The 227,633-nt window shown below is 65.2% G+C and carries 202 protein-coding genes, 3 tRNA genes and 1 riboswitch (1 of these 206 running past the window's edge); of the genes, 91 read left to right on the forward strand and 114 right to left on the reverse strand.

The window, feature by feature from the left end:
• Positions 1–170 precede the first annotated feature (170 nt).
• A complete protein-coding gene (locus AC1RQC_RS04015; protein WP_492882497.1) occupies positions 171–1,721 on the reverse strand; it encodes a cryptochrome/photolyase family protein in 1,551 nt (516 codons plus the stop codon).
• Between the two features lie 182 nt (positions 1,722–1,903).
• On the opposite strand from AC1RQC_RS04015, the gene AC1RQC_RS04020 reads away from it, so the two are divergent.
• The 7 genes from AC1RQC_RS04020 (at position 1,904) to AC1RQC_RS04050 (ending at position 7,609) form a co-directional block, all read left to right on the forward strand.
• Positions 1,904–2,611, forward strand: coding sequence for a pseudouridine synthase (locus AC1RQC_RS04020; RefSeq protein WP_174422693.1), 708 nt, complete (start codon positions 1,904–1,906; stop codon positions 2,609–2,611).
• A gap of 137 nt (positions 2,612–2,748) precedes the next feature.
• Entirely contained in the window at positions 2,749–3,321 is a 573-nt protein-coding gene (locus AC1RQC_RS04025; RefSeq protein ID WP_043348720.1) for a YqgE/AlgH family protein, read from the forward strand.
• Positions 3,314–3,751: a Holliday junction resolvase RuvX gene (gene ruvX, locus AC1RQC_RS04030; RefSeq protein WP_416049437.1), complete on the forward strand. Its 438-nt coding sequence runs from the start codon at positions 3,314–3,316 to the stop codon at positions 3,749–3,751. The genes AC1RQC_RS04025 and ruvX overlap by 8 nt, the downstream gene beginning before the upstream one ends.
• Complete coding sequence (gene pyrR, locus AC1RQC_RS04035; protein ID WP_492373262.1) at positions 3,748–4,275, forward strand: bifunctional pyr operon transcriptional regulator/uracil phosphoribosyltransferase PyrR; 528 nt, start codon at positions 3,748–3,750, stop codon at positions 4,273–4,275. Before ruvX ends, pyrR begins: the two co-directional genes overlap by 4 nt.
• Positions 4,276–4,380: 105 nt before the next feature.
• Positions 4,381–5,352: an aspartate carbamoyltransferase catalytic subunit gene (locus tag AC1RQC_RS04040; protein ID WP_006160521.1), complete on the forward strand. Its 972-nt coding sequence runs from the start codon at positions 4,381–4,383 to the stop codon at positions 5,350–5,352.
• A 75-nt stretch (positions 5,353–5,427) separates the two neighbouring features.
• Positions 5,428–6,702 (forward strand): dihydroorotase, encoded by a 1,275-nt coding sequence (locus tag AC1RQC_RS04045; RefSeq protein ID WP_492882498.1) that lies wholly within the window; start codon positions 5,428–5,430, stop codon positions 6,700–6,702.
• A gap of 64 nt (positions 6,703–6,766) precedes the next feature.
• Positions 6,767–7,609, forward strand: a complete 843-nt coding sequence (locus tag AC1RQC_RS04050) for a lysophospholipid acyltransferase family protein (RefSeq protein WP_492810826.1) — start codon at positions 6,767–6,769, stop codon at positions 7,607–7,609.
• A gap of 5 nt (positions 7,610–7,614) precedes the next feature.
• Here AC1RQC_RS04050 and AC1RQC_RS04055 read toward each other — a convergent pair whose 3' ends face one another.
• Positions 7,615–8,451, reverse strand: a complete 837-nt coding sequence (locus AC1RQC_RS04055) for a symmetrical bis(5'-nucleosyl)-tetraphosphatase (RefSeq protein ID WP_492882499.1) — start codon at positions 8,449–8,451, stop codon at positions 7,615–7,617.
• A 251-nt stretch (positions 8,452–8,702) separates the two neighbouring features.
• Here AC1RQC_RS04055 and rfbB point away from each other — a divergent pair, with 251 nt between their 5' ends.
• The 6 genes from rfbB (at position 8,703) to AC1RQC_RS04085 (ending at position 14,229) form a co-directional block, all read left to right on the forward strand.
• Positions 8,703–9,767 carry a dTDP-glucose 4,6-dehydratase gene (gene rfbB / locus AC1RQC_RS04060; protein WP_492882500.1) on the forward strand — a complete coding sequence of 355 codons (1,065 nt, stop codon included), beginning with the start codon at positions 8,703–8,705 and terminating at the stop codon, positions 9,765–9,767.
• A complete protein-coding gene (rfbD, locus tag AC1RQC_RS04065; RefSeq protein WP_492882501.1) occupies positions 9,757–10,674 on the forward strand; it encodes a dTDP-4-dehydrorhamnose reductase in 918 nt (305 codons plus the stop codon). The genes rfbB and rfbD overlap by 11 nt, the downstream gene beginning before the upstream one ends.
• Positions 10,675–10,685: 11 nt before the next feature.
• Positions 10,686–11,564, forward strand: a complete 879-nt coding sequence (gene rfbA / locus AC1RQC_RS04070) for a glucose-1-phosphate thymidylyltransferase RfbA (protein ID WP_492882502.1) — start codon at positions 10,686–10,688, stop codon at positions 11,562–11,564.
• Positions 11,561–12,112 carry a dTDP-4-dehydrorhamnose 3,5-epimerase gene (gene rfbC, locus AC1RQC_RS04075; RefSeq protein ID WP_492882503.1) on the forward strand — a complete coding sequence of 184 codons (552 nt, stop codon included), beginning with the start codon at positions 11,561–11,563 and terminating at the stop codon, positions 12,110–12,112. Before rfbA ends, rfbC begins: the two co-directional genes overlap by 4 nt.
• Before the next feature lie 125 nt (positions 12,113–12,237).
• On the forward strand, positions 12,238–13,335 hold the full coding sequence (locus AC1RQC_RS04080) for an MraY family glycosyltransferase (RefSeq protein WP_492882504.1): 1,098 nt from the start codon (positions 12,238–12,240) through the stop codon (positions 13,333–13,335).
• A 3-nt stretch (positions 13,336–13,338) separates the two neighbouring features.
• Positions 13,339–14,229: a Wzz/FepE/Etk N-terminal domain-containing protein gene (locus tag AC1RQC_RS04085; RefSeq protein ID WP_492882505.1), complete on the forward strand. Its 891-nt coding sequence runs from the start codon at positions 13,339–13,341 to the stop codon at positions 14,227–14,229.
• Between the two features lie 101 nt (positions 14,230–14,330).
• Here AC1RQC_RS04085 and AC1RQC_RS04090 read toward each other — a convergent pair whose 3' ends face one another.
• From AC1RQC_RS04090 to AC1RQC_RS04180, 19 genes are all read right to left on the reverse strand, one after another.
• A complete protein-coding gene (locus AC1RQC_RS04090; protein ID WP_492882506.1) occupies positions 14,331–15,659 on the reverse strand; it encodes a hypothetical protein in 1,329 nt (442 codons plus the stop codon).
• 45 nt (positions 15,660–15,704) lie between these two features.
• Complete coding sequence (locus tag AC1RQC_RS04095) at positions 15,705–16,046, reverse strand: EamA family transporter (RefSeq protein ID WP_492882507.1); 342 nt, start codon at positions 16,044–16,046, stop codon at positions 15,705–15,707.
• The gene (locus AC1RQC_RS04100; RefSeq protein WP_492882508.1) at positions 16,043–16,753 is read right to left on the reverse strand and encodes a class I SAM-dependent methyltransferase; all 711 of its coding nucleotides are present in this window, start codon (positions 16,751–16,753) and stop codon (positions 16,043–16,045) included. The genes AC1RQC_RS04095 and AC1RQC_RS04100 overlap by 4 nt, the downstream gene beginning before the upstream one ends.
• Positions 16,737–17,756, reverse strand: a complete 1,020-nt coding sequence (locus AC1RQC_RS04105) for a glycosyltransferase family 2 protein (protein ID WP_492882509.1) — start codon at positions 17,754–17,756, stop codon at positions 16,737–16,739. The genes AC1RQC_RS04100 and AC1RQC_RS04105 overlap by 17 nt, the downstream gene beginning before the upstream one ends.
• 28 nt (positions 17,757–17,784) lie before the next feature.
• A complete protein-coding gene (locus AC1RQC_RS04110) occupies positions 17,785–18,903 on the reverse strand; it encodes a DUF1972 domain-containing protein (RefSeq protein WP_492882510.1) in 1,119 nt (372 codons plus the stop codon).
• The gene (locus AC1RQC_RS04115) at positions 18,900–19,718 is read right to left on the reverse strand and encodes a glycosyltransferase family 2 protein (protein WP_492882511.1); all 819 of its coding nucleotides are present in this window, start codon (positions 19,716–19,718) and stop codon (positions 18,900–18,902) included. Before AC1RQC_RS04115 ends, AC1RQC_RS04110 begins: the two co-directional genes overlap by 4 nt.
• 2 nt (positions 19,719–19,720) lie before the next feature.
• Positions 19,721–20,785 carry an EpsG family protein gene (locus AC1RQC_RS04120; RefSeq protein WP_492882512.1) on the reverse strand — a complete coding sequence of 355 codons (1,065 nt, stop codon included), beginning with the start codon at positions 20,783–20,785 and terminating at the stop codon, positions 19,721–19,723.
• A gap of 64 nt (positions 20,786–20,849) precedes the next feature.
• Entirely contained in the window at positions 20,850–22,028 is a 1,179-nt protein-coding gene (locus tag AC1RQC_RS04125; protein WP_492882513.1) for a glycosyltransferase family 2 protein, read from the reverse strand.
• Positions 22,028–23,038 (reverse strand): polysaccharide biosynthesis protein, encoded by a 1,011-nt coding sequence (locus tag AC1RQC_RS04130; RefSeq protein ID WP_492882514.1) that lies wholly within the window; start codon positions 23,036–23,038, stop codon positions 22,028–22,030. The genes AC1RQC_RS04125 and AC1RQC_RS04130 overlap by 1 nt, the downstream gene beginning before the upstream one ends.
• A 12-nt stretch (positions 23,039–23,050) precedes the next feature.
• Positions 23,051–24,415 carry a lipopolysaccharide biosynthesis protein gene (locus AC1RQC_RS04135; protein ID WP_492882515.1) on the reverse strand — a complete coding sequence of 455 codons (1,365 nt, stop codon included), beginning with the start codon at positions 24,413–24,415 and terminating at the stop codon, positions 23,051–23,053.
• 9 nt (positions 24,416–24,424) lie between these two features.
• Positions 24,425–25,564 (reverse strand): DegT/DnrJ/EryC1/StrS family aminotransferase, encoded by a 1,140-nt coding sequence (locus tag AC1RQC_RS04140; RefSeq protein WP_492882516.1) that lies wholly within the window; start codon positions 25,562–25,564, stop codon positions 24,425–24,427.
• Between the two features lie 11 nt (positions 25,565–25,575).
• A complete protein-coding gene (locus AC1RQC_RS04145; RefSeq protein WP_492882517.1) occupies positions 25,576–26,661 on the reverse strand; it encodes a DegT/DnrJ/EryC1/StrS family aminotransferase in 1,086 nt (361 codons plus the stop codon).
• A 14-nt stretch (positions 26,662–26,675) separates the two neighbouring features.
• On the reverse strand, positions 26,676–27,503 hold the full coding sequence (locus AC1RQC_RS04150) for a GNAT family N-acetyltransferase (RefSeq protein ID WP_492882518.1): 828 nt from the start codon (positions 27,501–27,503) through the stop codon (positions 26,676–26,678).
• Positions 27,500–27,952 carry a MarR family EPS-associated transcriptional regulator gene (locus tag AC1RQC_RS04155; RefSeq protein ID WP_492882519.1) on the reverse strand — a complete coding sequence of 151 codons (453 nt, stop codon included), beginning with the start codon at positions 27,950–27,952 and terminating at the stop codon, positions 27,500–27,502. Before AC1RQC_RS04155 ends, AC1RQC_RS04150 begins: the two co-directional genes overlap by 4 nt.
• A 219-nt stretch (positions 27,953–28,171) precedes the next feature.
• The gene (locus AC1RQC_RS04160) at positions 28,172–29,284 is read right to left on the reverse strand and encodes a glycosyltransferase family 4 protein (protein WP_492882520.1); all 1,113 of its coding nucleotides are present in this window, start codon (positions 29,282–29,284) and stop codon (positions 28,172–28,174) included.
• On the reverse strand, positions 29,281–30,531 hold the full coding sequence (locus AC1RQC_RS04165; RefSeq protein WP_492882521.1) for a lipopolysaccharide biosynthesis protein: 1,251 nt from the start codon (positions 30,529–30,531) through the stop codon (positions 29,281–29,283). The genes AC1RQC_RS04160 and AC1RQC_RS04165 overlap by 4 nt, the downstream gene beginning before the upstream one ends.
• The gene (locus AC1RQC_RS04170; protein WP_492882522.1) at positions 30,531–31,682 is read right to left on the reverse strand and encodes a glycosyltransferase; all 1,152 of its coding nucleotides are present in this window, start codon (positions 31,680–31,682) and stop codon (positions 30,531–30,533) included. The genes AC1RQC_RS04165 and AC1RQC_RS04170 overlap by 1 nt, the downstream gene beginning before the upstream one ends.
• Entirely contained in the window at positions 31,682–32,998 is a 1,317-nt protein-coding gene (locus AC1RQC_RS04175) for a sugar transferase (RefSeq protein WP_492882523.1), read from the reverse strand. Before AC1RQC_RS04175 ends, AC1RQC_RS04170 begins: the two co-directional genes overlap by 1 nt.
• A complete protein-coding gene (locus tag AC1RQC_RS04180; protein WP_492827754.1) occupies positions 32,995–34,152 on the reverse strand; it encodes a glycosyltransferase family 4 protein in 1,158 nt (385 codons plus the stop codon). The genes AC1RQC_RS04175 and AC1RQC_RS04180 overlap by 4 nt, the downstream gene beginning before the upstream one ends.
• 337 nt (positions 34,153–34,489) lie before the next feature.
• On the opposite strand from AC1RQC_RS04180, the gene AC1RQC_RS04185 reads away from it, so the two are divergent.
• The 4 genes from AC1RQC_RS04185 (at position 34,490) to AC1RQC_RS04200 (ending at position 39,295) form a co-directional block, all read left to right on the forward strand.
• Positions 34,490–35,875 (forward strand): phosphomannomutase/phosphoglucomutase, encoded by a 1,386-nt coding sequence (locus tag AC1RQC_RS04185; RefSeq protein WP_492373284.1) that lies wholly within the window; start codon positions 34,490–34,492, stop codon positions 35,873–35,875.
• A gap of 4 nt (positions 35,876–35,879) precedes the next feature.
• Positions 35,880–36,947: a lipopolysaccharide heptosyltransferase I gene (waaC, locus tag AC1RQC_RS04190; protein ID WP_492882524.1), complete on the forward strand. Its 1,068-nt coding sequence runs from the start codon at positions 35,880–35,882 to the stop codon at positions 36,945–36,947.
• Positions 36,947–38,260, forward strand: coding sequence for a lipid IV(A) 3-deoxy-D-manno-octulosonic acid transferase (waaA, locus tag AC1RQC_RS04195; protein WP_492882525.1), 1,314 nt, complete (start codon positions 36,947–36,949; stop codon positions 38,258–38,260). Before waaC ends, waaA begins: the two co-directional genes overlap by 1 nt.
• A gap of 198 nt (positions 38,261–38,458) precedes the next feature.
• Positions 38,459–39,295, forward strand: a complete 837-nt coding sequence (locus AC1RQC_RS04200; RefSeq protein ID WP_492882526.1) for a DUF4377 domain-containing protein — start codon at positions 38,459–38,461, stop codon at positions 39,293–39,295.
• 97 nt (positions 39,296–39,392) lie between these two features.
• Here the strand turns inward: AC1RQC_RS04200 and AC1RQC_RS04205 are convergent, their stop codons facing one another.
• The 6 genes from AC1RQC_RS04205 to AC1RQC_RS04230 form a co-directional block, all read right to left on the reverse strand.
• A complete protein-coding gene (locus AC1RQC_RS04205; protein ID WP_492373288.1) occupies positions 39,393–40,880 on the reverse strand; it encodes a TolC family outer membrane protein in 1,488 nt (495 codons plus the stop codon).
• Positions 40,881–41,003: 123 nt separating this feature from the next.
• On the reverse strand, positions 41,004–41,327 hold the full coding sequence (locus AC1RQC_RS04210) for a rhodanese-like domain-containing protein (RefSeq protein ID WP_043348625.1): 324 nt from the start codon (positions 41,325–41,327) through the stop codon (positions 41,004–41,006).
• 14 nt (positions 41,328–41,341) lie between these two features.
• Complete coding sequence (locus AC1RQC_RS04215) at positions 41,342–41,995, reverse strand: protein-L-isoaspartate O-methyltransferase family protein (protein WP_492373289.1); 654 nt, start codon at positions 41,993–41,995, stop codon at positions 41,342–41,344.
• Between the two features lie 189 nt (positions 41,996–42,184).
• On the reverse strand, positions 42,185–45,391 hold the full coding sequence (locus tag AC1RQC_RS04220; RefSeq protein ID WP_492373290.1) for an efflux RND transporter permease subunit: 3,207 nt from the start codon (positions 45,389–45,391) through the stop codon (positions 42,185–42,187).
• 12 nt (positions 45,392–45,403) lie between these two features.
• Positions 45,404–46,537: an efflux RND transporter periplasmic adaptor subunit gene (locus AC1RQC_RS04225; protein WP_492827744.1), complete on the reverse strand. Its 1,134-nt coding sequence runs from the start codon at positions 46,535–46,537 to the stop codon at positions 45,404–45,406.
• Complete coding sequence (locus tag AC1RQC_RS04230) at positions 46,534–47,325, reverse strand: TetR/AcrR family transcriptional regulator (protein ID WP_492882527.1); 792 nt, start codon at positions 47,323–47,325, stop codon at positions 46,534–46,536. The genes AC1RQC_RS04225 and AC1RQC_RS04230 overlap by 4 nt, the downstream gene beginning before the upstream one ends.
• A gap of 168 nt (positions 47,326–47,493) precedes the next feature.
• Here AC1RQC_RS04230 and AC1RQC_RS04235 point away from each other — a divergent pair, with 168 nt between their 5' ends.
• The 3 genes from AC1RQC_RS04235 to AC1RQC_RS04245 all read left to right on the forward strand — a co-directional run bounded on the left by AC1RQC_RS04235 (position 47,494) and on the right by AC1RQC_RS04245 (position 49,431).
• Complete coding sequence (locus AC1RQC_RS04235; protein WP_492827742.1) at positions 47,494–47,778, forward strand: YkgJ family cysteine cluster protein; 285 nt, start codon at positions 47,494–47,496, stop codon at positions 47,776–47,778.
• A gap of 19 nt (positions 47,779–47,797) precedes the next feature.
• A complete protein-coding gene (locus tag AC1RQC_RS04240) occupies positions 47,798–48,358 on the forward strand; it encodes a DUF1439 domain-containing protein (RefSeq protein ID WP_492373294.1) in 561 nt (186 codons plus the stop codon).
• A 191-nt stretch (positions 48,359–48,549) separates the two neighbouring features.
• Entirely contained in the window at positions 48,550–49,431 is an 882-nt protein-coding gene (locus tag AC1RQC_RS04245; RefSeq protein WP_492810897.1) for an undecaprenyl-diphosphate phosphatase, read from the forward strand.
• A gap of 109 nt (positions 49,432–49,540) precedes the next feature.
• On the opposite strand, the gene trmB is transcribed toward AC1RQC_RS04245, so the two are convergent.
• Together trmB and AC1RQC_RS04255 are read right to left on the reverse strand one after the other, a co-directional pair.
• A complete protein-coding gene (trmB, locus tag AC1RQC_RS04250; protein ID WP_492373296.1) occupies positions 49,541–50,308 on the reverse strand; it encodes a tRNA (guanosine(46)-N7)-methyltransferase TrmB in 768 nt (255 codons plus the stop codon).
• 75 nt (positions 50,309–50,383) lie between these two features.
• Positions 50,384–50,458, reverse strand: a tRNA-Gly gene (locus AC1RQC_RS04255).
• Between the two features lie 126 nt (positions 50,459–50,584).
• On the opposite strand from AC1RQC_RS04255, the gene AC1RQC_RS04260 reads away from it, so the two are divergent.
• Entirely contained in the window at positions 50,585–50,896 is a 312-nt protein-coding gene (locus AC1RQC_RS04260; RefSeq protein ID WP_492882528.1) for a hypothetical protein, read from the forward strand.
• A 1,464-nt stretch (positions 50,897–52,360) separates the two neighbouring features.
• Here the strand turns inward: AC1RQC_RS04260 and AC1RQC_RS04265 are convergent.
• The 3 genes from AC1RQC_RS04265 to AC1RQC_RS04275 form a co-directional block, all read right to left on the reverse strand.
• Complete coding sequence (locus AC1RQC_RS04265; RefSeq protein WP_492882529.1) at positions 52,361–53,230, reverse strand: acyltransferase; 870 nt, start codon at positions 53,228–53,230, stop codon at positions 52,361–52,363.
• 336 nt (positions 53,231–53,566) lie between these two features.
• A complete protein-coding gene (locus AC1RQC_RS04270) occupies positions 53,567–54,832 on the reverse strand; it encodes an O-antigen ligase family protein (RefSeq protein WP_492882530.1) in 1,266 nt (421 codons plus the stop codon).
• Positions 54,833–55,185: 353 nt separating this feature from the next.
• On the reverse strand, positions 55,186–56,121 hold the full coding sequence (locus AC1RQC_RS04275) for an aldose epimerase family protein (RefSeq protein WP_492882531.1): 936 nt from the start codon (positions 56,119–56,121) through the stop codon (positions 55,186–55,188).
• A gap of 256 nt (positions 56,122–56,377) precedes the next feature.
• On the opposite strand from AC1RQC_RS04275, the gene AC1RQC_RS04280 reads away from it, so the two are divergent.
• Positions 56,378–56,863, forward strand: a complete 486-nt coding sequence (locus AC1RQC_RS04280; protein WP_492810903.1) for a cupin domain-containing protein — start codon at positions 56,378–56,380, stop codon at positions 56,861–56,863.
• A 45-nt stretch (positions 56,864–56,908) separates the two neighbouring features.
• Here the strand turns inward: AC1RQC_RS04280 and AC1RQC_RS04285 are convergent, their stop codons facing one another.
• Positions 56,909–58,123 carry a polyhydroxyalkanoate depolymerase gene (locus AC1RQC_RS04285; protein ID WP_492810905.1) on the reverse strand — a complete coding sequence of 405 codons (1,215 nt, stop codon included), beginning with the start codon at positions 58,121–58,123 and terminating at the stop codon, positions 56,909–56,911.
• Positions 58,124–58,625: 502 nt separating this feature from the next.
• Between AC1RQC_RS04285 and AC1RQC_RS04290 the strand changes: the two genes are divergently transcribed.
• Entirely contained in the window at positions 58,626–59,282 is a 657-nt protein-coding gene (locus AC1RQC_RS04290) for a glutathione S-transferase family protein (RefSeq protein ID WP_416049381.1), read from the forward strand.
• Between the two features lie 65 nt (positions 59,283–59,347).
• Here AC1RQC_RS04290 and AC1RQC_RS04295 read toward each other — a convergent pair whose 3' ends face one another.
• Together AC1RQC_RS04295 and ubiD are read right to left on the reverse strand one after the other, a co-directional pair.
• Positions 59,348–61,384, reverse strand: coding sequence for an acetoacetate--CoA ligase (locus AC1RQC_RS04295; RefSeq protein WP_492827734.1), 2,037 nt, complete (start codon positions 61,382–61,384; stop codon positions 59,348–59,350).
• An 82-nt stretch (positions 61,385–61,466) separates the two neighbouring features.
• Entirely contained in the window at positions 61,467–62,996 is a 1,530-nt protein-coding gene (gene ubiD / locus AC1RQC_RS04300) for a 4-hydroxy-3-polyprenylbenzoate decarboxylase (protein WP_492882532.1), read from the reverse strand.
• A gap of 632 nt (positions 62,997–63,628) precedes the next feature.
• On the opposite strand from ubiD, the gene AC1RQC_RS04305 reads away from it, so the two are divergent.
• Positions 63,629–64,696: a lytic transglycosylase domain-containing protein gene (locus AC1RQC_RS04305; RefSeq protein ID WP_492373301.1), complete on the forward strand. Its 1,068-nt coding sequence runs from the start codon at positions 63,629–63,631 to the stop codon at positions 64,694–64,696.
• A gap of 87 nt (positions 64,697–64,783) precedes the next feature.
• On the opposite strand, the gene AC1RQC_RS04310 is transcribed toward AC1RQC_RS04305, so the two are convergent.
• The 20 genes from AC1RQC_RS04310 to glyA form a co-directional block, all read right to left on the reverse strand.
• Positions 64,784–65,965: a pyridoxal phosphate-dependent aminotransferase gene (locus AC1RQC_RS04310; RefSeq protein ID WP_492882533.1), complete on the reverse strand. Its 1,182-nt coding sequence runs from the start codon at positions 65,963–65,965 to the stop codon at positions 64,784–64,786.
• Positions 65,966–66,127: 162 nt separating this feature from the next.
• Positions 66,128–66,649 carry a transcription antitermination factor NusB gene (nusB, locus tag AC1RQC_RS04315; protein ID WP_492373302.1) on the reverse strand — a complete coding sequence of 174 codons (522 nt, stop codon included), beginning with the start codon at positions 66,647–66,649 and terminating at the stop codon, positions 66,128–66,130.
• A complete protein-coding gene (gene ribH, locus AC1RQC_RS04320) occupies positions 66,642–67,145 on the reverse strand; it encodes a 6,7-dimethyl-8-ribityllumazine synthase (RefSeq protein WP_150984096.1) in 504 nt (167 codons plus the stop codon). Before ribH ends, nusB begins: the two co-directional genes overlap by 8 nt.
• Before the next feature lie 66 nt (positions 67,146–67,211).
• Entirely contained in the window at positions 67,212–68,324 is a 1,113-nt protein-coding gene (gene ribBA / locus AC1RQC_RS04325) for a bifunctional 3,4-dihydroxy-2-butanone-4-phosphate synthase/GTP cyclohydrolase II (RefSeq protein ID WP_492373303.1), read from the reverse strand.
• A 258-nt stretch (positions 68,325–68,582) separates the two neighbouring features.
• Positions 68,583–69,212: a riboflavin synthase gene (locus AC1RQC_RS04330; protein WP_492882534.1), complete on the reverse strand. Its 630-nt coding sequence runs from the start codon at positions 69,210–69,212 to the stop codon at positions 68,583–68,585.
• A gap of 84 nt (positions 69,213–69,296) precedes the next feature.
• Complete coding sequence (gene ribD / locus AC1RQC_RS04335) at positions 69,297–70,415, reverse strand: bifunctional diaminohydroxyphosphoribosylaminopyrimidine deaminase/5-amino-6-(5-phosphoribosylamino)uracil reductase RibD (protein WP_492373305.1); 1,119 nt, start codon at positions 70,413–70,415, stop codon at positions 69,297–69,299.
• Positions 70,416–70,475: 60 nt separating this feature from the next.
• Positions 70,476–71,048 (reverse strand): GspH/FimT family pseudopilin, encoded by a 573-nt coding sequence (locus AC1RQC_RS04340; protein ID WP_492882535.1) that lies wholly within the window; start codon positions 71,046–71,048, stop codon positions 70,476–70,478.
• Positions 71,049–71,055: 7 nt separating this feature from the next.
• Positions 71,056–71,505 (reverse strand): type IV pilin protein, encoded by a 450-nt coding sequence (locus tag AC1RQC_RS04345; RefSeq protein WP_492882536.1) that lies wholly within the window; start codon positions 71,503–71,505, stop codon positions 71,056–71,058.
• A gap of 65 nt (positions 71,506–71,570) precedes the next feature.
• Complete coding sequence (locus AC1RQC_RS04350) at positions 71,571–73,103, reverse strand: pilus assembly protein (RefSeq protein ID WP_492373308.1); 1,533 nt, start codon at positions 73,101–73,103, stop codon at positions 71,571–71,573.
• On the reverse strand, positions 73,100–73,648 hold the full coding sequence (locus AC1RQC_RS04355) for a pilus assembly protein (RefSeq protein ID WP_492373309.1): 549 nt from the start codon (positions 73,646–73,648) through the stop codon (positions 73,100–73,102). The genes AC1RQC_RS04350 and AC1RQC_RS04355 overlap by 4 nt, the downstream gene beginning before the upstream one ends.
• 74 nt (positions 73,649–73,722) lie before the next feature.
• Positions 73,723–74,655: a PilW family protein gene (locus AC1RQC_RS04360; RefSeq protein WP_492373310.1), complete on the reverse strand. Its 933-nt coding sequence runs from the start codon at positions 74,653–74,655 to the stop codon at positions 73,723–73,725.
• On the reverse strand, positions 74,652–75,089 hold the full coding sequence (locus tag AC1RQC_RS04365) for a type IV pilus modification PilV family protein (protein WP_492373311.1): 438 nt from the start codon (positions 75,087–75,089) through the stop codon (positions 74,652–74,654). The genes AC1RQC_RS04360 and AC1RQC_RS04365 overlap by 4 nt, the downstream gene beginning before the upstream one ends.
• 165 nt (positions 75,090–75,254) lie before the next feature.
• A complete protein-coding gene (locus tag AC1RQC_RS04370) occupies positions 75,255–75,818 on the reverse strand; it encodes a GspH/FimT family pseudopilin (RefSeq protein ID WP_492882537.1) in 564 nt (187 codons plus the stop codon).
• Positions 75,819–75,824: 6 nt separating this feature from the next.
• Complete coding sequence (locus tag AC1RQC_RS04375; RefSeq protein WP_492373313.1) at positions 75,825–76,271, reverse strand: type IV pilin protein; 447 nt, start codon at positions 76,269–76,271, stop codon at positions 75,825–75,827.
• Positions 76,272–76,289: 18 nt separating this feature from the next.
• Entirely contained in the window at positions 76,290–80,261 is a 3,972-nt protein-coding gene (locus AC1RQC_RS04380; protein WP_492882538.1) for a pilus assembly protein, read from the reverse strand.
• Positions 80,262–80,291: 30 nt separating this feature from the next.
• On the reverse strand, positions 80,292–80,915 hold the full coding sequence (locus AC1RQC_RS04385; protein ID WP_492373315.1) for a pilus assembly PilX family protein: 624 nt from the start codon (positions 80,913–80,915) through the stop codon (positions 80,292–80,294).
• A complete protein-coding gene (locus tag AC1RQC_RS04390; RefSeq protein ID WP_492882539.1) occupies positions 80,906–81,838 on the reverse strand; it encodes a PilW family protein in 933 nt (310 codons plus the stop codon). The genes AC1RQC_RS04385 and AC1RQC_RS04390 overlap by 10 nt, the downstream gene beginning before the upstream one ends.
• Before the next feature lie 8 nt (positions 81,839–81,846).
• A complete protein-coding gene (gene pilV, locus AC1RQC_RS04395; protein ID WP_492373317.1) occupies positions 81,847–82,485 on the reverse strand; it encodes a type IV pilus modification protein PilV in 639 nt (212 codons plus the stop codon).
• A 141-nt stretch (positions 82,486–82,626) separates the two neighbouring features.
• Positions 82,627–83,094 carry a transcriptional regulator NrdR gene (gene nrdR / locus AC1RQC_RS04400; protein WP_006162931.1) on the reverse strand — a complete coding sequence of 156 codons (468 nt, stop codon included), beginning with the start codon at positions 83,092–83,094 and terminating at the stop codon, positions 82,627–82,629.
• A 158-nt stretch (positions 83,095–83,252) separates the two neighbouring features.
• A complete protein-coding gene (glyA, locus tag AC1RQC_RS04405; RefSeq protein WP_150984111.1) occupies positions 83,253–84,500 on the reverse strand; it encodes a serine hydroxymethyltransferase in 1,248 nt (415 codons plus the stop codon).
• A gap of 122 nt (positions 84,501–84,622) precedes the next feature.
• Positions 84,623–84,725, reverse strand: a riboswitch (ZMP/ZTP riboswitch).
• 161 nt (positions 84,726–84,886) lie between these two features.
• Between glyA and ybgC the strand changes: the two genes are divergently transcribed.
• The 10 genes from ybgC (at position 84,887) to AC1RQC_RS04455 (ending at position 92,649) form a co-directional block, all read left to right on the forward strand.
• Positions 84,887–85,291, forward strand: a complete 405-nt coding sequence (gene ybgC, locus AC1RQC_RS04410) for a tol-pal system-associated acyl-CoA thioesterase (RefSeq protein WP_043352192.1) — start codon at positions 84,887–84,889, stop codon at positions 85,289–85,291.
• Positions 85,288–85,971, forward strand: a complete 684-nt coding sequence (gene tolQ, locus AC1RQC_RS04415) for a protein TolQ (protein WP_043348531.1) — start codon at positions 85,288–85,290, stop codon at positions 85,969–85,971. The genes ybgC and tolQ overlap by 4 nt, the downstream gene beginning before the upstream one ends.
• 42 nt (positions 85,972–86,013) lie before the next feature.
• On the forward strand, positions 86,014–86,451 hold the full coding sequence (tolR, locus tag AC1RQC_RS04420) for a protein TolR (RefSeq protein ID WP_492882540.1): 438 nt from the start codon (positions 86,014–86,016) through the stop codon (positions 86,449–86,451).
• Between the two features lie 15 nt (positions 86,452–86,466).
• Positions 86,467–87,618 (forward strand): cell envelope integrity protein TolA, encoded by a 1,152-nt coding sequence (gene tolA / locus AC1RQC_RS04425; RefSeq protein ID WP_492882541.1) that lies wholly within the window; start codon positions 86,467–86,469, stop codon positions 87,616–87,618.
• A gap of 229 nt (positions 87,619–87,847) precedes the next feature.
• Positions 87,848–89,176, forward strand: coding sequence for a Tol-Pal system beta propeller repeat protein TolB (gene tolB, locus AC1RQC_RS04430; RefSeq protein WP_492376359.1), 1,329 nt, complete (start codon positions 87,848–87,850; stop codon positions 89,174–89,176).
• Between the two features lie 17 nt (positions 89,177–89,193).
• Positions 89,194–89,709 carry a peptidoglycan-associated lipoprotein Pal gene (gene pal / locus AC1RQC_RS04435; RefSeq protein ID WP_173430687.1) on the forward strand — a complete coding sequence of 172 codons (516 nt, stop codon included), beginning with the start codon at positions 89,194–89,196 and terminating at the stop codon, positions 89,707–89,709.
• Between the two features lie 18 nt (positions 89,710–89,727).
• The gene (ybgF, locus tag AC1RQC_RS04440) at positions 89,728–90,486 is read left to right on the forward strand and encodes a tol-pal system protein YbgF (protein ID WP_253928682.1); all 759 of its coding nucleotides are present in this window, start codon (positions 89,728–89,730) and stop codon (positions 90,484–90,486) included.
• Positions 90,487–90,637: 151 nt separating this feature from the next.
• Positions 90,638–91,321 (forward strand): 7-cyano-7-deazaguanine synthase QueC, encoded by a 684-nt coding sequence (gene queC / locus AC1RQC_RS04445; protein ID WP_043348516.1) that lies wholly within the window; start codon positions 90,638–90,640, stop codon positions 91,319–91,321.
• 65 nt (positions 91,322–91,386) lie between these two features.
• Positions 91,387–92,502, forward strand: a complete 1,116-nt coding sequence (locus AC1RQC_RS04450; protein ID WP_492882542.1) for a YeeE/YedE family protein — start codon at positions 91,387–91,389, stop codon at positions 92,500–92,502.
• Positions 92,503–92,573: 71 nt separating this feature from the next.
• Positions 92,574–92,649 (forward strand) — tRNA-Lys (locus AC1RQC_RS04455).
• 88 nt (positions 92,650–92,737) lie between these two features.
• Here AC1RQC_RS04455 and AC1RQC_RS04460 read toward each other — a convergent pair.
• The 5 genes from AC1RQC_RS04460 to AC1RQC_RS04480 all read right to left on the reverse strand — a co-directional run bounded on the left by AC1RQC_RS04460 (position 92,738) and on the right by AC1RQC_RS04480 (position 97,338).
• The gene (locus AC1RQC_RS04460; protein WP_492882543.1) at positions 92,738–94,633 is read right to left on the reverse strand and encodes a S9 family peptidase; all 1,896 of its coding nucleotides are present in this window, start codon (positions 94,631–94,633) and stop codon (positions 92,738–92,740) included.
• A 45-nt stretch (positions 94,634–94,678) separates the two neighbouring features.
• The gene (locus AC1RQC_RS04465) at positions 94,679–95,845 is read right to left on the reverse strand and encodes an AI-2E family transporter (RefSeq protein ID WP_492376356.1); all 1,167 of its coding nucleotides are present in this window, start codon (positions 95,843–95,845) and stop codon (positions 94,679–94,681) included.
• 163 nt (positions 95,846–96,008) lie between these two features.
• Positions 96,009–96,515: a DUF3318 domain-containing protein gene (locus AC1RQC_RS04470; protein ID WP_492387204.1), complete on the reverse strand. Its 507-nt coding sequence runs from the start codon at positions 96,513–96,515 to the stop codon at positions 96,009–96,011.
• Positions 96,512–96,892 carry a phage holin family protein gene (locus AC1RQC_RS04475; RefSeq protein WP_492376354.1) on the reverse strand — a complete coding sequence of 127 codons (381 nt, stop codon included), beginning with the start codon at positions 96,890–96,892 and terminating at the stop codon, positions 96,512–96,514. The genes AC1RQC_RS04470 and AC1RQC_RS04475 overlap by 4 nt, the downstream gene beginning before the upstream one ends.
• 170 nt (positions 96,893–97,062) lie before the next feature.
• Positions 97,063–97,338 (reverse strand): ElaB/YgaM/YqjD family protein, encoded by a 276-nt coding sequence (locus AC1RQC_RS04480; RefSeq protein ID WP_006162945.1) that lies wholly within the window; start codon positions 97,336–97,338, stop codon positions 97,063–97,065.
• 281 nt (positions 97,339–97,619) lie between these two features.
• Here AC1RQC_RS04480 and AC1RQC_RS04485 point away from each other — a divergent pair, with 281 nt between their 5' ends.
• Positions 97,620–98,258, forward strand: coding sequence for a peroxiredoxin (locus AC1RQC_RS04485; RefSeq protein WP_492376353.1), 639 nt, complete (start codon positions 97,620–97,622; stop codon positions 98,256–98,258).
• 159 nt (positions 98,259–98,417) lie between these two features.
• Here AC1RQC_RS04485 and AC1RQC_RS04490 read toward each other — a convergent pair whose 3' ends face one another.
• Entirely contained in the window at positions 98,418–99,611 is a 1,194-nt protein-coding gene (locus AC1RQC_RS04490; RefSeq protein ID WP_006162948.1) for an acyl-CoA dehydrogenase, read from the reverse strand.
• 215 nt (positions 99,612–99,826) lie between these two features.
• Between AC1RQC_RS04490 and AC1RQC_RS04495 the strand changes: the two genes are divergently transcribed.
• Positions 99,827–100,642: an IclR family transcriptional regulator gene (locus AC1RQC_RS04495; protein WP_043348497.1), complete on the forward strand. Its 816-nt coding sequence runs from the start codon at positions 99,827–99,829 to the stop codon at positions 100,640–100,642.
• 54 nt (positions 100,643–100,696) lie between these two features.
• Here AC1RQC_RS04495 and kynA read toward each other — a convergent pair whose 3' ends face one another.
• From kynA to kynB, 3 genes are read right to left on the reverse strand one after another with little or no spacing between them, the layout of a single operon-like run.
• On the reverse strand, positions 100,697–101,572 hold the full coding sequence (gene kynA, locus AC1RQC_RS04500) for a tryptophan 2,3-dioxygenase (protein ID WP_150984125.1): 876 nt from the start codon (positions 101,570–101,572) through the stop codon (positions 100,697–100,699).
• Positions 101,573–101,585: 13 nt separating this feature from the next.
• On the reverse strand, positions 101,586–102,842 hold the full coding sequence (gene kynU / locus AC1RQC_RS04505) for a kynureninase (protein ID WP_492376352.1): 1,257 nt from the start codon (positions 102,840–102,842) through the stop codon (positions 101,586–101,588).
• A 53-nt stretch (positions 102,843–102,895) separates the two neighbouring features.
• Positions 102,896–103,561, reverse strand: a complete 666-nt coding sequence (kynB, locus tag AC1RQC_RS04510) for an arylformamidase (protein WP_492882544.1) — start codon at positions 103,559–103,561, stop codon at positions 102,896–102,898.
• Between the two features lie 162 nt (positions 103,562–103,723).
• Here kynB and AC1RQC_RS04515 point away from each other — a divergent pair, with 162 nt between their 5' ends.
• Positions 103,724–104,206, forward strand: coding sequence for an Lrp/AsnC family transcriptional regulator (locus tag AC1RQC_RS04515; RefSeq protein ID WP_043348484.1), 483 nt, complete (start codon positions 103,724–103,726; stop codon positions 104,204–104,206).
• Positions 104,207–104,219: 13 nt separating this feature from the next.
• On the opposite strand, the gene AC1RQC_RS04520 is transcribed toward AC1RQC_RS04515, so the two are convergent.
• Both AC1RQC_RS04520 and AC1RQC_RS04525 read right to left on the reverse strand, forming a co-directional pair.
• Positions 104,220–104,684, reverse strand: a complete 465-nt coding sequence (locus AC1RQC_RS04520) for a MarR family winged helix-turn-helix transcriptional regulator (protein WP_492882545.1) — start codon at positions 104,682–104,684, stop codon at positions 104,220–104,222.
• A gap of 18 nt (positions 104,685–104,702) precedes the next feature.
• Complete coding sequence (locus AC1RQC_RS04525; protein ID WP_006162962.1) at positions 104,703–105,257, reverse strand: flavin reductase family protein; 555 nt, start codon at positions 105,255–105,257, stop codon at positions 104,703–104,705.
• Between the two features lie 171 nt (positions 105,258–105,428).
• Here AC1RQC_RS04525 and AC1RQC_RS04530 point away from each other — a divergent pair, with 171 nt between their 5' ends.
• The 4 genes from AC1RQC_RS04530 to AC1RQC_RS04545 are packed head-to-tail and all read left to right on the forward strand — an operon-like array spanning position 105,429 to position 110,230.
• The gene (locus tag AC1RQC_RS04530; RefSeq protein WP_492882546.1) at positions 105,429–106,535 is read left to right on the forward strand and encodes a 2,5-dihydroxypyridine 5,6-dioxygenase NicX family protein; all 1,107 of its coding nucleotides are present in this window, start codon (positions 105,429–105,431) and stop codon (positions 106,533–106,535) included.
• Complete coding sequence (locus AC1RQC_RS04535) at positions 106,532–107,377, forward strand: alpha/beta fold hydrolase (RefSeq protein WP_492882547.1); 846 nt, start codon at positions 106,532–106,534, stop codon at positions 107,375–107,377. The genes AC1RQC_RS04530 and AC1RQC_RS04535 overlap by 4 nt, the downstream gene beginning before the upstream one ends.
• 58 nt (positions 107,378–107,435) lie before the next feature.
• Positions 107,436–108,680 (forward strand): acyl-CoA dehydrogenase family protein, encoded by a 1,245-nt coding sequence (locus AC1RQC_RS04540; RefSeq protein ID WP_492882548.1) that lies wholly within the window; start codon positions 107,436–107,438, stop codon positions 108,678–108,680.
• On the forward strand, positions 108,677–110,230 hold the full coding sequence (locus AC1RQC_RS04545; protein ID WP_492882549.1) for a class I adenylate-forming enzyme family protein: 1,554 nt from the start codon (positions 108,677–108,679) through the stop codon (positions 110,228–110,230). The genes AC1RQC_RS04540 and AC1RQC_RS04545 overlap by 4 nt, the downstream gene beginning before the upstream one ends.
• Here AC1RQC_RS04545 and AC1RQC_RS04550 read toward each other — a convergent pair.
• Positions 110,187–111,125 carry a LysR family transcriptional regulator gene (locus tag AC1RQC_RS04550; protein WP_492375088.1) on the reverse strand — a complete coding sequence of 313 codons (939 nt, stop codon included), beginning with the start codon at positions 111,123–111,125 and terminating at the stop codon, positions 110,187–110,189. The genes AC1RQC_RS04545 and AC1RQC_RS04550 overlap by 44 nt on opposite strands.
• A gap of 125 nt (positions 111,126–111,250) precedes the next feature.
• On the opposite strand from AC1RQC_RS04550, the gene AC1RQC_RS04555 reads away from it, so the two are divergent.
• Both AC1RQC_RS04555 and msrA read left to right on the forward strand, forming a co-directional pair.
• Entirely contained in the window at positions 111,251–112,261 is a 1,011-nt protein-coding gene (locus tag AC1RQC_RS04555; protein WP_492375089.1) for a cyclase family protein, read from the forward strand.
• Positions 112,262–112,344: 83 nt separating this feature from the next.
• Positions 112,345–112,887, forward strand: a complete 543-nt coding sequence (gene msrA, locus AC1RQC_RS04560) for a peptide-methionine (S)-S-oxide reductase MsrA (protein WP_492375090.1) — start codon at positions 112,345–112,347, stop codon at positions 112,885–112,887.
• 16 nt (positions 112,888–112,903) lie between these two features.
• Here the strand turns inward: msrA and AC1RQC_RS04565 are convergent, their stop codons facing one another.
• From AC1RQC_RS04565 to AC1RQC_RS04585, 5 genes are all read right to left on the reverse strand, one after another.
• Positions 112,904–113,980, reverse strand: a complete 1,077-nt coding sequence (locus tag AC1RQC_RS04565; RefSeq protein WP_492827705.1) for a DUF72 domain-containing protein — start codon at positions 113,978–113,980, stop codon at positions 112,904–112,906.
• Positions 113,981–113,988: 8 nt separating this feature from the next.
• Positions 113,989–115,221, reverse strand: coding sequence for a class I SAM-dependent methyltransferase (locus AC1RQC_RS04570; RefSeq protein ID WP_416049344.1), 1,233 nt, complete (start codon positions 115,219–115,221; stop codon positions 113,989–113,991).
• A gap of 189 nt (positions 115,222–115,410) precedes the next feature.
• Entirely contained in the window at positions 115,411–116,049 is a 639-nt protein-coding gene (gene pdxH, locus AC1RQC_RS04575) for a pyridoxamine 5'-phosphate oxidase (RefSeq protein ID WP_174422553.1), read from the reverse strand.
• 139 nt (positions 116,050–116,188) lie between these two features.
• Positions 116,189–117,382 (reverse strand): MFS transporter, encoded by a 1,194-nt coding sequence (locus tag AC1RQC_RS04580; protein WP_492387202.1) that lies wholly within the window; start codon positions 117,380–117,382, stop codon positions 116,189–116,191.
• Between the two features lie 293 nt (positions 117,383–117,675).
• Complete coding sequence (locus AC1RQC_RS04585; protein ID WP_492882550.1) at positions 117,676–119,925, reverse strand: AsmA family protein; 2,250 nt, start codon at positions 119,923–119,925, stop codon at positions 117,676–117,678.
• 188 nt (positions 119,926–120,113) lie between these two features.
• On the opposite strand from AC1RQC_RS04585, the gene tcdA reads away from it, so the two are divergent.
• Positions 120,114–121,025: a tRNA cyclic N6-threonylcarbamoyladenosine(37) synthase TcdA gene (tcdA, locus tag AC1RQC_RS04590; RefSeq protein WP_492882551.1), complete on the forward strand. Its 912-nt coding sequence runs from the start codon at positions 120,114–120,116 to the stop codon at positions 121,023–121,025.
• 16 nt (positions 121,026–121,041) lie between these two features.
• On the opposite strand, the gene AC1RQC_RS04595 is transcribed toward tcdA, so the two are convergent.
• Positions 121,042–121,620, reverse strand: a complete 579-nt coding sequence (locus AC1RQC_RS04595) for a P-loop nucleotide/nucleoside kinase family protein (protein WP_416049340.1) — start codon at positions 121,618–121,620, stop codon at positions 121,042–121,044.
• A gap of 157 nt (positions 121,621–121,777) precedes the next feature.
• Here AC1RQC_RS04595 and AC1RQC_RS04600 point away from each other — a divergent pair, with 157 nt between their 5' ends.
• Positions 121,778–122,218: a bacteriohemerythrin gene (locus tag AC1RQC_RS04600; protein ID WP_174422549.1), complete on the forward strand. Its 441-nt coding sequence runs from the start codon at positions 121,778–121,780 to the stop codon at positions 122,216–122,218.
• A 23-nt stretch (positions 122,219–122,241) separates the two neighbouring features.
• Here AC1RQC_RS04600 and AC1RQC_RS04605 read toward each other — a convergent pair whose 3' ends face one another.
• Together AC1RQC_RS04605 and trxA are read right to left on the reverse strand one after the other, a co-directional pair.
• Positions 122,242–122,631 (reverse strand): cupin domain-containing protein, encoded by a 390-nt coding sequence (locus AC1RQC_RS04605; RefSeq protein ID WP_492375094.1) that lies wholly within the window; start codon positions 122,629–122,631, stop codon positions 122,242–122,244.
• Between the two features lie 65 nt (positions 122,632–122,696).
• Positions 122,697–123,542 (reverse strand): thioredoxin, encoded by an 846-nt coding sequence (gene trxA, locus AC1RQC_RS04610; RefSeq protein ID WP_492375095.1) that lies wholly within the window; start codon positions 123,540–123,542, stop codon positions 122,697–122,699.
• 260 nt (positions 123,543–123,802) lie between these two features.
• Here trxA and AC1RQC_RS04615 point away from each other — a divergent pair, with 260 nt between their 5' ends.
• Positions 123,803–125,518 (forward strand): long-chain fatty acid--CoA ligase, encoded by a 1,716-nt coding sequence (locus tag AC1RQC_RS04615; RefSeq protein WP_492375096.1) that lies wholly within the window; start codon positions 123,803–123,805, stop codon positions 125,516–125,518.
• Between the two features lie 57 nt (positions 125,519–125,575).
• On the opposite strand, the gene AC1RQC_RS04620 is transcribed toward AC1RQC_RS04615, so the two are convergent.
• Together AC1RQC_RS04620 and AC1RQC_RS04625 are read right to left on the reverse strand one after the other, a co-directional pair.
• Positions 125,576–126,379, reverse strand: coding sequence for an ankyrin repeat domain-containing protein (locus AC1RQC_RS04620; RefSeq protein ID WP_492882552.1), 804 nt, complete (start codon positions 126,377–126,379; stop codon positions 125,576–125,578).
• 16 nt (positions 126,380–126,395) lie between these two features.
• Positions 126,396–127,100 carry a gamma-glutamylcyclotransferase gene (locus AC1RQC_RS04625; RefSeq protein ID WP_253928705.1) on the reverse strand — a complete coding sequence of 235 codons (705 nt, stop codon included), beginning with the start codon at positions 127,098–127,100 and terminating at the stop codon, positions 126,396–126,398.
• A 125-nt stretch (positions 127,101–127,225) separates the two neighbouring features.
• On the opposite strand from AC1RQC_RS04625, the gene AC1RQC_RS04630 reads away from it, so the two are divergent.
• Together AC1RQC_RS04630 and AC1RQC_RS04635 are read left to right on the forward strand one after the other, a co-directional pair.
• Positions 127,226–128,116 carry a DUF1223 domain-containing protein gene (locus tag AC1RQC_RS04630; RefSeq protein ID WP_492882553.1) on the forward strand — a complete coding sequence of 297 codons (891 nt, stop codon included), beginning with the start codon at positions 127,226–127,228 and terminating at the stop codon, positions 128,114–128,116.
• Positions 128,117–128,215: 99 nt separating this feature from the next.
• Complete coding sequence (locus tag AC1RQC_RS04635; RefSeq protein ID WP_043348426.1) at positions 128,216–128,536, forward strand: hypothetical protein; 321 nt, start codon at positions 128,216–128,218, stop codon at positions 128,534–128,536.
• A 119-nt stretch (positions 128,537–128,655) separates the two neighbouring features.
• Here the strand turns inward: AC1RQC_RS04635 and AC1RQC_RS04640 are convergent, their stop codons facing one another.
• From AC1RQC_RS04640 to AC1RQC_RS04675, 8 genes are all read right to left on the reverse strand, one after another.
• Positions 128,656–129,003, reverse strand: a complete 348-nt coding sequence (locus AC1RQC_RS04640; RefSeq protein ID WP_006162999.1) for an FKBP-type peptidyl-prolyl cis-trans isomerase — start codon at positions 129,001–129,003, stop codon at positions 128,656–128,658.
• A 96-nt stretch (positions 129,004–129,099) separates the two neighbouring features.
• Complete coding sequence (locus AC1RQC_RS04645) at positions 129,100–129,648, reverse strand: YaeQ family protein (protein ID WP_043348422.1); 549 nt, start codon at positions 129,646–129,648, stop codon at positions 129,100–129,102.
• Positions 129,649–129,744: 96 nt separating this feature from the next.
• Positions 129,745–130,449 (reverse strand): alpha/beta hydrolase, encoded by a 705-nt coding sequence (locus AC1RQC_RS04650; protein WP_492882554.1) that lies wholly within the window; start codon positions 130,447–130,449, stop codon positions 129,745–129,747.
• 18 nt (positions 130,450–130,467) lie between these two features.
• Positions 130,468–130,779 carry a hypothetical protein gene (locus AC1RQC_RS04655; RefSeq protein WP_492882555.1) on the reverse strand — a complete coding sequence of 104 codons (312 nt, stop codon included), beginning with the start codon at positions 130,777–130,779 and terminating at the stop codon, positions 130,468–130,470.
• 145 nt (positions 130,780–130,924) lie between these two features.
• Positions 130,925–131,527: a YceI family protein gene (locus AC1RQC_RS04660; protein WP_492827694.1), complete on the reverse strand. Its 603-nt coding sequence runs from the start codon at positions 131,525–131,527 to the stop codon at positions 130,925–130,927.
• 11 nt (positions 131,528–131,538) lie between these two features.
• Complete coding sequence (locus AC1RQC_RS04665) at positions 131,539–131,922, reverse strand: MAPEG family protein (protein WP_492882556.1); 384 nt, start codon at positions 131,920–131,922, stop codon at positions 131,539–131,541.
• A 79-nt stretch (positions 131,923–132,001) separates the two neighbouring features.
• Positions 132,002–132,220 (reverse strand): RNA-binding S4 domain-containing protein, encoded by a 219-nt coding sequence (locus AC1RQC_RS04670; protein ID WP_043348411.1) that lies wholly within the window; start codon positions 132,218–132,220, stop codon positions 132,002–132,004.
• Positions 132,221–132,224: 4 nt separating this feature from the next.
• A complete protein-coding gene (locus AC1RQC_RS04675; RefSeq protein ID WP_492375102.1) occupies positions 132,225–134,003 on the reverse strand; it encodes a glutamine--tRNA ligase/YqeY domain fusion protein in 1,779 nt (592 codons plus the stop codon).
• 214 nt (positions 134,004–134,217) lie between these two features.
• On the opposite strand from AC1RQC_RS04675, the gene AC1RQC_RS04680 reads away from it, so the two are divergent.
• Positions 134,218–135,657, forward strand: a complete 1,440-nt coding sequence (locus AC1RQC_RS04680) for a CoA transferase (protein WP_492882557.1) — start codon at positions 134,218–134,220, stop codon at positions 135,655–135,657.
• 53 nt (positions 135,658–135,710) lie between these two features.
• On the opposite strand, the gene AC1RQC_RS04685 is transcribed toward AC1RQC_RS04680, so the two are convergent.
• From AC1RQC_RS04685 to AC1RQC_RS04710, 6 genes are all read right to left on the reverse strand, one after another.
• A complete protein-coding gene (locus tag AC1RQC_RS04685; RefSeq protein ID WP_492375104.1) occupies positions 135,711–136,328 on the reverse strand; it encodes an FMN-binding negative transcriptional regulator in 618 nt (205 codons plus the stop codon).
• Positions 136,329–136,332: 4 nt separating this feature from the next.
• The gene (locus AC1RQC_RS04690; RefSeq protein WP_492882558.1) at positions 136,333–136,980 is read right to left on the reverse strand and encodes a pyridoxamine 5'-phosphate oxidase family protein; all 648 of its coding nucleotides are present in this window, start codon (positions 136,978–136,980) and stop codon (positions 136,333–136,335) included.
• A gap of 96 nt (positions 136,981–137,076) precedes the next feature.
• Positions 137,077–137,937 carry a PhzF family phenazine biosynthesis protein gene (locus AC1RQC_RS04695; RefSeq protein WP_492882665.1) on the reverse strand — a complete coding sequence of 287 codons (861 nt, stop codon included), beginning with the start codon at positions 137,935–137,937 and terminating at the stop codon, positions 137,077–137,079.
• 120 nt (positions 137,938–138,057) lie between these two features.
• Complete coding sequence (locus tag AC1RQC_RS04700; protein ID WP_492375106.1) at positions 138,058–138,456, reverse strand: thiol-disulfide oxidoreductase DCC family protein; 399 nt, start codon at positions 138,454–138,456, stop codon at positions 138,058–138,060.
• A gap of 174 nt (positions 138,457–138,630) precedes the next feature.
• Positions 138,631–140,256, reverse strand: a complete 1,626-nt coding sequence (gene ggt / locus AC1RQC_RS04705; protein ID WP_492810975.1) for a gamma-glutamyltransferase — start codon at positions 140,254–140,256, stop codon at positions 138,631–138,633.
• Positions 140,257–140,326: 70 nt separating this feature from the next.
• The gene (locus tag AC1RQC_RS04710) at positions 140,327–141,304 is read right to left on the reverse strand and encodes a Bug family tripartite tricarboxylate transporter substrate binding protein (protein WP_150984157.1); all 978 of its coding nucleotides are present in this window, start codon (positions 141,302–141,304) and stop codon (positions 140,327–140,329) included.
• Between the two features lie 244 nt (positions 141,305–141,548).
• Here AC1RQC_RS04710 and AC1RQC_RS04715 point away from each other — a divergent pair, with 244 nt between their 5' ends.
• From AC1RQC_RS04715 to AC1RQC_RS04725, 3 genes are all read left to right on the forward strand, one after another.
• The gene (locus AC1RQC_RS04715) at positions 141,549–142,466 is read left to right on the forward strand and encodes a LysR substrate-binding domain-containing protein (RefSeq protein WP_492375108.1); all 918 of its coding nucleotides are present in this window, start codon (positions 141,549–141,551) and stop codon (positions 142,464–142,466) included.
• 150 nt (positions 142,467–142,616) lie between these two features.
• Positions 142,617–143,027 carry a MerR family transcriptional regulator gene (locus AC1RQC_RS04720; RefSeq protein ID WP_492375109.1) on the forward strand — a complete coding sequence of 137 codons (411 nt, stop codon included), beginning with the start codon at positions 142,617–142,619 and terminating at the stop codon, positions 143,025–143,027.
• 60 nt (positions 143,028–143,087) lie between these two features.
• The gene (locus tag AC1RQC_RS04725; RefSeq protein ID WP_492375110.1) at positions 143,088–143,714 is read left to right on the forward strand and encodes an NAD(P)H-dependent oxidoreductase; all 627 of its coding nucleotides are present in this window, start codon (positions 143,088–143,090) and stop codon (positions 143,712–143,714) included.
• Positions 143,715–143,775: 61 nt separating this feature from the next.
• On the opposite strand, the gene AC1RQC_RS04730 is transcribed toward AC1RQC_RS04725, so the two are convergent.
• Positions 143,776–145,278 (reverse strand): tripartite tricarboxylate transporter permease, encoded by a 1,503-nt coding sequence (locus AC1RQC_RS04730; RefSeq protein WP_174422528.1) that lies wholly within the window; start codon positions 145,276–145,278, stop codon positions 143,776–143,778.
• Between the two features lie 12 nt (positions 145,279–145,290).
• A complete protein-coding gene (locus tag AC1RQC_RS04735) occupies positions 145,291–145,752 on the reverse strand; it encodes a tripartite tricarboxylate transporter TctB family protein (protein WP_043348382.1) in 462 nt (153 codons plus the stop codon).
• Between the two features lie 339 nt (positions 145,753–146,091).
• Here AC1RQC_RS04735 and AC1RQC_RS04740 point away from each other — a divergent pair, with 339 nt between their 5' ends.
• Positions 146,092–147,822, forward strand: a complete 1,731-nt coding sequence (locus tag AC1RQC_RS04740; protein ID WP_492882559.1) for a potassium/proton antiporter — start codon at positions 146,092–146,094, stop codon at positions 147,820–147,822.
• Between the two features lie 245 nt (positions 147,823–148,067).
• Here the strand turns inward: AC1RQC_RS04740 and AC1RQC_RS04745 are convergent, their stop codons facing one another.
• The 3 genes from AC1RQC_RS04745 to AC1RQC_RS04755 form a co-directional block, all read right to left on the reverse strand.
• Entirely contained in the window at positions 148,068–149,108 is a 1,041-nt protein-coding gene (locus tag AC1RQC_RS04745; RefSeq protein WP_492882560.1) for a tripartite tricarboxylate transporter substrate binding protein, read from the reverse strand.
• Between the two features lie 49 nt (positions 149,109–149,157).
• Positions 149,158–149,613, reverse strand: a complete 456-nt coding sequence (locus AC1RQC_RS04750) for a DUF2214 family protein (protein WP_492882561.1) — start codon at positions 149,611–149,613, stop codon at positions 149,158–149,160.
• A 157-nt stretch (positions 149,614–149,770) separates the two neighbouring features.
• On the reverse strand, positions 149,771–150,991 hold the full coding sequence (locus AC1RQC_RS04755; RefSeq protein ID WP_253928722.1) for a CaiB/BaiF CoA transferase family protein: 1,221 nt from the start codon (positions 150,989–150,991) through the stop codon (positions 149,771–149,773).
• Positions 150,992–151,323: 332 nt separating this feature from the next.
• Between AC1RQC_RS04755 and alaS the strand changes: the two genes are divergently transcribed.
• A complete protein-coding gene (gene alaS / locus AC1RQC_RS04760; protein ID WP_492810982.1) occupies positions 151,324–153,948 on the forward strand; it encodes an alanine--tRNA ligase in 2,625 nt (874 codons plus the stop codon).
• Positions 153,949–154,235: 287 nt separating this feature from the next.
• Here the strand turns inward: alaS and AC1RQC_RS04765 are convergent, their stop codons facing one another.
• The 3 genes from AC1RQC_RS04765 to AC1RQC_RS04775 form a co-directional block, all read right to left on the reverse strand.
• Entirely contained in the window at positions 154,236–154,997 is a 762-nt protein-coding gene (locus tag AC1RQC_RS04765) for a slipin family protein (protein ID WP_183036254.1), read from the reverse strand.
• Between the two features lie 2 nt (positions 154,998–154,999).
• A complete protein-coding gene (locus AC1RQC_RS04770) occupies positions 155,000–156,445 on the reverse strand; it encodes an NfeD family protein (protein WP_492882562.1) in 1,446 nt (481 codons plus the stop codon).
• Positions 156,446–156,539: 94 nt separating this feature from the next.
• Positions 156,540–157,418 carry a LysR family transcriptional regulator gene (locus AC1RQC_RS04775; protein ID WP_492376620.1) on the reverse strand — a complete coding sequence of 293 codons (879 nt, stop codon included), beginning with the start codon at positions 157,416–157,418 and terminating at the stop codon, positions 156,540–156,542.
• A 122-nt stretch (positions 157,419–157,540) separates the two neighbouring features.
• Here AC1RQC_RS04775 and AC1RQC_RS04780 point away from each other — a divergent pair, with 122 nt between their 5' ends.
• From AC1RQC_RS04780 to AC1RQC_RS04805, 6 genes are all read left to right on the forward strand, one after another.
• On the forward strand, positions 157,541–158,752 hold the full coding sequence (locus AC1RQC_RS04780) for a YbfB/YjiJ family MFS transporter (RefSeq protein WP_492814309.1): 1,212 nt from the start codon (positions 157,541–157,543) through the stop codon (positions 158,750–158,752).
• Between the two features lie 131 nt (positions 158,753–158,883).
• Positions 158,884–159,657 carry a class II aldolase/adducin family protein gene (locus AC1RQC_RS04785; RefSeq protein WP_492376619.1) on the forward strand — a complete coding sequence of 258 codons (774 nt, stop codon included), beginning with the start codon at positions 158,884–158,886 and terminating at the stop codon, positions 159,655–159,657.
• 96 nt (positions 159,658–159,753) lie between these two features.
• Positions 159,754–159,942 carry a 4-oxalocrotonate tautomerase gene (locus tag AC1RQC_RS04790; RefSeq protein WP_043348354.1) on the forward strand — a complete coding sequence of 63 codons (189 nt, stop codon included), beginning with the start codon at positions 159,754–159,756 and terminating at the stop codon, positions 159,940–159,942.
• A gap of 110 nt (positions 159,943–160,052) precedes the next feature.
• The gene (locus AC1RQC_RS04795) at positions 160,053–161,084 is read left to right on the forward strand and encodes a threonine aldolase family protein (RefSeq protein ID WP_492376618.1); all 1,032 of its coding nucleotides are present in this window, start codon (positions 160,053–160,055) and stop codon (positions 161,082–161,084) included.
• A gap of 55 nt (positions 161,085–161,139) precedes the next feature.
• The gene (locus AC1RQC_RS04800) at positions 161,140–161,727 is read left to right on the forward strand and encodes an NUDIX hydrolase (protein WP_043348348.1); all 588 of its coding nucleotides are present in this window, start codon (positions 161,140–161,142) and stop codon (positions 161,725–161,727) included.
• 110 nt (positions 161,728–161,837) lie between these two features.
• Positions 161,838–162,065, forward strand: coding sequence for a sulfurtransferase TusA family protein (locus AC1RQC_RS04805; protein ID WP_043348346.1), 228 nt, complete (start codon positions 161,838–161,840; stop codon positions 162,063–162,065).
• An 89-nt stretch (positions 162,066–162,154) separates the two neighbouring features.
• Here AC1RQC_RS04805 and galU read toward each other — a convergent pair whose 3' ends face one another.
• Together galU and AC1RQC_RS04815 are read right to left on the reverse strand one after the other, a co-directional pair.
• Positions 162,155–163,033: a UTP--glucose-1-phosphate uridylyltransferase GalU gene (galU, locus tag AC1RQC_RS04810; protein WP_459371554.1), complete on the reverse strand. Its 879-nt coding sequence runs from the start codon at positions 163,031–163,033 to the stop codon at positions 162,155–162,157.
• A 52-nt stretch (positions 163,034–163,085) separates the two neighbouring features.
• Complete coding sequence (locus AC1RQC_RS04815) at positions 163,086–165,953, reverse strand: valine--tRNA ligase (protein ID WP_492814305.1); 2,868 nt, start codon at positions 165,951–165,953, stop codon at positions 163,086–163,088.
• A gap of 322 nt (positions 165,954–166,275) precedes the next feature.
• Between AC1RQC_RS04815 and AC1RQC_RS04820 the strand changes: the two genes are divergently transcribed.
• A complete protein-coding gene (locus AC1RQC_RS04820; protein WP_492373991.1) occupies positions 166,276–168,642 on the forward strand; it encodes a UvrD-helicase domain-containing protein in 2,367 nt (788 codons plus the stop codon).
• 25 nt (positions 168,643–168,667) lie between these two features.
• Here AC1RQC_RS04820 and AC1RQC_RS04825 read toward each other — a convergent pair whose 3' ends face one another.
• Together AC1RQC_RS04825 and AC1RQC_RS04830 are read right to left on the reverse strand one after the other, a co-directional pair.
• On the reverse strand, positions 168,668–169,645 hold the full coding sequence (locus AC1RQC_RS04825; RefSeq protein WP_492882563.1) for a tripartite tricarboxylate transporter substrate binding protein: 978 nt from the start codon (positions 169,643–169,645) through the stop codon (positions 168,668–168,670).
• A 71-nt stretch (positions 169,646–169,716) separates the two neighbouring features.
• Positions 169,717–170,484 carry a GntR family transcriptional regulator gene (locus AC1RQC_RS04830; protein WP_492882564.1) on the reverse strand — a complete coding sequence of 256 codons (768 nt, stop codon included), beginning with the start codon at positions 170,482–170,484 and terminating at the stop codon, positions 169,717–169,719.
• Between the two features lie 127 nt (positions 170,485–170,611).
• Between AC1RQC_RS04830 and AC1RQC_RS04835 the strand changes: the two genes are divergently transcribed.
• A complete protein-coding gene (locus tag AC1RQC_RS04835; protein ID WP_492882565.1) occupies positions 170,612–171,412 on the forward strand; it encodes an amidohydrolase family protein in 801 nt (266 codons plus the stop codon).
• Between the two features lie 45 nt (positions 171,413–171,457).
• Here AC1RQC_RS04835 and AC1RQC_RS04840 read toward each other — a convergent pair whose 3' ends face one another.
• The 4 genes from AC1RQC_RS04840 to AC1RQC_RS04855 form a co-directional block, all read right to left on the reverse strand.
• A complete protein-coding gene (locus tag AC1RQC_RS04840; RefSeq protein ID WP_492882566.1) occupies positions 171,458–172,258 on the reverse strand; it encodes a BPSS1780 family membrane protein in 801 nt (266 codons plus the stop codon).
• Positions 172,259–172,263: 5 nt separating this feature from the next.
• A complete protein-coding gene (locus AC1RQC_RS04845) occupies positions 172,264–173,247 on the reverse strand; it encodes a homoserine kinase (protein WP_492814296.1) in 984 nt (327 codons plus the stop codon).
• Between the two features lie 197 nt (positions 173,248–173,444).
• Complete coding sequence (locus AC1RQC_RS04850) at positions 173,445–173,879, reverse strand: hypothetical protein (RefSeq protein ID WP_492373995.1); 435 nt, start codon at positions 173,877–173,879, stop codon at positions 173,445–173,447.
• 206 nt (positions 173,880–174,085) lie between these two features.
• On the reverse strand, positions 174,086–175,024 hold the full coding sequence (locus AC1RQC_RS04855; RefSeq protein WP_254615357.1) for an LOG family protein: 939 nt from the start codon (positions 175,022–175,024) through the stop codon (positions 174,086–174,088).
• A gap of 4 nt (positions 175,025–175,028) precedes the next feature.
• Here AC1RQC_RS04855 and polA point away from each other — a divergent pair, with 4 nt between their 5' ends.
• The 4 genes from polA to AC1RQC_RS04875 all read left to right on the forward strand — a co-directional run bounded on the left by polA (position 175,029) and on the right by AC1RQC_RS04875 (position 181,429).
• Positions 175,029–177,842, forward strand: coding sequence for a DNA polymerase I (gene polA / locus AC1RQC_RS04860; protein WP_492373996.1), 2,814 nt, complete (start codon positions 175,029–175,031; stop codon positions 177,840–177,842).
• 199 nt (positions 177,843–178,041) lie between these two features.
• On the forward strand, positions 178,042–179,370 hold the full coding sequence (locus tag AC1RQC_RS04865; RefSeq protein WP_492373997.1) for an NAD(P)/FAD-dependent oxidoreductase: 1,329 nt from the start codon (positions 178,042–178,044) through the stop codon (positions 179,368–179,370).
• Positions 179,371–179,529: 159 nt separating this feature from the next.
• Positions 179,530–180,402, forward strand: coding sequence for a dienelactone hydrolase family protein (locus AC1RQC_RS04870; protein ID WP_492373998.1), 873 nt, complete (start codon positions 179,530–179,532; stop codon positions 180,400–180,402).
• Positions 180,403–180,595: 193 nt separating this feature from the next.
• Positions 180,596–181,429, forward strand: a complete 834-nt coding sequence (locus AC1RQC_RS04875; protein ID WP_492374036.1) for a ZIP family metal transporter — start codon at positions 180,596–180,598, stop codon at positions 181,427–181,429.
• 30 nt (positions 181,430–181,459) lie between these two features.
• On the opposite strand, the gene AC1RQC_RS04880 is transcribed toward AC1RQC_RS04875, so the two are convergent.
• The 3 genes from AC1RQC_RS04880 to AC1RQC_RS04890 all read right to left on the reverse strand — a co-directional run bounded on the left by AC1RQC_RS04880 (position 181,460) and on the right by AC1RQC_RS04890 (position 184,687).
• Complete coding sequence (locus AC1RQC_RS04880; RefSeq protein WP_492373999.1) at positions 181,460–182,317, reverse strand: sulfurtransferase; 858 nt, start codon at positions 182,315–182,317, stop codon at positions 181,460–181,462.
• A gap of 90 nt (positions 182,318–182,407) precedes the next feature.
• Entirely contained in the window at positions 182,408–183,328 is a 921-nt protein-coding gene (locus AC1RQC_RS04885; RefSeq protein ID WP_441634467.1) for a DMT family transporter, read from the reverse strand.
• A gap of 255 nt (positions 183,329–183,583) precedes the next feature.
• Complete coding sequence (locus AC1RQC_RS04890) at positions 183,584–184,687, reverse strand: aromatic ring-hydroxylating oxygenase subunit alpha (RefSeq protein WP_492882567.1); 1,104 nt, start codon at positions 184,685–184,687, stop codon at positions 183,584–183,586.
• Positions 184,688–185,046: 359 nt separating this feature from the next.
• Here AC1RQC_RS04890 and AC1RQC_RS04895 point away from each other — a divergent pair, with 359 nt between their 5' ends.
• The 4 genes from AC1RQC_RS04895 to folE2 all read left to right on the forward strand — a co-directional run bounded on the left by AC1RQC_RS04895 (position 185,047) and on the right by folE2 (position 189,276).
• Complete coding sequence (locus AC1RQC_RS04895) at positions 185,047–185,337, forward strand: exodeoxyribonuclease VII small subunit (protein ID WP_492814292.1); 291 nt, start codon at positions 185,047–185,049, stop codon at positions 185,335–185,337.
• Entirely contained in the window at positions 185,334–186,254 is a 921-nt protein-coding gene (locus tag AC1RQC_RS04900; protein ID WP_492814290.1) for a polyprenyl synthetase family protein, read from the forward strand. Before AC1RQC_RS04895 ends, AC1RQC_RS04900 begins: the two co-directional genes overlap by 4 nt.
• A 59-nt stretch (positions 186,255–186,313) precedes the next feature.
• The gene (gene dxs, locus AC1RQC_RS04905; RefSeq protein ID WP_441634475.1) at positions 186,314–188,224 is read left to right on the forward strand and encodes a 1-deoxy-D-xylulose-5-phosphate synthase; all 1,911 of its coding nucleotides are present in this window, start codon (positions 186,314–186,316) and stop codon (positions 188,222–188,224) included.
• 248 nt (positions 188,225–188,472) lie between these two features.
• Positions 188,473–189,276, forward strand: a complete 804-nt coding sequence (folE2, locus tag AC1RQC_RS04910; protein ID WP_150984189.1) for a GTP cyclohydrolase FolE2 — start codon at positions 188,473–188,475, stop codon at positions 189,274–189,276.
• A gap of 67 nt (positions 189,277–189,343) precedes the next feature.
• On the opposite strand, the gene tsaD is transcribed toward folE2, so the two are convergent.
• Positions 189,344–190,384, reverse strand: coding sequence for a tRNA (adenosine(37)-N6)-threonylcarbamoyltransferase complex transferase subunit TsaD (gene tsaD, locus AC1RQC_RS04915; RefSeq protein WP_492882568.1), 1,041 nt, complete (start codon positions 190,382–190,384; stop codon positions 189,344–189,346).
• A gap of 183 nt (positions 190,385–190,567) precedes the next feature.
• Here tsaD and AC1RQC_RS04920 point away from each other — a divergent pair, with 183 nt between their 5' ends.
• The 6 genes from AC1RQC_RS04920 (at position 190,568) to AC1RQC_RS04945 (ending at position 197,664) form a co-directional block, all read left to right on the forward strand.
• Positions 190,568–191,842: a BaiN/RdsA family NAD(P)/FAD-dependent oxidoreductase gene (locus AC1RQC_RS04920; protein WP_492882569.1), complete on the forward strand. Its 1,275-nt coding sequence runs from the start codon at positions 190,568–190,570 to the stop codon at positions 191,840–191,842.
• Positions 191,843–191,952: 110 nt separating this feature from the next.
• The gene (gene rpsU, locus AC1RQC_RS04925) at positions 191,953–192,165 is read left to right on the forward strand and encodes a 30S ribosomal protein S21 (RefSeq protein WP_043348281.1); all 213 of its coding nucleotides are present in this window, start codon (positions 191,953–191,955) and stop codon (positions 192,163–192,165) included.
• 140 nt (positions 192,166–192,305) lie between these two features.
• The gene (locus AC1RQC_RS04930; RefSeq protein WP_492374005.1) at positions 192,306–192,755 is read left to right on the forward strand and encodes a GatB/YqeY domain-containing protein; all 450 of its coding nucleotides are present in this window, start codon (positions 192,306–192,308) and stop codon (positions 192,753–192,755) included.
• Between the two features lie 225 nt (positions 192,756–192,980).
• The gene (gene dnaG / locus AC1RQC_RS04935) at positions 192,981–194,795 is read left to right on the forward strand and encodes a DNA primase (RefSeq protein WP_150984193.1); all 1,815 of its coding nucleotides are present in this window, start codon (positions 192,981–192,983) and stop codon (positions 194,793–194,795) included.
• A gap of 486 nt (positions 194,796–195,281) precedes the next feature.
• Positions 195,282–197,558, forward strand: coding sequence for an RNA polymerase sigma factor RpoD (gene rpoD, locus AC1RQC_RS04940; RefSeq protein WP_492827670.1), 2,277 nt, complete (start codon positions 195,282–195,284; stop codon positions 197,556–197,558).
• Positions 197,559–197,585: 27 nt separating this feature from the next.
• Positions 197,586–197,664: transfer RNA gene (locus AC1RQC_RS04945), tRNA-Ile, on the forward strand.
• 73 nt (positions 197,665–197,737) lie between these two features.
• On the opposite strand, the gene AC1RQC_RS04950 is transcribed toward AC1RQC_RS04945, so the two are convergent.
• Positions 197,738–198,100: a hypothetical protein gene (locus AC1RQC_RS04950; RefSeq protein WP_492882570.1), complete on the reverse strand. Its 363-nt coding sequence runs from the start codon at positions 198,098–198,100 to the stop codon at positions 197,738–197,740.
• A gap of 287 nt (positions 198,101–198,387) precedes the next feature.
• On the opposite strand from AC1RQC_RS04950, the gene AC1RQC_RS04955 reads away from it, so the two are divergent.
• Positions 198,388–198,915, forward strand: coding sequence for a DUF3455 domain-containing protein (locus AC1RQC_RS04955; RefSeq protein WP_492882571.1), 528 nt, complete (start codon positions 198,388–198,390; stop codon positions 198,913–198,915).
• Between the two features lie 82 nt (positions 198,916–198,997).
• On the opposite strand, the gene AC1RQC_RS04960 is transcribed toward AC1RQC_RS04955, so the two are convergent.
• Entirely contained in the window at positions 198,998–199,465 is a 468-nt protein-coding gene (locus AC1RQC_RS04960) for a hypothetical protein (protein ID WP_492882572.1), read from the reverse strand.
• A 53-nt stretch (positions 199,466–199,518) separates the two neighbouring features.
• Positions 199,519–199,851 (reverse strand): hypothetical protein, encoded by a 333-nt coding sequence (locus AC1RQC_RS04965; RefSeq protein ID WP_492827668.1) that lies wholly within the window; start codon positions 199,849–199,851, stop codon positions 199,519–199,521.
• 326 nt (positions 199,852–200,177) lie between these two features.
• On the opposite strand from AC1RQC_RS04965, the gene AC1RQC_RS04970 reads away from it, so the two are divergent.
• The 14 genes from AC1RQC_RS04970 to AC1RQC_RS05035 all read left to right on the forward strand — a co-directional run.
• A complete protein-coding gene (locus AC1RQC_RS04970) occupies positions 200,178–201,815 on the forward strand; it encodes a ShlB/FhaC/HecB family hemolysin secretion/activation protein (protein ID WP_492882573.1) in 1,638 nt (545 codons plus the stop codon).
• 67 nt (positions 201,816–201,882) lie between these two features.
• Positions 201,883–203,673 (forward strand): DUF2341 domain-containing protein, encoded by a 1,791-nt coding sequence (locus AC1RQC_RS04975; protein ID WP_492827666.1) that lies wholly within the window; start codon positions 201,883–201,885, stop codon positions 203,671–203,673.
• A 15-nt stretch (positions 203,674–203,688) separates the two neighbouring features.
• Positions 203,689–204,099, forward strand: coding sequence for an ExbD/TolR family protein (locus AC1RQC_RS04980; RefSeq protein WP_006158977.1), 411 nt, complete (start codon positions 203,689–203,691; stop codon positions 204,097–204,099).
• A 10-nt stretch (positions 204,100–204,109) separates the two neighbouring features.
• Entirely contained in the window at positions 204,110–204,820 is a 711-nt protein-coding gene (locus AC1RQC_RS04985; RefSeq protein WP_492882574.1) for an energy transducer TonB family protein, read from the forward strand.
• A 74-nt stretch (positions 204,821–204,894) separates the two neighbouring features.
• Entirely contained in the window at positions 204,895–206,661 is a 1,767-nt protein-coding gene (locus AC1RQC_RS04990) for a putative porin (RefSeq protein ID WP_492374014.1), read from the forward strand.
• Between the two features lie 10 nt (positions 206,662–206,671).
• On the forward strand, positions 206,672–207,466 hold the full coding sequence (locus AC1RQC_RS04995) for a hypothetical protein (RefSeq protein WP_492882575.1): 795 nt from the start codon (positions 206,672–206,674) through the stop codon (positions 207,464–207,466).
• Positions 207,463–208,599, forward strand: coding sequence for a peptidylprolyl isomerase (locus AC1RQC_RS05000; RefSeq protein WP_492882576.1), 1,137 nt, complete (start codon positions 207,463–207,465; stop codon positions 208,597–208,599). Before AC1RQC_RS04995 ends, AC1RQC_RS05000 begins: the two co-directional genes overlap by 4 nt.
• A 98-nt stretch (positions 208,600–208,697) precedes the next feature.
• The gene (locus AC1RQC_RS05005; protein ID WP_492882577.1) at positions 208,698–209,219 is read left to right on the forward strand and encodes a YbjN domain-containing protein; all 522 of its coding nucleotides are present in this window, start codon (positions 208,698–208,700) and stop codon (positions 209,217–209,219) included.
• Positions 209,220–209,254: 35 nt separating this feature from the next.
• A complete protein-coding gene (locus AC1RQC_RS05010) occupies positions 209,255–209,731 on the forward strand; it encodes a YbaB/EbfC family DNA-binding protein (protein WP_492814267.1) in 477 nt (158 codons plus the stop codon).
• Positions 209,712–211,133, forward strand: coding sequence for a trypsin-like peptidase domain-containing protein (locus tag AC1RQC_RS05015; protein WP_492882578.1), 1,422 nt, complete (start codon positions 209,712–209,714; stop codon positions 211,131–211,133). Before AC1RQC_RS05010 ends, AC1RQC_RS05015 begins: the two co-directional genes overlap by 20 nt.
• A gap of 133 nt (positions 211,134–211,266) precedes the next feature.
• On the forward strand, positions 211,267–211,983 hold the full coding sequence (locus AC1RQC_RS05020) for an STN domain-containing protein (protein ID WP_492374020.1): 717 nt from the start codon (positions 211,267–211,269) through the stop codon (positions 211,981–211,983).
• Complete coding sequence (locus AC1RQC_RS05025) at positions 211,984–212,499, forward strand: RNA polymerase sigma factor (RefSeq protein WP_150984208.1); 516 nt, start codon at positions 211,984–211,986, stop codon at positions 212,497–212,499.
• A 90-nt stretch (positions 212,500–212,589) separates the two neighbouring features.
• Positions 212,590–213,582: a FecR family protein gene (locus AC1RQC_RS05030; protein WP_492882579.1), complete on the forward strand. Its 993-nt coding sequence runs from the start codon at positions 212,590–212,592 to the stop codon at positions 213,580–213,582.
• A 1,022-nt stretch (positions 213,583–214,604) separates the two neighbouring features.
• A protein-coding gene (locus AC1RQC_RS05035; protein WP_492882667.1) for a filamentous hemagglutinin family protein crosses the window boundary here: on the forward strand, positions 214,605–227,633 show its 5' portion. It continues 570 nt past the right edge of the window; 13,029 of the gene's 13,599 nt are visible here — the first part of the coding sequence; the start codon lies at positions 214,605–214,607; the stop codon falls past the right edge of the window.

Consider the following 227,633-nt stretch of genomic DNA (forward strand, 5'->3'; position numbering starts at 1 on the left):
GATACTCAGACATGGGTCCCTCTTTTCCGCTCTTTTCGCCGAATCCCGAGGCGCCCCATACGGCCTTGGCACACCTTCACGGCTCGCTTCGCATCGCGCGTGGGTTTTTCCCGCCCTCCGGGCGGGAAAAACACGGCTGCAATGAATCGTTGCTTACGGCTCTTTGGTTCTCAGTCACCGTCGGGCTGTGCAGAGTCGATTCCTGCCTTCTCCTTCACTACTGAATACCGCGCCAGCGTCTCCTTGCGGGCCACGTCGTGTTGCACGATCGGCCGCGGGTAGTTTTCGCCTAGCTTGACCCCGGCTGCTAGCAACACGTCCTCGGAGGCTGTCCAGGGAGCATGTATGTACTTGTCCGGCAGGCGCGCGAGTTGCGGCAAGTACTTCCTGATAAATCGTCCCTGCGGGTCGAATTTCTCGGACTGCGTGGTCGGGTTGAAGATGCGGAAGTAGGGCTGGGCATCGCAGCCGGTGGAGGCGGCCCACTGCCAGCCGCCGTTGTTGGCGGAGAAGTCGAAGTCGTTGAGCTGGTCGGCGAAGTACTGTTCGCCGCGCCGCCAGTCCACGCCGAGGTCCTTCACCAGGAAGCTCGCTACCACCATGCGCAGCCGGTTGTGCATGTAGCCGCTTTGCCGGATCTGCAGCATGGCGGCGTCCACCAGCGGGTAGCCGGTCCTGGCGTCGCACCAGGCCTGGAAGTAGCGCTCGCCGGTGTCGCCATTGAGCCAGCGGATGGCATCGTAGGCGGGGTGGAAGGCATGCCCCGCGGCGACCCGGGGGTGGTGGTGCAGGATCATGAAGTAGAAATCGCGCCAGATCAGCTCCGACAGCCAGGTGGCGGCGCCGGCGCTTTCGGCGCCGCCGCGCAGCGTGGCGGCGTGGGCAGTGCGGGCGAGCGTGCGGATCGACAGGGTGCCAAAGCGCAGGTGCACCGACAGGTAGCTCGGGCCGCGCAGGGCGGGGAAGTCGCGCCGGCGCGCATAGTCGCCCATGCGCTCGCAAAACTCGTCGAACAGCGCGTGGGCGCCGGCGCTGGCGGTGGGCATGGCGATCTCGGCCAGGTTGGAGGGGGCGAAGCCCAGTGCATCCAGCGTGGGCAGCGGCCGCACGTAAGCCTTCGGCGGAGCGGCCAGTGACTTCAGATAAGGCTCGACCGGGTAGGGCTTGAGGTCGAACGGCAGCAAGGCCTTGAGCCAGGCGTTCTTGTAGGGCGTGAAGACCGAGAAGGGCTTGCCCTGGCCGGTCAGGATCTCATCCCGCTCAAAGATCACCTGGTCCTTGAAGCTGAAGCAGGCGCAGGACTGGCCCGCCAGCGCCTGCCTGACTTCGGCATCGCGGGCCAGCGAGGCGGGCTCATAGTCGTGGTTGGCGAACACGGCGGTGACGCCGAGCTCGGCGGCCAGCTCGGGAATGGCTGCGCGCGCGTGGCGGTGCAGCACGATCAGGCCGCCGCCGGCCGCGCGCAGTGCTTCGTCCAGCGGGGCCAGCGAGGCCAGGATGAATGCCACCCGGCGGTCGGCCGCCAGGCCGCGCGCCAGCAGCGGATCCAGGATCTCGCGGTCGAAGACGAAGACGCACCATACCTGGCGGCAGTGCTTGAGGGCATAATGCAGCGCCGCGTGATCGTCGGCGCGCAGGTCGCGCCGGAACCAGACCAGGCCGCGCTCGAACAGCCGGTCGATCCGATAGGGTTGGCGGGCGTCGGCGGGGGATGGGGGCAAGATCGGGCGCTCCGGAAGTTGGGCTGGCGAAGCCTGTTACCCTACCATAGCGTCAGGCATGCGCCGCGCGCTTGGGCTGGCCCGGCATGCCGGCCAGCGTTGTCCGCAGCGCCGAACAGCCGGCCCGTATTTCAGTAATCCAGTAATCCAGTAATCCAGATATCAAGAAGCAAGCCATGGCCATGACACTCGACCGCATCCTCCAATCCCAAGGCTTCGGCACTCGCCGCTATTGTGGCGACCTGATCGGGGCCGGCCTGGTGGAGGTCGACGGTACCCTGTGCGAGGATCCGGGCGCCAAGTTCGAGGTCGATGGCCTGCGCCTGACCGTGGACGGCGAGGAATGGATTGGCCACACCAAGGCCTACATCCTGCTGAACAAGCCGGTGGGCTACGAATGCTCGCAGCGCCCGCGCCACCATCCCAGCGTGTACAACCTGCTGCCGGTGCCGCTGCGCCAGCGCGAGGTACAGGCGGTCGGGCGGCTGGACCAGGACACCACCGGCCTGCTGCTGCTCTCGGACGATGGCCAGTTCATCCACGCCCAGACCTCGCCCAAGAAGAAGGTGCCCAAGGTCTATGAAGTGACGACCGCCGAGCCGGTCACCCAAGAGCAGGTCGATGCGCTGGTGGCGGGAGTGCAGCTGGAGGACGAGCCGGCCCCGATCGCGGCGGCCGCCTGCGAAGCTACCGGCGAGCGCAGCCTGCGCCTTAGCCTGACCGAGGGCAAGTACCACCAGGTCAAGCGCATGGTGGCCGCGGCTGGCAACCATGTGGAAGCCCTGCACCGCAGCGCCATCGGGGGGCTGGTGCTGGAGCCGACCCTGGCACTGGGAGACTGGCGCTGGCTGACGCCGGAAGATCTGGCCGCCCTGACGCGCAAGGAATAAGCAGGCGGCGGCAAGCGAGCATCGACGCTGGCATAGAGGCCAGCAAGCAAGCGCACCGGGCAAGCGTCGGAATGTTGCGTTGCGGCATTCCGCGAATCTTTTCCGGACGGATGGCAACGATTTGATAAAATGCAGGAATGGCGACGCTGGAAGCCCCAATCAATCTCACCAATCAGTTCCTGATTGCCATGCCCGGCATGGCAGACCCGACTTTTTCGGGTTCCGTCGTCTACTTGTGCGAGCACAACGACCGCGGCGCGCTGGGCCTGGTGATCAATCGGCCTATCGATATCGATATGGCCACCCTGTTCGACAAGATCGACCTCAAGCTGGAGATCCAGCCGGTGGCGCAGCAACCGGTCTATTTCGGTGGGCCGGTGCAGACCGAGCGCGGCTTCGTGCTGCATGATCCGGTTGGCATCTATGTCTCGTCGCTGGCCGTACCCGGCGGACTTGAGATGACCACCTCCAAGGACGTGCTGGAGGCCGTGGCCAACGGCAGCGGCCCGCAACGCTTCCTGCTCACGCTGGGCTATGCCGGTTGGGGCGCGGGGCAGCTGGAGGAAGAACTCAGCCGCAATGGCTGGCTGACTGTCCAGGCCGATCCCGAAATCATCTTCAGCGTGCCCCCCGAGGAACGCTTCGCCGCCGCCATACGCCTGTTGGGCATCGATTTCACCATGCTCTCGGGCGAGGCTGGGCATGCCTGAGGACGGAGCGACGCCAGCGCCGCGCCAGTTGCCCTCCGACGGCACCGTCCTGGCCTTCGATTATGGCGAAAAGAAGATCGGCGTTGCGCTTGGCAACTTTGTCACGCGCGAGGCCCGTGCGCTCGTCATCATCCCCAATATCACAGTGGAAGGCCGCTTCGAGGCGGTAACCGCGCTGATCGACGAGTGGGCGCCGGTGCAACTGGTGGTGGGCATGCCCACCAATCCGGATGGCAGCCAGCAGCCTTCGATGCGGCTCGCACGCCGCTTCGGCAACCAGTTGAACGGCCGCTTCGGCTTGCCGGTGGCCTGGGTGGACGAAAGCTACACGTCGATTGCCGCCGAGATGGCCGGCGCCCGCAAGGGCGCGCTCGATGCCGAGGCCGCCAGCATCATCCTGCAACAGTACTTCGACCAGCATCCGCTATGACCCAGACTTCCTCTCTCGACGCCGAGGCGCTCTACCGTAAGCTGCGTGACCAGGTGCAGGCCGCGCTGCCCGAGGCCGAACGCGCGCAATGGTCGGTCGCCGGCATCTATTCCGGCGGTGCCTGGATTGCCGAGCGGCTCGCCGCCGACCTGCAGCTGGCGGCCCACGGGGTCATCAACGTTGCCTTCCACCGCGACGACTATGCCAAGAAGGGCCTGCATAGCCAGGCCCAGCCGACCACGCTGCCCTTTGACGTGCAAGACCGCAAGATCCTGCTGATCGACGACGTGCTGGCTACCGGGCGCACCATCCGCGCCGCCGTCAACGAGCTGTTCGACTATGGCCGCCCGGCCCGCGTGGCGCTGGCCGTGCTGGTCGATCGCGGCGGCCGCGAACTGCCGGCGGCTGCCGACTTTGCCGCCACGCACGTGGCGTTGCCGCCCGGGACCACGCTGGTGCTGTCGCATGAGGGCACCGGCTCCGACATGCGCTTTGCCTTCGCCAACGAGGCCACCGGCAACTAAGCCTGCCCAGCCCACCGGCCGGCGCGCCCGCAACGGCACGCCGGCAAGCCAGACCCAGACCTGCCCAGACCAGTCAACGCCACCGCCCGGCCCTTTCTACCTGCCATGATCAAGACGTTCCGCAACCCGCAACTGACCAAGAACGGCGAGCTCAAGCACCTGCTTTCGATCGAGGGCTTGTCGCGCGAGATGGTCGCGCACATCCTCGACACCGCCAGCCAGTTCGTCTCGCTGTCCGACTCGGACCGCGAAGTGAAGAAGGTGCCGCTGCTGCGCGGCAAAAGCGTGTTCAACCTGTTCTTCGAGAACTCCACGCGCACCCGCACCACCTTCGAGATTGCCGCCAAGCGGCTCTCCGCGGACGTGCTCAACCTGAACATCAACGCCTCGTCCACCAGCAAGGGCGAGTCGCTGCTCGACACCATCAACAACCTGTCGGCGATGTCGGCCGACATGTTCGTGGTGCGCCACGCCAGTTCCGGCGCGCCCTACCTGATCGCCGAGCATGTTGCGCCCCATGTGCATGTCATCAACGCCGGTGACGGCCGCCATGCGCACCCCACGCAGGGGCTGCTCGACATGTACACGATCCGCCACTACAAGAAGGATTTCACCAATCTCACGGTCGCCATCGTGGGTGACATCCTGCACTCCCGCGTGGCGCGCTCCGACATCCACGCGCTGACCACACTGGGCGTGCCCGAAGTGCGCGCCATCGGCCCGCGCACGTTGCTGCCTTCGGGGCTGGAGCAGATGGGCGTGCGTGTCTTCCACAATATGGAAGAGGGGATGAAGGGCGTGGACGTGGTGATCATGCTGCGCCTGCAGAACGAACGCATGAGCGGCGCGCTGCTGCCCTCGGCGCAGGAGTACTTCAAGGCCTATGGCCTCACGCCCGATCGCCTGGCGCTGGCCAAGCCCGATGCCATCGTGATGCACCCGGGCCCCATGAACCGTGGCGTGGAGATCGATTCCGCCGTGGCCGACGGGCCGCAGTCCGTGATCCTCAACCAGGTGACTTTCGGCATTGCGGTACGCATGGCCGTGATGGGCATCGTGGCCGGAAACCACGACTGATCTCATGATGGATAGCGCCCGACCGACAAGGTCCAGGCAAGCCAGAACAACCGAATACAAGCCAAGCGACACGATATGAAGATCCACATCAAGGGCGGCCGCCTGATCGACCCGGCCGCGAACGTCGATGCGCAGCAAGACCTCTACATTGCCGCCGGCAAGATCGTCGGCGTGGGCAGCGCGCCGGCGGACTTCCACGCCAACAAGACGATCGACGCCAGCGGGCTGATCGTCTGCCCCGGCCTGGTCGACCTGTCCGCGCGGCTGCGCGAGCCGGGCTATGAATACAAGGCCACGCTCGAATCCGAAGTGGCGGCAGCCACCGCCGGCGGCGTGACCAGCCTGGTTTGCCCGCCCGACACCGACCCCGTGCTAGACGAGCCCGGCCTGGTCGAGATGCTCAAGTACCGCGCCCGCACGCTCAACCAGACCCATGTGTATCCGCTAGGTGCGCTCACGCTGGGCCTCAAGGGCGAGACGCTGACCGAGATGTCGCAGCTCACCGAGGCCGGCTGCATCGGCTTCTCGCAGGCCGAAGCGCCGATCCGCAACACCCAGGTGCTGCTGCGCGCCCTGCAGTACGCGCAGACCTTTGGCTTCACGGTCTGGCTGCGCCCGGAAGACCCGTACCTCGGTGGCGGCGTGGCCGCCAGCGGCGCCGTGGCGTCGCGCCTGGGCCTGTCCGGTATGTCGGTGATTGCCGAGACCGTGCGCCTGCACACTATCTTCGAGCTGATGCGCGCCAGCGGCGCACGCGTGCACCTGTGCCGTCTTTCGTCTGCCGCGGGCATCGAGCTGGTGCGCCAGGCCAAGCGCGAAGGCCTCAAGGTGACCTGCGACGTCAATATCCACCACGTGTCGCTGACCGACATGGACATCGGCTACTTCAACTCGCAGATGCGCTTCTCGCCGCCGCTGCGCAGCGCGCGCGACCGCGACGCCATCGTGGCCGGGCTGGCCGACGGCACCATCGACGCACTGTGCTCGGACCACACCCCCGTGGACGACGACGAAAAGCTGCTGCCCTTCGCCGAGGCCTCGCCCGGCGCCACCGGGCTGGAGTTGCTGCTGCCGCTGACGCTGCGCTGGGCCGAGGAGCACAAGGTGCCGCTGGGCAAGGCGCTAGCCCGCATCACGGCCGAGCCGGCCCGCGTGCTCGGTCTGGCTGCCGGCACGCTGAGCACGGGCAGCGCCGCCGATATCTGCATCTTCCATCCCGAGCAGGAATGGAAGGTCGAGCGGCGCGCGCTCAAGAGCCAGGGCAAGAATTCGCCGTGGCTCGGCTACGAGATGCGTGGGCGCGTGCGCACCACGCTGGTCGGCGGCCACGTCGTCTACGAACTGCACTGAGCACCATGCCGGCCCGAGGGAAATCGGACAAGATGGTACAAGCGAGTTCGCCAGTGGGGCCAGCATGATCTGGCTGCGCAAGTTCGCCCTGATCCTTCACCTGCTGCGCGGCCTCCTGACCTGCGCGGTGCTGTTCCCCTGGCTCGGCGTAGAGTCGCGGCAGTCGCATATCCGGCGTTGGTCGCGCCGGCTGCTGCGGATCTGTGGGGTGACGCTCGAGGTCCAGGGACTGCAGCCGGGGCAGGCCATGCCGCATGGCGCGATGGTGGTGTCCAACCATATTTCATGGCTGGATATTTACGTCATCAATAGCTGGCAGCCCGTGCGCTTCGTCGCCAAATCCGAAATCCGCGACTGGCCGGTAATCGGCTGGCTGTGCGGGCAGACCGGCACCATCTTCATCGAACGCGCGCGCAAGCGCGACGCGCATCGCGTGCTGCATGCCATTACCGACGTGATGCTGCAGGGCGATCTGGTCTGCGTGTTCCCGGAAGGCACAACCACGGATGGCAGCAGCGTGCTGCCGTTCCACGCCAACCTGATGCAAGCGCCGATATCGGGCGGGCTGCCGGTGCAGCCGGTCGGGCTGGCTTACCTGGATGCCGCGACGGGCCAGCCGACGCTGGCGCCAGCCTATATTGGCGACCTGAGCCTGCTGGAAACGCTCGATGCGATCCTGCGGGCGCCGCCGATCACCGCCAGGCTATGCTTTGCGCCAGCCCTCACCGCCACCAGCGCCAGCCGGCGCGACCTGGCCGAGGCGGCTCGCGCGGTAGTGAGCCATCTGAGCCAGGGCGCGCAACAGCACGCAGTGGAACTCGCGGTGCGCGTGAACGAAGGGCGCGAGAGCGAGCAATCCTTCAACGAAGGCGATGTGAGCGCGGATTCTCCCGCGCCGGCTGCCTGATCGGCTCAGGCCAGCGGATCGCAGTACTGCGGGCACTCCACCTGAATCAGTGTGCGATCAGCCAGATCCGCCGCCAAGCGCGCGGCGGTGAGCTTGCCACCCCAGACACATCCAGTATCCAGCGCCATCAGGTTGGGGCGCATCACCAATCCGAGCGTGGACCAATGCCCGCACACCACCGTGGTGTCTTCGGTGCGCCGTCCGGGAACATCGAACCAGGGCATGAAGCCGGCCGGCGTGCTGCCGGGGCCTTCCTTGCTCTTGAGGTCCATCACGCCGTCGGCGTTGCAAAAGCGCAGGCGGGTCAGGGCGTTGATCACGACACGGTGACGCTCGATGCCCCGCAAGGCCGGGTCCCACCGGTCCGCCGCATTGCCGAAGATGTCGGCCAGGAACGCCTTCCAGCCCGGGCCGCGCAGTTCGCGCTCGACTTCTGCTGCCAGCGCCATTGTCTGCTCTGTGGTCCATTGCGGAAGCACGCCCGCGTGCACGAGCAGGAAGCCGTTTTCGTGGATGGCCAGGGGGCGATGCCTTAGCCAAGTGAGTAATTCATCGCAATCTGGCGCTTCGAGGATATCAGCCAAAGTGTCGCTACGGCCGCTTTTACGCACGCCGGCGGCCACAGCCAGCAGGTGGATGTCGTGGTTGCCGAGCACGGCTTCGGCGCGTTCGCCGAGCTGGCGGACGGTTCGCAGCGTGCGTGCGGAGGCAGGGCCGCGGTTTACCAGGTCGCCTACGAAGCGCAATTGGCTGTCAGCGGGTAAACGCTGGAAAATGAGTTCGTCAAGCGAACAGGCGCAACCCTGAAGGTCGCCAACAGCAAAATAGTGCGTATTAGTCACAAAAATAAATTGCCTGATTGATCACACACGTAAAACGGTTTGAATTGGCAACATTGTGCTGAAATTTCCGATGGGACGTTACAACAGGCTACAAAAAGATGTCTATTCCGGGTAAGCCCCCGCCCCCGGTCGGATAGAATACCGCCACTTCTGCAGGTACTTAAGATCCCGCCGTCCCCACAATGGACCAAGGCGGGCGTTCGGCATTGGTCGGGTCCTCGAAATATATCGATAGGCAGGGAGCACAACTTTTGTCTCACATTCTCGTTACGGGCGGTGCGGGGTTCATCGGCGCGAACTTCGTTCTGAACTGGTTCCGCACCGGGGCTACCGACGGCATTGTCAATGTCGACAAGCTCACCTACGCAGGCAACCGCAAGACGCTTGCTTCGCTGGATGGCGACGCTCGCCATGTCTTCTCGCAAACGGATATCTGCGACCGCGCCGCGCTCGACCAATTGCTGACGACATACAAGCCCCGTGCCGTGGTCCATTTCGCCGCGGAGAGCCATGTCGACCGCTCCATCCATGGTCCTGGCGAGTTCATCCAGACCAATATTGTCGGCACCTTCACCCTGCTCGAAGCCGTGCGCGCTTACTGGAGCGCGCTCAATGACGAATGCAGGGCAGCCTTCCGCTTTCTGCACGTTTCCACCGACGAGGTCTTCGGTTCCCTCGAAGCCAGCGATCCGCAATTCTCCGAGACCACGGCCTACGCGCCTAACAGCCCCTATTCGGCATCGAAGGCAGCGTCCGACCATCTGGTACGGGCCTACCACCACACCTACGGCTTGCCGGTTCTCACCACGAACTGCTCCAACAACTACGGGCCCTATCATTTCCCCGAGAAGCTGATTCCGTTGATCATCGCCAACGCGCTTGGCGGCAAGTCCTTGCCGGTCTATGGCGATGGCCTGAACGTGCGCGACTGGCTGTATGTAGGTGACCACTGCGCCGCCATCCGCGAAGTGCTGGCGCGCGGCCGCCTGGGCGAGACGTACAACGTGGGCGGCTGGAACGAGAAGACCAATCTGGACGTGGTCCACACCCTTTGCGACCTGCTCGACGAACTGCGTCCGAAGGCGGCCGGTTCCTACCGGGATCAGATCACCTTCGTCAAGGACCGTCCGGGCCACGATCGGCGCTATGCCATCGATGCGCGCAAACTGGAACGCGAACTCGGCTGGAAGCCGGCCGAGACGTTCGAGACCGGCATGCGCAAGACCGTCCAGTGGTATCTGGAGAACCAGGGCTGGGTGCAAGATGTGATGTCCGGTGAGTATCGGAACTGGGTGGCAAAACAATATGCCGCATAAGGTGCGCAGCATTCCTACCCTTCTTGTAACAGGAAGCAACGGCCAGGTCGGATTCGAACTTCGCCGGAGCTTGGCGCCGCTTGGCAATGTGATTGCAGTTGACCGTGCCACTTGCGACCTCTCGCGTCCGGATGCGCTGCGCCAGTTGATTCGGCAGTACCGGCCCGACGTGATCATCAATCCTGCCGCCTATACCGCGGTGGACAGGGCCGAGATGGACGTCAACACCGCGTATGCTGTCAATGGCGCCGCGGCCGGAGTGCTGGCCGAGGAGGCGAAGGCGCTCGGCAGTTTGCTGGTGCACTATTCGACCGACTATGTTTTCGATGGCACCAAGGCTGGCGCGTACGTCGAAACCGACACGACGAATCCCCAGTCGGTTTATGGCAAGAGCAAGCTGGCAGGAGAAGAGGCCATTGCCGAAACAGGTGCCAAGGCGTTGGTACTGCGAACTTGCTGGGTGGCCGGGGCGCACGGTGGCAATTTCGCCAAGACCATGCTGGGGCTCGCAAGAGAGCGAGAGAACCTGCGGGTGATTGCCGACCAGTTCGGCGCCCCTACCACGGCATCGCTGATTGCCGATGTCACGGCGCAGATCGTGGCGCGCCATTGGTTGGCAGGTGCGCGCGAAGCCTTTCCTTCAGGTGTCTATCACCTTGCCGCGGGCGGAGAGACGAGTTGGCATGGATATGCGACGGAAGTGCTTCGGTACGCCAAGTTACACGGCGTCCAATTGAGAGCGGCCCCTGAGAGGGTAGAGGCTATCCCAGCGACGGCGTATCCATTGCCTGCCCCGCGGCCCGCAAATTCGCGGCTCGATACGACGCGGCTTCGGGAACGCTTTGGCATTCACCTCCCATGCTGGGAGCAGGGCGTTCATTTCCTGCTGGACCAGATCCTGCGATAACAGGCATCAATATGCGCAAAGGCATTATCCTGGCCGGAGGCTCCGGTACACGGCTATACCCGATTACCCGGTCAGTTTCCAAGCAGTTGCTGCCGGTGTACGACAAGCCGATGATCTACTATCCGCTGTCCACGCTGATGCTGGCAGGGATTCGTGACATCCTGATTATCTCCACGCCGGAAGACACCCCTCGCTTTGCCGATATGCTTGGCGATGGCAGCAACTGGGGTATTAACCTTCAGTACGCAGTGCAGCCGTCCCCCGATGGCCTGGCACAAGCCTTCATCATCGGCCGTGACTTCATCGGCAACGATCCGTCGACCCTGATTCTCGGCGACAATATTTTCCACGGACACGACCTCGTGCGTCAGCTCCACAGCGCGGCAAAACAGCATGATGGCGCCACTGTTTTTGCCTATCACGTGCACGACCCGGAGCGATATGGCGTGATCGAGTTTGACGAAAACTTCCGCGCCCTTTCGCTGGAAGAAAAGCCGACGAAACCGCGTTCGAACTACGCGGTGACCGGCCTCTACTTCTACGACAATCAGGTTTGCGATATCGCTGCCGATATCAAGCCGTCGGAGCGTGGCGAGTTGGAAATCACCGATGTGAACAAGCACTATCTGGCCAACGGTGAGTTGGACGTCGAGATCATGGGGCGGGGGTATGCGTGGTTGGATACCGGCACCCATGACTCGCTGCTCGAAGCGGCCAGTTTCATCGCCACGCTTCAGAATCGGCAAGGCTTGATGGTGGCGTGTCCCGAAGAGATTGCATATCGAAGCAAGTGGATCAATGCCGAACAGGTGGAGGTATTGGCCAAGCCGTTGTCCAAGAACGGCTACGGAAAGTATTTGCGGCAGATTGTCTCGGAGGCCATTAAGTGATGCTGAACGTCATTCCTACGAGCTTGCCAGAGGTGCTCATTCTTGAGCCCAAAGTATTTGGAGACAGCCGTGGCTTCTTCTTCGAGTCCTTCAACCAGAAGGAATTCGAGCAGGCGACCGGGCGGAAGTGCACTTTCGTTCAGGATAATCATTCGCGCTCCGCGCGTAATGTGCTGCGCGGCCTGCATTACCAGCTTCAGCATCCCCAAGGAAAACTGGTTCGCGTTGTGGCCGGCGAAGTATTCGATGTCGCCGTAGACATGCGCAGAAGCTCGCCAAATTTCGGAAAATGGATTGGCGTTACGCTTTCGTCAGAAAATAAACGGCAGCTTTGGGTTCCGGAGGGATTTGCGCACGGCTTTATCGTGACTTCGGATGAAGCTGAGTTCCTGTATAAGGTAACGGAATATTGGCTCCCACAGCATGAACGAAGCCTGATCTGGAACGATCCGGATGTTGGTATTGAATGGCCGATCGAAGGAGACCCAATACTTGCCGCAAAGGATGCTGTAGGCAAAAAGCTAGCTGAGGCCGATCTGTTCGAGTAACCGCTACGCCGTGATTGTTGTCCAAGGCAAGCGCAATTCCGTGAGTTGCGTCAGGAAAAGGCGATCATCAGCCGACTGCAAACAATCGCAACTCGGCTCCTAGTAGCGGTATAACGCTTTCCCATATGCTGACATTTTCGATTGCTTTTGTACTCTCGTTTCTCTTTACGCTGATGGTGATACGCTATTCAAGCGTACACGCGCACATTACTGCGGACTGGGACCTGAACGGGGTTCAGAAATTCCACGCCCGCCCGGTTCCTCGCGTGGGTGGACTCGGTATTGCGCTCGCTCTGATGGGTGTGAGTGTCGCAGCATTCTTTGTTCGAGATTTCAAAGCAATAGGCATCCCCTATTTTTTACTCCTGTGCAGCGCAGCGCCTGCATTTGTCGCCGGCTTTATCGAGGACCTGACAAAGCGGGTGAGTCCGAGAGAGCGATTGATCGCGACGATGATTTCTGCAGCCCTTGCGGCATATCTGCTCGATGCACGCATCGTTCGTATCGATGTCCATTTTCTCGATATGGCGCTCGCAATGCCGTTGGTTTCTGGTCTTATCACGGTATTGGCGGTTGCCGGTGTTGCCAATGCAATCAATATTGTCGATGGCTTTAATGGGCTAGCATCGATGGTGGCGATGATGATGTTTGTTTCGCTGGCATATGTGTCTTTCCAGGTGGCCGATCCCTTGATTATCACCGTGGCCTTTGCCATGGTCGGTGCAATTTTGGGGTTCTTTATCTGGAATTTCCCGGCGGGGCACATTTTCCTTGGTGATGGCGGAGCTTATCTGATTGGGTTTGTGCTTGCAGAGTGCGGGATACTGCTGGTTCTGCGTAATCCGCAAGTGTCTGCCTGGTATCCCGTCTTGATGTTGATTTATCCGATCTTTGAGACTCTGTTTTCAATTTATCGTCGGCGCGTCTTGAAGGGAGTGCCGGCCGGCTATCCGGACGGCGTCCATCTACACACATTGATTTATCAGCGCCTTATGCGATGGGCTGTTGGCAGTAAAGATGAGCGACATATGCTGCGAAGAAATTCGATGACGTCTCCCTATCTCTGGCTCCTGAGCCTTATGGCGGTCCTGCCGGCGACGTTGTTCTGGAGTAACCGGATGATTCTGCTGATTTTTATCGGCCTGTTCATTGTTTTGTATGTGTGGTTGTACTGGCGGATCGTTCGGTTTCAGTCGCCACGATGGATGATTATAAAGAGATAGGTTATGGAAATGAATTCGGTCGCTACCCTCGCCACTGAGGAGGAGGGTATAGTCATAAGGTTTGACGACGTCGTTCGCTTTCTCAGGCGACATGCCTGGAAGATACTGATCCTGAGCCTGGCGGGGCTGACCGTCGGTATTTGTGTGACGTTTGTGATTCCCAAGCAATGGGAGGCAACCGGGGTATTGCAGATTGGTCAAGTAGCGAACGAGGTGACGACCGGGCCAGCACCGCCTACCCCGATTGAACCGATCGCACGCACTCTTGAGCGGGTGAGAATGCCTCAATTCACGGATAGCGTCCTGAAGGCTCTTGGGGATACAGTGGGGCCTGACGACGACGCCACCGCGGCTTTGATCCGACGCTCGCTAAAGTCGACGGTTCTGAATGGGACGGATCTCATACAGTTCACTGTGCGGGGTTATTCACCCGATGAAGCGAAACGCGCCGCACAGGCAATTGGTGACGAGTTGGCTCGCATTCACGGCGGCTTGATGCGCCCGTCCCTCGAGAGGCTCAATGCCGACTTGGCAGAGGTAGGAGCGAGCGTAGTTACCGAAGAGAAGCGGCGCGACATGCTGAGCGAGATTGTAAAGAATCGTGGTCAGGCAAGCGTCACCGGGAAATTCTCCGAAAACGTACTACTCAGTGAAATGGTCACTGAAAACGATAAAGCTCTTCGATTTTTGCGGTTTCGCAAGAACATCCTTCAGGAACTTTTGAGCAAGGAGCGTACATATAATACGCACCTGCTCGGGCCGGTTGAAACCAGTCGGCACTATGTGTATCCACGCAAGGCTCTGTTTGGTGCCGGTGGCCTGGCGATCGGCCTACTGCTGAGTGTGCTGTTTGGTGCAACGATTGAAGCCAGACGTCGTGTGAAGCAGGAATAACGACTAAGGCCCCGAGTTCAACGTGCGACGGCATGTCTTGTTAACGTTGAACTCGAAGCAGGCGGTTGACACCTTGCAAAAAACGAGCGAAGACCAGTATCTCAGGAACGAGAAGCCACTGGCATCTGGTCCAATGATCTGCTGCCACGCAAGCCAGCAGCCAGAAAAACAATCACTGACAGATTGGTTGCAATAATGCACCAGTAGGCGTACCGGAAATCAACGGAAGGAACAGCTGCCAACAAACTGACATAGCAGCCCAGCGCTGAAAGATTCAAAGCAAATACTTGCATTCTTTCCGCAGACGGTCGCATCTTGGTCCCCAATGCCAGCATGATGATTGAAAGAATCAGCCACGTGTAGGGTTTGAACAATTCGCTCAGGATTCCGTTCTGGCTCGTTGTGACATAGTTTTCCAGCAGTTGCGCTTTGTCCGGGCGTGACAACGCAATATTCATGTCGTTCTGCATGATTCCCGGTTGCCATACGTATGCGGGCGGGAGATGCGGTGAGCGAAGAAAATAGAGAAAAGCATCCCAACGCATCTTCGCGGAGAGTAGGGGATTTGCCAGTACCGTATCCTTCCAGAGCTTGTGAGTCGCTTCATAGGACCGCCCAGTCATAAGGCTGCCGCTCGGATCGTAGCCGCGACTAATAAAGCACAATGCGCGTTCGTACAGGATAGGGTGCTTGGTACAAGCATTCATATCATCCTGCTTTACCCAAGGCAGCAAATTCTCCCCCGTCTGCGCCGAAATCTTTGCAATCTCATCGCCCATGAGAAGCGTTTCGTAGTGTTTTCTTTCCGCTTTCAGGAAGTCATAACTGATCATGGAAACTGCGAACCAGAACGCAGCAGAGATCACCACAGTAAGTAGCACACCATAGAATATTTTTCTCGCACGGAGATGATGTTGCGACGCGAGAAAAACGAGGGGGGCTGTAGCAAGAATCGCGTTATGCCGCACGGCGAACGCGTAGAACAGGAAAGGCAAGCTTAATAAGGCAATCTTTGCGCTTTTCCTACTGTTGAACAGCAGACCAGCAGCCACCAGCAGCGAGAAAGCCATGCCAACATCTTTCCAGAGGACGCCAGCGAAGTTCAGAATCCAGGGTAAAAAGAAGATCGCGGGAATGAGTGCTTTCCAGCGGTAATTGACAATATTCATCTGCCAGATGAATATGCCGAGGGCAAGTAGCGTCAGGTGCAGTACGAGCAGGCTTTGAGGGCCAGGAACCAGTGCCAGGCACAGATGCCACACATACGACATTATTGCGGGGTGGCTGTCCGAATAGTTCTGCTCTAGAGCACTTCTGTACTGGGTAACAGAGTCGTAGGACATGAAGCCAGGGGCGAAACACGTCCAGATTGCCAGAATCAACAGAGCGGTTATTCCACCTGTAAGAAACCTGTACTTATCATTATTCATGTGAATGCAGTCAATGCTAGTCGATCTTTGGCAAGATTCGAAAGATCATGCGTTGGATGCCAAAATGACACCGATCATGATAAATATGACGCCAAATATATATTGCGGGTGAAAGCGTTCGCCAAAAATCAGGTGGCTGCCAATGGGCACGAGCAGGAAAGCAAGAGCCATCAGGGGATAAACTTTTCCCAGTTGAGTGCGTTGAAGCACCCAGACCCAGGCTAGCGAGGTCAGCCCATAAAGACACATTGCCGCACAAAGTGTGGCAAGAGGCTTGAACGAAAGGAAGGTCCCGGCAACCTGGGAAGCGTTCGCGCTAAACTTGAATAGTACCTGGCCCAGGGCCAGCCCAACTACACACAAGATGGCCACTGCATAGGTAATCATCGTTCGCCACCTCTTTTCTTGATTTTTGCGTGGAACGCGAAAAAAAGATTCGCATCGACGGAAGGCACGGCAAGTGGCCACCATGACCCCTTTCCTTCCGGAAAATAATGGCGAAGAATCGCAAGGAGATTCGTGCAGGAATTAACATGCTCGCGTGCCATGATATAGTCATAGGCCAGTCCTCGCGCAAGCGCATTTCGCCGTGGTCCGAGTGTTCTGCCCAGTCGCCATGCCATCCCGGGGTCCGTGGGAATCAAGATGGAGAGAGTTCCGCCATCCTTGATGACCCTGACCCATTCCTTGATAGCCAAGTGCGGCGGATAAATATGCTCCAGCACATGCGCTGCGATCACTCTGTCAAATGAGTTGTCGGGGTGGGCGATATCCTCCCCCATTTGCACTTCGAACACTACCTTGCCGTTATGCAAGGCCGCTAATTTATCCCTCGCAACACCCAGAGTCTTTGCGTTCTGATCCGTAAGCACATATTTGTCGAATTTGTGGCGGACGAATTTGAGGTGTTCTCCCGTCCCGGCGCCAATCTCGAGAACATGCTTAAAAACAGCATCGGTACCGAAAGGACGCTCCAGCAGCTTGTGGCTGGCGCCCATCATCCATGATTGAAGCGCGCTCGAATAATTCGAGCTGTCATACAGGCTGTGAAAGTTATCGACCCAATCAGTCCAGGCCTTATCTTCGTCCTTCATCTGCTTCCCCACTTAGATTTCGAAATGCCTTCTGTCTGACCTTGCTTCGATGGAGTGGCCGCCTGGGAACTGATCCAATATCGTAGGCCAGGAATGCCAATATGAACTGCAGGCCGATGAAAACCGGTAGGCCGGCAAGCATTACTGTACCGGCCGATGCCGGCGTGTGATCATTAAGCGATTGTACCCATTCGATCGCACCGAAGATGAAGCCGAATATCAGCATGGCCAAGCCGATGGGAAGCTCGATTGACGCAATTGACAGATCCCGGAGGTAATAATTGTAGAACACTCGCTTCACGAAGTTGCGGATATGCTTTACAAAAAATTCGCCGACCACCTTGCCAATTTTTAGGTTGCTGACTTCATCACCATATTTCGATTCCATCGGGATATCAATGACAACGGCGCGAAGCGTATTCAGCCTGAACAGCATGTCCGACTCAAAAAAATACCGGCGACTGATCTTCTGCATCGGCAGATGACGTGCCACCTCGCAGTGGATTGCCGTATATCCGTTTGTCGGATCGAACAAATCCCAGTAACCCGATGACAGCTTGCTCATGAATGAGAGTGCGGCATTGCCAAGCAACCGAATCCTGGGCATCTGCTCCAGGCTGTCCAAGTTGAAGAAGCGGTTACCCTTCGTGTAGTCGGCTTCCCCGGCCAGAATCGGTTCAATAAAGTCGGCGATATATCGCGGGTCCATCTGGCCGTCGCCATCGATTTTGACAACGACGTCCATCTCATCCGCGATGGCAGCATGATAGCCGGCCATTACGGCACCGCCGACCCCGAGGTTTTCTGGCAGCCTGATCACCTTCACCCTGTTATCCAGGCATTCGCGTTCTACAAATGCTCCGGACCCCTCCGGACAGCAGTCGTCAACGACATAAATTCTGCTTACCAGATCGCCGATTTCCGCTATGACGCGCATGACCTGGCTGCGTACTTTATATGCCGGTATTACAACTGCGATCCTCGGAGGATGGCTCTTTGTCATGTTAAATTTCGCATGAGAGTCAGCAAACTCAGCGTATCGCTTGCTGCAGGCGAGCTACGACGCCATCGTACTCATCCAGAATCCTGCGCCAAAGGAATTGGTCGACACAGCGCTGTCGTGCTGCGCTGATCATCGCTGTACGCTCTGCCGGAGCAGGTGGATTGTCCAGATGGGCAACCAGATCCGTCGCGCCCTTGAAGAATAGTCCGGACGTGTCGCCCCCGAGCACCCATCGGTTGAAAGGGTTGTCGTGTGCCACAAGCAATGCGCCGGCAGCCATGGCCTCGATCAAGGAGGGATTAGTTCCGCCGACCGAATGGCCATGAATATAAAGCTTGCTACGGCGCCTCAGTTCGTTAAGGACCTGCGTGTCATAAACGCCGCCGGCGAAATGCACATCCGGGTGCCTGGCGTGAAGCTGACGACCATATTCATTCACTTCAAAGTTACCCAGAACGACCATCGGGCTATCCTTCCTGCTTCTCTCGAATGCTTCGAGTGTCACATGGATCTGGTTTTCCGGTTCCGGGCGGGCGACGACCAGCGAGAAGCTCTGATCCGGATATTGAGTGAGCAGGGGATGGGAAAGACTGCTAGTGTCGCCCGGCTGCAGAGCGTCGTCGTCCACGCCATAAGCAATCATGGTCGAGTCTTTGCCGAGCTCGTCTTGCAGATAGCGTTGTATTTCGGGATGATCGGCAATCAGAATATCCGCCTGACGGGCCGCAGACCGTTCATTCATCCGCAGCCAGATACGCGCGATCCGGCCCCATTTCTCCCGACGCCATTCGATACCATCCATGTTGACAGCATGAGGGATACCGCGTTGCTTCAGATAGCGCTGGAATATGCCGGTTCCATAGCCAAAGATCAGTGCAATGGCGCCTGCTGGCACAGCCTTGAACGAGCGCCAGTCGTACTCAATGGTTCCGGCCGGGCCGCTGCTGAGCACTGGAATGAATCGACGTCTGACACCCATCCAGAGATCTTCTTCAACGTTATCCTTGTTAACGGTCGGGTCCTGGTTGCAGAATACGGTCACATCGTGGCCCTGGGCCACCAGATGAGGTGCGAGGACCTCAACCAGTCTTTCAAAACCCCCATAGCGGTTCGGAATACCGCGCACACCAATCAGATAAATAGTCACCTAAGTTCTCTTAGATACCGTCCCCTCAGGACGTCATTCATTATTCGAAGAAGACCCGCCAAGCCGCCAAGGCAAAAACGCGGAATGCCGGAAGGCCATGGAGATTTCAGAAGCACCCGGCGTGCTGCGAACTCCCCTTTGCGCATCTTCCATATTGCCCCCGATAATCCGCCACTGGTGCCCACGGCGCGGTAGACAATAGATAATTCCTGCTGAAGGAAGCAAATTCGTGTGTCGGGTTGGACGTAGCGCAGAAGGAAGCACCAGTCTTCGCAATGCCGGAGTCGTGCCAATCCGAGGCGCCGCTCCCGCCTGACAACCAGCGCTGGCGTCACCACAGGATTAAGGAGCGCTATCCACCAGCTAAATGGCATCCAGCTGCTTAGCGAGCCGACCCAAAAACGGGCCAGCTTACCATATTTAGGCATGCCCTGGACACCATGGAACAGCAGGTCGATGGGGGCGTTATCCAGCTGACCAAGCACCAGGTCGATCTTGTCCGGTGTGAAAGAGTCATCGGAATCCAGGAAAGCGATGTGGCTGAATCTGGCTCTTCTGATGCCCAGATTCCGGGCTGCCTGTGGTCCTCGATTACGTTCAAATCGATAGCAACGGATTGGAATGTTGTTGTCGTTGCTCGCAGGGATGAGCGTACGTAGATCCTCGGTGGAACCGTCATCGATCACGATGATCTCGACCCGGTCGGTCTGGCTCGAAATAACCGACTGACACGCCCGCAGCACCATCTCCAGGCGATTAAGTGTGGGAATTACCACAGACAATCCGATCGGTCGTGCAGAAGAATTGAATTGCATATTCAGCCGAAAAAAGGAAGCTCACGCATGTAATTCGAGCCGGCCGCCCAGGTAAGCAGAATGGCAATATTCATGGCACAGAGTGCAAGAAATTGCTTGCCGGGCTCGGCATAGGAGTCGAGCGATGGGCTGAGGCTGAGGAACAGGATTACCGGATACATGCCATAAATAAAGCGATACCCAAAATAGGGCAGGGCGAGGAACGGCATGCAAACGATTGCCAGCTTCAGCGCAATGACATAATGTCGGTACGACAAAATGCCGGAGATTGTCGTTTCATGTCGGCGGCACACCAATGGCGCCAGCAGCGCCGCGATGACGCACGCAAAGGAAAGAATGCGGATCCACAGTTCGCTGTTTTCGTGCGCGGCATACTTGTTGATTTCATACAGAAATCGCGAGACAAAAGGCAGGTCAACTGAGCTGTGCAGGGAGTAGATGGTGAGCAGGATCAGGCTCCCGATGAGAGTCAGGAATACTCTCCAGCTCTGTCGTGCCAGAATATATCCCAGCAACACCAAACCGACGCTTGTATGGAATGCCATGGCAAGCGCAGCGAATAATACGGTAAGCAGCAGGCTGACAGGCGCCAATGAAACGCCTATGACCATCAAGCCAACGGATAACCCCTGCCTCAGCGCATTTGTAGAAAGCTCAATGCCAATGAGGGACAGCAGGAAAGCCGAGATGTAGCACAACCGGACGCGCCATGGGGCGCGAAAAAGGAGGGCAGGTAAAACAATTAGGAAAATCCAGACCGCGGGCAACATGCTCGTATCGCATCTGCCGAACATGGTCAAATTCAGAAGTTCGGTTGCGATTTGGAAACTGGATTCGCGGTCAGCGATCAGCCCGCCTTTGCAGAAATCGGTGAAAATTTCGGCATATGCTACCGTGTCGACACCGAAATTAAGGCTACGAAAGCACATCATAAGAATAATGAACGCAGCCGCCGTGACGCCGCCTACCAGATGCGGAGAGGGCTGGCGGACGTTCAGCATCCGCAGGCCGAAGCCCGAAGACAGCCCTAGAACAGTCGCCACCAGCACGATGTCGGTCAGGAACATGCGATGGTGCGTCCAGGTTGCAGCTTGCTCACGACAAGCGAGATTTGTGGCAGCAGGCAACGACTCATATGCGTGCCTTCGTCAATTCCAGCTTCTTGCCCATTTTTTCGATGTGCTGGGAAGCTACCTGCAAGGCGTGTTCCGTGTCCACCACGTCGTGCAGGACAATCGTATTGTCAGGTTTCCATCGCTTCAACTGACGGCGGAAAATCGAACTGCCGATACGCGTCGCCTCGCGCGCTGTTGCGCCAGCGAATTCAACTGCCGTCGACAGAAAGCCGCTCCTGCGGGCATGCCGCAACAGGCATTTCATTACCATTTCCTTGTATTGCGGATCGCTTATCAGGCACCGCAGATACAGCATTGAAAAATCTGCTTTCCGGAGCCATTGGGGGTTGTCCTCGATGCCTTTTAGCAGTGAATATCCCCATACCGTGGGAACGCTATAGTATTCCGGGACACGTTCGTCCCAGATGAGATTCTTGAACGCACCAATATGCGCGTTGTCGCGCAGTCCGCCTACGTGGCGGCCTCGAGCGCTTTTTCCGGACGTGCTGCCGGCACATGCGCCAGGTACGACGATCGGAAAATCAACGCGATAGCTCTTCCGGCTCTCGATGGATATCAATGCGGCGCTGTAAATATCTGGACTGACTCCGCCAAATAGCGCGCCGTGCGTTTCGCCTATTCGCTCAACCAGCTGACGGGAGATCATCCCTGCATAAGCCCGGGGCATGCCTAGAACGCCTGACCCCAGGTTGCGCAGCGCGGCCGACAGTTCTGCCTTGGCGTCAAATGGCGTGATTTGCCCATCAAAGCTGCTAATTACTAGTGTGCTTCCCTCAGCCTTCCATCTTGTCGTGCTGGAAAAAGTTGGCCAGTAATACAGCATTGGGAAGGTGAAGCTGAAAGCGTCAACGTCGTTCGCGGCACCCCAGCGGGCGACCTCCGCGATCTGCGGAGAGACCAGATCATCATCCCCGATAAACGCTAGATACTCCCCGCTTGCGTGGCGCAGCGCGAAATTGAAGTTGTCAACCACGCTGAGCGGCTCGCCGGGCCGAAGGAGTTTCAGCCGCGGGATGTCCTGGCCGGCGAATTCAGGCGTGATTTTGTCTTCGCCACTGGTATCGCTGACGATAACCTCCAGCTCCTCCGATGCCGCCAGCACAGCGCGGATCGTCGAAACCGCGCACTCAGGGCGACCGTGAGTGGGAATAATGACTGATACCAGGGGCCGCATTACTTCTTCACCTCTTCGCGGACATATGGGAGCGTAAGCAGCAACTGCTTGATGCGCTCCACGTTCAATCGCTCAGTGTTGTGGGAGGTGTAGTCGTCAATGTCGTTGGCGTCGGGTTGCCCTTCCAGAATGAACTTGTCGTAGTTCAGGTCGCGGTTATCCGCAAGGATTCGGTAGTAGCGCCCCATATCTTCCGCCTTGGCCATTTCCTCGCGAGAGACCAGCGTTTCGTACAGCTTCTCGCCGTGCCGGGTGCCGATAATCTCAACGGCAGCATCACTATTGAGCATCTCCTTCAGTGCCTGTGCCAGATCTTCAATTGTGGAGGCGGGGGCCTTCTGCACGAAGATGTCGCCCTGCGTACCGTGCTGAAAGGCGTGCAGCACGAGGTCGACGGAGTCTTCCAGCGACATCAGGAACCGGGTCATCTTGGGATCGGTGACAGTCAGGGACTTACCGGCCTTTATCTTGTCGATAAAAAGCGGAATGACCGACCCGCGCGATGCCATCACGTTGCCATAGCGCGTGGCGCAAAGCACCGTGCCGCCTTCGCGGACAGTGCGCGACTTTGCCACCATGATCTTTTCAGCCATGGCCTTGGAGATACCCATTGCATTGATCGGGTACACCGCCTTGTCGGTGCTCAACACGACGACCCGCTTAACCTTGTTGGCAATGGCTGCATTCAGGACGTTCTCCGTCCCAAGGACGTTGGTAAGCGTAGCCTCCATCGGGTAAAACTCGCAGGAGGGTACCTGTTTCAGGGCCGCCGCATGAAACACGTAGTCGACGCCATCCATGGCGCGGGCAACACTCTCATAGTTGCGGACATCGCCAATGTGAAACTTGACCTTGCGGTTGTTGATGGCAATCCGCATGTCTTCCTGCTTCTTTTCGTCGCGGCTGAAGACAATGATCTCTTTCACCGAGGAATGCAGGAAACGATTCAGGACCGTATTGCCGAAGGAGCCGGTGCCGCCGGTGATCATCAAGACCTTGTTATCAAACATGATAAAACTCTCTTAAAAATGTTGAATCAAAAATTGGGCCAGGATCGCAATGACTGTGAGCGGCACCATAAGTTGCAATGTTAATACTGCCGAGTATTTTGCAATGGCACCGACTTTCTCCAGGTTGAGCGCCCTTATCCAGACAATAATAGTCGATGACGTGTGGTAGGCTGCATACACATAACATACGCTTTCAACACTCTGCTCATAGGCGGCCATCGCGGCCAGCGCCAATGTCACGGCACTCAGAGCCATCGAAGCGATTGCCTGGAACCGGAAGTCCTTTGCGTAGAGCAGCAATGTGTACGGGATATAGCCAAATGCGCCGACGACAAAGCCCGGTAAGAGTATCTTTACATAGTGGGATATTATCTCGCTGTCATGACTATGGCCAACCCACAGGCCGATCAGTGGGCCTCGCGCCAGCCAGAAGACAAGGCAAGGCAACGTTGTGATCAAGATTGTGCAGAGTACGAATCTCTGCATCGTGGCCCTGGGGAAATCCTTGCCTGAGATATTCTGACTCAGAACTCGAGGCTGAAAGTATTGGCTGATGGGACCGGCCAGCAGCGAGAGTGGAACCATGCATACGGTCGTCGCCAGGAAGTAGGGCGACACACTGTTGGCGGAGATCAGGCCGGAAACCAGGGGCTTGTCCAACTGGGTAACGGCAGCGCCAGCCGCGGAGAAGAGCGCCAGTGAGCGCCCCTTCTTGATCAGATCCCAGGCGTCACGGATTTTGGGGTGCTGCAGGATCGATTGTCCTGAAGAGCCGTTGATCCAGTATGCAAAACAGTGATATCGGGTAACCAGTGCCTGGCCAACTGCAAACACAAGCTGCGTGGCGATGAACGCCGTCATCGTGTTGGAAATGGCTGCCAGCACATAGGCGGTGGCGCATGCACGAGCCGCAACGCCCAGCACCTGTATTGTGCTCGCCGCCGAATACGCCCGGCGAGCTAGCATGGCCCCGTAATACATGTTCTGAAGTACCAGCACCCAGAACAGGGCAATAGTACCTAAGATCGTGCTCCACTCCACACTGCTGAAAGCACCCGCAGCCTTCAGGCATAGGGCAACCGGTAACAACAGAAGATAGAAGCCTGTCAGGCTCAACTCAGCGGTACGCACGAGCGAAAGCATGTCGGCTGCGGTCGCACGGGCAATCGCTACATCACGGCTGATCAAAGTCGACATCCCCAGATCTAGCATGATCAGGAGACCCTGGAGCGACAGGATTACGGCAACAATGCCAAATTGTTCCGGACCGAGTTGGTGTCGATAGAACGGAAGGAAAATGAACCCTACAAGTACTGCCGACACCTTGCCGGCATACAGCATCACCATGTCGAGTGCAGCGGCACGGAGTAATTTCATCAGTACCTTTTAGCTCCGGGCAGGATTCTGCAAATCACCTGCCACGCGCGCGCATACGTCGCCGATGGCATCAACGTCGGTCTGGCTCAGCCACCATCCGCAAGGAATACCGATGATATGGCTCTGCAAATATGCAGTATGCGTGAGCGGGCCCAGACGTTCCGCGTGGAAGCCGCTGTAGCTGTCATTTCGATGATGCAGGACGGAGGCGGAAATGCCTTGATTCTTCAACTGCTGAAGCAATGCGTCCCTGTTTTCGGCAAGCAACAGCATTACCCAGTAGGCCGGACGCGCGCCGCTCGCGGCTTTCGCCACGGTGATTCCCGTGGTATCCGCGAGTCGTGCCGTTAGTTTGTCCACATTGGCGCGAGCCTGATCGACCTTTTCCCCGGCGTTCTCGAGTTGAGCGTAACCGAGCGCGGCGTGGAGGTTACTCATTGAATAGGCCCAGCCGATTTCCGGGATATCCGCATCCGGGTTGATTTCACTCTGTGCGGTACGGAAGGTTGAGGCCTCGATGCCGAAACGCCGCAGCTGACGCGCCTTCGTAGCCATTTCCGCCGATTTACATACCAGGGCGCCGCCGTCGGCGCAGTTGATCTGGCGATTGGGGTAGAAGGAGTAGATCGAGAAATCAGCGTATCCGCCGACGTGCGCCCCGTCTTGCATGGCAAACATGGCGTTGTCGCAGTCTTCAATGAATGCAATGCCTCGTGCCTTGCACAACGCTGCCATTTCTCTGGCCGGACCAGGGTAGCCGGCGACGTGATACATGATCGCGGCCTTTGTTTTGGCGGTGATCTTTCGTGCAGCGTCCGCGACGTCCATCTCGACCGATTGAGGGCGTACGTCGACCCATACCGGTGTGGCCCCGCAATGCGCAATAGCGGAGTTGGTGGCCATGCAGGAAAACGCCGTGGTCAGGACTTCGTCCCCCGGGCGGACACCGGCGAGGTGCAAAGCAAGAAACATCGCACTTGTCATGTCATGCGTGGAAACCACATGAGACTGGCCGACAAGCTCGCCAATACCTTTTTCGAACTTCGCCACGTACTCGCCGCTGGCGATGCGACCAGAGCGGAGAATTTCCAGGGCTGCAGCCTCCATTTCGGGGGTGTGTACCACGCCGAACAATGGTATTTGCCTCATTTAATGTCTCCTCAGCCTTTCCGGATCACATCAAGAATTCGCTCGCGATCTTCATCGCTGACCCACCAGCCGCATGGGATATGCAGCAGCTTCTTGTAAAACGTGTCCAAGCCAGGCAATTCACGCCTGGACGTGGCGAAAATGCTATGCAGGCTGTTGGGGCGATGAAGTTTCGATGCAGCAATACCCGCCGCATTGAGCGCCTTTTCCAGGTTCGCGCTGTCGTCGCACAGAAGGGTGTATATCCAGTAGCTTGGCTCGGCATGCGCGTCGCATCGTGCAAAGTCCACGCCGCCGACCGATTCCAGTTGGGTGTCGTAAAACTTGCCGTTTTCGATATGCCGGTCCAGGATGCCAGAAATATTCCGGAGCTGAATCAGGCCGATCGTTGCGTTGACGTTATTCATGTTGTACTTGTAGCCAACGCTGGTGATATCGATCTCGGTACGCGGAACGCCCTTGAGCATGCCGAACCAGCGGAATTTCTTCGCCGCTTCCAGCTGCGATTGGTCAGCAACGGTCAGCAGACCGCCATCGACAGTCGTCATGTGCTTGATAGCCTGGAAGGAAAAGATCCCGTAGTGGCCGATCGTGCCAATAGGCTGGTTCTGGTAGCGTGCCCCCAAAGCATGGGCACAATCCTCGATAAGAGCGATTCCGTGCTCGTCGGCCAGACTTTTCAGTTCGGCAAGGCGAACAGGATACCCCGCGTAGTGCACGCAAAGGATTGCCTTGGTTCTGCTTGTGATGCTATTGCGTACAGATTCGGGGCACATATTGCCCGATGCCGGATCGACATCTGCCCAGACTACCTTTGCGCCGGTGTAGAGAATCGACGTATTGGTCGGCTCGGCGGTCATTGGCGTGGAAATCACCTCATCGCCGGGGCCAACGCCGGCCAGAGTCAGCGCCGCGTGAAGCGCGCCGGTTCCACTGCTCATTGCGAGTGAATCCCTCAATTGGAATTTCTCGTTGAACGCGGATTCAAATCTGTAAACGGATTCCCCCTCAGCAATCATGCCGCTGTATAAAACTTCCTCCAGCGCGGGCATGAGGGCCGATTTGGCGGGCATTGCTACTTTGACGATCGGGATCATATTGAATATTTCACTCAAATGCGATTAAGCAATGGTATATACGGCAGATCTGGAAGATCCTTGTCAGACATATTGCTGATCATTCGTTGGGAACTCGTCTGCAGTTCAGACGTGTAACCTCTGTTGATCAACTCTGCGTAGATCTCCGAGTTATCCGGAGCATTCAGATTCCACCGGGCAGGAAGAACTTTGTCGATGATCTGGAAAATGGCATCCCAATCGCCGGCCCACTCCGCCAGAGTGTGCCCCTGCGCTGTCGGGAGTACCGTGATGGAAGCAGCATCGCTGCTGAAAGCCATCACCCTGCTGGCGAACGCAGGAATGCCGCGAGCGGATCGGTCTTCCACCGTTATGCCAGTCAGGTCGTGGCAAAAAGCGCGGTCCTCTTCAGTCGCCACGTATTTCCAGACAGGCCCATACCTGTCATGGCTGTCCACGACGAAGCCGTGCCTGGCATACACGTTGGGTTTGTTCGTCCAGAGAATCAGCGAACGGTGGGACTTTTCTCTACCGACGTCTGCCGCAACGCGGAGGAGCTGGTGACTGAGTCCATTTCCCCGGAATGCTTCGTTGACGCAGACCAATCCGACAAGGCCGACTTTCACCGAATCGAGGAGCGTGACGTCTTTGATGATCAGTGCAGCGGCTGTTGCCTCCCCGTCGTGCCTGTCGTCCGGCCCGATCAGTATAGACGTCACCCCAGTCCGGTCGCCGATCCAGGGGTAATACGTTGGCAGGTCGACTCCGCGTCCTCTGGAACTGAAGAAGACTTCCCAAATCAGAGCCTGAGCGGCTGGTGGCACACCTTGATGTACCGAGTGCTGCAATGACGGTTTGCTCAATTTGCACCTCGCCCATCCAGTCTCGGCTGGGTAATATCCTGATCGACGGGCCGACAAAGCATCCCGGTGCCCGTGGACGAAATCTCTCCCTTCCTTACCCCATTGGAGTCGCCGTCTCCGATTTCGGCCCGCAAGGCCTCAATTTCCGACTTCAAAAGTTCGTATTCTTCCATCTTGCGTTTCAGGAACTGGCTGGTAAGGCCCGCCTTTTCCGCAATGCCGCGCGGCGTGAGAATGTATACATAGCCGAACTTGTTCTTGGATTGGCTGAAATTCTGCACCTTGATCCAGCCTTTTCCCACCAGGGCCTTCAGGCAGTAGTTCAGTCCCCCTACGCTTACGCCCAATTTTTCTGCAAGCTCGCGCTGGGTGAGGTCCGGATTTTCCTGCAAGATGCGCATGATCCGAAAATACGTGTCTTCTTGTATCTTGGCTTGGCGACTCGTCATGGAATGGACATAATGTTGGGTTGCGTGTGGGGCCAGTCGAAGGCAGGAAACCTGGCAGCACCCATGCAACCACGCTCTGAGGCAACTGACGATACGATCAAAAGTGCCTCAAAGTGTATGTTTGTTTGAAGTTGAACAATTTTACTTGGTGCCGGTTTCCCCGTCTATAGCTGCGCTGTTGCCGTGGTGTTTGCCGCACGTTTCGCGGGCTGCAGCGATCTACCTGTTAGTTTCTGAGCAGTTTCCAGGGGGCTCGGTACCCAGAATGGCAACCCATTGGTCGGTGATGTGTTCGATGGCAAATTGCCTTGCCTTCGTTCTTCCCTGACTGCCAAGCCGGGCGGCTACAGCCGGCTCATGAATCAGCTTCAAGAGTGCAGTTGAAAGTGCGGTATCGTCCTCAGGCGGCACCAGCAACGCATCCTCGCGGTGTTCCAACAATTCCCGCGGACCCTGTTCGCAGTCCGAGGAAACGATAGGCAACCCGAATGCCATGGCCTCGATCAACACCAGTCCGAAGCCCTCGTAGCGTGAGCTGAGACAGAAAATCGCGCCTTGCGCATACGCAACGGTCACGTCTGCGCACACGCCGGGTAGCGAAACACACTGTTCGAGACCAAGCTGCCGACGTAACGCTTCCAGCGGGCCGCGTTCCTCGCCTTCGCCGACGATCATCAGTTTCCAGTCCGGGGCCTGTCTTGCCACCTGGCCCCAGGCCTTCAGCAACACATCCAGGCCCTTGGCCCTGGTCAGGCGTCCCACCGCCAAGACGGTCCTGGTGTCCCGAGGCGCCGGGGATTCCGGGATCGGAAACGGCAAAGGGTTGGGAATGCTCACGACGTCGCCGCGAGGCCGCACGGCCTCTATCCACCGGCTGCGGTCACGCTTGGTTAGCACAACTATCTGCGTGCAGGTGCGTGCAGCCAGCAAGCGCGCGATTTTGCGGACGCGTCTCCCCAAATCCTCATCAAAATGGCAATGCTCCCACGCAATCCGCCTGACCTTCACGCCCAGCGTGGCCGGCAGCGTGAACAGCGTCAGCATCGTGTCGACCTCTACCAGCACGTTGATCCCATGCTCGCGCACAAATCGACGGATACCGAGGGCGGTAGAAAAGTACTCCCGCTTGAACGATGGCCGCTGCTCAAACAGGGCGTGGTGCTTCACACCCGCATGCAGCGGAAACACGGTTGCCCGATCCCACAGGCTCAGCACGAACACCCGATATCCGCGCTCGGCCAACGCATTGGCGACGACAGCAGTCATGCGTTCAGCGCCGGCGAATGCGTTCAGCGTGCCGGTCAGGAAACAGACAGTTGGATGCGCGTTCATGCGGTGACCACCTCCGGCACCGGACGGTGGCGCCACCAGAGCGCCATGCCGACGATGACCGCTACGCCGTTGCCCAGCGCATAGCCCGCGATGGCGCCCCAGACGCCAAAGCGCGGAATGGCAGCCAGGTCGAATGCCAGCGTGGCGGCGAACACGAGCGCCCATTTCATGGCCACCCAGCGAGGGCGGCGCAGGTAGACCGCCAGCAGCGTGAGAGCCACGTCGGCGAACACCAGGGTGGAGGCTACGGCTACCGCGCGCAGCAACGTCACGGTGGCGTCGAACGCGCTGCCATAGAGCAGGCGCACGATCCACGGTGCGCACGCGGCTATTGCCAGTCCGCCAACCAGTCCGAGCATGCCAATGCCAAGCGCGACGCGAGCGATGTTTGCGTGGGCATCGGCATAGGCTGTGCGTGCGTAGACGTAACTTGGTGCGATGCCAGCCACAAGGATGGTGGCCACCATCGTGAAGTTATCGAGGATCTGCATGCAGGCGGCGTAGGCGCCAAAGTCCGCCGCTGCCACCGAAGGCTGGAGCACGAGTTGGTCCACGCGGCGCGCGCCCATCATAAAAATGTGGCTTATCCAGAACAGCGAGGCCGCCGAGATCAGCTCAAGCGCCTGGGGTGCCTGCCAGCTGGCGCCGCGTTCGGCGGTGCGCCGGAAATACAGGCTTGCCAGCAGCACGGCCAGCACAATCGATTCCACCGCGAAAGCGGCGGCGTAGCCACTGACTTGGGTGATGCCCGTGGCAAACATCGCGCCGACCAGCGCTGCCTTGACGGCGAGTGCCGCAAGGCTGATCAGCGTGCCGGGACGGTTATTAGTGTGAGCCTGCATCCACGCCGTGACTACGCCGAACGGTTCACGTAGCAGAATCGCCACGCCAAGCCATAGCGCGGCGTGCCACACATCGCCGATTGGCGAAGTCACGCCCAGGTAGGCACACATCAGCAGATAGCCGATGACGCCGCCGGCCAGACGCAGCACGAAGGCATGGGCCAGGATCTGATGCTGGGCCTTCGCCGCTGGCGATGCCACAAGGCGCGGCACTACCACCTCGGCTCCGCAAAGCAGCGCAAACGACGCGGCGATCAGCACAATCGACTGCGCATACTGGAAATGAGCAAAGCCCTCCGGCCCCAACGCACGCGCGAGCATGGCCACCACGCCAATGCCGGTGCCGATCTGGAGGCCGCGCTCAGCCAGCATCCACAGCAGGTTCCCCGCCACGCGCCGGCGCATCAGGCGGCCCCAGGCTGCACTATGGCCGACGTGCCGGACAGGCTGGCATAGGTCCACAACCAGCGCTGTGCCACTGCGTCGATCGAGAATGTGGACAGCACCCGTTCACGGCGTCTAGCCTGTTGCGTTGGCGAGCAGCGTCCTTCCTCCAGGACGGCAACAATGGCGCGGCCGAGGGCATCGGCATCGCCGCGCGTGACGACGACGCCCTGATCGCGTAATACTTCCACCACGCCCGGTGCGTCGGTGGAGACGACGGGGCAGCCGCAGGCCAGGGCTTCCACCAGCACCATCGGCAGGCCCTCGATGTTCGACGACAACACGAATGCGTCGGCCGCGTTGAGCAGGGCAGGGACGTCGTCGCGCGGGCCCAGCAGCGTGATTCGCGATGCCAGGCCGAGCGATGTCACCTGATCCGCCAGCGGTTGCCTGAGCGCACCGCCGCCTGCGATCAGCAGGCGCGCCGGCACGCTGGCATCGATCCGGGCGAACGCGCGGATCAGCAAATCCTGCGCTTTTTCGGGCACCAGGCGCCCCACGTTGAGCACGAGTCGAGTATCGGCTTCGATACCCAGGCGCTCGCGCGTAGCCACGCGCAATGCCATGTCGGGCCGAAAACGGTCTACATCGATCCCGTTGGGCATCACAACGATTCGCTGCGCCGGCACTGCGCCTGCCGCGATCATGCGCGTGCGGCCATCGTTGCTGACGTGGGTGGTCAGGCTGGACCAGCCATCGGTCGCCCGGTATGCAAGCATGCGCAGCCGGCCGCCTTCGCGGAAGCTGTGCGCGGTACACACCAGCGGCGGACATCGGACAACACGGGTCAGCGCTCGTGCAAACAGATTGGCATGAACCATGTGGGCGTGGATCACGTCCGGTTGCCAGGACCGCACCAGCGCGCGTGCCTGGCAGAGTGAGCGCGCCATGCCCGCCGGGGTCTTGCGCATGTTGAGTTCAACCACGTGGGCGCCCGCCGGCAGGTCGATTTCTCGCCCGGGCGACAGGCTCAGGATGGCCACGTCATGTCCCATCCCCAGGAAGGCGCGTGCCAGCGCCACGACTTGGTGCTCGGCGCCGCCCATTTTCAACCCGGTGGTGACCAGCAGGATTCGCATCGGCGCGCTTTGCGCAACGGTGAGCAGCGGCATCAGCGTGCTCCGTCGCCGGTCAGCAGCGTGCGGATGGTCTTCACCCCGATCAGCAGGTCCAGCGCAAACGAACAATGCTTGACGTAGTACAGGTCATAGCTGAGCTTGGTCACGGTTTCTTCATGCGTGCCCACGTAGCCCTGCTGGACCTGGGCCCATCCGGACAGGCCGGGCCGCACCAGGTGCCGGTACGGGTAGTACGGAATCGTATGGGCGAATTCGTCGACCATCGGCACCTGCTCGGGACGCGGGCCGATCAGGCTCATGTCGCCTACCAGCACGTTCCACAACTGGGGGATTTCATCGAGCCGGTATTTGCGGATGACGCGGCCCACGCGGGTGACGCGTGGATCGCGGCGGGCGGCGAATTGCGCCGGTGCGCCGGCGTCGAACGCCATGCTGCGGAACTTGAACATGGTGAAGGGTTTGCCGAACAGTCCTACCCGCCCCTGGCGGAACAAAGCGGGGCCGGTGGATTCGAGGCGGATTGCGACTGCTACAACGACGCCCAGCGGCAGCGCGAGCGGCGCCATGCAGAGTACGGCGGCGAGGTCTATCAGGCGTTTGGCGAAGCTGTAGAAGTAGTGCGCGGCGTAGTCGTCGAGGAAGTTTTCGTCGATGTGCGCCAGCCCCACGCGCCCGGTCAGCATCTCGCCGATCCGCTCGACAGAATACATGCGTACGTGGCTGAGCTTGAACTGGGCGAGCACCCGGGTGCGCTCGGGGTCGGCGGTGGCATTGCGGTCCAGCATCAGGCCGTCGCAATGCACGGCTTCGTCGAGCGAGCTGATGGCCTGGAAGCGGGTGGGGCTGGCCGGCGCCGCGCCGGGCATGGCGAGGATCTGTTCCAGTTGCGCCAGCGTGGCGGCGTCGGTATAGCCGAACACGGGCACGTAGTTGCGCACGAAGCGCCGGTAGCCGAACCAGATCCAGCCTAGCGTGGTGACGTAACTGAGCAGCAGCGCGCCGCGCGAATACTCAAGGTGGAAGGCGGCAAAGACGAAGAGCAGCGCGGCAAAGGGCAAGGTGGTGGCCAACCCGACCAGGCTGTTGCCTTCCATGGCGGGCAGGTGCAGGGAGCGGTGCAGTAGCACGAAGGCGAACAGGTAGGGCAGCACCGACCACAGCAGGGTGCGGGTGAAAACGTAAGTCACCAGGGCGGCGTGATGGGCGAACTCGGCGAGCGCGATATTGAGGCCGAACAGCAGCAGGCCGAGCAGCGCCCAGGCCAGCATGCGGCTGGCGCGGCGGACGGTTTCCGAGCCCTGCGGGCGGGTCAGCTGGGCAGGGCGGCCGACACTGTGGGTCTTGTTCATTGTCCGCCTGCTCCGGTGCTGGCCGCCGCGCGGGCGGCGCTTGGCTTGCCCGCCAGCGCTTGCTGGTAGATTGTCCAGGTGGCGTCGGCCATCGGTGCCAGGCCAAATTCCCTTGCCCAGCGCGTCCGGGCATTGCGTCCCAGTGTCTCACGCAGCGTGGGGTCGTCGGCCAGCCGTGCCAGCGCGGCCGCCCAGGCGTGTTCGTCATCGCCGGCGACCAGCAGGCCGCTGGTGCCGCTGTCCAGTTGCTCGCGGATGCCCGGGAGGTCGCTGGCGACGACGGGCAGGCCGGCGCGCATGGCCTCCAGTACCGAAAGCGGGAAGCCTTCATGGTCGGATGCCAGCGCGAAGGCCTGGGCCGAAGCCAGCAAGGCGGGGACGTCGGTGACCGGGCCAGCAAACCTTACCCGGCCCGGTGCCACGCTATCGGCCAAGGACTGCAGGGTGGCCATCTGGGGGCCAACGCCTGCCAGTACCAGCTCGCAATCGGGCAGTGCGGCGCGGGCGAAGGCGCGAATCAGCAGGTCGGCGCGCTTCGGCGCGGCCAGGCGCGCCACCATGACAATGCGCCGCAGCGGCGCGCCGGGCGTCGCCCGCGCGCTGCTGTCGGCGATGCCGTTGCGGATCACGCTGACCCGCGCGGCGGGGATCGGCAGCGATGCGGCCAGCGCGCGTTCGCCCTGCGCCACGCAGATCAGGCGGGCAGCCAGCGGTGCCAGCAGCCATTCCATGCAGCGCGAGATGAGGCGCTGGCGAGCCGGGGCGGCGGCCTTGAAGGCAAAGCCATGCACCGTATAGACCACAGGGATGCCGAGCAGCCAGCCGGCCACCCGCCCTAGCGCGCCGGCCTTTGCGCTATGCGCATGGATCAGGTCAGGCGCGGTCTCCCGGAGGGCCTTGAGCAGCTCCCTGAGCGCGGCCAGCGCGCGCAGCGGCGAGAGGGCATTGTCGAGCAGGGCCAGGCGTATGGTGCGGGCGCCGGCGGCCCGGGCGGCGTCCAGCAGGGGCCCGTCGCCCCCGGCCAGCAGTACGGGCTCGATCCTGTCGCGCAGGGCGTGCAGCAGATCGGCGACGTGCGTCTGCGCCCCGCCGATCTCGGAGTTCGTGATCAGGAAGGCGATACGCGGGCGGTGGGAGGGCAGGGGCGAAGGCACTGGGCAAAAAGCGCGACGGCGGGGCAACAGGAACAGGCTACCAGGGCATTTCAGTATGGCCGATGAGCCAGGGGCCCGGACGGCGGCAAGGCTGTCCGGCAGGCCTGTCCCCCGATACTGGGCGGGCAGCTGTAGCACCCCGCTCAGGTGGGGATCGATCCACTTCCAGGCTGGCTTGCGGCGCCATTTTCCAGCAAAGCCGCTCGATTATAACTGGCGCGCCACTCGCAATCCGGCAAAATACGGTCTTTGACGCATTTGCCCGCCGACACGGCCCTGGCCGGAATACGTGGCTGGCAACGTCGACTGGTTCTACCGCCTACACACAGGATGACCCATGCAAGCAGATCCTTCCATTTTCAAGGCCTACGATATCCGTGGCATCGTCGACAAGACCCTGACGCGTGACGTGGCGCGTGCGATTGGCCTGTCCTTCGGTACGGCCGCCGCAGAGCAAGGCGAGCGCGCCGTGGTGGTCGGGCGCGACGGGCGCCTGTCGGGCCCGGACCTGCTGGGCGGACTGGTCGAGGGCCTGCGCGCCGCGGGCATGGACGTGATCGACCTCGGCATGGTGGCCACGCCCATGGTGTACTTCGGCACCAATGTCGAGCTGGCGGGGCGCCGCGCCACTTCCGGCATCATGGTGACCGGCAGCCACAATCCGCCCGACTACAACGGCTTCAAGATGGTGCTGGCCGGCAAGGCGATCTACGGCGAGCAGATCCAGTCGCTGCGCCAGCGCATCGACGCCGGCAAGTTCGCCAGCGGCGCGGGTGGCTACCAGCAGGTCGACATCCGCCAGCAGTACCTGGACCGCATCGTTGGCGACATCAAGCTGGCGCGCCCGATGAAGATCGCGCTGGATGCTGGCAATGGCGTGGCGGGTGCCTTCGTGGGCGACCTGTTCCGCGCGCTGGGCTGCGAGGTGACGGAGCTGTTTTGCGAGGTGGATGGCAATTTCCCCAACCACCATCCCGATCCGGCTCATGTGGAGAACCTGCAGGACCTGATGCAGTGCCTGCGCGACACGGATTGCGAGCTCGGCCTGGCTTTTGACGGCGACGGCGATCGTCTGGGCGTGGTGACCAAGGACGGCCAGGTGATCTTCCCCGATCGCCAGCTGATGCTGTTCGCCGAGGAGATCCTGTCGCGCAATCCCGGCCAGCAGATCATCTATGACGTGAAGTGCACCGGCAAGCTGGCCCCCTGGATCCGCGAGCACGGCGGCGAGCCGCTGATGTGGAAGACGGGCCATTCGCTGGTCAAGGCCAAGCTCAAGGAGACTGGCGCGCCCCTGGCCGGCGAGATGAGCGGCCACGTGTTCTTCAAGGATCGCTGGTACGGCTTCGACGACGGCCTGTACACCGGCGCGCGCCTGCTGGAGATCCTGTCCAAGCATGCCGACCCGAGCGCGGTGCTCAATGCCTTGCCTAACTCCAACTGCACGCCCGAACTGCAGCTCAAATGCGCGGAAGGCGAAGCCTTCACGCTGCTCGACAAGATCCGCGCCAATGCGAAGTTCGACGGCGCGCGTGAAGTCATCACCATCGATGGCGTGCGCGTGGAGTACCCCGACGGCTTTGGCCTGGCGCGTCCGTCCAACACCACGCCCGTGGTGGTGATGCGTTTCGAGGCCGACAACGATGCCGCGCTGGCGCGTATCCAGGCCGAATTCAAACGTGTGATCCTGGCGGAAAAGCCGGACGCGCAACTCCCGTTCTGAGCGGATGCCGTTGACTGAGCCCCTGACGGGAACAACGGGCAAATCCTTGACCCCGCATGCGCTGCCCGCGCGGCCGCGCATCCTGGTGGTCAAGGTCTCGTCGCTAGGCGACGTGGTGCATAACATGCCGCTGGTGCACGACCTGCGCGCGCGCTGGCCGGATTGCGAGATCGACTGGGTGGTCGAGGAGGGCTACGTCGATCTCGTGCGCTTGCTGCCCGAAGTGCGGCGGGTGATTCCGTTCGCGCTGCGGCGCTGGCGCAAGCGTTTCTACCAGGCTGCAACCTGGCAGGAGATCGGTGCGTTCAAGCGCGCCTTGCGAGAGGACGCCTACGACGCCGTGATCGAGACGCAGGGCCTGCTCAAGACTGCCGTCGTGGCACGCGTGGCCAACAGGCGCGAGGGCGCGCCCGTGATAGGGCTGGCCAATGCCACGCAAGGCTCCGGTTACGAGCCGGCCGCACGGCTGTTCTATACCGAACCAGTGACCGTACCCCGCCAGACGCATTCGGTGCGGCGTTCGCGCCTGCTGGGCGCGGCGCTGACTGGTGGCACACCGCCGGAACCGCCTCAATTCTTCGGCCCCGCCGCGCGCACGCTGCATGTCGACGATGCGCTATGGGCCGGCCTGCCAACGCGCTACGCAGTGTGCTTTCACGCTACTGCGGGCGCGAAGAAGAAATGGCCACTGGCGAGCTGGCACGACCTCGGCCGCCGGCTGGTGGACGAGGGCCTGGCCATGTTGCTGCCCTGGGGCAACGACGCGGAACGGCGCGCGGCGCAAGAGATCGCTGCCGGCGTGCCGCAGGCGCAGGTGCTGCCGCGCTTTACGGTCATGCAGGGGTTTGGCCTGATCAATCGCGCCGAGGTGGTGATTGGCGTCGATACGGGGTTGGTCCATATCGCCGCGGCGCTGTGCCGGCCCACGGTCGAGATCTACAGCGCGACGTGGCGCTGGAAGACGGAAGGCTACTGGTCGGACCGCATCGCCAATGTGGGCGACGATGGCATCGTGCCGTCCGTCGATGAAGTCTACGCAGCCGCCCGGCGCGTGCGTGGGCAGGGGAACTGATGCTGCGCGTTCTGTATAACCTGCTATGGCTGCTGGCGCTGCCGGTCGCGCTGCTGCGCCTGGTGTGGCGTGCCCGTAAGGAACCCGGCTACGTGCAGCACGTGGGTGAGCGCCTTGGCGCTTATGGCGGCCTGCCGTCGGCGGGCCCCTGGTTGTGGGTCCATGCGGTGTCGGTGGGCGAAACCCGGGCCGCCCAGCCGCTGATCGACGCGCTGCTGGCGCAATATCCGACCCATCGCCTCCTGCTCACACATATGACGCCCACCGGGCGGCAAACCGGCGCCCAGCTGTACGGCGCCGAGCCGCGCGTGCTGCAGTGCTATCTGCCGTACGACCTGTCGTGGCTGGTGCGACGCTTCCTGCGCCACTTCCGTCCGGATGCCGGCATGCTGATGGAAACCGAGGTATGGCCCAGCCTTGTGCGCGGTGCCCGCGTGGCCGGCGTGCCGTTGCTGCTGGTCAATGCCCGGCTGTCGCCACGCAGCTTCCGCCGCACCGCGCGCTTTGGCAGCGCCGCCACCGCGATGTATCGCGACTTCACCGCGGTGCTGGCGCAGACCCAGGGCGACGCTGAGCGCTTCCGCGCGCTCGGGCTGCCGTCGGTGCAGGTGACCGGCAACCTCAAATTCGATATGCAACTGCCTGAGGCAGGCCTGCGGCGCGGCCGCGTGCTGCGTCAGGGGTTTGGCTCGCGCGCCGTGTTCGCCGCCACCAGCACGCGTGACGGCGAGGAAGCGTTGCTGCTGGAAGCGTTCGCGCGTTGGCAGGCGCTTGGCGCCGATGTGCCGCGCCCGGCTTTGCTGCTGGTGCCGCGCCATCCGCAGCGCTTCGATGAAGTCGCGGCGCTGGTCACGCGTGCCGGCTTCACGCTGCAGCGCCGCGGCACGCTTGGCGACTCCGCTGCGTGGGAGCAGGCGGGGCTGCCAGAGCCGGTCACCGCGGACGTGCTGCTGGGGGACTCCATGGGCGAGATGGCGATGTACTTCGCTGCCTCGGATATCGCCTTTATCGGCGGCAGCCTGCTGCCGCTGGGCGGGCAGAACCTGATCGAGTCCTGCGCCGCTGGCACGCCCGTCCTGATCGGGCCGCATACCTTCAACTTCGCGCAGGCCACGGAAGATGCCATCGCTGCCGGCGCCTGCCAGCGCGTGGCGGATGCCGATGCGCTGATGCGCGCGGCGGCAACGATATTGGGCGATGCGCCGGGGCTCGAAGCCATGCGCGGTAATGCGCGCGAGTTCGCGGTGCTTCACCGGGGTGCCACGGCGCGCACGATGGCTGCGTTGGGGCAGGTGCTCGGCCACGCGAACTAGGCGGTTCTGTATGGCAGTGCCGCCACTTTCCGCATGCCGCATGCGGAAATTGTAGGCCGCCGCCCGATGTCCCTCGTCTCCTGACGGTTGTTAAACTATTCCGCACGAGGGCCAGACTCGCGGCCCCACCCGGGCCTGCGAGCTGCCGCCGAGCGGTGCGGGCCGATCAAGCCGCGCGCCCCCACCAGGAGCTTCCAGATGCAGAGAATATTCCGTCTTTCACCCGCCGCGTTCACCGCGCGTGCCGCCGCTGTTGTGCTGCTGGCTGCTGCCCTGGGTGCCTGTGCCACGTCGCCCGCACCGGATTCGCCGGGTGCCGGCACCAGCCTGAACCAGGCGCAGACCGGCGGCCCTAGCCGCTGGGAGCTGGTACGCTGGCAGCTGGCCGATGGCACGCTGAAGTCCATTCCGCATGGCGACAACGGCGAGCCGATCATCTTTGAATTCAATGGCGGAATCGATTCCGCGCAGGGCACGGTGAGCGGGTATAGCGGCTGCAATCGCTTCACCGGGGGCTATGGCAAGACGGCAACGGGCATGCGCTTCGATCGGCTGGCGGGAACCCGCATGGCTTGCGTGCCGCCGCGCGGCGAGCTGGAGGGCGCGCTGCTCAAGGCAATGCAGTCACCGTTCACCACCGTGGGCACGCAGCCGTCGGCCGGGTCAACGGGGCGCCAGATCATCTGGAAGACCGTTGACGGGGACCTGCTGCAGTTCGTCGAGCGCGAGGGCGTGGGCCGGCGCGGCGCAAAGATGGATGCACAGGCGGCCGCCGGCGGCGTGGAGAAGACGGTGTACGTGGATTCGCAGCGGGTGGAGTGCTCAGGCGTGGGCCGGCAGACCTGCTACCGCGTGCGTGAGAACCCGGGCGCGCCCTGGACGCTTTGGTATGGGCCGATCGAGGGGCTGGATTTCGAGCCGGGCGTGGCGTACACCTTGCGGGTGCGCGAGACGCGGGTTGAGAACCCGCCGATGGATGCGTCCGCGATTCGCTGGCAGTTGTTGAACGTGGAGTCTCGCACCCGGGCGAACTGAGCAACGCTGCGCCAGCAAGCAAAACGCCGCGGTTCACAGCCGCGGCGTTTTTGTTTTGAGCGGATGCCGATTGCTGCCAGGCTTGCGGCATTCACACTCAGCTGCGTGGCGCGGGCGCTCCGGCAATCGCCTCCTTGCGCGTGGCAGGGCGCTTTGCCGGTGGCGTGCCTGCCGGCAATGCCGTGCCAAGCTTGACCTTCTCCGGCAGCTTGTACATCGAGCCCGGGGTTGAGGTCAGCAGGGTGTTGATCTGCACCACGTCGTCCTCGGTCAGCGCTCCGGTGGCGGCCTTCAGGCGCAGCCCGTTCATGATGGTGTCGTAGCGCGCCTTGGCCAGGTCGCGGCGGGTGGAGAACAACTGCGCTTCGGCGTTCAGCACGTCGATGTTGATGCGCACGCCGACTTCGTAGCCGAGCTGGTTGGATTCCACGGCGCTCTGCGCGGAATGCTCGGCGGCTTCCAGGGCCTTGACCTGGGCGAGTCCGTTGGACACGCCCGAGTAGGTTTGGCGCGCGCTCTGGGCGGCGGTGCGGCGGGCAAACTCGAGGTCACTGGCGGCCTTGTCGGCCAGCGCGGCGGTTTCACGCACGCGCGACTGGATCTGGCCACCGGTGTAGATCGGCACACTCAGCTGCACGCCGATCTGGGCGCTGTTGTAGCGGCTGGAGATATTGACCTGTTGCGCGGCGTTGCCGGTGGAGTTGACAAAGCCGTACGACGCGACCAGGTCGACCGAGGGCAAGTGGCCGGAACGTGCCTTGTTGTACTCGCGCTGGGCTGAGTCGAGGTTGTAGCGTGCCAGGCCCACCTGGGGGTTGGTGTTCTCGGCCTGGCTGGCCCAGGTGTTTACATCGGGCGGCTGCGGACCGGGCAGCGTCGCGGCGGTGCGCAATCCGAGCAGTTCGTCGACCGGCTTGCTGGTGATCTGCTGCAGGTTGGCGCGTCGGATTTCGAGGTCGCTCTGCGCTGCGATCTCGGTCGAGGTGGCGAGGTCGTAGCGGGCCTGCGCGTCATTGGCGTCGGTGATGGTGGCGGTGCCGACCTCGAAGTTGCGCTTGGCCTGCGCCAGTTGCTCGCCGATGGCTTTCTTCTGCGCGCCGGCCAGGTAGAGGTTGTCCTGCGCGGCCAGCACGTCGAAGTAGGCCTGCGAGGTGCGGGTGATCAGGTCGAGCTGCGCCTGGCTGAAGGTCACCTCGCCAGCCAGCGCGGCCAGTTCGCCCTGCTTGTAGGTTTCCCAGCGATCCCAGCGAAACAGCGGCTGGATCAGTTGCAGCGACCAGTTATTGTTGTTGATAAAGCGGTCCGACACCAAGGGCACGGTCTGATCCACATTGGTGCGCGTGGCGTTTAGCGTGCCGCTGACCTGCGGCAGCAAGCCGGAGCGTCCCTGGGGCAGCTTTTCCTGGCTGGCCATCAGCTGCGCGCGCGCGCTGGCGAACTGCGCGTCGTTGGCCTGTGCGTCGCGGTAGACCTGGAGCAAGTCGGCGCCATGCGCGGCCGGCAGATGCAGCAGCGCAAGCAGGGAACCCGTCAGTGCCAGGCGCGTCTTGGGCACGCCCCGCGCAGGGAAAAGCGCAAACCTCATGACATCTCCAGTCTGCCGGGCATCGGGCGCGCGGCTAACGTTTCTAACGATCAGCGTTCAAGGGAGTTGGCGCCGCAGGAGGCCGGCGCCCTGGGGGTGATGCTTGCCGTGCTCTTGCTGTGCTCAGTACTTCGGCATGGCCGGGTCGACCTGCTCGGCCCAGGCGTGCACGCCGCCGGTCAGGTTGTAGACCTTGGCAAAGCCTTGCCGCTCGAGGAAGCTTGCCACCTGCATGCTGCGCGCGCCGTGATGGCAGATGCAGACGATATCTGCGTCTTCGTCAAGCTCGCCGGCACGTGCCGGGATCTGGCCCATCGGGATATGCGTGATGCCGGGCATGGCGCAGGTCTGCACCTCCCAGCCTTCGCGTACGTCGAGCAGCACCGGCTGCGGCCGGCTGGCATCCGCCAGCCATTGCACCAGTTCGGGCGCGTTGATTACCTGCATGTCTTGTTTCCCGCTCAGAAATGGAAGCGCGACGGCTGCTCTGCGCCCAACAGCGGCGTGATGGCGGTCTCGAACAGGTTGACAGTCTTGTACTCGTTCTCGCTGACGCGCGTAATGATCTGCGCTTCCATGGCCGGCAGCGCGCCGACGAAGGCGGCAATGCGCCCGCCGACCTTGACTTGCGACAGGATGGACGCGGGCACCGAGGGCAACGCGCCGGAAATGCAGATCACGTCGTAGGGGGCGCTCGCGGCCCAGCCGGTGGCGGCATTGCCTTGGGCCACGTCGACATTGGTCACGCCGGCATCGGCCAGGTTCTTGCGGGCCAGCTCGGCCAGTTCCGGCAAGATGTCCACGGTCAGCACGTGGCGCGCACGGTGGGCGAGCAGGGCAGCCATGTAGCCAGAGCCGGCGCCGATTTCCAGCACTTGTTCATGCTTGCGCACGGCCAGGTCCTGCAGGATGCGGGCTTCCACGCGCGGGGCCAGCATGTTCTGGCCGCCCGGCAGCGGGATTTCCATGTCGACGAAGGCCAGCGCGGCATAAGCCTGCGGCACGAACTGTTCCCGCTTGACTACCGCCAGCAGGTCCAGGATTTCCTGATCCAGCACATCCCAGGGGCGGATTTGCTGTTCGATCATATTGAATCGGGCTTTCTCGAGGTCCATCTTGCCATTCCTTCCAATGCCAACCGCTAATCAGTTCAGAGTTCCGGCCGCGCGGTGCGAGGGGCCGGGGAAATCCGTCAAACCTGACATTTTAACCCCGCGCCAAGACACTTGCCCAAGCGCGTCGCCCAAGTTGTGGCCTCCATGCCGCAGTCCGGCCTTGGCTGAGGCATTCCGGGCTGGCTTGCCTCATTCCGCGCTTGCTGGCTTGTGCGCCGCCGTGTCGTCGGCTGCCGGCGCGGTGGCGGAAGCCGCCTGAGCTTGCTTGCCGCGCCACTTGCGGCCCAGCCACGCGCTGAAGTCGTCGAGGTACGTATAGATCACCGGGACCACCACCAGGGTCAGGATCGACGAGGTGATGATGCCGCCGATCACCGTCTGGCCCATTGGTGCGCGTTGCTCGGCGCCTTCACCCAGGCTGAAGGCCAGCGGCACCATGCCGAAGATCATGGCCAGCGTGGTCATCAGGATTGGCCGTAGCCGCACCCGGGCAGCGGCAACCAGCGCGGCCTCGCGCGACATCGGTGGCTGGCCGTCGGCGCCGCGCCGGGCCTGGTTGGCAAAATCCACCAGCAGGATGGCGTTCTTGGTCACCAGCCCCATCAGCATGATGAAGCCGATGATGGAGAACATGTTGAGCGTGGAGCGGAACAGCAGCAGTGCCGCGAACACGCCCACCAGCGTGAGCGGCAGCGAAGTCATGATGGCGATCGGCTGGAAGAAGCTGGCGAACTGCGAGGCCAGGATCATGTAGATGAAGATCACCGCCAGCGCCAGCGCCGACACCGCGAAGCCGAACGACTCGTTCATCGACTTGGTGGAGCCGCCGAAGCGGTACTTGTAGCCCGCCGGCCAGTTCATGCCATCCAGCGCCGCCTTGACCTCGCGTGCCACCTCGCCTTGCGAGCGCCCGGCGGTATTCGCGGTCAGCTCCACTTCGCGTGAGAGGTCGCGCCGGCTGATCTGGTTGGCGCCGGTGGTCGGCACCAGTTCGGCGATCTGGCGCAGGGGCACCATGCGCGGCGAGCCGTCGGTGTTGGTCTGGTTGCCGGCGATCATCAGCGCGCTGAGATCCGCCATGCCGGTGCGGGCGTCCTTGGGCAGGCGCACGCGCACGTCGTAGTTCTGGTCGTCGGGGGCGCGCCATGAGCTGATGGCGTCGCCGGCCAGCAGCGGGCGCAGCGCGTTGCCGATCTGCACGATGCCCACGCCCAGGTCGGACGCAAGCTCGCGGCGGATGCGCACTTCCACGGTGGGGCGGTCGTCCTTCATGCTGGAGTCGAGGTCGGTCAGGCCGCGCACGGCGGCCATGCGCCGGCTGGCTTCCAGCGACAGGCGCCGCAGCGTTTCCAGGTCATCGCCCTGGATCGACACCTGCAGCGCCTTTTGCCCGCCGGCGCCATCCGGCATGCCGACCATGGTCAGCGTGATGCCGGCGATGCTGGCCATGCGCTCGCGGATCATCGGGTTAAGCTCTTTGGTGGTGAGTTTGCGCGCGCGGCGCTCGGTCAGGCGCACCGACACCAGCGCGTTGTTGCGCCCGGAGGTATTGCCCGAGTTGATGGTGGCGTAGGTGTAGGCCACCTCGGGGAAGGCCTTAAGCGCGGCTTCCACCTGCCTGACCTTGGCTTCGGTAACGGCCAGGGAGGTGCCCACTGGCGTGGTGAAGCCGACCTGGGTTTCGCCCAGGTCGGCGGCCGGTACGAATTCCGTGCCGATCAGCGGCACCAGCGCGAAGCTGCCCAAGAATGTCACCGCCGCGATGATGGCGGTGGCCAGCCGGTGCTTGAGCGCCCAGCCCAGCATCGAGCCATAGCCGTGGCCGAGCGCATCCATGCGCGCCGAGAACCAGTCCAGCATGCGGCCCACGGTGCGGCCGTACAGGCTCTTCTTGTTGCCGGTGCCGTGCAGGTCGGGGTCGTGCCAGACCGAGGAAAGCATCGGGTCCAGCGTGAACGAGACGAACATGGAGATCAGCACCGCCGCCACGACAGTCACGCCGAACTGGTGGAAGAAGCGGCCGATGATGCCGCCCATGAAGCCCACCGGCAGGAACACCGCCACGATGGAGAAGGTGGTGGCCAGCACCGCCAGCCCGATCTCGTTGGTGCCGTCGAGCGCTGCTGTGCGATGGTTCTTGCCCATCAGGTTGTGCCGCACGATGTTCTCGCGCACCACGATGGCATCGTCGATCAACAGGCCCACGCACAGCGACAGCGCCATCAGCGTGATCACGTTGAGCGTGAAGCCAAACATGTACATCACGCCGAACGTGCCGATCAGCGCGATCGGCAGGGTCAGCCCGGTGATGACCGTGCTGCGCCACGAGCCGAGGAAGAGGAAGACGATGGCCACGGTCAGGAAGGCGCCTTCGAGCAGCGTGGAGCGGACTTCCTTGACGCTGCTGCGGATGCCGCGTGCGGCGTCGTTGACCACGGTGAGCTGCACGCCCGCGGGCAGCAGCTTGCGCACTTCATCGGTCATCTTGATCAGGCCATCGACGGTGTCGACCGTGTTCTGGCCCTGTGCCTTCACCACCGCCAGGAACAGTGCGCGCTTGCCGTCCAGCATGGCCAGGCTCTCCTGCTCCTCCTCGCCGTCGCGCACGTCGGCCACCTGCTCCAGCGTGACCGGCTGGCCGGCCCGGCGCGCCACGATGATGTGGCGGAAGGCATCCGGCGTGATGACGCGGCCCTTGATCTGCACCACCGTCTCGGTGGAGGTGGAGCGCAGCTCGCCCGCGGGGAGTTCCTGGTTCTCGTTGCGGATGGCGTCCATCACCTGGTTCACGCCGATGCCGAGCGCCTCCAGCTGGGCGGGGCGGATACGGATCTCCACTTCGCGCTTGGTGCCGCCAACGAGGCTGATGGCGCCCACGCCGCGCACGGTCTCCAGCCGCTTGCGCACGATCTGGTCGGCGATGGTGGTCAGCTCGCGCTGCGTGCGCTCGGCCCCAGGCGCGTTCGACACGGACAGGTAGAACACCGGTGCGTCCGACGGGTCGTAGCGCAGCACGCGCGGGTCTTTCACCTCGTCGCGGAACTGCGGGCGGATCAGCGCGATCTTGTCGCGCACGTCCTGCGCGGCCTGGCCGACATCGACGGACAGGTCGAACTTGATCACCACCACCGAGGTGCCTTGGTAGGAGTGCGAGAAAATCTCGTCGATACCCGAGATGGTGTTGACGATTTCCTCGATCTTGCGGGTGACGTCGGATTCCACCGATTCCGGCGCGGCGCCTGGGTACTCGGTCTGCACCACGACGATGGGGAAGGTGATGTCCGGGAACTGGTCAACCGGCAGGCGCTGGTACGAGAACAGGCCGATCACGATGAAGGCCATCATCATCATGGTGGCCAGCACCGGGTTGTGGATGGACAGGCGGGTGAACCACATGGGCGGGGGCTCCTACGCCTTGACCAGCTTGACGCGGCTGCCCGCGCGCAGGGTGCCGAGGTTGTTGCGCACCACCTTGGCGCCGGTGGCCAGGCCGCCGGTGATTTCCACCAGCCCGCTGGCATCGTCGCGGATGCCAAGCTTGACCTGTCGCTCAGCCAGCACGTCATTCTCCACGCTGTAGACGAACGCGCGCTCGCCATCGTTGCGCACCGCTGTGGCTGGCACCGCCACTACGCCGGCGTGGTGGCCAAGCACCAGCGAGCCCTGGGCGAACATGCCCGCGCGCAGGCGCGCCTCGGGGTTGTCCACTCGCACATAGACCATGATGCTGCGTGTGCCCTGGCTTACCGCTGGGTTAATGCGCACCAGCTTGCCCTCGAAGCGGCCACTGCCTTCCACGTCGAGCTGCACGGCCTGGCCGACGGCAACGCGAGCCACATCCGCCATGGGGATCGGCGCCTCGAGTTCCAGCGCGCGCAGGTCGACCACGTCGATCAGGCGCGTGTCGGGCGAGACCTTCTCGCCCGGCTGCACCGCGCGCGCGGCCACCAGGCCATCCAGCGGCGATTTGACGATGGTGTCGGCGAGCGCTTTCTGCGCGACTTCAAGGCCGCCCTGGGCGGCGTCGAGATTGGCGTGCGCCACGTCCAGGTTGCTCTGGAAGCTGTCGAAGGCAGTCTTTGAGATAAAGCCCTTGGCCACCAGCTCGCGGTTGCGCTCGAAGGTCTGCTTCGAATTCTCATACTGGCCGCGCGCCGCCAGCATCTGCCCGCGCGCCTGCGCCACCTTGGCCTGGTATTCGGTCGCATCGATGCGCACGATGACCTGGCCGGCGCGCACGGCTTCGCCCTCGCGCACCAGCACTTGCTGTACCTCGCCCGCGACCTTGGCCTTGACCGAGGCCTGATTGAGCGCCCGCAGCCCGCCCGACAGCGGCAGCGACACGCGCAAGTCTTGCGTGGTGGCCTCGACCAGGTCGGATGGCAGGAACTCCACCAGGTCTTGCACCGCGGCAGCTGCGGCAGCCGGGGCCGCGCCAGGCTTGCCATTGCTTGCCTTGCGCACGGCGGCGGCGGCGCTGAGCACGGCAACCACCGCGATGGTGGCGATCGCAGCGATCAGGATCTTCTTGCGTCGGGTCATGCGGTCTCCGGCGGCGGCGCAGGGATCTCCCGCGCGGCCTGCTGCCCCTGCGCTTGTGCCAGGGCTTCTTGTTGTATCTGTTCCCAGACGTAGGGGCCGACCTTGGGCGGCAGCGGCGTATCGCGCGCCGCGCCGGTGGTCAGGCCGAACAGCAACATCTGGAGCAGGTTGTCGAGGAACGCCTCGGGGTCGATCTCGATGCGCGACGACGCGCTGAACGCACGCTGCCACAGCATCAGGAACATCAGCGGCGCGCAGATCAGCGTTGTGGTCGGGTTGGCCGGCATGTCGCGCAACTCGCCACGCGCCACGCCGCGCTTGAGCACGCGCGCGAACAACTCATCGCCCGGCAGCACCACTTCCTCGTGGTAGAACTGGGCAATGTCAGGAAAATGGCTGGATTCGGCCATGATCAGCTTGGTCAGGCCGGCCACCGGCGTCGCCCCGACCAGGCCCCACCAGCCGCGCAGCAATTCCCTGAGCAACTCCGGCGTCGAGCCCTGGTAGCTCTCCACCAGGTCGATGCCCCTGGTCAGGGTCGGCACCAGGTTTTCGCGCACCACTGTCTTGAACAGCTCTTCCTTATTAGCAAAGTACAGATAGACGGTGCCCTTGGACACGCCCGCCGCGGCGGCGACATCTTCCAGCCGGGTGGCCGCATAGCCGCGTTCGACGAAGAGATCGAGCGCGGCGGCCACCAGTTCCTGTGGGCGCGCGGCCTTGCGGCGAGCCCAGCGTTTGGTGTTGGCGGATTCCTGATTCTGGCTCTGGCCTGGCGGGTTTTTCACTGGGGCGCTGTGCACCTCTGCGGGCGGGCGCTCCGCGAGATTTGCTAATAAATAACTCTTGGGTCAGTAATGTAGTGGAGCGCAATCCAGTGGTCAAGCGCGGGAAGGGCCGCACCGCATGGGGCACAATACGGGCTGCCGGGCGTCGTCCGCGCCTGAACCTTTGCCATGTCCCACCAGTCTGAACTCTCCTGTCGGCCCGATTGTGGCGCTTGTTGCACCGCGCCCTCCATTACCTCGCCGATTCCCGGCATGCCCGGCGGCAAGCCGGCCGGCATACCCTGCGTGCAGTTGCTGCCCGATCGGCGCTGCGCGATTTTTGGCGAGCCCACGCGGCCGGCATTTTGCGCCGGGCTCAAGCCCTCTGCCGACATGTGCGGCGAAACCCGCGGGCATGCGCTGGCCTGGCTGACGCAGCTCGAGGTTGCCACCGCGCCTGGCCGCACAGCCTGAACCCGCAAGGAACAAACAGATGGTCATGATCAATCGCCGGCGCTGGCTGGCAGCAAGCGCCGGCGCCGCGCTGGCCGCGGCACTCGTCGGCTGCGGCATGATGGGCAACGACTACACCTTCTCGCAGAGCCAGCTGCAATCGGCCCTGGAGCGCAAGTTTCCGTTCAACAAGCGCTATATGGAGCTGTTCGACATCCAGCTCGCCAACCCGCAGCTCACGCTCGACCCCAGCCGCAACCGGGTGAACGTGCAGTTCGACGCGACAGTGAACAACCGCCTGTTCTCCGGCGAGCCGATGACCGGCCGCTTCGCGCTGGACAGCGGGTTGCGCTACGACCCGGCCAGCCGCGCGGTGGTGCTGCAGGACCCGCAGGTCCAGCAGTTCGACGTCAAAGGCCTGCCGCCTCAACTCACGCGCCAGTTCAACGCGCTCGGCGGCATCCTTGCGGAGCAGTTGCTGCAAGGCTATCCGCTCTATACCTTCCGTCCCGACGAGCTGCGCCTCGCCGGCACCAGTGTCGAACCCGGTACAATCACCGTTTTGCCCAACGGGATCAACGTCAAGATCAATCGGCCTTGATGACGCGCCGCGCCCAGGCATGCACGTTGCGCAGCCACTGCGGTGTCATGGTCGTGGCGGATAGTTGTGATTCCTGGCGCCTGGCGCGTGGCTGATGACATAGGGCTGACGGTTGCCCGTTTCCCTTTTGCTCGCCTGTCCTTGGCTTTTCCTTCGCTCTTCCATTCAGCATTCCACACATTCCAATCAGCATGGATATTGCCCTCGCCCTGAAAGCTGTGATCCTCGGCATCGTCGAAGGACTGACCGAGTTTCTGCCCATCTCCAGCACAGGTCACCTGATCCTCGCCGGCCAGCTGCTCGACTTCAATGATGAAAAGGGCAAGATCTTCGAGATCGTGATCCAGTTCGGTGCCATCCTGGCGGTTTGCTGGGAGTTCCGCCACCGCATCGTCACCGTGGTGGGCGGACTGGCCACCGATGAAAAGGCCCGGCGTTTTGCCATCAACGTGATCGTGGCCACCGTGCCGGCGATCGTGCTGGCGCTGGTATTCGGCAAGTGGATCAAGGCTCACCTGTTTAACCCGATCACCGTGGCCACCGCATTCATCATCGGCGGTGTGGTGATCCTGTGGGCCGAATGGCGGGAAAGCCATCGCGGCCAGGTATCGCACCCGCAGGGCAATGCGCTGCTGGAGGCCGCCAAGGCCGGCGCGCCGCGGATCGAGTCGGTAGACGACCTGAACTGGCGCGATGCGGTCAAGGTCGGGCTGGCGCAGTGTTTCGCGCTGATCCCGGGCACCTCGCGCTCAGGTGCCACCATCATCGGCGGCATGCTGTTCGGGCTGTCGCGCCAGGTAGCCACCGAGTTCTCCTTCTTCCTGGCGATCCCGGTGATCTTCGGCGCCACCGTCTACGAGTTGTATAAGTCGCGCGCACTGCTGTCCGCCGACGACCTGGGCATCTTCGGCATCGGCTTCGTCTTCGCCTTCCTGTCCGCCTTCTTGTGCGTGCGCTGGCTGCTGCGCTTTGTCGCCACCCATGACTTCAAGCCGTTTGCCTGGTACCGGATCATCTTCGGCATCGTTGTGCTGGCGACGGCATACTCTGGGCTGATCGCCTGGCACGCCTGAAGGCGGTAGCGGTAGATAGTACCGGCGACAACTGTCGCACCATGAAAAAAGCGTGGCTCAAGGCCACGCTTTTTTCATGGTGCGCCGGCGTGCGGCGCGGCCTTCGCCTTCAGGCCCGCTTGCGGAACACCACGTCCCACACGCCATGGCCCAGCCGCACGCCGCGGCGCTCGAACTTGGTCACCGGGCGGTAGTCCGGCCGCGGCGCAAAGCCGCCGGCGGCGTCCGAGGTGTTGGTCAGGGTGGGTTCGCCCGACAGCACTTCCACCATCTGATGGGCATACTCTTCCCAGTCGGTCGCGCAGTGCAGGTAGCCGCCCGGCTTCAGGCGGTTGGCCAGCAGCTTGACCAGCGGCGGCTGCACCAGGCGCCGCTTGTTGTGGCGCTTCTTGTGCCACGGGTCGGGGAAGAAGATATGCACGCCGTCCAGGCAGGATGCCGTCAGCATGTGCGCGATGACCTCCACAGCGTCATGCGGCATGATCCGCACATTGCCAATCTCACGCTCGCCCAGCAGCTTGAGCAGGGCGCCCACGCCGGGTTCATGCACTTCACAGCCCAGGAAGTTGTCCTGAGGGCGCAGTTGCGCGATATGCGCGGTGGTCTCGCCCATGCCGAACCCGATCTCGAGGATCGCTGGCGCGGCGCGGCCGAACGTGGCCTCCCAGTCGAGCGGTTGCGGTGCGTAGGGCAGGATGAAGCGCGGCCCCAGGTCATCGATGGCACGCTGCTGGCCGGTGGAGGTTCGCCCCGCGCGGCGCACGAAGGAACGGATGCGGCGCGGGTGTGCCACGTCGCTGCCGTCGGCAGCCTTGGCGGGCGCGTTGTCAGCGTCGTCGGCTGGCGTCGGGTCGGAACTGGGGTCTTGGGGGAGCATGGCAACAAAAAAGCCGCCGGGCGATCCTGATCGGGCATGCGACCAGTGGCGAAGGCGGCTCGTCTCAATCTGATGTGGAGCGGGCGATGGGAATCGAACCCACGTCTTTAGCTTGGGAAGCTAAGGTAATGGCCATTATACGACGCCCGCGAAACCGCGATTCTACGCGGAATTCTGGGGGGAGCGCAAGCAATGGTGCTGGCCGCTGACGTGAAAAGTGCATACAAGGCTACACCGAGCGCTGGATACGCTGGCGGCACTTCAACGAGCCGGTGTATGGCCGGATTGCTTCGTTTGCGGGCATCGTCTCAGTGTGCCCAATCGTTCAAGCTTCGGTGGGGAGTGCCGATATTCGATCGAGTATCGGCACTCATGGTAAAAATGGCGCAAGAGCAAGAACCGGAAATTGTTGGGCATTCCGAATCGCATATCGAAGTCGATGGGAAGAAGGCGCTCCTTAAATTCAAGTCAGGAAGCCAACTGGTTGCGATCGTGATGATCGCGGCGCTGCTGATCGGTGCGATCGCGTTCATGTATAAGCCGGCATCCCGGCCCGCGCCCCTGTGCACGACGACGAGAGTCGCCTAGCTCAGCCTTCGGCTGCTATGGCGGCCTCACCACCAGTGCAGGAGACTGAAATCATCACGCAGACCACCGATGGGAAGAGCAGCGACAATTACGCGGAGATGCCCGCTGCTTCCGGCGTCTCGTCCTATCGGAAGCTCGACCAGCGTTCGAGGCGGGGCAGCAGCACGAACAGGATCGTGCGGAAATGAGGGTCTCGACCATGATGGCGAGAAGCGTAGGTGTCGCGTTCACGTCGCTGTTCCTTTCGGGAGCCGCGGCCGTCGGGGCAGAGCTTGGTCAAGCAACGCATGGCCCATGTGGCCGCAATACTATATCGATGCTAGGGAGACGACGGCTGCCGACAAGGACGTCCTCCAGGACATTCGACAGTTTCAGACCGACAGTGCGCCCTGCATTGTCATTCAGCACAGCTTGAAACTGAACGCATGGGAAACCTCGCAGCGCCAGCTGCTGATGGCGAGCATCCTACTCGGCTGTCGGCTGTGAGCATTGTGCTCCGACCAAGGCTCGGGGAAGCCAAGTCTTCATTGTGGATCGAGGTTCGTAATGACTCGCCGTTCGACATTCGCGATGTTCGTGTCAAGTTATCGCAGCAGACCGGTAATCAGATCAAGACAGATCTAACGCAGACCTTTGTTCGGCCCAGTATTCCCGATGCGGTGATTCACGAAGGAGTATTCCACTGGACAGTCATGACAGCGTTTCTGTGTTGGCGGCAAGTCCTGAGGTAATTGTCAGGACGCTGGGTTCCTTCGATCGGAGCTGGTGCCTGTACGACGTTGGGAGTCGCGCGGCCGACATCGACAGTATCGGATATAGCGAGGCGCGTGCCGCTGCGCTTCGCAATCCCGAAATCAATGCTAGCTTTGCTGAGACGAGGAGCGCACCGATTGCCTTTGCCGTGGAATATACGGACCTGTCCGACATTTCGCACAGTATCGATATCATCGCCTTTCTGCGGCTGACTACGATCCGGTCGAGCATCGTCTTCTATCCTTCGCAGAGGGTGTTCGCTCCGTTGTGCTGTCAACCACTGTGAATCCCGATACCGCGGGGTTTGGCGAATCGACGATGTTTTTGGCAGGTAGCGACGTTATCGTCATCCATTGTGGAGGTGGCTGTGTCAGGCACTCCAGCATGTTCTTCGCAAGTTGCCGGTCGAGTCCAATGAGGACGCCGCGCGAGCCGGCGCCGACAACGCAAAGGTGAGGCGAGATGAAGACTCTGCTGTTGCTGCTCAGCCTGACGCTAACCGCGTGCTGCACGACGAATGGAGTAATTAAGGCGGGCCGACCTGCAGATCGTTGTGCAGCACGCGTATCGTTGACACGGCGTGCAATTAGATGCAGCCGATCTATGTGGACAATGCTGATTTGCTGGCGGATGACACGGCGAGGGCAATCCTTGCCCACAACCGTGCCGGCGCCAAGGTATGCCGACGGAAACCGAGAGGGAAGTGAGTTATCAAACGTAGAAGCGCGCCTTATTGCCAGCCAGGTGTTTCAGCACGCTGCGCTCGGCGCGTGTCAGCGCCTTGATGTAGCGCTTGTTCTCTACGCAGCAGAGCGTCGTTTTCCGCGTCGAGTTGGCCGCAGCCTTCTCGAACGCCTCGGCGTTCTTGTAGAATACCACCTTCTCCACGTCATCCCAGTGCACGGTGATCACGTCATCGTCGCGCGTCATGGACGGCGCCTCAATCAGCGGGGAGTGCGCAATCTCGTGCAGCCACTTATCTAGCATGTCGAATTTCTCGTCCAGGCTGACGTCCCTGTAGAAGGACAGCCCCTCTTTCACCTTGGCGGGTGCGCCGGCCAGCACCACATTCGCTCCGCAGTTCTTCGTGACATTGGATCCAGCGAGTGCGATGGTGCGGTGACCCATCCTCACGCCGGACGCCACCATGCACGAGCCCACCAGCCAGACATCCGGCTCGATGTGGATGGGCGCCTCTCCAAACAGCGTGCAGCCCTCGATCTGCTCGCCGGCCGCGACGTGTGACCAGAGCTGCGAGTACATTCCGACGCGCACGCCGTTCTCGATTGTCAGGCCGCCGGTGCCGTCGAGCACAGTGTTCTGCCCGAACCAGCAGTGCTGCCCGATCTCGACGCCGGTCTTCGATAGAACAAGGGTATCCGCGTGCAGGGTGGTCCAGTCGCTGATGCGTACGTCACCGCCATCAATGATCATCTTCACGCCATCCCCCAGGGACACGTAATCCCCGATCTCCACGGTGGCCGGTCGGGAGAAGATGATCTGCACGTTCTCGCCGATCGATCCGCTATTACCTACGCGAACTGTGCCTTCTCCTGTTTGCTTGATCTTTCCTGCGGACACGCGATTCTCCTGTGTTGACGACATTTTTGTGCGGCAGGGAGTGTACTACGCCGGCTCAGATGGCTGCGCCGCGCGGCATAGAAACGGGGGCGAAGTAGGCTGCGGAACAGTTCCGCAAAACGAAAGCACATCAACGCACTATGCGGCTTTACAGATAGGTGGTGCCGAGGAATCGCGGAACGGAAACGCGCCGGAAACCCGCGCCAGTACTGAAATTCTTGCGAGCTTGGGAAGCTAATAAGGTAATGGCCATCATACGACGCCCACTAAGGCTTACTGGGAGTGGATTTTAGCATGGTTTTTGATGCTTTCTGCGTTCGAGAGCTATTTGGCAATTCATTCGTAGGGCTTCCTTAGGCATTCGCCTTGTCTGCGCGAGGGGAGCTTTGCTTGTACCCCAGCTAGCCCGAGCAACAGCCCGATAATGCCGGCGTAAAAAACGATGTTCGCCTGGTGCGCCATCGTCACTTGCGTAAAGCCACTGATCAGGCTTGCCATCACGACGCCAAGGCCAGCCCCACTGAGGCTGACGCCGAGCGCGTTGTCATTGCTGCAGCATTCGCGCAACGTTCGCAGAAACAGGACTGCAGGAATAAGGAATATACCCAGCAGCGCCAGCATGCCGGGTAGGCCGGTGGTTGCGGCAGCCTCCACGACGTCGTTATGTGCATGCTCCAGATCGCAGACGGGGGACTTGGTGCTCTCACAGAAGTCAGATGCATGCAGAATGCGGGCAAACTGCCCCACGCCCACGCCCATCCAAGGGTGCGTGGTGATCGACTTTGTCGCAATTTCCCACACCTTCAGGCGCGCGCCGACGGATGTTTCCGCATCCCCTTTCTCGAACCGATCGATCTCACTGCGCACCTGATTAATTTTCTGCGCCACGGGACCGCTAGGGATCAGATAAAGGCCAACACCCAATGCCGCGAAAAGAGCTATTGAAGCAAAGAATCTTGCTGCGCTCAGTCCGCGGTACCGGACAAAGAGCAGCGGAAGCGCGGTAAGAAGCATGGCGAGCGTCGCCCCTCGTGTCCCGTTCAAGAACAGGATCATCGCTGCAAGCACAAGGTTCCCCCAGGCCAACGCGTGCGCGCAACGACTGGTGCCCGGTCGAGCAAAGCCGATCAGACCAAGAGCGGCAACCATGTTGGCAAATGCAATGGCCTGTGTCCATGCGGACGGTCGTTCCTCGCCCAGCGTGTAGTGCTGAATGGCGACGATTGCGAGACTAGCTGCCAGTGCGATAGTGATCCCGCGCCAGATTGCCGTGGGATCCGGGGTGGTGCGCATGACTACAAGGCAGGCCAGTAGGGCAAGCAGAATTCTTGACGGGTTGTCAATCACGTTCCACGGCACGCCGAAGTACACCTTTGATCCGAGATAAACGACCATCAGGGCTAGAATGGCCAGACCCAAGGGATTTAGCAGATCACGGTATGTTCCCCAAGTCCTGGTCATTCGGTGGCTAGTGCATAACATTAGCACCACCACGGCGGCCAGAAAGATCCCTGAACCACGCGGCACACAGAGAAGAAGAATTGGAAATGCCAGGACCAGGGCACTGGCAAAGGTAGCCAGCTTTGTTGCTCGAAACGTCATAAACTCCGCTTGACTCTAAACAGCGGCGGAATGCCCGTCGCGACCGCGCGATTATAGTTGATGGGGTGGTAGCTCCTGGCGGAAGGGGAGAAATGGGGCCCCGGGGCGAGTTGCCGCAGCAAGCTTCGGGATGCAGGCCGCCAAGTGTCGGCAGACAAAGTACCTACCACCTGAAAACTATCTGCCGCGAAAAAGAGACCGGCGTAGAGGGATTCCGTCAGGAAAGTGCTTGTCCACTATTAGGCGGCGTCGCCACGTGGCCGAGGCGAGCTGCGCCGAAGCGCCTCTGAGTGACCTGGACGCTATTTCGATCAACGGCCGATCGGGGGGAAACTTGAAGGCACAATGACGCCTTATGGCGCCACCCGCAGCCGGCAGACCGCCGCTTCCTCCTGGCCCGGCGCGAGCCAGCGCAGCCCCGTGCCGTGGTGGATGGCGTTGGGCAGGCCGAGCCAGGGTTCCACGCAGTAGAAGTCGGAGTCGGCGCGCTCCGACCAGGTGGTGACCGCGAACCACGGCGTGCTGCCAGGCGCGTCCAGCTCGATCACCAGCTTGCGGCCATGCGCAGCGGTGGCATCGGGCGGCGTGGCCAGCGTGCAGTGGCGCGGCGCCGCAGGCTGCGCCTGCAGGACGTGAAAGGTGTCTTGCAGGCGCGGGTCGTCGAGCTGATAGGTCTCGGCGCCCTTGCCGTTCGCCTCCAGCGAGCCGTCGGGGCGCTGGCGCATCAGCTCCGCGGCCGGCATGGCCAGCGTGGACGCGGCGCGCGCCTGGTGGGCAAGCGGGAAGTAGAAGTGGTGGCCAGCGTAGTAAGGCAGGGGCTGCTCGCCGGTATTGCGCGTGCGCAATGTGGCTTCGAGGTTGTCGTCGAGCAGCCGGTAGGTGACCTCGAACAGGAACTCGAAGGGGTAGGCCGCGCGCGTTGCGTCCGACGCTTGCAGCGTCATGGTCAGGCTGCGTCCCGCCTCAAACCGCGTGACCGCGAAGGGCAGGTCGCGCGCGAAGCCGTGGATCGGCAGCGTCCGCACGGTGCCACTGGCGTCTTTCCATGCGCCGGGCGCGCTGTCGACGAAATGCCTGGCAATGAAGGGGAACAGTATCGGGTTGCCGCCACGCACCCGGGCCAGTTGGGACCAGTCGGCGTTCTCCGGCCAGTAAAGGATGTCCTCGCCGCGATGCACCCAGCGCACCAGGCGGGCGCCGAACTGCGGGGCGAGCAGCATGAAACTGGAATCGTCTCCGACCCGGATCAGTTCCTGGCCTTGGAAATGCATAGAATTGAGAGGCGGCATGCAAGTTGCGGCGGGAGTGGGCATCGCTGCATGATAGCGCGTCAGCGCGCCGTGCCGCGGCACCTCTCCGGTGCTCGGCTCCGCCCCCGGCGGGTGCAGGGGCGTCGGGCGTCCATCAGGCATGCGCCTTTCGCAGCGATCGGTGCGCCACATTCGGACCGGTTCTCGCCGCTTTCGGCGCTGCGTGGGCACGTGGCCGCTGGCGTGAATGTTGCGTCGCAGCGCAGTGCGTTTCCCTCAGCGAAAGGAGCTTGTCATGGCCGAGTCCCTCAGCAAGTCCACCGCGTCCGCTGGCGATGCCGCCACGGATGCCTCTCCCACGAAGTTCTCCCACGTGCGCCCGCAAGACACTGCCTTCGTCGACCAGGGTTTGCGCGATTTCTTCCTGTATCGCGACCTGGGCATTGCCGAGGCTACCGGCGGCAAGCTGCTGGTGCAACTGGTCAAGGCCAACCAGCCGCCCGTGCAAGGCACCGGCTGGCACCGGCACGAGGCGCAGTTCCATGTGGTACTGATGCTCAAGGGCTGGGCGCGCTTCATGTACGAGGACAAGGAGACACTGGTGGCGACTGGCGATTGCGTGCACCAGCGCCCCGGCATCACGCATTTTCTGTTCGACTACTCGCCGGACATGGAGTACCTGGAGATCGTGGGGCCGGCGGATTTTGGCACCGTCGAGGTCGAGGGTCCGTGCGCGGTGCCGGCGGTGACGCCGTGGCCGGCGGACCAGACCGCTGCCTAGACACCTGGCTACCTGGCCGCGCCGCGCGGCCTTATGCGTCCAACCTCACGCGTTCATATAGACGGCGTTGCGCACTAGCGGATAGACCTGCGAATCCCAGCGCTTGCCGTTGAACACGCCGTAATGCCCCACACCGGTTTGCACGTGGTGCATGCGCATATAGGGCCGCAGGCTGCCGCACAGTTCCTGCGCGGCCATGGTCTGCCCGATGGCGCAGATATCGTCGCGCTCGCCCTCCACCGTGAGCAGCGCCGTGCGGTGGATCGCGTGCGGGTTCACGCGGCGACCGCCTACGTCCAGCAGGCCCTGCGCCAGCAGGAATTCCTGGAACACCATGCTCACGGTTTCGAGATAGAACTCCGCGCTCAGGTCCATGGTGGCGAAGTATTCCTCGTAGAACACCTGGATCGCATCCGCGCGATCATGCTGGCCGCTGGCACGCAGATCGTAGAGGTCGCGGAAAGCCTGCTGGTGGCGCTCGCTGTTCATGCTCATGAAGGCGATCAGCTGCATGAAGCCGGGGTAGACGCGGCGCATCGCGCCGGCAAAGCGAAGCGGCACGTAGCTGGTGAGCGAGCGCTCGAACCATTCGATGGGCTGGCTGGTGGCGAGCTCATTGACCTTGGTCGGGTTGATGCGCGCGTCGATGGGGCCGGCCATCAGGATCAGGCTCGGCGGCTGCGCCGGATCGTTATCCTCCGCCATCAACGCCACGGCGGCGAGCGCCGCCACGGTCGGCTGGCACACCGCCATCAGGTGCGTGCCGCCGCCCAGCACGCGCAGGAAATCGATCAGATGGTAGACGTACTCGTCAAAGCCAAAGCGGCCGTGCGCCAGCGAGATGTCGCGCGGGTTGTGCCAGTCGGTGATGTAGACATCATGATCGCGCAGCATGGTCTGCACAGTGCCGCGCAGCAACGTGGCAAAGTGGCCCGACATCGGCGCCACCAGCAGCACGCGCGGGTGGCCGGAGACACCGTGCTTGCGAAAGTGCAACAGCGAGCAGAACGGCGTGCTCGCGGTCACTTCCTCCGTAACCTGTACCGGTGTGCCGTTCACCATGACGCTGTCGATGGCGAACGGCGGGCGATGGTGCGTCAGGCGGCTTAGTGCGAGCACCTCGCAGGCCGCACGCGTGGCAAGCATCGGCTCGCATCCTGCCAGGCGCGGATTTTCTGCAAGCGTGTTCGACACCATGTCGGCCAGGCTGCAGGCGGGCTGCATGAGATCCGCATAAGTCTGGTACACCTGATACAGCATGGCTCGCCCCCTTTTATGCGTTGACCTCATCAGCCGCAATATGCGTGCCACGGCGAATCGCGTTGGCATGAGGCTTGCGGGCCTGCCCGTATGGCGGAACGGGGTGACCTGTTCTGGTTCGTATGCGGCGCAAACGCCGCGCGCGAACTGCGCACGCGGATCTTCGCCAGTACATCTGCCTCATGCTGGTGCTGCGCGGCGCACCGTGCCGGTGCCGCCGTGGCCGCAGGATTTTTAGCCGCGAAACGGCGCGCCTGATGCAGGCTTTTTTCGGCTGCGGCGCAGGCCTCTGCGCCACATCAAGGCAAGAGCAAGGTAAGCGCAATCAGAAACTATGTCCCCGCCATGATGTAGTACAAATTCATAGTAGAAGCAGCGAACACAAAGCACACAACGCATAGCGCGACACTGCAGCGAGAGACACGGGCGCACCGTCTGCTGGCACACAGACGACGGGGTTCGCCCGCCGTGCAACGGCTTTTCCAGGTGGCAAGGAGGCGGGATGGCAAGGACGACACTCACCATCAGCAGTAAAACGTATTCATCGTGGTCTCTGCGCGGCTGGCTGCTGGTGCGCTTCGCGGGACTGGAATTCGAGGAGGTGCTGGTGCCCCCCGATGACGCCGCGGCGCGCGCGGAAATCCTGCTGCTGTCGCCCTCGATTCTCGTTCCCCGCCTGCTGCACCAGGGCGTGACCGTGTGGGACACGCTGGCTATCGCCGAGTATCTCAACGAGGTCCGCCCGAAGGCCGGCCTGTTGCCCGATGACCGTGCCGCGCGCGCGCATTGCCGCGCCATCTGCGGCGAGATGCATTCGGGCTTTGCTGCCATGCGCGCGGCGTTGCCCATGAACTTGAAGGGGCACTTTCCTGGCTTCAAGGTGTGGTCGCGCGCGCAGGCCGACATCGATCGCATCGCGCAGATCTGGACCGAGTGCCTGACGCAATACGGCGGCCCCTATCTGTTTGGCGAAACGCGCACCATGGCCGATGCGATGTACGCGCCGGTGGTGACGCGCTTCGTGACCTACGGCGTGATGCTGGATCCGGCGCCGGTGGAGTACTGCAAGCAGATCCTGGCCATGCCGGAGTTGCAGGAATGGATCGCCGCGGCGAAGAAGGAGCCCGACGAAATCAGCGAACTCGAAGTGGAGTTCTGACCTTCTTGCCAGGAGAAAGAAGAGCGCGCCGCGGCGTTCAAGGCTGCGGTGCGCACTTTCTCCTTTCACACCGCCGCGGACTCGCTGGCGCGCGCCGCGATAAATCGCTCGGCGTAGGCGAAATACCAGTCCAGCGCTTCCGGGTTGGCCATGGCGTCGCGGTTTGCGATCTTGTCGGGCGCGTGGCCCAGCAGCAGCTTCTTGATGGGCACTTCCATCTTCTTGCCCGACAGCGTGCGCGGCACGCCGGGCACCTGCAGGATCTCGTTGGGCACATGGCGTGAAGACAGCGCGCTGCGGATGCGTGCGCGCATGGTGTCGCGCAATGCATCGTCCAGCACCATGCCGTCGCGCAGCACCACGAACAGCGGCATATACGAGTCGCGTCCCAGGTATTCGAGGTCCACCACCATGCTGTCGAGCACTTCCGGCAGGTCCTCCACCACGCGGTACAGCTCGCTGGTGCCCATGCGGATGCCGTGCCGGTTGATGGTGGCGTCCGAGCGGCCGTAGATGATGGCGCCGCCGTGCGCGGTGATCTTGATCCAGTCGCCGTGGCGCCACACGCCGGGATAGGTATCGAAGTAGCTGTCGCGGTAACGCTGCCCGTTCGTGTCGCCCCATAGGAACAGCGGCATCGACGGCATCGGCGCCGTGCAGACCAGCTCGCCCACCTCACCCACCAGCGCATTGCCCGCTTCGTCGAAGGCTTCGACTTTCGCACCCAGGCAGCGGCACTGCATCTCGCCCGAGTAGACCGGCAGGATCGGGCAGCCTGCCACGAACGAGCCGGCGAAGTCGGTGCCGCCGCTCATCGGCGCAAGCCAGATGTCCGCGCCCACGTGGCGGTAGATCCAGTCATAGGCCTCGGCTGGCAGCGGCGAGCCGGTCGAGCCGAGCGCGCGCAGCCGGGAAAGGTCGGCCACGCGCGCAGGCTCGATCCCGGCCTTCATGCCGGCCGTGAAGAACGCCGCGCCAGCGCCAAAGGCGGTGACGCGCGCGGCATCCACGAAGCGCCACAGCACGCCGGCGTCTGGCCAGGCTGGATTGCCGTCGTAGAGCGCGATGGTGCTGCCCAGCAGCAGCCCCGCGATCTGCGCGTTCCACATGATCCAGCCGCTGCTGCTGTACCAGTGGAAGACGTCGTCCGGCCCGAGGTTGTTGTGAAACGCCATCAGCTTGAGCTGCTCGATGACGATGCCGCCGTGGCCGTGCACGATGGGCTTGGGCATGCCGGTGGTGCCGGAGGAGTAGACGATCCACAGCGGGTGGTCGAATGGCACGGATTCAATCGCCAGCGGTACGCGATGCGCCAGCACCGCCTGCCAGGCATGGCGGCGTACGTTGGCGGGAAGCGGGATGGCGTTGGGGGCGGCATGTGCATCAGTGTGCTCGCCCGGCACCAGTAGCAGGTCGGTGAGCGAGGGCAGGGCGGCGGCCAGGTCCGCCAGCACTGGCGCCCGATCGTAGGCCTTGCCGCCATAGCGGTAGCCATCGACGGCGATCAGCACCTTGGGTTCGATCTGGCGGAAACGGTCGCTCACCGCCACCTGGCCCATGTCGGGCGCGCAGCCCGACCAGATTGCGCCAAGGCTGGCGGTGGCCAGGAAGGCGACGACCGTGGCGGGGATGTTCGGCAGGTAGCCTGCCACGCGATCGCCGCGCGCCACGCCCATGCCGCGCAAGGCATGGGCCAGCGAGGCAACCTGCTGCTCCAGCACATCCCAGCTCAGGTCGGTGACCGCGATGGATTCGCCGGCGTAGCGGATGGCCGTGCGCTGGCGCGCGGCGCCGCTGCCGGCATGGCGGAACACTTGCTGCACGTAGTTCAGGCTGGCGCCTTCGAACCAGCGCGCGCCGGGCATCTGCGCGCTGCCGAGCACGCGCTCGGCAGGGCTATCGAAGCGCAGGTCGAAATAGGCGCGGATGGCGTCCCAGAAGGCTTCCAGGTCGGTCACCGACCATTGCCACAGCGCGGCGTAGTCGGCAAAGGCGAGGCCACGCTCGCTCTCCAGCCAGCGCATGAAGTGCGCAATGCGGCTGCCGTCGCGGAACGCCTGTGACGGCGTCCATCTCAGTTGCCCTTCTTCAAGGGTAGTCATGTCTCCTCCTCGGGTCCGTCTCGCGCGGACGTGCGGACGGGTTGCGATGCGGTTTTGGTGTGATCTTACATGCTGGCCGCCATCACGCTTTGGCGCGGGCCTCGAACAAGACGTCCCACATGCCGTCGACCCGGGCTTTGACCGCGGCATCCATCTGGATCGGACGACCCCATTCGCGGGTGGTCTCGCCGGGCCATTTGTCGGTGGCATCGATGCCCATCTTCGAGCCCAGCCCCGACACCGGCGAGGCAAAGTCGAGGTAGTCGATCGGCGTGTTTTCCACCAGCACGGTGTCGCGCGCGGGATCGACGCGGGTGGTGATGGCCCAGATCACTTCCTTCCAGTCGCGCACGTCGACATCGTCGTCCACCACCACGATGAACTTCGTATACATGAACTGGCGCAGGAAGCTCCAGACGCCGAACATCACGCGCTTGGCGTGGCCGGCGTACTGCTTCTTCATGCGCACCACGGCCATGCGGTAGCTGCAGCCCTCCGGCGGCAGATAGAAGTCGGTGATCTCCGGGAACTGCTTTTGCAGCAGCGGCACGAACACTTCATTGAGCGCCACGCCAAGCACCGCAGGTTCATCGGGCGGCTTGCCGGTATAGGTGGAGTGGTAGATCGGATCGCGCCGCATGGTGATGCGGTCGATAGTGAAGACGGGGAACCAGTCCTGCTCGTTGTAATAGCCGGTGTGGTCGCCGTACGGGCCTTCCAGCGCATGCTGGTAGCCGGACGGGTGATCCGGGTCGGGCTGGATGTGGCCTTCCAGCACGATCTCGGCCGAGGCCGGCACGCTCAGCTCGGACAGCGTCGGCGTGATGCAGCCGGCTAGCGCGGTGCGGCTGCCGCGCAGCAGGCCCGCGAACTGGTACTCCGACAAGGTGTCGGGCACCGGGGTGACGGCGCCGAGGATGGTGGCGGGGTCCGCGCCCAGCGCCACCGCGATCGGGAACGGCTTGCCGGGGTTGGCCAGCGCGTGCTCGCGGAAATCCAGCGCGCCGCCGCGATGCGCCAGCCAGCGCATGATGACCTGGTTGCGGCTGATCACCTGCTGGCGGTAGATGCCAAGGTTCTGGCGCTTCTTGTGCGGACCCTTGGTGATCACCAGGCCCCAGGTGATCAGCGGCGCCGCGTCTTCCGGCCAGCACGTCTGGATCGGCAGGCGCGCCAGGTCCACGTCGTTGCCTTCCCACAGCACCTCTTGGCAGGCTGGGCTGTTGACGCGCTTGGGCGCCATGTCCCACACCGATTTAACGAGGGTGAACAGCTTGCCGGCTTCGCGCAAGCCACGGGGCGGCTCAGGCTCTTTGAGCGCCGACAGAACGCGGCCGATGTCGCGCAGGTCGGTCAGGCTTTCCGCACCCATGCCGAGGGCTACTCTGCGTGTCGTGCCGAACAGATTGGCCAGTACGGGCACGCTATAAGTCTGACCAGGCCGATGGGGATCGCTCGGGTTTTCGAACACGACTGCCGGCCCGCCCGCTCTCAACAGCCTGTCGCAAATCTCGGTCATTTCGAGGTTGGGCGACACAGGCGCACCGATCCGTTTCAGTTCGCCAAGGCCTTCCAGTTGGCCCAGGAAATCGCGCAAGTCGTTGTATTTCATGATTTATTCGATTGAGGCGCAGGCACGTTAGCGCACCTGTCCATGCAAGGTGTGTGATGCAATATTCACATTAATATGATGGGGCACAAAAAAATCGTCCCAATTTGTATGTCCAAATTGTAAATTTTTTGACTCCGCCTCGGTCGGCAAGGAAGGCCTCCATGCTTTGCCAGTACTGAGTTTCACCCAATGGAGGGGGCACGGAAGTGCGTCAAAGACCCTTGTTACATATAACCAAAAGCTTTGTTTATTCGAAACGTTATTCTTGACGATGTATAAAAGGGTTCCTACAATCCGGTTCTGCTCGTTGGAGTGTTGCGGTGCAGCACATTTTCTTCTGCCCTGTCAAGGGGATTGGTGGGGAATTATCCATATCTGATCATATGAGCGGATGCGTCTGAGCAGGACGGATTCGATCGATCGCCCCGGCCGTGGCCGGGTGCTTTGAGTAGTTCGCGGCAGGGCAGGCTCCCCCAAGAGCCTACCCTGTTTCTCGTTGGGCGCATGGGGAGCGCCCACCAACAGGTGCTGGACGTCTTTGCTGGGCGGCGCGGCATCCTTACTTGAATACGCGGTCAACGGGCGTGCGGCGCAGCAGCGTGGCACGAAGCGGACAGCGGATGGAGGTAAGTATGAGTGGTTGGAAAACCCTTCATCTTCCCGGAGTCGGGCGGGCATTGCAGGTCCGTTTCAGACACCCGGTACCCGGAGTGAGTCGGGCATTGCAGGTCCGCCTTGCACATCCGGTCGCTGGCCGCGCTTTACGCAGTGGCCGCGCAACGTTGAAATATGCCCTGAACAGTCTCGGGGTTGTGTCTGTAGTCGCCGCGGTATCGCTATCTGTCAGCCAGGAATGGCGTACGGCCCTGGCCGGTGCGCTGGCTGGCGAGGAAGCGCCTGCGGTATTGATGGAAGCGGCGGTGCCAGCCTCCACGGCCGATGTGGCTGCGGCCAAGCTGGGCCTGGCGATGGCGCAGTCCAAGCCGGCAGGATTGCCGACCGTGTCCGGTACGGACGACTGGGGCCAGCAGCCCGCCGGCAAGGTGCCCTCCGTGGCTCACCTGGCCGCGCAGATCCCGGCACAGCGCGTGGCGCTGGATGCACGTAACCCGGCCACGCTGGGCAGCGCGCGTGAGCAGGCCGTGGTGGCTGAGTACATCGCGCGCAAGTATCGCGTGGCGGCGCAGGCCACCGCGCAACTGGTGAAGGCCGCATACCTGACGGGGCGCGAGGTCGGCATCGATCCGCTGCTGATCCTGGGCGTGATCGCGATCGAGTCCAGCTTCAATCCGTACGCGGAGAGCGGCGTGGGCGCGCAGGGCCTGATGCAGGTGATGACCAAGGTCCATCAGGACAAGTACGAGGCCGTGGGCGGCGTGGCAGCCGCGCTGAACCCGTACGCCAACATCAAGATCGGTGCGCTGGTGCTCAAGGACTGCATCGCCCGCGCCGGTTCGCTGGAAGGCGGCCTGAAGTATTACGTGGGTGCGGCGACCACCAACACCGATGGCGGATATGGCGCGAAGGTGCTGGCAGAGCGTGCCCGCCTGCGCCAACTGCCTGGCGTGCGCAGCGTCGCGGCTGAGCCGGTGTCGGCCAAGCCGGAAGTGGCGGCGGATGCCAAGGCACAGGCCGAGCATCGTCACGGCACGGCCGGCGACAAGCTGGAAGCGGCAGGCAACGTCCCGAAAAGCGCCTGATCGCGGGATCCTCGTATCTCGGGCAGCGCAGAAAAAAAGCACCCTCCGGGGTGCTTTTTTTCGTTGCCTGACGGCTCTGGCTGGCGTTCAGGCGAAGAACTTGCCCAGGCGCGCCATGGCTTCCTCGATGTTCTCCATCGAGGTTGCGTAGGAGATCCGGATGTAGTCGCTCGCCGTGTATGGACCGAAGTCCTGGCCCGGCACCAGCACCACGCCGGCATCGTGCAGCATGGCCTGGGTCAAGGCATCGGCATCGCCGGCGGACGGGTGGTTGACGCCACGGCAGTCCGCATACACATAGAAGGCGCCATCCGGCTTGACCGGCACCCGCAGGCCCAGCGACTCCAGCGCCGGCACGATGGCATCGCGGCGACGGTGGAATTCCGCCTTGCGCGCGTCGTAGATCGCCAGCGCCTCGGGGGAGAAGCAGGCCAGCGCGGCGTGCTGGGCGACGGCTGACGCGCAGATGAACAGGTTCTGCGCCACTTTCTCGAAGGCGCCTACCAGTTCGTCCGGGACCACGAGCCAGCCCAGGCGCCAGCCGGTCATATTGAAGTACTTGGAGAAGCTGTTGACGGTGATCACGTCGTCGTCGAGGCTCAGCGCTGATACCGGCGGGGCATCGTACGACAGCCCCTGGTAGATCTCGTCGACGATGGCAAAGCCCTGGCGGGCCCGCACGGCCTTCAGGATGCGCGCCAGTTCGTCCGGCAGGATCGAGGTGCCGGTGGGGTTGGAGGGCGACGCCAGCAGCACGCCGCGGGTCTGCTCGCCCCAATGTGTCTCCACCTGCTCCGCCGTGAGCTGGAAGCGCTGGGCCGGGCCGCTCGGAATCATCTTCGCGTGGCCGTCGAAGGCGGCAACAAAATGCCGGTTGCAGGGGTAGCTGGGGTCAGGCATCAGCACCTCCGCGCCAATCTCCACCAGCACGGCGCAGGCCAGCAGCAACGCGGCCGAGGCGCCGGCGGTCACCACCACGCGGCGCGCAGGGATGTCGATCCCGTACATGGTCTTGTAATAGCCGGCGATGGCCTCGCGCAGCGGCGCGATGCCCAGCGCGCTGGTGTACTGGGTGACGCCGCGGCGCATGGCGGCCTCGGCGGCCCGCACCACGGGTTCGGCGGCGGTGAAATCGGGCTCGCCGATCCCCATGTGGATGATGTGGCGCCCGGCACGCTCGAGTTCGGCGGCCTGCTTGGCCAGCTCCATCACGTGGAAGGCATCGATATTGGCAAGACGGGAGGCAGTGGCGAGGCGCTGCAGATCCATGGCGGGATAGGCTTGGTGGGCCTGATAGGCGGGTTGATGGGGGTTAGGCTGCAGTTAAGCTGCCGTTAGTCGGGTGTTGGCCGCGGTAGAAGTAAAAACACCCGCCGGAGCGGGTGTCGGTACGGCAAGCATGGCACCGTGAACGGCGCCGGTTGCCGTCGTTCAGCGTCGGGCGGCCAGTTCCGGCGCGCGCACCTTGGCGGCCAGCTTGTCCAGCACGCCATTGACGTACTTGTAGCCTTCGACGCCGCCAAAGGTCTTGGTCAGTTCCACGGCTTCGTTGATGACAACCTTGTACGGGATGTCCACGCAGTGGATCAGCTCGTAGCTGCCGATCAGCAGGGCCGCGCGCTCGACCGGCGACAACTCGCTCACCGGGCGGTCCAGGAACGGCTCGAAGGCGCCCGTCAGCCGGGTTTCTTCGCGGATCGCGCCATTGAGCAGTGCATCGAAGTGCTCGCGGTCAGCCTTGTTGAAGCCTTGGGCGTCGTGCAGGTGGGCCTGGATCGCATCGGTATCGTTGCGGTTCAGCAGCCACTGGTACAGGCCCTGCAGCGCGAGTTCGCGCGAGCGGCGGCGCGCGCTCTTGGGCGCTGCCTTGGGCTCGGCCTTGGCGACGGGCTTGGCGCTGGCGTCGTCCGCCGGCTTGCCGGCGGGGTTGCTGCTCTCGGGCGCGTCACTCATCGTCGTCCTCGTCTTCATCCGCTTCCTGGCTGCGCAGCGAATCCAGCGCGGAGACCAGGTTGGCCATTTCCACCGCGGCGCGAGCGCAGTCGCGGCCCTTCTCGCGGGTACGGGCATGGGCCTGGGCGTCGGTGTCGACGGTCAGGATGCCGTTGGCGATGGGCACATTGAAGTCCAGGCCGACGCGGCTGATGCCGGCGCCCGATTCATTCGACACCAGCTCGAAGTGATAGGTCTCGCCGCGCACGACCGCGCCCAGCGCGACCAGCGCATCGAACTGGCCGCTTTCAGCCATCTTTTGCAATGCCAGCGGGATTTCGAGTGCGCCCGGCACGGTCACCACCAGGGTGTCCTCGCCTTCGATGCCCAGCTTTTCCAGTTCGGCGACGCAGGCTTCGAGCAGTTCGGCGCAAACCGGTTCATTGAAGCGCGCTTGCACGATGCCGATGCGCAGGCCTTCACCTTCGAGGTTGCTGGGGTAGAAACCGTGATCCATCTTATCTTCTCCTGGGTTCGGGGTGGCGGCCCGCGATAGGCTCGCGGCCGCCGTGTATCCGGTAGTTCAGTTAGCCTGGCCGCCGCTCATGGGCTGGTAGCCAGTCACTTCAAGGTCATAGCCGGTCATGCTCGGCATTTTCAGCGGAGATGCCAGCACGCGCATCTTGCCCACCCCGAGATCCTTGAGGATCTGGGCGCCGGTGCCGTAGGTGCGCAGGTCCGGCTTCACGCGCGGGCGGTTTTGCGGCGCGTCGAGCGCCGAGAACTGCGTGAACAGTTGTTCGGCCGTGTCGCCGCAGTTCAGCAGCACCATCACGCCATGTTCGGACTGCGCAATAGCCTCGAGCGCGGCGGGCACGCTCCACGAGTGCGTGGTACGCGACACTTCCAGCAGGTCCAGCGTGGAAAGCGGCTCGTGCACGCGCACCAGCGTTTCGTGATCAGCCTGCGGGTTGCCCTTGACCAGCGCCAGGTGGGCGCGGCCGCTCGGCTTGTCACGATAGATGATGCTGTGGAACGTGCCATATGGCGTTTGCATGGTGCGCTCGCCGGCGCGCTCGATGATGCTCTCGGTGCGGCTGCGGTAGTGGATCAGGTCGGCAATGGTGCCGATCTTGATGTGATGCTCTTGTGCGAACTCGATCAGGTCCGGCAGGCGCGCCATGGTGCCGTCGTCCTTCATGATCTCGCAGATCACCGCAGCCGGCGTCAGGCCGGCCAGGGCGCCCAGGTCGCACCCGGCTTCGGTATGGCCGGCGCGGATCAGCACGCCACCGGGCTGGGCCGTCAACGGGAAGATATGGCCGGGCTGGACCAGGTCGGCGGCACGGGCATCCTTGGCCACCGCGGCTTGCACGGTACGGGCCCGGTCGGCCGCCGAGATGCCGGTCGTGACGCCTTCGGCTGCCTCGATCGACACCGTGAAGTTGGTGCCGTGCACCGTGCCGTTGCGGCTCACCATGGGTTGCAGCTCGAGCTGGCGGCAGCGTTCGGCGGTCAACGTCAGGCAGATGAGGCCCCGGCCGTACTTGGCCATGAAGTTGATCGCCTCCGGTGTGACGAAATCGGCAGCCAGGACCAGGTCACCCTCGTTCTCGCGGTCTTCCTCGTCAACCAGGATGACCATGCGGCCGGCACGGATTTCGGCAATGATTTCTTCTGTACGGGCGATTGTCATAGCTTGCAGGCTGGGAAGCTGGCTGAAGTTTGGGCTGGAATTCTGGCTGAATTTCGGGCGGGATGGCTTGCTGGCCGGCTGCCGCTTCAGGGTATACCGGCTGGCCGCGGCAGCGGTCTGGCCCAATATTGTACGTCAACCAGGCGCCGCAGGGCGCGCGGCGCCCGTAGGGCCAATGCAGATGGCCCTGCGGGCGGCGGCGGCCGGCGGAAAGTCAGATGGCCTTGGCAGGCCGCGTGGGTGCCGAAAAGGCGTGGGTCAGGCGGGTTTTGGCGCGCTCAGCATCCGCTCCACATAGCGAGCGATCAGGTCGATCTCCAGGTTCACGCGCGCGCCGGGCTTCAGGTCCTGCAGCGTGGTGACCTCGATCGTGTGGGGGATCAGGTTGATCGAGAACGTGCAGCCGTCTTCGTCGTCGATGACCTTGTTGACCGTCAGCGACACGCCGTTGACCACCACCGACCCCTTGTAGGCCAGGTAGCGTCCCAGCTCGCGCGGGGCGCGCACGCGCAGTTCATGCGACTCGCCGACCGGCGCGAAGTGGGTGACTTCGCCAAGCCCGTCGACATGGCCCGAGACCAGGTGGCCGCCGAGGCGGTCGGCCAGGGTCAGCGCCTTCTCCAGGTTGACCCGGCAGGGCTTGTCCAGGCCAGCGGTCTTGTCGAGCGATTCGCGGGAGACATCGACGTCGAAGGCGTCGCCGTCCAGCGCGATGACCGTCATGCAGGCCCCCTGGATGGCGATGCTGTCGCCAAGGATGACATCGGACAGGTCCAGCCCGTTGGCACGGATGCGCAGGCGCACACCGGCATCGGCTGCGGCTTCGCTGCTGCCCAGCGGGGATACGGTTTCGATGCGGCCGACGGCCGCGACAATGCCAGTGAACATGATCGATGCTTGATGCAATGGGAAAACACGCATGCTAGCAGGTGCGCAGCGGATTCGTTTTGCTCGCGGCTTGCCGGCAGGCGATCAGACGTGATCGGCGCGGCGCGCGATCAAGCGCAGGTCTTCGCCGATCATGCGCACGTCGTGCCAGCGGAAGGCTGCGGCGTCCTGCAGCCGCGCCAGGGGCGGCAACTGGAACATGCCTTGCGCGTCGCCCAGCAGCTTGGGCGCGAGGTAGATCAGCAACTCGTCTGCGCAATGCTCGCGGATCAGCGATCCGTTGAGCTTGAAACCGGCTTCCACGTGCAGCTCGTTGATGCCGCGCCGGCCGAGTTCTTCCAGCATGTGGCGCAATTCCACCTTGCCGTGGGGATTGGGCAGCACCACCACTTCCGCGCCGCGGGCTTCCAGGGCGCGACGGCGCGCGGCATCGTCAAAGGCGCAGAACACCAGCACAGGCTTGGCAAAGTCGCCGGTGTCCGGCGTCAGCAGGCGCGCGTCCAGGGGAATTTCCAGTCGGGAATCCACCACCACGCGCTGAGGCTGGCGCGGCGTGTCCACGGCACGCACATTGAGCTGCGGGTTGTCGTCGCGCACGGTGCCGATCCCAGTCAGGATAGCGCTGGCGCGCGCACGCCAGGCGTGGCCGTCGTCGCGTGCCGCCTGGCCGGTAATCCACTGGCTGCTGCCATCGTGCAGCGCGGTGCCGCCGTCGAGCGAGGCGGCCACCTTGACACGCACCCAGGGCAGGCCACGCGTCATCCGGTTGACAAAGCCGATGTTGAGTTCGCGTGCTTCTTTTTCGAGCAGGCCGCAGCGTACGTCCACGCCGGCTTCGCGCAGCCGCTGCAAGCCACGGCCCGAAACAGTCGGGTTCGGGTCCTCCATGGCCGCCACCACGCGCGCGATGCCGGCGCGCACGAGCGCGTCCGCGCAGGGCGGCGTCCGGCCAAAATGGCTGCAGGGCTCGAGCGTGACAAAGGCCGTGGCGCCCTTGGGATCGTTCCCGCGCGCCGCGGCATCCTTGAGCGCCTGGATCTCGGCGTGATCCTGCCCGGCGGGTTGGGTGAATCCCTGGCCGATGATCTTGCCGTCCTTGGACAATACGCAGCCAACGCGCGGGTTGGGCGTGGTGGTGTACATGCCACGCTCGGCGAGCGCGAGAGCCTGTGCCATGGCTGCGTGGTCGGTATCGGAGAACATGAGGCCTGGTGCTTCCTGCCGCGCGGGCGGTGAGTTGGATATGGTTACAGTCATCAGGTGTCAGGGCGGCTCGGACTGTGCGAGGCCGTCGCAATCGGCATCCTGCCCCGGCGTGCACAAGCGGACGCGGCCGTGGGCACCGAGCCTTAGCTGCCGCTGTTCGCCCCGGCAGGTCACGGTGAAGGTGGCGGCGAGAAACCCGCCTTGCTCTGAGCGAGAGTATCCCACAGCTGTCATGCGCAGCGTATGGCTGCCTTGCGCGGTCGAGCGCAGGGTGATGCGCAGGCAGGCGTCGCGCAGTTCGACGACAGCAAGCAAGGCGGCGTTGCCCTGGCCCGGCTCGTCCCCCGGCTCCAGCGCCAGCCGCCAGCCGTGGTCCAGCGACGAAGCACCCGGCAAGGGCGTCAGTACCACGTCGGATCGCCGGGCTACGGCGGCCGAGCGCGCCACCGCCAGCGAGCCGGCCAGGCGGTCTGCCGCCAGCATCACCTGCTGGCGCGCCTGCAAGCGCTGCCAGGACGGGAAAGCCAGCGCCGCCAGGATGGCCAGCACGGCCACGCAGGTCAGCAGTTCGGCAAGCGTTGCGCCGCGACGCGAATGCCGGTGCCAATTCCGGTGCCAGATCCGACGCACGGCCGCCTCAGCACGCCTGGGGCAGCGGCACCGGCTCCGTGGCAAAGGCCGGCTGGGCAAGCCATTCGCCGGTGCTGCGCAGAATCAGCGTGCCGCATGACGCATCCGGCGTCTGCGGCACGGCGCGCAGCTCCACGCAATGCGCGAGCCCGCTGCCCGGGCAGGCACTGGCATTGATCCAATGACGCGGGCGCGCTACCTGGGCGGGCACCGACTGCGGCCACTTGCCGGCAGCCGTCGCGCCGCCCGGCTGGGCGGCGAAGGTCATGGTGGCGAGCGCGTGGCGCTCCAGGTCCAGCATCAAGCCGATCAGTGCGCTGCGCGCCTCGGCGCGCCTGCCGCGTTCCATATGCTGGTGCCAGGCAGGCATCACCATTGCCATAAGGATTGCGGAGACAGTCAGCGTGATCAGCAACTCGAGCAGGGTGAAGCCGATTGGGCGGTGGCAAGGTGTCATGCAGGGAGCTCCGGGAAGCGGTGGCGCGGTTGGCGGTGGATTGGTCTGGAAGACTTATCTAGGCCTCACGGCGACCCGGAGCGGATCAGCTCGCGCCAGCTGAGGCGGCCGGTGCGGCGGCTGGCGACGCTGCGGTTGAGTGGCACGGCGCGTCCTTCCTCCAGGGACCAGAGCGTCAGGGTCACGTCCTCACGCGAAGTAATGCCCGGTAGCGGTGCAAGTTTGGGCGGTAGTGCCGCGCGTTCGAGAACGACGGTCGCCTCGGCGCTGGCCCCGAACCCGGTTGCTACGTGAGTGGGAAGCCCGCCAGCCTGCGCGCTGGCAGTGGATTCGCCGCTCAGCGCGTGGATCAGGTACGCGCGCTGGCGCGCGTCGGGCGTCCGAGTGACAAAGCCGAGGTAGCCCGGGTCGGCGGGGAGAAGCCGTTCCAGGCGCTCGCCGGGATTGGGAAGAGGCAAGTGCCAGCCAGCGGTGGATACTTGTCGGCCTTGAATATCCGGCGTGTGAGCCTGCCGGCGCAGCACCACGCCGCCTCCTTGAGGCTGGGCCACAATGCGTGCGCCGCTGCGACTTGGGCTACCTGCGTCTGCGAGGGCCGTGCCGTCGAATACCGCGCTGACATGGGTGCCGGTTCCGTAAACCACCAGGTGGCCGCCAGCGGCGCTGATCAGGGCAGGGGGCACGATTGCGCGCGGCGAAGGTGCTGGGTTGTCCATCCGGTAAATGCAGTCGACGCGCCGGCCGCTATCGCGCCATGGCATTGCACCGCGCAAGTCGAAGCGCCAGAGCCCGCCGAGGGCATCCACCGCGTACGCCGCCAGGGCCACGCCGGAAGTATCTGGCAGGATGCTCGCGGCAAGCAGCGCGGGGTTGGGTCCGGCGCTCCCGCAACCGCCGGCCGGCAGGAGCAGCCGGCGTATCGCGTGGCGTCCTTGCCACGGCGCGTGCGTGGGTTTGTCCAGGGGCAGGATGGCGATGCCGGCCTGTTGCCCCGGCGGATCGCGATGCGGCACGCCTCGGTGGGCTTGGCGACCGTGCGAGGCGCCCAGCGTCACCATGGCGTACCAGCGCGGGCCTTCAGGCGTGGACAGTGCCAATGCGCGGACGGGGCCCGACGGGGCCAGCGGCAGCGTGTCGGAAGCCCTGGCCTCCCAGAGCGGTCCCGCTGGTCGCTGCGTCGCCACATTCGTGATGTCGAGGGCGAAAACACCTGCCTGTGGATCGGCTGCGTCCGCCGGAAGGCCACACAGCAGCACGGTGCGCCAGCGGCCGGGTTCGAGCGAGACGTCGGCAGCCTCGGGGTGGGGGCAGGGTGTGGGGCCCTGTTTTGGCATTGGTCGCGGCTGGTAAGCGAGTACTTCGTCGCCGGACGTCGCATTGAACGCGCGCAGCCTGCCATCACGCATGCCTAGCCAGACCAGCTCGGCGCGCGCACCGTGCAGAGCAACGAACTCGGCGTGGCCCGGCCAGCCAGGCATCCACGTGGGAGGCGGCACCAGGACGGGCTGCATGCTGCCCGCGCCCTGTGCAGCGCCAGCGAGCAGCAGTCCGGCGGCGAGTGCGGTCAGCGAGTCGTGGAACCGGGCGGAGCGCGTCATGGCTGGAACTCGCTTTGCAGCAAGCTGCGTACCGCCGCGTCGCGCGCAATGCCTAGCGCAGTAATGCGGAAACGCAGGCGCGGCCCCGTGCCTGAAGCGTAATCGGATCCCAGCCATTCGCCAGGAGGGCGCTCGTGCATCAACTCGACAACGTACCGCGGCATGGCGCTCGCCCCAACCGCTCCGGATGGCAAGGCCGGCAGGGTAACGCCGCTGAATGAGCCCATCGCGATGCCGGTGGTCTCATCCGACCGGCGCGAATCGAGCCAATTCAACCATGGTGGCGGCATGCCCGGGGCGGGCCGGCAGAGTCCCCGCTGCGCGCCGGCGCCGCATTGGCCTGGCGGTGGCCACGCAGCAAGGCGGCTATGCACTCCGGACGCGCCGTTGCTGAGCGCCGCCATCAACTCCGCTTCCGCGTCGAGCAACGCCGTCTCCGCCGCGCGAAAGGCGACCTCCTGTTCGAGCTGGTAAGTGGCCACTTGCCTGCTGGCGAGCAGGAATTGAAGGCCAGCCAGGGTTGTGGCGGCCACAAGCAGAAGCATCGTGGCCGTCAGCAGGAGCGTGGTGCTCCCTCCGGCCCGGTTACCGCGCAGCAGGCAAGGCGCAACCGTCGCGCTCAGCATAGTGTCTGCCTGCAGGGCCAGGTATTGCGCGGGCGCACGGATGCCGAGAACACTCGTCGTATCAAGGCAGGCCGGTCGTGCGGCGAGAAGACGAGGTCGTCGACATGGAGGCCGGTGCCGGCATGCGCGCCCGGTGGGAACAAGGTGAGTACGGCCGGCGCTGCCGGCAGCGCCAGTGGGCGCTCACCACGCAGTACTAGTGCCACCTGCACCACCAGTACCTCGCGCCAGGCCGCATCGCCCCTGGCGCGCAGTTCCTCGGCGCGCAGGAACGCGTCGGCCTTGCCATCGCCATCGGTATCGATGCCGTATCGCAACTGCATGGCCTCCACGCCGCGCACCAGGGCGCCCGAAGTCCAGCTTCCCTCCAGCACCCGCCCGTCGCGCCGGCTGGCATAGCGGCATAACAGTTGCGGCTCGCCATCCGCGCCGGTGGCGATATAGATCAGGCTCTCCCCCGCATAAGCGCGGGCTGCGCCACCAGCCGATCCGCCAACGCTCACCGCCGGCAATGCATACCCGCTGCAATCGATCATGGTCTGGTCCGGTAGCGTCGGATCCTGCACGCGCCCGCTGCCGCTGAATCGCACCAGCAGCGCATCGCTGCCATTGATGCCACGGCGAGTGCAGGTAGGCAGCGCGGCAATGCCCGGCTGGCCGCAATCGTCGCGCCCTGACAGCGCCGGTGGTGCATTGGCCGGCAAGGCCGCGCCGACCGGCTGCCAACCGCTATGCCGGACCAGGTGGGAGAGGATCGCGAGCGCCCGCTGGCCGCGTTCTTCCAGTAGCACGAGATCGACGGCGGTGCGGTAAGTGACCTGGACGGCATGGAACGCAGACACAGCCAGCGCGCTGACCAGCAGGCTGAGAGCCAGGCCGACCATCAGTTCGATCAACGAGAATCCTTGTGCGCGACGAGCCCTCATGGCCGGATCCAGAGAGCGATGACGCGCAGCGCGGACGCGTCCCGCACGCCGCCGGCAGGTCTCGACGAAGCCAAGGACAACGGCCCGACGACCGCCAGCCTTGATCCCGGCGAGCACCCGCCGCCCTCCGCCGAAGCAAGCGACTGGCACAGTTGGAGGTCATTAGGGCCAATGCCGCGCGCCTGAAGGGGAGACAGCGCGAGGCCCGGATCCCCCAATTCTGCCAATTCCGCGGCGGCCCGTGTAGCGTGGCCAAGAGCCTCATAGCCGCGCAGCGTGCCTAGTGCGAACGGCGCCAGCGCAGCAAGCGGCAGCAGGCCGACGCCGAGGACAGCGAGGGCGGTGAGGGATTCGACGAGGATGAAGCCGCCGCCGCGGCGATACAACGGGGGAAAGGCAGCTTGACGGATACGCGGTCTTGCTCGCACTTGCATGAAGGGCTCCCTTGGAAGGCGTTGTGCCCAAGAGTAGCCAGCATGCGCTCCGGAAAATGTTCCAGACTGTAGAGGTTGTGAGGCGGCTTGTTAATTCTGCGTGCCCGCAGCGCCAATGCGCGGAGCGGCGGCAATCCGATCCATCCGGTTGCCGCGCCAGATGGATCAGGGCGGTGCCAGCGCGCTCGCGGTGCAAGTGGTATCCCGCAACGGGTCACAGACTCGTGATCTGCCGAGCGCATTGATCTCCACCACGCGCTGCAGGGTACCCAGCGTGAAAGTTGCGGTCGCCGTGAGTTGGGATCGTGTAGCCGCCGTGATCGAATAGCCGACCGGTGAAAAGGCGACATATCCCGTTGCATTGGGGTTGGTATTGAAGGTGATGGTGATATCGCTGGGGATCGGATCGTATTGCGAAATCAATGTGTCACTCGTCGTGAAAGCACCGTCAGGCGTGCTGTGTTCAGAGAATACCTGCCAGCCATTGTTCCACGCCGCACCGATGGGAGCGACGGTGACATAGCTGTTGGTTGCGGCTGCCCCGGAGCGCGCCTGCGCGATGGCGGAGGCGAAGCCGTCGGCAGCCGAAACGAGGCGCTGCCGTCGCAGGAAGTCGCTCATGTTGGGCGTTGCCATGGCAAGCAGAATAGCGGCAATCGTCATCGTGATCACCACCTCTATGAGCGTGAATCCGCTCGCACGGGGGGGCTGGATCCGGAGCTTTTGCATACTTGCTTACCAGCAGCCTGCGGTCGTAGCATACACGCCGCTGGTAAGCATGTTGTACTTCTCGCCAGTACTGCGATAGACCAGTGTGCCGCACGTTGAGTCCGGTTTGATCGGGCTGGCTTGCAGTTCCACACACTGTCCATTTGATGCACCACATTGGGCCGCCAGGATCTGGTAGCTGCCGGTGGTGGGAGAATCTCCAGACCAGGTCTTGTAGCCAGTCCAGAGGGTGGTTGTACCCGCGCCGTAGTAGCTGTTTACCTGCGAAAAATGCCGCTCAAAGAGTTGCATGTCTTCGAGCAGGGCGGCCTTAGCTTCAGCACGCTTGCCCTTCGTAACATAGCTCGAGTAATTCGGGTAGGCAATCGCGGAAAGAATGGCAATGATACTCACCGTGATCACGGCTTCAATCAGTGTGAAGCCGCGCTGGGATGTCCTATTGGCGCGTTGCATAGCGAATCCCTTTCGATCCTAGTTCAGCGTGAAATTTCGAATCTCGCGCCATCCGGCACGGGCCTTGCGCATATTTGAATTGGTCGAATTTCCGCTCTGGCCATTGGCTCCGACAGATGCTGTGCCGGATGCGCCAAATGAGATGACCTGGGTGGTCTTCGTTTCGACGATGCCGCCGACCGCGCTGCGATTCGCGTTCGCGACGTTAATGACGATCACCGACGGCGCACCGAGCAGGCCGATGCTGGACAGATAGCCCGAAACCCCGTTTCCCGGCATGCCGGTCAGTGCGCCCAGCGCGTAGCTCCTGCTGCCACCGCTGGTGCCGCATGAATCCGTGCCGGTGTAGAGGGAGTTGAAGTACACGATCCCGTCCTGCGCAACCACGGAAGTGACTTGCCTCTCCGTCGAGTCAAGGAAGTCCAGAACCCAGCCAGGCTTGCGAGGCGCGGCATAGCCCGGAGCGTAAGACGAGGAATTGAAGGTGTACGACTTTCCGTCGGCAGCCGCCTGAATCGTTACTGCATTGAGCTTGCTGCGGTCGGGGACGTAGTTGGTGCCGCCGCCGTCGTAAATGCCATAGAACGAGTTGGTCTGGCTAACTGAGGAGGACGTGTCCGACAGTTCGTAATACTTGCCTGTGCCGAATAGCACCATGTACCCGCCGGGCGCGTAGACCACTTGCGGCTGAACCGTGATCGGCTGACGCCGCCCCTGTGAGTCGGTGGCGACAAACATCGGCTTACCGGGTGTTCCGCCGAAAGCCGGCAGGGCACCGGCGGTTGCATTGCCATTCCACGTGCTTGGGGTGCCAGCCACATTGAACTTCCACAAATTGCCCTGCAGATCTCCAGCGTAGAAGCTTGTGACACGGCCATTGGGGGCGCCAACGGAAGCCGGTGTGCTCAAGCCGTTCGCTGTAACGTAAGGCGGTACTGCCACGGGCGCGGGCGTGACTATCTTGAAGTAATTGCTGTTCAGGGTCCACGCGGTACCCGCTGTCTTGTCCAGTGAAAGCAAGAACAAGGCAGCTGGGGCATTGGCGTTCGAATAGCCGTCATTCTGGTTGGGATTCAGGCCATTGCCGACCACGACAAACCATTTGTAGACGGGGTTGCCGCTGGTATCCGTACCGGTTTGCAGCTTGGCGACGATCGGCGGGCCCATGACATTGCCCATGTCGGCGTCATCCTTGTCGGTGAACTCCCAGAGGACGTTGGCACCGCCAAAGGCTGTACCGCTCTTGCCGCCATCCGGATCGGTCACGTCCAGTGCGTAGATGCCTTGCGCGCCGCCACCGAACCCGCCAGCGAGTACGGATTTCCAGGCGCCGTTGACTTGTGCTTCTGTGACCAGGGGCGTGGCATCCACGTATGGGCGGTGCGAATAGCTCGGTGATGTGAGCTGCGGCAGCGCGCTGAATATGGCATTGGGCACGTAAGCAAGGACTTCGTCGCCAGTATTCGCATTGAAGCCGTGCAGCATGCCGTCGTTGGTTCCGACATAAACCATCGGGGTGCGGCCGGTGTAGGTGGTCAGGAAGCTGCCGTAGCCACTATCGGTACGGGTTGCGGCAGGGTCACCCACAAAGACCGGGCCTGATCCGATGATGTCGCCGAATACCGTCGTGCGGGCTCTGAACGGACCGCCACCGCCTTGCCCATTGCTTTCCTGTGTCCGGTCGCCACGAAGATAGTTGAGGCGATTTTGGCCGTTGCCATCATTCAAGCCAGAGTCAGGGTTGAGATTGAGTAGCGCCTGTTGCGCAGACGAGATGGCGTTCCCGGTGAACTGAAAGGGAACTCCCGCGCCGCTGGTCGAGTTGAGGGTGAAAATGGAGCGCGTACTCGGGCTCTTGCTGGCGAGCCGGTTCCCTGCCTCCCACGTTCTGGTCTGCGCGATCGTTACGGCCGTGCCGTCAGCGCTTTTGGAGATAGCATAGGCGCTCAACTGGCCGTTCCATTTCTGGTCGAATCCGGGCGTGTAGACAAAACCATTCTGCACGATGCGGTTGCTAGTGAGCGCGATGCCGGAGAGCGTGCCCGCGGAACTCGTGATCTGGACGAAGATCTTCTTGATGGCATCGATCATGGCCTGCGGCTGGCTTGCGAGGAACCAGTTCGATGGGACGTTCGATCCCGTGGGCGCAGCTTCCCACTCCGTGTTATTGGTAACGGTCGTTCCGCCCTGGCCGGCTGCCTTGAAGGGATTTCCGTCCCCGTTGCCACCGTCGATCTTATCATCCTTGAATCCGCCGTACTTTGCGGCGAGAAAGATCTGGCTCTGACGCTGGGTTGCGCCGACCGTTCCGTTTCCGGCTTCATTGACATCGATGCCAAACGTTGTGACGCGCGCAGAGGGCATGTCGGGGCGAAACGACGAGGTGTGCGCCCAGTAGGCGACCCCCGCAATGTAATAGGTTGACCAGTTAGAGGTCGGATGCAGGATGTCGCCCAGATTCGTGAACGAGGAGGGCAGGGGGGTGGCATTGCCCGCCGCTGGCGTGTTGGTTTCCAGTGCTCCGACCTTGTTGGTCCACGCTCGCACATCGAATCCGCTATAGCTGTCCACTGCCCGGGCAGGGTCGCCGTGCGAGGTGTCGACGTTGCCTGGAATGTAGTGATCCTCGTGGGTATTGATGTCGCCAATCGTCACGACGTAGTTGCGCTGGCAACTGTTGAGCATCGGGTCGGCATCCCAGGTCGTGTAGACGGGGAAGTTGTCTGCATAGGTCGTATTCGGAAGGCCGCTGATAGCTTGTGGGGTGGGGCCGTCCTTGTGGAACTGGAGGTAGCGGATGCTCTCGTAGAACAGTTCGCTGATCGGGTCATACGTCTTGTAGTTGCCGAGCGGGTTATCTGTTGGGCCGCCAAGGTCGCCCATTGTCTTGCCACTGAGTTGCGTGCTCGTGCGGCCAAACTGATTGAGGTAGTTGATAACCCCGCTGATTCCTTCTGTGCGGTTGAGCGGGTTCCGATAGAACACGCCCGTTGCCGGATCCCATTCCTTTGCGGTATTTGCGATCGTTCTCAGGTTGGAGTCAACCGCAGTAGTGCCGACATACTTCATCGGGGCCCGCAGCACCCCACCATAGCGCTCGTTCGGTGTCTTGCTGGTGTCATTGGTGCCGTCGTTCAGATAGCCGAAAGCCGCAAAACGCACGCGATCGGCATTTCTTTGCATCTGGCCGACGGGCTTGTAGTTGCTGCCATAGTTGTAGCAGAGGTCGGTGCGCGTAGTTGCCTCGCCGCTATCGCAAACCTGAATCTGGACACGGAAGCTACGTCGTTCCGTCAGCTTGCTGTTCTTGTAAACGTCGGCATATTTTCCCGGGCTCCCGCAGTTGCCGCTGCTATCGTCCGCATCGGAGAAGAAGATGTGGTTGCCACACGAAGCAATATAAATCGTGCTGTACGAGAACGGCGTTACCGCACTCGGCGCGCTGCTGATGTTGCTGACGGCCGTGACGCTCTTGACCGGGAAGTAACTATTGCTGCGGAAAAAGTCCGATCGGAGCACGGCACGCTGCAAGACCGTCTGGGTCGTGGTGTCCACCACGCGGTCGCCGCCGGTCATCGCCATCCGCAGTTCGTCGATCGAGGACGACGCGGCCCAGTTCATGAAGTTTCCGCTAAATGCGCTGGAACATTCATGGCCTCCATTGCCGGAGGCGTTGCCGCTGCTTGCAAAATAGCCATTGGTGCTGTCGTATGTATAGCACTTGGCTGCATTGAAGTAACCGAGGTAAGTCGTATTGTAGTTATATGACGTGTCGACGTTCTTCGAATTCAAGGGGCCGCGGTAGGCAGTACCCGTAGTCGGGAACTCTACCGAGAGCGTCATCATCAGGTTGGGGTGAATGTTTTGCGATTGCCCGAATAGAGGGGTCTGCGCAATTGTCACGGTTGGCACGCTAGGCGTGCTTGCCGCCCAAAGTGCAGTAGCCCATAGCATCGCGCACAGAGGCAACAGGCGTCGGAGTGTATTCATGAATTCGTTCCCGATTCGATGCTGGCTGTTCTAGTTGTCCGTCTTGCGGTACAGCGACTGAACCATTGCCTGGGTGGCGTTGTTGGGGCCAAAGCCAACCGCTGTCACCCGATACATATAGCGCGTGTTGTCAACGGCGCCGCCAATGGATTGATCAGGAAGCAACTCGATGATGTAGCGAGGCTTCTGGCTTGGAGTCAGGCCCGTCCCGGTCGGGAATGTCCGGCCCGTAAAGGTACCGTAGGCCACCGTCTGCGGGTTGGTGGCAGAAGCGCTCCAGCTAACGGTGTTCCATATCTGTGCATTGATATTTGCCAATGTATTGCACAGGCCCTGGTAGGGAGCGGCTACCGTTGTCCCGATATTGCATCCACCGTCGACCGTGAAGCCCGTCGCCGCTGTCGGCTGGAAAATTACCGAGCGGCTCTTGGGGCCGGTTGTGTTCTGGATGTCCATTTCGGCATCGCGCAAGGCGGCCTCAGCTGCCTGGAACGCAATCTCGAAATCGCGTTGATTGCGGGTTGTGCGTTTTGAGTCCAGCGCCAATCTCGCGCCACCCAGTGCCAGCACGGATATGACGAGCAGCATGATCAGCGCGGTGACCAGGGCAAAGCCGCGGGCCGGATATTTCACTGCTGGATGGTTCAGAGGCACGAAGGATCTCCCTGCATGCAACTCAGGTAGTTGCGCACTTGCACCGTTGCCGTGAACAGGCGGCGCGCGGACTGTGGGTTTTGAGTCGGCGTGAACGTGCCATCGGCGCCGTTGTATATAGGACCGAAGAGCTGGATCGTGGGCTGCCCGGAACTGTCTGCGCTTGCATTGTCGCCTCGCACGACCAAAGCCACCTTCAGCGCATAGACGCGTGCCCATTCGGCTGCGCCGACCTGGCTGGCGGGAACGAACTTGTCCGCCACTTCATCGTCATCTGTGGATATGCCGTAGAGCACCTGCAAGCTCTCTACGCCCGGGATAAGTTGCTGCGCGACAAAGGTAGACGTCTCCTTGCCGGATGCGCGCCGCCGGTATTTGCACATCAGATAGGGCAGGCCATCGGCGCCGTTCTGCACATAGAGAATCGAGAGTCCGCGTTGACTTGCCGCACTATCGATGCTGGACGGCGCGGCGACGGCTTGTCCGGAGCAATCCACCATGGATCCATCGCTCACGGTCGGGTCAGCCGCCGTCCCGACGCCGAAGAATCGAGTCAGCAACACGTCGCTGGCATTGACGGCGGCGCCAGCATCGCAACCCAGCGTCTCGTTGTCCGAGGGAGTTGAGCAGTTGTCCAGTCCCATCAGCATCTGCGAGCTGATCTGCATTGAGCCACCATCGCTGGCCGGAGGCGTGTAGGCAATCTGACGCAACATTCGTGAAACGACGCCGATCGCGAACTGACCGCGCTCCTCGAGGTTGGCGCTGTCATTGATGCTGCTATAGGTGCTGCGGGTCAGTAGGTAAAAGGAAGTTGATGCAACCAGCACCAGCATGCCAAGCGTCAGTGCAACCATCAGTTCGACCATGGAGAAGCCTGAGCTTCGCCGGCGACGACGGGGTGGTTGTCCGGAGCCGGCCATGAGCGTTCTCAATTGCTGACTCCCGGGTTGGCCACAATAACGATTTGTGGCGTTGCCGAGCCGTCGGCGGCTTGCGTGTCTGGCATGGTTGTACCGGTCGCGACATCTACCCCCGGCTTGTCGGCGAATCGAGATACCCAGCCCATCTTGATGACGATCGGGCTATCGCTGGCTTGGCCCGTGCCGCCGGCCGTGGCGTTGCACGCCCAGGTGTAGCCTGCGGAGGTGGAATAGTTGCTGGAGTCCCGGCAGATTACTGCACGCCCACCCGGCAGGGCCGTCTGGACGCGTCGCGTCCATTCGGCCAAATCGAACGTGACCATGTTGGCTGCGCAAACCGGGCTGCCGGACGTGCATGGAGTGGTAAAGAAATTGGCGCCCGTCGGCACCGCCGGGGCGCCGGTGCTCGTGTCGAAGAAGTAGCTGCTGTTACTGGCGAGCATTTGGGCGCTGTTAGCCCGCATGCGGTCTGCCATATCGCTGGCGAGCTGCAGCGCCAGCGTGTCATAGGACGCTTGTTGGGAGAATCGGAATGATTTGATAAGAAGATTTGCCACGCCGAGCACGCCGATGGCGAGCACGACGATTGCCACCAATGCTTCGAGCATGGTGAAGCCGGCCGTCCCCCGACAGCTTGACTGACCCATCTTGACCCTCGTCCGAAAAGACTACGTTCTTTTGGCTTTGTTCTATTTTTTGTAACTGCAACCCAGGTGGAAATATAGATATAGGAATTGCCACCTAGGACCCAGTTTGGGAGGAATTAAACAACGTCCACGTTACTTTTTCTACTGCTTCCGTGGGGTAGACGCCGAAAACTCATCCAGCATGTCGCGGAATTCCGACACATCCTCAAAACTCCGATACACCGAAGCAAACCGGATATAAGCAATTTTGTCCAACCGGCGCAGCTCGCGCATGACCAGTTCCCCGACCTGGCTGCTGGGGATTTCCTTCTCGCCGAGGGCGAGCAGTTTCTCTTCGATGCGGGTGATGGAGGCGTCGATGGCTTCGGCCGAGACCGGGCGCTTGCGCAGGGCGAGGCGCATCGAGTCTTTCAGCTTGTCGCGGGTATAGTCCGCGCGGGAGCCGTTTTTCTTGACGATGGCGGGGAAGAACAGCTCGATCCGCTCATAGGTGGTGAAGCGGCGGTCGCAGGATTCACAGCGGCGGCGGCGGCGCACCGTATCGCCTTCTTCCGACATGCGCGTGTCCAGGACCTGGGTGTTGGAGTGAGCGCAAAAAGGGCATTTCATGCCTGACCACCTCGAAGTATGAGCCGGGGCGCGTGCCGCGCAGGCAGCGTTTTGTCATTCTGTGTCGCGCCGGGCTGGGTTGGCAAGGCCCGCCGCAGGCGCGGCGCGCGCCGCGGCGGGGCTGCCGGCCACCCGCGCGTGGCGGGTGGCGCTGGGCTTTAGCCGTAGACCGGGAAACGCTTGGTCAGGGCTGCCACTTGCTCGCGCACGCGCGCGATGTTGGCCAGGTCGTGCGGGTTTTCCAGCACGTCGGCGACGAGGTTGGCCACCAGGCGGGCTTCTTCTTCCTTGAAGCCGCGGGTGGTCATTGCCGGCGAGCCCAGGCGGATGCCCGAGGTGACGAACGGCTTTTCCGGGTCGTTGGGGATGGCGTTCTTGTTGACGGTGATGTGTGCTTCGCCCAGGACCTTTTCGGCTTCCTTGCCGGTGATCTGCATCGCGCGCAGGTCGACCAGCATGACGTGGCTTTCGGTGCGGCCGGAGACGATGCGCAGGCCGCGCTCGATCAGGGTTTCGGCCAACACGCGGGCGTTCTTGACCACTTGCTGCTGGTAGGTCTTGAACTCGGGCGACAGGGCTTCCTTGAACGCGACTGCCTTGCCGGCGATCACGTGCATCAGGGGGCCGCCCTGGATGCCGGGGAAGATGGCCGAGTTGATGGCCTTCTCATGCTCGGCCTTCATCAGGATCACGCCACCGCGCGGGCCGCGCAGGCTCTTGTGGGTGGTGGTGGTGACGAAGTCGGCGTGCGGCACCGGGTTGGGGTACTCGCCGGCGGCGATCAGGCCGGCGTAGTGGGCCATGTCGACCATGAACAGGGCGCCGATGGACTTGGCTACCTTGGAGATGCGTTCGAAGTCGATGCGCAGGGCGAAGGCCGAGGCGCCGGCGATGATCAGCTTGGGCTTCTTTTCCTGCGCCAGCTTTTCCAGTGCGTCGTAGTCGATGTCTTCGTTGGCGTCCAGGCCGTAGCTGACCACGTTGAACCATTTGCCGCTCATGTTGAGCGCCATGCCGTGGGTCAGGTGGCCGCCTTCGGCCAGGCTCATGCCCATGATGGTGTCACCCGGCTTCAGGGCGGCGAAGAACACGCCCTGGTTGGCCTGCGAGCCGGAATTGGGCTGCACGTTGGCGGCTTCGGCGCCGAACAGTTGCTTGACGCGGTCGATGGCCAGCTGCTCCACGACGTCGACGTACTCGCAGCCACCGTAGTAGCGCTTGCCGGGATAGCCTTCGGCGTACTTGTTGGTCAGTTGCGAGCCTTGCGCGGCCATCACGGCCGGCGAGGTGTAGTTTTCCGAGGCGATCAGCTCGATGTGCTCTTCCTGGCGCTGGTCTTCCTTCTGGATGGCGGCAAAAAGCTCGGGGTCGATCTGGTCGATCGTATAGCGGCTGCGTTCGAACATGGCGAAAACTCGTCTGAAAAAAGGGGAATTCCGAATGGCTTCGGGGTAGGGCGCGCGGGGAAGGCACAGGCGACCGGCGCTGGACGCGTTAGCTATCCGGCGCAGGGCGCACCCTGCTTCCCATTCGCTGCCCAGGCGAGCGGCAGGCGCTTGAAACATCGCGCCAGAGAACTTTGCGCTTCCTCGTGGTAGTGCCCACTGACTTCGCCAGTCGCGCAAGATGGAATGGTTGGCGGCAGTTTAACGCGAGGCGCTGGCCCGCTGCAAGACGGTGCTGCGGGGCCAAAGACCGAAAGTCAATGCCTTGTCCGTCAGGTAATGTAATTGTTGTAATGTCGGACAAGGGTTTACACCGGGTCGGGCTGGCTGCCGTTACAATCGCGGCCATGAGCAACAATGTGTGGGCCTTGCGGGTGTACTGGGAAGACACCGACGCGGGCGGCGTAGTGTTCTACGCCAATTACCTCAAGTTCTTCGAGCGCGCCCGTACCGAGTGGCTGCGCTCGCTTGGCATCGAACAGCAAGCGCTGGCCGATGAGTCGGGCGTCGTCTTCATCGTCAGAAGCACGGCGGTGGACTACAATGCCCCCGCCCGTCTGGACGACTTGCTTGAGATCCGGACACAGATTGAACGGGTTGGCCCGGCGTCGGTCCAATTCGCCCAAGAAGCCTGGCGTGGTGAGCAATTGCTGGCTACTGGCGCCATCCGGGTTGGGTGTGTTGATCGTAGCACATTTCGCCCGACTCCCATTCCCGCTCCCGTCCTTGCAACCATCAAGACCGCTCGATGAATCCCGTGACCGTCACGCAAGACCTGTCGATCATTTCGCTGGTGCTGCACGCCAGTGTGCTGGCACAGGCCGTCATGGCCCTGCTGCTGGTGATGTCCCTGTTCTCGTGGACATATATCTTCCGCAAGCATTTCTCCCTGCGCGCCGCGCGGACCCAGACCGAGGGGTTCGAGCGCGACTTCTGGGCCGGCGGCGACCTGCAGGCCCTGTACCAGAGCGCAGCCAACAATCGTCACAACACAGGCGCGCTGGAACGGATCTTTGAGTCCGGCATGGGCGAGTACCTGAAGGCGCGCGAGCGCAACAATGACGCCGGCGCGCTGCTCGATGCCGCACGGCGTGCGATGCGCGCGGCCTATCAGCGTGAGATGGATGTGATGGAGTCGCATCTTCCGTTTCTGGCGTCGGTAGGTTCGGTCAGCCCGTACATCGGCTTGTTCGGCACCGTATGGGGGATCATGAACGCCTTCCGCGGCTTGTCAAATGTGCAGCAGGCAACGCTTGCGGCCGTGGCGCCCGGCATTGCGGAGGCGCTGGTCGCCACCGCTATCGGCCTGTTCGCGGCGATTCCGGCGGTCATTGCCTACAACCGCTACGCCACCGAAGTGGATCGCCTGGCCATCCGCTTCGAGAGCTTCATGGAAGAGTTCCTGAACATCCTGCAACGGCAGACCCGCTAAAGCGCCGAAGCCACCAACGTCTTCGGTCAAGGAGAACCAGCAATGGCAGCGATACAGCGCCGTGGCGGCTCGCGCCGCCGGGCCAGTGCCGACATCAACGTCGTGCCTTACATTGACGTGATGCTGGTGCTGCTCGTCATTTTCATGGTGGCGGCACCGATCGTGAATCCCGCCGTGGTTGACCTGCCCAGCGTGGCCAACGCCACCCAGCAGCAAAAGGCCCCCCCCATTGTCGTGACCGTGCATGAGGACGGCGCACTGACCGCGCGCGGCAAGGATAACTCCGGCAACAGCTTTGAGCGCAAGCTCGACAAGCAGGGCCTGATCGACTTCGTGCATCAGCGCCAGAACGAGAATCCCGATCAGCCGGTGGTGATCGCCGCCGACCGCTCGGTCAAGTACGAGGCCGTGCTGGACGTCATGTCAGTGCTCAAGGCCGACGGCGTGAAGCGCGTCGGCCTGATGGTCAAGCCCAAGTAAGCACCGCCCCACGCGATGAAAACCGCCGCCTATCCTTATCAGCCGGCCCCGGAGCGGGGAACCCTGCGTTCCTTCCTGCTCGCGGTTTTCATGCACCTGTTGCTGGGCATCGTGCTGTATTTCGGCGTGCACTGGCAGAGCAGCACCCCGGTGGGCGCCGAAGCCGAGCTCTGGGATGAGATCCCGGCCACTACCGCACCGCCGCCCCCGCCGCCTCCCGCACCGCTGCCCGTCGTGCAAGCCCGTCCCGCGCCTCCTGCGCCAGCGGTGAGGTCTCGTGCCGAAGAAGACGCCGAGATCGCCCTCCAGCAGCAAAAGCGCCGCCAGGCCGAGGCCGCCGCCCGCGAAGAGGCGCGCCAGCAGGCCGACCTGCGCGCGCGCCAGGAAGCCGAGCGGCAGGAAGCGGCCCGCAAGGAGGCGGCCCGCAAGGATGCACAGCACAAGGAAGACCTGCGCCGCGAAGAGCAACGCCGCGAAGAACAGAAGAAGGACGAGCTGAAGAAAGAGGCCCAGCGCAAGGAAGACGCACGCAGGCAGGCCGCGCTGCAGGAGCAGCGCAAGGAGCAGGTTGAGCGCGAGCGTAAGGAAGCTGACGCCAAGGCCCGCGCCGAGGCTAAGAGCCGTGCCGAGGCTGACGCCAAGGCAAAGGCAGCCGCTGACGCCAAGGCAAAGGCAGCCGCCGACGCCAAAGCCAAGGCTAACGCCGAGGCCAAGGCCGCCGCCAACGCGAAGGCCAAGGCCGATGCGGATGCCAAGGCCAAGCGCGACGCCGCTGCCAATGCCCAGCGCCACAGTGAACTGGCGCGGCTGCAGGCCATGGCCGGCGGCGGGGCGGCAGTCGGCGGCGCCGGCGGTGTCGGCAGCGGCGCCGGCAGCGGTGCCGGTTCGGGCGGCAAGGCCTCGCCTGGCTACCCGGATCGCGTGCGTCGCCGCGTCAAGCCGAATATCGTATTTACCGAAGACGTGCCTGGCAATCCGGCCGCGGTGGTGTCGGTTCAATTGGCGCCGGACGGCTCCTTGATGTCCGCGCGGCTATCCAAGTCCAGCGGCAATTCGGGCTGGGACAACGCCGTGCTGCGCGCCGTGGAGCGCTCTGATCCGCTGCCCCGCGACGAAAACGGCAAGGCGCCAGCCAGCTTCACGATCACCTTCAAGCCTAAGGATTAAGAGGGACGGCGATGGTGACGACATGGGAACATTCGAATTGCAACATATTGCAACCTACGTCGATGCACCGCAGTCCCAACGCTACGATTACAGGTTGCCTGACGCAGCCGGCAAATGTGCCTGGGGCACGCGATACGGGCATGCGACAAGCCTTCAGCATGCTTGCCCGTTCCACGGCTCCCGTTTGCCGGCCGCGCTCGATGAATATTGATCTCGATTGAGGAGCAGCATGCGAAAGCTTTGGGCCCCCCTTTGGCTGGCCGCGCAGCGGCACGGCACCCGCGCGCACGCCCTGTTTGCCGGGCTGGCCGTGGTGCTGGCTTGTTCGGCCGGCAGCGCACAGGCGCAATTGAACGTTGAAATCACCGGCGTCGGCGCCAGCCAGCTCCCCATCGCCACGGCCAACTTCCAGGGCGAAGCTCAGGCCCCGCAAAATCTCACCGCTATCATCCGCAGCGACCTGCAGCGCAGCGGCCGCTTCCGCAATGTCGACCCGGGCGGCGCCACGGTGGCGGAGTCTGCCAATGCCGATCTTGGCAGCTGGAAGGCGCGCGGCGCCGATGCCTTCGTGGCCGGCAGCGTCACACCCACCGGCAACGGCCAGTACGACGTGCGCTTTCGCCTCTACGACACCGTCAAGGGCACCAGCCTGGGTGGCCTGGCCTTCACTGTCAGCGCAAACCAGCTGCGCGTGACCGGCCACAAGATCGCCGACTACATCTACGAGAAGCTGCTGGGCGAGCGCGGCGTGTTTGCCACGCGGCTGTCCTATGTCTCGCGGGTGGGTGGGCGTTTCCAGCTGCTGATCTCGGACTCCGACGGCCAGAACTCTCAGGTGGCGCTGACCAGCAACGAGCCGATCATCTCGCCTTCGTGGTCGCCGGATGGCAGCAAGGTCGCTTACGTGTCCTTTGAAGCCAAGAAGCCCGTGGTCTACGTGCACGACCTGGCGACCGGCAAGCGCACGCTGGTGTCGAACCAAAAGGGCAACAACAGCGCGCCTTCGTGGTCGCCTGACGGCCAACGCCTGGCGGTGGCGCTGTCGCGCGATGGCAATACCCAGATCTACCAGGTTGGCGCCGATGGCTCCGGGCTCAAGCGCCTCACCCGCAGCAGCGCCATCGATACCGAGCCGCAATACGCGCCGGATGGCCGCAGCATCTACTTCACCAGCGATCGCGGCGGTGCGCCGCAGATCTACCGCATGCCGGCCGGCGGCGAAGAAGGCGGCGCAGCCCAGCGCGTGACCTTCAAGGGCAGCTACAACGTGAGCCCGCGTATTTCCCCGGATGGCAAGCAGCTGGCCTACATCACCCGCAGCGGCGGCTTCAAGCTGCAGCTGATGGATCTCGGCAACGGCGATGTGACCTCGCTGACCGACACCGCCAACGACGAGGCTCCGAGCTTCGCCGCCAACGGCAAGTACATTCTTTATGCCACCCGGGTGGGAGGTCGCTCGGTGCTGGCGGCAGTGTCCACTGACGGGCGTACCCGGCAGGTTTTGTCGCTCCAGTCCGGCGAGGTTCGCGAGCCGTCCTGGGGACCATTCATGCAATAAACGAGGAGTTCCTAGCCATGACCAATATGATGACCAAAACCCTTGCCGTCGCCGCTCTGCTGGCCCTCGGCGCTTGCAGCTCCGGTGTCAAGCTGGACGACACCGCCAACGCCGGTGCCGGCAACAAGGGTACGCCTTCGACCGACGCCCGCGCCGTGGCGCCGGTGGACGTGTCGCGTGATCCGCTGAACGATCCGAACAGCCCGCTGGCCAAGCGCAGCGTGTACTTCGACTTCGACAGCTACAGCGTCAAGTCCGACTACCAGGGCATGCTGTCGGAGCACGCCAAGTACCTGGCCGCCAACAAGGGCCGCCGCATCCTGATTCAGGGCAACACCGACGATCGCGGCACCAGCGAATACAACCTGGCCCTGGGCCAGAAGCGCGCCGAAGCCGTGCGCCGCTCGCTGTCCTCGCTGGGCGTGCCGGAAACCCAGATGGAAGCCGTCAGCCTGGGCAAGGAAAAGCCCAAGGCAACCGGCCACGACGAAGCCGCCTGGGCAGAAAACCGCCGCGCGGACATCACGTACTAATCTGCGGACAGCCATCTCATGAAAGCACGCGTCTCCAAGTTGGTATTGCTTACTGCGATGTCCTGCGCCAGCCTGTTGCCGTTTGCACAGGCGCGGGCCGGCGTGTTCGACGATGACGAGGCGCGCAAAGCCATCGTCAACATGCGGGACCAGTTCAACGGTTTCCAGGCGACGGCATCGCAGCGCATCGACCAGAACAGCCGCGCCCAGCTCGACATGCAGAACCAGCTCGAAGGTCTGCGCCAGGAAGTGGCGCGACTGCGCGGCCAGAACGAGATGCTGCAGAACGAGGTGACGACGCTGCAAAAGCAGCAGAAGGACTACTACGCGGACCTGGATGCGCGCCTGAAGAAATTCGAGCCGCAACAGGTCACCGTGGATGGCCGCGAAGGGCTGTCGCAACCTGGCGAGAAGACCGAATACGATGCCGCGCTCAAGCAGTTCCAGACCGGGGACTTCAAGGGCGCCGGCAACGTGTTCGCGGGCTTCATCAAGAAGTACCCGCAGAGCCCGTACGTGCCGCTGGCGCAGTTCTGGCTCGGCAACTCGCTGTACGCGCAGCGCGACTACCGCGGCTCGACCTCGGTGCTGCAGAACATGGTGCAGGCCTATCCGGATCACCCCAAGGTGCCGGATGCGCTGATCGCCATCGCCAACAACCAGATCGAATCGGGCCAGAAGCCCGCAGCCCGCAAGACCCTGGAGCAGGTGGTAGCCAAATACCCCGGCACCGAGGGCGCGCAGGCGGCGAGCAATCGCCTCAAGACGCTGAAGTAAGCGCCTGAGAGGGCGGGGCGCTGCTAAGCGGCCCAGGTAGCAGTCTGTACACTAAAGGCCCGCATCCGCGGGCCTTTAGTCTTGGGCGCGCTAAAATACCCGATTCGCCTCGAATTTTGCGTGGCGCCTCCAGGCGCCGCGCCGTGCCATCATGAAAAAACGCGCTATCGTCCTGCTTTCCGGCGGCCTGGACTCCGCCACCGTCCTTGCCATGGCCAATGCGCAGGGCTTCGAGACTTATGCATTGTCGATGCGCTACGGTCAGCGCCACTCCTCGGAACTGGAGGCTGCAAAGCGCGTGGCCGCAGCCCTGGGCGCGGTGCGCCATGAGATCATCGACCTGGACCTGCGACGCTTCGGCGGCTCCGCGTTGACCGACGATAGCCTTGAGGTGCCTACGGATGGCGCCGTCGGCGGCATTCCGGTGACCTACGTGCCGGCCCGCAATACCATCATGCTGTCGCTGGCCCTGGGCTGGGCCGAGGCCGTTGGCGGCCGTGACCTGTTCTTCGGTGCCAACGCGGTCGACTACTCTGGCTATCCGGATTGCCGGCCCGAGTACGTGTCTGCCTACGAGGCGCTTGCCAACCTGGCCACCAAGGCCGGCGTCGAAGGCGAGCGCATCCGCGTGCATGCGCCCATCATCGACATGACCAAGGGCGAGATCATCCGCGCCGGCGTCAAGCTCGGGGTGGACTACGGCATGACGGTGTCGTGCTATAAGGCCGACGACGACGGCCGGGCCTGTGGCGTGTGCGACTCTTGCCGCATCCGCCGCGCGGGCTTCGAGGCCGCTGGGGTGCCTGATCCCACCCGCTACCAGGGCGCAGCCTGACGGTTGTCGTTGCCACCAGCGCGCTTGCGCGCACCCACCCGTTCCGCTTCCCCCGCCGGACACCCATGCCCGAAATCGATATTGCCGCGCTCAGCCATACCATACTGGCGAGCACCTTCATCCTGACCTTCCTGTTTGGGGCGGTGCTCCAGCGCACGCACTTCTGCACCATGGGTGCGGTCTCCGACATCGTCAATATGGGTGACTGGACCCGCATGCGCATGTGGGGGCTGGCCATCGGCGTGGCCATGATCGGCACCGCCGCACTGGCTGCGGGCGGCTACATCGATCCCACCAAGACCATCTATGCCGCCAGCAAGCTCAGCTGGCTCTCCGCCCTGATGGGCGGGCTGATGTTCGGCTTCGGCATGGTGCTGGCCTCGGGCTGCGGCAGCAAGACGCTGGTGCGTATCGGCGCGGGGAACCTGAAGTCGGTGGTGGTGTTCGTCTTCCTGGGGCTGTCGGCCTATATGACGCTGCGCGGCTTGTTTGGCGTGATTCGCGTGAACACCGTCGATGCCGTGGCGCTCACTCTGCCCACCACGCAGGACCTGCCCTCCGTGCTGGCGCACGCCAGCGGCATGGCGCGCGCCACCCTGCAAGTCGGCATCGCGCTGGTGGTGGGCGGGGCGCTGGTGATCTGGGCGCTGGCGGGACGCGGCTTCCGCACCTTCGATAACCTGCTTGGTGGCCTGGCCGTGGGCCTGATCATCGTGGCCATGTGGTACGTGTCCGGGCACCTCGGCTATGTCGCTGAGGATCCCAATACGCTCGAGGAACTGTTTGTTGCCAGCAACAGCGGCCGCATGGAGAGCCTGAGCTTTGTCGCTCCCTACGCCTACACGCTCGACTGGCTGATGATGTTCAGCGACAAGAGCAAGGTGCTGACCATCGGCATCGTCAGCGTGTTCGGCGTGGTGGCCGGCGCCGCTGCGTACGCACTGGTGACCCGCACTTTTCGCTGGGAAGGCTTTGGCAACGCCGAGGACGTCGGCAACCATCTGGTGGGTGGCGTCCTGATGGGCGCGGGTGGCGTGACCGCGCTGGGCTGCACCATCGGCCAGGGGCTGTCAGGCGTATCCACGCTGGCGATTGGCTCGTTTATCGCGCTGGCCGGCATCCTGCTTGGCTCGGTGCTCGGCTTCCGCTACCAGATATGGCGCCTTGAGCGCATGATCTAGCACGAGTAGTTCGTGTTCAAAGGTTGACTTTAGGGCCAAGATATTCCTATAATCGCGGCTTCAGTTTTTCCGGGTCGTTAGCTCAGTCGGTAGAGCAGCGGACTTTTAATCCGTTGGTCGCGTGTTCGAGTCACGCACGACCCACCAGCATTGCGAAAAGGCGTAGCGGGCAACCGTTACGCCTTTTTTGTTTCATGTGCCCGCGCCCGATGCGCGGGCGCGGAGCGGTTGCAAATCAGCCTTCGCTGGCCAGGTGCCTGGCGAGAAACGCTTCCATGGCTTCGTAGAAGTCGAAGGTGTTTTCCTCGTTGTGGAAGCCGTGGCCCTCGTTTTCCTTTAGCAGGTATTCCACATCCACGCCGCGCGAGCGCAGTGCCTGGACGATCTGGTCGCTCTCCGCCTGCTTGACGCGCGGATCGTTGGCGCCTTGCGCCACCAGCAGCGGCGTGCGGATCTTGTCCGCGAAGAACACCGGCGAGGCATCGTGCAGGGCTTGGCGCTCGGCTTCCACGTTGGGGTTGCCGACCATCTCGTACAGCATGTCTAGCATCGGTTTCCAGTACGCGGGAATGGTCTCCAGCAGCGTGAACAGGTTCGATACGCCGACATAGTCGATGGCCGCTGCGTAGCGCTCCGGCGTGAAGGCGACGCCCGCCAGCGTTGCATAGCCGCCATAGCTGGCGCCGTAGATCGCGATGCGCTTGGGGTCCACGATGCCTTGTGCGACGAGCCAGTCGACGCCGTCGTCGATATCGTGCTGCATCGTCTTGCCCCACTGCTTGAAGCTTGCCTCCCAGAATGCGCGACCGTAGCCGGTGGAGCCGCGGAAGTTGATCTGCAGCACGGCATAGCCGCGATTGGCCAGCAGCTGCACCTCGGGGTTGAAGCCCCATACGTCGCGCGTCCACGGGCCGCCGTGCGGGTTGACCACCAGCGGCAGGCCCCGCGGCGCAGGCTCGCCCGCGCTGGCCACCGGGAGCGTCAGGTAGCCGTGGATCTGCAGGCCGTCGCGCGAGGTGAAGCGGATTGGCTGCATGCCGGCCATGTCGGTTTCATCCAGCCAGGGCTGCACCTTGCCTAGCGTGACCAGCTTTTGCGTGCCGCTGTCGTACAGGAAGCGCGTGCCGGTGGTCTTGTCGCTCGAGGCGGAGACGATCATGCGGGTCTCAATGCGCGTGATGCTGGTGACGTGGTGCTCGTAGCCCGGCAGTTGCCGCTCCAGGTCGGCATGGATCTGCTCGGCATGGGCGTCGAAGAAATGGCGATGCGTCTTCCAGTCGGTGTACCAGGCGGCGGTCAGCACGCGGCGATGCCGCGAGTAGGACAGGCCGCCGACATCTACCTCATCGTGCTCGAAGACCAGGCGGCCTTCCTTGGCGGTCTGCGGATCGAATTCGAATATCGCCGTCTTGTCGCGGCCGCGATTCGACTGCACATACAGCTGCTTGTCGTCGAAGGTGAAGAACAGCGGCGAGACCGTCTCGCGGAAGTCGGTGGTCAGGATCGGGCGGAAAGGCTCGTCCTCGGCATCGCGGTAGAGCAGGGTGGTGTTCACGCCGTCGCTGGCGGTCGCTACCCGCAGGCGGCCTGCGTGGTCGGTGCCCCAGCTCATCACGTTGCCCGGGTTTTCCGCGATCTGCACGGACTCGCCCGTGACGACATCGACGCGCAGCACGTCGAATACTTCCGGGTCGCGCTTGTTGTGCGACAGCAGGATATGGCGGTCATCGTCCTCGAGATCGTCGATGATCTCCGCGCGCACGCCCGGGTACGGGGTCAGGTCGACCGGTTCGCCGCCGTCGATCGGCACCGACAGCACGTGGAAGTTCTCGTCGCCGCCAAAGTCCTTCGCGTACAGGATGTGCGCGTTGCCTTTCCACGTGTGGAAGGGCAGGTCGCGCTCGCTCTCGTGGGTCAGTGGCCGGGCTTCGCCCAACACGTTGCCTTTGGTGTCGATGGCCTGCACGAAGACGTTCTGGCGGCCCTGGTGCCGGGCGAGGAAGGACAGGTGGCGGCCATCCGGCGAGATCGAGAACTGGGAACGGTCCGGTTTGCGGAACAGTTCACGCACGCCGTAGTGCTTCACCTTTGCCGGCGCCTGTGCACCGGTTGATGGGTTGTCTTGACGCAATGCTCACTCCTTGGTGTGTCTGGGGCCGGCAAGCGGCGCCAGGGCTCAGTCCGTGCGCGCCGCCTCGGGGCCCGGTGCCTGGGCGCTGGCTTGCCCGGTTGCGCCTGTGGACGGTGCGGGCGGCGTCGGGTCCTTGTCGTGCGCGGCGTCCCGGCGCTCGATTTCTTCCCGCGTGGACGTGGACAGGTCCCAACTGGCGATAAACAGCGCGGCGATCAGCGGGCCGATGACGAAGCCGCTCAGCCCGAACAGCGCCATGCCGCCCAGCGTGGAGATCAGCACTACCCAGTCGGGCATGCGAGTGTCCTTGCCAACCAGGATAGGGCGCAGCACGTTGTCCACCGCGCCGATCACCACCGCGCAGAAGCCGATCAGGATGGAGCCCTTGCCCACGTCGCCGGTCAGCAGGAAGTAGATCCCCACCGGTCCCCAGATCAGTGCGGCGCCCACCGCAGGCAGCAGCGACAGGAAGCCCATCAGCACACCCCACAGCAGCGAGCCCTGGATGCCGAGGAACCAGAAGGCCAGGCCGCCCAGCGCGCCTTGCACCGCGGCCACGGCGATGTTGCCCTTGACGGTGGCGCGGGCCACGGTGGTGAACTTGCGCAGCAGGTGCTGCTTGTGCGGCTCGCTCAGCGGGATCGCCCGCATGATGATCTTGGAAAGCTGCGGGCCATCGCGCAGCAGGAAGAACAGCAGGTACAGCATCACGCCAAAGCTGACCACGAACTGGAATGTGTTCTGCCCGATGCTGAGCGCCTGCGCGGCGATGATCTGGCTGGCCTGGGCGGCCCCCGCGGTGAGCTTTTGCTGCAGGTCGCCGATATCGGTCAAGCCGAAGCGGTCCAGCACCCTTGTCACCGACGGCGGCAGGGCGTGCAAGGCTTGCTGGAAGTAGGCGCCGAAATTGAGCTGGCCGGACTTGATCTGCTGGTAGACGGTGCTGCCTTCCTGGATCAGGGCGCCGGTGACAAAGATCAGCGGCAGCACGACGATCAGCAGGCATAGCGTCAGCGTGGTCAGCGATGCCAGGTTGCGTCGGCCGCCCATGCGCCGGGTCAGCCAGTTGTTGGGTGGCGTGAAGATGATGGCCAGAATGGCGCCCCAGAACACGGCGCCGAAGAAAGGTCGCAGGACGAAGCAGAAGGCTATCGACACGACTGCCAGCAGCAGGTAGAACGCCTTTTGCTGCATTTCCGCTCGTTGGGTCATTGTGCTGTCACCTTGCGTCGAAAAAGCGTTGGAGCGCGCGCCGCTATGGTGGCGTACGGCGGCTCGCCGCGGCGCGTGGCGCTGATTGCCTTCATTGCCTTATGACAGGCCCTCGGTAGGCAAGGCCGACGCAGGTGGCGGCCTTGCATGGCGCATCGCGGTGCTAACGCACCAGCGGGTCGCGGAACCCTGTGTCGACGGTGTCGGACGGGGTCTTGCGGGCATCCTGGACGGAGCTTTTCTGAAAAGTCTCGTAGGCCCAGTAGCCGGCCGCGGCCAGCGCGCCGAGCTTGGACAGCTTCCAGCCCCAGCGCAGCACCGGGGTCTTGCGCAGCAGCGGCAGCGCCAGGGACACGGCTGAGCTGAGCAACGGGTAGTCCTTGGCGAGTCCAAGCAGCTTGAGCCAGGAGGCGGGCCGGGTCATGCGCGGCAGCCAGGTGCTGAAACGGCCGAGACGGGTCGCGCTGCCACGGACGTGATGGAGCGCCTGGGCGCAGTCGTAGCGCTCAAGCGCGGCGCGCGTGATCAGCAGCTCCTTGCGAATGGCAAGGGGCAGGCGCACCTCCCGCGCGAAACGTACGGGGCGTTGGTGCGAGCGAGGCGCTTTGGAGGTGGGTGCGGTGCCGGCCGCGTTGTCGGCCGGCTCGCCTGGGGTGTGTGGTGTGCTCATCGGCGCAGGATCTCCCGGTCTTTATCGATCTCGGCCAGCGTCGCTTCGAACAGGGGCGGGGCATTGCGCACCAGATGGCGGGCAACCGCGAGGCAGATTGCGCAGGCGGCCAGGTATAACGCAGCCAGCACGCCCAGGGCCTGCCAGCGGTAGGTGTCCCAGAACACGATGGCGATCAATACGGTCAGCGTCACCATTGCCAGGCCAAAGAACACCAGGCCGAAACAGGCCAGCAAGGCCATCTTCATCAGCCGGGAGCGTTCTTCCGCGAGTTCGACACTGGCAAGTTCAAGGCGAGTCTGCACCATTGCCACCAGTGATCCTGCCAGGCTGCGCAGGGCATCCATAAACTTGGGGGAAGAGGTGGGGTCGCTCATTCAATTCCGGCGAAGGCGTGCAGCGGCGAAGCGCTGCACCTGCTGCAGACGGGGAGCCCCGCCAGCGGTGCGGGACTGCTGGCGGGGCGTTGCCCGGCACTGCGCCGCGACATGCTGCGGCCCAGGTGCAAGGCGTTCGGGTTCATGCGCGAGGCCTGCGGCCTGGCGAATTACTTGCGGTTCAGCAATAGGCCGATCAGCAGGCCGACGCCGGCGGCAACGCCGACTGCGCGCCACGGATGGTCATGGACGTAGTCGTCGGTGGCGCGTGCAGCCGCCTTGCTCTTGGTGACCACGGCGTCCTGGAGGTCTTGGGCCTTTTCTTTGGCTTGTTTCAGCAGGCCCATGCCGCGCTCACGCAGTTCGGCAGCTTTTTCGCCTGTGGTCGAGGCCGCTTGCTTAAGCAGTTCTTCGGCATCGGACAAAACGGTCTTGACATCGCTCATCAGTTTCTCCTGTTGCGGGCGGTGGTTTCGGATTGTGACATTTTGCCTTCCCCGCACGTTGTCGGGCAGCTTCTCGCCCTCTTTACTAGCATATGCGGGGAACCGCCGTGGTTTCAACACCACGAGTCCGACACAGCGTGTAGGACTGTGACGCAGGACAAAGGTCTTAACAAAGGTCTTAATACAAAAAGGTGATTTTGTAGTGACTTTATATTCGTTTGGGTTGGATCGCAATCGCACTAGAGTGGTTCCACCCTATTTTGCCTCTTGAGGAGACCCGCATGGCTCTACGTCTCGGTGACATCGCGCCGGATTTCGAACAGGATTCCAGTGAAGGCCCGATTCGCTTTCATGAATGGCTGGGCGACAGCTGGGGCGTGCTTTTCTCGCACCCGGCCGATTTCACACCGGTCTGCACGACCGAACTCGGCCTGACGGCGAAGCTGAAGGGTGATTTTGCCAAGCGCAATGTCAAAGTCATCGCACTGTCGGTCGATCCTGTCGAGTCCCATCGCGAGTGGATCAAGGATATCAACGAGACCCAGGGTACCACGGTCAATTTCCCCATCATCGCCGATGGCGACCGCAAGGTTTCCGAGCTGTACGACATGATTCACCCCAATGCGAACGCGACCTTGACGGTGCGCTCGCTGTTTGTGATCGACGCGGAAAAGAAGGTGCGGCTGACCATCACCTACCCGGCCAGCACCGGGCGCAACTTCAATGAGATCCTGCGGGTGATCGATTCGCTGCAGCTCACCGACAACCATAGCGTTGCCACGCCGGGCAACTGGCAGGACGGCGAGGATGTGGTGATTGTGCCCTCGCTGAAGGACGAGGACGTGATAAAGCAGAAATTTCCGAAGGGATACAAGGCCGTGCGGCCTTACCTGCGGCTGACGCCGCAACCCAACAAGTAAGCAAGCAGCCGGCCGGGGCGCGTAGCGCCGGGCCGGCGGACCGGTGTTGTACAACGATGGGCTCGCCCGTCGTCTCTCCTTGGTAGTGTGCTTGGCCCGGCTTCGCAGCCGGGCCTTTTTATGTCTTGCGAGAGAGCGGGCGGGCCCGGGCGGCGTGCTTTAGAAGAACGCCTGGATGCCGGTCTGGGCGCGACCCAGGATCAGCGCGTGGATGTCATGGGTGCCTTCGTAAGTGTTGACCACTTCGAGGTTGACTACGTGACGGATCACGCCGAACTCGTCCGAGATGCCGTTGCCGCCGAGCATGTCGCGCGCCACGCGGGCGATGTCCAGCGACTTGCCGCAGGAATTGCGCTTCATGATCGAGGTGATTTCCACCGCGGCGGTGCCTTCGTCCTTCATGCGGCCCAGGCGCAGGCAGCCTTGCAGGCCCAGCGTGATCTCGGTCTGCATGTCGGCCAGTTTCTTCTGCACCAGCTGGTTGGCGGCCAGCGGGCGGCCGAACTGCTTGCGGTCCAGCGTGTACTGGCGCGCGGTGTGCCAGCAGAACTCGGCGGCGCCCAGGGCGCCCCAGGCGATGCCGTAGCGGGCCGAGTTCAGGCAGGTGAAGGGACCCTTCAGGCCGGACACGCCCGGCATCAGGTTCTCTTCCGGCACGAACACCTGGTCCATGACGATTTCGCCGGTGATCGAGGTGCGCAGGCCAACCTTGCCGTGGATGGCAGGTGCCGACAGGCCCTTCCAGCCCTTTTCGAGGATAAAGCCGCGGATCGCTTCCTTGCCGTCGTCGCCGACCAGCTTGCCCCACACCACGAATACGTCGGCGATGGGCGAGTTGGTGATCCACATCTTGGCGCCGGACAGCTCATAGCCGCCTGCCACCTTCTTGGCGCGTGTGATCATGGAGCCCGGGTCGGAGCCGTGGTTCGGCTCGGTCAGGCCGAAGCAGCCGATCCACTCGCCGGTTGCCAGCTTAGGCAGGTATTTCTGCTTCTGCGCTTCGCTGCCGAATTCGTGGATGGGCACCATCACCAGCGACGACTGCACGCTCATCATCGAGCGATAGCCTGAATCCACCCGCTCCACTTCGCGCGCGATCAGGCCGTAGGCCACGTAGTTCAGGCCGGGGCCGCCGTATTCCTCGGGAATGGTGGGGCCGAGCAGGCCCAGCTCGCCCATCTCGCGGAAGATCTCGATGTCGGTCTTCTCATTGCGGAACGATTGCAGTACGCGCGGGGCGAGCTTGTCCTGGCAATAGGCCAGGGCGGCGTCGCGCACCATGCGCTCGTCGGCGCTCAGTTGGTCGTCCAGCAACAGCGGGTCAGCCCAGTGGAATTCGGCGTTGGCAGCCATGTAGGTCTCCTTCGGTAGTGCAGGTCTAGTGCAGATCGGGATGGGCGGCCTCGCGAGCCAACCCTGAATTCAGGAAGTATCGGCGCATTCCGCGGTCCGCCGTGGTGCTTTTGCGGTTCCGCATTGCGGAACTTTGTTCCGATGATGTAGTATATCGCAATGCGCGATCCATGCAATAGGGCGCGCTGCCTCCATCCAACCCGCGGAGATCACTTTTGGCCACTGAATCGCAAGCCACGCCTGCGGCGGATGCCGCCAGCGCCACACCGCGCGAGAGCGATCCCAATTTTGTTGCCGCGCTGGCGCGCGGCCTTGAGCTGCTGCGTTGCTTTCGCACTGGCGAGTCGATGCTGGGCAACCAGGATTTCGTGCGCCGCACGGGCTTTCCCAAAGCCACCGTGAGCCGGCTGGCCGGCACACTGGTGCAACTGGGCTACCTGCGCTACGACGATAGCCTGGGCAAGTACGCACTCGATGCCGGCGTGCTGGCACTAGGCTATTCCTACCTGTCCGCGTCCAATGTGGTGACGCTGGCGCGCCCGCACATGCTGGCGTTCGCGCAGGCTTACGGGGTGTCGGTCTCGCTGGGCAAGCGCGAGCGCATGGAGGTGATCTATCTTGAATCGATTCGCAACGATGCGGGCGTGATGCTGGGGCTGGGCGTGGGGTCGCGGCTCTCGCTGGTATCGAGTTCCATGGGCCGCGCTTACCTGGCGGCCTTGCCGGCAGCCAAGCGCGAACGGGTGCTGGCAGAGTTTGCCCTGGCCTATCCCGAACAGTGGAAAACCCAGGAGGCGGCGATGCGTGCCACGGTGGAGCAGGCGTCGACCCTGGGCTATGCGGCGTCGTTCCGTGACTGGCACCCAGCCATCCACGCATGCGCGGTGGCATTCCGTCCGGTGGGGGAGAAGGAGCTCCACATGCTGAGTTGCAGTGCGTCCTATGGCTCGGTCGAGGAAGCGGTGTTTCACGACAAGCTGGCGCCGGCCTTGCGCGCGCTGGCGGCGCGGCTGTCGGACCCGGCGCTCTGAAGCGCGGCGACGCCGGCCTTGGCCGGTGTCGCGTTCCCAATACGTACGGCCCGCTTACAGATCCGTTCGCAGCTTCCACAACTCCGGGAACAGCACCACGTCAAGCATCTTGCGCAGGTAGCTGACGCCTTCGGTGCCGCCGGTGCCGCGCTTGAAGCCGATCACGCGTTCCACGGTGGTGACATGGCGGAAGCGCCACTGCCGGAAAGCATCTTCCAGGTCGACGAACTTCTCGCCTAGTTCATACAGTTCCCAGTGCGCCTCGGGCTTGCGATAGACCTCTAGCCATGCCGCTTCCACCGAGGCGTTCTCGCCGGCCGGCTTGGTCCAGTCCCGCTCGATGCAGGCCGCATCGATGGCAAAGCCGCGCCGCGCCATCAGGCGGATCGCTTCGTCATACAGCGACGGCGTGCGCAGGGCTTCTTCTACCAGCGCCAGGTGTTGCGGCTGGTGCGCATGCGGGCGCAGCATGGCCGCGTTCTTGTTGCCGAGGATGAACTCGATCTCGCGGTACTGGAACGATTGGAAACCAGACGACATCCCGAGGTAAGGGCGCATCGCCGAGTACTCCGGCGGCGTCATCGTCGCCAGCACGCTCCACGCCTGCACCAGTTGCTCCATGATGCGCGAGACTCGCGTGAGCATCTTGAAGGCTGGCGGCAACTGGTCCTGGCGCACGCATTCGCGCGCGGCGCGCAGCTCGTGCAGTGCCAGCTTCATCCACAGCTCGCTGGTCTGGTGCTGCACGATGAACAGCATCTCGTTGTGCTCGGGCGAGAGCGGATGCTGGGCGTTGAGAATCTGGTCCAGCGCCAGGTAATCGCCGTAGCTCATGTCCTTGGCGAAATCCATCTGGGCATCGTGCCAGCTGGCATCGCTGGTCTCGGTGGCGCCTGCGCCCGACATCGGGCATCCCTTGTGGTTGCTCATGGCGTGCTCCTGCTCAGGTCACCAGGCCGCGCGTCTGGTGACGCTCGGCCTTGTAGGTGCCGCTGTCGAGCACGTCGCGCAGGATTTCCACCGCATCCCAGACTTCGGTGAAGCTGGTGTACAGCGGCGTGAAGCCAAAGCGCGCGATGCGTGGCTCGCGGTAGTCGCCGATCACGCCGCGCTCGATCAGGGCCTGCACCACAGCAAAGCCGTCCGGATGGGCAAAGCTCACATGGCTGCCGCGGCGCGCATGGGCGCGCGGGGTCACCAGTTCGAGCGGGTGCGCGGCGCAGCGTGTTTCCACCAGTGCGATAAAGAGGTCGGTCAGCATCAGCGACTTGGCGCGTAGCGCTGCCATGTCGGTCTGGGCGTAGATATCGAGCCCGCATTCGACCATGGCCAGCGAGGCAATGGGCTGGGTGCCGCACAGGAAACGCGCTACGCCTTCGCGCGGGCGGTAGCCGGGTTCCATCGCGAACGGCGCGGCGTGGCCCCACCAGCCGGACAGCGGTTGCCAGAAGGCATCGCGCAGCGACGGCGCGACCCACAGGAAGGCGGGCGAGCCGGGGCCGCCGTTGAGGTACTTGTACGTGCAGCCGACCGCGTAGTCCGCACCCGATGCCTTGAGCGCCACGGGCACGGCGCCGGCCGAGTGGGCCAGGTCCCACACCGTGAGCGCGCCGCGGGCATGCGCCATCTCGGTCACGCTGGCCATGTCGAGCATTTCGCCGGTCTTGTAGTTGACATGGGTCAGCATCAGCACGGCGGTGTCGGCGTCCACCGCCGCATCGATCTCCTCGGGCGCATGCACCAGGCGCAGCGAATAGCCTTGCTGCAGCAGGTCAGCCAGCCCCTGTGCGATGTAGAGGTCGGTGGGGAAGTTGCTGGCTTCCGATACGATCACCTTGCGCTTCGGGTCGCGGGTCTGCTGCACGCGCAGCGCGGCCGCCAGCACCTTGAACAGGTTGGCGGAGGTGGTGTCGGTCACCACGACTTCGTCCTCGCCGGCGCCGACCAGCGGTGCCAGCATATTACCCAGGCGCTGGGGCAGTTCGAACCACCCGGCCGTGTTCCAGCTGCGGATCAGGCCCGTGCCCCATTCCTCGCTCACCACTTCGGCGGCGCGTGCCGCGGCGCTGCGCGGGCGCGCGCCCAGCGAGTTGCCATCGAGGTAGATCACGCCTTGCGGGAGCGCGAACTGGTCGCGCAGGTGGCGCAGCGGATCTTCTTGGTCGAGGGCGAGGCATTGCTCGCGGGTCAGTGCGGTCATGTGTGAGAGGTTTCCTGGGGGGAGGTTGGGGTCGGGTCGTTCAGTGCGATCATTCAGGCCAGGCTGCGCAGCACGGCACGCACCGGGCTTGCATCGAGTCCGGCAAAGCGCAGGGGCAGGGCAATCAGTTCGTAGTCGGCCTCGGTCACGGCGTCGAGCACCAGGCCTTCGAGGATGGCCAGGCGATGCCGGCGCACCATGTTATGCGCGGCCATGGTCTTGGATTCCTGTGGGTCCAGCGAGGGCGTGTCGATGCCGACCAGCGTCACGCCGTGCTCTGCGAGCAACGCGATGGTTTCCGGCGCGACCGCGCAGAAGTCCGGGTCCCACTTCGCCAGCGGTGCTTGCTGGTAAGTGCGCAGCAGCACACGCGGCGGTACGCCTGCCAGCGCGTGTTCGATGTGGCGGGGCTCGACCAGCGGGGCCGCACCGATGCAATGGATCACCCGGCACGGGCCGAGGTAGGGCGCCAGGTCCACCGCGCCGATGGGCGCGCCGTCGGCGGCGTAGTGCAGCGGCGCATCGGCATGGGCGCCGGTGTGGGGCGACAAGGTAATGCGCCCGACATTGACGGGGCAGTGGGCGTCGATCTGCCAGTTGCGCTCGAGCTGGAACGGCGTGTCGCCCGGCCACACCGGCGTGTCGGGCGAGAGCGCGGGACTGATATCCCAGAGCTGGCGCGGCCTATCGTTGGTATCGGGGGTGGGGCGGTTCGTCATCGGGGGCTGACGCCTGGGAGCGGCGTTCCAAGGCTCTTCATGGAGCGGATGACGGCATGATAGTCAATATTACGGACAAGAGGCTTGCGAAATGGCCCGTGGATTCCAATGGTTTTCGCATAGAATTTCATTTGTGAAGAGATTTATGGAAGAATCTGCGAAATGAACCTGGATCCCATCGATTTGCGCATCCTGACCTGCCTCCAGGAGAACGGGCGCATCAGCAACCAGGACCTGGCCGACCGCGTGGCGCTGTCGCCTTCGGCCTGCCTGCGGCGGGTGCGTTTGCTGGAGGAGGACGGTGTGATCGGCGGCTACCGGGCGTGGTTCGACGCCGAGCGGCTCGGCCTGGAACTGGAGGCGATCGTGCAGGTGTCGATGCGCCCCGAAACCGAGGGCTGGCACGATACCTTCAACGCGGCGGTGCAATCCTGGCCTGAAGTGGTGTCGGCCTACATCATCACCGGCGACAGCAATTACATCCTGACCGTGCAGGCGCGCAACCTCAAGCACTACTCGGATTTCATCGTGAACCGGCTCTACCGCACGCCGGGCGTGATGGATATCCGCTCGAACATCGTGCTGCAAAGGATCAAGACGGATGGCTCGCCGCTGGCGGTCGTCAAGGGCGAGCCGCGGCCCTGAGGGCTGTCGGCACTCAGCGCGGCGCGTGCAGCGCGATCAGGCGGCGCAAGGTGTCCTTGAGCTGGTTGCCCTGCGCGACGCCAAAGTCATCCAGCACTTGTTGCTCGTGCGTGGCGGCCTGGTCGAGCAGGGCGCGGGCGCGGCTGCGGCCGCGCGCGGTGATCGATACCAGTGCATGGCGGCGGTCCAGGGCGCCGTTGCGCCGCGTGACGAGGCCGTCGGCGGCCATGCGGTCGATCAGCTTGGTCAGGGTGGGCTGCTTGGTGAGCGTGATATCGGCCAGCGTGCCGATGGTGCAGTCCGGCCGGTCGGCCAGCGTGGCCAGCACGCGCCATTCGGGCACGGAAAGCCCGGCTGCCTCGACCTGCCGGTGGAACTCGCCCGACACAAGGTGGCTGGCCCGCGCCAGCAGATAGGGCAGGTAGCCATCTACAAAAGCGTCTGGGGCCGCCGGGGCCGGCTTGGGCGAATCCTTCATGGCTGCTGCGCCCGGACTTCAGTCCGTCAGCGGATCGGTGGTGGCAAAGCGGCCGTCGTGGAACACCAGCGGGTTGCCCGCGTTGTCGTGCACGCCGCAGCGCTCCACCTCGCCCACGAAGATGACGTGGTCGCCCTCGTCGTAGCGGCTGCGGTTGTGGCATTCGAACCAGGCCAGCGCGTTGGCCAGGATCGGCAGGCCGTTCTCGGACAGGCGGTAGTCGACACCCGCGAAGCGGTCGCCCTTGAGCGTGGCGAAGCGCTGGCACAGGTCCAGTTGCGAGGCCGACAGCACATTGATGATGTAGTGCGAGCCGTCGCGGAACATCGGCAGGCTGTTGGCGCGCGTGGCCATGCTCCACAGCACCAGCGGCGGATCGAGCGAGACCGAGTTGAACGAGCTGGCGGTAATGCCCACGAACGGCGCGCCCGGCGGCGAACCAGGGCCCGCGCGGGTGGTGATCACCGTCACGCCGGTGGCGAACTGGGACAGCGTGCGCCGGAAGTGCAGCGTATCGAAATCGGGAGAAGCGGCCTTGCCGATGATGCTTGGCGTGGCCTCAGGCATGCCCATAGCGCGGGCTCCACTGGGATCCATGAAATTTCATATATTATTTGCGCCAGCGACAAGAATCACAAGCACAAAGCTAATGCGTCCGGCGGGAGGCATCGGTGGGCTGGCGCACCAAGGCCATTCCCCCGGGACCCTGCCAGGATCGCAGCAGATCGCACCAGGAGGAGACCTATGCTCATCGAGCAAATCGAGCACCGCTGGCTGGCGGCTTTTCGGCGCACCCTTGAACTGTGCGCCCTGTCCGCCCAGGAAGTGGTTGCGATTGTAACGGAGTCCCAATCCCGACGCGTCAATGTGGAGTTGGCGGAACTGGCGGTGCAATCGCTGGGCGCCACGCCCGTGCGCATCCGGGTGCCGTCCCCGGCGCTTGCCGCCCCCGCGCCCGTGCGTTCCACCGGCGCCAGCGATGCCTTGCAGCAACTCGCCCCGGTGGTGGCCGCCTTGCAGCGCTGCCACCTGGTGATCGATTGCACCGTGGAGGGCCTGCTGCATGCGCCCGAACTCCCGCTGATCCTCAAAGGCGCCGACGGCGTCGTGCCGCGCCTGCTGATGGTCAGCAACGAACATCCCGAGATCCTGGAGCGCTGCGTGCCCGATCCCGCGCTGGAGAGCAGCGTGCGCGCGGCCATGAAACGGTTGCGCGGCGCAGGCGAGATGCGCGTGCATTCGGCCGCCGGCACCGAGCTGCGCGTCGGGCTCGCAAGCGCGCGCGTCGGCGGCGTCTGGGGCTACTGCAACAAGCCCGGCCAGGTCGCGCACTGGCCCGGCGGCCTGTGCCTGGCCTTCCCCGCCGGCGGGCAGGTCAACGGCACGCTGGTGCTCGCGCCGGGCGACGTCAACCTGACCTTCAAGACCTACCTGCGCGACACCATCGTCTGCCATATCGAGGATGACTACATGGTCGGCATCGAAGGGCAGGGCATGGACGCCGACATGATGCGCGGCTACTACGCGGCGTGGGCCGACCGCGAAGGCACGCGCGACGCCTACGCGGTTTCGCACGTGGGCTGGGGCTTGAACCCGCAGGCCCGCTGGGATGCGATGACGTTCTACGACAAACGCGACTGCAACGGCACGGAGCTGCGCGCCTTCGCCGGCAACTTTCTCTACTCCACCGGCGCCAACGAGGTCGCCGGCCGCCACACGCTGGGCCACTTCGACCTGCCGCTGCGCAACTGCACGATCACGCTCGACGGCGTGGGCGAGGTGGACGAAGGCCGGCTCGCCGGCCCGGCCACGCCCGAAGCGGCCCAAACAAACAACAAGGCAAGCGCATGAACGAGAACGTGAATCCTGGCCCCCAGCCCCAGCCCCAGCCCCAGCCCCATGCCAATGGCATCTCCATCATCGCGCAGGGCACCGGCCCCGTGGCCGTCGTGATGCTGCATGGCATCGGCGGCGGCAAGGCCGCGTGGCCGGCGCAGATCGCTGCGCTGGTGCAAGCGGGCTATCGCGCGGTGGCCTGGGACATGCCTGGCTACGGCGACAGCGCCATGATCGATCCCTGTGATTTCGCCGGGCTGGCGCATGCCTTGCAGCCGGTGCTGCAGGCTGAGCGCGACGCGGGCCGGCGCGTGGTGCTGCTAGGCCACAGCATGGGCGGCATGGTCGCGCAGGAAGCTTACGCAGCCATGCCAGGACTGATCGACGCAATGGTGCTGTCCGGTACGTCGCCCGCATTCGGCAAGGCCGATGGCCAGTGGCAACGCGACTTCGTGGCCGCGCGCACGGCGCCGCTCGATGCCGGCAAGACCATGGCGGAGATGGCCAACGGGCTGGTGCGCGCCATGGTCGCGCCGCAGGCCGAGCCTCGCGCGGTGGCGTTCGCCGCCAGCGTGATGGCGGCCGTGCCGCCCGACACCTATCGCGCCGCTTTGCAGGCGCTGGTGCGCTTTGACCGGCGCGAAGTGCTGGCGTGCATCACCGTGCCGGTGCTGGTGCTGGCCGGCGAACACGACGCCAATGCCGCGCCCGCCGTGATGGAGCGCATGGCGCAGAAGATCGCTGGCGCCGAGTACCTGTGCTTGCCCGCGGTGGGCCACCTGGCTTGCATGGAGCGCCCGGCGGATTTCAATGCCGCCGTGCTCGGCTTCCTGGGGCGGCATTTCCCGCTGCACTGAATCCACAAGAACATCGAGGCATCGCCACGCGTGTGGCCGATGCCCGGGAGACACGATCATGCCATTGGACTTCATCCCCGCCGTCGGCAGCGCCGATTTCACCGAGGCGCAGGAGCGCCTGCTGACGCTCGCCAACCGGCTTGGCCGCGAGCGCTTTGCCCCGCGCGCGGCGCAGTGGGACCGCGAGGCCAGCTTCCCCTTTGCCAACTATGATGATCTGCGCGAGGCCGGCCTGCTGGCCTTGTGCGTGCCGCGCGAGTTTGGCGGAGAGGGCGCGGACTTCGCCACGTATTGCATGGTGGGCGCGGAGATCGGCCGCTTTTGTGGCGCCACCGCGCTGACCTACAACATGCACATCTGCTCCACCATGTGGACCGGCATGCTGGCCGACGGCATCGCCATGACGCCCGAGCAGCGCGCCGAGCACGAGGCCCGGCGCGAGCTGCACTTTGCGCGCGTGGTGAAGGACGGCGCGATCTACGCTCAGCCCTTCTCGGAGGGCTCGGCCGCCGCAGCCGGGCGCGCGCCCTTCGGCACCAGCGCACGCAAGGTCGAAGGCGGCTGGGTGCTCAATGGCCGCAAGATCTTTGCGTCGCTGTCGGGCGCGGCGGACTACTACGGCATCCTCTGCACGGAGGAGTGCGCGGACCACTCGCCCGATATGCGCGACACGCTCTACATCGCGGTGCCGGGCGAGGCCGAAGGCCTCACCGTGACCGGAGAGTGGGACCCGATGGGCATGCGCGGCACGGTGTCGCGCACGCTGCTGCTCAAGGATGTGTTCGTCGCCGACCAGGAGCAACTGATGCCGCGCGGCGTCTATTACAAAGCGGCGCAGACCTGGCCATCCATGTTCTTCACGCTCTCGCCGACCTATCTCGGCGTGGCGCAGGCCGCATACGACTTCACCGTGCAGTACCTGCGCGGCGAAGTGCCGGGCCAGCCGCCGGTGAAGCGCCGCATGTATCCCACCAAGCAGATCGCCGTGGCGCAGATGCGCATCCAGCTGGAGAACATGCGCTCGATCTTCTGGCGCGTGATTCATGAAGCCTGCGCCAGCCCGGGGAAGGATGCGCGCATGCGGCTGTACGCTGCGCACTACAGTGTGATGGAAGGCGCTAACGACATCGCCCGGCTGGCGATCCGCACCTGCGGCGGCCAGTCCATGCTCAAGGACCTGCCGCTGGAGCGGCTCTATCGCGATTCGCGCTGCGGCGCGCTGATGCTGCCCTGGACCGCCGAGCTGATCCTGGACCGCATGGGGCGCGAGACCCTGTACGAGTCGGGCGAGCGCGACGAATGAGCGAGCGCGCCAACCGGCTGTTCGCTGGCACGCCGGAGCCGGGCGCGCTGCTGCGCACGCTGCATGCGCATGTCAGTGCCGCGCCCCTGCGCCCGGCGCTGCATAGCCTCGGCTACACCATCGACTATGGCAAGCTGTGGCGCCGCGTGGAACGCGTCTGCGCACACCTGGCCGGCACCTGGGGCGTGCAGCCGGGCGATCGCGTGGGCACGCTGTGCCTGAACCACGATCTGCAGCTCCCCATCCTGTTCGCGTGCGCAAGGCTCGGGGCCATCTTCGTGCCGCTGAACTTCCGGCTGGCCGTGCCGGAGCTGAGCGCCATCGCCGCGCATGCGGGCATTCGCCTGCTGTTCCACGATGCGCCGCACGCGCAGGCTGCGGCGGCGGTGGCAGCCGCCCTGCCGGAGCCTGCCGCGCGGGCGCCGATCGATAGCCTGATCGACCGGCCGGCGCCGCTGGACACGCCCCTGCCGAGGCCATCGCAGCCGCCCGGCGAGGCGCCCCTGCTACTGGTCTACACCTCCGGCTCCACAGGCCATCCCAAGGGCGCGCTGCACACGCAGGCCGGCTTGCTGGCCAACGCGCGCGCGAGCTGGTGGGCGCACGGCATGACGCGGGACGACCATGTGCTGTCCGTGCTGCCGCTGTTCCATGTGGGCGGCTTGTGCATCCAGACGCTGCCGGCATTGCTGGCCGGGGCGCAGGTGACGTTGCACCAGCGTTTCGCGCCGGATGCCTGGCTCGATGCGTGCGCGCAGACGCAGCCCACGCTGTCGCTGATGGTGCCAGCCACGCTGCGCGCCGTGCTGGAACATCCCGGCTGGCCAAGCGCGGACCTCTCTTCGCTGCGCGGCGTGATGGCTGGCTCCTCGCCGATTCCCCGCGCGTACATCGATGCCTTCCATGCGCGCGGCGTCCCGCTCGGGCAGGTCTACGGCGCTACAGAGACCGGTCCCGTATCGGTCGTGCTGCGCCTGGACCAGGCCAAGGCCCGGCCCGGCTATGCCGGCTGGCCCCAGCCGGAGGTACAGGTACGGCTAGCCGATGCGCAAGGCATTGCGGTCGCCGATGGCGAAGTGGGCGAGCTCTGGCTCGCGGGCGCCAACCTGATGCAGGGTTACTGGCGGCAGCCGGAGCATCCGGATTTCCGCGATGGCTGGTTCCGCTCGGGAGACCTAGCGCATCGCTATACCGATGGTTGCATCGAGGTGGTCGGCCGCAGCAAGGACATGATCATCTCGGGCGGGGAGAACATCTATCCGGCCGAGATCGAGAACGCGCTGCTGGGCCTGCCCGGCGTGCTGGATTGCGCGGTGGTGGGGCTGCCGGACGCGCGCTGGGGCGAGGTGCCGGTTGCCGTCGTGGTGGCTGCCGCCGGCGCGGATCGCGCCGCGCTGGCGCCAGAGGCGCTGCGTGAAACGCTGGCGCTATCGATTGCGCGGTTCAAGCTGCCGCAGCGGGTGGTGCTGGTGGACAGCCTGCCCAGGAGCGCGCTTGGCAAGGTGCTCAAGCCCCAGTTGCGGGCGATGGTGGCGGCGTCGTTGCGCTAGCGTCCGGCTGGCCTTGCAGAGCCTCGGCCAGGAACGCCACGAACGCGCCCACCTTCCGTTGCAGGTGCCGGTGGCTGGCATAGAGCGCATAGATGCTCCGGCCGGCCAGCGCATGCTCCGGCAGCACCCTGACCAGCTCGCCGCGCGCCAGCAGGGGCAGCGCGATGAATGAGGGCAGCGCGCCGATGCCTAGCCCGGCCAGCAGCATATCGCTGAGCAGCAGGCTGTTGTTGGCCGAGAAGCGCGCGGGCACTTCGATGCTGGTGGTGCCTTGCGGCCCTTCCAGGTGCCAGCTGCCGGGATAGTCGGCCAGCTGGTAGGCCAGGCAGTCGTGGTTGCGCAGATCCTCGACGGTGCGCGGCGTGCCGCGCGCTGCCAGGTAGGCGGGGGCGGCGCAGATGGTTTGCTCTACCTTGCCCAGCCGCCGCGCGATGAGGGACGAGTCCGTCAATGCAGAGCGGATGCGCAGCGAGACGTCGAAGCCCTCCGACACCACGTCCAGCAAGCGGTCGTCCAGGGTCAGCTCGACCTGTACCTGCGGATAGCGCGCCATGAACGTCACCAGCAGAGGCGAGAGCACCTTGAGCCCGAACGATAGCGGCGCGTTCACGCGCAGGCGGCCGCTGATCTCGTCCGTGCCGGCGGCTGTGGCCCGCTCCAGCGCATCGAGCTCGTCGAGCAGGCGGCAGCACTCGGCAAAGTAGGCGCGGCCGGTTTCCGACAGGCGCATGCGGCGCGTGGTGCGCTGGATCAGCAGCGCGCCCAGGCGCGCCTCCAACTGGCGCACCTGCTTGCTGACCGCGGCGGTCGACTGCCCGAGATCGGCGGCAGCCTGGCTGAAGCTATCGCGTTCCACCACGCGCCGGAAGGTGCGCATCGCCGCGAGCAGATCCATATATTTTCCTGTTGGTTGAATATGTTTGTCTGAATTTGCAGATTATCTACCATCACGTGCCTAATAGGATGGCGGCATGCCTTCCACGTTGCTGTGGAAACCGCCAATCCAGTCAGGAGTCCACTATGTCCTTTCGTCTTACCCCTGCCGCCAGCGCCACGCGCCGCCTGGCCGCTTTTTCCCTGCCGCTGCTGTTCGCGCTACTGAGCGGCGCCGCTGGCGCGGCGCCCCAGGTGGGCGTCAGCCCCTGGGGCCCTAAGGATGAGATCGGCCGCCTCAACCTGATTACCCCGGCCTCGCGCGCCGCCATCATGGCGCGGGTTTCCGGCACGCAGGCCTACGACCTGGCGGTGGACTACTTCATCGGCATGCCGAGTTGGCAGGCCGCCGGCGATCCGCCCTACCAGATGTGGATGACCCATACCCCGCACGGCAACCTGGTGGCTGATTCCATGCAGGTGGGCGAGGCGATGAACCGGCATGTCAGCTACAGCGGCTCGGCGGTTTCCATGTATGCCCACATGGGCACGCATATCGATGCGCTGAACCACTTCGGCCTGAACGGCAAGATCTGGAATGGCTATTCCGCTGCCGAGCACCTGGGCGATCGCGGCTGGAAAGTGACAGGCGCGGAGAAGTTGCCGCCGATCGTCGCCCGTGGCGTGCTGATCGACGTGGCCGCGGCCAAGGGGCTGGACATGCTGCCCGACAACTACCGCGTGACGCGCAAGGACCTGCGCGAAGCGCTGGACAAGCAAGGCGTGGCGCTGGAGCAGGGCGATGTGGTGCTGATCCGCACCGGGCGCATGCAGCACTATGAAAACGCCCAGGCCTATATGGCCAACCCGCCGGGACTGGGACTGGATGCAGCCAGGTTCCTGGTCGAGGAAGGGGGCGCGATGGTTGTGGGGGCCGATAACCTGAGCTTCGAGACGTTCCCGGCGGAGGTGCCCGACAACTACATCCCGGTCCATACTTATTTGCTGGCGCAGCAGGGCGCACCGATCATCGAGCTGGTGAACCTGGAGGCCTTGTCGCGCGAGCGCGTCTACCAGTTCGCTTTTATCGGCGCCTCATTGAAGTTCCGCGGGGCCGACGCCGCGCCGATCCGGCCGGTCGCTTTGCCGATCCGTTAGGCGCGGCGTCCATTGCAGTCTCGGGCGGCGTGAAGGGTGGCGAACGAGTATGCTACCTATAGTCATGAGCCGGAGAGATCAAGATGGACAACGAGCATGAGATTGCCACGCTGGGCGGTGGTTGCTTCTGGTGCCTGGAAGCGGTGTACCAGCAAGTCAAGGGCGTACGGGCCGTGGAGTCGGGCTATACCGGCGGCCACGTAAACCATCCGACTTACGAGCAGGTGTGCAGCGGCGACACCGGGCACGCCGAAGTGGTGCGCGTGACCTTCGATCCCACGGTGATCAAGTTCCGCGAGATCCTGGAGATCTTCTTTGCCATCCACGATCCCACCACCCTCAACCGGCAGGGCAACGATGTCGGCACGCAGTACCGCTCGGTGATCTTCACCAACACGGAGCCGCAGCGTGCCATGGCCGAGTATGTGATGCGGGAGGTGGCGGAGCACAAGCTCTACGATGCGCCGCTGGTGACGCAGATCGAGCCCACGCAACCGTACTGGCGCGCGGAGGAAGGCCACCAGAATTACTTCCAGAACCACCCGAACCAGGGCTATTGCTCGTTTGTGATTTCACCCAAGCTGGCCAAGTTCCGGCAGAAGTTCGCGCATCACCTGAATCGCTGATGCGCCGGGCCTGCGCTCAGCTTGCTTCCAGGCGCTCGGCAATGGCCTCGGCCAGCCGCACACAAGTCAACGGCGCCGAGCCTTCCGCCTTGTTGCTGACGATCACATAGGCGGGCTGGCCCGCGCGCAGCGTGCGCACCACCTGCTCGGCGATCACCGCGCGGGTATGCGGGTCTTCGTCGATCAGCCGGTCAAACGGCGCGTAGCGGGATTCGGCTTGCTCGTAGGCAAAGCCCGCATGCAACATCCACCGCAGCACCAGCGGTCCTGGTGCGCCCTCGTCCATGAGTGCTTGTGCTGGCAGTTGCCGTTCGGCCGGCGGCATGCGCTCGCGCGCGGACAGGCAGAAACGCACGCCGCGTGCGCGCAGCAGCTTGATGAAGCGCGGCGTGAGCAAGGCGGCATCGCGCAACTCCACAGCGTAGCAGGCGTGCGGTGTCGTGGCGGCGTCGAGCGCGGGCAGGGCGCCGAGGAAGGCGTCGAGCCGCGACAGGAAGCCGGCGCTGTCGGTGGCCATCGCACCTAGCGGGGAAAGCTGGAACAGCAGCGGCCCGCACTTAGCGCCGAGGCCCGCGGTGGCCGGCGCGATGAAATCGCGCGCGGCGATCTCGGCATCGAGGAAGCTGGCGTTGGCCAGCCGGCCGGCGCCTTCGGACGTGCGCAGCCACGGATCGCAAACGCTGGCAGGTGCCTTGATCAGGAAGCGGAAGTGCGCGGGCACCTGGGCCGCGTAGGCAACGTAGTCGGCAAGCGGGATCGGCGCGTAGAACCCGCGATCGATGCCGGCGGCACGCAGCAAAGGATGCTGCGAGTAGGCGGCCAGTCCTTTGCGCGAGAGCAGGCTGTCGGTGTACTCCCCCTGGTAGACCAGGCCGTTCCAGCCGCCATAGGACCATGATGATGTGCCGAGATGCAGCCCGGCCGGCAGGCGTTCGGCCAGCGCGAGCAGGGCAGGGTCCGGGGCCGGCGCCAGTACACTTTTGCCGCGCGATGGCTTGGCGGCAGCGGTCGGGGAAGCTCCGGCAAGTGGTGCGGCGCCGGCAGCGGCCACCCCTGGCGGCTCCAGCAGGCCGCCGAACAGGTCTTCAGTCAAGCCGATTTTCAGTCAAGCGATTTGTCGTAGATGTAGCGGCGCGACCAGGGCAAGCTCTGCGACGAGAGGCCGGCCTTGTGGCAAACCACCTGGTAGATCGACATCTGGTCGGTATCGAAGGCATGGCCGCAGCCTGCCAGGTAGACGCGCCAGATGCGGTATTTCTTCTCGCCCACCATGGCCCGGATGGTATCACCCTGCGCTTCGAAGTTGTCCGCCCAATGTTGCAGCGTGCGCCGGTAGTGGCCGCGCATCAACTCTACATCGGTGGCTTCCAGGCCGCCGCGCTGCAGGGTGTTGAGCACCATGCCGATGTGCGGCAGCTCGCCCTGCGGGAACACGTAGCGGTCCATGAACTCGGAGCCGTCCATGGGCGTGGCGCCGCTGTCGGGGTCGGGCGACGTGATGCCGTGGTTCATGGCGAAGCCATCATCGGCGAGCAACTCGCGCATGCGGCCGAAATAGGCGGGCAGGTTGTCCTTGCCGACGTGCTCGAACATGCCGACGCTGGTGATGCGGTCGAAGGTGCCGGCCGTGTCGCGGTAATCCTGCAAACGGATCTCGATGCGGTCGGACAGGCCCGCCTGCCTGACGCGTTCGGTCGCCAGGTCGAACTGGTTCTGCGACAGCGTGATGCCCACGCAGCGCGCGCCGAACTTTTCCGCCGCGCGGATGACCAGCGCGCCCCAGCCGCAGCCAATGTCGAGCAAGGTCTGTCCGGGCTGCAGCCGGATCTTGGTCAGGATGTGGTCGATCTTCTTGCGCTGGGCGGTGGCAAGGTCTTCATTGCCATGCTCGAAGTAGGCGCAGGAGTACACCATGCCCGGGTCCAGCCAGAGCCGGTAGAACGCGTTGGATACGTCGTAGTGATACTGGATCGAGGCCTTGTCCGCCGCCTTGGTGTGGGCGAAATGCTGGGCCACCCGTGCCAGTGCGCCACCGGCCTGCGCGCTGGCGGCAGCCGAGAAGCGGTAAGCCACGGCGATGATGTCGCTGAGCGTGCCGTCCAGGTCGATCTTTTCCTGGACATAGGCTTCGCCGAGATTGTCGAGGCTGGGCGTGAGCAGCAGGGGCAGGGCACCCGCCTCGCGTATGGTCAGGGTCACCGCGGGATGATCGAAGCGGCCGAGCGGATACTCGTTGCCGTTCCATAGCCGCAGCCTCACAGGGAGATTGGCCCGGTCGCGCAGATCGGCGATCCAGTGGTCCAGTTGCTTGTCCAGTGCTTGCTTGAAAAACATGCGGCCTCCCTCCTGATGGTTGCGGCACACTCCTCGAACTACAGCACAGGGCAGGCGGGGCCTGCTCCTGGTGGCCGCTTCCTCACAAAACCGGAAAGCGACCCTGACTTACTTTACGACAATTCCTAATTTTGTGCAGTGCGCGGCCTCGGCAACCGGTGGCACCGCGGCTCATGGCGCTCAGGGCGCTCAGGGCGACAGACGCACGATTTGCCAGCTGCCGTCCGGCGCCAGGCGGTAGGCGATCCGGTCGTGCAGGCGCGACGGGCGTCCCTGCCAGTACTCGATGCGGGTCGGCACCAGCCGGTACCCGCCCCAGTGCGCCGGCCGCGGCGGGTTATCGCCGAACTTGGCGCGGAAATCCGCTTCGCGCTGCTCCAGCACCGTGCGGTCCGCCACCTCGCGGCTCTGCTCCGAGGCCCATGCCCCGAGGCGCGAGCCGAGCGGACGCGTCGCGTAGTAAGCATCGCTTTCGCTATCGGTAACTTTTTCAACGCGTCCTTCCACGCGCACTTGGCGCTCCAGCTGCACCCAGTGGAACAGCAGCGCCGCGCGCGGGTTGGCGGCAAGGTCCAGGCCCTTGCGGCTTTCGTAGTTGGTGAAGAACGTAAAGCCCTGGGTGTCCATGGCCTTTAGCAGCACAATGCGTGCCGAGGGCTGGCCGTCGGCGTCGACGGTGGCCAGCGTCATGGCATTGGGTTCCGGGAGCTTGGCGTGGATGGCTTCATCGAACCAGCGCTGGAACTGGCTGATGGGATCGGACGCCACGTCGGATTCGGACAGCGATCCGAGTACGTAGGTGCGGCGGAGGTCGGCGAGTTGGGTCATGTCGGATCAGGTATCGAGTCAGCAGGCCGCGCGCGGGGCAAGCATGCACGGCGCCGGCGGCCTGTCTGATTTGAGTATAGCGAAAGCGCAGCGGACCGCATTTGCGCCTAAGCAACTCATGCGCGATGCCGTGGGCGCCTCAGGCCGGCGGCTGGGGCAGCTTGCGGGCCTGGCCACGCGAGTAATAGCCGGCCACGCCCATTGCCCCTGCCATCGACAGGAAAATCGGCAGCATGCCAAGCGCCGTGCCGACCACGCCAAAGGTCAGCGGCCACACCACCTGGCTGGTATTGAGCACGGCCGAGCGCAATCCCAGGGCCTCGCCGGCGCGCCCGGTGGGCGAGGCCGTGTGCAGGATGTTCATGACGTTGGGCTGCGCGCTGCCGAGCGCCAGGCCTAGCAGGAAGGCCAGGCAGCACATCAGCCAGAACTCGGCCGCGAAGGGGTAGAGCAGGTAGGCCACCGCCCCGACCAGCAGCGCGACCCGAATCACCTTCCACTCCGAGAGCCGGCGCGACACCAGCGGCATTGCCACACGGATGGCGAAGGTGGCAATGGCGAAGGCACCCAGCACCCAGCCGACCGACGACGGCGAAAGGCCAACCCGGGTGCCCTGGATGGGAATGAGGAAGGCGTGCAGGTCCCAGGCCGCCGACAGGACCGCGCTGGCGATAAAGACCGCGCGCAACTCCGGGTGGGCAAGCAAGCCCAATGTGGAGTTGCGGGTGCCGTCCACGATGGCGCCGCGCGCGGCGCGCCCGCCGTGTGCCGGCAGCCGCCCGCGCATGAAGTACAGGCCGACCAGCCCTGCGGCCGCTACCGCCACCAGCACAAAGAAAGCCGGGCGGTAGCCAGCGTGCTCGATCACATAGCCCATCATCACCGGGCCCAGCGTGCCGGAGAACGAGAATCCCAGCGCTTGGAGCGTGTAGTTGCGCAGCCGCGTGCCATCGGTGGAAATCTGCCCGATCAGCAACTGCATGGCGACCTGCACCAGCATGAAGCCGACGCCGATCAGCGCGCAGGAAAGGTAGAGTGCCGCGATGCCCGGCCACACCGCCGGCAGCAGCGTGCCCGCGACCACCATCAATGAGCCCGCGGTCATCGGCTTGCGTGGCCCGATCTCGTCGATGCGCTTGCCGGCATGGATCGCCAGCAGCATCGGCAGCAACGCATAAAGCGACATCAGGATGCCGAGCGTGACGGTCGAGGCTTTGAGCGAGAGGGCAAACAGTGACACCACGACGCGGCTGGCATTGAAGGCTACGTGGTTGCACACCGTTAGGGCGATCAGGCAGCCGATCGGCGGGACGGTGGCATGTAGCGGCGTCATGCAGGGGCGGGGGCTGGAGGGGAAATCGGGAAAAACAAGTGCGGCCGAAACCGCACCCTGAGAAGGACGCCAGCCTCGAAATGCATCGGAGCCAGACATCCGCTTCATGCCACGTATTGGAAACTTCGTTGTAAATGGCCGTTTAATTATGCGGCCGAATGTGGGCGATGCACAACGATGCCTTGCATTGCAATGCACCAAAGTGTTGCGTAATTGCGTCGACGGCGGGATGGGTGTCGCAAGGTGTCGCAAGCAGGCAACGCCCGGCTTGCAACCGAGCGGCGCACCGCCGGTCAGCCGCCCTGATAGAGCGTATTGCCTGGTGCTGGCCGATCGGGTGCGCCGGGGCGCGACGGTGCAGTGGGCTTGACCGGTGCCGAGGCGGCGGGCGTGGCTTGCGCGTCCGGCGAAGGGGCAGGGCCGGCCGCCTGGCTGGTCTTGCCGGTCTTCGGGTCGCGGTAGGCCTGCCCCGGCGGCGGCGCGGTCGGGCGCGTGCGAATCTCCGCCAGCAGCTTGCCGCACTGGCTGTCGGGCGCAGCCGATAGATCGATCAGGGGCAGGACTGCCGTGGCCACCGGCGCGACCAGCGCCAGTGCCACCACGCCGCCGGCGCGCAAGGCCAGCACGCCGATGTCCGGGCTGACCGAGGGCTTCTTCAGCGTGCCGCCCACATAGAGCGGCGAGCGCAGCGAGAAGATGCGCAGCCCCTTGGAATCCGGCCGCACGGTGAGCGCTAGCCGCTCGCTGCCAAGGTCGATGGCGCCGCTGGTGTCGATCACGGCGTCCTGGGTGTCGATGACGAAGACGCGCGAGCGCGCCACGCCGTTGGTGAAGCTGAAATCGCTGACGCCGCAATGGATCTGCACCGGCTTGTCGCCGAACAGCTTGGAGATCACCACGCTGCCCACGTTCAGGCCCATCGCCTCGAGCAGGAATTTGCTGACCGTGCCGTTTTCCACCAGCAGCTTGGCCTCGCCATTGGACGAGCCCAGCAAGGCCGCCACCGAGTTGCCGGTGGCGCTCAGCTTGGCGCTGCCATTGACCTCACCCACGCTGGCGCGCATCGACTCGAACTTCGGGAACAATTGCTTGAGCTGGAGGTGGCGCGCTTTCATGTCGATGGTGGCGGCGAGCGGCTCGCGCTTGCCGTTGAGCTGCAGCGAGGACATCAGGTTGCCGCCGGCCACGCCGAAGTTCAGCGGGTCCAGTGTCAGCACGCCATCGTCGAGCTTGAGGTGGGTGACGAGGTCGGTGATCGGCAGGTCGGCGGTACGGATGATGCGCTTGCCGGTGAACTTCACGTCGGCGTCGATGCTGTCCCAGCGCTCGGTACGGAACGGCGCCACCGGCAGCGCCTTGTCGGCGGGCTGGCGCACTGTGCTGTCGGATGCTGCCTGCCCGGGCTTGGCGTCCGCACCGATCAGCGGAGCCAGGTCCTCAAAGCGCAGTTGCTTCGATTCCAGTTCGCCCGACAACAGGGCGCGTGGCTGGCGCTGCGTGTAGGTGAGCGAGCCGTTCAGGTCGCTGCCGCCGACGCGCCCGGAAAACTTGTCGTACCGGTACACGGAAGCACCTTTGCGCAAGGTGGCAACCAGCCGGCCGCGGGTCTCGTAGGGCGGAGTGCTCGGCAGCACGATGCCGGTCAGCGCGTACAGCTTGGCCATGTTGTCGCCGGACAGCTGCAGGTGCATGTCGAGCGCGCCCAGGTGGGCGGGGTTGGTCAGCGTGCCCTCCACGACCGCGCGGGTGTTGCCCACCCGCACATCGGCCTGCAGCGGGAAGGGGTCCTGTGTATCGCGCAGGCTCAGCACGGTGCCGGCCTTGCCGGTGGCGTTGATGGTGGCCTGGTTGTAGCGTCCCGTGGCCTTCCAGCGCAGGCCATAGCGCTGGCCGGCGCTGCCGGGCTGGCCGACGGCGCCGGCCGTGCCGGATGCCGGGGGCGCGATCAGGGCGCCGTCGCGGGTCTTGTCGTAGAGGGCGGCGTCGCCGATGGTGTCCAGGCGCGCCTGCAGCTCAATCTTCATTGCCTGGTCGTCCAGCGCCAGGTCGCCGCGCGCCAGCGAGATCTCGCCGATGTCGAGCCGCCATGGCGATGGCGACTTGCCGGCGGGCGTGACGAAGGTCCAGTTGTTGCGCTGGTCGGCCAGCCGCTCCAGCCAGACCGCGGGGCTGTCGACGGTAATGCTGGGGATCGAGATCTGGTGGGAGAGCAGGGGCAGCGGGCGTAGCACGAAGATCAGCTCGCGCACGGTGGCAAAGTTGGCCTCCTGTGCCCATTCCGGGTTGCCGACGGTGATATCCCGGGCAGACAGGCGTGGCCAGGGGACCCAGGTGTGCCAGCCGGTCTCGCCCTCGGCGCTGCGCCAGGTCAGGGTGAGGTCGCCATTGACGGCAAAGGGCCGGCCGATGGCCTCGGTAACCTTCTGGTTCAGCCACGGCTTGAGGCGGTTCCAGTCGAAGGTCAGAATGATCACGACAAGCGCCGCGATCAGCACCAGCGGTGTCAGTACACTCCAGAGAACGGCCTTGCGGCGCAGGGGCATGGGATCGGTTTCCTGGTTGGCGCCGGCAGCCGCGCGCACTCTGCGAGACAATGCGGCGGTCGAACCACTGCTGTGGGTATTGTATAGTTGCGCGCCCCGCTCCCCTGTCGGCGCTTGGCTGACAAGGTGCGGCAACGCGCGCTTTTCCCCCGCAGTGTCCTCCAATTCAGCCAGCTTCGAGCGTAGAAATGAGCAACCCCGTCCCCGCAATCTCCACCCAGCCGGAACCGGAGCTGGCGCAACTGCCGCCGGCCCTTACCCACGAGAGCCCGGAGGATGACGACTACCACCGCCGCTTCGGCGGCGTGGCGCGCCTGTACGGCGCGGCGGGCCTGGCGCGGCTGGAGGCGGCCAGCGTTTGCGTGGTCGGCATCGGCGGGGTGGGCAGCTGGGCGGCCGAGGCGCTGGCGCGCAACGCGGTCGGCCGCGTCACGCTGATCGATCTGGACCATATCGCGGTATCCAACACCAACCGCCAGATCCACGCGCTGGGCGACGCCTATGGCCGCGCCAAGGTGCAGGCCATGGCGGAGCGCATGGTGCAGATCAACCCGCGCTGCCGGGTAACCGAGGTGGACGATTTCGTGACCCCGGAGAATCTGGTCGAACTGCTCGACGGGCACGACTACATCATTGATGCGATCGACTCGGTCAAGGTCAAGATCGCCATGCTGGGCTGGGCCCGCCGCGTGGGCCGGCGCATCATCACCTGCGGCGGCGCCGGCGGCCAGCTCGACCCGACCCGCATCCGCGTGGTGGACTTTTCCCGCACCGTGCAGGACCCGCTGCTGGCCAAGGTGCGCTCCACCCTGCGCAAGGACTGGGGCTGGCCGCGCAACCCCAAGCGCAAGTTCGGCATCGACGCGGTCTTCTCCGACGAGCCGCTGCGCTATCCGGAGCCCGAGCAGCAGTCCTGCGAGATCGACGAGGCCCCGCAAGCCGCGCCAGGCACCTCGGCTGAGCCGCCGGCCGGCCCGCAGGGCCTGGCCTGCGCCGGCTTCGGCTCCTCGGTGGCGGTCACCGCGGTGTTCGGGATGGTGGCGGCGTCCAGCGTGCTGGCCGCCCTCACGGCGCCGGACGTTTCGACGGCGCCGGAATGAGCATCGCGGCGGCTGGCTACGCCGCGAGCGTGGCCAGCAGGGCGTTCAGCGCGGCGTCGTCCGGCGCCGTATTGTCGAAGTAGGCCAACTCGGGGTACTGCGCCGGCTCGGGCATGAAGCGCCGGGTGCGGTAGTCGTCCCAGTGCGCCAGCTTGTAGGCATCGTTTGGATTGGCACGCTTGACGATGCGCGCATGCGCCTCGTTCTCCGGCAGGTGCACCCACAGGGTGCGCACGATGGTGCCGGCGGGCACGTGCAGCCATTCGGGATCGTGCAGCAGGTGGTCGCGCACCTCGCGCGATAGCGGGCCCACCACGATCACGCTGATGCCCAGGGCGAGGTTCTCCCGCGCGGTATCCAGCAGGCCATGATATTCCGCATTGCGCAGGTACTTGAGGTAGGTCGGGCTGTCGCGGTCGTTCGGGTCCCCAGTCAGCGCGCCCATTGCGGCGGCGCTATAGCCGCCGTAGAGCGTGTCCTTGTCGAGCAGGCAGAACGGCTCGCCGGTGGCCTGCATCAGTGGGCCGATCAGGCGGTGGGCCAGGGTGGTCTTGCCGGTGCCGGCATGGCCGCAGAAGAAGAGCAGTCGGGGCATGGGAAGCCAGGAATCAGCCTGGTGCGGTGATGGAGCCAGCCCTGAGCATACCCTGCGCGTGCCGCCGGCCTTGGCGGCGCTGCGGTTTGTCCTGGATCAGTCCGGGCCGCCGCGGATTCGGTATCCTTGCGGTTTTCGCGATGTTGTCCCTTCCGATATGACCGATTCCTCTTCGCCTGGCACCGCCACGCTGGCCCCCGACCTGTTGTTGGGCGAGCCGGTCACCGATGCCACCCACGCCGAATTCGTCCAACTGCTGGATGCCGCCACGCGCGCCGACGATGCGGGCTTCCTGGCAGCCCTGGACGAGTGGATCGACCACACCCGCCATCATTTCGGCCAGGAAGAAGCGTGGATGGAGGCGATGGCCTTCGGCCCGCAGCATTGCCACCGCGGCGAGCACGAGCAGGTGCTGGCGGTGGCCGGTGCGGTGCGCGACAAGGTGGCCGAGGGCGACCTGGCGCTGGGCCGGCGGCTCTTGTCGGAGCTGCCCGGCTGGTTCGACCAACACGTGAAGGCGATGGACGCGATGATGGTCAACCACATGCGCGAGAACGGCTTTAGCCTGATCGAGGCGCCCTCGGAGCAGGCGGGCTAAATGGCCTGGATGGCCTAGATTGCCTAGCTGGCGTCGGCGGCAGCCCGGTCCAGCACGACAAAGTGCTTGCGCACCGGTTCGAGCACCTCGAACAGGCCGGTGAAGCCGGCCGGGATCACGCAGGCGTCGCCGGGCCCGAATTCACGGGCGTTGCCCGCGTCGTCGCTGATGCGCAGGCGGCCGCTGATGACATGGAAGAACTCCTCCTTGCCAGCCGGAAACGCAATGCGCCACGCGCCCGGCTCGCAAGCCCAGATGCCGCAATCGAAATCGCCCTGGCTGGCGCTGTAGTGCGTCCAGGTGGTGCGGTCCGGGTTGCCGGCAACCAGCCGGTCCGGGCGTGGGCGATCGTGGCTGGGAAGCGGTTCGGGGTCGGTCTGGAAGTCGATCAGGCGGGGCGGGGAGGCAGTCACGGCGGAACAGGGCGGTTGCAGGGAAATAAAACGGCGGGCCCGGCCCGCCGCGTTCACCCGCCAGTTTAATTGAGCGCCGAGGCCAGCAGCCGGCGATAGCGCGACACCACGTCAGGCTGGTCGCTCATCAGCTTGAATACCGACAGCATGGCCGTGCGGCCGATATCGTCCTCGAAGGTGCGATCCGTGCGCGCGATGGCCAGCAGTTGCTCCAGCGCCGGCTCATATTGCCGATGCGCGATCAGCGCGCGCGCCAGGTCCAGCCGCGCCTGCAGGTCACCGGGGGCGTCGGCGACACGGGCCGCCAGGGTGGCCGCGTCGGGCAGGTCCGAGGCACCGCGCATGGCCTCGATCCGGGTGCAGAGCGCAGCGTAGCCGTCCTCCTGGGCCGCGTTGGGGGACAACATGCCGAACTCCGACTGGGCCTGGTCCAGCGCATCCTCGTCCAGCAGGAAACCGATGTATTCAAGGCGAGCGGCATCAAAGCCAGGATCGAATGCCAGCGCCGCCTGGAACGCCGACCTGGCCGCCTCGCGGTCGCCCGCGCCGGCGGCGTCGCGGGCAGCACGCAGGGCCACCCTGCCCGGGTCGGGCATCACCCGGGCAACAAACTCGCGCAGCCCGGATTCCGGCAGCACGCCGGTGAACTGGTCCACCGCCTGGCCGTCGGCGAACGCCACCACGTGGGGAATGCTGCGCACGCCGAAATGCGATGCCAGCTCCTGGTTCTCATCCACGTTCACCTTGGCCAGCCGCCATTTGCCGGCCGCCTCGCCCTCAAGCTTTTCCAGCATCGGCCCCAAGGTGCGGCAAGGGCCGCACCACGGGGCCCAGAAATCCACCAGCACGGGGATGTGGCGCGACGTCTCGATCACGTCGGCGTCAAAATTCTGCAGGGTTACGTCGCTCATGGCTTGGCCTCGGAGTGTGGAACGCCGGCGCGAATGGCTCCACTCGCGCAAAGACGTCTTGTGTCTCATATTGGGACCGCCCCGCCGAATGCAACCTTTGCACGCCGCGCGGCATGGATGCCGGCGCAGGCAAGGGTAAGCGATGGATTGAAAAAAGAACGGTCGTTCGGTTATATTGCTTGACTGATTGCTGGTTTCGCCAGATTCACCTCTCGCCTCGCATCCAAGACCAGGTCGGATAGACCGCACAGGAGACCTTTATGCAGACCCCCCAGCCCGCGCGCCCGCATTTCCAGTTCTGGCCCAAGCGCGTGCCCACCAAGATCGTGCTGCCGGAGACCTCGCTCTGGTACAACCTGGTGGTCTCCGCCCATCGCTACGCCGACAAGGCGGCCATCCGGTATTTCGGCAACGCCATCACCTTCCGGGCGCTGGAAGCCCAGGCCAGCGCCATGGCGGGCTGGCTGCAGCAAAAGGCCGGCGTGAAGAAGGGTGACCGGGTGCTGCTGTATATGCAGAACTGCCCGCAGTTCATCATTGCCTATTACGCGATCCTGCGCGCGGATGCCGTGGTCGTGCCGGTCAATCCGATGAACCGGTCTGAGGAGTTCAAGCACTACATCACCGACGCGCAGGCCAGCGTGGCGATCTGCAGCGCGGATCTGGCCATGGGCGCCGAGCAGGCCAATAACGAGTTGCCGCCCGAGCAGCGCCTGCAGCACCTGCTGGTCACGCAATACAGCGATGCGCTGCCGGCCAGCTACGAGAACCCCGAAGACGCTCCAGGCGCCTGGCTGACCACGCAGCATCCGCTGCCGGCCGGCGCCACCCCCTGGGCCGAGGCGCTTGCCGCGCAACTGGTGCCTGGCCCGCATACCGCGGGCCCGGACGATATGGCGGTGATGCCCTACACCTCGGGCACCACCGGCTTTCCCAAGGGTTGCATCCACACCCACCGCTCCGTCATGCATAACGTGATCGGCGGCGGCATCTGGAGCGGTAGCGGCGCGGAATCGACGATCCTGGCGGTGCTGCCACTGTTTCACGTGACCGGCATGCAGTACGGCATGAACGGCCCGATCTACAGCGGAGCTACCGTGGTGATGCTGCCGCGCTGGGACCGCGAAGTCGCGGGCCGGCTGATCTCGCGCTTCCAGATCACGCACTGGACCAACATCCCGACCATGGTGATCGACTTCCTGGGCAGCCCGAACCTGGACCAGTTCGACCTGTCGAGCCTGCGCTATATCGGCGGCGGCGGCGCGGCCATGCCGCAGGCGGTAGCAGAGCGCCTGAAGCAGCAGTTCGACCTTAATTACATTGAAGGCTATGGCCTGTCCGAGACCATGGCGCCGACCCACAGCAATCCGGGCGAGCGGCCCAAGCTGCAGTGCCTGGGAGTGCCCACCTTCAATACCGACGCGCGCGTGATCGACCCGGTCACGCTCAAGGAAGTGGCGGTCAACGAGACTGGCGAGATCATCGTGTGCGGCCCGCAGGTGTTCAAGGGCTACTGGGGCAAGCCGGATGCCACGCGCGATGCCTTCATCGAGTTCGAGGGCAAGACCTTCTTCCGTACCGGCGACCTGGGCCGCATGGACGAAGAGGGCTACTACTTCATCACCGACCGGCTCAAGCGCATGATCAACGCGTCGGGCTTCAAAGTGTGGCCGGCAGAGGTGGAGAACTTGCTGTACAAGCACCCCGACGTGCAAGAGGCCTGCATCATCGGCACGCGCGATGCGTATCGTGGCGAAACCGTGAAGGCGGTGGTGGTGCTCAAGACGCATGCCAAGGGCAAGACCACGCCCGAGGAAATCATCGAATGGGCCAAGGAAAACATGGCGGCCTACAAGTACCCGCGTGTGGTGGAGTTTGTCGACGCGCTGCCCAAGTCGGGCACGGGCAAGGTGATGTGGCGCGCGCTGCAGGAAAGCGAGAACGCGCGCAGCGCGGAGTCGAAGCCAGCGGCCTGAGTGGCCCGAGCGGGTAGCGTCGCATCGGCGGGATGCGCGGGCACGTCCGTGCCCGCGTCAGTGCCCGCGCACGCGCACCAGCATCTTCACCATGGTCTTGTAGCTGCGCTCGCGGGCGTGCCGGGTTGGGGTGGTGCCATCCCGGTCGGCAAGGTTGGCGTCCGCGCCCGCATCCAGCAGCAACTGCACGGTGTCTTCATACCGCGCGCTGCCGTCGCCCATGACGATGGTCTCCAGCAAGGCGGTCCAGCCCTGGCGGTTGATATGGTCGACCGCCACACCGGCTTTCAACAATACCTTCACCACTTCGGTATTGCCATGCTCGCACGCGGCGATCAGGGCGGTGTTGTCGTAGCTGTCCGTGCTGTTGAGGTCGGCCCCATGCGCCAGCGCCAGTTGCACCAGCTCGAGCTGCCCGGTGGCCGCGGCCAGCAGGAAGGGGCTGTTGGATTCCATGTCCTTGCGGTTGACATCGGCGCCCGCCGCCACCAGCGCCTTGGCTACCTCGGTATGGCGGCTATAGACCGCCACCAGCAAGGCACTGCGGCCGCGTTCGTCGGCGGCCTGGGCGGAAGCGCCCGAAGCCAGCAAGCGCTTGACCAGTTCGAGATCTCCCAGCGTTGCCGCGGCAAGGAGATTGCGGTCGAGCCCGCCAACGCTATCGTGCGCGGCAGCGGCGGAGCCCGCAGCGCCTTGCCCGTGCGAGCGCGGCGATGACTGGGCCGGGCCATTGCTGGCAGGGCGCGCTGCCAGCGTCGATCCGCCGGGGCCGGCCAGCAGCGCGCCGCCCATCAGCAATCCGGTCAGCCCCAGCACTTCGGCAAGCACCAGTCGGCGGGGGCGGGCAGCAGGGCGTGGCATCCTGGTCGATCCTGGGTCAGGCGGGTTCGCTGACAGCCTGTGCGGCCGTGGCATCCGTATCCTGCAGCCGGCGCCAGAGCCGGCCCAGGTAGGGATCGTCGACCCCGTTGGTGGCAAGGCCAAGCAGCGTCTGTTGCAGGTACTCGCGGGCCGGGCCATACAGGCCACAGGCGTGGCGCAGGCAGGCCACCACGCGGTCGTCCGGCAAGCGTCCGGCATAGGCTTCGTGCTCGCGGTTCATCACGAAGGCCAGGGCGCGCTGCCGCGGGCTGCCGTTCATCTTCACATTGAGCCAGCGGGGATGGTAGGCGCCGGTCAGCATCTCGCGGCGCCACAGCAGACGGAATTCCTGCTCGATCATGTGATGGGGGATGCGGAAGACGACGCCCTGGCACGAGCCGCCGCGGTCCAGCGCGAGCACCAGGCCCGGGTCGTCCCAGGTGCCGCGGTTGATGCGCGAGTACAGGTAGAAGCCGCGGTGGTAGCCATGCACGGTAGCCAGCTGGCGGTCCGTGTGAATCACCATCGGGTTCCAGATCAGCGAGCCATAGCCGAACAGCAGGACATCGCCGGCCAGCCCGGGCGTATCCGGCCGCTGGTCCAGCGTAGCGCGCAGAGAACGCTCGAAAGCTTCTTCGGGAAGTAGCGAGGAAGCCACCGGCGTGCTGCAAAGAGAAGCACGCAGCCGATCTGTTTCGAGATCTTGTCGGGTGATGGCCATGATGCAAGCATAATCCAAAGCTGCGCGGCAGGCGGCATGGAAACCACATGGCACGCAGAAATGTCTGTAAGGTCCGGCAGGCTGTATGCGACTGACAACGGTCAGGCAGCCTTCGGAGGTCCAGCATGCACAAGCATCTCGAACAATGGGCGCAGGCCAATGCCATCGCGCACCGGGCAGCCGGGCCGCGCACCCCATCGCGGAAATCCTGCAAGCCCAGGTCTTGGCCTGTGCGCTGGGCACCGGTGCTGATGCTCGCCGCGCTGGCCGGCCCGGTGCGCGCGACGGCAGGCTCCGTGCCGGCAGCATGCCTGCACGACAGCCCGCCCCAGCGGCTAGCGCTGATCGAGCTCTACACCTCGGAGGGCTGTAGCAGCTGTCCGCCGGCCGATCACTGGCTCGGCACGCAGGCCGCTCGGCTGCCGGCCTCGCAGGCACTGGCGCTGGCGCTGCACGTCGACTACTGGGACAGCCTGGGCTGGCGCGACCGCTTTGCCAGCCCGGTGTTCACCGCTCGCCAGCGCACGCTGGCGGGCGCCGTCGGCAGTCATACGGTATATACGCCCGAGGTGTTTGTCGGCGCGCGCGAGCAGCGCCGCTGGCACGATGCAGGCGAGGTCGCGGCGCGCGTCGCCGAGATCAACGCGCAAGCGCCCGGCGCCTCGCTTCGGCTGGGCTGGCAGGCGCTCTCCGCCGGGCAAGTGCAGGTCGCGCTGAACGTGACGCCCGCGGCCCGCTCCGGGCCACTGCAGGCCTATGCCGCGCTGGTCGAGGACGGGCTGGTGTCGTCGGTGAAGGCCGGCGAGAACCAAGGCGCCACGCTGCATCATGAGCGTGTCGTGCGGCTCTGGCTGGGCCCCTTCCCGGTGCCGGCCGAGGGGCTGGCCTGGTCGGGCAGCGTGCCGCTGCCAACCGGGGCCGACCCGCACAAGCTGGCCTGGGTTGCCTTCGCGCAGCAGCCCGGCGCCGAGGTGGCGCAGGCGGTGCTGGCGCCGCGCTGCGAATTGTCTGGCTGACGCAGGGATTCCTGTCGCGGACTGGCACTATCTGCTGGGCAAGGTGGCGGTATCGCCTGCTATGTCTTTACAATGGGGCATCAACCAGGAGAACAGGCTATGGCGCGCACGCTCACGGTAGTTTTCGGTACCGGCAAGGAATTTGGCTTCACCATTGGCGACGCAGAGTTGGCGGCGGTCACCGAGGATGCTGGCTGGCGCTGGTTCGACCGCGAGTACGCCGAGCTCGATTGCCAGGCCTCCAGTCCGGTCGGCAAAGTGCTGGTGATCGACAAGATCCTCAGCGTGGCCAAGTTCTCCGGCGAGCAGCGCTTCAGCGGCGATGCCGCGTGGGCCCAGGACTACGCCCGCCACGCTGCCCGCCTGCTGGACCGCGACAAGGTCCGGGTCGACGTGGGCAACGCCGCGATCAGTTTCTGATCGCGGTCTGTCCGCAGCGCAATGCAAAGAGGGGCGCCGGTGGGCGCCCCTCTTTCTTGTGCGATCCGCGCAAGGTGCGGATGGATGCGATCGGCCGCTGCCGCAGCGGCGGCCAGCGATCAGACCGCCAGCAGTTCCACTTCGAACAGCAGGGTGGCGTTCGGCGGGATCACGCCGCCCGCGCCGCGCGCGCCGTAGCCCAGCTCGGCCGGGATCACCAGGCGGCGGGTGCCGCCAACCTTCATGCCTTGCACGCCTTCATCCCAGCCGCGGATGACGTGGCCGGCGCCCAGCGGGAACACGAACGGGTCGTTGCGGTCCTTGCTCGAGTCGAACTTGCGGCCGGCTTGCTCGTTTTCGTAGAGCCAGCCGGTGTAGTGCACCGTGACATGCTTGCCTGCCGTGGCTTCGGCGCCTTCGCCGGTGACGGTGTCTTCAAATTGCAGGCCGGAGGGAGTGGTATTCATGGATGGCTTCCTTGTGCTGTATCAGCGAGGGTCACGGGTTCGGTGAGGCTGGCGGCAAACCGGCCGCACCGGGCGGATTGGTTGAACGGGTTTGGCTCAGCCCGCGGGCTGTTGCAGGACTTCGAGCGTGATGCGGACGTTGTGGTCGTCGTCGCTGACCCAGATCTCGCTATCCTGGATTGTCACCGACAGCCGCATGGCGCGCTGGGCCAGGGCAGCAAGTGCTTCTACCGCCTCGGCCGGCACATTGTAAATGGTCACGTTGCGCAGCTTGCCCGCCTTGCCGGCCATGCCCTTCCACCATTCACGCGCGCTCGCACCATTGTAGGTGAACACGGTGACGCGATCGGCACGGGCCGCGGCGCGCTTCAGGCGCGATTCGTCGGGCTGGCCCAGCTCGATCCAGTGTGCGATGTCGCCGGTGAGGGTCTTTTCCCACAGGTCCGGCTCGTCGGGCTCGTCCAGGCCGCGGGTGAAGGTCAAGGTATCGCTGGCTTCGCAGGCAAAGGCCAGCAGCCGCACCATCATGCGCGCGTCGTTTTCCGACGGGTGCTTGGCAATGGTCAGGGCGTGGCTGCCGTAGTAGGGCCGATCCATGTCGGAGACGGACAGTTCGGCCTTGTAGATGGTGGATTTAAGAGCCATGAAGGAAGCGGGGGCGGCAAAGGCTGCGAGAAGCGAAAGGCCGCATCATACGTGAATCGGGCGGGGCGATCTCGCGCCGGACTTTCAAGTGCGCGCTCAGGCGCCCACGGCGCGTAGCGCGATCGTGCTCAGCCGGTTGGCAAAGCCGGGCTGGTTCTGCCAGGCCTCGCCCAGCAAGTGGCCGGTATCCGGCAGGTCGATCACCTCCACGCGCTCGGCCAGGCCGGCGCGTTCGGCGAGCGTATCGGCGATGCCGGGCGGAATGACCGCATCCTCGGCGCCGCGCACCAGCGTCAGGCGGCCGCGGAACCCGGCAATGAGGTCGAAGGCGAGCGAGGCGCGCCAGCTGCCGGGGGTGCGCAGCACTGCCGTAAAGGCCGGGCCGAACGGGAGTTCGAACGCGGCCGGGTCATAGGCGGCGCCCACCAGCGTCAGCAGCCGCCCGATATGGTTGCGCGGGTCGGCGGCCAGCCGCACGGCGATTTCCCCGCTCATGCTGATACCGATCACGGCCCGGGGGGCGGTGCCGTCAAGGTGCGCCAGCGCCGCCTGGGCCTCGCGCAGGCGCTTGGCCAGCGAGTTGGGCGTGCGCGCCGAGCTTTCGCCGTGGCCGGAAAAATCGATGGCAACGCTGCCCACGCCCCGCGCGGCAAGCGCCTGGCGCAAGGCCAGCCAGCGCGCGCGGTGGCTGGTGCCCGCGCCGTGCAGCAGCAGGCAGCTCGCGCCGTTGCCGGCGTCGATGCGGTCGGCGGCCAGCGTTTCGGCGCCGGCCTCGATGTCAAAGCGCAGGGGCGTGCTCATGGTGGGCCTGGCGGCGCTTCAGCGGGATTTCTTGTAATCGCTCAGGTAGTAGCGCAGCAGCGCCGACGCCAGCGTCAGGCAGAGAAAAGCGAGGGCAATCACCATGGCGTGCCCGGCGGGGCTGTCGATCTGTCCCGACAGGGCCAGGCTGGCCAGCCAGCTGCCTACCGGCAGAATTATCAGGGGCACCAGCAGCGCGCGGCGCCCATAGGTGCGCAGCGCCCACGCGGGGAAATTGCGCAGGAAGGCCATCGGGATGCTGCAGATCAGGCAGGCGCCCGCGGCGGCTAGCGAGGCCGCCACCACATCCCCAACTTGAATCGTGATCATTGTTCTCGGGTTCCCCGTTCAGGAGGGGGCCGGGAAAGGGCCGGCCGGAAAAATGCAAACCGCTGATTCTACAGAAGAATTCCGGCTTTCAGGTGCCGCTGGGCCGACATGCCGCAGCGGCAGGAAGGCGAGCGTGACGTGGCTGTCACTCCAGCGCCGGGAGTGCCGGCGTGGCTTCCACCGACAGGGTCAGAACCACGGTATCACCCACGTCCGGCAGGAAGCGCGTCATGCCAAACGCGCTGCGCGACAGCACGGCGCGGAAGTCTCCGCCGCACACGTGGCGCTTGATGCCGAACAGGGAGATCTCGCCGCAGCTGAAGCGCTCGGCTTCCAGCCGCAGCGGCTGCGTGACGCCGTGCAGGGTCAGCTCGCCTTCCACGGCCACCAGCCGGTCCCCGTCCCGCACGAAGCGATTCGCGCGTAGCCGGACCACGGGAAAATTCTGGGCATCGAGAAACTGGGCTGAGCGCAGGATGCCGTCCAGCGTGCGGTTGCCGGAATCGACCGAGTCGGCATCGACCGTGAAATCGATCGCGCCGCTGCCGCTGGCTTCGTCAAAGCTGATGCGGCCATCGATCTTGCCGAAGCGCCCGCGCACCGAGGTCCGCTCAAAGTGGCTGGCGGCGAAGTACACCGTGGTGTGCGTCGGGTCCACCGCGAAGTTGACAGGCTCAGCCTGCACCGCGCCAGGCAGGCACGGCGTCAGCAGGCAGAGCGCGCAAGCGACAGTTGTCGAAAGCCGCATGATGCGTGTCCTTAGTGGACGAACACCGGCAACAGGAAGATACCGATCACCGACAGGAAGCCGATGGTCCAGCACAGCGTGCGCAAGGTGGCGCGATCTGCCAGGTAGCACACGGTGTACAGGATGCGCGCGGCGAGGAAGACCAGCGCCAGTTCATCGATGCGCGCCGCCGGTGCTTGCAGGTGCGTGGCGCACAGCACGGCCGCGGCGAAGAAGGGGAATGCCTCGAAGTGATTGCGGTGCGCCATGTCGGCGCGCCGCGCGCGCCCGCCCTGCTTTTCCAGCCAGCCGCGCGGGTCGTGGTTGTCGTAGGCGCGTCCGCTCGCCTTGGCCACGCCTACCGTCACGACGGGCAGGATCCCCGCCAGCAGCACACACCAGAATGCGATCGGCATTGTCATTTCCTTTGCTTGGAGGAAAACGCCCGGCGACCGGACTGGGCGGCCGCCGGGCGTGCTCGCGAACGCGACGGCCTCAGGCCGCCACCACGCGGATTTTCACACCAGCCACGCTGACCACCTGGCCGGCGCGGATCTTGGCGGTCTTGCGCGATTCCACCGCGCCGTCGACCGAGACTTCACCGGCCGCCACCAGCGCCTTGCCGGCGCCGCCGCTATCGCACACGCCGGCGACCTTGAGCAGGTCGTTCAGGGCGATATGCTCGCCCTCCAGCGGGAAGGTTACGGTTTGCATGGGCCTATTTCCCCCAGCTGTCGCGCAGCCCGACGATGCGGTTGAAGACCGGCTTGCCCGGCTTCGAATCCACGCGGTCGGCGACGAAGTAACCCTGGCGCTCGAACTGGAAGCGATCCTCCGGAGCGGCTTGCGCCAGGCCGGGTTCCAGGTAGGCCGTGACGATCTTCTTCGAGTCCGGGTTCAGCGCGTCGAGGAAGTTCTTGCCGCCGGCGTCCGGGTTCGGGTCGTTGAAGAGGCGGTCATACAGCCGCACTTCGGCTTCATAGGCATGCGCCACACTGACCCAATGGATGTTGCCCTTGACCTTGACGCTGTCCGCGCCCGGCGTGCCGCTGCGGGTCTCGGGCAGGTAGTTGGCGTGCACGGCGATGACCTTGCCGTCGGCGTCGCGGTCCACGCCCGTGCATTCGATCACGTAGCCGTGGCGCAGGCGCACCTTGCTGCCCGGGGTGCCGTCCTCCTTGGGCGCGAACAGGCGGAAGTAGCCCTTGGGAGGCGCTTCGCTGAAGTCGTCGCGCTCGATCCACAGCTCGCGCGTGAGCGGGAAGACGCGCATGCCGAGCTCCGGCTTCTTCGGATGCACCGGCGCCGTGCAGTCGTCGCTCTGGCCTTCGGGGTAGTTGTCCAGGATCAGCTTGAGCGGGTCCAGCACGGCGGCGCCACGCGCGGCGCGCGCGTCGAGGTCGTCGCGCACGGCGCCTTCCAGCGTGCTCATGTCGATCCAGCTATCGGACTTGGCCACGCCGATGCGCTCGCAGAACAACTGGATCGATTCGGGCGTAAAGCCGCGGCGGCGCACGCCCACGATGGTAGGCATGCGCGGATCGTCCCAGCCGTCCACGCGGTTTTCAGTGACCAGTTGCAGCAACTTGCGCTTGCTGGTGATGGCGTAGGTCAGGTTCAGGCGGGCGAACTCATACTGGTGCGGCAGCGGCTCGCTGAACACGCCGCATTCGCGCAGCTGCGCCAGCACCCAGTCGTACAGCGGGCGGTTGTTCTCGAACTCCAGCGTGCACAGCGAATGTGTGATGTTTTCCAGCGCGTCCGAGATGCAGTGGGTGAAGTCGTACATCGGGTAGATGCACCACTTGTCGCCCGTGCGGTGGTGATGCGCGTGGCGGATCCGGTAGATCACCGGATCGCGCATCACGATGTTGGGCGCGTTCATGTCGATCTTGGCGCGCAGCACGTGCTCGCCGTCGGCGTACTTGTCGTCGCGCATGTCGCGGAACAACTGCAGGTTTTCCTCGACGCTGCGGTCACGGTACGGCGAAGGCGTGCCCGGGCGGGAGAAGTCGCCGCGGTTGGTGGCGATCTGCTCGGCGCTTTGGCTATCCACGTAGGCGACGCCGCGCTCGATCAGCTTTTCGGCGAAGGCGTAGAGCTGGTCGAAGTAGTCGCTGGCGTAATACAGGTGCGGCTGCTTGCTGCCGTCCTTGGCCGTGGTGTCCCAGCTGAAGCCGAGCCAGTGCACCGCGTCGATGATGGAATCGACGTATTCGGTGTCTTCCTTGACCGGGTTGGTGTCGTCGAAGCGCAGGTGGCAGCGGCCGCCGAAATCGCGCGCCATGCCGAAGTTCACGCAGATGCTCTTGGCGTGGCCGATATGCAGGTAGCCATTGGGCTCCGGCGGGAAGCGGGTGATGACGGGGGGCAACGGCTCGCCCTGGGCATCCTGGCGGCCGGCGTAGGTGCCGGCGGTGAGGTCCTGGTCGATGATGCTGCGCAGGAAATTGGATGCGGCGGTCGTGCTGTCGTTGGCTTTGGGGTCGTTGCTCATGGTGGCGCCGGTGGGCGGTTAAGTCAGGAGGCGGGGCGGCGGCCGGAGTCTGGCGCGCAGCCTGCCGCGCTGCTCGATTGCATGGCGGAATGCCGGATCGGGTGATTTTACCGTGCCGGGGACCAGAGTCGTGCAAACTCCGCGCGCGGGCGCAAAAACACCCGGCACGGCCTAGGATGGAGAGAGCGCACCCGCCCTGTGGAGCCTTGCCGCCATGCCGACGCCAACGATTTCCCAAGCCACCCGCCCAACCCCGCTGGAGGCCGTCGCCGGGCTCTGGCTGGCCGCCGGGCTGCCAGCCGCAGCCCTGGACCGGCTGCAGCTCAGCGGTGCCGATCCGGTGCTGCCGTCGTCGTTCGCCGTGGGCACGGCCGCCCAGGCCAGCCTGGGCGCGTCGGCGCTGGCCGCCGCCATGCTGTGGCAGCAGCGCAGCGGGCGCTGGCAGGACGTGGCCGTCGACATGCGCCACGCCGTGGCCGAGTTCCGCAGCGAGCGCTACCTGCGCGTGGGCGGCGAGCCCGCGCCGGAGTTCCGCGACAAGGTGTCTGGCCTGTACCGCTGCGGCGACGGCCGCTGGGTACGCGTGCATGCCAATTTTCCCCATCATCGGGACGGCGTGCTGCGCATCCTGGGCTGCCCGCACGATCCCGCCGCGGTGCGCTCATCCTTGCAGAAATGGGACGCCGAGGCCTTCGAGGCCACCGCCTCCGAGGCTGGCCTGGTCGTGGCCGCCCTGCGCAGCTTCGACGAGTGGGACCGCCATCCGCAGGGGCAGGCGTTGCACGGCATGCCGCCACTCACCATCGAGCGCATCGGCGAAGCGCCGCCGCAGCCGCTTGCCGCGCTGCCCGCGGCCGGCGCGCGCCCGCTGTGCGGCGTGCGCGTGCTGGATTTCACCCGCGTCATCGCCGGGCCGGTAGCCGGACGCACGCTGGCCGCGCACGGAGCCGATGTGCTGCAGGTGAGCGCGGCCCACCTGCCCAGCATTGCCCCGCTGGTGATCGACACCGGGCGCGGCAAGCGCGCCTGCCAGCTGGACCTGCGCGACCCCGACGACAAGCGCGCGCTGCACAAGCTGCTGCACGGCGCCGACGTGCTGATCCAGGGCTATCGCCCGCAGGGGCTGGCGGAGTTGGGGGTGGGGCCGGAGGCGGTGGCCCGCGCCCGCCCGGGCATTGTCTATGTGACGCTAAGTGCCTATGGACATGTGGGTCCCTGGGCTGGTAAGCGCGGCTTCGATTCGCTGGTGCAGACTGCCAGCGGTTTCAATCAGGCCGAGGCGTTCGCTGCGCACAGCGAGGAACCGCTGCCGCTGCCGGCGCAAGTGCTGGATCATGCGGCCGGCTACCTGCTGGCGCTTGGCGCCATGGCCGGGCTGCATCGCCGTGTGGCCGAGGGCGGCAGCTGGCATGTGCGGGTGTCGCTGGCGCAGGTAGGCCAGTGGTTGCGCGGCCTGGGCCGGGTCGAGGGCGGGTTGCAGGCGCCGGACCAGTGCTTTGAGGACGTGGAAGACCTGCTGGTGACGTTGCCGTCGGGCTTTGGCGAATTGCGCGCGGTGTCGCACGCGGGACGCTTGTCCGAGACGCCCGCGTACTGGGCGCTGCCGTCGGTGCCCCTGGGCACGCATGCGCCTGAGTGGCTGCCGCGCGCCTGAGCAGCGCATGGGCTGGGTTCGAAGCTGGCCGTGAGGGGGGCTTCGGGCGTTCTTCAGGCGCCAGTCATGCGCGCCATCCAGTCCGCCATGTCGCGCTCGATGGGGTTGCCTTCCCGCTGGGCCGCGAGAATGCGGACGCGGTCGCCCTCCGGGCGGTTCTGGCTGAGCTTGAACTTGGCTTCGATGCGCGTGGGCACGATGCGCAGGCCCACGATGGCGCCCAGCATTTTCTGCTGGAAATCCTCCGGCAGCGCACGCCACTGTGCAGCGTAGCCGGGCTCGTTCTGCGCGATCAACCGCTTGAGCAGCGCATCCTTGGCGCCGGCGTCATGGATGGTGGCGATCTCTGCGTACACATGCACGGCCACGTAGTTCCAGGTCGGCACCGACAGCTTTTGTTCGTACAACGATGGCGACACATAGCCATGCGGCCCCTGGAACACCAGCAGGGCGCTTGGCGTCTGCTCCAGCCAGCGCCAGTGCGGGTTGGCACGCGCCATATGGCCTTCGATCTGCCAGGCGTCGCCGCTGCGCTGGGCCACCACCGGCAGGTGGGTGGCGAACGGCAGCCCGTCGGCGTCGTTGCCGATCAGCGTGGCAAAGGGGTAGCGGCGCATGACCTCGTCGATGGCGTCGCTTTCGATGCTGGCGAAGTGGGATGGCGTGTACATGGGATCAATACAGGGTTTGCTTCATCCGCGCGGGCTGCGACTCGTCGTAGGCGGCGCCGTCGAAGGGCGCCCGGCTCACGGCGGCGAGGATGGTGCCGTTGCTCGGCAGGCTGCTGCGCGCCACCTGTGTTTCCGGGGCCCACAGCTTGGAGCGCACCAGCGCGCGGGCGCACTGGAAGAACACCGACTGGATCGAAATCACCAGCACGGTGGCCGGCGCCTTGCCATCCACTATGCAGCGCGCGATCAGCGCCGGGTCCACCGAGACATGGGCGGTGCCCGCCACGCGGATGGTCTCGTTGACGCCCGGTATCAGGAACAGCAGGCCCACGCGCGGGTCGGTGATGATGTTGCGCAGGCTGTCCAGGCGGTTGTTGCCGCGCCGGTCCGGCAGCAGCAGCGTGCGCTCATCCAGCACCTGCACAAAGCCCGGCGCATCGCCGCGCGGGGAGACTTCCGCGTACTCGCCGCCCACAGTGGACAGCAGGCAGAGCGGGGCGGCCTCGACGAAGGCACGGTAGTGCGGGTGCAGATAGTCGACTTCCTTGGCGAGCGAGGCTTCGCCGGCTTCGGCGTAGTGGGCCTCCAGCTCGGCCAGCGTGGTCAGGGCGTGCGGCGTGGTCATGTCGGTTGGCGCATGTGGGTGGCGCATGTGGGGGCGCTCGTCAGGGCGTTGGGAAGACCTAGCAGACGCTCACTGTAACGCAGTAGCGCGCCCTTTGTCGCGTTGACGCCGCAGTCCTGCGTGTTACAGGTTGATGGTGCCGCGTCCCAGCTCGATCACGCGCCCGCCCACGCGGATGGCCTGCTCGCCGGTGACCTCCAGGCGCAGCGTGCACGGCCGGTCGACCGCCTCGCCCTGCGAGACCTGGTAGGCGGCCGGCAGCGCGTGGTCGTTGGCGATCAGCCAGCCGCCCAGGTTGGCGCAGGCCGAACCGGTGCCCGGGTCCTCGGCCACGCCACCACCTTGCTTGGTGAAGAAATAGCGCGACACCACCTGGCCCGGCCGGGTCGGGTCGAACGCGAAGACGTAAGCCGTCTTGCGGCCCAGGCTGCTCTGCGGCCAGGATGCCAGGCGTGCGCTGTCAGGCTGCGCGCGGCGCACCGCATCCACGCTCTTCACGGCCACCATCAATTGGTCGGCGCCGGTGTCGACCCAGATCGGCGCCGCCAGCAGGTCGTTCTCGGCGAGCCCGAGCAGCGATGCCATCTGCGCGTCCGGCAGGCCCGCCGGCGCGGTCCTGGGCGCACCCGCATGCGGCGCGGTGAAGGTCCACACGTCGCCCTGCGCGGTCACCGGCACCACGCCCGCCTTGAACTCCAGCGTGAGCGCGTCGCCGGTAGTGGCCAGGTCGCGCACCACATGGGCGGTGCCCAGCGTGGGATGGCCGGCAAAGGGCATCTCGTAGCCCGTGGTGAAAATCCGGACGTGCGCGCTGGCCTGCTCGGAGGGGAGGATGAAGGTGGTTTCGGACAGGTTGAACTGCAGTGCCAGGGCCTGCATGGTGGCCGTATCGAGCCCGCGCGCATCCTCGAACACGCACAGGGGATTGCCGCCGAAGGTGGATTCGGCGAAGACGTTGAGCAGGCGGAAAGCGTAGGTGGTCATGGCGGCCGGAGCGAAAGCAAAGGTGAAGGCCTCAGTGTAGTGCCCTACGCGGCGCACACCATGCACAGTCGTCGCCATGGCAAGCAGGCCAGTTGCAGACAGTCGGATGAGGCGCCCGGCTTAGCGCCGGCCCGGCGTGCAGATGCCGTCCGCGCAGCCGTAGCCCAGCAGCCGGCTGGCGCGATAGCGGTTGCGCGCAAACCAGCGGTAGAGGTGCTGCCACGCCGGGCGGGTAGCCTGCAGCCTGAGCGGCCACACCAGCCAGCCCAGGCCGATCAGCGCATAGCTCTCGGCGATGCAGTCGATGCCAACCAGCAATTGGCCGTCGGCGCGCACGCCATGCAGTGCCGTATCCATGGCGGCGAAGGTGGTGCCATAGGCCGCGGGATCGAAGCCCTCGCCGCGCATGTCGAGGTATCCCAGCCGGCCGTGGCGGTCGAGCCTGGCCATGCGCCGCATTTCGGCGGCGCAAAGCGGGCAACTGCCGTCGAAGAACAGCGTCAGTGCGGGCGTGCTCATGTCATGTTCTCCTCCACGTGGTGCGATCTGGCTTGCGTTTTGTCAGTAATTTCTGTCAATGCAGAAATTTAAGGTGAGATCGGTCGCCACGTCAAGGTGATCTGCACTGGCGGTGCACAGCCAAAAAAAAAAGCCCGCCTTGCGGCGGGCGCTCCCAGTGCTACTTTCGGGTACTCAAAACCCTACGGCCTGCCCGTCGCGCCGGCTGTCGCTGGCGGCCACATAGCCATGCTCGGCATCATCCGACAGGCGCCAGATAAACTGCCCCGAGCCGAAATCCATGTACGGGTCGTCGACCGACTTGAGCTGGTGGCCGCGAGCCTTCAGGCCAGCAACGACCGCCGGATCCATGGTGGATTCGACGTCCAGCGTGAAGTCGCGGTTGACCTTCCAGCGCGGTGCGCAGCAGGCGGCCTGCGGCTGCTGGTTGTAGTCCACCATGCGCACCACGGTCTGCAGATGGCCCTGCGGCTGCATGTCGCCGCCCATCACGCCGAAGCTCATCACCGGCTGGCCGTCCTTGGTCAGGAAGGCCGGGATGATGGTGTGGAAGGGGCGCTTGCCGCCGGCCACCACGTTGGGGGATTTCGGGTCCATCGAGAAGCCCACGCCGCGGTTCTGCAGGCTGATGCCGGTGCCCGGCACGACCACGCCGGAGCCGAAGCCCATGTAGTTCGACTGGATGAACGAGATCATCATGCCGTTCTCGTCGGCGGCGGTCAGGTAGATGGTGCCGCCGACCTTGGGCATGCCGAAATCGAAGTGCGTGGCGCGCTCCATGTCGATCAGCTTGGCGCGCGACTTCAGGTATGCGTCGTCCAGCATCTGCTCGGGCGTGACTTCCATGCTGCCAGGGTCGGCCACGTAGCGGTAGAGATCGGCAAAAGCCAGCTTCATTGCCTCGATCTGCAGATGCTGCGACTCGACCGAATCCACCGGCAGCGCGGCCATGTCGAACTGGTCCAGGATGCCCAGCGCCACCAGCGCGGCGATGCCCTGGCCATTCGGCGGGATCTCGTGCAGCTCGTAGCCGCGATAGGCCTTGCTGATCGGCTTGACCCAGTCCGGCTTGTAGTTGCGCAGGTCGTCGGCCGTCATGGCGCCGCCGCATTCCTTGCTGAAGGCGACGATCTTCTCGGCGATCTCGCCTTCGTAGTAGGCGCGGCCATTGCTGGCGCCGATCTTGCGCAGCGTGTCGGCGGCAGCCTTGAGCGTGAACTTCTCGCCCACGTTGGGTGCGCGCCCATTGGGCATGAAGGCCTCGGCGTAGCCAGGCTGGTCCTTGAGTTCCGGCACGGCGGCGGCCCATTTGTGCGCCACCACCGGCGGCACGGCATAGCCGCGCTCGGCGATCTCGATGGCGGGCTCCATCAGTTCGGCAAAGGGCAGCTTGCCAAAGCGCTCGTGCAGCGCGGCCCAGCCGGCGATCACGCCCGGCACGGTGACGGCGTCCCAGCCGCGCACGGGGCGCTTGGCGATGCCGTTGGCGTCCGTGCCGTACTTGCTCTTGAAATACTCAGGGTTCCATGCCGCCGGCGCTACGCCTGAAGCGTTCAGGCCATGCATTTCCTTGCCGTCCCACAGGATTGCGAAAGCGTCGCTGCCCAGGCCGCACGAGACCGGCTCGACAATGGTGATGGCCGCCGCCGCGGCGATGGCTGCATCGACGGCGTTGCCGCCCTTGAGCAGCATGCGCAGGCCGGCCTGCGCCGCCAGCGGGTGCGAGGTGGACACCACGTTGCGCGCGAACAGCGGGATGCGCACGGAAGGGTAGGGATTGGTCCAGTTGAAGTTCTGCATGCTTGTCTCGGTTCGATGCGCTGGCAGCGCTTAGCCGCAATGCCGCGGCGGGCTTGCCAGCGTTCGTACGTTATTCCACGGTGATCTTGCGATCCTTGATCAGCTTACCCCAGCGCGCGCTGTCCTTCTTGACCATAGCGGCGAACTGGGCCGGCGTGCCGCCAACGGGTTCCGCGCCCAGCTTGCCCAGGCGCTCCTTCACGTCGGGCGCCTGGATCGCCTTGTTGAACTCGGCGTTGAGGCGGTTCACCAGCTCGGCCGGCATCTGCTTGGGGCCATAGATGCCGAACCAGGTATCGGACTCGAAGCCGGGCAGGCCGGACTCGCTGGCGGTCGGGATCTCGGGCGCCAGCGGCGAGCGCTTCAGGCTGGTCACGGCCAGCGCCTTGAGTTTGCCGTCCTTCACGTGCGGCAGGCCCGAGACGATGCTGTCGAACAGGATCTGCACCTTGTTGGAGATCAGGTCGGGCACGGCCAGCGCGGTGCCGCGATACGGGATGTGCGTGATGAATACGCCAGCCTGCGCCTTGAAGGCTTCGGCGGTCAGGTGCACCACGGTGCCATTGCCGCTGGACGCGTAGTTCAGCTCGCCCGGATGCTTCTTGGCGTAGTCGATCAGCTCCTTGACGTTCTTCACCGGCAGGCTGTTCGGCACCACCAGCACGTTGGTGGCGATGGCCACCTGGCCGATCGGCGTGAAGTCGGTCTCGGTGTTGTACGGCAGGCGCGTGTTGATGTACGGCCCGATCGAATGCGTGCTGGTAGTGGCGATCAGCAGCGTGTAGCCGTCGGCCGGGGCCTTGGCGGCCATGTCGGAGCCGATGGCGCCGCCAGCGCCGGGCCGGTTGTCGACCACGATCTGCTGGCCCATGTTGGTGCCCACTTTCTGCGCGATGGCGCGAGCCAGCAAATCGGTCGCGCCGCTGGCCGGGAACGGTACGATCAGGCGGATCGGCTTGTTCGGGTAGGTGTCGGCGAGTGCCGGGACGGCGCTCAGCGCAAGTCCCGTGGCGAGGCTCGTGCCAAAGAGGCGCAGCCAGTGTTTCATGGTGATCTCCGGATCGGGGAAGCAAGGCAAACGCAGGCCGGGGCCGGCCCTCGGGCAACACACCCCGCCGCGGATGCTGCCAGGCGGTGCTGCGGATCAATTATTCCGTGCAGGTCATCATAATGAAAGCTAATATTTCTTTCTTATGTCTAAAGGTTTTCTTAAGTATTAGTGCGCCGAATAAGACATACGCCAAGCCACGCACCAAGCGACACACCAAGCCACACATCATGACGTTCTCCCCATGAGCACCATCCGTTTCCTGCGCACCTTCGTTGCCGTGGCCGACCACGGCTCCTTTGCCGCCGCCTCCGAGCGAGTCGCCCTGACCCAGGCCGCGGTCAGCCTGCAGATGCGCGCGCTGGAGATGGAACTGCGCCGCGAACTGTTCGACCGGGGCGGCCGGGTGGTGGCGCTCAATGCCGGTGGGCGCGAGCTGTTGCCGCAGGCGCGCCGCATGCTCGCGCTCTACGACGAGATGCGCTTGCCCCCGGAAGCGCCGGACGCGATGGCCGGCGCGGTAGCGGTGGGCGCGGTGGTGTCGGTCATGGGCGGCCTGTCGCATGTGGTGGCGCGCATGAAGCGCGAATACCCGGCGCTGGACGTGCGCCTGGTCAGCGCCAAGTCGATCGAACTGGCGGCGCAGGTGGAGTCCGGTGAGCTGGACGCGGCGATGCTGGTGGAAGGGGCGGGCCGCCTGCCCGGCACATTGGTGTGGACGCCGCTTTACCAGGAGCCGCTGGTGGCGATTGCCGGGCGCGACAGCCTGGGCGCGAACGCGCGCGAAGCGCTGGCGGCCAACCCCTTCCTGCGTTTCGACCGCGGCCAGCGCACCGGCATGCTGGTTGCGCGGGCGCTGCGCCGCGCGCATCTGCGCGTCAATGAGTTCCTCGAGCTGAACTCGATCGAGGCGCTCGTCGAACTGGTGCGTCAGCAGGTCGGCGTGACCGTGGTGCCGTTGCTGCAGCGTGCGCGCTGGCTGGAGGACGAAGCGCTGCGCATCCTGCCGCTGGAAATCGGCGGCGCGCCGGTGCTGCGCACCATCGGCATGCTGGAGCGGCGCGACCAGGCGCGCCGCCACGTCACGGCAGCCGTGCGGGACGCCTGCGCAGGCCTGTTCGATGCCCCTGGCACTGGCGAAAGGCACCTCGGGGGGGCTTGACTCTGCCCTTAAGGGCAAGCCTTACCCTTTGAGGCGCTTGCGGCAAGGTTCGCGCCCAAGGTTCGCGCCATAAGCCAAGCCAGGGCAAGCCGCCGGATGCCACTGGCGTTTCGTGCTTTCGTACCAATACCAATGCAAGGAGGAACGGGGATGTTCATCGGAGAAATTGCCAGGCGCACGGGCGCGTCGCCGAAGGCGATCCGCCACTACGAATCGCTTGGCTTGCTAGGGCAGGTCACGCGCGCCGGCTCATACCGCGTCTACGCGGACGACGCAGTCAGGCAGGTCGGGTTGATCCGGCAGGCGCAGGCCCTGGGCTTTCGCCTGGCCGAGCTGCTCCCGGTGATGGATGCGGGCGCGGGGGAGCCGGACTGGCACCGGCTCGTGCAGCAGGTCGACAGCAAGCGCGCGAGCCTGCGCGAAGAAATCCACAGGTTGCGCAAGCTGGACGCAGAGCTTGGCGAGATCGGCGCGGAAATCCGTGCGTGCCTTGGCCGTGGCGAAGCGCGCGAAGCGGCTAGCGATCCGCCGCACGACGCAATGGCGTGCCCGCAGCCTTGACTCTGCCTCAAGGGGCAAGCCTTACCCTCGCGGCGTCAACCTTTTTTGGAGAGCGTCGCGATGCGGCAGCGAGTACTGGTGATCATGGGTCACCCTTCTAACCATGGCTTGTGCGGCGCCATCGCCAGGACCTATGCGGCCTGCGCCGAAGCCGCGGGGCACGAGGTCCGGCTGCTCAGGCTGGATGTGCTGAAGTTCGATCCCATCCTGCATGCGGGCTACAACGCCATCCAGGGCCTCGAGCCCGATCTGGTCGAGGCACAGGAAGCCATGGCCTGGGCGGGACACCTTGCCTTCGTCTTCCCGATCTGGTGGGGCGGCCCGCCCGCCTTGCTCAAGGGTTTCCTGGACCGCGTGTTGCTGCCCGGCTTCGCCTTCAAGTACCGCGCCGGCAAAGCGTTTCCCGAGCAGCTCCTGAAGGGCCGCTCGGCGCATCTGCTGGTGACCATGGATACGCCGCCCTGGTATTTCAAATGGATCTACCGCATGCCGGGCATCCGCCAGATGCGCAATACCACGCTGGAGTTCTGCGGGATCAAGCCGGTCAGCACCATGGCGTTCGGCCCGGTACTGGGCTCGCAGCCCGGGCAGAGGGATGCCTGGCTGGCGCGAGCCGGCGCGCTCGCCGCCAGCATCCGGGCGCCGCAGCGGGCAAGGCATGAAAAAAGGTGCCTTGCGGCACCTTGAGGGTCTTCTCTGGCATCGTCGCTCGCGGCCGGCACGGATACCGGCCGCGGGACTTGCTCTCTTATTCTTCCTGGAAAGCTTCTTCGCGCTTGTTCTTGATCGACGGCAGTGCCACGATCAGGACCAGCACGGCGGCTGCGATCAGCAGGCCGAGCGACAGCGGGCGGGTCAGGAACACGCTGAACTCGCCGCGCGACAGCAGCAGGGAGCGGCGGAAATTCTCTTCCATCATCGGCCCCAGCACGAAGCCCAGCAGCAACGGCGCCGGCTCGCACTTGAGCTTGATGAACAGGTAGCCGATCACGCCGAAGGCCGCGGTCTGGAACACGTCGAACGTGGTGTTCTGGACCGAGTACACGCCGATGCAGCAGAACACCAGGATGGCCGGGTACAGGTAGCGGTAAGGCACCTTGAGCAGCTTGACCCAGATCCCGATCAGCGGCAGGTTCAGGATGATCAGCATGAAGTTGCCGATCCACATCGAGGCGATCAGGCCCCAGAACAGCGCGGGGTTGCTGGTCATGACCTGCGGGCCCGGCTGGATGTTGTGGATGGTCATTGCGCCCACCATCAGCGCCATCACGGCGTTGGGCGGAATGCCCAGCGTGAGCAGCGGGATGAAGGAGGTCTGCGCCGCGGCGTTGTTGGCCGATTCCGGACCCGCCACGCCTTCGATGGCGCCCTTGCCGAACTCATGCGAGAACTTCGAGGTCTTCTTTTCCAGCGAGTAGGCTGCAAACGAAGCCAGCGCCGCACCGCCGCCCGGCAGGATGCCCAGCGCGGAGCCCAGGAAGGTGCCGCGAAGCACTGCCGGGATCATGCGCTTGAAGTCTTCCTTGGTCGGGAACAGGTTGGTGATGTGGTCCGTGAAGGTTTCGCGGGCATCTTTTTGTTCCAGGTTCGCGATGATTTCCGCGAAGCCGAACACACCCATGGCGACCGAGACGAAGTTCAGTCCGTCGGTCAGCTCAGGCACGTCGAACGAGAAGCGCGCTGCACCCGAGTTCACGTCGGTGCCGACCAGGCCCAGCAGCAGGCCCAGCACGATCATGGCGATGGCCTTGACCAGCGAGCCCGAAGCCAGCACCACGGCGCCGATCAGGCCCAGCACCATCAGCGAGAAGTACTCGGCAGGGCCGAACTTGAACGCCAGTTCCGACAGCGGCGCTGCGAACGCGGCCAGGATCAGGGTTGCCACGCAGCCGGCGAAGAACGAGCCTAGGCCGGCGGTGGCTAACGCCACCCCCGCTCGCCCTCGCCTGGCCATCTGGTAGCCATCGATGGTAGTCACCACCGACGACGATTCACCCGGCAGGTTGACCAGAATGGCGGTGGTGGAGCCACCGTACTGGGCGCCGTAGTAAATACCGGCCAGCATGATGAGCGCGGCCACCGGCGGCAGCGTGTAGGTCACCGGCAGCAGCATGGCGATGGTGGCCAGAGGCCCCAGGCCCGGCAGCACGCCGATCAGGGTGCCCAGCACGCAGCCCAGGAAGGCGTATGCGAGGTTTTGCAGGGTCAGGGCGGTCGAGAAGCCCAGGCCCAGGTTGGCTAGTAGTTCCATATGGCCGTCTCCTTATCCTGCCAAGAATGCCGGCCACACCGGCATCTGAAGATTGATGCCGTAGACGAAGGCGCCCAGGCTGATGATCACCAGGACGATGGCGTTGACAACGGCACCCTTCCAGCTGAATTCATGGCTGGCCATCGACGACACCAGCACCAGCACCAGCACCGACAGCACCATGCCCAGCGGCTTGAGCATCAGGCCGAACAGCACCACCGAACCCAGGATCCACAGCAAGGTCTTGATGTCCCAGCGTGCGAGCTGGTCTTCTTCCTTCTTGGCGGACAGGGAACTCCACAGCACCAGCGCGCCCAGCAAGGCGAGCACGATGCCGAGCCAGAACGGGAAATACCCGGGGCCCATCTTCGCGGCAGTACCCATGGAATACCCGCGTGCGACCCAGGAAAAGCTGAATCCGACCAGGATGAACATCAGGCCGGAGGCAAAGTCCTTTTGGCTACGAATGCGCAAAATGATTCTCCTCGAAAAAACTGCTTGAAATCCGTGCGGCTAAGGATGTTGCGGTGCGTCAAAAGCGCGCGCGCAACCGTCCCGCCGCTGGCAGGGAGGAAATTAAGGGGAAGACCTTTCAGCTACCTTTCAGATGTCTGCAAAAATGGTCAATCTGCGGGTATCTCCCTAGGAGACATCCAGGGGCTGCTTGCTTCGTTGCCGGGTGCCGCTTTCACGTCTGCGCGGCAGAGTGGTCATAGGGCTGCGCTATCATCGACGGCTGCACTGCCGTTGCCGATACGTGCGCAGCCCGTGGCCGATGCGGCACGGCATGAAAAGGTAAAAGGGAAAGCCGTTTTGGAAAGCATTGACCATGTCATCCTGATCGGCGCCGTCGTGATGTCGCTGGGCATTGTGGTGGGCGCCTTCTCGGCGCGCGCGGGCGTGCCTTTCCTGCTTGTCTTTTTATCGGTCGGCATGCTGGCCGGCGTGGATGGCCCCGGCGGCATCCGCTTCTCCAATACCTGGCTGAGCTTCCTGGTCGGCAATCTCGCGCTGGCGGTGATCCTGCTCGATGGTGGCTTGCGCACCCGGCTGGCCACCTTCCGGGTGGCGCTGAAACCCTCGCTGTCGCTGGCGACCGTCGGCGTGCTGGTCACGACCGGCCTGGTGGGCCTGTTTGCCGCCTGGGTGCTGGAGATCGACTGGAAGCTGGGCCTGCTGCTGGGCGCCATCGTCGGCTCGACCGATGCCGCGGCGGTGTTCTCGCTGCTCAATACCAGCGGCATCCGGCTCAAGGAGCGGGTGGCGAGCGTGCTGGAAATCGAATCCGGCATCAACGACCCGATGGCGATCTTCCTGACCCTCACCCTGATCGACTGGATCGCCGCGCCCGCGGGCCTGAGCCCCGGCGCGCTGTTGTGGCGCCTGGTGGTGCAGTTCGGGGTCGGTGGGTTGCTCGGATTAGGCCTGGGCTACTGCATGGCCAACATAATGGAGCGCATCCGCGTAGCCGAAGGCCTGCAGGCCATCCTGCTGTGCTCGGGCGGCGCCATGGTGTTCGCCATCGTGCAGACGGCGGGCGGCAGCGGCTTCCTGGCCGTCTACCTGACCGGCATCCTGGTGGGCAACCGCGACCGCGCGGTAGGCCCCGACACCATGCGGGCGATGGATGGCATGGCCTGGCTGTCGCAGTCCGCGATGTTCCTGCTGCTTGGCCTGCTGGTGGCGCCGCACCGGATCTGGGAAGTGGCGCTGCCGGCGGTGGCGGTGGCGGCATTCTTGATGCTGGTGGCGCGCCCGGCGGCGGTCTGGCTGGCGCTGCTGCCGTTTCGTTTCAGCGCCCGGGAGAAGGGCTTCGTGGCCTGGATGGGCTTGCGTGGGGCGGTGCCTATCGTGCTGGCACTGTTTCCCATGCTGCAGGGCATGCCTGATTCCGGCTTGCTGTTTCGCATCGCCTTTGCGGTGGTGCTGACCAGCCTGCTGCTGCAGGGCACCACCGTGCCGCTGGCGGCGCGGCTGGCGCGCGTGCTGCGTCCCGCCTATCCGGAGCCCGTGGCCCGCTCGCGGCTGCAGGGCACCCATGCGCCGGCGCTGGAGGTGATGCAGTTCAGGGTCGAGGCTGATTCGCCGATTGAAAACCTGCGCGCCGACCAGCTCGAGTTGCCGCCCCGTTGCCGGCTGCTGACCGTGGTGCGGGACAAAGCGCTGGCTGCGCCCGATCAGACCGTGCTGCGGGCTGGGGACATGGTGTCGATTCTGGCGCCGGGGACCAGCGTGCCGATGCTGGCGCTGTTGTTCCATCGGCCTGGGCCGGCACCTGCCTGGGGCAAGGCTAGCCATGATTTCCTGCTGTCCGGGGAGGCCATGCTGCGGGATGTGGCGGGGCTTTACGGGACGCGGGAGTTGAGCCCTGCCGAGGCGGCACGGACACTGGAGGTCGCTTTGCAGGAGGCCTTTACATCACCACCAGTGGAGGGTGATGCCGTAGAGATCGCCGGGCTGAAGCTGACGGTGACGCGGATGGATGGGCCGCGGATTATTCAGGTGGGGTTGTTGTTGCCGCGCGCGGAGCCGGGAGCGATCTGACAAAGCAGGATTTGCGCCGGTGGTCTCCCCTCTCCCACTTGTGGGAGAGGGGCTGGGGGAGAGGGCGGGCGCTCGGTGCGCCTGCGTGCTGGAAAAAAACACGGGCTTAGCTTGAAGTGGCTCCTAGCTAAGCCACCCCTCTCCCCGGACGGCCCTCTCCCCCTGAGGGGCGAGGGAGAGACAGCCGTCGTCATGGCGCGCGGCTTTGGCCCGGCTGGCGGCTTCGGCAAATGTCTCGAGGCGGATCAATCCACCTTGGCGCCCGACACCTTCACGATCTGCGCGTACTTCTTCAGCTCGCGCTGCACCAGTGCGCCGAACTGCTCCGGCGTGGTTGGTGCCGGCTGGGCGCCGATGCGGGCCAGCTTTGCCTTCATGTCGTCGGTCTTGAGAATGGCGACGATCTCGTGGTTGAGGCGATCGACGATCTCTTTCGGGGTGTTGGCCGGGGCGAACACGCCGAACCACGTGGAAATGTCGAAGCCTTCCAGGCCGAGCCCCTTGCCGGCTTCGGCGATAGTGGGTAGCTCGGGCAGGGTGGCTGCGCGGGTGGCGGTGGTGACGGCGAACGCCTTGAGCTTGCCGGCCTTGATGTTGGCCGCCGCGGAGGCGAGGTTATCGAAGATCATGTCGGTCTGGCCGGACAGCACCGACAGCTGCGCAGGCGAGGCGCCGTTGTAGGGGATGTGGACCATGCTGACCTTGGCCATGCTCTTGAACAGCTCGCCCGACAAATGTCCCGCGCTGCCGTTGCCGCCCGAGGCGTAGTCCAGCTTGCCGGGGTTCTTGCGCGCGTATTCCACCAGCTCACGCACATTGTTGATATGCAGTTCGGCAGCCTTGCCGGGATGCATGACGAGTACGTTGGGCACGTCGGCCACCAGCGTGATCGGGCTGAAGTCCTTCACCGGGTCGTACGGCATCTTGGCGAAGAGGCTGGGGTTGATGGCGTGGGTGGCCACGGCGCCCATCACGATGGTGTAACCGTCGGCCGGCTGCTTGGCCACGTAGTCGGCGCCGATATTGCCGCCGGCGCCCGGACGGTTTTCCACCACCACGGGCTGGCCCAGGCTGTCCTTGAGCTTGTCGCCGATGGCGCGCGCCACGGTGTCCAGCGGGCCGCCTGCCGGGTAGGGCACGACGAACTTGAGCGGCTTGGCCGGATAGGCGGCGGCCGCGGCGGCAGGCGTGGCGCTAAAGGCGCTAAAGGCGCCAAAGGCGATAAAGGTGCCGATAGCGGGCAGGGCGGCGGCGAGCAAAGCCGCGGCGAGTTTTTTCTTGAGCATGGAGATGCGTCGGGTTGGATTGGGAATCTGGTGCACCAGGCGCTGCGGCCTATTTCATGCCGATGCCGCGCGCCATCATTACCGCGCACAGCGGCAGCAGGATCAGCAGGTGGGCCTGGATCATGACCCAGCGCCGCGCGGACTTCAGTTCGGCGGGCATGGGCACGAAGTCCGGCAAGCTGCGCGCCTGGCGGCGCCACCGCTGGATGGCGAAGGTGGGCGGCAGCGAGCACAGGGCGATCGCCACGAACACGGTGATCTTGGCGTGGAACCACGGGTTGTGCAGGTAGAACTGTGCGCCCTTGGCGCCGTAGAACAGCCGCAGCAGGCCGGTTGCCAGCACCGCCATGGCAGTGAGGAAGTAGAGCAGGTCGTAGATCGACAGGCGCTTGAGCACGGGCGGCGTCATGCCGGGGCGCAGCACGACCGCCTCGGCGGTCATCAGGGCGATCAGCAGGAAGATGAAGGTGTAGTGCAGGAAGGCCAGCAGGGCGTCGGTCAGCATCCAAACTCCTTTTGTGGTCAGGCATGCGCCGTACGCCGGCGCGCGGGGTCAGGGTTCTTGCTTTTTCTCGCTACGGCAACGGTTATGGGAACAACGACGACAAACTCCGGCTTGCCGCCCGCGCGCCGCCACTGCAGGCACACAGGCGGCCAGCACCTTACAGCACGCCCTTGGCGCGCAGCGCGGCTATCTGCTCCGGCGTGTAGCCCAGCATGTCGCCAAGCACCGCGTCGGTGTGCTCGCCCAGCAGCGGCGGGTGGCGCACGGCCTCGGGCGGCGTCGCGCTCATCTTGATCGGGCTGCCCACCAGCTTGACCTCGCCGGCGCTCGGGTGCGGCAGGTCCACGCGCAGGCCGCGCGCCTTGACCTGGGCATCCTCGAACACGTCGTCCAGCGTGTTGATCGGGCCGCAGGGCACGCCGGCGGCTTCCAGGTCGAGGATCCACTGGGCGCGGGTGCGCGGCTTGACCATGTCGGCGAGGATCGGCACCAGCACATCGCGATGCGCAACCCGCTGCGGGTTGGTGGCGAAGCGCGGGTCGTCGGCCAGTTCGGGGCGCCCGCCGGCAACGACGAACTTGCGGAACTGGCCGTCGTTGCCCACCGCCACGATGATCCAGCCGTCGGCCGCCTGGAAGGTCTGGTAGGGGACGATATTGGGGTGCGCGTTGCCCCAGCGCCTGGGCGCTTCGCCGCTGGCCAGGTAGTTGGTGTTCATGTTGGCCAGCATGGCCACCTGCACGTCGAGCAGGGCCATGTCGATGTACTGGCCTTCGCCGGTGCGCTCGCGGTGGGCCAGCGCGGCCAGCACGGCGATGGTGGCGTACTGCCCGGTCATCAGGTCGGAGATGGCCACGCCGGCCTTCTGCGGGCCGCCGCCGGGCAGGTCGTCGCGCTCGCCGGTCAGGCTCATGAAGCCGCCCATGCCCTGGATGATGAAGTCGTAGCCCGGGCGCGCCGCGTAGGGGCCGGTCTGGCCGAAGCCGGTCACCGAGCAATAGATCAGGCCCGGCTTGATCGCCTTGAGGGAGTCGTAGTCCAGCCCGTACTTCTTCAGCTGGCCGACCTTGTAGTTCTCCAGCACCACATCGCTCTGGGCGGCCAGCGCGCGCACCAGTTCCTGGCCCTCGGGCGTGCTGATATCGCAGGTCACCGAGCGCTTGTTGCGGTTGGCGGCCAGGTAATAGGCAGCTTCCGCGGTATCGCGGCCTTCGCCGTCCTGCAGCCAGGGCGGGCCCCAGGTGCGGGTATCGTCGCCGGCGCCGGGGCGCTCGATCTTGATCACGTCGGCGCCGAAGTCGGCAAGGTTCTGGGCGCACCATGGCCCGGCGAGAACGCGGGTCAGGTCGAGGACGCGGAGGTGGCTTAAAGCTCCCATGGGGTGTATTGCGGATCCGGCAAGGGGTGGGCGAGGGAAGGCCGGGCGGCCCCGCCGTCTGGTCTGGGTGGCGGCTTGCAGGGCAATCGGAGGCTGGCGCGAAACCAGGCTCGGGGGCGTCCGGCTGGGACAGCCAGCACTTTACCACCGGCAGGCCGCCGGGCGCACATCGCGGCCGGCCCGGATCGCGGCGGCGCGCGGTATTGCGGGCGGCGCAAGGCGAATCCCCGGCGGAATGCCGCGCGCTCAGGCTTCCCCGTATAATCAACGGTTTGCAAAACCATCTTGACCGACAGCGCCCTGCCACGACGTGGGACGCCCTTGCCCAGAACATGAAAGTCTCCGACATCCGCAGCAAGTTCCTGCAGTACTTCGAATCGAAGGGCCATACCGTGGTCCGCTCGTCCAGCCTGGTGCCGGGGAACGATCCGACGTTGCTGTTTACCAACTCCGGCATGGTGCAGTTCAAGGACGTGTTCCTGGGCACCGACAAGCGCCCGTACACCCGCGCGACCTCGTCGCAGCGCTCGGTGCGCGCCGGCGGCAAGCACAACGACCTGGAGAACGTGGGTTACACCGCGCGTCACCACACCTTCTTTGAAATGCTCGGCAACTTCTCGTTTGGCGACTATTTCAAGCGCGAGGCGATCCAGTACGCGTGGGAGCTGCTGACCAAGGTCTACCAGCTACCGGCCGAAAAGCTGTGGGTCACGGTGTACGCGGAAGACGACGAAGCCTATGACATCTGGGCCAAGGAAGTCGGCGTGCCGCCCGAGCGCATCGTGCGCATCGGCGACAACAAGGGCGCGCGCTACGCCTCCGACAACTTCTGGCAGATGGCCGACACCGGCCCCTGCGGCCCGTGCTCGGAAATCTTCTACGACCACGGCCCTGACGTGTGGGGCGGCCCCCCGGGATCTCCCGAGGAAGACGGCGACCGCTACATCGAGATCTGGAACCTGGTGTTCATGCAGTTCAACCGGGACGAGCAAGGCAATATGCCGCGCCTGCCCAAGCCCTGCGTCGACACCGGCATGGGCCTGGAGCGCATCGCCGCGGTGCTGCAGCACGTGCACAGCAACTATGAGATCGACCTGTTCCAGGCACTGATCAAGGGCGCTGCGCGCGAGACCGGCACCACCGATCTCAACAACAATTCGCTGAAGGTCATCGCCGACCACATCCGCGCGTGCTCCTTCCTGATCGTCGACGGTGTGATCCCCGGCAATGAAGGCCGCGGCTACGTGCTGCGCCGTATCATCCGCCGCGCCATCCGCCACGGCTACAAGCTGGGCCGCAAGACCCCGTTCTTCCACAAGCTGGTGGGCGATCTGGTGGGTCAGATGGGCGAAGCCTATCCGGAACTGTCCGACGCCGAATCGCGCGTCGTGGAGGTGCTCAAGGCAGAAGAGGAACGCTTCTTCGAAACCATCGAGAACGGCATGTCCATCCTTGACTCGGCACTGGCCGACGTCAAGGCCAAGGGCGGTACCGTGCTCGACGGCGAACTTGCCTTCAAGCTGCACGACACCTTTGGCTTCCCGCTGGACCTGACGCAGGACGTGTGCCGCGAGCAGGAAATGACGGTGGACGAAGCCGCCTTCGACGCGGCCATGAACCGCCAGCGCGAGCAGGCCCGCGCCGCCGGCAAGTTCAAGATGGCGGCCGGCCTGGAGTACAAGGGCGACAAGACCACCTTCCACGGCTACGAAAAGCTGGGCGTGGACGGTGCGAAGATCACCGCGCTGTATGTGGACGGCGCATCCGTCGACACGATGCAGCCCGGCCAGACCGGCGTGATCGTGCTGGATAACACGCCGTTCTACGCCGAGTCCGGCGGCCAGGCCGGCGACCAGGGCGAACTGAAGAGCGGCAGCGCCGTGTTCAGCGTGGTCGATACCACCAAGGTGCAGGCCGATGTGTTCGGCCACCAGGGCACCCTGGCGGGCGGCGCGCTCAAGGTGGGCGACAGCGTCACCGCGCAGGTGGATGCGCAGCGCCGCGCGCGCACCGTGCGCAACCACTCGGCCACCCACCTGATGCACAAGGCATTGCGTGAAGTGCTGGGCAGCCACGTGCAGCAGAAGGGCTCGCTGGTCGACGCGGACAAGACCCGCTTTGACTTCTCGCACAACGCGCCGATGACCGACGAGCAGATCCGTCGCGTCGAGGAGATCGTCAACGCCGAGATCCTGCAGAACGCAGCTACCGGTGCTGAAGTCATGCCCTTCGACGACGCGGTCAAGAGCGGCGCGATGGCGCTGTTCGGCGAGAAGTACGCCGACGACGTGCGCGTGCTGTCGATCGGCAGCTCCAAGGAACTGTGCGGCGGCACCCACGTGACCCGCACCGGCGATATCGGCGTGTTCAAGATCGTGGTGGAAAGCGGCGTGGCAGCGGGCATCCGCCGCGTCGAAGCCATCACCGGCGACAACGCGCTGCATTACCTGCAAGCACTGGACGCCAAGCTGAACGAAGCCGCCGCCGCGCTCAAGGCGCAGCCGTCCGAACTGGTGCCGCGTATCGGGCAGGTGCAGGAACAAGTGCGCGCGCTGGAGAAGGAACTGGAGCGCCTCAAGAGCAAGCTGGCTGCTTCGCAAGGCGACGAGCTGGCGGCGCAGGCCATCGACGTCAAGGGCATCAAGGTGCTGGCCGCACAGCTCGACGGCGCCGACGTCAAGACGCTGCGCGAAACCATGGACAAGCTCAAGGACAAGCTGGGCACCGCGGCCATCGTGCTAGGCGCGGTGGCCGACGGCAAGGTCAGCCTGATCGCTGGGGTGACCGCCGATGCCACCGCCAAGGTCAAGGCCGGCGAGCTGGTCAACTTTGTCGCGCAGCAGGTCGGCGGCAAGGGCGGCGGCCGTCCGGACATGGCGCAAGCTGGCGGCACGGAGCCGGCCAACCTGCCCAAGGCGCTGGCAGGTGTCGGCGAGTGGGTCGCGGGCAAGGTTTGAGGCAGGTCTGAGGCAGATCTGAGGCATTCGCCGAAGCCGAGGAATGGGCCAAAGCCGCGTGCCATGACGACGGCTGTCTCTCCCTCTCCCCTCAGGGGGAGAGGGCCGGGGTGAGGGGTGGCTTAGCTAGGGGCCACTTGAAGCGAAGCCCATGGTTGTTTCCAGCATGACGGCGTGACGAGCACCCGCCCTCTCCCCCAGCCCCTCTCCCGCCCGCGGGAGAGGGGAGTGACCCCCTGCGCAGATCTACCTTTGTCAGCAGTCTGAGGCGCCCCAGGCGCCTTTTTTCACGTCGACTCGCGGCTCAGCTTTCCCACCAGCGTCAGGATGTCGATGGGCAACGGAAACACGATCGTCGAGCTCTTGTCGCCGGCAATCTGCGTCAGCGTCTGCAGATAACGCAGTTGCATCGCTTGCGGTTCCCTTGCCAGCATCTGCGCGGCTTCCAGCAGCTTCACCGAGGCCTGCAACTCGCCCTCGGCATGAATCACCTTGGCGCGCCGTTCGCGCTCGGCCTCGGCCTGGCGCGCGATGGCGCGGATCATGGTTTCGTTGAGGTCGACGTGCTTGATCTCCACGTTGGAGACCTTGATGCCCCAGCTATCGGTCTGGGCATCGAGCGCTTTCTGGATGTCGATGTTGAGCTGCTCGCGCTCGGCCAGCATCTCGTCGAGCTCATGCTTGCCCAGCACCGAGCGCAAGGTGGTCTGCGCCAGCTGGCTGGTGGCCTCGAGGAAGTTCGCCACCTGGATGATGGCGCGCTCCGGGTCGATCACGCGGAAATACACCACCGCATTCACCTTGACCGACACGTTGTCGCGCGAGATCACGTCTTGCGGCGGCACGTCCATCACCACCGTACGCAAGTCCACGCGCACCATCTGCTGCACCGCCGGGATCAGGATCACCAGCCCTGGGCCTTTCACCTTCCAGAAGCGCCCCAGCATGAACACCACGCCGCGTTCGTACTCGCGCAGCACGCGGATCGAGGAAACGATGAGCAAGGCAATGATGAAGACCAGACCGCCTGCGCTGAATCCAAATGCCATGATCATGCTCCTTGGGTGGATGGGGGAATCGGGCCGGATGTCGTTCCAGACGCGTGGAGGGAGCGCACTTCGAGCAGCAGCCCATTGCGCCCGATGACCAGCACCGGCTCGCCGCGCGCCAGCGGCCGCAGGCTATGTACCCGCCAGCGCTCGCCACGCACCTCGGCCCAGCCGTCTTCCTGGAGATCGTCCAGGATCACGCCGGGCGTGCCGATCATCGCGTCGCCGCCGTTGATCGCGGGCATGCGCCGCGCGCGCCAGAGCAGCGTCCAGACGGCGAACAGGAACACCGCGCTGGCCAGTGCCAGGCTGCCGATCAGCCACAGCGGAATGCCGAAGCCGGGCACATTCGTATCGATCAGCATCACCGCCCCAAAGATAAAGGCGATGATGCCGCCCACGCCCAGCGCCCCAAAGGTGGGCAGGTATAGCTCCGCCACCATGCAGCCGATGCCCAGTGCGATCAGCCCCAGGCCCGCGTAGCTGACGGGCAGCATATGCAGCGCGAACAGCGCCAGCAGCAGGCAGATCGCGCCGCCAATGCCGGGTACCACCATGCCCGGCGTGGAGAACTCGAAGATCAGGCCGTAGATGCCGGCCATCATCAGGATCAGCGCCACGCTGGGATCGGTGATGACCTCCAGGAAGCTGTCGCGCCAGTCCGGCTCCAGCACCTGCACCGGCGCGTGCGCCGTGCGCAGCACGCGGTCCACGCCGGCGGCCTGGATGTGCTTGCCGTCCACGGCGCGCAGCAGTGCAGGCAGGTCGGGCGCGATCAGGTCCGCGACCTTCTGCGCGACCGCCTCGCTGGCCGACAGGCTGACCGCCTCGCGCACCGCGCGTTCGCCCCACTCGGCATTGCGCCCGCGCAATTGCGCCAGGCCGCGGATATAGGCCGAGGCGTCGTGCATCTGCTTGCGCTCCATGGTGTCCTGCGGCGGCGCGCCGACAGGGGCGGAGGCTGGGGCCGCCTCTGGCTTCTGTGGCCCGCCGATGCTGATCTGCACCGGGCTGGCCGCGCCCAGGTTGGTGCCGGGCGCCATCGCGGCGATATGGCTGGCGTAGAGGATGTAGGTGCCGGCGCTGGCCGCGCGCGCGCCGCCCGGATAGACATAGCTCGCCACCGGTACCGGTGAGGCCAGGATGCCCTGGATGATCTCGCGCATCGACAGGTCCAGCCCGCCCGGGGTGTCCATTTCCAGCACGATCAGCTGCGCGCCGTCAGAGCGCGCGCGCGCCATGCCGCGCTCGATAAAGCTCGCGCTGGCCGGGCCGATCGCGCCTTTGAGCGGGATGACGAAAACGGGCGGGACAGCGCCGGTGGCCGCGGGCGCGCTCGCCTGCGCATTGGCCGGCGTGGCGGGGACCAGCGGCGTCGCCGCCAAGGCAACGAGGGCTAGCCAGAAGGCCGTTGCAAGCCATCGCAGGAGCATCGGGACATGCTTCATGGCAATGACGCCGGCACGTGGAGTGCAAACGCGGCGCCACTTCCAGTGTAGGCGACCGGGCACATCTTGCCCGGTGTGGCGGCAGCTGGCGGACTCAGGCGGCCGCGGCCAGTCCTGGCCGTGGGGCGCGGAATGTGTCGGCCAAGGCGCCCAGCGCGGTATTGGCCATGGCCGGATGCCAAGCCAGCAACGTGGTGACTTTGCCGGCCTGGCCGAGGTCGTGGAGGCTGATCTTGGGCAGGTCGCGGTACAGGCCAAGTACCGAGCGCGGCACAATCGCCACGCCAATGCCGGCTGCGGCACAAGCAATGATGGCGTGATACGAGCCCAGCTCCAGCACCCGGCGCGGCGGGCTGCCGCTGGCGCCGAACCAGGCTTCGAGCCGGCCGCGGTAATTGCAGCCGGACTCGAACGACAGCATGGTGCGGGTTTCCAGGTCTGCCGCGCTGTGGATGGGAGCATGGCGCTCGCGGGCGATCAGCACCAGCTCTTCCTCGAACGCCGGCAGCGACGCCAGCGCTGGATCGTCCAGCGGCTGGGCCACAAAGGCGCAGTCCACCTCGAAGCGCGCCAGCGCCTGCAAGGCCTGGCGCGTGGGGCAGGTCACCAGCTCAAGCTCCACGTCCGGCCACGCCTGGTGATAGGCGGCCAGCACGGCGGGCAGGCGGCTGGCCGCCGTGCTCTCCATCGAGGCGATGCGCAGGCGGCCTTGCGGCCTGGCCGGCAGCACGGCCTGGCGGGCTTCTTCGGCCAGGTCCAGCACGCGGCGGGCGTAGTCGAACAAAGTCTGTCCGGCCGGCGTCAGCACCATGCGCTTGCCGTCACGCAGGAACAGATCGACGCCGAGCGAGGCCTCCAGCTGGCGGATGCGGGTGGTGACGTTGGACTGCACGCGGTGCAGGCGGGTGGCGGCGCGGGTGATGCCGCCTTCCTCCACGACGCAGCGAAAGATTTCCAGGGAAGCCAGGTCCATTGCGATCCCCTTGCCGGGTGTGATGATGTAGTGATGACGAACAAACGATCATCTCTGAAAAAGATGATTGAGTTCTCAATTATTCATTTTTCGGTTCGTTGACCGGAGCGTAGCATGCGCCGATGAAATCCACATCCACACTGGCACCCCGCAACGCTGCCGCGCCGGCGCAGGCACAGCCTGGCGTCTGGGCCGTGGCCTTGGCGGGGCTGGTGGCGCTGGGCGTGGCGATGGGCGTTGGCCGCTTCGCCTTTACGCCGCTGCTGCCCATGATGCTGCACGACGGCAGCGTCACGCTGGGCGAGGGCGGCTGGCTGGCCACGCTGAACTACCTGGGCTACTTCGCCGGCGCCGCCGCTTGCCTGTTCATCCGGCCCGACCCGGCGCGCATGGTCCGGCTCGGCATGGTGGCCACCGTCGTGCTGACGCTTGGCATGGCCGCGCCCGGCGGCATGGCGGCCTGGGGCCTGTGGCGCGCCGCGGCCGGCGTGGCCAGCGCGATGGTCATGGTCTACGGCTCGGCCTGGTGCATGCACCGGCTGGCCGAACTGGGCCGGGCGTCGCTGGGTGGCGTGATCTTTTGCGGGCCGGGCATTGGCATCGTTATCACGGGCGTTTCCGTCTTTGCCATGGTGAGCGCCGGCTGGCGGGCCAGTTGGGGCTGGCTGGCCTTCGGCGTGCTGGCGGTGCTGCTGGTCAGCGCGGTCTGGCAAGTCTTCACGCCCGCGCCGCGCACCGCGCACGCAGCCGGCCCGGCCGCGTCGGCGCAAGCGGCGCCCCGGCTGGGCCGCGAGACCTGGCTGCTGACCTTTGCCTACGGCCTGGCGGGCTTCGGCTACATCATCACGGCCACGTTCCTGCCGGTGATCGCGCGCCAGGCCATGCCGGGCTCGCTGTGGGCAGACCTGTTCTGGCCCATCTTCGGCGTGGGGGTGACCATTGGCGCCTTCGTGGCCTCGCGCGTCAGCACGGAGCGCGACAATCGCCGGCTGCTGGCCTTTACCTATGTGATGCAGGCGATCGGCGTGGCCATCGCGGTGGTCTGGCCAACGGTGGCTGGTTTCGCGCTCAGCAGCATGCTGGCCGGGTTGCCGTTCAATGCGCTGGTGTCGTTCGCCATGCGCGAGGCGCGCCGGTTGTGGGGCGCACAGGCGCAGCGCCTGATGGGCCTGATGACCGCCAGCTACGGCCTTGGCCAGATCGTCGGGCCGCCGCTGGCCACGGCGCTGGTGGCACGCACCGGCGGCTTCGCCGCCTCGCTTGGTTGCGCAGTGGCGGCCCTGTTGCTGGGTGGCGCGATCTTCGCCTGGATGAGCCGGCAACAACGCAGATAATCCGGCCCTGCCAAGGTGCCGGGGCACGTCCTGACGCAGCGCCTGCCTTGCGCTACAGTATCGCCTTTGCCGCCCCCGGCGCCGGTTGGCTGAACCGGCGCGCGGCACCCGCGCGGCGCAGGAGCCGAACCATGTCCTTTGCCTTGCAGCCCGCCCGTGCCGCGGGCGCCACTCAACCCGTCACGCAAGCCGAGTCGCGCATGCGCGTCGACCTGGCGGCGGCTTACCGCTTGTGCGCCCGGCAGGGTTGGGACGACCTCATCTACACCCATATCTCTGCAGCTGTGCCGGATGAGCCCGATCACTTCCTGATCAATCCGTTCGGCTTTGCCTTCGACGAAATCCGCGCCAGCGACCTGGTCAAGATCAACGGCCGCGGCGAGGTGGTGGGCGACAGCACCCATGCGGTCAACGTCACCGGCTTCGCGCTGCATGGCGCGGTGCATGCAGCACGCCCCGATGCGGTGTGCGTGATGCACCTGCACAACAGCGCTGGCGTGTCGGTATCGGCCCAGGCCTGCGGCCTGCTGGCCCTTTCGCAGCACGCCTTGCGCTTCTATGGCCGGCTGGCCTATCACGACTACGAAGGCCTGGCGTTCACGCCCGCCGAGAGCGCGCGGCTGACCGCGTCGCTCGGCCGGCATCCCGCCATGCTGCTGCGCAACCATGGCACGCTGACGGTTGGCCGGACCGTGGCCGAGGCGTACGTGCTGATGGCGACGCTCATCAAGGCCTGCGAGATCCAGCTTGGCGCGCAGGCTGGCGGACAGGTCGTGCAGCCGCCGCATGCGCTGGCACAACGGGCGTCCGAGCAGCTTGACGACGGCGGCGCCGTCGAGGGCGAACTGGAATGGCCGTCGCTGTTGCGCAAACTCGATAGAATCGATGCTTCGTACCGCGACTGACTTTGACGGGTGCTGGCAGATCCCTCCGCGCATCGCCAGGGCAATCCGCAACGGACAGCGAAAAACAAAACGACAACAGGAAACAGGAAACAAGCCATGCCGACTTACCACGTAGAACTCTTCGAAGGCCGCACCATCGAGCAAAAGCGCAAGCTGGTCGAGGAAGTCACCCGCGTCACCTGCGAAACCCTCGGCTGCTCGGCCTCGGCCGTGGATATCATCATCACCGACATCAAGCGCGAGAACTGGTCCACCGGCGGCCAGCTGTGGGCTGACAAGAAGTAAGCCACGCGCAGCTACGCCGCAGACCGCCCCAGACAAAAACCGCTCCGGGCCAAAGGCCACAAGCCCCGACGCCCATGGCACGCGCCACGCCACCCGCCACGGATCTCCCCATGCAGCATTTCGCCTCCGACAACTACGCCGGCTTCTGTCCGGAGTCGCTCAAGTATTTCCTCGAAGCCAACGGCAGCGGCCACGAGCAGGCCTATGGCGACGATTCGTGGACGCAAAAAGTCTGTGACCGGATCCGCGAGCTGTTCCAGACCGATTGCGAGGTGTTTTTCGTCTTCAACGGTACCGCGGCGAACTCGCTGGCGCTGTCCGCGCTGTGCCAGTCCTACCACTCGGTGATCTGCCATGAGCTGGCACATATCGAGACCGATGAGTGCGGCGGCCCGGAGTTCTTCTCCAACGGCTCCAAGCTGCTGACCGCGCCTGGCGCCAACGGCAAGCTCACGCCCGAAGCGGTGGAAGCGCTGGTGACGCGCCGCTCCGATATCCACTATCCCAAGCCCAAGGTGGTGTCGCTGACGCAGTCGACCGAGGTCGGCACGGTGTACACGGTGGAGGAAGTGCGAGCCATTGCCGCCATCGCCAAGCGCCGCCAGTTGCGCGTGCACATGGACGGCGCGCGTTTCGCCAATGCCGTGGCATCGCTGGGCGTGCATCCGTCGGAGATCACCTGGCGCGCAGGCGTGGACGTGCTGTGCTTCGGCGGCACCAAGAACGGCCTGCCGGTGGGCGAGGCGGTGGTGTTCTTCGACCGCAAGCTGGCCGAGGACTTTGCTTACCGTGTCAAGCAGGCCGGGCAACTGGCTTCCAAGATGCGTTTTATCTCGGCCCCATGGCTGGGCTTGCTCGAGAACGATGTGTGGCTCGGCAACGCCCGCCATGCCAATGCCATGGCGCAGTTGCTGCATGAGCGCATCGCCACCATCCCCGGCGTGCGCATCATGTTCCCGACCGAGTCCAATGCTGTCTTTGCCGAGCTGCCGCTCGCGGCCATCGAGGCGCTGCGTGCCAAGGGCTGGCGCTTCTATACGTTTATCGGCGCCGGCGGCTGCCGCTTCATGTGCTCGTGGGATCTGCAGCCGGAAACCGTCGAGGCGCTGGCCGCGGATATGCGCGCGGCCTGCGGCGCGTGAATGCCGCCGCCCTTATAAAATGGCAACATAACAATACAAAATCAGGAGCTCCCGCATGGCCGTTTACCGATACTGTCCGCAATGTGGATCGCCGCTGGAATTGCTGCCGCATTCCGGGCGCGAACGTGATGCCTGCATCCAGCCAGAGTGCGGCTTTGTCCACTGGAACAACCCGCTGCCCGTGCTGGCCGCGGTGGTGGAATATGAAGGCAAGCTACTGCTGGCGCGCAATGCCGCGTGGCCTGAAAAAATGTTCGCGCTGGTGACCGGCTTCATGGAGCGCGACGAGACGCCGGAGCAGGGCGTGGCGCGGGAGCTCAAGGAAGAAACCAACCTGGACGCGCACTCGGTATCGCTGATCGGCGTGTACGAGTTCATGCGCAAGAACGAGCTGATCATCGCCTACCATGTGCAGGCGAGCGGCACCATCGCGTTGTCCGAGGAATTGGCCGACTACAAGCTGGTGGCGCCCGAGGACATGCGGATCTGGTCGGCGGGCACGGGCTTCGCGGTGGCCGACTGGCTGGCCTCGCGTGGCCATCCGGTGCGGTTCTTCGATCGCCAGACTGGCGAGGACATTCCCGACCCGCGCCGGCGCGAAGGCCTGGGACAGCCGGGCATTTCGCTACAATACCGGCCATAATCATCAGTCATCGATGCGACACGGCAGGCACGGTCCCATGGCCTAATGGCGACTAACGGCCACAACGGGCCATGCCGGACCCTGAGCGCACAGAACCAAGGAAGAGAGGAATGGAGTTCCAGAAAGAAGTAGATGCGCGCGGCCTGAACTGCCCGCTGCCGATCCTGCGCACCAAGAAGGCGCTGGCCGACATGCCCAGCGGCGACGTTCTCAAGATTCTCGCCACCGATCCCGGCGCCACGCGGGATTTCCAGGCGTTTGCCAAGCAGACCGGCAACGAACTGCTGTCGCACCAGGAAGTGGACAAGGTGTTCGTGTTCTACATGCGCCGGCGTTAAATCAACGACAGCTTGACGCGGGCGCGCCCCGCGCCAAATGAAAAAAGCCGCATTTGCGGCTTTTTTCATGGCTCCAGATCTTCTGGCACTCAGATACTATTGGCGCGCGCGCGCAGGTAGGTGCTGAATTCGTCCATCACCTCCGGGTGCTTGAGCGCAAATTCCACGGTGGCCTTCAGGTAGCCCAGCTTGCTGCCGCAGTCGTAGCGCACGCCCTTGTAGCGGTAGGCCAGCACCTGTTCCTGGCTGAGCAGGGACTGGATGGCATCGGTGAGCTGGAACTCGCCGCCCGCGCCCGGCTTGAGGTTGCGGATATGGTCGAAGATGCGCGGGGTCAGGATGTAGCGGCCAACCACGCCCAGGTTGGACGGCGCATTCTCGGGCGCCGGTTTCTCGACAATGTCCGACACCTTGATCACGCCTTCGTCCCATTCGCGGCCATCCACCACGCCGTAGGAGCGGCTCTGCTCCGGCGCGATCTCTTCCACGCCCAGCACCGAGCAGTTGTAGTGGCCGTACATGTCCACCATCTGCTTCATGACTGGCGGATCGCCATCCAGCAGGTCATCGGCCAGCATCACGGCGAACGGTGCGTCGCCCACCAGCTTTTCCGCGCAGAGCACGGCATGACCAAGGCCGAGCGCCTCGGGCTGGCGCACATAGAAGCATTCCACGTGCGACGGCTTGATCGAGCGCACCAGGCTGAGCAGGGCCTGCTTGTTCTTTGCCTCGAGCTCCGCTTCGAGCTCATAGGCCTTGTCGAAGTGATCTTCGATGGCGCGCTTGGAGCGGCCGGTGACGAAGATCATCTCGGTGATGCCCGCAGCCATGGCTTCTTCCACGGCGTACTGGATCAGGGGTTTGTCGACCACCGGCAGCATTTCCTTCGGGCTTGCCTTGGTAGCCGGCAAAAAACGAGTGCCGAGACCGGCTACCGGGAAGACAGCCTTGGTGACGCGGGTTTCCATATCGGTTTTCCTTATCAATTCGGTGTAGACAACCCTGCGGGTGATGCAAAGCTCATGCCGGCAAACGCTGTAGTTGATCCTGCAGCTTGACCAGCGTCTGTTCGAAATCCGACAGACGCTGGGTTTCTTGCGCGACGACGGCGGGCGGTGCCTTGGCGACGAAGCTCTCGTTGGACAGCTTGCCACGGCACTTGCCGAGTTCGGCGCTGATGCGCTCTATTTCCTTGGACAGGCGCACGCGTTCCGCGGCCACGTCGATTTCGATTTTCAGCAGCAGGTGGTTGCCGCCGACGATGGCCACCGGCGCGCCGGCACCTTCCGCCATCAGGGCATTCTGATCTTCGAATACCTTGACCTCCGAAAGTTTCGCCAGCGCCTGCACATAAGCCTGGGCCGACGTCAGGAACGCGCTGTCGCCCTCAGCGTACAGCGGAATGCGCTGGGCCGGCGAGATGTTCATTTCGCCGCGCAGGTTGCGGCAGGCGTCGACCACGGCCTTGAGCTGCGCGGTCCATTGCTCGGCAGCCTCGTCGATCTTTGCCATGGCGGGCAGGGGATAGGCCTGCAGCGCCAGCGTCTCGCTGCCGTCGCCCTTGGCGCGGCCGGCCAGCGGCGCTACCTTCTGCCACAGCTCTTCGGTGATGAAGGGGATGATCGGGTGGGCCAGGCGCAGCACGGTTTCCAGCACGCGCAGCAGCGTGCGGCGGGTGGCGCGCTGCTGCGCGGGCGTGCCGTTCTGGATCTGGACCTTGGCCAGTTCCAGGTACCAGTCGCAGTACTCGTCCCAGACGAACTTGTAGATGGCGCTGGCGATGTTGTCGAAGCGATACTCGGCAAAGCCCTTTTCCACTTCGGCTTCCACGCGCTGCAGCAGCGACACGATCCAGCGGTCCGGCTGCGAGAAATGCAGGTAGCCGTCGGGGCCGCAGTCGTTGCTGCACGGGCCCATGCCGCAGTCGTGCCCTTCGGTGTTCATCAGCACGAAGCGCGTGGCGTTCCACAGCTTGTTGCAGAAGTTGCGATAGCCTTCGCAACGGCCGGTGTCGAAGTTGATGTTACGGCCCAGCGTGGCCAGCGAGGCGAAGGTGAAACGCAGGGCATCGGCGCCGAACGCCGGAATGCCCTCGGGGAATTCCTTCTTGGTCTTTTTCTCGATCTTGGGCGCGTCCTTGGGACGGCGCAGGCCGGTGGTGCGCTTCTTGAGCAGCGGCTCGAGCTCGATGCCATCGATCAGGTCGACCGGGTCCAGGGTGTTGCCCTCGGACTTGCTCATCTTCTTGCCTTCCGAATCCCGCACCAGACCGTGCACATAGACGGTATGGAACGGCACCTTGCCGGTGAAGTGCTTGGTCATCATGACCATGCGCGCCACCCAGAAGAAGATGATGTCGTAACCGGTAACAAGTGCCGACGACGGTAGAAAATGTTGCAACTCCGGCGTCTCGGCGGGCCAGCCCAGCGACGAGAAGGGCACCAGGGCCGAGGAGAACCAGGTGTCGAGCACATCGTCCTCGCGGCGCAGCGGACCGGTGCTGCCGGCTGCGCGCGCCTGGGCCTGCGCCTCTTCCTCGGTACGGGCGACAAAGCACTTGCCGGCCTCGTCGTACCAGGCCGGGATCTGGTGGCCCCACCACAGCTGGCGCGAGATGCACCAGTCCTGGATGTTCTCCAGCCACTGGTTGTAGGTGCTGTTCCAGTTATCGGGGATCAGCTTGATCTCGCCGCTCTGCACGGCGTCCAGCGCCACTTCGGCAATCGAGCGGCCAGGGTGGAAGGTGCCTTCCGGCGCCGGCTTGCTCATGGCGACGAACCACTGGTCGGTCAGCATCGGCTCGATGGCGCTGCCAGTGCGCTCGCTGCGCGGCGTCATCAGCTTGTGCTTCTTGACCTCGGCCAGCAGGCCCTGGGCATCCAGGTCCGCCACGATGCGCTTGCGCGCCTCGAAGCGGTCCAGGCCGGCATAGGCGGCGGGCGCGTCGGCGACGATCTTGGCGTCGAGCGTCAGGATGGACAGCTGCGGCAGCTTGTGGCGCTGGCCAACCGCATAGTCGTTGAAATCATGGGCAGGCGTCACCTTGACCACGCCGGTGCCGAACTCGCGGTCGACGTAGTCGTCGGCGATCACCGGGATATCGCGGCCGGTGAGCGGCAGGCGCACGAACTTGCCGATCAGGTGCGCATAACGCTCGTCCTCCGGGTGCACCATCACGGCCACGTCGCCCAGCATGGTCTCGGGGCGGGTGGTGGCCACCGTCAGGTGGGTCAGGCCGTGCACGGTATCGGCTTCGGCTAGCGGATAGCGGATGTGCCACATCGAGCCATCTTCCTCGACGTTGTCCACTTCCAGGTCGGACACCGCGGTGCCCAGCACCGGGTCCCAGTTGACCAGGCGCTTGCCGCGGTAGATCAGGCCTTGCTCGAACAGGCGCACGAAGACTTCGGTGACCGCCTTGGACATCTCCGGCGACATCGTGAAGTACTCATGGCTCCAGTCGATCGAGGCGCCCATGCGGCGGATCTGGCGCGTAATCGTCGAGCCGGACTCTTCCTTCCACTCCCACACCTTCTCGACGAACTTCTCGCGGCCTAGCTCATGGCGCGATACGCCTTGCGCTTCCAGCTGGCGCTCCACCACGATCTGGGTGGCGATGCCGGCGTGGTCGGTGCCCGGCACCCACAGGGTGTTGGCGCCGCTCATGCGGGCATGGCGGGCCAGGCCGTCCATGATGGTTTGGTTGAAGGCATGGCCCATGTGCAGCGTGCCGGTCACATTGGGCGGCGGCAGCTGGATGCAGAAGTCCGGACGGTCCGGGTCGAGGGTCGGCTTCGCGATGCCGCGCTTCTCCCACTCTGGGCCCCACTTGGCCTCAATGGCGGCGGGTTCGAAGCTCTTGGCAAGGGACTGGTCTTGGGCGGTCATGCTCGGATGTCGATGATTACGTCGGATTCTGCGGGCCAGGCGGGCAGGGGCAACGCGCCGGGAAAACATCAAATTATAGGGGAGGCGGGTGGGGGGCGCGCGATTTCGGCCCGGGATCGGCCGCGCGGCGTCATTTTGCCGGTGCATTGCCCTGCCTGAAAGTGCTCTGCTTACCTCTCGCGAGGGGATCCGCCGCGCTTTTTTGCGCCATTTTGCGTGGTTCCCGGCCCGCCGCCGGACGATCCCCCTGTCCGGCGGCCGGGGCCGCGCGGGCACGGGGGGCACCCCGGTATAATTCGGGGCACTCCACAAGGCCTCTCCGATGTCCGACCTGCTTGCCAATCTCAATGCTGAACAACTAGCCGCCGTCACTTTGCCCGACGAGCCGGCGCTGATCCTGGCTGGCGCGGGCAGCGGCAAGACGCGTGTGCTTACCACCCGGATCGCATGGCTGATCCAGAACGGCCGGGTGTCGCCCGCCGGCCTGCTGGCGGTGACCTTTACCAACAAGGCCGCCAAGGAAATGATGACGCGGCTGACGTCGATGCTGCCGATCAACACGCGCGGCATGTGGATCGGCACCTTCCACGGGCTGTGCAATCGCATGTTGCGCGCGCATTACCGCGATGCCGGCCTGCCGCAGACCTTTGCTATCCTCGACAGCCAGGACCAGCTCTCCGCCCTCAAGCGCCTGCTCAAGTCGCTGAACGTGGATGACGAGAAGTACCCGGCCAAGAACCTGCAGTACTTCATCAACAACGCCAAGGAGCAAGGCCTGCGCCCGGCCGACGTGGAGGCCAACGACGACTTCAACCGCCGCTTCGTCGATCTCTACGCCGCCTACGATGTGCAGTGCCAGCGCGAAGGCGTGGTCGACTTCGCCGAGCTGCTGCTGCGCTGCTACGAGCTGCTGCGCTACAACGACGCGATCCGCCAGCACTACCAGCACCGCTTCCGCCATGTGCTGGTGGACGAGTTCCAGGACACCAACGTGCTGCAGTACCAGTGGCTCAAGATGCTGGCCGGCTTCGGCACGCAGAACCCGGCCGCGGTGTTCGCGGTCGGCGACGACGACCAGAGCATCTACGCGTTCCGTGGCGCCAATGTCGGCAACATGCGCGACTTCGAGCACGAGTTCCGCGTGCGCCACATGATCAAGCTGGAGCAGAACTACCGCTCCCATGGCCACATCCTGGATTCAGCCAACCACCTGATTGCCCACAATTCGCGCCGCCTGGGCAAGAACCTGCGCACCGATGCGGGCCACGGCGAACCGGTGCGGGTGTACCAGGCCGGCACCGACGGCCAGGAAGCCGGCTGGATCGTGGAGGAAATCCGTGACCTGATCGCGCAGGGCATGAGCCGCTCGGAAATCGCCATCCTCTACCGCAGCAATGCGCAGTCGCGGGTGATCGAGCACGCGCTGTTCTCGGCCAGCATTTCCTATCGCGTGTACGGCGGCTTGCGCTTCTTCGAACGTGCCGAAGTCAAGCACGCGCTGGCTTACCTGCAGTTGCTGGAAAACCCGCGCAACGACGCTGCCTTTGGCCGCGTGGTGAATTTCCCCACGCGCGGCATCGGCGCGCGCTCGCTCGAAGCCCTGCAGGATGCGGCGCGCCAGTACAACTGCTCGCTGGCCGAAGCCGTGGCCTTCGTGCCCGGCAAGGCCGGCAGCACGCTGGGCGCCTTTGTGCGGCTGATCGAGCAGATGCGCGCCGAGACACGCCGCATGACGCTGCCGGAAACAGTCGAGTACGTCACCAATACCAGCGGCCTGATCACGCACTACCGCGCTGAAAAAGAAGGCCAGGACCGCATCGAGAACTTGCAGGAACTGGTGACGGCGGCGCAGGCGTTCGTGACGGAGGAAGGCTTTGGGCTGGATGCGCTGGCCAGCGCGATTCCGGTCGGGCGCGATGGCGCGCAGCCGCTGCCCGCGCTGGCCGAGGGCGACCAGGCCCAGCAGGTGCTGGACCCCGAGGCGCTGCCGGCGGTGATGACCCCGCTGGTTGCCTTCCTCACCCATGCCTCGCTGGAAGCCGGCGACAACCAGGCGCAGGCGGGCCAGGACGCCGTGCAGATGATGACGGTGCACGCCGCCAAGGGGCTGGAGTTCAACGCGGTCTTCATCACCGGGCTGGAAGAGGGGTTGTTCCCGCACGAGAACAGCGCCACGGAGGCCGACGGGCTGGAGGAAGAGCGTCGCCTGATGTACGTGGCCATCACGCGTGCGCGCGAGCGGCTCTATCTCTCGTTCGCGCAAAGCCGCGTGCTGCATGGGCAGATGCGCTATCACGTGCGCTCGCGCTTCTTCGAGGAGCTGCCTGAGGAATCGCTCAAGTGGCTGATGCCGCCTGCGCAGGCCTATGGCGGCGGCGGTGGTTCGCAGCGCCGCCAGCAGAACGAGGGCGGCTGGGGCCGCGACTGGTTCAAGAAGGCGGAGGACGTTCCCTATTCGGGCACCCAGCCTACCGGCGGCATGGACACCGGCAACGGCTACGCCGACGCCAAGCGCCAGGCCGGCTCCGGCTTGCGTATCGGCCAGAGCGTGTTCCACAACAAGTTTGGCGAAGGCGTGATCGCCGGGCTCGAAGGCGAGGGCGAAGCCGCCCGTGCAAATATCAAGTTCAAGCGCCACGGGGCCAAATGGCTGGTGCTGTCGGTCGCCAAGCTGGACCCGATCGACTGAGCGGACGGGCGCCCAGGCAGAGGGATCAGTCCAGCTGGATGTTGCCCTCCTTGATCACCTTGGCCCATTCGGTGGTCTGGGCCTGGATGAACTTCGCCGCCTCGGCCGGCGTGCCGGCCACGATCTCCCCGCCCAGGCTGGTTACGCGCTCGCGATTCTCCGGCAGGTTGATGACCTTGCGGATCGCATCCGACAGGCGCTTGACGATTTCCGGCGGCGTGCCCGCCGGCAAGAACACGCCATTCCACTCGTAGACCTCGTAGTGCGGCACGCCTGCCTCGGCTAGCGTTGGCGTGTCCGGCAGGATGGCCGTGCGCTTGGCGCCGGTCACGCCCAGCACGCGCAGCTTGCCCGCGCGCACATGCTGCAGGCCCGACGCCGTGTTGGCGAAGAACACCGGCACCTGCCCGGCAATCACATCGGCCATGGCCGGGCCGCCGCCCTTGTACGGCACGTGCAACAGGTCCAGCTTCATGCGCTGCGCGAACAGCGCGCCTGCCAGGTGCTGGGCCGAACCGTTGCCCGAGGACGCATAGGCAATGCTGCCCGGCTTGGCGCGTGCCATCGCGATCAGCTCCTGCGTGGTCTTGGCCGGGAACTGCGGGTTCACGACCAGCATGTTGGGATACAGCGCCAGCACCGAGACCGGGATGAAGGACTTGACCGGGTCGTAGGGCAGCCGCTTGTAGAGCGAGGGGTTGGCGGCAAACGAGGCAGCGTCGAGCAGCACCGTATAGCCGTCCGGGGCGGACTTGGCGACCAGGTCCGTGCCGATCTGGCCGCCTGCGCCGGGCCGGTTGTCCACCACGATGGTCTGGCCCAGCTCCTGGCCCAGGCGCGGCGAGATCAAGCGGGCCATGGTATCGGCACCGCCGCCGGGCGCGTAGGTGACGACCAGCCGGATGGGCTTGGCCGCGGGCCAGGCCTGTGCGTGCGCAAGGCTGCTGGTGCCGGCGGCGAGCCAGCACAGGGCGGTGGCGCAAAGTCGGATCGGGAATCGCATGAGTCTCCTCGGAATGTGTAGGTCTAGGGTGCTTGCGCCGGCCCGCGCTTGCGGCGGCGCCGCGCGCGGGTTCAGCGAACCTCGGCGCGATAGTGGAAATCGTCGGCATTGCCCAGCGTCTGGCGGAACTCCACGCGCCGGCCCGCCAGGTCAAACGCCACGCGGCTGACCGCCAGCGCGGGATGGCCTGCTGGCAAGCTCAGCTGAGCGGCCTCGCGCGCGCCAAGCCGGGTAAAGCGCAGGTCGTCGACGGCGCGGCCGACCGTGACGCCGCAACGCTCGGCATACATCGGGTAGAGCAGGGGCGCGAATTCGGCCGGCTTGAGCGCGGCCAGCGCGCCGAACAGCGGCGCCGGCAGCCAGATGGTCTCGAGCAGGCGGACCTGGCCTTCCCAGCCGCGCTGGCGCAATACGCGCAACACCGGCGTTCCCGCAGCCAGGCCAAGCTGCACGGCGACATCCGCCGGCGCCGCCAGCGTGCGCAGCGACACGATGCGCGACTCGGGGATCTCCGAGCCGGCATCGCCAAAGCGGAAGAACCGCGCCATGGTGGCGCCGGTCAGCGCGCCGCGCACAAAGGTGCCGCGGCCATGCACGCGTTCCAGCAAGCCTTCGTCCACCAGTGCCTGGATGGCGGCGCGCATGGTGCCCAGCGCCACGCCGTAGTGCTCCGCCAGTGCGCTCTCGGCCGCAATGGCGGTGCCGGAAGCCCATTCGCCGGCCAGGATGCGGCCCTTGAGCGCGGTCGCGATGCGGGCCCAGCGCGGCGCCGCCAGGCTGGCTGGCGAGGCGTCGAGGCCGGCTCCCGTCGGGTCGGGCAGGGCGGAACGGTCTGGCATTCGTGTCTCCATGCGTGCCCCGGCAGCGGTGCCTGTTCGGGGAGAGAGGTGGACTCTAGTCATCTATAGGACTAGAGCATAGAATGGAGGGGCGTGGGTGTCAACCGGCGCTACCATTCATGGCGGCATGCGCCATTCCTTGGGCCAGAACATGTTCCAGATCGATTCCCATTTCCACGTGTTTTCCGCCGAGGCTCCCGCCGTGGGCGGGGCGCGCTACCGGCCCGCCTACGGCGCCAGCCTGGCGCAGTGGCAAGCCATTTCCGGGGCGCATGGCGTGCGCGCGGGCGTGGTGGTGCAGCCAAGTTTTTTTGGCTGCGACAACAGCGAGCTGGAAGCAGCGCTGGCGGCTTCACCCGCGCTGCGTGGTGTTTGCGTGGTGGGCCCGGAGGCATCCGCCGGCGAGCTGGCGCGGCTGCATGGCCTGGGCGTGCGCGGCCTGCGCTGGAATATGGTGGGGCGGCACGACGACGCATCATGGCGCGATGCGCGCTGGCCCGCGCTGCTGGAGGCGGCCCACGCGCTGGGCTGGCACCTGGAGTTGCACACCGATCCGGGCCGGCTCAACGAACTGCGGGCCTGGTTGCCGGCGGTGCCGATCGCGCTGGTGCTGGATCATTTCGGCAAGCCCGCGCCCGGCGCGCAGGCCGACGCGCCGATGCTGGCTTGCGCCGCGCACTGGCGCGGGCAGAGGGAGGTCTACGTCAAGCTGAGCGCGCCGTATCGCGTGGCGGCGGACCTGGCAGGCGTGGTGGCTGGCTGGCACCACTGCCTGGGCGAGCAAGGCTTGCTATGGGGATCGGACTGGCCTTGGACCAATCACGAGGCCGAGGCCGGCTATGCCGGCCTGCAGCGCAAGGTGTGGGAGTGGCTGGGCCCGCTGTGCGAGGCGCCGGACCGAAACGCGGCCCGGCTGTTCGGCCTGTGAGCCGCGTGACCTGGGTGACCCGGGTGACCGCGGCGTGACCTGCCTTCAGGCGGCCAGGTCCGGCCTGCCGGCGGCTTCTTCCGGCACGACATTGAAGCAGCCGCGGTAAGTGGCGTAGAACGAGCAATACATGATCGCCAGCATCAGCAGCGAGTACGGCGTGACCAGGAAGGACAGCACCGCCTCAGCCCCCAATGCGCCGAACAACGCCTCCAGGAAGAACGGCACCGCCACCAGCAAGACCGCGAACACCACGCCATAGGCCAGGAACGCGCTACGGTTGCGCCAGCACGCGGTCCAGCTGAAGAACAGTGCTTTGACCGGCGGCACGTTGTGCCACGCGGTGAGCAGCGGCGCAAACCAGAACAGCATGGCAATCGGCGTGTACAACGCGGCCCCGATCATCAGCGCGAAGTAAAGCTGCCGCACGGATTCCGCCGACGGCGCTTCTTCCTTGAGCAGGATCGGCACCAGCGTGCTGATGTCCACCAGGCTGCCCGCGATGAGGCTCAGCACGAAGACCAGGCCTGCGTAGATGCCACCCAGCACCAGCAGGTTGCGGCTTGCCTGCTTGCCGTTGCCGCGAAATCCTGCCAGTAATACGGTCGGCAGCACGCGCTTGTTCAGGATCACCTCGCGGCAGGCGGTCATGATGCCGACCGACAGGCCCGGGGTGACCACCAGCAGCGCGATGATGCCGATCAGCGGCACGAACACGGCCAGTTGCGCGGCGATCAGGTAGACAAACAACAGCATCAGGAAGGCGAGCGGATTCTTGCGGAACAGCCAGACACCCTGGCGGAACCAGACATAACCTTCCTTGGCGGAGACTTCCAGTAATTGCATGACGGTCAGGTCCAGGGCAGCGCGGCGGCTTCGATGCGCCGGCGCAGGATGCGTTCAAAGTGGGTCGGGTCATGCGGTTGCAGCATGTCGGCCTCGCGTGGCAGGTAGAAGTCCCACAGGCGGGAAATCCAGAAGCGCAGTGCGCCGGCGCGCAGCATGTCGCGCCAGTGCTGCGCCTCGATGGGGCCCAGCGGCCTCACGGCATGATAAGCCCGCAGCAAGGCCTGGCCGCGGGCGGCGTCGAGCGCGCCGCTGGCCAGGTCGATGCACCAGTCGTTGACGGTGACGGCCAGGTCGAACAGCCACTTGTCGTTGCCGGCGAAGTAGAAATCGAAGAAGCCCCCCAGTTTCTCCTGCCCGGCCGGGCCAGCCTCGAACAGCGCGTTGTCACGGAACAGGTCGCAATGGCAAGGGCCGCCGGGCAGCGCCGCGTACTCCGCGCCGCCGAAGAAAGCGGTCTGGTGGGCCAGTTCCTCGCGCAACAACGCTTGCTGGCCGGCATCCAGGAAGGGCAGGATCTCGCCTTCCGTTTGCTGCCACCACGGCAGGCTGCGCAGGTTGGGCTGCTGGCGCGGATAGCTCTGGCCGGCAAGGTGCATGCGGGCGAGCATGTCACCCACTTGCGCGCAGTGCCCCACGCCTGGCGTCAGCTGCGAGCCGCCCGGCAGGCGCGTGACGATGGTCGCCGGCTTGCCCTTGAGGGCACGCAGGATCTCGCCGTCGCGCCCCGGGATGGGCGCCGGCACGCGGATGTCGTGCGCGGCCAGGTGGGCCATCAGGTGCAGGTAATACGGCAGTTGCTCGAACGTCAGGCGCTCGAAGATGGTCAGCACGTACTCGCGTGTGACACCGTCCTGCTCCATGGTCAGGAAGAAGTTACTGTTCTCGATGCCTGAGGCAATGCCGCGCAAGTCGCGCATTTCGCCCAGGTTGTAATCAAGGAGCCAACTGGCGATCTCGTCCGGCGAGACCGTGGTGAATACGGCCATACTCTTTGTGTGAATCGAAACGGATGGCGGCGGGCGCAAGCAGAGCTTGGCTTTCGCGGCATGGATGCCGGAAGCGCCGGCGCGGCCCCGCCGTGATCATCTGGCGGGGTCGTGTGAAATCGGAAAACAGAAAACAAGTAGCAGAAGCGAAAACCAGGACCCGGGAGCCGGGGTGCTAAAACCCGGCACGCCGACGCTCAGAATTGCAGCACTTTGACCGATGGTACGCGGTTCGTGTCGTGGTCCCGGATCTTCGGCGAGCTGTCTTCCGGCTTGCTCATCTGGTATTTGGTGCCCATGCCGGACTTGACCTCGATATCGGTGGCCTGGCCTTTGTTCTTGTATTCCCGGATCTGGGTGCCATCCCGCTCATTGAGCTGGAAGCTCGGTTCGCGCGGCTGGTTCAGCTGGGTCTTGGCCGGCGAGGTGATCGGCCGGTTGTTGATCTGGTTCAGCTCTTGCTGGGTCAGCGCGCCGCCTGCCTGCTCGGCCGGCTGCGCCATCACCGCGGCCGGGGCGCCAAGCGCCACCAATGCTGCAAAAGCCAGCGCGCGCAGGGCGGCCGGACGGGGGGCTCCAAGCGGCTCCGGCGCTTGCGCGCGGGCGGTGGCCAGGAGTGAGGGGGAGGTCATTGAAGGCTCCTGCGCGGCGCAGCAGGCCGGGGGCATGCTGCGCCACAAATGGCGCTGCAGCCCGGCGGCGCCGGGCTTTGGCAGTGTGTCAGGCTTCCATTCTAGCAATTCCTGCCCGCGCCGGGCCCCTTGCGGTGACCCTGCGGGCACCTTTGCGGGGCGGGCGGCGCGCGCGGAAGCAGCCTGGCGGGCCTGTTCTACCTGGCTTACAGGTAGAACATCTCTTCCTTGGGCGGGATCGGGTTGTCGCCACCGCGCTGCTCGTAGTACTCATATACCGCTTCGAGCACTTCGTGCGGCTCGTCCACGATCTTCATCAGGTCGAGGTCATGCTCGGCGATCAGGCCCATCGGCAGCAGGGTGAAGCGGAACCAGTCAAGCAGGCCCTTCCAGAAGCGGCTGCCGAACAGCACCACCGGCACGGCGCGGGACTTGCCGGTCTGCACCAGCGTCAGCACTTCGGCCAGCTCATCCAGCGTGCCGAAACCGCCCGGCATCACGATAAAGGCGTCCGAATTCTTGACGAAGGTGACCTTGCGCGTGAAGAAGTGGCGAAAGCGCATGGCGATGTCCTGGTAGGGATTGCCTTGCTGCTCGTGCGGAAGCTCGATGTTCAGGCCCACGCTGGCTGACTTGCCCGCGTGGGCGCCCTTGTTGGCCGCCTCCATGATGCCCGGGCCGCCGCCCGAGATCACCGCGAAGCCGGCGTCGGAGAACAGGCGGGCGATCTCGATGGTGCGCTGGTAGTAAGGCGAATCCTCGCGCAGGCGCGCGCTACCGTAGATCGATACCGCCGGGCGGATCTCCGAAAGGTACTCGGTCGCCTCGATGAACTCTGCCATAATCGTGAACATTTGCCACGAAGCGCGCGCCTTCTTTGCTGTCGCGCGGTCTTCGTCGGCCAGCGCACGCAGGCTGGGAATCATCTTGCGTGGGTTGGCGCGGATGCCGGCGGCGGGAGACGTATCTCCCGGGCCATCGGCAGCGGCGCTGACCGTCACGTTCACATCCATATCGGCCGCGGTGGTAATACTGCCTTGCGCGGCCTGCTTGAGGGCTGCCGCCGGGTTATCGGCGCCGGCTGCGTCGGAAGGGGGGGCGGCGTTCGCACCGCCTGCGGCGGCACCAGTCAATTTTGAGTCCATGGGAATGTCGGATAGTCCAAAAACACTCTTGCTCGTCGATGGGTCGAGCTATCTGTATCGTGCGTATCACGCTCTGCCGGACCTGAGGAACGGTGAGGGCCTGCCCACAGGGGCAATCTACGGCATGATCAATATGCTGCGCAAGCTGCGCAGCGATTTCCCGGCAGAGTATAGCGCCTGCGTGTTCGACGCCAAGGGTAAGACCTTCCGCGACGACCTGTATCCGGCCTACAAGGAGCATCGCCCGTCGATGCCCGAGGACCTCGCCAAGCAGATCGAGCCGATCCACGAAGCGGTGCGCGCGCTGGGCTGGCCCATCGTGGTGGTGGAAGGCGTGGAGGCGGACGACGTGATCGGCACGCTGGCGCGCCGGGCCACCGCCGAAGGCATGCGCACGGTGGTCTCCACCGGTGACAAGGACCTGGCGCAACTGGTCGACGACCACGTCACGCTGGTCAATACCATGAGCGGGGAAATCCTCGACCCGCCCGGCGTGGCCGCCAAGTTCGGCGTGCCGCCGGTGCGCATCGTCGACTATCTCTCGCTGATTGGCGACGCCGTGGACAACGTGCCCGGCGTGCCCAAGGTGGGCCCCAAGACCGCGGTCAAATGGCTGACCGAGTACGGCACGCTCGACGATGTCATGGCCAATGCCCCCGGCATCAAGGGCGTGGTGGGCGAGAACCTGCGCAACACACTGGCGTGGCTGCCCAAGGCGCGCGAGCTGGTGACGGTCAAGACCGATTGCGACCTGACGAGCTCGCTGGCCGACTTCCACCAGCTTGAGGGTGGCAGCGAGGACAAGGACAAGCTGATTGACTTCTTTGCGCGCTATGGATTCAAGACCTGGCTGCGCGAGGCCACCGGCGAAAGCCTGCCCAACCCGCGCGCCCAGGCACGCGCAAGCGCGGCGCCGCCCGCGGCCGGCGCCGCCGCGGCGGGAGCCGACCCGGGTCCGGCCCAGGGCGGCCTGTTCGACAGCGCCCCGGCCCCGGCCCAGATCCGCTACGAAACCGTGGCCACCGAGGCGGCGCTGGAGGCCTGGATGCGGCGCATCGAAACCGCGCCGCTGGTGTCCATCGATACCGAGACCACTTCGCTGGACCCGCTGCAGGCCCAGCTGGTCGGCATCTCGCTGTCGATCGAGCCAGGCGAAGCCTGCTATATCCCGGTGGCGCACCGCGGCCCGGACGTGGTGGGCCTGGAAGCCAATGGCCAGCTCACGCGCGAGGCCGTGCTGGCACGCATGCGCGCCTGGCTCGAAGACCCGTCGCGCGGCAAGGTCGGCCAGAACCTGAAGTACGATTCCCATGTCTTTGCCAATCACGGCGTCAGCCTGCGCGGCATCGTGCACGACACCATGCTGCAGAGCTACGTGCTGGCGTCCCACCGCAACCATGGCATGGACAGCCTGGCCGAGCGCCTGCTTGGCCTGAAGACCATCAGCTACGAGGAAGTGTGCGGCAAGGGCGCGAGCCAGATCGGCTTTGACCAGATCGACATCGCGCGCGCCACCGAGTACGCGGCCGAGGATGCCGACGTCACGCTGCGCCTGCATTGCAACATGTACCCGCAGGTCGAGGCGTTGCCGGGGGTGCATTACGTCTACGAAAAGATCGAGATGCCGGTCTCGGTGGTGCTGCAGAAGATCGAGCGCAACGGCGTGCTGATCGACGCCGAGCGCCTGGGCGCGCAAAGCACGCAGCTCGGCCAGCGCATGCTGACGCTGGAGCAGGCCGCGTACGAGGCCGCGGGCCAGCCTTTCAACCTGGGCTCGCCCAAGCAGATCGGCGAGATCCTGTTCGGCCAGATGAAGCTGCCGGTGGTCAAGAAGACCGCCAGCGGCGCGCCATCCACCGACGAAGAGGTGTTGCAGAAGCTGGCCGAGGATTACCCGCTGCCCAAGCTGCTGCTGGACTATCGCGGCCTGTCCAAGCTCAAGTCCACCTACACCGACAAGCTGCCGAAGATGGTCAACCCGGCCACCGGCCGCGTGCATACCAGCTACGGGCAGACCACGGCGGTGACCGGCCGGCTGGCTTCCACCGAGCCCAACCTGCAGAACATCCCGGTGCGCACCGAGGAAGGCCGGCGCATCCGCGAGGCCTTTATCGCCGGGCCGGGCAACGTGATCGTGTCGGCCGACTACTCGCAGATCGAGTTGCGCATCATGGCCCATATCTCTGGCGACGAGAACCTGATGCGCTCGTTCGCCGAGGGCGAGGACGTGCACCGCGCCACCGCCGCGGAGATCTTCGGCGTGGCGCCGGATGCCGTCAGCAGCGAGCAGCGCCGCTATGCCAAGGTCATCAACTTCGGCCTGATCTACGGCATGAGCGCCTTCGGCCTGGCCGGCAACCTCGGCATCGAGCGCGAGGCTGCTAAGCACTACATCGACCGCTATTTCATGCGCTATCCCGGCGTGGCGCGGTACATGGAAGAAACGCGCCAGACCGCGCGCGAGCAGGGCTTCGTCGAGACCGTGTTCGGGCGCCGCCTGTGGCTGCCGGACATCAATGGCGGTAACGGCCCGCGCCGCCAGGGCGCCGAGCGCGCCGCCATCAACGCGCCGATGCAGGGTACTGCCGCCGACCTGATCAAGCTGTCGATGATCGCGGTGCAGGACTGGCTGGAACGCGATGGCCTGGGCACGCGCCAGGTCATGCAGGTGCACGATGAACTGGTGCTGGAAGTGCCGCAGGCCGAGCTGGAACTGGTCAAGGTGAAGTTGCCGGAACTGATGTGCAACGTGGCTGAACTGCGTGTGCCGCTGGTGGCCGAGGTTGGCGCCGGCAGCAACTGGGAGGAGGCCCACTAAGCGCGCGGGGCGGCCTTCGGGGCCGCCCCGGGATTGCACCCGTCCCGGTATTCCTGCATCCTGGTTTCGATTGAAGCGACCGCTGAATCGGTGAATGGCGTCTTGCCAGTTGTGCTGCTGTGCAGCAGACTGATGAAAAGCCGAGGTCACTGGCTCGCGTCAGGCCCCGCAAAAGAATATCGACGACACTGGGTAGATCATGAGCACAGAGGGAAGGGCGCATCGCATCATCGTAGTCGGAGGAGGAGCAGGCGGGCTGGAGCTGGTCACGCGGCTGGGCGACAAGCTCGGCAAGGGCGGGGCCGCGCAGGTGGTACTGGTCGACCGCTCCCCCACGCATATCTGGAAACCGCTGCTGCATGAAGTTGCCGCCGGCAGCATGGATCCCCACACCCATCAACTCGAATACGTGGCGCAGGCCCGCTGGCATCATTTCGAATTCCAGCAAGGCGAGCTGACCGGCATCGACCGGGATCGCAAGACGATCTCGGTGGCGGCCTGTGTCGATCTCGACGGCACGGAGCTCTTGCCCGCACGCGATCTTTCCTATGACACCCTGGTGCTGGCGATTGGCTGCGTCACGCATTTCTTCGGCGTGCCCGGCGCCGCCGAGAACGCCATCGCGCTCGATACCGTGGACCAGGCGGAGCGCTTCCGCCGCAAGCTGATCTCGGCCTGCGTGCGCGCCCAGAACGGGCGCGGGCGCATCGGCGAGGATGGCCGCCCGCGCGTGGATGTTGCCATCATCGGTGCCGGCGCCACCGGTGTCGAGCTCTCTGCCGAGTTGCGTAATACCGCGCACGTGCTCAGCGCCTATGGGCTGCATCAGCTTGATCCGCGCCGCGATGTGCGCATCCACGTGGTCGAGGCCGGCCCGCGCATCCTGCCCGCGCTGTCCGAGCGCGTGTCCACCGAAACCACCAAGCTGCTGCACAAGCTCGATATCGAAGTCCTCACCGCCGAGCGCGTGACCGAAGTCACCGAGGATGCGGTGCTGACCGCCAGCGGCAAGCGCATCGACGCCGACCTGACGGTGTGGGCCGCCGGCATTACCGCGCCGGCGGTGCTTTCCACCCTGGGCCTGCCGGTCAGCCGCATGGGCCAGATCATCGTCAAGCCCACGCTGCAAAGCGAGATCGATCCCGATATCTTTGCCTTTGGCGACTGCGCCAGTTGCCCCTGGCCCGAGAAGCAGGGCGCCGTGCCGCCGCGCGCCCAGGCCGCGCACCAGCAGGCCACGTTCCTCTACGGCGCGCTGCGCGCGCGCCTGGACGGCAAGCCGCTGCCGTCTTTTGGGTTCAAGGACCTGGGCTCGCTGGTGTCGCTGGGGCATTTCAGCGCGGTCGGCAGCCTGATGGGCGGCCTGATCGGCGGCTCCATGTTTATCGAAGGGTTGATGGCGCGCGTGATGTACAGCTCCCTGTACCGCATGCACGTCATGGCGTTGCACGGCGCCGTGGGCATGGGGCTGGATACCGTGACCCACTGGCTGCGCAGCAAGACCAGCCCGCGCGTCAAGCTGCACTGACACGCGCCGGCGCAGGGCGAATCGCACTGCGAATCGCCCCGCTTGCCGGCCGCGTGCGCTGGACTCCATGTTTGCTTAGAATCGGATCTCGCCACGGCGGCGGTGCCGCGCCGTGCGTTGTCCATCCAGATTCGCCATCCATGTCAGACAGGAGACCGCATGCTGAAGCCAGAAGTCGACAGCCTCGTACCCAGCCAGTCCTATGACCGCCGCGCGTTCGTCAAGACGGCGCTGGGTTCGGCCTTTGCCGCAGCAGCCTTGCCTGTGATGGCACAGGCCATCAAGACCGATTTCGCAGGCCTTGCCGCCGGCGAGGTGACGATTCCCTCGGGCGGCTTCAACATGCCGGCGTACCGCGCCCAGCCGGAAGGCAAGACCAACCTGCCGGTGGTGCTGGTGGTGAGCGAGATCTTCGGCGTACATGAGCACATCGCCGACATCTGCCGGCGCTTTGCCAAGCTGGGCTACCTCGCCATCGCGCCGGAGCTGTTCGCGCGCCAGGGCGACCCAAGCAGCTTCGGCACCATCCAGGAACTGCAGGCGAAGCTGATCTCCAAGGTCCCTGATGAACAAGTGATGGGAGACCTCGACGCGGCGACGGCCTGGGCCAAGGCCAACGGCGGCAACACCAGCCGCCTGGCCATTACCGGCTTCTGCTGGGGCGGGCGCATTACCTGGCTGTACGCCGCGCACAGCCAGCAGGTGAAGGCAGGCGTGGCCTGGTATGGCCAGCTGGTGGGCGAGCCGACCCCGATCAAGCCGCGCAACCCGATCGACCTGGCCGGCCAGCTCAAGGTGCCGGTGCTGGGCCTCTACGGCGGCAAGGACACCGGCATCACGCAGGAACAGGTCGAGAAGATGAAGGCGGCGCTGGCGGCATCAAGCGACCCCTTTGCCAAGGCTTCCACGTTCGTGGTCTACCCGGAATCCGGCCATGCCTTCAACGCGGACTACCGCCCAAGTTACCGGGAAGCGGATGCCAAGGACGGCTGGCAGCGTTGCCTGGCCTGGTTCAAGCAGCACGGGGTTTGAGGCGCGGCACGCCCTGGCGCGCATTTGCAGCAGGGTGCGGCGCTGCCGCGCCCGTAGCCAGGAGCGGCTTGTGCCACGGGATTTGCAAAACCGGCTGCAACCTACGTACAATGCGGGCTTCGTTTCTTGCAACCGTGTTGCGTTTGAGATCGATGCTGCTCCCTAAGAACGGAAAAGCCGATCCCGGGAGCCCATCATCGATTCCACGCTTGTCTACATCCTGCTTGCAGCCACCATCTCGGGGGTGGGCAGTATCTTTGGCGCGGCGCTGTTGTCGCTGACCGTGGCTTCCCGCGTGGTCGAGCGCATGGTGAGCTTTTCGGTAGGGGTGCTTCTGGCCACGGCGCTGCTGCATTCCCTGCCCGAGGCGTTCGAGTCCGGCGCCGATCCGCGTGCCTTGTTCGGTACCTTGCTGGCCGGCCTGCTTGGCTTCTTCCTGCTGGAAAAAGTCGCGCTGCTGCGCCACTCGCATCATCACGAGGGCGATGGGCACCACCATCACCACGGCCATGACCGAGAGGAAGCCGGCCGTAGCGGCATGACCATCCTGGTGGGCGACACCTTCCACAATTTCGCCGACGGCATCGTGATTGCCGCGGCCTTCCTGGCGGATCCGCATATTGGCCTGGTCACCGCGCTGGCCATCGCCGCGCACGAGATCCCGCAGGAGGTGGGCGATTTCATCGTGCTGCTCAACGCGGGGTTCTCGAAGGCGCGCGCCTTTGCCTTTAACCTGCTGTCCAGCCTGGCGGCCATCGCCGGCGGCGTGGTGGGGTACTACCTGCTCGACCAGATGAGCGGCTGGATTCCCTACGTGCTGGTGATTGCTTCAAGCAGCTTCGTCTATATCGCCGTAAGCGACCTGATGCCGCAGATGCAGCGCAAGCCGCGCTGGCGCGAATCGATCATCCAGGTCGTGCTGGTCGCCACCGGGATCTGCGCCATCTTCTTCATCACCAATGGCGTGCACGAAGCGCATGACCATGGTCATGGCCATGCACATGGCGTGGCGGCTGCCGCCAGGTAAGCTGGCCCTGGCGGCTTGCGCCGCTCGCCATCAGGCCCCGCTTGCTACTGGCCGCGCCGGGTCGGCGCACCACTCGCTCCACGAGCCCGGATAGAGCGCGGCGCCCGGCATGCCGGCTACTTCCAGTGCCAGCAGGTTGTGGCAGGCGGTCACGCCCGAGCCGCACTGCATGATCGCCTCGCTGGCCGGCTTGCTGCCCAGCACTTGCCCGAACTCCTGGCGCAACGCGCTAGCCGGCTTGAAACTGCCGTTTTCTCCCAGGTTGTCCTTGAAGAAGCGGTTGGCCGCGCCCGGGATATGCCCACCCACGGGGTCCAGCGTTTCATTCTCGCCACGGAAGCGGTCTGCCGCACGGGCGTCCACCACCAGCCGGGCCGGGTTTGCCAGGTTCGCCAGCACGGCGTCGGCGTCCACCGTGGCCACCAGCGCCGCCTTGCGCGTCAGGTTGCCCGGGGTTTCGGGCTCCGGCGTGTTGCCTGCCTCGAGCGGCAGGCCCGCCGCCACCCACGCATTCTTGCCGCCATCCAGCACGGCCACGGCGCCGTGGCCCAGCCAGCGCAGCAGCCACCAGGCGCGCGCCGCGTACATGCCGCCCTGCGCGTCGTAGGCAATGAGCTGGGTGTCTTCGCTAACGCCCAGCACGCGCAGGCGCGCGGTCAGCGTGTTCGGGTCCGGCAACGGGTGCCGGCCGTTGGTGCCGGTTTTCTCGCCGGACAGTTCGTTGTCCAGGTGCAGGTAGAAGGCGCCGGGCAGGTGGCCCACGTGATAGGCCTCGCGTCCGGCGGCCGGGTTGGCCAGGTCGAAACTGCAGTCGATCACGACGCTGTGGCGGCTGCCGTCTTCGCGCAGCGCGCGCAGGTCCTGGCTGGAGATCAGGGTGGTGAACATGGCGTAACCTTGGGTTGGGATCGTTGCGCCGCAACGGCACGGGCAGGCGCGGTGAGAGGGCGGGGTGAGCACGGTCCGCCACCCCCGATGCTACACCTCGGGGTGCACTTCCGCCTCGGCCGACTTGACCGGGGTATCGGCGGTTGGCTGCCGGTTGGAGCCTTCGCGCGCCCGGGTCAGCGTGGTGGCGATGCCGCTGGCGATGATCAGCGCCATGCCGACCCAGGACAGCCAGTTGAGCTGGTCGCGCCAGACAATCATGCCCCATAGGCTGGAGAACACGATGCCGGCGTATTGCAGGTTGGCGGTGAGCAGCGTGTTGCCGCGTTTGTAGGCGCGCGTCATCGCGGTCTGGCCGAGCGTGGCCAGGATGCCGATCGCCAGCAGCAGGCCCGCGCCGCGCCAGGTGTGGGTGCTCGGGCCGGTGTACAGCATCCAGGCCAGGCCGACCACCATCCCGACTGCCGAGAAATAGAACACGATGCGGCCTTCGGGCTCGCCCAGCTGGCCGAGCTGGCGCACCTCGACATAGGCCAGCGCGGTGAACATGCCGGAGATCAGGCCGATCAGGCCGCCGGTGAGCTGGTTATGGCCGACAGAAGGCTGCAACAGGCAGATTACGCCGCCGAACGACATCAGGATGGCGCCGATCAGCTTGCGGTCCGCGCCGCCGGTGCCGGTCAAGGCTGCGCCGGCGCCCAGGATCAGCGCGATCCAGACCGGCGACATGTAATTCAGGGTCATCGCCGTGGCCAGCGGCAGCATGGTGATCGAGGTGAACCACAGCAGCAGGGCGGTCACGCCGAACAAGCTGCGCTTGATATGCATGGCCATGTGCGGCGTACGCACCGAGGTGCCCGACGAAGCCAGCACCGTCCACATGATGATCACGCCGATCAGGCTGCGGTAGAACACGATCTCGCCCGTGGCATAGATCTCGGATGCCAGCTTGACGCCCACCCCCATTAAAGAGAAGGCGAAGGCGGCGAACAGCATCCAGAGCGATTGCATGGTGGGGCGAAAGGAAGAATGGACAGCGCGCGAAGCGGGTCCTGGCGGGGGCGGGGATCCGAATCGCGAAAGGCTCCGCATGGGGCGAATGGCGGGCAGGGCAGGCGGCGAGACGCCGGACGCACACCGGAAGCGGCGATTGTATCAGCGAGTGTGCACCGCACCAAAGGCAAAACGGACCGCATGGGCGGTCCGTTTTGCTTGCGTCTGCGCTGCGCTGTCGATGCCGCGGCTCGCTGGGACTTGGCTGGCGGGTCAGTCCGTGAAGGACATGGCGCGGCGATACCATTCATGAAAGTGCTGCATACCGTCTTCCATGGGCGACTGGTATGGACCCGTCTCACTGACGCCGCGTTTGGCCAGCGCCCGGCGCCCGGCATCCATGCGCTCTGCGATCTCGTCGTCCTCGACGCAGGTTTCCATGTAAGCGGCGCGCTCGGCCTCGACGAACTCGCGCTCGAACAGCGCGATTTCCTCGGGGTAGTAGAACTCCACGACGTTGCGCGTCTTGTTCGGCCCGAGCGGGTGCAGGGTGGAGACCACCAGCACGTTCGGATACCACTCCACCATGATGTTGGGGTAGTAGGTGAGCCAGATCGCGCCGTACTTGGGCAGCACGCCGTTGTTGAAGCGCAGCACGGCCTCATGCCACTTCTGGTACGTAGGGCTGCCCGGGCGCTTCAGGCCCGCGTGCAACCCGACCGTCTGGACGCTGTGCCAGTCGCCGAACTCCCAGCTCAGGTCGTCGCAGGAGACAAAGCTCCCGAGGCCCGGGTGGAACGGCACGACGTGGTAGTCCTCCAGATAGACCTCGATAAAGGTCTTCCAGTTGTAGTTGCACTCGTGGATCTCGACGTGGTCGAGCAGGTAGCCTTCGAAGTTCAGGTCTTCGGCCACGCCCAGGCGGGCCAGGTCGGCGCGAACGTCGCGCTGCCCCTCGAACAGCAGGCCGTTCCAGTTCTGTAGCGGCGAGCGGTTCAGGTGGACGCACGGACGCTCGGCGAAATGCGGCGCGCCGAGCAGTTCGCCCTTCAGGTCGTAGGTCCAGCGGTGCAAGGGGCAGACAATGTTCTTCGCATTGCCGCGGCCATTGAGCATGATGGCCTGCCGATGGCGGCAGACATTGGACATGAGCTCGATCCCGTCGGCATTCCGTACCAGGATGCGGCCCTCGTCCTCGGCGGCCAGCGCCTGAAAATCGCCCGTTTCGGGGATCATCAGTTCGTGGCCGACATAGCCCGGGCCCTTCTTGAACAGCAGTTCCAGTTCTTGTTGATACAGTGCCTCGTCGATGTAGACGTTCACGGGCAACTGCGTATCAGCCGGCACCAGTTTCAGCGCGGTGCTGAGATTGGACATTATCCCCACTCCCTATGACAGGCGAAAGCAGTGAACAACCCAACCATCGAAAAAGAAATCGATTTGGGAAAGACAGTCAGCCGCGCCGTGGCCCGCTTCCGGGTCGAAAGATGGAGATCGCGCTGACGAACCGCGGATTGTACCCGAGCGAAAAAGTTAAGGGACTGATTATTTAGCCTTTTTAGCGAAAAAGTCGACCCGGGTCGTCATGGAGGTGTCGTTCGGGGCGCATTCGGAAAGACGACCCAAGCGCACAAGTCACTTTCCGGCAACGCATGTCGATGCCCCCTGTTGCATGGGATGCGGGCAATGCCCCGCTTTGGCGTAAAATCCCAGCTTCCCCAGATTCAATGTCCGCAATGCCAAAGACTACGAGCTCCCCGGCCCAGACCGATCCGGCCGCGACCGACCAGCGGTCCGCCTCCGCGCCGCCCGCCTCCTACGAGGCCGCCATGGCCGAACTGGAGGCGCTGGTAGCCAGCATGGAGGGCGGCGCCTTGCCACTGGAAGATTCTTTGGCCGCGTACAAGCGCGGGGCCGAACTGGTCAGGTACTGCCAGCAGATGCTCGAACGCGTGGAACAACAGGTTAAAGTGCTGGACGGCGATGTGCTCAAGCCCATGGCCGCCGATGCTGGAGACCTGGAATGAGTGAATCGCAACAAGCTACCGAAGCCGGCGATTTCGCCGGGTGGATGCGCGCCACAGGCGCCAGGACCGAGGCCGCGCTCGACGCCGGGCTGCCGGCTGTGGAGACAGTGCCTTGCACGCTGCACGAAGCCATGCGGTATGCTGTGCTCGGCGGTGGCAAGCGGGTTCGCCCCTTGCTGGTGCACGCGGCCGGTGAAGTAGCGGGCGCCGCACCCGAGGCCTGCGACGCGGCAGCCAGCGCGGTGGAGATGATCCACGCGTACTCGCTGGTGCATGACGATATGCCCTGCATGGACGATGACGATTTGCGTCGTGGCCGTCCCACCGTGCACAAGGCCTATGATGAAGCGACGGCGCTGCTGGTAGGCGACGCGCTGCAGACCCAGGCCTTCGTGGTGCTGGCCGAATCGGCCTTGCTGACCTCGCTCGACGCCGCCGCGCGCCTGCGCCTGGTAGCGGAGCTGGCCCGGGCATCCGGCTCGGTGGGCATGGCAGGCGGGCAGGCGATCGACCTGCAGCATGTCGGCCTGGCCATGTCGCTGGAAGAACTGGAGGGCATGCACCGCATGAAGACCGGTGCGTTGCTGCGCGCCAGCGTGCGCATGGGCGCTTACTGCGGTGCCGTGGACGAAGCCGGCCTGGCCGCGCTTGACCGCTACGCCGCAGCCGTGGGCCTGGCGTTCCAGGTGGTGGACGATATCCTCGACGTGACCGCGGATACCGCCACGCTGGGCAAGACCGCCGGCAAGGACGCGGCAAACGACAAGCCGACCTACGTGTCGCTGATGGGGCTCGAACCTGCACGCCAGCTGGCGGAGCAGCTTCGGGCCACGGCGCATGAAGCGTTGGCGGTGTTCGGCGCGCGCGCCCGACGCCTGGGCGAACTGGCCGATCTTATCGTGCTGCGCTCGAATTGAATGGATACGCAGGAAAAACTGACAACCGGGCACAAGAATCCGGCCGCCGAACGGACATCATGACCTACGCACTGCTCAAAACTATTGACGACCCCGCAGCCCTTCGCAGGCTGGACCGCCGCCAGCTCAAGACGCTGGCCGACGAACTCCGCGCCTACGTGCTCGAATCGGTGTCGCAAACCGGCGGCCACCTGTCGTCCAACCTGGGCACGGTCGAGCTGACCATTGCCCTGCACTATGTGTTCAATACACCGGACGACCGCGTCGTCTGGGACGTGGGGCACCAAAGCTATCCGCACAAGATCCTGACCGGTCGCCGCGACCGCATGCATTCGCTGCGCCAGTGGGGCGGCATCTCGGGCTTCCCGCGCCGCTCGGAAAGCGAGTACGACACCTTCGGCACCGCGCATTCGTCCACCTCCATCTCGGCTGCGCTGGGCATGGCGCTGGGTGCGCGCACGCTGGGCGAGAAGCGCGTTTCCATCGCCGTGATCGGCGACGGCGCGATGACCGCCGGCATGGCCTTCGAGGCCATGAACAACGCCGGTGTCTACAAGGACCTGCCGCTGCTGGTGGTGCTCAACGACAACGACATGTCGATCTCGCCGCCGGTGGGCGCGCTCAACAGCCACCTCGCGCGGTTGATGAGCGGCAAGTTCTACGCGGCCACCAAGAAGGGCATTGAACGCGTGCTGTCAGTGGCCCCGCCGGTGCTCGAGTTCGCCAAGCGCTTCGAGGAACATGCCAAGGGCATGATGGTGCCGGCGACGCTGTTCGAGGAATTCGGCTTCAACTACATCGGCCCGATCGACGGCCATGATCTCGAATCGCTGGTGCCGACGCTGCAGAACATCCGCCAGCGCGCCCTCGAAGGCGGCGGCCCGCAGTTCCTGCACGTGGTCACCAAGAAGGGCCAGGGCTACAAGCTGGCCGAGGCCGACCCGATCCTGTACCACGGCCCCGGCAAGTTCAACCCGGCCGAAGGCATCCGCCCGTCGACCAAGCCCGCCCGCAAGACCTACACGCAGGTGTTCGGCGAATGGCTGTGCGACATGGCCGCCGCCGATCCCAAGCTGGTGGCGGTGACGCCGGCCATGCGCGAAGGCTCCGGCATGGTCGAGTTCGAGAAGCGCTTCCCCAGCCGCTACTACGACGTGGGCATCGCGGAGCAGCATGCCGTGACGTTCGCCGGCGGGCTGGCCTGTGAAGGCCTCAAGCCCGTGCTGGCGATCTACTCCACGTTCCTGCAGCGCGGCTATGACCAGCTGATCCACGACGTGGCGCTGCAGAATCTGCCGGTGGTGTTCGCACTCGACCGCGCCGGCCTGGTCGGCGCCGACGGCGCTACCCATGCTGGTGCCTACGATATCGCGTTCCTGCGTTGCATCCCCAACATGATGGTGATGACGCCGGCCGACGAGAACGAATGCCGCCAGCTGCTGACCACCGCGTACCAGCAGGATTGCCCGACCGCCGTGCGTTACCCGCGCGGCGCCGGCACGGGCGTGGCGACCGAGGCCGCGCTCACCGCGCTGCCGGTGGGCAAGGGCGAGATGCGCCGCACGGGCGGGGCGCGCGCCGGCCAGCGCGTGGCTTTCCTGGCGTTCGGCTCGATGCTGCATCCGGCGCTGGGCGCGGCCGAGGCGCTCGACGCCTCGGTGGCCAACATGCGCTTCGTCAAGCCGCTTGACGAGGCGCTGGTGAAGAAGCTCGCGAGCGAGCATGACTACCTCGTCACCGTCGAAGAAGGCTGCGTGATGGGCGGCGCTGGCAGCGCGGTGCTCGAAGCGCTGGCCGCCGCCGGCATCGCCATGCCGGTGCTGCAGCTCGGCCTGCCCGACCGCTTCGTCGATCATGGCGACCCGGCCTTCCTGTTGTCGCAGTGCGGGCTGGACGCCAAGGGCATCGAGCAATCGGTGCGTGAGCGCTTCAACCTGGCCCAGCCTGCCGTCGCCACCCGCGCGGCCTGAGCCAACGGCGCGCCCGCAGCTTGCGGGCGCGCCGGTTTTCCTGATGGTTTCCTGATGCCATCACCCGTGCATCCCGTACGGGTATCGCCCCGCTCGTGGGCAGTCAAAGGCAAATTCCCTTAGAATCCCAGGTTCTGTGTTCGCAGCTGCGGGAAGCCATCGGCTTTGCCATCCCCGCGGTTTCACACTCGTTGCGCGGCAAGGTTGACTGCGAAAAATGCCGCGACCGTAGAGGAAACCTGATCGATATGAATGACATCAATCCCGCCTTTGTGATGCCCGACGTGCAGTCGAGCCTCGATACCCGCCAGATCCCCATCCAGCGGGTTGGCGTGAAGGGCGTGCGTTACCCCCTGTCGCTGAAGACGCCGGCTGGCGTACTGGCCACCGTCGGCACCTTCAATCTCGATGTGCACCTGCCTGCCGACCAGAAGGGCACGCACATGTCGCGTTTCGTCGCGTTGCTGGAAGAAGAGCGCGAGCCGCTGGAACTGGCGAGCTTCCGCACGCTGCTCGACAAGATGCTGGTCAAGCTGGAAGCCGAGGCTGGCCGCATCGAAGTGACCTTCCCGTATTTCATCAACAAGACCGCGCCGGTATCCGGCGTGCAATCCTTGATGGACTATGAAGTCACGCTGATCGGCGAAGTGCGCAACGGCGCCACCAAGGTCTTCCTGAAAGCCCTGGTTCCGGTCACCAGCCTGTGCCCGTGCTCGAAGAAGATCTCGCAGTACGGCGCGCACAACCAGCGCTCGCACATCACCATGAACGTCGAACTGGCGGCCGACCTGCCGGTCGAGGCGCTGGTGCGCATGGCCGAGGAAGAAGCCTCGTGCGAGTTGTGGGGCCTGCTCAAGCGCCCGGACGAGAAATTTGTCACCGAGCGCGCTTACGAGAACCCCAAGTTCGTCGAGGACCTGGTGCGCGATATCGCCATGCGCCTGAATGCGGACGATCGCATCGTGGCCTATGTGCTGGAGGCCGAGAACTTCGAGTCCATCCACAATCACAGCGCCTACGCCGTGATCGAGCGCGACAAGCGCGCGCAGTAATCCCGCCGTGCCGCAGTAAAAAAAGCCACCGTAAGGTGGCTTTTTTTACTGCATCGAAGCGTTCGCTTCAGGCGGCGGGGCGCTCCGGCAGCCGGATGTCTGACAGCTCCCAGCGCGGCGTCACGCCGTAGCCGTAGTCGCGCTTGGCCAGCTCCGGCGCGGCTTGCAGCCGCATGGCGCCGGCGAAGGCGATCATGGCGCCGTTGTCCGTGCAGAAGGCCAGGTCCGGATAGTAGACCTCGATCTTCTTCTGCGCGCCAAGCTGGTTCAGCCGCTCGCGCAGCTGCCGGTTGGCGCCCACGCCGCCGGCCACCACCAGGCGCCGGTGCCCGGTCTGCTTGAGGGCGGCCATCGACTTGGCGGCCAGCACGTCGACGATGGCATCGACAAAGGAACGTGCCAGGTTGGCCCGGTCCTGCTCGCACACATTGCCCAGCTTGCGGGTTTGCGTGAGCACGGCGGTTTTCAGGCCGGCGAAGGAGAAATCGAGGGTGCCCGAATGCAGCATCGGACGCGGCAGGGCGTAGGTGCCGGGCACGCCGAACTCGGCCAGCCGCGAGACTTCGGGGCCGCCCGGGTAGCTCAGGCCGAGCAGCTTGGCGGTCTTGTCGAACGCTTCGCCGGCGGCATCGTCCAGGGTCTCGCCCAGCAAGGCGTAATCGCCGATGCCGCGCACTTCCATCAGCTGCGTGTGCCCGCCCGAAACCAGCAAGGCAACGAACGGGAATGGCGGCGGATTGGGTGTCAGCAGCGGCGACAGCAAGTGGCCTTCGAGATGGTGCACGCCCAGCATCGGCACGTTCAGTGCGAAGCCCAGGGCGTTGGCCACCGATGCACCCACCAGCAGCGCGCCGGCCAGGCCGGGGCCTTGGGTGAAGGCAATCGCATCGATGTCGGCGCGGGTGCGGCCGGCTTCGTCGAGCACCTGCTGCAACAGCGGCAGCACGCGGCGGATATGGTCGCGCGAGGCGAGCTCAGGCACGACGCCGCCGTAGTCGCGGTGCATGGCGATCTGCGAATGCAGGGCGTGGGCGAGCAGGCCGGCTTGCGTGTCGTAGAGCGCGAGGCCGGTTTCGTCGCAGGAGGATTCGATGCCGAGGACAAGCATGGGGCAGGCAAGGCCGGCATCAGCGAGGCCGGCAAATCAAGGGGTTGGAGCGGCCTGACGACCATCGGGCCGGCAGCCGGGCATTAGGCCAGCAGGGTAGCACAGCGGCGCTGGCCATGCTTTTCGCTACAATCGCCGCTTCTTCCGCAGGCACTAATCAGGCATTCATTGGGCAAGACAGACATGGGCAGCAAGCAGACCACAGAGACCGGCCGGGCCGGCGCGCGCGCAGGGCGCTTCGACGTGGCGGTGCTTGGCGCCGGGGCCGCCGGCATGATGTGCGCCGCTGTGGCGGGGCAGGGTGGCGCCAGCGTGGTGCTGATCGACCACGCCACCAAGGTGGCGGAGAAAATCCGCATCTCCGGTGGCGGGCGCTGCAATTTCACCAACCTGCAGGCGGGGCCGGCCAATTTCTTGTCGGCTAATCAGCACTTTTGTCGTTCCGCGCTGGCCCGCTACACGCCGCAGGATTTCCTCGCGCTGATGCGCAAGCATGAGATCGACTGGCACGAGAAGCACCGCGGCCAACTCTTCTGCAACGACAGCGCCGAGCAGGTGATCGAGATGCTGCGTGCCGAATGCGGCGCGGGCAACGTGCACTGGCGCACCGGCTGCGGCGTGGACGAAGTCAGGCGCGAGGGTGACGATTTCCTGCTGATGACGGCAAGCGGGCTGGTGCGTGCCGGCGCGCTGGTGGTGGCCACGGGCGGCCTGTCCATCCCGAAGATCGGCGCCACCGACATCGGCTACCGCATCGCCCGCCAGTTTGGGCTGGGCGTTGTCGAGACGCGCCCGGCGCTGGTGCCGCTGACGTTCGACGGGCAGGGCTGGGCGCCGTTCGTGCCGCTGGCCGGCGTGTCGATGGAGGTAGATATTGCGACGGGTAACGGCAAGACGGCCGGCGCTTTCCGCGAGGACTTGCTGTGGACCCATCGCGGCCTGTCCGGCCCGGCCGTGCTGCAGATTTCCAGCTTCTGGCGCCCTGGCACGCCGATCACCATCGACCTGTTCGACGGCAACGACGCCAGTGAATGGCTGCTCGGGCAAAAGGGTGGCAGCCGCAAGCACCTGGCCAACCTGCTCGCCGAGCGCCTGCCGGCGCGTCTGGCCGACGCCTGGTGCGCGGCAGCGGGCCTGAACGGCGCGCAGCCGCTGCACGATATGCCGGACAAGGCACTGCGCCGGCTGGGCGCGGCGCTCAACAGCTGGCAACTGGTGCCGGCAGGCACCGAGGGCTACCGCAAGGCCGAGGTCACGCTTGGCGGCGTGGACACGCGCGCGCTGTCGTCGGCGACCATGATGGCGTGCACCGTGCCCAACCTGTATTTCATCGGCGAGGTGGTCGACGTCACCGGGTGGCTGGGCGGGTACAACTTCCAGTGGGCGTGGGCATCCGGCGTGGCCGCCGGGCAGGCCGTGGCAGAGAGCGCAAGGGCCATGGCGGCGGGGACAGCCTGAGTGTCGTAAGCAGCATGGCGGCAAAAAAACCGCCATACGGGCTTGACAGCGGTTGTGCTACACTTGTAGCTTTCGTAAAACCGCTAACAGCTGCTACTTATTTCAGCAAAATGACCACGATCCACCTTAAAGAAAACGAGCCGTTTGAAGTTGCCATGCGTCGTTTCAAGCGCACCATCGAGAAAAACGGCTTGCTGACTGAATTGCGGGCTCGCGAGTTTTACGAAAAGCCGACGGCGGAGCGCAAGCGCAAGAAGGCCGCGGCCGAAAAGCGCCACTACAAGCGCATCCGCAGCCTGATGCTGCCGAAGAAGATGTACTGAGCGTACCCTTCGCGTTCCGCATCAAAACCCGCTGTGGGCAAGGCTCCGGCGGGTTTTTGCATTGGCGGCCCGACGGCCGGCGTTGCGCCTGCCGGCACCATCCCGGCACCATCCCGCCCAAACTTTCCTGGAATAATGCGATGTCCCTCAAAGCCCGTGTAACTGAAGACATGAAGGCCGCCATGCGTGCCCGCGAGACCGAGCGCCTCGGCACCATCCGCCTGCTGCTGGCTGCCATCAAGCAACGGGAAGTGGACGAGCGCATCGAGCTCGACGACACCGCCGTGCAGGCCGTGATCGAGAAGCTGATCAAGCAGCGCAAAGACTCCATCTCCCAGTTCACCCAGGCCGGCCGCACCGACCTGGCTGACAAGGAAAGCGCGGAAATCGAAGTGCTCAAGGTCTACATGCCGGCGGCCCTGTCGGATGCGGAAGTGGCCGCCGAAGTGCAGGCCGCGGTCACGGAAACCGGCGCCACCGGCCCGCAGGACATGGGCAAGGTCATGGCCGTGCTCAAGGCCAAACTGGCCGGCCGTGCCGACATGACCGCCGTCTCCGGTCTGGTCAAGGCCGCGCTGGCGGCGCGTTGAGCGGGGCGGGCCGCCAGCTGGCACCTGGCGGCCGGAGGCCGCGGAGTACGGCTAAAGGCACTTTTTGCCCGGCACCCCTCGCCGGCGCTGGCTGCAATCCGTTGCGTCTGCACTACAATGTAGTGTTAAGAGGCCGGAAAGCGCAGTGCCGGTCACGCACTTCATGAACCAGATATCGCCGCTGCCCGGTACCACGGGCAGTTCGGCCATAGGACGACAAGCCGGGTGATTCCGCAATCCTTCATTCAGGACCTGCTCAACCGTGTCGACATAGTCGATGTGGTGGGCAAGTACGTGCAGTTGAAGAAGGGCGGCGCCAACTTCATGGGGCTCTGCCCCTTTCACAACGAGAAGTCGCCGTCGTTCACGGTCTCGCCGACCAAGCAGTTCTATCACTGCTTTGGTTGCGCAGCGCATGGCTCGGCCATCGGCTTCCTGATGGAATACTCGGGGCAATCCTACCCCGATGCTGTGCGCGAGTTGGCGCAATCGGTCGGCCTGTCCGTGCCCGAGGAGCGCGACCGGCTGCCGCCGGCCCAGCGCGCCGAAGTGCAGGCGCGCTCGCTGGCGCTGTCCGATGCCATGACCCGCGCGACCGAGTTCTACCGCAAGCAATTGCGCAGCGCGCCGCAGGCGATCCAGTACCTCAAGAGCCGCGGCCTGACCGGCGAGATCGCGGCGCAGTTTGGTCTGGGCTATGCCCCGGACGACTGGCAGGGGCTGGAGTCGGTGTTCGGCAATTATCGCGACGATGCGATCGCCGGGCCGCTGGTGGAAGCCGGCCTGATGATCGAAAGCGCCGAGAAGCGCGACGCCGACGGCAAGCCGCGGCGCTACGATCGCTTCCGGGACCGCATCATGTTTCCCATCCGCAGCACCAAGGGCCAGGTGATCGGCTTTGGCGGGCGGGTGATGGGGCAGGGCGAGCCCAAGTACCTGAATTCGCCGGAAACACCCCTGTTCAGCAAAGGCACCGAGCTATATGGCCTGTTCGAGGCCCGCCATGCGATCCGGGAAACCGGCTATGTTTTGGTGGTCGAAGGTTATATGGACGTGGTGGCCCTGGCTCAGCTGGGCTTTGCCAACGCCGTGGCCACGCTGGGCACGGCCTGCACGGCAGTGCATGTGCAAAAGCTGTTGCGCCAGACCGATGCCGTGGTGTTCTCGTTTGACGGCGACGCGGCCGGGCGCCGCGCGGCGCGCCGGGCCCTGGAGGCCTGCCTGCCGTACGTGGCGGACAACAAGACCATCCGCTTCCTGTTCCTGCCCGCCGAGCACGACCCGGACAGCTATGTGCGCGAGCAGGGCACCGACGCGTTTGCCGCGCAGGTGCGCGATGCCATGCCGCTGTCGCGCTTCCTGCTGCAGGTGGTGTCGGAGGGGCAGGAGCTGCGCCAGGCCGAGGGGCGCGCCCGCGCCCAGTACGAGGCCAAGCCGCTGCTGCAGTCCATGCCTGCAGGCGGCCTGCGGTTGCAGATCGTGCGCGAGCTTGCCGATGCCACCGGCACCACGCCGGCCGAAATCGAAGCCGTCTGCGGGCTGGCGAGCGACCCGGCGCGGGTCGGACGCTTTGCCCAGCCGCGGCCGCGCACCAAGCGCCAGGCCCCCACCGGGCTGGAGCAGCGGGTGCTGCAGTTGCTGATGCGCTACCCGCAGCTGTCGAGCCGGCTCGACGCCGATAGCCGGGCACTGCTGCTGGAAGACGAGCAGGCCGACGCCGAAGTGCTGGCGCACCTGGTGTCCGCGTGCGACGAGTTGCAGGGCGAGGTGAACTTCGCGGCCTTTAGCGAGCATCTCGCACAGTCGCCGTACGCCGAGGTCTACGCCAATGTGCGCGCCGCGGTACTGCGTGAAGAGATCGATGAGGAACCTGCCGAGCAGGAGTTCGATACCGCCATCGCCAAGCTGCTGGCGGGGCCGTTGCGCCGCGAGCTCGACATGCTCCAGCAGTCGGTGATCATGGGCACTGCGGATGAGCAAGGCAAGAGCCGCATGCGATGGCTGGTCAGCGAGATCAATCGCCGGCGGCAGTTGGGTTGAATTGGGTTGAATCGGGTTGACCGTCCGGTAGGTCGGGCAAGGTGGGTGGTGACAAATAAGTGAGGGCTTGGCGCGGCATGGCTACGCTTAAGCCTTGATTTTTCAGGTGAAAACCTCACCTGTTGGGAAGCCGGCTAATTGCTAGTGCTACAATAGCCGGTTTGGATAGCGAGATCTTTCTCTCCCCTTCTGGTGAAAGTGAGCGTGCCAATGGCAAAGGCCAAAGCAACCGAAAAGGTTTCCACTAAAACTCCCCAATCGGGGAGCGGCAAGGCGTCCGTGAAAACAACGGCGGCTGCGAAGACAGCCGCGTCAGTCAAGGCGCCAGCCCAGCCTGTGCCAGCTAAGACAGCTCGGAGCGCCAAGGCGCCCGCAGCGTCCACTTCCACCGGGATCCGCCCGTCCGAAAACCTGAAGCCCTCGACTTCGGCACACGAGAGCGGCGATAGCGCCAATACAAGCGGCAAGCACGCCGCATCTGTACCTGTGAAAGGCAAGAGTATTACCGTGGCGAAACAGCAGAATACCGAAGTCGAGAGCAAGAAAGCGGCAGCGACCAGCGCCAAGACCGGAGACGCCAAGCCAGGCGCCGCCGAGCCCGAGGCCACGCCGAATGCCACAACTTCCGCCCCCGTTGCATCCGAGCGTCCCGCCGCTCCGGCAGTCAAGCCGGAGCCGAAGAAGCGTGGCCGCAAGCCCAAGGCCGGAGCGCAGCACGACGACAGCACACCAGACGACGTGACTGAAGAGCTTTACGAAGACGAGATCCCCGCGGCGGCAACGCCGACTGCAGCGCCCAAGAGCGAAAAGCAAAAGGCTCGCGACCGCAAGGCCAAGGAAAAGGCTCTGCTGAAGGAGTTCGCCTCGACGCAGCAGGGTACCGAGGAAGAACTGGAAGTACGCCGCCAGAAGCTCAAGGCGCTGATCAAGCTCGGCAAGTCGCGCGGCTACCTGACGTACGCGGAAATCAACGATCACCTGCCGGACGACATGGTCGATTCGGAAACGATTGACACGCTGGTCGCCACGCTCAACGACATCGGCATCGCCGTCTACGAGCAGGCGCCGGACGCGGAAACGCTGCTGCTCAACGACAATGCCCCGTCCGCCACCAGCGAGGAAGAAGCCGAGGAAGAAGCTGAGGCCGCGCTTTCCACGGTGGACTCCGAGTTCGGCCGCACCACGGACCCCGTGCGCATGTACATGCGCGAGATGGGCACGGTGGAACTGCTGACGCGCGAAGGCGAAATCGAAATCGCCAAGCGCATCGAGGCCGGCCTGAAAGACATGGTGATGGCGATCTCCGCCTGCCCGGTCACGATCTCCGAGATCCTGGCCTTGGCCGAGCGCGTTGCCAGCGATGAAATCAAGATCGACGAGTTCGTCGACGGCCTGATCGACCCGAACGCCGCGGACGTGCCCGTGGCCCCGCCGGCTCCGGCCGTGGTGGCGGCTGCCGAGGAAGACGAACTGGAGTCTGACGGCGAAGAATCCGACGAAGACGAGGATGACGATGCCGGCGGCCTGGCTGCCTCGGCACGCCAGCTCGAAGAGCTGAAGCTGGCCGCGCTGGAAAAATTCCGCGTGATCGCCGAGCAGTTCGACAAGATGCGCCGCTCGTTCGAGAAGGAAGGCTACAAGTCCAAGTCCTACGTCAAGGCCCAGGAAGCCATCCTGAACGAGCTGATGAGCATCCGCTTCACCGCCCGCAATGTCGAACGCCTGTGCGACACGCTGCGTGGCCAGGTGGACGAAGTGCGCAAGCTCGAGCGCTCCATCCTGAAGATCGTGGTGGACAAGTGCGGCATGCCGCGTGCGGATTTCGTCGCCCGTTTCCCGGGCAATGAGACCAACCTCGAGTGGATCGACACGATTATCAAAGACGGCAAGCCGTACAGCACCATCGTCGAACGTAATGTGCCGGCCGTGCGCGAGCTGCAGCAAAAGCTGATCGACCTGCAGATGCGCGTGGTGCTGCCGCTCAAGGAGCTCAAGGAAGTCAACCGCAAGATGAGCGAGGGCGAGAAGCGCGCCCGCGAAGCCAAGCGCGAGATGACCGAGGCCAACCTGCGCCTGGTGATCTCGATCGCCAAGAAGTACACCAACCGCGGCCTGCAGTTCCTCGACCTGATCCAGGAAGGCAATATCGGCCTGATGAAGGCGGTGGACAAGTTCGAATACCGCCGCGGCTACAAGTTCTCGACCTACGCGACGTGGTGGATCCGCCAGGCCATCACCCGCTCGATCGCCGATCAGGCGCGCACCATCCGTATCCCGGTGCACATGATCGAAACGATCAACAAGATGAACCGCATCTCGCGCCAGATCCTGCAGGAAACCGGCAACGAGCCGGATCCGGCAACGCTGGCCGAGAAGATGGAGATGCCGGAAGACAAGATCCGCAAGATCATGAAGATCGCGAAGGAACCGATCTCCATGGAAACGCCGATCGGTGACGACGACGACTCCCATCTTGGCGACTTCATCGAAGACACCAACACGCTGGCCCCGGCCGAAGCGGCGCTGCACGGCTCCATGCGCGACGTCGTCAAGGACGTGCTGGATTCGCTCACGCCACGCGAAGCCAAGGTGCTTCGCATGCGTTTCGGCATCGAAATGAGCACGGACCACACGCTGGAAGAAGTCGGCAAGCAGTTCGACGTCACCCGCGAGCGGATCCGCCAGATAGAAGCCAAGGCATTGCGCAAGCTGCGTCACCCGAGCCGCTCGGATAAGCTTAAGAGTTTCCTTGAAGGCAGTTGATCGGTATCATGCCGGTCTGACTTTCCAGGGCCTCTAGCTCATGCTTGGTTAGAGCAGCGGACTCATAATCCGTTGGTGCCGTGTTCGACTCACGGGAGGCCCACCATTGTTGAAAAAGCCCCGCAGATTCCTGCGGGGCTTTTTCTTTGCCGCGTCGGACTTAAGCTAAGCAGGCTGCCCTACTTGTCCATGCCGGCAGTGGGCGATTTCTTCTGGCTTGGCACCTTGCCAGCCGGCTTCTTGGTCGAAGCCTTTGAGTCGGTGAGCGCCGAGGCCGTGTTCTGGTTGGCACCCTGGGTGTACGGGTCAAACTTGTCGTTGGCCTTTGCGGTGTCTGGCACGTAGCCGTCCTTGTTGGTAGCGCGTTCGGCATCGGGTACGTAGCCGTCTTTATTGGTCGTGCGTTGAGGGTCCGGCACATAGCCGTCCTTGTTGGTGCTACGCATGTTGTAGTCGTAGCGATCCGCTGGATTTGCGGGGCCTGCGGCGTAGACGGTAGCAGGCAGGAGAACTGCAATTGCCATTGCGATAGCGATCTTCATGGATGACTCCTTCCAATCAAAGTCGATGCAAAGCCGATGACCCTCGCGCGCTCAACTGGCGCAACGGTCCGCCTATTAGCGTAGCCGTCAGGCTTGCAGAATTCCAGTGATCATTTTGCTGCCCGCCTGTGGCTGAGCTCATGTCTGCAGTTCGCTACTTCAACCGCATCCAGTGGCAACGCGGCCGGCCGGGCCTGCCGCGTTTGCTGCGATCGCCGTGTCTTCCTCCGTTTCCTTGCCATCGCGCCGGAGGTACTATTCTGACCGGGCTCAGGCAAGGAGGGTGTATGCCGCAAGATTTCCACACCAGTCGCAAAGCGCATCGCATTGCCCTCGCCGGAGCATGCTTGTTGGTTTCTTGCGCCGTTGCCCAGGAGGCCGCGCCGCCTGAGCTCCAGCCCGCCGACGTCCATCGTACGATCGCGACCCTGCATGCGTCCGGCGTGCAGATCTATGTATGCAAGCGCGATCAGGGCAGTGCATTGGCGTGGGCGTTCAAATCCCCCGAAGCGGATCTGCGCGACGATTCCGGCAAGCTCATCGCCCGGCACTACGCCGGGCCGACCTGGGAGGCGCCGGACGGCAGCAAGATAACCGGCAAAGTACTGCGGCAGGCCGCAAATGCCAGGGCGCCCGACAGCATTGCGCTATTGCTGTTGCAGGCGACGAGTTCCGGAGGGGCGGGCTTGCTAGCGGGAGTGCATTACGTTCAGCGCTTGAACACGCAAGGCGGCATTGCGCCCGCTCAGGCCTGCACCGAGGAAGGACAGGAAAGCCGCGTGCCTTATCGCGCGGACTATGTATTTCTCGAATAGACGCGTCTCGTCGAGGCAGGCGCGTTCGTTCCGATGGCGTTGCCGTCCGCGCCGCTCGGGCGAGCCGCGCAGCACCAGGCCTTCAAAGCTTCTGCACGGCAGCCAGGTCGAATATCTTCGCCCAGCGCAACGCCTCCTTCCGGCTTGCCATCGGGATCTGCCAACTGCGTCGCGCTTGGTGTTCGAGACGTAAGGCAAGCATCCATGCGCTGCCGTTCTCCAGCGCGGTGGCACTCGCTATATCGGCAAAAATAAACTTCGCCTGCTGTCCGTCGACATCCAGTGCGCCACGCTTGCGCTCCGGATCCACGTGCATCGTCCCCCATGCGCCCTCCAGCGACAGGATGCGCTCGCCCTTGATCTTGACGCCGTGGATCGCGCGGTAGCGGCGGACCAGGCTTGCGACGAATGCCACGAGCAGCGCCGCGCAGAACAAGACGGCGGTGGTCCCGGCGATCGCGCCATAGGCTGCGGCCACCGTGGCGTACAGGCGGACCGCACCATAGATGAGGGCACCGATCAAGGCGAGGCCGGCGATGATGAATGGCACGTCTTTTCCCTTAAAGAAACTGTGGTGAATGAACTAGCTTGCGGCTAATGCGGCTATGGCCGCTGCGGCGTGACCGATGTGCCGAAGGTATTGCCCATGCGGTGGCTGGTCGCCGAGTAGTTGAACAGCCCCAGCGCGTTGGAGGGACGCTCCACGATAGCCTCGGACGCCAGCTTGCGCTCCGAGGGTGGCTGGCCGGGGGTGGGCTTGGGGCTTAGCTTCTGCGTCAGGCAAGGAAACGACGGGGCCCGCATGCCATTGACTTCGACCTCGACACAGCTCGCCGTGCCGTCCCCCGTTGGTGGGGATGCTTCCGCAGCGAGTAGCGGGCAGGCCGCGCCAAGGCTACCTGCGGCAATCACTACAGCGTTCAGCCATCCGCGCATTTCGTGCTCCGTCTTCATTGATTGCCAACCACGCCATTGGCGACATGCCTGAAGTGTAGCGCTCCATTCCGAGTAGCGCGGCATGCAATTGCCCTGCGATATCGCCGCCGTTGAGGCGCATCGCCATGCCCCGCGCCGGCACATGAAGCTTTCGTGACAAACGACAGTCGGCGCGCGGGCCGTTCGTCTAACCAATCGTACGCGGCGCTGAAATGATGACCGCTCATCATGGCCTCATCGGATGCGATCGCTTACGACTTGCCTCTGGTCGAGGCGCCGGCGCAAGGGAACGACGGCAATTGTTTCGCAAGGGATTGAGCAAACACATGCATGACAAGAACAAGAACGATGTGTCCGCGCGCTGGAGGGCGCTATGTCTGGCGGTGCTAGGACTAGGGACGCAGGGAACCGCGATGGCGCAGGCCCCCGCTGCCACCGAGGCGGCAACGCCTGGCGTGCAGGCCGATGCGCAACGGCGCGTCGACATCAACGAGTACATCGTGCGTGGGAACACGGTGCTGGATGCGCGCGCGATCGAGCGCGCGGTCACGCCTTACCTTGGGCCGAAGCGCACGCTGAAGGATATCGAGGGCGCGCGCGATGCGCTGCTGGCGGCCTACCAGGCAAAGGGATACCAGTCGGTCTACGTGGACCTGCCTGAGCAGCAGGCGGTTGGCGGCGTGGTCTTCCTGCAGGTGAGCGAGACCAAGGTGGGTCGCGTGCGTGTGGTGGGAGCGCAGTACAACTCGCCGGTAGAGGTGCGAGAGCAGGTGCCCGCGCTGGCGGAGGGCGCGGTGCCGGACTTCAACCAGGCGCAGACGGAGCTCACTGCCTTGAACCGGACCGCGAACCGGCAGGTGATGCCGCTGGTCAGGCAAGGCGCGCTGCCTGGCACCATGGACGTTGATCTCAAGGTCGAGGACAGCAGCCCGTGGCGGGCAAGCGTGGGCCTGAACAACGACTACAGCGCGGATACCAAGCAACTGCGGGCCACGGCTTCGCTGGGCCACGACAACCTCTGGCAGCTGGGGCACAGCGCCTCGGTCAGCTTCTTCGGCGCCCCGCAGGACCTGAACCAGACCCAGGTGTGGTCCGGCTCGTATGTGGCGCCGCTGCGTGGCACTAACTGGGGCCTCGAGGCTTCCGGCTACAAATCGGACAGCAACGTCGCGACGCTAGGCGGCACCAATGTATTGGGCAAGGGCTATGCGGTTGGCGTGAAGGCCACCTACACCGTGCCGAACACCGGCGCATGGTGGCACGCGTTCAGCGCCGGCGTGGACTTCAAGGACAACGACGAGGTGACGCGCCTTGGCAGCGCCGGCGATACGGTGCCGCTCAAGTACGCGCCGATCACGCTCGGCTACTCGGGCTTTGGCCAGACGGAGCGCGGCACCTATGGCCTGAACCTGTCGCTGGTCGCGGGCACGCGCAGCTTCCTTGGCTACGGCAGCACCGCGCAGCAATTCGACTACAAGCGCTACAAGGCGTCGCCGAGCTTCATGGTGCTCAAAGGCGATACCAATGGCTCCTACACCTTCGCGGGCAACGCGCAGCTGGGCTGGCGCCTGGCTGCCCAGATCACGGATTCCCCACTGGTCTCGAACGAGCAGATCGCGGCCGGCGGCATGAACTCGGTGCGCGGCTACCTGTCCGCCGAGACCACCGGAGACTATGGCGTGGTCGGGTCCGTGGAAATGCGCACGCCGCCGCTGGCCTTCTTCACTTCCGTGGTTGAAAACTGGCGTGCTTACCTGTTTGCCGATGCCGGCCAGGTCCGCCTGCGCGATCCCTTGCCCGAGCAGAAGAGCAACGTCTCGCTCGCCTCGGTGGGGGTGGGCACTACGTTCCGCCTCGGCCAGAAAGTTACCGGGCGCCTGGACCTGGGCTATCCGCTCAAGGACGGGCCACGCACGCAGCGTGGCGACCCGCGCGTGAACTTCAGCGTCACCGCCAGTTACTGAGCGCGTGCGGCGCGCCGCTTCCAACCTGATACATCGACTCCCGACGAGCTAACCGAGAACCACTGTCATGCGACGCATCCTTTTGCTCGTGCTCACGCTGCTGAGCACACTCCTGCCGGACCTGGCCCATGCCTGGTGGCAGCCCGACTGGGCTTATCGCAAGCCGATCACGATCGACGCCGGCCCCAAGGCCGGCGCGATCGGCGGCGATGCCGGGCGTACCCCGGTGCTGCTGCGCCTGCATACCGGCAACTTCAGCTTTGAAGGCGTGAGCGAGACTGGCGCCGACCTGCGCTTTGTTGCCGCCGACGACAAGACCGTGCTTAACCACCAGATCGAACAGTTCGATCCGCTCCTGGGCATCGCGCTGATCTGGATCGACGTTCCGTCGGTCTCGGCGGCGGGCCCGCAGCAGCTGTGGATGTACTACGGCAACGCCAAGGCGCCGGCATCGGGCAATGGCCAGCGGACCTTCGACCCTGACTACACGCTGGTCTACCACTTTGCCGAAGGCAGCGTGCCGGCACGCGACACCACGGCCTACGGCAACCACAGCCAGACCGCAGTGGTGAGCGTCGATGGCACGGTCATCGGCAAGGGCGCGCAGCTCGGCGCCGCCCCGCTGGTGCTGCCGTCGTCGCCGTCGCTGGCGCTGGCCGCGGGCGCGCCGTTCGGCTTCTCCGCCTGGGTGCGCCCCGAGAAGCTCGGCCCGCAGCAAGCCGTCTATGCGCGCCGCGATGGCGCGGGCGAACTCGTCATCGGCATCGACCAGGGCGTGCCGTTCGTGCAGGTCAATGGCCAGCGCAGCAATCCCGGCCAGCCCGTGCAGGCGGGGCAGTGGTCGCACCTGGCAGTCAAGTCCGATGGCAAGAGCGTGTCGCTGTATGTCGGCGGACGTCCTGCCGCGTCGCTGGCAACTGCCTTGCCGGCGCTGAACACGCCGGCCACGCTCGGTGCCGACGCGGCGGCGGCCAACACGCCGGCCGCGGCGACCGCGCTGAGCCCGTTCACCGGTGCCATCGATGAAGTGCGCTTGTCCAAGGTGGCGCGCCCGGATGCGCTGATCCTCGCCGACGCCGTATCGCAAGGTGCCGAATCGCGCCTGGCCGTGTTCGGCGCGGACGAGCAGCAGGCCGGAAAGAGCCATTTCGGCTTCATCCTCGCCGCCATGCCGCTGGACGCCTGGATCGTGGTGGGCCTGCTCGGCATCATGATGGCGCTGTCGTGGGCCATCATGATCAGCAAGGGCCGCAGCTACGGCGCCACCTCGCGCGCCAACGCTGCCTTCATGGTGCATTTCCGCGAAGCGGCCGGCGCGCCGCTGGACCAGCTGGCCAAGAGCAACCGCGTACCCGAGGCCGTCAAGGCGGATTCGTCGCTGTGGCGCTTGTATGAAATGGCGGTCGAGGAACTGCACCGCCGCCATCAGATGGGCTACGACCTCAACGCGGTCTCCGACGCGACCATCAGCGCGATCCGCGCGGCCATGGATGGCGTGATGGTGCGCGAGAGCGAGCGCATGGCCAAGCGCATGAACTGGCTGTCGACCACCATCGAAGGCGCGCCATATGTGGGCCTGTTCGGCACCGTGATCGGGATCATGCTGGTGTTTGTCGTGGCGGCCATGGCCGGCGCGGTGGATATCAACTCGGTGGCGCCGGGCATGGCCGCGGCCTTGCTGTGTACCGCCGCCGGGCTGGGCGTCGCGATTCCCGCGCTGTTCGGCTACAACTGGCTTGCCTCGCGCTCGGATTCGATCGGCGCCGACATGGCGGTGTTCGTGGACGAGTTCGCCACGCGCCTGGCCGAAGAGCAGGGCGAGGGACGTCGCGTCCCCGCTGCCCTGCACCGGGCTTAAGGGGAGCGCGCGGCCATGGCATACGCAGCCAAGTTCGGCACCAAGAAGCGCACGGGCGGCATCAACATCACGCCCTTCGTCGACGTGCTGCTGGTGGTGCTGGTGATTTTCATCCTGACCAGCAATGCCAGCATCCCGGGCATCAAGGTGGACCTGCCCAAGGCGAGTTCGTCGGTCGCGCTGGAGAAGCCCAAGACCAAGGCCATCACGATCGACAACGCGGGCCAGGTCTTCCTCGACGCCTATCCGGTGACGCTGCCGGAGCTGGAGGAGCGCTTGCGCACGGAGAAGGCGCTCACGCCGGATTTCCCCGTGATCGTGCGGGGCGACGCCGCCGTGCAGTACGCGAAGGTGGTGGAGGTGCTGGACCTGCTCAGGCGCATCGACCTGAACCAGATCGGCCTCGTCACCGGCAAGCCGGCGTGAGGAGAGTCGGGTGAAACATCGTGATCCAACTCTTCCGCCCCGGCAGCGTGCCATCGCCTTGTGGCGCCGCTGGGGCGGGCTGATCATCGGCGCGCTGGTCATCATCGGGCTGGCCGTGCTGGTCTGGCGCTTGCTGTCCGACACCGCCAGCACCAAGCGCGAGGTGGCGGCCACGCCGATGCTGGTGCTGCCACCGCCACCGCCGCCGCCTCCCGAGCCCGAGAAGCCGCCCGAACCGGTGCCGGAGAAGGTCAAGCCGGAAGTGGTCGAGCCCGAGCCCAAGCCGGCGGACCCGCAGGAAGCGCCGAAGGACGACGCACCCCCAAGCCCGTCGAAGGATCTCGGCGACCCGGTCACGATCGACGGCGCGGCGCAAGCCGGCACGGATGCATTTAGCATCCAGGCCGGGCGCGGCGGCGGCATGACCGGCGGTGGCGGCGGGCTGGGCAGCAGGTCCTATTCGAGCTACGTCTCGGGTGCCTTGCAGCAGGCCTTTGCGCGCGACCAGCGCACCCGGCAGCTGGCGTTCGAGGACATCCGCATCGAGCTGTGGCTGGACGCCGACGGCCGCGCCACGCGTGCGCAACTGGTGCGCAGCACCGGCAACGCGCAGACCGATGAAGCCGTGCTGGCCATGGTGCGCGATTTCCGGGCCGACGAACGGCCGCCGGCATCGCTGCGCTTTCCGATGCGCATGTCGATCAAGGGGCGCCGGCCGTGACGTGGCCAGCAGGCCGCCGCCGCAAGTCTCACCGCATGCCCAACCTATTCCACCTCATTCTCGTGAACGAACCGATGAACCATCCAGCACACTCCCGCCGCCATGCGGAGCCGGCCCGCAAGACCCACGCGCTGGCCGCCGCCATGGCGATCGCGCTGCTCGGCGCAAGCGGCGCGGGCTACGCGCAAGGCGCGGCACCCGCCGATAGCACCATGGTCAAGCTGATCCGTGGCCTGATGCAAAGCGGTGCCCTGAAAAAAGATGCCGGTGAAGCCTTGCTTGCCCAAGCCCAGACCGAAGCCATGGCGCAGCAGCAGGCGCAGCGCGTGGCGTCGGCAGCGCCGGCCGCCGCTGCCGGCGGGTTGCGCGTGGAGCCGGGCGACGTGCGCGTGCCCTATATTTCCGACACTGTGCGCGACCAGATTCGCGACGAGGTCAAGGGGCAGGTCATGGCCCAGGCCCAGGCCGAAGGCTGGGCGGCACCGAACGAAACGCCGGAGTGGACCAAGCGTATCCGCATCGAAGGGGACGTGCGCGTGCGCGACGAGTCGCGCTTCTACTCCAGCAACAACAGCGATATCGCCATCGACTGGGCGGCCATCAACCAGGGCAGCGGCTTTGACGTCAACCCGAACACCAATCTCTCGCTGCCGCCGCTGGTCAACACGCGGCAGAACCGCGTGAGCCTGCTGCGTGCCCGCGCCAGGTTCGGCGTGCTGGCCGATATTTCCGACAGCACGCATGCGGGCATCCGCATTGCCACCGGCAACGACGACAGCCCGGTGTCCACCAACCAGACCCTGGGCGGCGGCCTGGCCAAGAAGAACGTGTGGCTCGATCAGGGCTGGCTGTCGTACAAGCCGGCGGAATGGGTCAACCTCACGGCCGGGCGCTTCGGCAACCCGTTCGTGTCGTCCGACCTGCTGTTCTCGAACGACCTGAACTTCGACGGCCTGGCCGCGCAGTTCGACAAGGCGTTGCCCAACCGGGACGTCGCGCTGTTCGGCACACTCGGCCTGGTGCCGCTCGAGTATTCCTCCGACAGCTTCCCCAGCCGCAGCCAGAACAAGGCGAGCAGCGAGAAGAAATGGCTGCTGGGTGCGCAGATCGGCGCGAGCTGGAAGCTCAACAACGACAATCGCCTGCGCGGTGCGCTGGCGTACTACGACTTCCGCAACGTCAGCGGGCAGGTGTCGCAGCCTTGCGCGTTGTACGCCGGCGCCGACGGCTGCAGCACCGACTGGTCACGCCCGGCCTTCATGCAGAAGGGCAACACGCTGATGCTGTTGCGCAATATCGCGCTTAATCCGCTGGATCCGGCCGGCACGCCGCAGCCGCAATACGTGGGCCTGGCGTCCAAGTTCCAGCTGCTGGACCTGAACTTCCGCTGGGAAACCAAGGTGGCGGGCAGCCTCGGCCTGCGCATGGATGCGAACTACATCCGCAACCTGGCCTATGACGAGGGCGGCATGTTCTCGCGCGCAAACGGCGGCATCGTCAATAACTTCGGCGGCAGCGGCGGCACCAGCCGCGCGGACTTCAAGAGCGGCGGCAACGCCTATATGTTCCAGGCCACGCTGGGCAAGCCCGTGACGCTGGCCAAGGGCGACTGGAACATGCTGCTTGGCTACAAGCGCATCGAGCCGGATGCCATGCCGGACGGCTACAACGATTCGACCTTCCACCTGGGCGGCACCAACGCACGCGGCTACTACGTGGGCGGCTCGTACGCGCTCGACAAGAACACGTGGGTGACCGGCCGCTGGACGTCGACCAAGGAGGTCTATGGCCCGCCGCTGGCGATCGATATCTTGCAGGTCGAGATCAACACGCGCTTCTAGGAGGGATACCGTGTCATCCACATCACGCTTGCGCGGCGCCTGGCGTCCGCTGGCGCTCGCCGCCAGCTTCATGATGGCCGGCGCAGCGGCTCACGCCCAGCCGGCCCAGACCATGGAAGAGCGCCTGCGCGCCCAGTTGCGCATCACCACCACGCAGCTGCAACAGGCGCAGAACGAACTGGCCGCGCTCAAGGCCGGCGCGCCACATGCCGGCGCCGCGCCATCCGGCGCGGACGCCGACGCGAAGAAGGAACTGGAGCGTGCCCGCGCGCAACTCGCTGCCGAGCGCCAGGAGCGCGAGCGGCTGAGCGACAGGAACCAGCAGGCGCAACAGCAGGCACAGGCGGTTGCCGAGAAGGCCAGCACGCAGATTGCACAGTACCGCAACGCTTATGACGAACTGCTCAAGCTCGCACGCGCGGCCGAGGCGGACCGCCAGCGCCTGGCCCTGGAGGCCAAGACGCAGCACGCCACCTTGGCACAGTGCGAGGCCAAGAACGCGAAGCTCTACGCAGTGGGCCAGGAGATCCTGCGCGCCTACGAGACGGTGGACCTGGGTACGGTGATGATCGCGCGCCAGCCCTTCGCGGCGCAGAGCCGGGTGAAGTTCGAGCAGATCGCGCAGGAGTACGGCGACAAGCTGTACGAAGGGCGCTTCGTGGCCGGCGCTGCGGCAGCCGCCGACGCACCCGCGCAGGCGGCCGCCGAGGTCAAGGCTGCGGCGAGCACCACGAGCACCGCAAGTGCCACAAGCACCACGAGCACCACGAGCGCCACGGGCGCGGCAGAGGCGCCACGCCCATGACGCGCAAAGCCGGCAACGGACCGTGCATGGCGGTGGCGCCGAGCCTGCTGTTGCTGGGGCGTGAGTGTTTTGTCATGTTGCTGCGATGTCATGAGGCGCGCGGGCCAGCGCGCGGGCAAGGCGATGCCGCCGGCCCGCGCAAGCGTTCGCCCGCGCTCACAGAGAAAAAAGGTAAGACACAGATGATTCGAATGAAATCGCACGTCCAGTCCATGCTGCCGCCCGTGCGCACGGCCATCGGCGTCCTGCTGGCCTCGTGGCTGAGCGCAGCGCCGGTGCAGGCGGCGGAGCCCGCACCGGCAAGCGGCCCGGTGGTGGCGCGCGCCGGCTCGGTCACCGTTGGCCAGGATGACGTGGAGCGGCTGCTGCAAGGCCTGCCGGAAGCGGACCGCGCCGCGGCCAGGAGCAACCGCGCGGGCATCGAGAGCTGGCTGCGCCAGCGCCTGGCCAGTGAAGCGCTGCTGCGCGAGGCACAGGGCAAGGGCTGGGCGGAACGACCCGAGGTGAAGGCGCGCGTCGATGCCGCTGTGCGCGAGATCTCCGCGCGGATCGTTGCCTCTACCTACCTGGAGTCGGTCACGCAGTTGCCGGCGGGCTATCCGTCCGAGCTCGAGGTGAAGGCGGCCTATGAAGACGGCAAGGCGAACTTCCAGGTGCCCGCCACTTACCGCGTCGCGCAGATCTTCCTGGCCACCCAGGGCAGCGATGCCGCGGCCACGGCCAAGGTGCGCGACGAAGCCCGCAAGCTGGCCACGCAGGCACGCCAGGGCGATTTCGCGGCGCTCGCCAAGAGCCGCTCGCAGGATCCCCGCGGTGCCGAACGCGGCGGGGAGGTCGGCACGCTGCCGCTGGCGCAGATGCTGCCGGAAGTGCGCGATACCGTTGCCAGGCTCAAGGTTGGCCAGGTGAGCGACCCGGTGCAATCGGCCGCGGGCTTTCATGTGGTGAAGCTGCTGGACACGCAGGCTGGCCGCACCGCAACGCTCGACGAGATCAAGCCGCAGTTGGTGGCGGCGATGCGCCAGCAACGCCAGCAGCAGCTCGTGCAGGCCTATATGGAGAAGCTGGTGGCGCCAGGCGCGGCCAGCATCGACACCGCCGCGCTGGATGCCGTGCTGCACAAGGCGAACTAAAAAGGATGCGGGCGCGGATCACGGCGCCCGGTCACGCAAGCCTCAATCCCGATCCAAGTCCCAATCCAAGTCCCAATCATTTCAACACCAGGATACCCATGAACACCACCGCAACCCAGATCGACACCTCGGCAGACAGCCAACCCGCACTGCTGATGGCAGTGACTTCGGAGCAGGTCTGCGATGCCATCAAGGCCGCCGGCTGCGCCGTGACGGCCATCGAGCAGGACGGCGTGCTGCGCCTGCACAGCGCCAGCCACGGCGTTGGCTTCCAGGTCCTCTGGGGCAACTCGGCTGCGCCGGATGCGTACCTGGATTTCACGCTGAGCTGTCCGCTGCGGGTGCAAGGCGGCGCGTTGCCCGAGGGTGTGCTGGGCGACTGGCATCGCGCCAAGCGCTTCGCGCGCGTCGCGCAGCACGGCGAATTCCTGGTGCTTGAGATGGACGTGGTGATCTCCGGCGGCGTGGGCCCCGACTATCTCACCGTGGCGCTGCAGCTGTGGACGCAGATGATGGGCCAGTTTTTCCTGCATCTGCGCAATTTCCAGCCGGCGGCATCGGATACAGCTGCGGATGCAACTGCGGATGCTCCTGCGCAGGAAGAGGCAGCCGCCGCGTAGTGGCCAACGCACCATGACGAAAGACAGGAACTTCGATGCATTCCCCGATTGAGCCAAGCCGGCAGGCCAGTCCTGCCGCGCGCAAGCTGGCTGCGCCCCGGAAAATGTGGGGGCGTTTGCTCCGTACGCTGGGGCTGGTGGGCCTGGGCCTGGGCGCGGCGTCTTCCGCCGCCGCCCCGGCGCAGCCGTTCCCGCAGCACTGGATGCGCTATGCGCAACTGGCCAGCACGGAGTTCCAGGCGCGGCTGGGGGACCCGGCCGACGCGAGCGCCCTGCGTTTGCAGGATTGGATGCAGGCCCGCGCGCAGCCGTCCGCGTCGTTGGTGATGCGTGTGTGGCTTGCTCCCAATGGCCGTGTGGAGCGCATGGAGTTCGACTCGCTGGGCAATCCGCAGGCCGACGCGGACCTGCGCGCGGTGCTGATGACGAAGGCGTTGCCCGAGCCGCCGCCGCCGGATATGCGCCAGCCCATGGTGCTGGAGCTGGGGCTGGATGGCGCGCAAGCGAGCTGACGTGGCGATGGCTTTGGACCCGGGCCGCCGCGGCGGTCTTGCGCGGCGCTCGCTGGCTTTTGCCACCATGGCGCTGCTTTTCGCGCTGGCGGCAGGCACGGCCGGATGCGCGCCGCTGCAGGCGGCGGCGTGGCGAGCCGCGCCCGATTTCTCGCGGCTGGTCCGCGAGAACGGCCCGGCCGTGGTCAACATCGGTGTGGCCCGCGAGGCGTTGCCCGATCCGCTGCGCGGGCGTGCGCAGGGCCAGGACAATGTCGACGAGACCAGCCTGGGCTCGGGCTTTATCCTTAGCGGCGACGGCTATATCCTCACCAACGCGCACGTGGTCGCGCGCGGGTCCCTGGTCAGCGTGAAGCTGACCGACCGGCGCGAGTTCAAGGCCAGGCTGATCGGGCTGGATGCCGTTGCCGACGTCGCCCTGCTCAAGATCGACGCCACCGGCTTGCCGACGGTGAAGATCGGCGACGCCGCGAGCGTGGAGGTGGGCAGCTGGGCCCTGGCCATCGGCTCACCCTATGGTTTCAGTAACTCGGTCACGGCCGGTATCGTCAGCGCCAAGGGCAGGGTGCTGCCTGGCGCCGAGTACATGCCCTTCCTGCAGACCGACGTGCCGGTCAATCCCGGCAACTCCGGCGGCCCGCTGTTCAACCTCAAGGGTGAGGTGATCGGCATCAATTCGCGCATCTACAGCCGCAGCGGCGGCTATCAGGGTTTGTCGTTCGCCATTCCCATCGATGTGGCCATGCGCATCAAGGACCAGTTGCTGCGCCAGGGCGCGGTGACACGCGGGCGTATCGGCGTGACGGTGCAGGAGGTCTCGCAGGCGCTGGCCGATTCGTTCCGCCTGCCCCGGCCTGCGGGCGCGCTGGTGAGCTATGCGCAGCCCGGCGGGGCCGCCAGCCGGGCCGGCATGAAGCCGGGCGATGTGATCCTGCAGGTGGGCGCGCGCGACGTCGTGCAGTCCGCCGATGCGCTGATCTGCATCGCGGACCTGGCCCCCGGCGTTGTCGTCCCGCTGCGCATCTGGCGGGACCGCGCCGCGCTCGTGCTGGAGGTGCGGCCCGATCGCTTCGACGCGCCACGGGTGGCGCGCACGGCGGCGCCCGGGCACGCGCCGCTGGGCATGATGGTCAGGCCGCTGTGGGCGCAAGAGCGGCAGGTGCTGCGTATCGACGGTGGCCTGCTGGTGCAGCGCGTTAATGCGACTGCGTCGCGCACCGGCATGAACGCCGGCGACGTGATTCTCGCCGTCAACGGCCAGCCGGTCGACAGCATCGAGGCGCTGGCCGACGAGGCCAGCGCGGCGGACGGCGCGGTGGCGCTGCTGGTCCAGCGTGGCAACGCGCGGTTGTTTATCGCGATCGAGACGCAGCAGCCGGCGGGTCCCGGCCAGGAGGAGTGAGCCATGTCACGGCAGTGGCTGGCACGCCTTCACGGCGGCGTCACATTGGATCCCTACGATGCGCACGGGTATGCACTTGGGCCACGCGCTCGATGCGGCAAGGACTCCTCAACGCACATGGCATTGGATAGTGATGGCAAGCTTGGTCGCAGCCCCCGGTGCGCGCGCACTGGTCGTCTATATGGCGGTCCTGGCCCTCTGCCTCGCCTGCCAGCAGACCCGCGCCCAGCAGCCCGCCAACCGCGGCGCGGTGGAGATGGCATTCGACCTGCCGGCCCAGCCGCTCAAGCAAGCGTTGGCGCAATACGACGCGCAGACCAGCCTGTCCGTCTTCTTTTCCTCCGAGCTGGCAGCGGGGCGAACCTCGACTGCTGTCCACGGCACCTTCAGCCCGGAAAACGCCTTGCGCAAGATGCTCGAGGGCACGGGGCTGAGCGTGCAGGCAGCCGCGGCCGATGCCTTCGTGCTGGTGCCCGCGCCGCGCTACGCGGACACGGCCGTCGCGCAGCCCCCGGCCAGCGCCGCGCGGCAATATGACGGCGCCGTGCAGTCGCAGGTCTATCAGGCGCTATGCGCGCGGCCCGCACTCGCGCTCGGGGACTATCGCCTCGCGCTCTATGTGCAGCTCAACGCGGCCGGCCACGTTGCGCACGTGCGCCTGCTGGACACCACCGGCGACAAGGCACGCGATGCGGCCATCATCGAGACCGTGGAGCACGTCGATGTGGGCCAGCCGCCCGGGGATCCGGCCAAGGCATTCGTGCTGCTGGTCAAGCCGGTGCGCTGTGACGCCGCGGCGGCCCGCTCCGGCTCGTGCCAGCCGCCCTGCGGCCGGCAGGCGAGCCGATAGATGAGCGACTCCAGCCGCTCCAGCTTGCGCGAGCTGCTTGCGCAACGCTACGACGACCTCAAGCGCCGCCTGACATGGCGCCTGGGCTCGGCCGAGCTCGCCAGCGATGCGCTGCACGATACCTGGGTGCACCTGGAAGACCGCAAGGAGGAGGGCGAGCCGGTCAAGAGCCCGGCCGCCTACCTGATGCGCATGGCCACCAACCTGGCGCTGGACCGGCTGCAGCGCGACCGCCGCTACATGAGCGCAGAAGAAATGGAGACGCTCATGGCCGAGATCGTCGATCCCGCGCCCGGCCCCGCGCAAACGGTCGCGGCGCGTGACGAGGTCGAGGCCGTTGCACGCCTTATCGAAAGCATGCCGCCACGCCGGCGGGCGATCTTCCTCGCGGTGCGGGTCGATGAACTCTCGAACCAGGAGGCCGCGGTGCGCTTCGGCGTGTCGCCGCGGCTGATCGGCCTGGAGCTCAAGCGGGCCCATGAGTACTGCATGGCCCATAGCCCCAAGCATGGATGAAAAAAAGCATGCCGATCTGTTGCTTCCCAACCGTCTTGTCTATGTCCATGGGCAAACCACGGTGGCGGCTCGCTTGATGCCATGATACGAATGATGATTCCTGCGCGACAACCGGAACGCACGCTCGACGCGATCGAGCGGCAGGCGCTCGCCTGGGTGCGCCGCGTGGCGGCGGGCGAGATGACGCAGGCCGACGGCGCCGCGCTGCGGCGCTGGTGCATGGCCGATCCCGCCAACCGGGCTGCTTTGTCCGTGGCACGGCAGCGATGGGCGCAGCTGGGCGAGGCCAGCCAGCTGGTGGTGGCCCGCAACCCGGCCAGCCTGCGTTTTGCCAGGACGCCGCGCGCGCCGAACTGGCAGCGGCGTGCATTTCTCGGCGGCGCCATGAGCGCGGCGGCAGCCGCGGCGACGGTGGCCGTCATCCGGCCGCCGCTGGGCCTGTGGCCTTCCGTGGAGGAGATGCGCGCGGACTACCGCACCGCGACCGGCGAGCAACGCCGGCTGGCGCTGGCCGAGGATGTCACCGTGGAGCTGAATACGCGCACCAGTATTGCCGTGCGCTCCGGCGCGGGGCGTGTGCAGGGCATCGACCTGATCGCCGGCGAAGCCGCTGTCGATACCTTGAACGCGCCGCGGCCGTTCGCGGTTGTCGCCGGGCCGGGGCGCGCGTTTGCGCAGAGCGCCCGGTTTGAAGTGCGGGTCACGCCTGCCGGTGTATGCGTGACTTGCGTCGAGGGGACCGTGCAGGTGGCGCACGGCGCAGGCATCGCGACGCTGAGCGGCAAGCAGCAACTCACCTACGATAGTGCTGCGCTCGGGCGCATCGTGCATGTCGATCCGACATGGATGCCGGCGTGGCGCGATGGCTACCTGCGGTTTGCCGATACACCATTGCATGAGGTGGTTGAGGAGATCAATCGCTACCGGCCGGGCAGGGTGGTGCTGTTGGATAAGCGGGCGGCAGGCAGACATGTGACGGGGCGGTTTCAGATTCGGTCGCTGGATAAGGCGATTGCGCAGATACAGCGCTCACTTGGGTTGGAGGTGCGGTCGTTGCCGGGGGGGATTGTGTTGCTTAGTTAGGTGTTTCTTAGGGGGCTTTTGGTTGCTGCTGACGTGGGTGGGCGGTGTTTTAATGCTTCTAGCTGCTGGCGCGGCTGTACGGTATTGGCTGTTTTAGAACGTGTGAGATGTTACTTTTCTTTACTCGTAAAGAAAAGTAACCAAAAGAAAGCGATCCTTGCAGGAGGCTGGCGTGGCGTCATTGGGAATCCCAATGGTTTCGTCGTACGGCCCTGGGTGCTAATGGACTCGTGCCGTTACCAGTTTAGATCATCACGACCCAGCCAATGCCCAAGGATTCGTGGTGGCCCCCACCGGTAGATTCCACCACGAATTTGAAGCCGTCTGTCGCTCGCGGTGTGGGCGGCCACGAAGTTGCAGGCGTCCCGTTTCCGTCGTGGGCGCGGTGGCACCGATTTGATAGGCCCGAAGAATCTCTTCACCGCGCCCACCCCACCACGAAACCATCATGGTGTGATATATCGTGGCGCTTCGGACCGGTACCGGCAGATGTGTGAACGAGCAGGGATGCCGCTACCGAGCAGCCTCACCACGAAACCAGCGTCATTTGCTGGATAGTGGTCCTTTAAACCGGTAACGGCACGAGGCCGTTAGAACCCGGGGCCTGACGACGAATCCACCGGGCTGCGCAACCCAGAAAAGCCAGCCTCCTGCAAGGATCGCTTTCTTTTGGTTACTTTTCTTTACGAGTAAAGAAAAGTGACATCTCACACGTTCTAAAACAGCCAATACCGTACAGCCGCGCCAGCAGCTAGAAGCAATAAAACCCCGCCCCCAAACGCCAACAGCAACCAGAAGCCGCCCAATACCCCCCCAATAACCCCCCCTATCCCCCTGTCACGAAATCTTCAAATAAAACCTTGCCGATTCCCCCGCGCCCAACGGTCTAGATCCCAGGAGCATCGACGGCGCTTGCCATCGATGGACATGATCGCAGTGCCTGTTCGCCAAGCAATGCCGGGCAATGCCGGGCGAGCGGGCCACGCCGAATGAGCTAGACGGGAATGGAAGCCAGAATGAACATGCGCGTTCACTACAAGAAGATGCCCTCGCGACAGACAACGCGATTCAGCAGAACGGTACTCACGATCCGACCCCTGGCCCACGCCATCGCGTTGCTCGTGGCAGCCGGTGGCAGCATGCACAGCGCGCATGCGCAACAAGCCTTCAGCCGCGCCTGGATGGCGCAAAAGAACCTGATGCAGGACACGGCGGCTGCAACCGGCCGCCTGCCCAATGGCCAGCCCGCCGCATCGCTGACCAACCCGCAGGCGCAGCAGCAACGCGCTAACGAACAACTGCAACGCTCCATCGACAACCTCAACGTGGCGGCGCGCGGCATCGCTGCCATGCAGGCCGCGCAGGCCGCTGCGCGGCAGGCTGCGATGAACGATGCGTCGGTGCCCGATGGCCTGGCCGAAGGCGGCCTGAAGGTGGATACCAACAGCCTCACCGCGGGCTGGATCAATGCGAGGCCGCTGGACAAGGAGACCGGGCAGAAGGTCGTCGATGGCAGGACGCAGGTTACCGTCCGGCAGACCGCGGACAAGGCCATCCTGAACTGGGAGACCTTCAACGTCGGCCGCAACACGACGGTGCAGTTCGACCAGCAGCCGAGCTGGTCGGTGCTCAACCGCGTCAACGATCCGCAGGCGCGGCCCAGCCAGATCCAGGGGCAGATCAAGGCAGACGGCACGGTGATGATCGTCAACCGCAACGGCATCCTGTTCTCGGGCAGCAGCCAGGTCGACACGCGCAACCTGGTGGCGGCAGCAGCGGGCATGACGGATTCGCAATTCCGCAAGGGTCTTTACAGCGATGCGCTGGGTGTCGGCTATGTGCCGACCTTTGCCAACGACCTGGTCAGCACCCCGAGCACGTCATCGAACGGCAATGCCACGGGCGACGTGATCGTCCAGGCCGGCGCGCGCATCGCAACGCGCAAGCCGCAGTCGGTGACCGAAGGTGGCGGCTATGTACTCCTGGCCGGGCGCGAAGCGCACAACCACGGTTCCATCTCCACGCCTGGCGGGCAGGTCACGCTGGCCGCCGGCGACAGCTTCATCATCCGCAAGGGCGTTGGCACCGACGCCAACCAGGATTCGAGCACGCGCGGCAACGAGGTCAGCGTGCAGCGCAACGCCGGCAGCCTGGCAGGCCGCGTGAGCAATAGCGGCTTTCTCCAGGCGGCGACCGGCGACATCACGCTGGTTGGCCGCAGCGTGGAGCAGTCCGGCGTGGCGCTTGCCAGCACCTCGGTCAACACGCGCGGCACGCTGCACCTCACAGCCGTAGGCGACGCCGAGAGCCGGGTGATCCTGGCGCCCGGCAGCGTCAGCGCGATCCTGCTCGACGACAGCAACGCAACCGCCCTGGATGCGCAGCGCGATGCGCTGATCAAGGATTCCGCGCGGCCGAGCGATGGCGCCTACAACCGGCGCGACCAGTCTTTGGTGAAGATCGATTCCAGCGGCGACGTCGACTTCCAGTCCGACTCCATGACGCTCGCCACCGGCGGCCAGGTAATGGTGGGCGCCGTGCGCCGCACGCGCGTGGCGGACCGCGCCGCGATCGACGTGGCCGGCGCCGTGGGCGTCAGCGTGGCGATGGAATCCAACAACGTCATGATCAACGTGCAGGGCAACGAGCAACGCGACGCGCCGCTAAACCGCGACAGCAAGCTGCTCAACAACGCCAACATCTGGATCGACCGCCGCACCCTGGTGCGCGTCGCCGCGGGCACCAACGGCTATGCCACCGAGCGCATGTACACGGGCGGCGGCCTGCTGGAAGTCAGCGGCTACCTGAGCACCGGCGGCCACAGCATCGGCGAATGGGCGGCGCAGGGCGGCACCGTGGCCTTCAGCGGCGGCGAGCTGGTCACGCAGGCCGGGTCCGGCATCAACGTCTCCGGCGGTTCGCTGAACGTGCAGAGCGGCATCATCAAGCAGACCTGGCTCAGGGGAGCTGACGCTCGCTTGTATAACCTGGCTACCGCGCCTGCGGACAACCTCTACACCGGGCTGTATCGCGGCTTCGAGAACACGCACGCGCGCTGGGGCAAGAACACCACGGAATACTTCCTCAGCCCGCTGATCGCGCCGGGCGAGCGGCTGGAGAACGGCTACACGGTCGGGCGCGATGCCGGGCGCGTGGTTGTTGGCACGCAGTCCGCGGTGCTCGAAGGCCATATCGACACCACGGTATTCCAGGGCGATCGCCAGCGCGACGCGCGGGATGGCAGCCTGGACGGCTACAAGCAATCGCAGATCGCCGCGCCACGTGCCGGCCAGTTGATCGTCGGGCAGCTCACGCCGATCTACGACAGCAAGACCGGCATGCTGCGCGACAGCCCGCAGGCACTGGTGAAACAGGTGGATATCGGCGTCGTGCAAGGCATCGCGGATGGCCTGGCCATGACGGACGCGCTGCCCGACGAGCGCAAGGGCAAGTTGCGCCTGGATGCCGGGTGGATCAACGGGCTAGGCCTGGGCGCCTTGAAGGTCTACGCCAGGGACGGCATCGACGTTGGCGCCCCCGTGCAAGTGGCCGCGGGCGGCGACCTCGCGCTGCATGCCACGCAGGTGGATGTGCGGGCGGACCTCGCGGCGCGCGGCGGCCGCATCGCGCTGGGCAACATGATCAATCAGTACACCAGCAGCGCCGGTGGCGCCTGGCTGGATGTGCCGGTGGCGGCGTTACCGGCCAAGGGCTATACGCCCGGCGTTTCGGTGGGGCAAGGTGTCACATTGGATGGGCGTGGGCTGTGGTCCAACCTCGAACTGGACTTCACCCGGATCGGCGGGCTGCCCTACGTCAACGGTGGTGCGATCACCATCAGCAGCACTGGCGACGTCACCCTTGGCACGGGCAGCGTGCTGGATGTGTCGTCGGGCGCGGCGCTGCTCGCCGGCAACAAGGTGCAAGGCGGGCGGGGCGGCAATATCACGCTGTTGTCCAACCAGAACGACGTCGCTGGCAAAGGTTCCGGCGCGTTGCGGATGAACGGCGAACTACGCGGCTATGGTGTCAAGGGCGGGGGTACGCTCACCATCGATACCGGCGTGGGCATTGCCATCGGCGGCGGCTTGCTGGCCGACAGCGGCCTGTTGCCGGCGGGCCAGTCGGTATCGGTCAACCTGACGCTGGCGCAGTCCGTCACGCTGCCGGCCGGCACGGTGCTGCCCAGTGATTTCACGTACACGGCGGACATCGTGGCGCCGGGCCAGGCGATGCAAGGCAACCCGCTGTTCAGCGCGACGCGCAAGGTCACGCTGCAAGCGCCGTGGCTGGTGCCGCGCGGCACGACCTGGAACTTCGCGGTCATCGACGACAAGGGCCGCTTTTATTCCAATGGCAACATCGCCCCCGCCGGTACCGTGCTGGTAGGCTCATCGGGCGACCTGGCACCGGGCTACGTGGTGCCTGCGGACGTCTTTCCCAACGGCATCCCCGTGCCCGAGTTCAATAGCACCCTGCAGGCCGGCACGCCGTTGCCCAAGGACGTGGTGCTCGCCGAGGGCGCCAGGCTGCTGGCCGGCACGAAGCTGCCGGGCGCGGTGGCGGTCAAGCCGCTGCTGGTGATCGGCAACGAGGTGTTCCAGAGCGGCTTCTCGCGTTACGCCGTGGCCGCCCAGCAAGGCGTGCAGGTCGCCCGGGATGCCAACGTGGCGGTAGCGATGCCGGTGCTGCGCTTTGACGCCTCTGCGGGCCACGCGGTGGCAAGTGGCGCCGATCCGGCGCAAGTCCTGGAGCGCTGGCTGCCGCCCCTGTGGCAGGAAGACCTGCTCAAGGCCACGCTGACCCAGCGCGGCGGCGCCGACCTGGCATTGTCGGCCGGTTCTGTCTACACCCAGGCGCCGCTGGTCATCGGGCAGGGCGCCACCGTGACCGTCGATCCGGGCCGTGCGCTGACCCTGCAGGGCAATGGCCAGATCACCGTCGAGGGCACGCTGAACGCCTGGGGCGGCAATATCGCATTGCTGCCGGGCAAGCTTGGCACCGGCAACCAGGCGGACCGGCCCAACGGCATCGCCGATGCCATGTCGATCTGGATCGGCAACGGCGCCGTGCTCGATGCCGCCGGGCGCGCGGTCACCGCTGTCGACGCGCGCGGGAACGTATATGGCAAGGTGGGCCAGGGTGGCACGATCGAGATCGGTGCGCGCCATAACCTGGACGCTACCCAGATCGACGCCGCGGACGCCTTCGTCGTGGTTCGGCCGGGCGCGCGCATCGATGCCTCTGGCGCTTCCGCGCGGCTGGACCTGCCCGGGCTGGGCGCCACGCAGGTGGCGAGCGACGGTGGCGTCATCGCGCTGAGTTCCTTGCGCGGCCTGTTCCTGGACGGCAGCCTGCGCGCGGCCGCCGGCGGCCAGGGCGCCGCCGGCGGCACGCTGGCGCTGAACCTGGAGACACCGGCCTACGGGCCGGTGGACAACTATACCCAGAAGAGCCCCAGCGTCGAGGACGCGGTGCGGGCCGCGCGCGAGCTGGTGGTGGCGCAAACGCAGGGCGCCACCGCGCTGGCGGCCGGACTGCGGCCCGGCGAGCGCGATGCCGCCCTGGCCTACGGCGCCGGGCGCATTGGCGTGGACCGCATCGGGGCGGGTGGGTTCGACAACGTTGCACTATTGGCCAACGGCTTGATCAGTTTCGATGGCAACGTCAACCTGGCCGTAGGGCAGAGCTTGCGCCTGACGACCGGCGCGATCGCGCTGGCGGAGCATGCCGCTGCCGGCACCCAGGTCAGCCTGGCCGCGCCCTATGTTCGCCTGGCCGGCACGACCCGTGTTCCGCCCGACTTCTACTACATGCCCAACCCCACCGTGAACACCGTGGGCGTGCCGCTGGTGTCGCAAGGCACCCGGCTGCAAGTCGAGGCGGATCTGCTGGACCTGGTGGCAGCCACGCAGCTCGGCGTGCGCGGCGTCATTAAACGCAACGCTGACACATCGCTGACGGTGGAGCGAGGTGCCTTCGACGAAACGACCCTGCGCAGCCGCGGCGACATGCGCATGTACCGCGCCGCCTCGCTGAGCGTACCCGGCAACCTCACGCTGGCGGCCGCGCAGATCTACCCGGGCATGGGCGATAGTGGTTCGGTGACGGTCGGACAGCGCAGTTTTCTCGACAACTACGGCAACGTCCAGCGCGAATTCGACCCGGCGCGCCACCTCAACATCGAGCGCGTGGGCGATGAACTGCCCGCCATGCCCTATTCCGTCTTCGGCCGCCTGACCTTGCGCGCCCCGACCATCAACCAGGGTGGCGTGGTGCGGGCGCCGCTGGGCAACCTCGAGCTGGGATCGGTGGGCTATGGCGCTGTGACGGAGCACCTGAACCTGCTGCCGGGCAGCGTGAGCTCGATCAGCGCCAACGGCCTGGTCATGCCCTATGGCGGCTCGCTCGACGGGCTCAGCTACCTGCACGACGGCAAGGACGTGGCGTTCAACGGCGTGGGTAATGGCCCGGCCATCACCCTGGCCGGCAAGACGATCGACGTGCGGCAGGACGCGGTGCTGGACCTCAGCGGTGGCGGCACGCTCACCGGCGCGGCCTTCCTCGCCGGGCGCGGTGGCTCGGTGGACGCGCGCATGAATCCGCTGGTGCAGGTCGGCGCCCGCGGCGGCTTCACCTTGCCGGGCCTGTCGACCAACCCGGTCTATGCGATCGTGCCGGGCGTGCAGCCCGGCTATGCGCCGGTGGTGGCCGAGAAAGGGGCCAGCGATCCGGCCATTGGCCGCCAAATCACCATCGGCGCCGGCGTGCCGGGCCTGCCCGCTGGCACCTACACGCTGTTGCCTTCCACCTTCGCCTTGTTGCCCGGCGCGTTCCGCGTCGAGCTCAACGGGCTTGGCCATGGCACGTTGGCGGCCGGTGGCGCCATGGCCATGCGCAATGGCTCGTACGCGGCCTCGGCGCAGCTGGGCGTGGCCAACACCGGCATCCGCAGTGCCGTGCCTACCCAGGTCTTCCTGACGCCTGCCGACGTATTGCGCAGCTATTCGCAATACAACGAGATGAGCTACGCGGATTTCGCGCTGGCCCAGGCCGCACGCGAGGGCGTGCCACGCGTCCAGCTGGAGCGGGACGCCAAGACACTGCGCTTGTCCTTCGCGCCGAGTGCGCCGCGCGCCCCTGGCGATGAACCTGTCCTGCACTTTGCGGGGCGCACCTTGTATGCGCCCGCCGCAGGCGGCTTTGGCGGCAGTGCGCTGATGATGGGCGAAACCAGCTACGAAATCCTGGCCGCCGGCGCGGCGCCGACGCCGGGTTTTAGCGGCACCTCGCTGTACGCGGCGGATATCAATGCCATCGGCGCCTCGCGCATCGGCATCGGCGGGTTGCCGTCAGTGCGCTATGTCGACTACACCGGCAGCAGGCAACGCGCCAACATCGCCACGTTCGATAGCGGGGCGTGGAGCATCTTCCTGCGCGAAGGCGCGGTGCTGAAGGCCGCCGAGGTGTACCTGGTGACCAGTACCAAGTCCGGCGGCATCTTCGTGGAGCAGGGCGGCGGCATCAATACGCTGGGGCAGGGCAAGGCGGCCTGGGATTCCACCAACGGCTATGTCTACGACCCGGGCTCCAGCAGCGTGCTGGCGGTCTCCAACGGCTGGCTGGACATGCTGGCTCCCGGCTACAGCGCGGATCCCCTCCGGGGCGCGGGCCGCATCGACATCGGGGCCTGCAGCCCGGGGGCTGTCTGCCACGGCACCACGCCGCTGTATTCCGAAGGCACCATCGCTGCCTCGACCGACCAGAGCTTCAACCTGCGCGACGCGGCACGCTATGGCACCCGCAACCTGGTGTTGTCGGTCGGCGCAATCAACGCGGGCAACCAGGCGACGCTGGCGGACCTGGCCGCGCGCAATGCGCTGCCGCCAGGCCTGACGCTGAACCAGGAGGTGCTGGACCGGCTCCTGAAGGGCGACACCAGCACCGGCGCGCCGGCGCTGGAGAACCTGGCGCTGACCGCGCGCGACGCGCTGCGTTTCTATGATTCGGTGGAGCTGTCCACCATCGACCCGGCCACCGGCAAGTCCTCGCTCGCGCGCCTGGTGCTGGGCACGCCGGCCATCCAGGGCTATGGCAGTGCCGATGCGCTGGCCCGCATCCACACCGACATCCTGGTGTGGAACGGCGCGACCAATGCGCCGGGGCTGGTGGCAACCGGCGGCGCCGGCACGGGCAGCGGCCGCCTGCAGGTCGACGCGAAGCAGATCGAGTTCGGCTATGGCCCCAACAGCCGCCCCGACACCATCCACGCCATGGACCGGATGGTGCTGGGCTTCGCTCAGGTCGACCTCAACGCCAGCGAGCGCATCACCGCCAACCAGAAGGGGTCGCTCGCGGTCTACCAGTCGCAAGGCGCCTGGGACGACGCCACCAAGGGCTATGCCTACAGCGGCGGCAACCTGAATCTCAACACGCCGCTGCTGACCGGCCAGGCGGGCTCGGTCAACAAGATCACCGCCGGCGGCGACATCCGCTTGACCGCGCCTGCCGGTGCCGCCGCGCCGGCCCTGTCCGGCAAGGCCCTGGCCGAAGCCCTGGGCGCGGAGATTTCGCTCAACGGCAACAGTGTGGCGCTGGATAGCACGGTAGTGCTGCCCAGTGGCAAGCTCACCGTGTCCGCCGAGCGCGACGTGGTGTTGCGCGACGGCGCGCGGCTCGACCTGGCCGGGCGCAAGCTCGATTTCTATGACGTCAGCAAGTACAGCTGGGGCGGCGACGTGGTGCTGGAAAGCCGCGCCGGCGACGTGCGCCAGGCGGCGGGCGCGCTGATCGACGTTTCCGCCAAGGAGAACCGCGCGGGCAAGCTCACCGCGCTCGCGCTGGGCGCGGGCGCGGGCACCATCGACCTGCGCGGCAGCGTGCTGGGCGGCAGCAGCGGCCACTACGATGCCGGCGGCACCCTGGTGCCGTTTGCGGCCGGCGGGGCGGATATCCGCGCGCAGCATATCGCCGATTTCACGGGACTGAACCAGCGCCTCAACGACGGCAAGCTCTCCGGCATCCGCAGCTTCCAGCTCAAGCAGGGCGACCTGGCCATCGGCGACGAGCTCAAGGCGCGCGAGGTCAGCGTGTCGGTGGACGGCGGCAAGCTGACCGTGACCGGCACCATCGACGCCAGCGGCGAGCAGGTCGGCAGCATCCGCCTGGCCGCGCGCAACGGCGTCACCATCGGCGGCGGCGCACTGCTCGACGCGCACGGCACGGTGCTGCGCGTGGACAGCTACGGCCAGGTCATCGAAGCGCCCAACCGCGCCACCATCGAGATCAACGCCGGCACGGGCCGGCTCACGCTGGAGCGCGGCGCGCGCATGGACCTGCGCGCCGGCACCGGCGCAGGCGCACAGTCGCTCGGCACGGTCGAGCTCAACGCCCCGCGCCTGGGCGGCGCCACCGGCAACGATATCGATATCGACGCCAGCGGCGCGCTGCGCATCGACGGCGCGCGCTCCATCGCGGTCAACGGCTTCTGGTCTTACAAGGACGCGGCCTGGGGCACCGATCCGATGGCCGACGGCCGTCCCTACCAGGTCATCAACCAGGCCTACCTGGACGCCAAGCACGCAGATAGCCTGGTGTTCATGAGCAATGCGCTGGCCAACGGCGACCTGATGAACCGCAAGCTCGCCGGCCTGCGCGGCTACGCGGATGCTTTCCACCTGCGCCCGGGCGTGGAGATCGTCAGCGCCACGCCGGATGGCGACCTGCACATCGACGGCGACATCGACCTGTCGCGCTACCGCTATGCCAGCGTCAACCCGCGCACGCAGCAGACCGGCGTCTATGGCTCCGGCGAAGCCGGCGCGCTGGTGCTGCGCGCGGGCGGCAACCTGAATGTCTATGGCAGCCTGACCGATGGCTTCGACGCCTCGGCGCTGCCGGTCACCCCCGACGATCAGGGCTGGGTGCTGGTCAAGGGCAGGGTGCCCTGGGGCGGCGATGTCGTCATCCCGCAGGGCCAGCTGGTCACGCTGGCGGAAGACACCTTCTTCCTGTCCGGCCGCACGCTCAACTACGACCTGCCGATCAAGGCGGTGAGCCTGCGTCCCGGCACGGTGCTGCCCGCGCGCGCCACGCTGGCGGCGGACCTGGTGCTGCCAGCCGGTACGATACTGGGCGGCGCGGTGCGCGATGCGCAAGGCAATGTCGTGCAAGCGGCGGGTACGGTGCTGTCGCAGCCGCTGACGCTGGCCAGCGGCATGCAGCTCGATGCCGGCAACCGGCTTGCCGGCGGAGCCAGCGTGGCGGCCATGACCTGGCCTGCCGGCGTGCCGCTGCCGCAGACCGGCACGAGCGTGGAGACCGCGCCAGGGGTCTACCTGGCGAACGCACTTGCCTTGCGCAAGGGCGCGGTGATCCCGAGCGAAACGGTGGTCAAGCTGCCGGACGACGCGGTCATGGTGTCGCTGCGCCCAGGGGACGCCAGCGGCAACCAGGGCCGCAACTGGGCGCTGGCGCCGATGCTGCCCGAGGGCTCGCAATCGTGGTCGGTGCGGCTGGTGAGTGGCGCCGACACGCAGGCCGCGGACACGCGCGCCTTGCAGACGCACGGCAAGCAGGCGTCCATGCTGCTGGCCGACACCCACTACGGCCTGGTCTCGACGAACGTCTTGTTGCCGGGCACCGGCTTGCCGGGCGAATACGTGTGGGCGGGGGATTCGCTGGAAGTTATCGGCATCGAGCCCGGCACGCCGATCGACCTGGACCAATGGGGCGGCGAGCAAGAGGTCAAGAACCTCAACGACTTGGGGTATGGCTTGCTGGTCGTCAAGGTCAAGGACGGCACGCCCCCGGTGTACAGGACGCAGCTGCAGCCAGCCCGGCAGCAGCTCTTCAGCGTGCTGCGCACCGGCACCGGTGACCTGGACCTGATCTCGGGCGGTGACTTCACCATGACCTCGCCGTTCGGCGTCTACACCGCCGGTACGCAGTCCGCCGGCGTGGGCGCGGCGTACAACCTGCCACGCGCCACTGCCTTCGACGGCACGCTGCTGGGCCCGGATGGCACGACGTTTGCGCCGTATATCGATGGCGGCAGCCAGAGCCTGTACCGCGCCTGGTACCCGGAGCACGGCGGCAATGTGCTGGTACGCGCCCAGGGCGACGTAAAGGGTGACCTGATCGGCGTCAGAGGCAACCAGTCCCGGACCGACGCGATCGGCGCCCTACGCGCCCACGTCGGCTCCACCGCCGTTGGCAACTGGCTGTGGCGCCAGGGCACCGGCAGCGCCGTGACAGGCAGCGAAGGCGTGCCCACCGCCTGGTGGGTCAACTTCGGCAGCTATGTGGCCGGCCAGATGGACGGCTACGACTTGTTCGCGAGCGCGCCGTTCCTGGTCGGGTTCACCGGCATCGGCACGCTGGGCGGCGGCAACCTGGTGCTGGAGGCCGGCGGCGACGCCGGCATGCTGTCGTCGCGCATGACCGCATCCGGCAGCTTTGTGTCCCGCAGCCAGGGCTTGAACCTGGCGGTGGCCAGCACGGGCCGCGTTTCGGCCGATGGCAAGCAGCTCACCCTGACCGGCGGCGGCGACCTCGACATCCGCATCGGCGGAGGGCTCAACCCCGTGGCGGAAGTGCGCGCCTTCTCCTCGCAGACTGGTGACGTCACGCCGGCCACCCGCTACTCGGGGGTATATAGCGATATCAACAGCACCTTCGTCAACCTGCGCGGGGCGTTGCGCATGGAGGCCGGTTCGGTGGGCGGCATCGAGCTGCGTTTCGACCGCGCGGATCCCGCCGAATCGCGCGCCTACGACGTGTACAAGGCCACGTCCTCCATCGCCGGCGGCGGGCCGGTGCTGGTACCCGGCGATGCCGGCGTGCGCATCGACGCGCGCGGCGACCTGGTGCTCGGCGGCGTGGGCGACCCGGGGCGTGTGGCGCTGGTCAACAACGGCACGCCGTTCCGGGCCAACGGCGCCAGCTACACCGGCGACGGCTGGACCTGGTTCTCGCTGTGGACGCCGGGCACCGCCATCGACCTGTTCAGCGCGGGCGGTAATCTGACGCCGTCCACCGCGGCGGCGGACAATGGCTATTCCGGCAACCATACGGCGACCGACGGGCGTTTCATGATGCCGTCGGTGCTGCGCGCGGTGGCGGCCAGCGGCAGTCTCTACTACGGCAATTCCAGCACCGGCGCCATCGATGGAACGAACCGGCCGGTCCAGTCCAGCACCACGCTGATGCTGGCCCCGTCGCCGGTGGGGCCGCAATACGCCCGCATGGGCGCGGGCCAGCTGGAGCTGCTGGCCGCCGACTCGATCTACGCCGGGGGCTACGGGATCACGCAGTCGGGCGCCGATCCCACTGCCCTGCCAAATCCGTTCAACGCCGCTTTCAGCGGCAGCACGGTGAAGATCATCTACGGCACGCTGAAGCTGAGCAATATCAGCCCGGACGGGCTGGCAGCCAGCGTGTTCCTGGCGAACAACGGCGGCGCAGTTACATACCAGGCCTACCCGTTGTTCAGTTTCACGCCACCCACGGCCTCGGGCTACGCGGTCCCCGGCAGCCAGCCGGCGCGCTTCTATGCGGTCGATGGCGATATCGTCGGCCTGCGCACGGGGTCGATCATTTCCCGTGCCAATGGCGTCGGTTCGGCCCTCACGTTCGGTAACTGGTATGAAGGCAGCGGACCGGTGGCGATCCGCGCGGGGCGCGACCTTGTCAACGCGGGCACAGCGCTGGGCGAGGCCGAAGACGTGCCCGCCGATGGCCACGGCTGGTACCTTCCTCCTCGCCGCGGCGACGGCACCTTTGCCGAGAAGCCCGTCCCGGTCCTGAATGCCAGCGCGCGTGGCAACCTGATCGTGCATAACAACGCGGACGATGTGTCCGTGGTCTCCGCGGGCCGCGATATCCGCATGAGCAACTTCTACGTGGCCGGTCCCGGCCTGCTGGAAGTCACCGCCGGGCGCGACCTGTACATGGCCGACCGGGCCGAGCTCAAGAGCATCGGGCCGGTGGCCAACGTGACCCCGGGCGACCGCGGCAGCGGCGCCAGCATTGCGGTGGCGGCGGGTGTGGGCCGCAACGGGCTGGACTTCAACGCCTTCGCCAGGCGCTACCTGGATCCCGCCAACCAGGCAGACGCGGGCCGCGCGCTTGCCGACCAGCCGGGCAAGGTGGTGGCCATCTACAGCGGCGAGCTGAAGCTGGCTGACTGGCTGCGCGCCCAGTTCGGCTACGCGGGCGACGAGGCCGGCGCGCCGGCCTACCTGCAAAGCAAGCAGGCGGAGCTTGACAGCACGCGCCAGCAAGCCTTGGCGGCCGGCGCGGCCGCCCCCAACCGCGACCTGCGGCGCGAGTACGGGCTGGCCGGCCAGCTGCACCTGGTCAATTGGCTGAGTGGCCGCTTTGGCGGGCATAACGGCCTGGGCCTGCACTTCGACGCGGCCAGCATGGACGCGCGGCAGTTCTTCGCCGCGTTGCCGGCCGAGCAGCAGCGGGCCTACCTGCGCAACGTGTACTACGCCGAGCTCAAGGCCGCCGGGCGCGAGTACAACCAGGCGGGTGGCCCGCGCGAAGGCAGCTACCTGCGCGGCCGCGAGGCCATCGCCACGCTGTTCCCCACGCATGACGCGCAGGGCAACGCGCTTGCCTACGAGGGCGACCTGACCATGTTCAGCAGCGCCAACTACTACGCCCCGGTCTCCGGGGCGCAAGCCACCAAGCGGCCGCTCAAGGGCGTCACCTACCTGCGGCGCGACGAGTACAAGGCGGCCGGCAACCCATACAACGTGGGTGTGTACGACCTGCTGGACGCCGGCATCCATACGGACTTCGGCGGCGACATCGACATCATGACGCCGGGCGGGCGCACGCTGGTCGGCGTGGATGGCGGTTTCGTCCCGGGCGAGGGCTCGGGCGTGCTGACGCAGGGCGCCGGCGAGGTCCAGATCTACGCCAGGGACAGCATCCTGCTGGGGCAGAGCCGCATTTTCACCACCTTTGGCGGCAACATCCTGGCGTGGTCGGCGCAGGGCGACATCAACGCCGGGCGCGGCTCCAAGTCCACCGTGGTCTAC

It is taken from the genome of Cupriavidus sp. GW822-FHT03E04 (assembly GCF_058801495.1).

Bases quoted from the DNA above. Each gene is read 5' to 3' on its own strand.
- AC1RQC_RS04020 (WP_174422693.1), top strand. From the start codon at position 1,904: ATGACACTCGACCGCATCCTCCAATCCCAAGGCTTCGGCACTCGCCGC.
- AC1RQC_RS04025 (WP_043348720.1), top strand. From the start codon at position 2,749: ATGGCGACGCTGGAAGCCCCAATCAATCTCACCAATCAGTTCCTGATT.
- ruvX (WP_416049437.1), top strand. From the start codon at position 3,314: ATGCCTGAGGACGGAGCGACGCCAGCGCCGCGCCAGTTGCCCTCCGAC.
- pyrR (WP_492373262.1), top strand. From the start codon at position 3,748: ATGACCCAGACTTCCTCTCTCGACGCCGAGGCGCTCTACCGTAAGCTG.
- AC1RQC_RS04040 (WP_006160521.1), top strand. From the start codon at position 4,381: ATGATCAAGACGTTCCGCAACCCGCAACTGACCAAGAACGGCGAGCTC.
- AC1RQC_RS04045 (WP_492882498.1), top strand. From the start codon at position 5,428: ATGAAGATCCACATCAAGGGCGGCCGCCTGATCGACCCGGCCGCGAAC.
- AC1RQC_RS04050 (WP_492810826.1), top strand. From the start codon at position 6,767: ATGATCTGGCTGCGCAAGTTCGCCCTGATCCTTCACCTGCTGCGCGGC.
- rfbD (WP_492882501.1), top strand. From the start codon at position 9,757: ATGCCGCATAAGGTGCGCAGCATTCCTACCCTTCTTGTAACAGGAAGC.
- rfbA (WP_492882502.1), top strand. From the start codon at position 10,686: ATGCGCAAAGGCATTATCCTGGCCGGAGGCTCCGGTACACGGCTATAC.
- AC1RQC_RS04080 (WP_492882504.1), top strand. From the start codon at position 12,238: ATGCTGACATTTTCGATTGCTTTTGTACTCTCGTTTCTCTTTACGCTG.
- AC1RQC_RS04085 (WP_492882505.1), top strand. From the start codon at position 13,339: ATGGAAATGAATTCGGTCGCTACCCTCGCCACTGAGGAGGAGGGTATA.
- AC1RQC_RS04090 (WP_492882506.1), bottom strand. From the start codon at position 15,659: ATGAATAATGATAAGTACAGGTTTCTTACAGGTGGAATAACCGCTCTG.
- AC1RQC_RS04095 (WP_492882507.1), bottom strand. From the start codon at position 16,046: ATGATTACCTATGCAGTGGCCATCTTGTGTGTAGTTGGGCTGGCCCTG.
- AC1RQC_RS04100 (WP_492882508.1), bottom strand. From the start codon at position 16,753: ATGAAGGACGAAGATAAGGCCTGGACTGATTGGGTCGATAACTTTCAC.
- AC1RQC_RS04105 (WP_492882509.1), bottom strand. From the start codon at position 17,756: ATGACAAAGAGCCATCCTCCGAGGATCGCAGTTGTAATACCGGCATAT.
- AC1RQC_RS04115 (WP_492882511.1), bottom strand. From the start codon at position 19,718: ATGCAATTCAATTCTTCTGCACGACCGATCGGATTGTCTGTGGTAATT.
- AC1RQC_RS04120 (WP_492882512.1), bottom strand. From the start codon at position 20,785: ATGTTCCTGACCGACATCGTGCTGGTGGCGACTGTTCTAGGGCTGTCT.
- AC1RQC_RS04125 (WP_492882513.1), bottom strand. From the start codon at position 22,028: ATGCGGCCCCTGGTATCAGTCATTATTCCCACTCACGGTCGCCCTGAG.
- AC1RQC_RS04130 (WP_492882514.1), bottom strand. From the start codon at position 23,038: ATGTTTGATAACAAGGTCTTGATGATCACCGGCGGCACCGGCTCCTTC.
- AC1RQC_RS04135 (WP_492882515.1), bottom strand. From the start codon at position 24,415: ATGAAATTACTCCGTGCCGCTGCACTCGACATGGTGATGCTGTATGCC.
- AC1RQC_RS04140 (WP_492882516.1), bottom strand. From the start codon at position 25,564: ATGAGGCAAATACCATTGTTCGGCGTGGTACACACCCCCGAAATGGAG.
- AC1RQC_RS04145 (WP_492882517.1), bottom strand. From the start codon at position 26,661: ATGATCCCGATCGTCAAAGTAGCAATGCCCGCCAAATCGGCCCTCATG.
- AC1RQC_RS04155 (WP_492882519.1), bottom strand. From the start codon at position 27,952: ATGACGAGTCGCCAAGCCAAGATACAAGAAGACACGTATTTTCGGATC.
- AC1RQC_RS04160 (WP_492882520.1), bottom strand. From the start codon at position 29,284: ATGAACGCGCATCCAACTGTCTGTTTCCTGACCGGCACGCTGAACGCA.
- AC1RQC_RS04165 (WP_492882521.1), bottom strand. From the start codon at position 30,531: ATGCGCCGGCGCGTGGCGGGGAACCTGCTGTGGATGCTGGCTGAGCGC.
- AC1RQC_RS04170 (WP_492882522.1), bottom strand. From the start codon at position 31,682: ATGCCGCTGCTCACCGTTGCGCAAAGCGCGCCGATGCGAATCCTGCTG.
- AC1RQC_RS04175 (WP_492882523.1), bottom strand. From the start codon at position 32,998: ATGAACAAGACCCACAGTGTCGGCCGCCCTGCCCAGCTGACCCGCCCG.
- AC1RQC_RS04185 (WP_492373284.1), top strand. From the start codon at position 34,490: ATGCAAGCAGATCCTTCCATTTTCAAGGCCTACGATATCCGTGGCATC.
- waaC (WP_492882524.1), top strand. From the start codon at position 35,880: ATGCCGTTGACTGAGCCCCTGACGGGAACAACGGGCAAATCCTTGACC.
- waaA (WP_492882525.1), top strand. From the start codon at position 36,947: ATGCTGCGCGTTCTGTATAACCTGCTATGGCTGCTGGCGCTGCCGGTC.
- AC1RQC_RS04200 (WP_492882526.1), top strand. From the start codon at position 38,459: ATGCAGAGAATATTCCGTCTTTCACCCGCCGCGTTCACCGCGCGTGCC.
- AC1RQC_RS04205 (WP_492373288.1), bottom strand. From the start codon at position 40,880: ATGAGGTTTGCGCTTTTCCCTGCGCGGGGCGTGCCCAAGACGCGCCTG.
- AC1RQC_RS04210 (WP_043348625.1), bottom strand. From the start codon at position 41,327: ATGCAGGTAATCAACGCGCCCGAACTGGTGCAATGGCTGGCGGATGCC.
- AC1RQC_RS04215 (WP_492373289.1), bottom strand. From the start codon at position 41,995: ATGGACCTCGAGAAAGCCCGATTCAATATGATCGAACAGCAAATCCGC.
- AC1RQC_RS04220 (WP_492373290.1), bottom strand. From the start codon at position 45,391: ATGTGGTTCACCCGCCTGTCCATCCACAACCCGGTGCTGGCCACCATG.
- AC1RQC_RS04225 (WP_492827744.1), bottom strand. From the start codon at position 46,537: ATGACCCGACGCAAGAAGATCCTGATCGCTGCGATCGCCACCATCGCG.
- AC1RQC_RS04235 (WP_492827742.1), top strand. From the start codon at position 47,494: ATGTCCCACCAGTCTGAACTCTCCTGTCGGCCCGATTGTGGCGCTTGT.
- AC1RQC_RS04240 (WP_492373294.1), top strand. From the start codon at position 47,798: ATGGTCATGATCAATCGCCGGCGCTGGCTGGCAGCAAGCGCCGGCGCC.
- AC1RQC_RS04245 (WP_492810897.1), top strand. From the start codon at position 48,550: ATGGATATTGCCCTCGCCCTGAAAGCTGTGATCCTCGGCATCGTCGAA.
- trmB (WP_492373296.1), bottom strand. From the start codon at position 50,308: ATGCTCCCCCAAGACCCCAGTTCCGACCCGACGCCAGCCGACGACGCT.
- AC1RQC_RS04260 (WP_492882528.1), top strand. From the start codon at position 50,585: ATGGCCGGATTGCTTCGTTTGCGGGCATCGTCTCAGTGTGCCCAATCG.
- AC1RQC_RS04270 (WP_492882530.1), bottom strand. From the start codon at position 54,832: ATGACGTTTCGAGCAACAAAGCTGGCTACCTTTGCCAGTGCCCTGGTC.
- AC1RQC_RS04275 (WP_492882531.1), bottom strand. From the start codon at position 56,121: ATGCCGCCTCTCAATTCTATGCATTTCCAAGGCCAGGAACTGATCCGG.
- AC1RQC_RS04280 (WP_492810903.1), top strand. From the start codon at position 56,378: ATGGCCGAGTCCCTCAGCAAGTCCACCGCGTCCGCTGGCGATGCCGCC.
- AC1RQC_RS04285 (WP_492810905.1), bottom strand. From the start codon at position 58,123: ATGCTGTATCAGGTGTACCAGACTTATGCGGATCTCATGCAGCCCGCC.
- AC1RQC_RS04290 (WP_416049381.1), top strand. From the start codon at position 58,626: ATGGCAAGGACGACACTCACCATCAGCAGTAAAACGTATTCATCGTGG.
- AC1RQC_RS04295 (WP_492827734.1), bottom strand. From the start codon at position 61,384: ATGACTACCCTTGAAGAAGGGCAACTGAGATGGACGCCGTCACAGGCG.
- ubiD (WP_492882532.1), bottom strand. From the start codon at position 62,996: ATGAAATACAACGACTTGCGCGATTTCCTGGGCCAACTGGAAGGCCTT.
- AC1RQC_RS04305 (WP_492373301.1), top strand. From the start codon at position 63,629: ATGAGTGGTTGGAAAACCCTTCATCTTCCCGGAGTCGGGCGGGCATTG.
- AC1RQC_RS04310 (WP_492882533.1), bottom strand. From the start codon at position 65,965: ATGGATCTGCAGCGCCTCGCCACTGCCTCCCGTCTTGCCAATATCGAT.
- nusB (WP_492373302.1), bottom strand. From the start codon at position 66,649: ATGAGTGACGCGCCCGAGAGCAGCAACCCCGCCGGCAAGCCGGCGGAC.
- ribH (WP_150984096.1), bottom strand. From the start codon at position 67,145: ATGGATCACGGTTTCTACCCCAGCAACCTCGAAGGTGAAGGCCTGCGC.
- ribBA (WP_492373303.1), bottom strand. From the start codon at position 68,324: ATGACAATCGCCCGTACAGAAGAAATCATTGCCGAAATCCGTGCCGGC.
- AC1RQC_RS04330 (WP_492882534.1), bottom strand. From the start codon at position 69,212: ATGTTCACTGGCATTGTCGCGGCCGTCGGCCGCATCGAAACCGTATCC.
- ribD (WP_492373305.1), bottom strand. From the start codon at position 70,415: ATGTTCTCCGATACCGACCACGCAGCCATGGCACAGGCTCTCGCGCTC.
- AC1RQC_RS04345 (WP_492882536.1), bottom strand. From the start codon at position 71,505: ATGACACCTTGCCACCGCCCAATCGGCTTCACCCTGCTCGAGTTGCTG.
- AC1RQC_RS04350 (WP_492373308.1), bottom strand. From the start codon at position 73,103: ATGACGCGCTCCGCCCGGTTCCACGACTCGCTGACCGCACTCGCCGCC.
- AC1RQC_RS04355 (WP_492373309.1), bottom strand. From the start codon at position 73,648: ATGCTTCTGCTTGTGGCCGCCACAACCCTGGCTGGCCTTCAATTCCTG.
- AC1RQC_RS04360 (WP_492373310.1), bottom strand. From the start codon at position 74,655: ATGAGGGCTCGTCGCGCACAAGGATTCTCGTTGATCGAACTGATGGTC.
- AC1RQC_RS04365 (WP_492373311.1), bottom strand. From the start codon at position 75,089: ATGCAAGTGCGAGCAAGACCGCGTATCCGTCAAGCTGCCTTTCCCCCG.
- AC1RQC_RS04370 (WP_492882537.1), bottom strand. From the start codon at position 75,818: ATGCAAAAGCTCCGGATCCAGCCCCCCCGTGCGAGCGGATTCACGCTC.
- AC1RQC_RS04375 (WP_492373313.1), bottom strand. From the start codon at position 76,271: ATGCAACGCGCCAATAGGACATCCCAGCGCGGCTTCACACTGATTGAA.
- AC1RQC_RS04380 (WP_492882538.1), bottom strand. From the start codon at position 80,261: ATGAATACACTCCGACGCCTGTTGCCTCTGTGCGCGATGCTATGGGCT.
- AC1RQC_RS04390 (WP_492882539.1), bottom strand. From the start codon at position 81,838: ATGGCCGGCTCCGGACAACCACCCCGTCGTCGCCGGCGAAGCTCAGGC.
- pilV (WP_492373317.1), bottom strand. From the start codon at position 82,485: ATGGGTCAGTCAAGCTGTCGGGGGACGGCCGGCTTCACCATGCTCGAA.
- nrdR (WP_006162931.1), bottom strand. From the start codon at position 83,094: ATGAAATGCCCTTTTTGCGCTCACTCCAACACCCAGGTCCTGGACACG.
- glyA (WP_150984111.1), bottom strand. From the start codon at position 84,500: ATGTTCGAACGCAGCCGCTATACGATCGACCAGATCGACCCCGAGCTT.
- ybgC (WP_043352192.1), top strand. From the start codon at position 84,887: ATGAGCAACAATGTGTGGGCCTTGCGGGTGTACTGGGAAGACACCGAC.
- tolQ (WP_043348531.1), top strand. From the start codon at position 85,288: ATGAATCCCGTGACCGTCACGCAAGACCTGTCGATCATTTCGCTGGTG.
- tolR (WP_492882540.1), top strand. From the start codon at position 86,014: ATGGCAGCGATACAGCGCCGTGGCGGCTCGCGCCGCCGGGCCAGTGCC.
- tolA (WP_492882541.1), top strand. From the start codon at position 86,467: ATGAAAACCGCCGCCTATCCTTATCAGCCGGCCCCGGAGCGGGGAACC.
- tolB (WP_492376359.1), top strand. From the start codon at position 87,848: ATGCGAAAGCTTTGGGCCCCCCTTTGGCTGGCCGCGCAGCGGCACGGC.
- pal (WP_173430687.1), top strand. From the start codon at position 89,194: ATGACCAATATGATGACCAAAACCCTTGCCGTCGCCGCTCTGCTGGCC.
- ybgF (WP_253928682.1), top strand. From the start codon at position 89,728: ATGAAAGCACGCGTCTCCAAGTTGGTATTGCTTACTGCGATGTCCTGC.
- queC (WP_043348516.1), top strand. From the start codon at position 90,638: ATGAAAAAACGCGCTATCGTCCTGCTTTCCGGCGGCCTGGACTCCGCC.
- AC1RQC_RS04450 (WP_492882542.1), top strand. From the start codon at position 91,387: ATGCCCGAAATCGATATTGCCGCGCTCAGCCATACCATACTGGCGAGC.
- AC1RQC_RS04465 (WP_492376356.1), bottom strand. From the start codon at position 95,845: ATGACCCAACGAGCGGAAATGCAGCAAAAGGCGTTCTACCTGCTGCTG.
- AC1RQC_RS04470 (WP_492387204.1), bottom strand. From the start codon at position 96,515: ATGAGCACACCACACACCCCAGGCGAGCCGGCCGACAACGCGGCCGGC.
- AC1RQC_RS04475 (WP_492376354.1), bottom strand. From the start codon at position 96,892: ATGAGCGACCCCACCTCTTCCCCCAAGTTTATGGATGCCCTGCGCAGC.
- AC1RQC_RS04480 (WP_006162945.1), bottom strand. From the start codon at position 97,338: ATGAGCGATGTCAAGACCGTTTTGTCCGATGCCGAAGAACTGCTTAAG.
- AC1RQC_RS04485 (WP_492376353.1), top strand. From the start codon at position 97,620: ATGGCTCTACGTCTCGGTGACATCGCGCCGGATTTCGAACAGGATTCC.
- AC1RQC_RS04490 (WP_006162948.1), bottom strand. From the start codon at position 99,611: ATGGCTGCCAACGCCGAATTCCACTGGGCTGACCCGCTGTTGCTGGAC.
- kynA (WP_150984125.1), bottom strand. From the start codon at position 101,572: ATGAGCAACCACAAGGGATGCCCGATGTCGGGCGCAGGCGCCACCGAG.
- kynU (WP_492376352.1), bottom strand. From the start codon at position 102,842: ATGACCGCACTGACCCGCGAGCAATGCCTCGCCCTCGACCAAGAAGAT.
- kynB (WP_492882544.1), bottom strand. From the start codon at position 103,561: ATGACGAACCGCCCCACCCCCGATACCAACGATAGGCCGCGCCAGCTC.
- AC1RQC_RS04515 (WP_043348484.1), top strand. From the start codon at position 103,724: ATGAACCTGGATCCCATCGATTTGCGCATCCTGACCTGCCTCCAGGAG.
- AC1RQC_RS04520 (WP_492882545.1), bottom strand. From the start codon at position 104,684: ATGAAGGATTCGCCCAAGCCGGCCCCGGCGGCCCCAGACGCTTTTGTA.
- AC1RQC_RS04525 (WP_006162962.1), bottom strand. From the start codon at position 105,257: ATGGGCATGCCTGAGGCCACGCCAAGCATCATCGGCAAGGCCGCTTCT.
- AC1RQC_RS04530 (WP_492882546.1), top strand. From the start codon at position 105,429: ATGCTCATCGAGCAAATCGAGCACCGCTGGCTGGCGGCTTTTCGGCGC.
- AC1RQC_RS04535 (WP_492882547.1), top strand. From the start codon at position 106,532: ATGAACGAGAACGTGAATCCTGGCCCCCAGCCCCAGCCCCAGCCCCAG.
- AC1RQC_RS04540 (WP_492882548.1), top strand. From the start codon at position 107,436: ATGCCATTGGACTTCATCCCCGCCGTCGGCAGCGCCGATTTCACCGAG.
- AC1RQC_RS04545 (WP_492882549.1), top strand. From the start codon at position 108,677: ATGAGCGAGCGCGCCAACCGGCTGTTCGCTGGCACGCCGGAGCCGGGC.
- AC1RQC_RS04550 (WP_492375088.1), bottom strand. From the start codon at position 111,125: ATGGATCTGCTCGCGGCGATGCGCACCTTCCGGCGCGTGGTGGAACGC.
- AC1RQC_RS04555 (WP_492375089.1), top strand. From the start codon at position 111,251: ATGTCCTTTCGTCTTACCCCTGCCGCCAGCGCCACGCGCCGCCTGGCC.
- msrA (WP_492375090.1), top strand. From the start codon at position 112,345: ATGGACAACGAGCATGAGATTGCCACGCTGGGCGGTGGTTGCTTCTGG.
- AC1RQC_RS04570 (WP_416049344.1), bottom strand. From the start codon at position 115,221: ATGTTTTTCAAGCAAGCACTGGACAAGCAACTGGACCACTGGATCGCC.
- pdxH (WP_174422553.1), bottom strand. From the start codon at position 116,049: ATGACCCAACTCGCCGACCTCCGCCGCACCTACGTACTCGGATCGCTG.
- AC1RQC_RS04580 (WP_492387202.1), bottom strand. From the start codon at position 117,382: ATGACGCCGCTACATGCCACCGTCCCGCCGATCGGCTGCCTGATCGCC.
- AC1RQC_RS04585 (WP_492882550.1), bottom strand. From the start codon at position 119,925: ATGCCCCTGCGCCGCAAGGCCGTTCTCTGGAGTGTACTGACACCGCTG.
- tcdA (WP_492882551.1), top strand. From the start codon at position 120,114: ATGAGCAACCCCGTCCCCGCAATCTCCACCCAGCCGGAACCGGAGCTG.
- AC1RQC_RS04595 (WP_416049340.1), bottom strand. From the start codon at position 121,620: ATGCCCCGACTGCTCTTCTTCTGCGGCCATGCCGGCACCGGCAAGACC.
- AC1RQC_RS04600 (WP_174422549.1), top strand. From the start codon at position 121,778: ATGACCGATTCCTCTTCGCCTGGCACCGCCACGCTGGCCCCCGACCTG.
- trxA (WP_492375095.1), bottom strand. From the start codon at position 123,542: ATGAGCGACGTAACCCTGCAGAATTTTGACGCCGACGTGATCGAGACG.
- AC1RQC_RS04615 (WP_492375096.1), top strand. From the start codon at position 123,803: ATGCAGACCCCCCAGCCCGCGCGCCCGCATTTCCAGTTCTGGCCCAAG.
- AC1RQC_RS04620 (WP_492882552.1), bottom strand. From the start codon at position 126,379: ATGCCACGCCCTGCTGCCCGCCCCCGCCGACTGGTGCTTGCCGAAGTG.
- AC1RQC_RS04625 (WP_253928705.1), bottom strand. From the start codon at position 127,100: ATGGCCATCACCCGACAAGATCTCGAAACAGATCGGCTGCGTGCTTCT.
- AC1RQC_RS04630 (WP_492882553.1), top strand. From the start codon at position 127,226: ATGCACAAGCATCTCGAACAATGGGCGCAGGCCAATGCCATCGCGCAC.
- AC1RQC_RS04635 (WP_043348426.1), top strand. From the start codon at position 128,216: ATGGCGCGCACGCTCACGGTAGTTTTCGGTACCGGCAAGGAATTTGGC.
- AC1RQC_RS04640 (WP_006162999.1), bottom strand. From the start codon at position 129,003: ATGAATACCACTCCCTCCGGCCTGCAATTTGAAGACACCGTCACCGGC.
- AC1RQC_RS04645 (WP_043348422.1), bottom strand. From the start codon at position 129,648: ATGGCTCTTAAATCCACCATCTACAAGGCCGAACTGTCCGTCTCCGAC.
- AC1RQC_RS04650 (WP_492882554.1), bottom strand. From the start codon at position 130,449: ATGAGCACGCCCCTGCGCTTTGACATCGAGGCCGGCGCCGAAACGCTG.
- AC1RQC_RS04655 (WP_492882555.1), bottom strand. From the start codon at position 130,779: ATGATCACGATTCAAGTTGGGGATGTGGTGGCGGCCTCGCTAGCCGCC.
- AC1RQC_RS04660 (WP_492827694.1), bottom strand. From the start codon at position 131,527: ATGCGGCTTTCGACAACTGTCGCTTGCGCGCTCTGCCTGCTGACGCCG.
- AC1RQC_RS04665 (WP_492882556.1), bottom strand. From the start codon at position 131,922: ATGCCGATCGCATTCTGGTGTGTGCTGCTGGCGGGGATCCTGCCCGTC.
- AC1RQC_RS04670 (WP_043348411.1), bottom strand. From the start codon at position 132,220: ATGCAAACCGTAACCTTCCCGCTGGAGGGCGAGCATATCGCCCTGAAC.
- AC1RQC_RS04675 (WP_492375102.1), bottom strand. From the start codon at position 134,003: ATGAGCAACGACCCCAAAGCCAACGACAGCACGACCGCCGCATCCAAT.
- AC1RQC_RS04680 (WP_492882557.1), top strand. From the start codon at position 134,218: ATGCCGACGCCAACGATTTCCCAAGCCACCCGCCCAACCCCGCTGGAG.
- AC1RQC_RS04685 (WP_492375104.1), bottom strand. From the start codon at position 136,328: ATGTACACGCCATCCCACTTCGCCAGCATCGAAAGCGACGCCATCGAC.
- AC1RQC_RS04690 (WP_492882558.1), bottom strand. From the start codon at position 136,980: ATGCGCCACCCACATGCGCCAACCGACATGACCACGCCGCACGCCCTG.
- AC1RQC_RS04695 (WP_492882665.1), bottom strand. From the start codon at position 137,937: ATGACCACCTACGCTTTCCGCCTGCTCAACGTCTTCGCCGAATCCACC.
- AC1RQC_RS04700 (WP_492375106.1), bottom strand. From the start codon at position 138,456: ATGAGCACGCCCGCACTGACGCTGTTCTTCGACGGCAGTTGCCCGCTT.
- ggt (WP_492810975.1), bottom strand. From the start codon at position 140,256: ATGCAGAACTTCAACTGGACCAATCCCTACCCTTCCGTGCGCATCCCG.
- AC1RQC_RS04710 (WP_150984157.1), bottom strand. From the start codon at position 141,304: ATGAAACACTGGCTGCGCCTCTTTGGCACGAGCCTCGCCACGGGACTT.
- AC1RQC_RS04715 (WP_492375108.1), top strand. From the start codon at position 141,549: ATGAGCACCATCCGTTTCCTGCGCACCTTCGTTGCCGTGGCCGACCAC.
- AC1RQC_RS04720 (WP_492375109.1), top strand. From the start codon at position 142,617: ATGTTCATCGGAGAAATTGCCAGGCGCACGGGCGCGTCGCCGAAGGCG.
- AC1RQC_RS04725 (WP_492375110.1), top strand. From the start codon at position 143,088: ATGCGGCAGCGAGTACTGGTGATCATGGGTCACCCTTCTAACCATGGC.
- AC1RQC_RS04730 (WP_174422528.1), bottom strand. From the start codon at position 145,278: ATGGAACTACTAGCCAACCTGGGCCTGGGCTTCTCGACCGCCCTGACC.
- AC1RQC_RS04745 (WP_492882560.1), bottom strand. From the start codon at position 149,108: ATGCTCAAGAAAAAACTCGCCGCGGCTTTGCTCGCCGCCGCCCTGCCC.
- AC1RQC_RS04750 (WP_492882561.1), bottom strand. From the start codon at position 149,613: ATGCTGACCGACGCCCTGCTGGCCTTCCTGCACTACACCTTCATCTTC.
- AC1RQC_RS04755 (WP_253928722.1), bottom strand. From the start codon at position 150,991: ATGGGAGCTTTAAGCCACCTCCGCGTCCTCGACCTGACCCGCGTTCTC.
- alaS (WP_492810982.1), top strand. From the start codon at position 151,324: ATGAAAGTCTCCGACATCCGCAGCAAGTTCCTGCAGTACTTCGAATCG.
- AC1RQC_RS04765 (WP_183036254.1), bottom strand. From the start codon at position 154,997: ATGGCATTTGGATTCAGCGCAGGCGGTCTGGTCTTCATCATTGCCTTG.
- AC1RQC_RS04770 (WP_492882562.1), bottom strand. From the start codon at position 156,445: ATGAAGCATGTCCCGATGCTCCTGCGATGGCTTGCAACGGCCTTCTGG.
- AC1RQC_RS04775 (WP_492376620.1), bottom strand. From the start codon at position 157,418: ATGGACCTGGCTTCCCTGGAAATCTTTCGCTGCGTCGTGGAGGAAGGC.
- AC1RQC_RS04780 (WP_492814309.1), top strand. From the start codon at position 157,541: ATGAAATCCACATCCACACTGGCACCCCGCAACGCTGCCGCGCCGGCG.
- AC1RQC_RS04785 (WP_492376619.1), top strand. From the start codon at position 158,884: ATGTCCTTTGCCTTGCAGCCCGCCCGTGCCGCGGGCGCCACTCAACCC.
- AC1RQC_RS04790 (WP_043348354.1), top strand. From the start codon at position 159,754: ATGCCGACTTACCACGTAGAACTCTTCGAAGGCCGCACCATCGAGCAA.
- AC1RQC_RS04795 (WP_492376618.1), top strand. From the start codon at position 160,053: ATGCAGCATTTCGCCTCCGACAACTACGCCGGCTTCTGTCCGGAGTCG.
- AC1RQC_RS04800 (WP_043348348.1), top strand. From the start codon at position 161,140: ATGGCCGTTTACCGATACTGTCCGCAATGTGGATCGCCGCTGGAATTG.
- AC1RQC_RS04805 (WP_043348346.1), top strand. From the start codon at position 161,838: ATGGAGTTCCAGAAAGAAGTAGATGCGCGCGGCCTGAACTGCCCGCTG.
- galU (WP_459371554.1), bottom strand. From the start codon at position 163,033: ATGGAAACCCGCGTCACCAAGGCTGTCTTCCCGGTAGCCGGTCTCGGC.
- AC1RQC_RS04815 (WP_492814305.1), bottom strand. From the start codon at position 165,953: ATGACCGCCCAAGACCAGTCCCTTGCCAAGAGCTTCGAACCCGCCGCC.
- AC1RQC_RS04820 (WP_492373991.1), top strand. From the start codon at position 166,276: ATGTCCGACCTGCTTGCCAATCTCAATGCTGAACAACTAGCCGCCGTC.
- AC1RQC_RS04825 (WP_492882563.1), bottom strand. From the start codon at position 169,645: ATGCGATTCCCGATCCGACTTTGCGCCACCGCCCTGTGCTGGCTCGCC.
- AC1RQC_RS04830 (WP_492882564.1), bottom strand. From the start codon at position 170,484: ATGCCAGACCGTTCCGCCCTGCCCGACCCGACGGGAGCCGGCCTCGAC.
- AC1RQC_RS04835 (WP_492882565.1), top strand. From the start codon at position 170,612: ATGCGCCATTCCTTGGGCCAGAACATGTTCCAGATCGATTCCCATTTC.
- AC1RQC_RS04840 (WP_492882566.1), bottom strand. From the start codon at position 172,258: ATGCAATTACTGGAAGTCTCCGCCAAGGAAGGTTATGTCTGGTTCCGC.
- AC1RQC_RS04845 (WP_492814296.1), bottom strand. From the start codon at position 173,247: ATGGCCGTATTCACCACGGTCTCGCCGGACGAGATCGCCAGTTGGCTC.
- AC1RQC_RS04850 (WP_492373995.1), bottom strand. From the start codon at position 173,879: ATGACCTCCCCCTCACTCCTGGCCACCGCCCGCGCGCAAGCGCCGGAG.
- AC1RQC_RS04855 (WP_254615357.1), bottom strand. From the start codon at position 175,024: ATGGACTCAAAATTGACTGGTGCCGCCGCAGGCGGTGCGAACGCCGCC.
- polA (WP_492373996.1), top strand. From the start codon at position 175,029: ATGTCGGATAGTCCAAAAACACTCTTGCTCGTCGATGGGTCGAGCTAT.
- AC1RQC_RS04865 (WP_492373997.1), top strand. From the start codon at position 178,042: ATGAGCACAGAGGGAAGGGCGCATCGCATCATCGTAGTCGGAGGAGGA.
- AC1RQC_RS04870 (WP_492373998.1), top strand. From the start codon at position 179,530: ATGCTGAAGCCAGAAGTCGACAGCCTCGTACCCAGCCAGTCCTATGAC.
- AC1RQC_RS04880 (WP_492373999.1), bottom strand. From the start codon at position 182,317: ATGTTCACCACCCTGATCTCCAGCCAGGACCTGCGCGCGCTGCGCGAA.
- AC1RQC_RS04885 (WP_441634467.1), bottom strand. From the start codon at position 183,328: ATGCAATCGCTCTGGATGCTGTTCGCCGCCTTCGCCTTCTCTTTAATG.
- AC1RQC_RS04890 (WP_492882567.1), bottom strand. From the start codon at position 184,687: ATGTCCAATCTCAGCACCGCGCTGAAACTGGTGCCGGCTGATACGCAG.
- AC1RQC_RS04895 (WP_492814292.1), top strand. From the start codon at position 185,047: ATGCCAAAGACTACGAGCTCCCCGGCCCAGACCGATCCGGCCGCGACC.
- AC1RQC_RS04900 (WP_492814290.1), top strand. From the start codon at position 185,334: ATGAGTGAATCGCAACAAGCTACCGAAGCCGGCGATTTCGCCGGGTGG.
- dxs (WP_441634475.1), top strand. From the start codon at position 186,314: ATGACCTACGCACTGCTCAAAACTATTGACGACCCCGCAGCCCTTCGC.
- folE2 (WP_150984189.1), top strand. From the start codon at position 188,473: ATGAATGACATCAATCCCGCCTTTGTGATGCCCGACGTGCAGTCGAGC.
- tsaD (WP_492882568.1), bottom strand. From the start codon at position 190,384: ATGCTTGTCCTCGGCATCGAATCCTCCTGCGACGAAACCGGCCTCGCG.
- AC1RQC_RS04920 (WP_492882569.1), top strand. From the start codon at position 190,568: ATGGGCAGCAAGCAGACCACAGAGACCGGCCGGGCCGGCGCGCGCGCA.
- rpsU (WP_043348281.1), top strand. From the start codon at position 191,953: ATGACCACGATCCACCTTAAAGAAAACGAGCCGTTTGAAGTTGCCATG.
- AC1RQC_RS04930 (WP_492374005.1), top strand. From the start codon at position 192,306: ATGTCCCTCAAAGCCCGTGTAACTGAAGACATGAAGGCCGCCATGCGT.
- AC1RQC_RS04950 (WP_492882570.1), bottom strand. From the start codon at position 198,100: ATGAAGATCGCTATCGCAATGGCAATTGCAGTTCTCCTGCCTGCTACC.
- AC1RQC_RS04955 (WP_492882571.1), top strand. From the start codon at position 198,388: ATGCCGCAAGATTTCCACACCAGTCGCAAAGCGCATCGCATTGCCCTC.
- AC1RQC_RS04965 (WP_492827668.1), bottom strand. From the start codon at position 199,851: ATGCGCGGATGGCTGAACGCTGTAGTGATTGCCGCAGGTAGCCTTGGC.
- AC1RQC_RS04970 (WP_492882573.1), top strand. From the start codon at position 200,178: ATGCATGACAAGAACAAGAACGATGTGTCCGCGCGCTGGAGGGCGCTA.
- AC1RQC_RS04975 (WP_492827666.1), top strand. From the start codon at position 201,883: ATGCGACGCATCCTTTTGCTCGTGCTCACGCTGCTGAGCACACTCCTG.
- AC1RQC_RS04980 (WP_006158977.1), top strand. From the start codon at position 203,689: ATGGCATACGCAGCCAAGTTCGGCACCAAGAAGCGCACGGGCGGCATC.
- AC1RQC_RS04990 (WP_492374014.1), top strand. From the start codon at position 204,895: ATGAACCATCCAGCACACTCCCGCCGCCATGCGGAGCCGGCCCGCAAG.
- AC1RQC_RS05000 (WP_492882576.1), top strand. From the start codon at position 207,463: ATGACGCGCAAAGCCGGCAACGGACCGTGCATGGCGGTGGCGCCGAGC.
- AC1RQC_RS05005 (WP_492882577.1), top strand. From the start codon at position 208,698: ATGAACACCACCGCAACCCAGATCGACACCTCGGCAGACAGCCAACCC.
- AC1RQC_RS05010 (WP_492814267.1), top strand. From the start codon at position 209,255: ATGCATTCCCCGATTGAGCCAAGCCGGCAGGCCAGTCCTGCCGCGCGC.
- AC1RQC_RS05015 (WP_492882578.1), top strand. From the start codon at position 209,712: ATGGCGCGCAAGCGAGCTGACGTGGCGATGGCTTTGGACCCGGGCCGC.
- AC1RQC_RS05020 (WP_492374020.1), top strand. From the start codon at position 211,267: ATGGCAAGCTTGGTCGCAGCCCCCGGTGCGCGCGCACTGGTCGTCTAT.
- AC1RQC_RS05025 (WP_150984208.1), top strand. From the start codon at position 211,984: ATGAGCGACTCCAGCCGCTCCAGCTTGCGCGAGCTGCTTGCGCAACGC.
- AC1RQC_RS05030 (WP_492882579.1), top strand. From the start codon at position 212,590: ATGATGATTCCTGCGCGACAACCGGAACGCACGCTCGACGCGATCGAG.